Source organism: Larkinella sp. C7, from assembly GCF_006149005.1.
Taxonomy (GTDB): domain Bacteria; phylum Bacteroidota; class Bacteroidia; order Cytophagales; family Spirosomataceae; genus Larkinella.
This window is the reverse complement of sequence record NZ_VBSL01000012.1, coordinates 1-186,714: the sequence shown is the minus strand read 5'-3', so window position 1 is coordinate 186,714 and position 186,714 is coordinate 1. Positions and strand designations below refer to the sequence as shown.

At 50.0% G+C, this 186,714-nt stretch carries 180 protein-coding genes and 3 tRNA genes; 70 read left to right on the top strand and 113 right to left on the bottom strand.

From position 1 onward, the window contains the following. The 5 genes from FH871_RS24555 to FH871_RS24535 all read left to right on the top strand — a co-directional run. The coding region (locus FH871_RS24555; protein WP_138994070.1) for a mobilization protein at positions 1-848 on the top strand (848 nt) is incomplete at its 5' end. A gap of 142 nt (positions 849-990) precedes the next feature. Then, positions 991-1,872, top strand: a complete 882-nt coding sequence (locus FH871_RS24550; protein WP_003013284.1) for a toprim domain-containing protein — start codon at positions 991-993, stop codon at positions 1,870-1,872. A gap of 70 nt (positions 1,873-1,942) precedes the next feature. After that, entirely contained in the window at positions 1,943-2,305 is a 363-nt protein-coding gene (gene mobC, locus FH871_RS24545; RefSeq protein ID WP_003013287.1) for a plasmid mobilization relaxosome protein MobC, read from the top strand. After that, positions 2,286-3,197, top strand: a complete 912-nt coding sequence (locus FH871_RS24540; protein WP_003013289.1) for a relaxase/mobilization nuclease domain-containing protein — start codon at positions 2,286-2,288, stop codon at positions 3,195-3,197. The genes mobC and FH871_RS24540 overlap by 20 nt, the downstream gene beginning before the upstream one ends. Positions 3,198-3,201: 4 nt before the next feature. After that, the gene (locus tag FH871_RS24535; protein WP_003013290.1) at positions 3,202-3,876 is read left to right on the top strand and encodes a hypothetical protein; all 675 of its coding nucleotides are present in this window, start codon (positions 3,202-3,204) and stop codon (positions 3,874-3,876) included. Between the two features lie 369 nt (positions 3,877-4,245). On the opposite strand, the gene FH871_RS24530 is transcribed toward FH871_RS24535, so the two are convergent. Then, positions 4,246-4,701, bottom strand: a complete 456-nt coding sequence (locus FH871_RS24530) for a GNAT family N-acetyltransferase (RefSeq protein ID WP_003013292.1) — start codon at positions 4,699-4,701, stop codon at positions 4,246-4,248. Between the two features lie 189 nt (positions 4,702-4,890). Then, positions 4,891-5,754: an aminoglycoside 6-adenylyltransferase AadS gene (locus FH871_RS24525; protein ID WP_003013318.1), complete on the bottom strand. Its 864-nt coding sequence runs from the start codon at positions 5,752-5,754 to the stop codon at positions 4,891-4,893. A gap of 198 nt (positions 5,755-5,952) precedes the next feature. Between FH871_RS24525 and FH871_RS24520 the strand changes: the two genes are divergently transcribed. Beyond that, positions 5,953-6,792 carry a tyrosine-type recombinase/integrase gene (locus FH871_RS24520; protein ID WP_039990626.1) on the top strand — a complete coding sequence of 280 codons (840 nt, stop codon included), beginning with the start codon at positions 5,953-5,955 and terminating at the stop codon, positions 6,790-6,792. 182 nt (positions 6,793-6,974) lie between these two features. Here the strand turns inward: FH871_RS24520 and FH871_RS24515 are convergent. Together FH871_RS24515 and FH871_RS24510 are read right to left on the bottom strand one after the other, a co-directional pair. Then, a tRNA-Pro gene (locus tag FH871_RS24515) sits at positions 6,975-7,048 on the bottom strand. Positions 7,049-7,128: 80 nt separating this feature from the next. Next, positions 7,129-7,218 (bottom strand) — tRNA-Ser (locus FH871_RS24510). Positions 7,219-7,424: 206 nt separating this feature from the next. Between FH871_RS24510 and FH871_RS24505 the strand changes: the two genes are divergently transcribed. The 5 genes from FH871_RS24505 (at position 7,425) to FH871_RS24485 (ending at position 11,855) form a co-directional block, all read left to right on the top strand. Continuing rightward, positions 7,425-8,387, top strand: a complete 963-nt coding sequence (locus tag FH871_RS24505) for a VWA domain-containing protein (protein WP_138994069.1) — start codon at positions 7,425-7,427, stop codon at positions 8,385-8,387. Positions 8,388-8,443: 56 nt separating this feature from the next. Continuing rightward, entirely contained in the window at positions 8,444-9,151 is a 708-nt protein-coding gene (locus FH871_RS24500; protein ID WP_138994068.1) for a lipopolysaccharide assembly protein LapB, read from the top strand. 24 nt (positions 9,152-9,175) lie between these two features. Next, complete coding sequence (locus FH871_RS24495; protein ID WP_138994067.1) at positions 9,176-10,351, top strand: acetyl-CoA C-acyltransferase; 1,176 nt, start codon at positions 9,176-9,178, stop codon at positions 10,349-10,351. Between the two features lie 115 nt (positions 10,352-10,466). Further along, on the top strand, positions 10,467-11,426 hold the full coding sequence (locus tag FH871_RS24490; protein WP_138994066.1) for a phosphoribosylaminoimidazolesuccinocarboxamide synthase: 960 nt from the start codon (positions 10,467-10,469) through the stop codon (positions 11,424-11,426). Positions 11,427-11,447: 21 nt separating this feature from the next. After that, the gene (locus FH871_RS24485; RefSeq protein ID WP_138994065.1) at positions 11,448-11,855 is read left to right on the top strand and encodes an STAS domain-containing protein; all 408 of its coding nucleotides are present in this window, start codon (positions 11,448-11,450) and stop codon (positions 11,853-11,855) included. 144 nt (positions 11,856-11,999) lie between these two features. On the opposite strand, the gene FH871_RS24480 is transcribed toward FH871_RS24485, so the two are convergent. Together FH871_RS24480 and FH871_RS24475 are read right to left on the bottom strand one after the other, a co-directional pair. Next, positions 12,000-13,022 carry a Gfo/Idh/MocA family protein gene (locus FH871_RS24480; protein ID WP_138994064.1) on the bottom strand — a complete coding sequence of 341 codons (1,023 nt, stop codon included), beginning with the start codon at positions 13,020-13,022 and terminating at the stop codon, positions 12,000-12,002. 115 nt (positions 13,023-13,137) lie between these two features. Then, on the bottom strand, positions 13,138-14,049 hold the full coding sequence (locus tag FH871_RS24475; RefSeq protein ID WP_138994063.1) for a sugar phosphate isomerase/epimerase: 912 nt from the start codon (positions 14,047-14,049) through the stop codon (positions 13,138-13,140). Positions 14,050-14,166: 117 nt separating this feature from the next. Here FH871_RS24475 and FH871_RS24470 point away from each other — a divergent pair, with 117 nt between their 5' ends. Beyond that, on the top strand, positions 14,167-15,078 hold the full coding sequence (locus FH871_RS24470; protein ID WP_138994062.1) for a ribonuclease Z: 912 nt from the start codon (positions 14,167-14,169) through the stop codon (positions 15,076-15,078). Between the two features lie 80 nt (positions 15,079-15,158). On the opposite strand, the gene FH871_RS24465 is transcribed toward FH871_RS24470, so the two are convergent. Together FH871_RS24465 and FH871_RS24460 are read right to left on the bottom strand one after the other, a co-directional pair. Then, complete coding sequence (locus FH871_RS24465) at positions 15,159-18,410, bottom strand: M4 family metallopeptidase (RefSeq protein ID WP_138994061.1); 3,252 nt, start codon at positions 18,408-18,410, stop codon at positions 15,159-15,161. Positions 18,411-18,440: 30 nt separating this feature from the next. Next, on the bottom strand, positions 18,441-18,884 hold the full coding sequence (locus tag FH871_RS24460) for an FAD-binding oxidoreductase (protein ID WP_138994060.1): 444 nt from the start codon (positions 18,882-18,884) through the stop codon (positions 18,441-18,443). A 744-nt stretch (positions 18,885-19,628) separates the two neighbouring features. Here FH871_RS24460 and gltB point away from each other — a divergent pair. The 3 genes from gltB (at position 19,629) to FH871_RS24445 (ending at position 27,047) form a co-directional block, all read left to right on the top strand. Continuing rightward, positions 19,629-24,200: a glutamate synthase large subunit gene (gene gltB / locus FH871_RS24455; RefSeq protein ID WP_138994059.1), complete on the top strand. Its 4,572-nt coding sequence runs from the start codon at positions 19,629-19,631 to the stop codon at positions 24,198-24,200. A 54-nt stretch (positions 24,201-24,254) separates the two neighbouring features. Then, complete coding sequence (locus FH871_RS24450; protein WP_138994058.1) at positions 24,255-25,742, top strand: glutamate synthase subunit beta; 1,488 nt, start codon at positions 24,255-24,257, stop codon at positions 25,740-25,742. 93 nt (positions 25,743-25,835) lie between these two features. Beyond that, positions 25,836-27,047 (top strand): pyridoxal phosphate-dependent aminotransferase, encoded by a 1,212-nt coding sequence (locus tag FH871_RS24445; RefSeq protein WP_138994057.1) that lies wholly within the window; start codon positions 25,836-25,838, stop codon positions 27,045-27,047. A 128-nt stretch (positions 27,048-27,175) separates the two neighbouring features. Here FH871_RS24445 and FH871_RS24440 read toward each other — a convergent pair whose 3' ends face one another. Both FH871_RS24440 and FH871_RS24435 read right to left on the bottom strand, forming a co-directional pair. Beyond that, positions 27,176-30,646, bottom strand: coding sequence for a PVC-type heme-binding CxxCH protein (locus FH871_RS24440; protein ID WP_138994056.1), 3,471 nt, complete (start codon positions 30,644-30,646; stop codon positions 27,176-27,178). Between the two features lie 10 nt (positions 30,647-30,656). Beyond that, positions 30,657-31,886: an SGNH/GDSL hydrolase family protein gene (locus tag FH871_RS24435; protein WP_138994055.1), complete on the bottom strand. Its 1,230-nt coding sequence runs from the start codon at positions 31,884-31,886 to the stop codon at positions 30,657-30,659. Positions 31,887-32,152: 266 nt separating this feature from the next. On the opposite strand from FH871_RS24435, the gene FH871_RS24430 reads away from it, so the two are divergent. Then, a complete protein-coding gene (locus FH871_RS24430) occupies positions 32,153-32,938 on the top strand; it encodes a queuosine precursor transporter (RefSeq protein ID WP_171062938.1) in 786 nt (261 codons plus the stop codon). Position 32,939: 1 nt separating this feature from the next. After that, the gene (locus FH871_RS24425) at positions 32,940-33,812 is read left to right on the top strand and encodes a DUF4440 domain-containing protein (RefSeq protein ID WP_138994053.1); all 873 of its coding nucleotides are present in this window, start codon (positions 32,940-32,942) and stop codon (positions 33,810-33,812) included. Between the two features lie 151 nt (positions 33,813-33,963). Here the strand turns inward: FH871_RS24425 and FH871_RS24420 are convergent, their stop codons facing one another. The 6 genes from FH871_RS24420 to FH871_RS24395 form a co-directional block, all read right to left on the bottom strand. Next, positions 33,964-34,413, bottom strand: a complete 450-nt coding sequence (locus FH871_RS24420; RefSeq protein ID WP_138994052.1) for a hypothetical protein — start codon at positions 34,411-34,413, stop codon at positions 33,964-33,966. A 228-nt stretch (positions 34,414-34,641) separates the two neighbouring features. Beyond that, on the bottom strand, positions 34,642-36,183 hold the full coding sequence (locus tag FH871_RS24415; RefSeq protein WP_138994051.1) for a SusD/RagB family nutrient-binding outer membrane lipoprotein: 1,542 nt from the start codon (positions 36,181-36,183) through the stop codon (positions 34,642-34,644). Positions 36,184-36,206: 23 nt separating this feature from the next. Further along, positions 36,207-39,404 carry a SusC/RagA family TonB-linked outer membrane protein gene (locus tag FH871_RS24410; protein WP_138994050.1) on the bottom strand — a complete coding sequence of 1,066 codons (3,198 nt, stop codon included), beginning with the start codon at positions 39,402-39,404 and terminating at the stop codon, positions 36,207-36,209. 269 nt (positions 39,405-39,673) lie between these two features. Next, entirely contained in the window at positions 39,674-40,324 is a 651-nt protein-coding gene (locus FH871_RS24405; RefSeq protein ID WP_138994049.1) for a response regulator transcription factor, read from the bottom strand. 121 nt (positions 40,325-40,445) lie between these two features. Then, positions 40,446-43,676 carry a two-component regulator propeller domain-containing protein gene (locus FH871_RS24400; protein WP_138994048.1) on the bottom strand — a complete coding sequence of 1,077 codons (3,231 nt, stop codon included), beginning with the start codon at positions 43,674-43,676 and terminating at the stop codon, positions 40,446-40,448. A 180-nt stretch (positions 43,677-43,856) separates the two neighbouring features. Next, on the bottom strand, positions 43,857-44,624 hold the full coding sequence (locus FH871_RS24395; RefSeq protein WP_138994047.1) for an RNA methyltransferase: 768 nt from the start codon (positions 44,622-44,624) through the stop codon (positions 43,857-43,859). A gap of 112 nt (positions 44,625-44,736) precedes the next feature. On the opposite strand from FH871_RS24395, the gene FH871_RS24390 reads away from it, so the two are divergent. From FH871_RS24390 to FH871_RS24360, 7 genes are all read left to right on the top strand, one after another. Beyond that, a complete protein-coding gene (locus FH871_RS24390) occupies positions 44,737-47,316 on the top strand; it encodes a BamA/TamA family outer membrane protein (protein WP_229317544.1) in 2,580 nt (859 codons plus the stop codon). A 151-nt stretch (positions 47,317-47,467) separates the two neighbouring features. Beyond that, complete coding sequence (gene miaB, locus FH871_RS24385; RefSeq protein WP_138994073.1) at positions 47,468-48,892, top strand: tRNA (N6-isopentenyl adenosine(37)-C2)-methylthiotransferase MiaB; 1,425 nt, start codon at positions 47,468-47,470, stop codon at positions 48,890-48,892. 22 nt (positions 48,893-48,914) lie between these two features. Beyond that, positions 48,915-50,216: a sigma-54-dependent Fis family transcriptional regulator gene (locus tag FH871_RS24380; protein ID WP_138994045.1), complete on the top strand. Its 1,302-nt coding sequence runs from the start codon at positions 48,915-48,917 to the stop codon at positions 50,214-50,216. Continuing rightward, positions 50,203-50,781 carry an LptE family protein gene (locus tag FH871_RS24375; protein WP_138994044.1) on the top strand — a complete coding sequence of 193 codons (579 nt, stop codon included), beginning with the start codon at positions 50,203-50,205 and terminating at the stop codon, positions 50,779-50,781. The genes FH871_RS24380 and FH871_RS24375 overlap by 14 nt, the downstream gene beginning before the upstream one ends. A 62-nt stretch (positions 50,782-50,843) precedes the next feature. Then, the gene (locus tag FH871_RS24370) at positions 50,844-51,713 is read left to right on the top strand and encodes a hypothetical protein (RefSeq protein WP_138994043.1); all 870 of its coding nucleotides are present in this window, start codon (positions 50,844-50,846) and stop codon (positions 51,711-51,713) included. A gap of 56 nt (positions 51,714-51,769) precedes the next feature. After that, positions 51,770-52,138 carry a preprotein translocase subunit SecG gene (gene secG, locus FH871_RS24365; protein ID WP_138994042.1) on the top strand — a complete coding sequence of 123 codons (369 nt, stop codon included), beginning with the start codon at positions 51,770-51,772 and terminating at the stop codon, positions 52,136-52,138. A 174-nt stretch (positions 52,139-52,312) separates the two neighbouring features. Next, positions 52,313-52,900: a hypothetical protein gene (locus FH871_RS24360; protein ID WP_138994041.1), complete on the top strand. Its 588-nt coding sequence runs from the start codon at positions 52,313-52,315 to the stop codon at positions 52,898-52,900. Between the two features lie 100 nt (positions 52,901-53,000). Here FH871_RS24360 and FH871_RS24355 read toward each other — a convergent pair whose 3' ends face one another. Continuing rightward, the gene (locus tag FH871_RS24355) at positions 53,001-53,675 is read right to left on the bottom strand and encodes a DUF2490 domain-containing protein (protein WP_229317542.1); all 675 of its coding nucleotides are present in this window, start codon (positions 53,673-53,675) and stop codon (positions 53,001-53,003) included. A 240-nt stretch (positions 53,676-53,915) separates the two neighbouring features. Further along, the gene (locus FH871_RS24350; RefSeq protein ID WP_138994040.1) at positions 53,916-54,308 is read right to left on the bottom strand and encodes a DUF4870 domain-containing protein; all 393 of its coding nucleotides are present in this window, start codon (positions 54,306-54,308) and stop codon (positions 53,916-53,918) included. Positions 54,309-54,402: 94 nt separating this feature from the next. On the opposite strand from FH871_RS24350, the gene FH871_RS24345 reads away from it, so the two are divergent. From FH871_RS24345 to FH871_RS24335, 3 genes are all read left to right on the top strand, one after another. Next, positions 54,403-54,978 carry a Crp/Fnr family transcriptional regulator gene (locus tag FH871_RS24345; RefSeq protein WP_138994039.1) on the top strand — a complete coding sequence of 192 codons (576 nt, stop codon included), beginning with the start codon at positions 54,403-54,405 and terminating at the stop codon, positions 54,976-54,978. Positions 54,979-55,055: 77 nt separating this feature from the next. Then, the gene (locus FH871_RS24340) at positions 55,056-55,793 is read left to right on the top strand and encodes a sterol desaturase family protein (protein ID WP_138994038.1); all 738 of its coding nucleotides are present in this window, start codon (positions 55,056-55,058) and stop codon (positions 55,791-55,793) included. Further along, positions 55,790-56,077: a SelT/SelW/SelH family protein gene (locus tag FH871_RS24335; RefSeq protein ID WP_138994037.1), complete on the top strand. Its 288-nt coding sequence runs from the start codon at positions 55,790-55,792 to the stop codon at positions 56,075-56,077. The genes FH871_RS24340 and FH871_RS24335 overlap by 4 nt, the downstream gene beginning before the upstream one ends. 21 nt (positions 56,078-56,098) lie before the next feature. Here the strand turns inward: FH871_RS24335 and FH871_RS24330 are convergent, their stop codons facing one another. After that, a complete protein-coding gene (locus tag FH871_RS24330) occupies positions 56,099-59,560 on the bottom strand; it encodes a pyruvate carboxylase (RefSeq protein WP_138994036.1) in 3,462 nt (1,153 codons plus the stop codon). Positions 59,561-59,832: 272 nt separating this feature from the next. Between FH871_RS24330 and FH871_RS24325 the strand changes: the two genes are divergently transcribed. Further along, positions 59,833-60,084 carry a hypothetical protein gene (locus FH871_RS24325; protein WP_138994035.1) on the top strand — a complete coding sequence of 84 codons (252 nt, stop codon included), beginning with the start codon at positions 59,833-59,835 and terminating at the stop codon, positions 60,082-60,084. A gap of 58 nt (positions 60,085-60,142) precedes the next feature. Here the strand turns inward: FH871_RS24325 and FH871_RS24320 are convergent, their stop codons facing one another. Continuing rightward, the gene (locus FH871_RS24320; protein ID WP_138994034.1) at positions 60,143-61,528 is read right to left on the bottom strand and encodes an MATE family efflux transporter; all 1,386 of its coding nucleotides are present in this window, start codon (positions 61,526-61,528) and stop codon (positions 60,143-60,145) included. 452 nt (positions 61,529-61,980) lie between these two features. On the opposite strand from FH871_RS24320, the gene hflX reads away from it, so the two are divergent. Next, positions 61,981-63,249, top strand: a complete 1,269-nt coding sequence (hflX, locus tag FH871_RS24315) for a GTPase HflX (protein WP_114409768.1) — start codon at positions 61,981-61,983, stop codon at positions 63,247-63,249. A gap of 76 nt (positions 63,250-63,325) precedes the next feature. Further along, a tRNA-Arg gene (locus FH871_RS24310) sits at positions 63,326-63,397 on the top strand. A 59-nt stretch (positions 63,398-63,456) separates the two neighbouring features. Here the strand turns inward: FH871_RS24310 and FH871_RS24305 are convergent. Then, positions 63,457-64,755: a site-specific integrase gene (locus FH871_RS24305; protein ID WP_138994033.1), complete on the bottom strand. Its 1,299-nt coding sequence runs from the start codon at positions 64,753-64,755 to the stop codon at positions 63,457-63,459. Between the two features lie 53 nt (positions 64,756-64,808). On the opposite strand from FH871_RS24305, the gene FH871_RS33285 reads away from it, so the two are divergent. Next, entirely contained in the window at positions 64,809-64,976 is a 168-nt protein-coding gene (locus tag FH871_RS33285; protein ID WP_171062937.1) for a hypothetical protein, read from the top strand. Between the two features lie 312 nt (positions 64,977-65,288). On the opposite strand, the gene FH871_RS24300 is transcribed toward FH871_RS33285, so the two are convergent. Next, a complete protein-coding gene (locus FH871_RS24300; protein WP_138994032.1) occupies positions 65,289-65,714 on the bottom strand; it encodes a hypothetical protein in 426 nt (141 codons plus the stop codon). Between the two features lie 25 nt (positions 65,715-65,739). Continuing rightward, positions 65,740-66,993: a S24 family peptidase gene (locus FH871_RS24295; RefSeq protein WP_138994031.1), complete on the bottom strand. Its 1,254-nt coding sequence runs from the start codon at positions 66,991-66,993 to the stop codon at positions 65,740-65,742. Between the two features lie 631 nt (positions 66,994-67,624). Between FH871_RS24295 and FH871_RS24290 the strand changes: the two genes are divergently transcribed. The 12 genes from FH871_RS24290 to FH871_RS24240 all read left to right on the top strand — a co-directional run bounded on the left by FH871_RS24290 (position 67,625) and on the right by FH871_RS24240 (position 74,948). Beyond that, on the top strand, positions 67,625-67,906 hold the full coding sequence (locus FH871_RS24290; protein WP_138994030.1) for a helix-turn-helix domain-containing protein: 282 nt from the start codon (positions 67,625-67,627) through the stop codon (positions 67,904-67,906). An 8-nt stretch (positions 67,907-67,914) separates the two neighbouring features. Beyond that, the gene (locus FH871_RS24285; protein ID WP_138994029.1) at positions 67,915-68,100 is read left to right on the top strand and encodes a hypothetical protein; all 186 of its coding nucleotides are present in this window, start codon (positions 67,915-67,917) and stop codon (positions 68,098-68,100) included. Continuing rightward, a complete protein-coding gene (locus FH871_RS24280) occupies positions 68,097-68,333 on the top strand; it encodes a hypothetical protein (RefSeq protein ID WP_138994028.1) in 237 nt (78 codons plus the stop codon). Before FH871_RS24285 ends, FH871_RS24280 begins: the two co-directional genes overlap by 4 nt. A 107-nt stretch (positions 68,334-68,440) precedes the next feature. Then, on the top strand, positions 68,441-68,614 hold the full coding sequence (locus FH871_RS33280) for a hypothetical protein (RefSeq protein WP_171062936.1): 174 nt from the start codon (positions 68,441-68,443) through the stop codon (positions 68,612-68,614). Further along, on the top strand, positions 68,611-69,519 hold the full coding sequence (locus FH871_RS24275; RefSeq protein ID WP_138994027.1) for a Lin1244/Lin1753 domain-containing protein: 909 nt from the start codon (positions 68,611-68,613) through the stop codon (positions 69,517-69,519). Before FH871_RS33280 ends, FH871_RS24275 begins: the two co-directional genes overlap by 4 nt. Next, positions 69,500-70,273 (top strand): hypothetical protein, encoded by a 774-nt coding sequence (locus FH871_RS24270; protein ID WP_138994026.1) that lies wholly within the window; start codon positions 69,500-69,502, stop codon positions 70,271-70,273. The genes FH871_RS24275 and FH871_RS24270 overlap by 20 nt, the downstream gene beginning before the upstream one ends. Before the next feature lie 112 nt (positions 70,274-70,385). Next, positions 70,386-70,886, top strand: coding sequence for a hypothetical protein (locus FH871_RS24265; RefSeq protein ID WP_138994025.1), 501 nt, complete (start codon positions 70,386-70,388; stop codon positions 70,884-70,886). 8 nt (positions 70,887-70,894) lie between these two features. Then, a complete protein-coding gene (locus tag FH871_RS24260; protein ID WP_138994024.1) occupies positions 70,895-71,254 on the top strand; it encodes a hypothetical protein in 360 nt (119 codons plus the stop codon). Then, a complete protein-coding gene (locus tag FH871_RS24255) occupies positions 71,187-71,615 on the top strand; it encodes a DUF4494 domain-containing protein (RefSeq protein WP_138994023.1) in 429 nt (142 codons plus the stop codon). Before FH871_RS24260 ends, FH871_RS24255 begins: the two co-directional genes overlap by 68 nt. A 4-nt stretch (positions 71,616-71,619) precedes the next feature. Beyond that, positions 71,620-72,180: a hypothetical protein gene (locus tag FH871_RS24250; RefSeq protein ID WP_138994022.1), complete on the top strand. Its 561-nt coding sequence runs from the start codon at positions 71,620-71,622 to the stop codon at positions 72,178-72,180. Positions 72,181-72,189: 9 nt separating this feature from the next. Further along, positions 72,190-72,405: a hypothetical protein gene (locus FH871_RS24245; RefSeq protein ID WP_138994021.1), complete on the top strand. Its 216-nt coding sequence runs from the start codon at positions 72,190-72,192 to the stop codon at positions 72,403-72,405. Next, complete coding sequence (locus FH871_RS24240) at positions 72,405-74,948, top strand: DNA methyltransferase (RefSeq protein WP_138994020.1); 2,544 nt, start codon at positions 72,405-72,407, stop codon at positions 74,946-74,948. The genes FH871_RS24245 and FH871_RS24240 overlap by 1 nt, the downstream gene beginning before the upstream one ends. 175 nt (positions 74,949-75,123) lie before the next feature. Here FH871_RS24240 and FH871_RS24235 read toward each other — a convergent pair whose 3' ends face one another. Next, complete coding sequence (locus FH871_RS24235; protein WP_138994019.1) at positions 75,124-76,041, bottom strand: hypothetical protein; 918 nt, start codon at positions 76,039-76,041, stop codon at positions 75,124-75,126. 63 nt (positions 76,042-76,104) lie between these two features. On the opposite strand from FH871_RS24235, the gene FH871_RS24230 reads away from it, so the two are divergent. From FH871_RS24230 to FH871_RS24220, 3 genes are all read left to right on the top strand, one after another. Continuing rightward, positions 76,105-76,875 carry an HNH endonuclease signature motif containing protein gene (locus FH871_RS24230; RefSeq protein WP_138994018.1) on the top strand — a complete coding sequence of 257 codons (771 nt, stop codon included), beginning with the start codon at positions 76,105-76,107 and terminating at the stop codon, positions 76,873-76,875. 127 nt (positions 76,876-77,002) lie between these two features. Continuing rightward, a complete protein-coding gene (locus FH871_RS24225) occupies positions 77,003-77,380 on the top strand; it encodes a hypothetical protein (RefSeq protein WP_212768261.1) in 378 nt (125 codons plus the stop codon). A 103-nt stretch (positions 77,381-77,483) separates the two neighbouring features. Beyond that, positions 77,484-78,485 carry a HEPN domain-containing protein gene (locus FH871_RS24220; RefSeq protein WP_138994016.1) on the top strand — a complete coding sequence of 334 codons (1,002 nt, stop codon included), beginning with the start codon at positions 77,484-77,486 and terminating at the stop codon, positions 78,483-78,485. A gap of 78 nt (positions 78,486-78,563) precedes the next feature. Here the strand turns inward: FH871_RS24220 and FH871_RS24215 are convergent, their stop codons facing one another. From FH871_RS24215 to FH871_RS24065, 33 genes are all read right to left on the bottom strand, one after another. Next, a complete protein-coding gene (locus tag FH871_RS24215) occupies positions 78,564-78,983 on the bottom strand; it encodes a hypothetical protein (protein ID WP_171062935.1) in 420 nt (139 codons plus the stop codon). Next, positions 78,928-79,308 (bottom strand): hypothetical protein, encoded by a 381-nt coding sequence (locus tag FH871_RS33275; protein ID WP_171062934.1) that lies wholly within the window; start codon positions 79,306-79,308, stop codon positions 78,928-78,930. The genes FH871_RS24215 and FH871_RS33275 overlap by 56 nt, the downstream gene beginning before the upstream one ends. After that, positions 79,302-80,075 carry a glycosyltransferase family 2 protein gene (locus tag FH871_RS24210; protein WP_138994014.1) on the bottom strand — a complete coding sequence of 258 codons (774 nt, stop codon included), beginning with the start codon at positions 80,073-80,075 and terminating at the stop codon, positions 79,302-79,304. The genes FH871_RS33275 and FH871_RS24210 overlap by 7 nt, the downstream gene beginning before the upstream one ends. Continuing rightward, complete coding sequence (locus tag FH871_RS24205) at positions 80,072-80,332, bottom strand: hypothetical protein (protein WP_229317540.1); 261 nt, start codon at positions 80,330-80,332, stop codon at positions 80,072-80,074. The genes FH871_RS24210 and FH871_RS24205 overlap by 4 nt, the downstream gene beginning before the upstream one ends. Positions 80,333-80,461: 129 nt before the next feature. Continuing rightward, entirely contained in the window at positions 80,462-80,869 is a 408-nt protein-coding gene (locus tag FH871_RS24200) for a hypothetical protein (protein WP_138994012.1), read from the bottom strand. Positions 80,870-80,900: 31 nt separating this feature from the next. Continuing rightward, the gene (locus FH871_RS24195; RefSeq protein ID WP_138994011.1) at positions 80,901-81,290 is read right to left on the bottom strand and encodes a hypothetical protein; all 390 of its coding nucleotides are present in this window, start codon (positions 81,288-81,290) and stop codon (positions 80,901-80,903) included. A 71-nt stretch (positions 81,291-81,361) separates the two neighbouring features. Continuing rightward, a complete protein-coding gene (locus tag FH871_RS24190; protein WP_138994010.1) occupies positions 81,362-81,856 on the bottom strand; it encodes a hypothetical protein in 495 nt (164 codons plus the stop codon). Then, positions 81,856-82,047 (bottom strand): hypothetical protein, encoded by a 192-nt coding sequence (locus FH871_RS24185; protein ID WP_138994009.1) that lies wholly within the window; start codon positions 82,045-82,047, stop codon positions 81,856-81,858. The genes FH871_RS24190 and FH871_RS24185 overlap by 1 nt, the downstream gene beginning before the upstream one ends. Positions 82,048-82,117: 70 nt before the next feature. Next, positions 82,118-82,627, bottom strand: a complete 510-nt coding sequence (locus FH871_RS24180) for a hypothetical protein (RefSeq protein WP_138994008.1) — start codon at positions 82,625-82,627, stop codon at positions 82,118-82,120. 84 nt (positions 82,628-82,711) lie between these two features. Continuing rightward, positions 82,712-83,851, bottom strand: coding sequence for a hypothetical protein (locus FH871_RS24175; protein WP_138994007.1), 1,140 nt, complete (start codon positions 83,849-83,851; stop codon positions 82,712-82,714). A gap of 77 nt (positions 83,852-83,928) precedes the next feature. Beyond that, the gene (locus FH871_RS24170; RefSeq protein WP_138994006.1) at positions 83,929-84,756 is read right to left on the bottom strand and encodes a hypothetical protein; all 828 of its coding nucleotides are present in this window, start codon (positions 84,754-84,756) and stop codon (positions 83,929-83,931) included. 104 nt (positions 84,757-84,860) lie between these two features. Further along, positions 84,861-85,238 (bottom strand): hypothetical protein, encoded by a 378-nt coding sequence (locus FH871_RS24165; protein WP_138994005.1) that lies wholly within the window; start codon positions 85,236-85,238, stop codon positions 84,861-84,863. Then, the gene (locus tag FH871_RS24160; protein WP_138994004.1) at positions 85,238-86,074 is read right to left on the bottom strand and encodes a hypothetical protein; all 837 of its coding nucleotides are present in this window, start codon (positions 86,072-86,074) and stop codon (positions 85,238-85,240) included. Before FH871_RS24160 ends, FH871_RS24165 begins: the two co-directional genes overlap by 1 nt. Continuing rightward, positions 86,074-88,032, bottom strand: a complete 1,959-nt coding sequence (locus FH871_RS24155; RefSeq protein ID WP_138994003.1) for a hypothetical protein — start codon at positions 88,030-88,032, stop codon at positions 86,074-86,076. The genes FH871_RS24160 and FH871_RS24155 overlap by 1 nt, the downstream gene beginning before the upstream one ends. 10 nt (positions 88,033-88,042) lie before the next feature. Continuing rightward, positions 88,043-88,996, bottom strand: coding sequence for a hypothetical protein (locus tag FH871_RS24150; RefSeq protein ID WP_138994002.1), 954 nt, complete (start codon positions 88,994-88,996; stop codon positions 88,043-88,045). Between the two features lie 153 nt (positions 88,997-89,149). Further along, entirely contained in the window at positions 89,150-90,061 is a 912-nt protein-coding gene (locus FH871_RS24145; RefSeq protein ID WP_138994001.1) for a hypothetical protein, read from the bottom strand. Continuing rightward, positions 90,061-90,267, bottom strand: coding sequence for a hypothetical protein (locus FH871_RS24140; RefSeq protein ID WP_138994000.1), 207 nt, complete (start codon positions 90,265-90,267; stop codon positions 90,061-90,063). Before FH871_RS24140 ends, FH871_RS24145 begins: the two co-directional genes overlap by 1 nt. A 2-nt stretch (positions 90,268-90,269) precedes the next feature. Beyond that, positions 90,270-92,585, bottom strand: a complete 2,316-nt coding sequence (locus FH871_RS24135) for a hypothetical protein (protein WP_138993999.1) — start codon at positions 92,583-92,585, stop codon at positions 90,270-90,272. Between the two features lie 5 nt (positions 92,586-92,590). Beyond that, a complete protein-coding gene (locus tag FH871_RS24130) occupies positions 92,591-94,921 on the bottom strand; it encodes a hypothetical protein (protein WP_138993998.1) in 2,331 nt (776 codons plus the stop codon). Further along, a complete protein-coding gene (locus tag FH871_RS24125; RefSeq protein WP_138993997.1) occupies positions 94,921-96,750 on the bottom strand; it encodes a hypothetical protein in 1,830 nt (609 codons plus the stop codon). The genes FH871_RS24130 and FH871_RS24125 overlap by 1 nt, the downstream gene beginning before the upstream one ends. Beyond that, on the bottom strand, positions 96,747-96,983 hold the full coding sequence (locus FH871_RS24120; RefSeq protein WP_138993996.1) for a hypothetical protein: 237 nt from the start codon (positions 96,981-96,983) through the stop codon (positions 96,747-96,749). The genes FH871_RS24125 and FH871_RS24120 overlap by 4 nt, the downstream gene beginning before the upstream one ends. Continuing rightward, positions 96,983-101,875: a tape measure protein gene (locus FH871_RS24115; protein ID WP_138993995.1), complete on the bottom strand. Its 4,893-nt coding sequence runs from the start codon at positions 101,873-101,875 to the stop codon at positions 96,983-96,985. The genes FH871_RS24120 and FH871_RS24115 overlap by 1 nt, the downstream gene beginning before the upstream one ends. An 86-nt stretch (positions 101,876-101,961) precedes the next feature. Further along, positions 101,962-102,717 (bottom strand): hypothetical protein, encoded by a 756-nt coding sequence (locus FH871_RS24110; protein WP_138993994.1) that lies wholly within the window; start codon positions 102,715-102,717, stop codon positions 101,962-101,964. Next, positions 102,714-103,250 carry a hypothetical protein gene (locus tag FH871_RS24105; RefSeq protein ID WP_138993993.1) on the bottom strand — a complete coding sequence of 179 codons (537 nt, stop codon included), beginning with the start codon at positions 103,248-103,250 and terminating at the stop codon, positions 102,714-102,716. The genes FH871_RS24110 and FH871_RS24105 overlap by 4 nt, the downstream gene beginning before the upstream one ends. Before the next feature lie 4 nt (positions 103,251-103,254). Beyond that, positions 103,255-103,725 (bottom strand): hypothetical protein, encoded by a 471-nt coding sequence (locus FH871_RS24100; protein ID WP_138993992.1) that lies wholly within the window; start codon positions 103,723-103,725, stop codon positions 103,255-103,257. 10 nt (positions 103,726-103,735) lie between these two features. Then, entirely contained in the window at positions 103,736-104,170 is a 435-nt protein-coding gene (locus tag FH871_RS24095) for a hypothetical protein (protein WP_138993991.1), read from the bottom strand. Positions 104,171-104,420: 250 nt separating this feature from the next. Beyond that, positions 104,421-104,720: a hypothetical protein gene (locus FH871_RS24090; RefSeq protein WP_138993990.1), complete on the bottom strand. Its 300-nt coding sequence runs from the start codon at positions 104,718-104,720 to the stop codon at positions 104,421-104,423. Beyond that, positions 104,713-105,687, bottom strand: coding sequence for a hypothetical protein (locus tag FH871_RS24085; RefSeq protein WP_138993989.1), 975 nt, complete (start codon positions 105,685-105,687; stop codon positions 104,713-104,715). Before FH871_RS24085 ends, FH871_RS24090 begins: the two co-directional genes overlap by 8 nt. 1 nt (position 105,688) lies before the next feature. Continuing rightward, on the bottom strand, positions 105,689-106,372 hold the full coding sequence (locus FH871_RS24080) for a hypothetical protein (protein ID WP_138993988.1): 684 nt from the start codon (positions 106,370-106,372) through the stop codon (positions 105,689-105,691). A gap of 3 nt (positions 106,373-106,375) precedes the next feature. Continuing rightward, positions 106,376-106,684 (bottom strand): LytTR family DNA-binding domain-containing protein, encoded by a 309-nt coding sequence (locus FH871_RS33270; protein ID WP_171062933.1) that lies wholly within the window; start codon positions 106,682-106,684, stop codon positions 106,376-106,378. Next, positions 106,681-106,941 carry a hypothetical protein gene (locus FH871_RS33265; RefSeq protein WP_171062932.1) on the bottom strand — a complete coding sequence of 87 codons (261 nt, stop codon included), beginning with the start codon at positions 106,939-106,941 and terminating at the stop codon, positions 106,681-106,683. The genes FH871_RS33270 and FH871_RS33265 overlap by 4 nt, the downstream gene beginning before the upstream one ends. A 32-nt stretch (positions 106,942-106,973) precedes the next feature. Then, positions 106,974-108,332, bottom strand: a complete 1,359-nt coding sequence (locus FH871_RS24070; protein WP_138993986.1) for a phage terminase large subunit — start codon at positions 108,330-108,332, stop codon at positions 106,974-106,976. Further along, positions 108,322-109,119: a terminase small subunit gene (locus tag FH871_RS24065; RefSeq protein ID WP_138993985.1), complete on the bottom strand. Its 798-nt coding sequence runs from the start codon at positions 109,117-109,119 to the stop codon at positions 108,322-108,324. The genes FH871_RS24070 and FH871_RS24065 overlap by 11 nt, the downstream gene beginning before the upstream one ends. Before the next feature lie 178 nt (positions 109,120-109,297). Between FH871_RS24065 and FH871_RS33260 the strand changes: the two genes are divergently transcribed. The 12 genes from FH871_RS33260 (at position 109,298) to FH871_RS24020 (ending at position 117,203) form a co-directional block, all read left to right on the top strand. Continuing rightward, entirely contained in the window at positions 109,298-109,438 is a 141-nt protein-coding gene (locus FH871_RS33260) for a hypothetical protein (RefSeq protein WP_171062931.1), read from the top strand. 28 nt (positions 109,439-109,466) lie between these two features. Beyond that, positions 109,467-109,748: a hypothetical protein gene (locus FH871_RS24060; RefSeq protein WP_138993984.1), complete on the top strand. Its 282-nt coding sequence runs from the start codon at positions 109,467-109,469 to the stop codon at positions 109,746-109,748. A gap of 22 nt (positions 109,749-109,770) precedes the next feature. Then, positions 109,771-110,469, top strand: coding sequence for a hypothetical protein (locus FH871_RS24055; RefSeq protein WP_212768260.1), 699 nt, complete (start codon positions 109,771-109,773; stop codon positions 110,467-110,469). Between the two features lie 321 nt (positions 110,470-110,790). Beyond that, complete coding sequence (locus FH871_RS24050) at positions 110,791-111,480, top strand: hypothetical protein (RefSeq protein ID WP_138993983.1); 690 nt, start codon at positions 110,791-110,793, stop codon at positions 111,478-111,480. Further along, complete coding sequence (locus FH871_RS24045; RefSeq protein ID WP_171062930.1) at positions 111,477-112,070, top strand: LuxR C-terminal-related transcriptional regulator; 594 nt, start codon at positions 111,477-111,479, stop codon at positions 112,068-112,070. The genes FH871_RS24050 and FH871_RS24045 overlap by 4 nt, the downstream gene beginning before the upstream one ends. A 122-nt stretch (positions 112,071-112,192) precedes the next feature. Beyond that, complete coding sequence (locus tag FH871_RS24040; protein WP_138993981.1) at positions 112,193-112,570, top strand: hypothetical protein; 378 nt, start codon at positions 112,193-112,195, stop codon at positions 112,568-112,570. A 24-nt stretch (positions 112,571-112,594) separates the two neighbouring features. Further along, positions 112,595-112,837: a hypothetical protein gene (locus tag FH871_RS24035; protein WP_138993980.1), complete on the top strand. Its 243-nt coding sequence runs from the start codon at positions 112,595-112,597 to the stop codon at positions 112,835-112,837. Between the two features lie 14 nt (positions 112,838-112,851). Next, positions 112,852-113,028, top strand: a complete 177-nt coding sequence (locus FH871_RS33255) for a hypothetical protein (RefSeq protein ID WP_171062929.1) — start codon at positions 112,852-112,854, stop codon at positions 113,026-113,028. 16 nt (positions 113,029-113,044) lie between these two features. Further along, positions 113,045-113,212 (top strand): hypothetical protein, encoded by a 168-nt coding sequence (locus tag FH871_RS33250; RefSeq protein WP_171062928.1) that lies wholly within the window; start codon positions 113,045-113,047, stop codon positions 113,210-113,212. A 445-nt stretch (positions 113,213-113,657) separates the two neighbouring features. Further along, the gene (locus FH871_RS24030) at positions 113,658-114,455 is read left to right on the top strand and encodes a DNA adenine methylase (RefSeq protein ID WP_138993979.1); all 798 of its coding nucleotides are present in this window, start codon (positions 113,658-113,660) and stop codon (positions 114,453-114,455) included. Between the two features lie 328 nt (positions 114,456-114,783). Continuing rightward, a complete protein-coding gene (locus tag FH871_RS24025; RefSeq protein ID WP_171062927.1) occupies positions 114,784-116,052 on the top strand; it encodes a site-specific integrase in 1,269 nt (422 codons plus the stop codon). Positions 116,053-116,111: 59 nt separating this feature from the next. Next, on the top strand, positions 116,112-117,203 hold the full coding sequence (locus tag FH871_RS24020; protein WP_138993977.1) for a hypothetical protein: 1,092 nt from the start codon (positions 116,112-116,114) through the stop codon (positions 117,201-117,203). A 300-nt stretch (positions 117,204-117,503) separates the two neighbouring features. Here FH871_RS24020 and FH871_RS24015 read toward each other — a convergent pair whose 3' ends face one another. The 44 genes from FH871_RS24015 to FH871_RS23815 form a co-directional block, all read right to left on the bottom strand. Then, on the bottom strand, positions 117,504-119,162 hold the full coding sequence (locus FH871_RS24015; protein ID WP_138993976.1) for a hypothetical protein: 1,659 nt from the start codon (positions 119,160-119,162) through the stop codon (positions 117,504-117,506). A 393-nt stretch (positions 119,163-119,555) separates the two neighbouring features. Then, complete coding sequence (locus FH871_RS24010) at positions 119,556-119,765, bottom strand: hypothetical protein (protein WP_138993975.1); 210 nt, start codon at positions 119,763-119,765, stop codon at positions 119,556-119,558. Positions 119,766-119,806: 41 nt separating this feature from the next. Continuing rightward, complete coding sequence (locus FH871_RS24005; RefSeq protein WP_138993974.1) at positions 119,807-121,222, bottom strand: hypothetical protein; 1,416 nt, start codon at positions 121,220-121,222, stop codon at positions 119,807-119,809. A gap of 62 nt (positions 121,223-121,284) precedes the next feature. Next, positions 121,285-125,175, bottom strand: a complete 3,891-nt coding sequence (locus FH871_RS24000; RefSeq protein ID WP_138993973.1) for a hypothetical protein — start codon at positions 125,173-125,175, stop codon at positions 121,285-121,287. Between the two features lie 154 nt (positions 125,176-125,329). Then, on the bottom strand, positions 125,330-126,151 hold the full coding sequence (locus FH871_RS23995; protein ID WP_138993972.1) for a hypothetical protein: 822 nt from the start codon (positions 126,149-126,151) through the stop codon (positions 125,330-125,332). Positions 126,152-126,164: 13 nt separating this feature from the next. Continuing rightward, positions 126,165-126,944: a hypothetical protein gene (locus FH871_RS23990; protein WP_138993971.1), complete on the bottom strand. Its 780-nt coding sequence runs from the start codon at positions 126,942-126,944 to the stop codon at positions 126,165-126,167. A gap of 309 nt (positions 126,945-127,253) precedes the next feature. Beyond that, on the bottom strand, positions 127,254-127,772 hold the full coding sequence (locus FH871_RS23985; protein ID WP_138993970.1) for a hypothetical protein: 519 nt from the start codon (positions 127,770-127,772) through the stop codon (positions 127,254-127,256). Beyond that, positions 127,769-129,796, bottom strand: a complete 2,028-nt coding sequence (locus FH871_RS23980) for a DUF5977 domain-containing protein (RefSeq protein WP_138993969.1) — start codon at positions 129,794-129,796, stop codon at positions 127,769-127,771. Before FH871_RS23980 ends, FH871_RS23985 begins: the two co-directional genes overlap by 4 nt. Continuing rightward, a complete protein-coding gene (locus FH871_RS23975) occupies positions 129,793-130,263 on the bottom strand; it encodes a hypothetical protein (protein ID WP_138993968.1) in 471 nt (156 codons plus the stop codon). The genes FH871_RS23980 and FH871_RS23975 overlap by 4 nt, the downstream gene beginning before the upstream one ends. A 96-nt stretch (positions 130,264-130,359) precedes the next feature. Next, positions 130,360-130,965 (bottom strand): hypothetical protein, encoded by a 606-nt coding sequence (locus FH871_RS23970; RefSeq protein WP_138993967.1) that lies wholly within the window; start codon positions 130,963-130,965, stop codon positions 130,360-130,362. Positions 130,966-131,069: 104 nt separating this feature from the next. Continuing rightward, positions 131,070-131,915, bottom strand: coding sequence for a hypothetical protein (locus FH871_RS23965; RefSeq protein ID WP_138993966.1), 846 nt, complete (start codon positions 131,913-131,915; stop codon positions 131,070-131,072). Continuing rightward, positions 131,896-132,045, bottom strand: a complete 150-nt coding sequence (locus FH871_RS33245; protein ID WP_171062926.1) for a hypothetical protein — start codon at positions 132,043-132,045, stop codon at positions 131,896-131,898. Before FH871_RS33245 ends, FH871_RS23965 begins: the two co-directional genes overlap by 20 nt. Beyond that, positions 132,042-132,686, bottom strand: coding sequence for a hypothetical protein (locus FH871_RS23960; RefSeq protein WP_138993965.1), 645 nt, complete (start codon positions 132,684-132,686; stop codon positions 132,042-132,044). The genes FH871_RS33245 and FH871_RS23960 overlap by 4 nt, the downstream gene beginning before the upstream one ends. Continuing rightward, positions 132,605-133,381, bottom strand: coding sequence for a hypothetical protein (locus FH871_RS23955; protein WP_138993964.1), 777 nt, complete (start codon positions 133,379-133,381; stop codon positions 132,605-132,607). The genes FH871_RS23960 and FH871_RS23955 overlap by 82 nt, the downstream gene beginning before the upstream one ends. Positions 133,382-133,414: 33 nt before the next feature. Beyond that, positions 133,415-134,398 carry a DUF6712 family protein gene (locus FH871_RS23950; protein WP_138993963.1) on the bottom strand — a complete coding sequence of 328 codons (984 nt, stop codon included), beginning with the start codon at positions 134,396-134,398 and terminating at the stop codon, positions 133,415-133,417. Continuing rightward, positions 134,388-135,710: a hypothetical protein gene (locus FH871_RS23945; protein ID WP_138993962.1), complete on the bottom strand. Its 1,323-nt coding sequence runs from the start codon at positions 135,708-135,710 to the stop codon at positions 134,388-134,390. Before FH871_RS23945 ends, FH871_RS23950 begins: the two co-directional genes overlap by 11 nt. A 1-nt stretch (position 135,711) precedes the next feature. Further along, on the bottom strand, positions 135,712-136,020 hold the full coding sequence (locus FH871_RS23940; protein ID WP_138993961.1) for a hypothetical protein: 309 nt from the start codon (positions 136,018-136,020) through the stop codon (positions 135,712-135,714). Positions 136,021-136,317: 297 nt separating this feature from the next. After that, on the bottom strand, positions 136,318-137,883 hold the full coding sequence (locus tag FH871_RS23935) for a hypothetical protein (RefSeq protein WP_138993960.1): 1,566 nt from the start codon (positions 137,881-137,883) through the stop codon (positions 136,318-136,320). Beyond that, positions 137,876-138,403, bottom strand: a complete 528-nt coding sequence (locus tag FH871_RS23930) for a hypothetical protein (protein ID WP_138993959.1) — start codon at positions 138,401-138,403, stop codon at positions 137,876-137,878. The genes FH871_RS23935 and FH871_RS23930 overlap by 8 nt, the downstream gene beginning before the upstream one ends. A 169-nt stretch (positions 138,404-138,572) precedes the next feature. After that, complete coding sequence (locus tag FH871_RS23925; protein ID WP_138993958.1) at positions 138,573-139,250, bottom strand: hypothetical protein; 678 nt, start codon at positions 139,248-139,250, stop codon at positions 138,573-138,575. Continuing rightward, positions 139,243-139,731 (bottom strand): hypothetical protein, encoded by a 489-nt coding sequence (locus FH871_RS23920; protein ID WP_138993957.1) that lies wholly within the window; start codon positions 139,729-139,731, stop codon positions 139,243-139,245. Before FH871_RS23920 ends, FH871_RS23925 begins: the two co-directional genes overlap by 8 nt. A 75-nt stretch (positions 139,732-139,806) precedes the next feature. After that, positions 139,807-140,463 (bottom strand): hypothetical protein, encoded by a 657-nt coding sequence (locus FH871_RS23915; RefSeq protein WP_138993956.1) that lies wholly within the window; start codon positions 140,461-140,463, stop codon positions 139,807-139,809. After that, entirely contained in the window at positions 140,456-140,689 is a 234-nt protein-coding gene (locus FH871_RS23910; RefSeq protein WP_138993955.1) for a hypothetical protein, read from the bottom strand. Before FH871_RS23910 ends, FH871_RS23915 begins: the two co-directional genes overlap by 8 nt. Before the next feature lie 287 nt (positions 140,690-140,976). Further along, complete coding sequence (locus FH871_RS33240) at positions 140,977-141,306, bottom strand: hypothetical protein (RefSeq protein ID WP_171062925.1); 330 nt, start codon at positions 141,304-141,306, stop codon at positions 140,977-140,979. 24 nt (positions 141,307-141,330) lie between these two features. Further along, entirely contained in the window at positions 141,331-141,999 is a 669-nt protein-coding gene (locus tag FH871_RS23900; protein ID WP_138993954.1) for a hypothetical protein, read from the bottom strand. An 84-nt stretch (positions 142,000-142,083) separates the two neighbouring features. After that, positions 142,084-143,070 (bottom strand): hypothetical protein, encoded by a 987-nt coding sequence (locus FH871_RS23895; protein WP_138993953.1) that lies wholly within the window; start codon positions 143,068-143,070, stop codon positions 142,084-142,086. Between the two features lie 81 nt (positions 143,071-143,151). After that, positions 143,152-143,634, bottom strand: a complete 483-nt coding sequence (locus FH871_RS23890) for a hypothetical protein (RefSeq protein ID WP_138993952.1) — start codon at positions 143,632-143,634, stop codon at positions 143,152-143,154. Between the two features lie 36 nt (positions 143,635-143,670). Next, the gene (locus FH871_RS23885) at positions 143,671-144,561 is read right to left on the bottom strand and encodes a S49 family peptidase (protein WP_138993951.1); all 891 of its coding nucleotides are present in this window, start codon (positions 144,559-144,561) and stop codon (positions 143,671-143,673) included. 60 nt (positions 144,562-144,621) lie between these two features. After that, positions 144,622-145,005: a DUF1353 domain-containing protein gene (locus FH871_RS23880; protein ID WP_171062924.1), complete on the bottom strand. Its 384-nt coding sequence runs from the start codon at positions 145,003-145,005 to the stop codon at positions 144,622-144,624. 1 nt (position 145,006) lies between these two features. Beyond that, entirely contained in the window at positions 145,007-145,516 is a 510-nt protein-coding gene (locus tag FH871_RS23875; RefSeq protein WP_138993949.1) for a hypothetical protein, read from the bottom strand. 2 nt (positions 145,517-145,518) lie between these two features. Then, complete coding sequence (locus FH871_RS23870; RefSeq protein WP_138993948.1) at positions 145,519-147,234, bottom strand: hypothetical protein; 1,716 nt, start codon at positions 147,232-147,234, stop codon at positions 145,519-145,521. A 10-nt stretch (positions 147,235-147,244) separates the two neighbouring features. Next, on the bottom strand, positions 147,245-147,847 hold the full coding sequence (locus tag FH871_RS23865) for a hypothetical protein (RefSeq protein ID WP_138993947.1): 603 nt from the start codon (positions 147,845-147,847) through the stop codon (positions 147,245-147,247). 178 nt (positions 147,848-148,025) lie between these two features. Further along, positions 148,026-148,526 (bottom strand): hypothetical protein, encoded by a 501-nt coding sequence (locus FH871_RS23860; protein ID WP_138993946.1) that lies wholly within the window; start codon positions 148,524-148,526, stop codon positions 148,026-148,028. A gap of 746 nt (positions 148,527-149,272) precedes the next feature. Then, a complete protein-coding gene (locus FH871_RS23855) occupies positions 149,273-149,551 on the bottom strand; it encodes a hypothetical protein (protein ID WP_138993945.1) in 279 nt (92 codons plus the stop codon). A gap of 4 nt (positions 149,552-149,555) precedes the next feature. Beyond that, on the bottom strand, positions 149,556-149,960 hold the full coding sequence (locus tag FH871_RS23850) for a hypothetical protein (protein WP_138993944.1): 405 nt from the start codon (positions 149,958-149,960) through the stop codon (positions 149,556-149,558). Continuing rightward, positions 149,953-150,192, bottom strand: coding sequence for a hypothetical protein (locus FH871_RS23845; protein WP_138993943.1), 240 nt, complete (start codon positions 150,190-150,192; stop codon positions 149,953-149,955). The genes FH871_RS23850 and FH871_RS23845 overlap by 8 nt, the downstream gene beginning before the upstream one ends. Positions 150,193-150,302: 110 nt before the next feature. Beyond that, a complete protein-coding gene (locus FH871_RS33235) occupies positions 150,303-150,476 on the bottom strand; it encodes a hypothetical protein (protein ID WP_171062923.1) in 174 nt (57 codons plus the stop codon). Positions 150,477-150,487: 11 nt separating this feature from the next. Then, positions 150,488-150,748: a hypothetical protein gene (locus FH871_RS23840; protein ID WP_138993942.1), complete on the bottom strand. Its 261-nt coding sequence runs from the start codon at positions 150,746-150,748 to the stop codon at positions 150,488-150,490. Positions 150,749-150,773: 25 nt separating this feature from the next. After that, positions 150,774-150,896, bottom strand: coding sequence for a hypothetical protein (locus FH871_RS34010; protein WP_255516962.1), 123 nt, complete (start codon positions 150,894-150,896; stop codon positions 150,774-150,776). Between the two features lie 12 nt (positions 150,897-150,908). Further along, complete coding sequence (locus FH871_RS23835) at positions 150,909-153,821, bottom strand: hypothetical protein (RefSeq protein WP_138993941.1); 2,913 nt, start codon at positions 153,819-153,821, stop codon at positions 150,909-150,911. Between the two features lie 248 nt (positions 153,822-154,069). Beyond that, complete coding sequence (locus FH871_RS23830) at positions 154,070-154,471, bottom strand: hypothetical protein (protein ID WP_138993940.1); 402 nt, start codon at positions 154,469-154,471, stop codon at positions 154,070-154,072. A 77-nt stretch (positions 154,472-154,548) separates the two neighbouring features. Then, positions 154,549-154,785 carry a hypothetical protein gene (locus FH871_RS23825; RefSeq protein WP_138993939.1) on the bottom strand — a complete coding sequence of 79 codons (237 nt, stop codon included), beginning with the start codon at positions 154,783-154,785 and terminating at the stop codon, positions 154,549-154,551. A gap of 33 nt (positions 154,786-154,818) precedes the next feature. Beyond that, entirely contained in the window at positions 154,819-155,118 is a 300-nt protein-coding gene (locus tag FH871_RS23820) for a hypothetical protein (RefSeq protein ID WP_138993938.1), read from the bottom strand. A gap of 35 nt (positions 155,119-155,153) precedes the next feature. Further along, complete coding sequence (locus FH871_RS23815) at positions 155,154-155,372, bottom strand: hypothetical protein (protein ID WP_138993937.1); 219 nt, start codon at positions 155,370-155,372, stop codon at positions 155,154-155,156. Between the two features lie 160 nt (positions 155,373-155,532). Between FH871_RS23815 and FH871_RS23810 the strand changes: the two genes are divergently transcribed. Both FH871_RS23810 and FH871_RS23805 read left to right on the top strand, forming a co-directional pair. Beyond that, positions 155,533-155,865: a helix-turn-helix domain-containing protein gene (locus FH871_RS23810; protein WP_138993936.1), complete on the top strand. Its 333-nt coding sequence runs from the start codon at positions 155,533-155,535 to the stop codon at positions 155,863-155,865. A 226-nt stretch (positions 155,866-156,091) separates the two neighbouring features. Beyond that, positions 156,092-158,290 carry an NACHT domain-containing NTPase gene (locus FH871_RS23805; protein ID WP_138993935.1) on the top strand — a complete coding sequence of 733 codons (2,199 nt, stop codon included), beginning with the start codon at positions 156,092-156,094 and terminating at the stop codon, positions 158,288-158,290. 309 nt (positions 158,291-158,599) lie between these two features. Here FH871_RS23805 and FH871_RS23800 read toward each other — a convergent pair whose 3' ends face one another. The 3 genes from FH871_RS23800 to FH871_RS23790 form a co-directional block, all read right to left on the bottom strand. Next, a complete protein-coding gene (locus FH871_RS23800) occupies positions 158,600-158,944 on the bottom strand; it encodes a carboxymuconolactone decarboxylase family protein (protein ID WP_138993934.1) in 345 nt (114 codons plus the stop codon). 132 nt (positions 158,945-159,076) lie between these two features. Beyond that, entirely contained in the window at positions 159,077-159,358 is a 282-nt protein-coding gene (locus FH871_RS23795) for a hypothetical protein (RefSeq protein ID WP_138993933.1), read from the bottom strand. 75 nt (positions 159,359-159,433) lie between these two features. Beyond that, the gene (locus tag FH871_RS23790; protein ID WP_138993932.1) at positions 159,434-159,616 is read right to left on the bottom strand and encodes a hypothetical protein; all 183 of its coding nucleotides are present in this window, start codon (positions 159,614-159,616) and stop codon (positions 159,434-159,436) included. Between the two features lie 226 nt (positions 159,617-159,842). Here FH871_RS23790 and FH871_RS23785 point away from each other — a divergent pair, with 226 nt between their 5' ends. Next, a complete protein-coding gene (locus tag FH871_RS23785) occupies positions 159,843-161,189 on the top strand; it encodes a D-arabinono-1,4-lactone oxidase (protein WP_229317538.1) in 1,347 nt (448 codons plus the stop codon). Positions 161,190-161,311: 122 nt separating this feature from the next. Here FH871_RS23785 and FH871_RS23780 read toward each other — a convergent pair whose 3' ends face one another. Next, positions 161,312-162,775, bottom strand: coding sequence for a sodium:solute symporter (locus FH871_RS23780; RefSeq protein WP_138993931.1), 1,464 nt, complete (start codon positions 162,773-162,775; stop codon positions 161,312-161,314). Between the two features lie 133 nt (positions 162,776-162,908). Between FH871_RS23780 and FH871_RS23775 the strand changes: the two genes are divergently transcribed. Continuing rightward, positions 162,909-163,187, top strand: coding sequence for an ATP-dependent Clp protease adaptor ClpS (locus FH871_RS23775; protein ID WP_138993930.1), 279 nt, complete (start codon positions 162,909-162,911; stop codon positions 163,185-163,187). Between the two features lie 106 nt (positions 163,188-163,293). Further along, the gene (recR, locus tag FH871_RS23770; protein ID WP_138993929.1) at positions 163,294-163,905 is read left to right on the top strand and encodes a recombination mediator RecR; all 612 of its coding nucleotides are present in this window, start codon (positions 163,294-163,296) and stop codon (positions 163,903-163,905) included. Here the strand turns inward: recR and FH871_RS23765 are convergent. Continuing rightward, the gene (locus FH871_RS23765) at positions 163,892-164,851 is read right to left on the bottom strand and encodes a c-type cytochrome (RefSeq protein ID WP_138993928.1); all 960 of its coding nucleotides are present in this window, start codon (positions 164,849-164,851) and stop codon (positions 163,892-163,894) included. The two genes, recR and FH871_RS23765, sit on opposite strands and share 14 nt — an antisense overlap. 200 nt (positions 164,852-165,051) lie before the next feature. Between FH871_RS23765 and FH871_RS23760 the strand changes: the two genes are divergently transcribed. From FH871_RS23760 to FH871_RS23745, 4 genes are all read left to right on the top strand, one after another. After that, on the top strand, positions 165,052-165,762 hold the full coding sequence (locus FH871_RS23760) for a superoxide dismutase (protein WP_138993927.1): 711 nt from the start codon (positions 165,052-165,054) through the stop codon (positions 165,760-165,762). Between the two features lie 128 nt (positions 165,763-165,890). Next, complete coding sequence (locus tag FH871_RS23755; RefSeq protein WP_138993926.1) at positions 165,891-166,847, top strand: isopenicillin N synthase family oxygenase; 957 nt, start codon at positions 165,891-165,893, stop codon at positions 166,845-166,847. A gap of 108 nt (positions 166,848-166,955) precedes the next feature. Beyond that, a complete protein-coding gene (chrA, locus tag FH871_RS23750) occupies positions 166,956-168,167 on the top strand; it encodes a chromate efflux transporter (protein WP_138993925.1) in 1,212 nt (403 codons plus the stop codon). Positions 168,168-168,315: 148 nt separating this feature from the next. Then, complete coding sequence (locus FH871_RS23745; RefSeq protein ID WP_138993924.1) at positions 168,316-168,720, top strand: hypothetical protein; 405 nt, start codon at positions 168,316-168,318, stop codon at positions 168,718-168,720. A gap of 203 nt (positions 168,721-168,923) precedes the next feature. On the opposite strand, the gene FH871_RS23740 is transcribed toward FH871_RS23745, so the two are convergent. Further along, positions 168,924-169,529, bottom strand: coding sequence for a DJ-1/PfpI family protein (locus FH871_RS23740; protein ID WP_138993923.1), 606 nt, complete (start codon positions 169,527-169,529; stop codon positions 168,924-168,926). A gap of 236 nt (positions 169,530-169,765) precedes the next feature. On the opposite strand from FH871_RS23740, the gene FH871_RS23735 reads away from it, so the two are divergent. Both FH871_RS23735 and FH871_RS23730 read left to right on the top strand, forming a co-directional pair. Next, on the top strand, positions 169,766-170,155 hold the full coding sequence (locus FH871_RS23735; RefSeq protein ID WP_138993922.1) for a hypothetical protein: 390 nt from the start codon (positions 169,766-169,768) through the stop codon (positions 170,153-170,155). Positions 170,156-170,270: 115 nt separating this feature from the next. Further along, entirely contained in the window at positions 170,271-172,235 is a 1,965-nt protein-coding gene (locus tag FH871_RS23730; RefSeq protein ID WP_138993921.1) for a response regulator, read from the top strand. Between the two features lie 36 nt (positions 172,236-172,271). On the opposite strand, the gene FH871_RS23725 is transcribed toward FH871_RS23730, so the two are convergent. Beyond that, positions 172,272-174,131, bottom strand: coding sequence for an ABC transporter ATP-binding protein (locus tag FH871_RS23725; protein WP_138993920.1), 1,860 nt, complete (start codon positions 174,129-174,131; stop codon positions 172,272-172,274). 124 nt (positions 174,132-174,255) lie between these two features. On the opposite strand from FH871_RS23725, the gene FH871_RS23720 reads away from it, so the two are divergent. Further along, on the top strand, positions 174,256-174,735 hold the full coding sequence (locus tag FH871_RS23720) for a low affinity iron permease family protein (protein WP_138993919.1): 480 nt from the start codon (positions 174,256-174,258) through the stop codon (positions 174,733-174,735). Between the two features lie 7 nt (positions 174,736-174,742). Here FH871_RS23720 and FH871_RS23715 read toward each other — a convergent pair whose 3' ends face one another. The 5 genes from FH871_RS23715 to FH871_RS23695 all read right to left on the bottom strand — a co-directional run bounded on the left by FH871_RS23715 (position 174,743) and on the right by FH871_RS23695 (position 186,350). Beyond that, positions 174,743-175,615 carry a glycosyltransferase family 2 protein gene (locus FH871_RS23715; RefSeq protein WP_138993918.1) on the bottom strand — a complete coding sequence of 291 codons (873 nt, stop codon included), beginning with the start codon at positions 175,613-175,615 and terminating at the stop codon, positions 174,743-174,745. 12 nt (positions 175,616-175,627) lie between these two features. Next, positions 175,628-176,551 carry a PorP/SprF family type IX secretion system membrane protein gene (locus tag FH871_RS23710; protein ID WP_138993917.1) on the bottom strand — a complete coding sequence of 308 codons (924 nt, stop codon included), beginning with the start codon at positions 176,549-176,551 and terminating at the stop codon, positions 175,628-175,630. Between the two features lie 39 nt (positions 176,552-176,590). After that, complete coding sequence (locus FH871_RS23705; RefSeq protein ID WP_229317529.1) at positions 176,591-178,933, bottom strand: OmpA family protein; 2,343 nt, start codon at positions 178,931-178,933, stop codon at positions 176,591-176,593. 62 nt (positions 178,934-178,995) lie between these two features. Then, entirely contained in the window at positions 178,996-179,985 is a 990-nt protein-coding gene (locus tag FH871_RS23700) for a type IX secretion system membrane protein PorP/SprF (protein ID WP_138993915.1), read from the bottom strand. Between the two features lie 5 nt (positions 179,986-179,990). Beyond that, a complete protein-coding gene (locus FH871_RS23695; protein ID WP_171062922.1) occupies positions 179,991-186,350 on the bottom strand; it encodes a gliding motility-associated C-terminal domain-containing protein in 6,360 nt (2,119 codons plus the stop codon). Positions 186,351-186,714 lie beyond the last annotated feature (364 nt).

The window sequence follows — 186,714 nt, the reverse complement described above, 5'->3', positions numbered from 1 at the left end:
CATTGAGCGGAAAACAGATATTACAGTATAAGGTCAAAGTTCCCATAAACCGTCCATTGGTACTGTACTGCGATACGGAGCAGAGCAGATTCCATTGCCACAGGTTGATTTCAAGGGTTTACAAACTCATAAATTACCCGACAACGGAAGTCCATGAAAACCTAAAATTTATATCCCTGAGGGAATACCCCACTAAAGAGCGCATAAGTATCATCGAATATGCCCTGTCCAAATATGCGGGCAAAATATGTCTGGTCATCATAGACGGGATCAGGGATCTTGTTTACGACATCAATAATGCTACGGAAGCGACCGAAATTACCGGCAAGCTGATGAAATGGTCACAGGAGCTGAATATACACATCCATACCGTACTGCACCTAAACAAGGGTGATGACAACACCAGAGGGCATTTGGGGACAGAATTGAACAATAAGGCTGAATCCATATTACAGGTCACCAAAAGCGATCTGGATACAAACTACAGCACCGTGGCGCCAAAGTTCATCAGGGATATCGAGTTTGAGCCATTTACCTTTTTTATCGATGATGGTTTGCCCGTACTGGATGAGAACTTTGACCTGTCAGGTACAGTATCGAGAAAGGGATTCGACTATCAGGAGCTTTCCAAAGAGAACCATCGGGAAGTGTTACAGGAAATGTTCAACGGCAGTGAAATAACCTGCACATATGATGAATATGTTGGCAGATTACGGAATGCGTATCTGGCAAAGGGCTTCAATTTCGGCATCAATAAAGCCAAACAGCTGAAGACATTTCTGGAAAACAAACGGATGGTCATCAAAAACGATAAGACCTACCGGTTCAACCCTGAATTCTATTATTAAAAAACAGGTTTAGTTTAGTCCGCCCCTATATAGTAATAGACTAAACTAAACCTACTTTAAAATTAAGATTATGACATGTGATGAATTAAAGCGCATACCGCTCATATCCATATTAAATTATCTACAGATACCATGCGCAAGGATGAACAGCCGTGAAGCATGGTTTAAAAACCCATTCAATGGAGGAGACGAAAGAACGGCTTCGACAAAGTTGGATATCCATAGGAATATCTGGTACTCGCATTCGGAAGGATTCGGAGGAAATAACATTGACTTCCTGATGAAGTTTTTGGATACGGAAAACCTATCAACTGTTTTAGATTGGGCTGATGAAAGAAAAAATATCTTTTCTTTTCACCAGCAGACCGTATTGGATAAAGTACAGGTCATGCAACAAGAAAATGAACGCGCTTACACCATCCTTTCCGTTGAGCCTCTCGGAAACAAAGCTCTGACAGACTATCTGACCGACGTACGCAAAATAGATATTGAAATTGCCAGAGTATACTGTCAGGAAATCTATTACCGGACGGCAAAAGGACAGACGTACTTTGCCGCAAGTTTTAAGAATGATGCAGGTGGATACGAACTGCGCAACAGCTATGATAAACGCTCCCTATTGACAAAGGGGATCACCACGATCGATAACGGCAACAAAGATGTTGTTTTGTTTGAGGGCTTCACGGATCTGCTATCCTTTATGACGTTAAAAAAGAATGCAGGTAAGCCGTATCTAAATACGAACTTCTGTATCCTGAATACGACCGCCAATCTGCAAAAAGCATATCCATTCTTAGGGCGACATAACGGAATAACAAGCTATCTGGACACAGATAGCAGTGGTTTAAAATCGTACAACAGTTTGCGAAGCCATTTTGAAAAAACGCACACCGTAAAAAATGGAATGGAAGAATTGCAGAGGCAAGACAACAGGATCAAGGATGTCAATGACTATCTGATTTTCACATCATCCAAAGAACAGACCCAAAATATTCAATCGGGAAGAAAACTATCGAATAGGTAGGAAGCAAGGTTGTGTTTTGGTGACCCCAAAACCGATTGGCTCCCGATGGTCACAGCTAAAAAGAAACAAGATGAAAAATAACAAGAAAAAAGGCGGAAGACCCGCACTCGAAAATAAAAAACAGTTCAGGATCAATGTCCGTTTCGATGAAAGCGAACATAACAGAGTTTTGCATAATGCAAAAATTGCAGGTATGAGCAAATCGGAATGGGTACGCAAATCTGCGATCCTACGAAAAATTACACCTAGGTTTACCGAAGAACAATTGAAAGCTTTTAGGGCGATTACTGGGGCTTCGAACAATCTAAATCAGCTAACTAAAAAAGCACACCAGTCTGGACTGATTGAGGTGACACAGGAATGCAAAAATACGATCCATCACATTAACCATTGTATCAATAAACTACTGCACCATGATAGCGAAGATAATTGAGGGCCGATCTTTCGGCGGATGCGTTGGATACGCCCTGAAAAAAGATAGTGAGATTATCCATGTAAATGGATTACGGACGGATTCGGCAAAGACCATCACACAGGACTTTAATTTTCAGCGGATGCTGAATCCAAGATTGGGCAAGGCAGTCGGACACATTATTCTTTCGTGGAATACAGAAGATAAAAACAAGCTGAATAATGACATCATGCTATCCGCAGCTAAGCGTTATTTATCAAAATTAGATATTAGGGATACCCAATGCTTAATGGTGCGCCACCACGACCGCCAACATGATCATATCCATATTATTTTTAATCGGGTAAACGATCATGGCAAAACTATCTCCAATAGCAATCAGCGGTATAAGAGCTTTAAAGCTTGTAAAGAATTAAATGCATTATATGGCTTTAAGCAGTCCGAAGGAAAACGAAATGTCAACAGAGGTAGACTGAAAGGTAATGATCTAACGAAATACCAAATTTACGACACCGTCAAGGCAGGCATACGACACAGTAAAAACTGGAAGGAACTACAAAATTATATCCGTTACAGAGGTGTGGAAATGCAGTTTAAATATAGATTGGGGTCGGATGAGGTTCAAGGTATTTCGTTCATCAAAGATGAACAGACATTTCGGGGTTCTGCCATAGACCGCTCATTGAGCTTCGGACAGATCGACAAGGCTTTAAATAGCATAGATAATTCTATTGAACTAAATCAAATTACTGGAAGCTATGTTTCGAAGGATCATTCTATAGACAGAAATATCGGAGAAACACTTGGTCACATAACATCAGCTTTATTTTCGAACCCCGAAATTACACCAGAGCAAGATGATCCGTTGATCAAGAAAAGAAAAAAGAAAGAGAATTACGGACTAAAACGTTAATACCATGAACACAGAATTAGAAAATATACAGCAACAGGTAAGCGCATTGCAGGAAAACACAGACTTGATCACGCAGGATATTGTACGAATAATGCCTACAATTGTCTCCCTACTTTCTGAAAATGAAAAGAAAATGCAGGAATTTCATGAAATGCGAGCAAAGGATCAGGAACTACTACAACAGATCAAGCAATTTATTAAAAGAGAAAACGATGTACTATCTAAGATCATTAACGATTATGGGACACTTCAGGATGTAGCTAATGAAATCTCCACAATAACTAGACAGGAATTAGCTGTATTAACAATCAAAGAAAAAGACATTGTTTCAAAGATAGCTGAAATTCCTGATCAGGTCATTGTAAAACATCATTACGGCATTGATCTCAAATCAACACCTCTGATCATTGTTATGATAGCATTATCTACCATTATTTCGCTAGGTCTCGGTGTTCTATACGAGAAGAACAAACAATTAGACGATAGAAAATCGTATGAAATGCGTTACCGAATGATAGAATTGGAGCTACCGCATGTAACATCGCATATCGATTCTACTCATTCTCTTAACCCTAAGAAATTCCATAATTTGGTGATTAAAAGAGAGGAAGAAAATAAACTATTAAACAGTATAGACCAAAAACGTCAGGAGATCAAAAACTTAAACAGTCCTGAATAACGGCTCGGCGACTTGGCGAAGTAGCGAAGCTGTATCGAAGATACAAAAGCGGAGCTATTTAGCCAAGTCGCTTGTTGTAAGCAGTCCGCGAAGCGGCGGCTTACGGCAAGCGACGTAAGTCGCCGAGCCATTGTTAGCAAGGAGCGCAGCGGATTGCTAACAACGTTTTGCAGCTTGCCGCTGGGGCGGGAAAAGAAGCCAAAACTTCGATTTCAGAACCGACCCGAGCAAAAACCATTTTTAAGCTTTAAATTTAATCAAAAAGTTTAATAAATGGTTTTTGCGTACAAAGAAAACCGACCGTTGAATTTTAAACCATAACCGCCCTTGCGGCAAACTGTTTGTTAGCGGTTCGGGCTTTTATTTTGTTTAAACTTCAAATTCATAGACATTTAAAAATCGTCCTTTTATTTTACTCTCTTTTCTTTGGATTATTTTTCCACCCATTTTTCTATAAAAACCGTTAGAATTAGGTTCCGCATAAACTCTTATAATATTCGAGCTGCTTTCTTTAGCTGTTTCTTTGATGAAATCAAAAGTTTTTTTCCCATATTCCTTCCCAATATTTTCAGGTAAAAGCCAAAAGTGGTCTATTTCAATATGTTTTTCCTTATAGACAAGAGAGCAAAAACCTAAAAAATTTTTGCTATCGAATATTTTAAAAACTTTATTTCTTTTAATATAGGAATCTGTTATTGTCAATTCGTTTGTCCATAAATTCATCTGTTCATCTGAATAGTTCCAAATTTTCTTAGACTTAAATGCGGTTTCTGATAAAAGTTCTGAATCGTTTGGTTTGGCTCGTTTAAATTGTAATGTTTTCATTTTTCGGGGATGTTCTCTTGTTCTATATTATAAAGCTATTTTGGCCTGACCGCTAACGTGCCGCGTATTGGCGATGGGCGGGATTTTTAGCACTGAACTTTAATCGAAGAACAGAAGTTGAATTTTGCACTTCCGTTGATACGAAGCCGTTCAGCCCGCCTATTGCCAATACGATGTTGTACGACGTAGTTATGTTTTGGGTTTTAGTCCAGCTAAATATTTTCGTATGTCATTTTCTAATTTATCCGGGTATTTGTACTCTAATTTTTTTGACAATTCAGTTCCTATTTCTGAAACTAAATCAGTCATTGAAAATAGAGCAGTCCAATTTTCCTTTATATCGCTCCCTGAAAATGTTTGTTCTGTTTTAGCCCACATTTCCTGGTTAAGATACTTTTTGAAAAGCCGTCCATATTTATTGGTCGTTATGTTCCAATTGTGTTCACTTGCAATGTGCCATTCAATTAAAGGAATTAAATATTCTGTGCGAATAACGGTTTCCGACATAAATTTCGCATAGAATATTTCATCTCTCACAAGACACTTTGCCACGTAAGTTGTGTCCCACCAAAAATCGTTTATTAGATTTTGAAACTCTTTTTCAGACGGTTTTTTGATAATGGAAATTTGATAAGTTGGTTTCAGCATTTGCTTTGTAATACCATCTTTATCAATTAAAATTTTATAACCAATATCCCAATCTTCTGGTAATTCTTTCTCTTGCGTTTCCTTTATAAATTTTGATTTGCTGTAAAGTTTAAAATCTACTTTCACACCGTCTTCATAAAGTAGCATTTTCATTGCGTGTTTATGGTTAAAACAACTTTCGTCTTCTTCAATCATAGCAATTGGATTTCCGAATTTAAGCGTCCAGCTTTTGTCTGAAATGTAATTTGTATTATCCTCAAAAACAAATTCAATGTCTAAATCACTAAATTCGTCAACAAGTGCTAAAGGATTTACAAGTGAACTTGTCAGAAGAAGAACTCTTACATCTTCGTTTTTCTCCGACCATTCTATAATTGTTCTTAACTTTTCTTCTCTGACTTTCATTTTGTTTGGTTCGGTTTTACTATGTCGTACAACATCTGTTTTAACGAAACGAATATACGGAAAATTTCGCTTAACCAACCCTATACGTGTTTCGTTATTTGACTTTTCTTTCTACATAAGATATTGATATATTTGTATTTAAAAAATAAAACCGCACAAATAGCGAAACAAAATATTATAAAATACTATTTCCCTGATATGAATAGCGAAATCATACTTGAAACCTTCGAAAAGAGATTGCTGATGCAGAGATATGCTGGCAATACCATTAGATCGTACAAGGATTACGCTAGTATATTTCTTAAACATGTTAGCAAATATCCCTCCCTTGAAGAAATTCCACTGTCAGATATTGAGGCGTTTATAAACGAAAAAGTTCAAAATGGGAAAATTAGTGTTTCCTATCAAAAAGGATTAGTGGGCGCAATCAAGAAGATGTACGAACTGATATTGGACAAAAAAATCCAACTGGATTACTTATACCCGAAACGATCATTTTCTAAATTACCTAAATTCTTTTCAAAAGAAGAAGTAAGAAATATTCTCGATAACACTCAAAATCTAAAACACAAGGCTATTCTGATGACAATCTATAGTTGTGGACTACGTCTTAGCGAACTGTTGAATCTCAAAATCAAAGACATAAAATCTTCCGATGGAATTATCAGAATCCATCAAAGCAAAGGTAATAAAGATCGGATTGTATCATTACCAGACAAATTGCTGGCGACTTTGAGACATTATTATCAAGCATTCAAGCCAAAGGAGTACCTCTTCGAAGGTGAGAGGGGTGGCAAGTATAGCGAACGAAGTGTACAGTTGATTCTGAAAAAAGCATTGATCAAAGCAAATGTTCAGTCGGAAGGCTCTGTACATACATTGCGACATTCTTATGCCACACATTTAATCCAATCAGGTATCGATATCCGAATTGTAAAAGAGTTATTGGGTCATGAAAATATAAAAACGACTATGATCTACACTCATATCACTGACATAGACAAGCAAAAGACTCCTAGCCCTCTTGATTTTTTATAAGAATAAGATGAACTTTTCACGCTCTATAGAAACAAGCATTATGTTCCAATCATTCTTTAAGAAGGGTTATTCTTCTAGCTTAACTTAACTTTGCTTAGGTTATTGAATAATCAATATTCAGATATAATTTGTCCGAAATGTGTCCGAAAAAAGAAAAAGCCACTGATTATCAGTGGCTTTTGTCGGGGTGGCAGGATTCGAACCTACGACCTCCTGGTCCCAAACCAGGCGCGATACCGGGCTACGCTACACCCCGATTACTTTCGAGAGCACAAAGGTACGATTTTAATTCGGAAAAGAAAACCGGGGCCTTTAAAATCCCTTTTATTTAAATTCTGGCGGAGAGAGAGGGATTCGAACCCTCGGTACCGTTGCCAGTACGACAGTTTAGCAAACTGTTCCTTTCGGCCACTCAGGCATCTCTCCAGGACATCCCCAAAGCCGCTTTGGCGTCATTGGGGTCACAAATATAGAGGTATTCCCGCCGTTTCGCCAAGATTTCGGCCAAAAAAGTTTCGCGGCAATTTGTGATCTCCGGTAGGGCATCCGGTCATTTCCTCCTAATTTCGCAGCTTCACGGAGTCAATCAAACGGCCTACGGTTCGTTGATGTCCTGATCCTTTGCGAATTGCATGAACTGGAATCACAGTCTGACCCAAACCGAATACCTCTTCATAGCCGTCTTTGTACTGCTTTATGGCTACTACTTTTTTCGAACTTTTCGGGTTGCGCACTTGCTGGGCACCACCGCCTGGGCCACCATTCCGAAGTTTTTTCTGCGAACCGGCTACTTCACCCTCCTGCTGATTGCGTTGCTCGGCCCTTCCTTCGGAGTCGTTGAAAAAGAACTGGTTTCGGAAGGAAAAGATATTTACATCGCCGTCGATCTTTCCAAATCGATGGATGCAACCGACATTCCGCCCACACGGCTGGAAAAAGTGAAGTATGAACTGAAACGGCTGATCGACGCACTGCCCGGCAACCGGTTTGGCCTGCTGGTTTTCTCCACGGAAGCCTACGTCCATGCGCCCCTGACATCGGATCAGGGGGCACTGACGCTGTTCATTCAGTCACTGAATACGAAGCTCGTCCCCGAATCCGGCACCAACCTGTGCTCGGCCGTGGAACTGGCCCTGCGGAAACAACTGGCCGAAACCTCGGATCTGACCCAAACCAAAGTGTTAATTCTGCTGACGGACGGCGAAGATTTCGGCGAGTGTGACCCGGCACTGGCCGGTCAATTGCGGAGATACGGTATTGCGCCCTTCGTGATTGGCGTCGGCACCGAATCCGGCAGCACCATTCCAACGCCCAAAGGCAACCTGCGCGACAAAGACGGCAAGGTTGTGCAAACCCGCCTGAACCGCAGCTATTTACGGCAGTTTGTGAAGGATACCCGCGGCTCATACCTGGAACTGGCTTCGTCGTCCGGTGACCTGACCCCCCTCATCTCGGCCATCCAGACGATGGAAAACCGGCTGGTTGATCAGCGCAAACTGGAGGTGACGACCAATAAATACTATTACTTTCTGGTCGTTGCGCTGGTGCTGATCGCCATCGACATCCTGGTGACGGTTCGAACGTTTAAGCTGTAAACCCGTTCCAGTTGTCCAAAAGAGTTCGTATTTTTGCGAACGTTTTAAGCCTAAACATGACCTACCTGATTTTATCGGTATTGCTCTGGTTGTACGACAATCGTTCTTTCGATAAAATTTCGCATGATAACATCGCGCGGATTGAAGGGCTGCGGGCCTACGAGGCCGGCAATTACAAACGCGCAGCCGAGCAATACGTCGCCCTGGTCAACTCGGCGCTGTTTGTGGAGCCTTCGGCCCGGCTGAATCTGGCTCACTCCTATTTTCAACTCCGGCAATATGCCCAGGCGCAGAAACATTACCGGCTGGTGGCGCAGGTCAGCCAGCCCGACCTGGCCGCGGCTGCCGAAATCCAACTGGGTGTCATTGCGGTTTTGCAGGGCGATTCAACCGCAGCGCTGACCTTGTTCCGGAAAGCGCTAACTGCCGTTCCGGCCCTTGAGCCCGCCCAGTTCAATTATGAATTGATCAAAAAAACGTACTCCGGAAAGCCCGTCCAAAATAGTGCTCAGCGACCTAAACCGACACCGCGGCAATCGCAGCAGGAAACGGAAACGACTCTGGAACGTGGACAGGAAAGTGGTACGGAAGTGGAACAGGGGGATACTAAAAACGAGTTGTTGCGTCGGCTGCGGTCGCTGAATCTGTCGGAAGAGCAGGCTTTGTCGATCCTGAATTCCATGCAGGCCAATGAAGTGCAGTACATCCACCAGCGAAAACAGACGGCGAAAACGAAAGACCGGCTTACATTCAACACCTATTAGATCGCCCAGACGAACCCCTTGCATATGAATGACGTAGTAATTGTCTCGGCCGTCCGTACGCCAATTGGTAGCTTTGGCGGGGCATTGGCGTCCCTGACGGCGACCGAACTGGGTGCGATGGCGATCCGGGCGGCATACCAGCGAGCCGGACTTCTTCCCGATTTGGTGGAAGAAGTAATTATGGGAAATGTCGTGTCGGCCAACCTGGGACAGGCCCCGGCGCGGCAGGCGGCTTTGAAAGCCGGTTTGCCCGTGAACGTCCGCTGCACGACGGTCAATAAAGTGTGCGCATCGGGAACCAAAGCCATCATGATGGCGGCTCAAACCATTCAATTGGGCCAGGCCGACGTCATCATTGCCGGCGGTATGGAAAGCATGTCGAATGCACCTTACTACGTTCCGAAAGCGCGCTTTGGGTATAAATACGGCGACGGGCAATTGGTCGACGGGCTGGCAAAAGACGGTTTGGTCGATCCGTTTGACCAGAGTGCGATGGGCGTTTTTGCCGATCAAACCGCGAAAAAATACAACATCAGCCGCGAAACGCAGGATGCTTTTGCCATTCAGTCGTATCAGCGGTCGGCAGAAGCCACGAAAAATGGTAGTTTTGGAGCCGAAATCATCCCGGTTGACGTCCCGACCAACAAAGGCAGTCTGACGGTAGGTGAAGACGAAGAGTACAAAAATGTTTTTTTCGACAAAATTCCGAAGCTGAAACCGGCTTTTTCGCCCGATGGCACCGTTACGGCGGCCAACGCGTCGACCATCAACGACGGGGCGTCGGCGCTGGTGTTGATGAGTCTGAAAAAGGCAGAGGAGCTGGGACTGAAACCCATCGCCCGCATTCTGGGTTACGCCGATGCCGAGCAGGAACCGGCCCTGTTTACGACCTCTCCCACGCTGGCCATTCCGGCGGCTTTGAAACGGGCGGGGGTAAAACCGGAAGACGTTGACTATTACGAAATTAATGAAGCGTTTTCAGTCGTAACCCTGGCGTGCAGCCAGATTCTGGAAATACCGCAGGCAAAACTGAATGTCAACGGCGGAGCGGTTTCACTGGGGCATCCGCTGGGCGCGTCCGGTGCGCGAATCGTAACGACGCTGGCGAACGTCTTGCAACAACGAAACGGACACATTGGCGCCGTTGGTATTTGCAATGGTGGCGGGGGCGCGTCGGCACTGGTGATTGAGAAGATGTAATTTTAAATGTAAAATGTAAAATGAGGAATGATACATGTAAAAGTTAGAAATCGGGACCCGCACTTTTACATGTATCATTTCTCATTTTACATTTATAATTGTTTTGACTTCGAAAATGAGTAATCCCAAACAGGCGATAAAAGAAACCAATTTCAAGTTTGACGGACAAACCGGTTTTTACCGGGGTAAAGTTCGCGATGTGTACCATTTCGACGACCGCCTGATTATGGTGGCCAGCGACCGGATTTCGGCTTTTGACGTGGTGTTGCCCGTCCCGATTCCGTACAAAGGACAGGTGCTCAACCAGACAGCAGCCCATTTTCTGAAAGCCACCGCCGACATCGTCCCGAACTGGCTGCTGGATGTCCCCGATCCGAATGTAAGTGTGGGGCTGAAATGCCAGTCGTATCCGGTCGAAATGGTGGTAAGGGGGTATCTGGCCGGACACGCCTGGCGTGAATACCGCGCCGGAAAACGAATGCTCTGCGGAGTTGCCCTTCCCGACGGTCTGAAAGAAGCCGATAAACTTCCCGAACCGATTATCACGCCCTCCACCAAAGCCCAGGAAGGACACGATGAGGACATTTCGCGGGAAGAAATTCTGGCTCAGGGCATTGTCCCCGAAAACGAATACGTTCAGCTAGAAAAATACGCCCTGGCCCTGTTTAATCGCGGCACCGAAATGGCCGCCGAACGCGGGCTGATTCTGGTCGATACCAAGTACGAATTCGGAATGCTCAATGGTCAGATTTATTTGATCGACGAGATTCACACCCCCGATTCATCCCGGTATTTTTACGCGGACTCCTACGCCGAGAACCAGGAGAAAGGCATACAGCAGAAGCAGTTGTCGAAGGAGTTTGTCCGGGAATGGCTCATTGCCAACCAGTTCCAGGGCAAAGAAGGCCAGACGATTCCGGCGATGAGCGACGAATGGATCGACCAGATTTCGAATCGCTACATCGAACTTTATGAGACCGTAACCGGCCAGCCTTTCATACGGTCAGAAACTGACAATATTTACGACCGCATTGAAGAAAATATCCGCCGTTCGCTAACTGTTAATTACTTTTGAAACGGACCAAGGTAATCCATTATGAATTATGCCATTGAAAAAAACGAGCAGTATTCGCTCGTTACGCTAAACGAAACGGTATTTGGCGGGGAGGTTCTGACAACCTTCGAAACCCTCAGCCGAAACCTCTTCCGGGAAGGCTACAGCAACATTATCGTCGATTTTACGGCGGTTCAGGAAATTGAAGATGGCGGGGTTCCCACCATCCGAAAAATCAACCGGCAATGCACCAACGAGTCCGGCTTGTTGATTCTGGTAACGAAAAACGAGGAAATTATCGACTTTCTGGATGGTTCGAAAATTCCGGATCTAACCATTTTGCCAACGGTCGAAGAAGCCGTCGATGCGGTATTTATGAATGAACTCGAAAACGACTTTCGCAGCGAAGACGACGACAGTTACGAGTTTGGGGGCTCAGCGGACGATTGACAGGTCGTCAAACATACCCCCTACCCTTTCAATTTTTCTTGTTTATTAAAATATCATCCTTGAAATTTAAAGATTGAATTTTTAAATTTCAAGGATGATTTATCGGCAATTCACGCAAAGGTTTTTGTTCGGAAATCCCATTTTCTACCTTTCCGCCGACGCATAAATCCGCTCCACGACTTCCTGCAAAATCGCACCCTGCTCCGCCGTGCAAACGTTGGACGGTTTTCCCAGACAGGCATCCAGAAAAGCCGCCGTATTCTTGAGCTGAATATCAACGTCTTCCAGAAACGGAAACTGAACATCAGCCAGTTCGCCGGCCACTTCGGTGTAGAGTGAAAACGGAAACAGCTTTGCCCCGCCTTTGCTGCCAAACACCTCCAGATTACGGTCTATATCAGCTTTCGTATTCAGCGCAAACGAAGCCGAAAGCATGATGGACGCCTTGTTCGGAAACGACAGATACGCCATGCAGGCATCTTCCACTTCAAACTTTTGCGGGTCCCAGGAACCCATCAGCCCTTTGCCTCCGGTTTTCCCGATGAAATCGTAGGTGTTCGCCAGAATGTTTGCCGGAACCGCATAGTCGAGCGCACACAATGCCAGGTCGAGCACATGGACGCCCAGATCCATCAACGCTCCTCCCCCCTGCATTTCCTTGTTTGTAAAATACCCCCAGCCCGGAATACCCCGCCGACGCAGAAAATTCGCTTTGATGTGGTAAATCTCGCCCAGTTGACCGTTGGCTTTGCACCGCATCAGCAACGCCCACTCGCTCGTTTGCCGCAGTTGCAGGTTATAGGCCAGGATTAGCCCTTTTTGAGCCGCCAGATCAGCCATTTCACGCGCCTGACGGGCGTGGAGCGCAGGCGGTTTTTCGCACAGGACGTGGCAATTGTTTTCCAGCGCCTGCATCGTAAACGGATAATGCAGGGTATTCGGGGTGCAGTTGATGATCACGTTGGGTTGGCATGTCCGGTACATTTCCGCAGCGTCGGCAAAGGCGTGCGGAATACCGTGCTGATCGGCCAGCGACCGGGCTTTCGATCCGTCGCGGCTGCAAACGGCTACAATGTCGACCAGTTCTGAAAGGTTTTTCAGCGCCGGGATGTGGTTTTTATCGGCAATACTTCCTCCGCCAATGATGGCAGCTTTAAATTTCGACATGCGGGCTAGTGAGTTTGAAATTGGCTGTTAATCAGGGTTAATCCGAGAACATCAGAGTCAACCAGAGAATCCCTGATAAGCGCTGATGTTCTCGGATTAACCCTGTGAAATACCATCAGGCCAGAAACTGGCTCAGGTAATTGCGCGCGGTGAGAATGGCGGTCTGCACGTCTTCGGGGCTGCCTTCGTAAGCTTTGTCTTCCACTTCGATGCAAACCGGGCCGCGATACCGGACGTCGGTCAATGCCGTGAAGAAATCCCGCCAGCGGACGTCGCCCAAACCAGGTAGTTTCGGCGAATGGTATTCCAGCGGATTGGCCATGATGCCGACGCGGTTCAGCTTGTCACGATACAGTTTTACGTCCTTGAGGTGAATGTGGTGGAGCCGGTCCTTGTAGTCGTAAATGGGCCGCACTTCGTCCATGATCTGAAAAATCAGGTGCGACGGGTCGTAGTTGAGTCCCAAAATCCGGGATGGAATGATCTCGAACATCCGGTCCCAGATCGCGGGCGTCGTTGCCAGATTCTTTCCGCCCGGCCACTCATCATTCGTGAACCACATGGGGCAGTTTTCAATGCCAATTTTTACATTGTTTTCTTCGGCAACTTTCACAATTTCGGGCCAGTGGGCCGCAAACAGCTTCAGGTTTTCCGTGATGTTGAGCGACGGATTTCGACCAATAAAGGTATTGACCACGGGCACATTCAGCTTCGCAGCCGCCCGGATCACTTTCTTGATGTGTTCGCGGAAGTACGCGGCTTTATCCGGGTCCGGATCGAGCGGATTCGGATAATAGCCCAGGCCCGAAATATAAACGCCATATTTCTGCGTCAGTAACTGAATGTGTTTGACATCCAGGTTGTCGACGTCGATGTGCGACACGCCTGCATACCGCCGGGCGTCCGCGTGATCCGTCGGCCAGCACATGACCTCCACGCATTTGAAGCGTTGCTCCGACGCAAATTGTAACACATGTTCCAGATCGTAGTCCGCCAGAATGGCACTTACAAAACCAAGATGCAGCATAAAGTGGGTTTTACGGTTTTCAGTGTAGGGTTTATGGTGTGCGAATCAGAGCGCATCCATGAAAGAATAAATTGAAATTTGGAAACTGAATGGATTACCGGCAAGTTTACAAAAAATATGACATTCAACCTGACTATACTTGGCAGCGGTTCAGCAACACCCATCCTGAATCGCCACCCGACCGCCCAGGTCATTGCGATTGAAGGCGATTATTTTCTGATCGACTGCGGGGAAGGCACGCAATACCGCCTGATGGAAAACCACCTCCGGCCCGGTCGGCTTAAATACATTTTCATCAGCCACCTCCACGGTGACCATTATTTCGGTCTCGTGCCGCTGCTGTCGAGCCTTAACCTGTCCGGCCGAACCGACGATCTCTGGCTGTTCGGTCCGCGCGGACTTGGGGAAATTATCACCACGCAGTTCCGGTACTCGGACACGAAACTGAATTATCCGCTTCACTTTCAGGAAACCGATCCGCACCAACCGACGCAGATTCTCGACCATCCGAACGTCCGGATCGAAACCATCCCGTTGCAACACCGCATCGACTGCACCGGTTTTCTGTTTCGGGAGAAAAACCGCAAACGGAAGCTGATTGCCGAAAAACTACCTACGGAGTTGCCAGTGGCTTTTTACCGGCATTTAAAAGATGGGAATGATGTTCTGGATGATCTGGGGCAGGTTTTGTACCGCGCCGAAGACTACACCATCCCCGCTCCCCCGCCCCGGTCCTACGCGTTTTGCTCCGATACGCGCTACAATGAGGCCATGTTCGACCAGATCCGGGGGGTGGATTTGCTGTACCACGAAGCCTCGTTTCTGGACGATATGGAAGCGTTGAGTGAAAAATATTTCCATTCCACCGCCCGTCAGGCGGCTTTAACGGCGGTTCAGGCGGAAGTGGGTCGGCTAATGATTGGCCATTTCTCCTCACGCTATAAAACCACCGACGAGTTTCTGCTTCAGACCCGGTCGGTTTTCCCGAAAACGGTTCTGGCGGTTGAAGGGGAGACGACGGAAGTGTAGCCCCTTCGACCGCCAGAACGGCAGATTGTTTAACCGCTGTCAGGGTCTCCGACCGTATGACGGCCCGGCGCTGACAGGGTTTACGGTTTCACCACCTTCCGATGCACCACGCCTTTGGGCGTTTGCACCTTCAGAACATACAGTCCCGACGACAACTGACTCGTATCCAGCGTCGTCTGGCTGGCCCGGTTTTTCACCGGCTGTTCCAGCAGGGTTGCTCCCGAAACCGTCATCAGGCTTACGCCTTCGAAATACTCACCCGTTGGCAATTCGACCGTGAGCGACGCACCGACCGGATTCGGATAGACCTTCAGGACGTCGGCCCAGGTCGGTTCATTCCCAGTAACGGCCAGCACGTTGAATTTTCGTTCGACTGGCGTGGCCGCCGAAAATTGCTCGTTCCCGGCCTGCGTAGCCCGAACCGTCACCACACCCGGTTTCGTTGGCGTCAGGCGGTTTCCCGACAGCGTCGCCGATCCAGAAACAATTTCAAAACTGACCGCCAATTTTGACGAGGCCGTGGCCGTCAGGTTGAACGAACCGTCATCGGCATACCGATCCGGCAAGGCATTGAACGTGATGGCCTGGGCGGTTTTGCCGGTTTCAGCCCGCGTTCCGGCGGCATACCAAACCGCCCACTTCGCATTTTCATACAACGCCTTCACCTCTCCTTTTGCCGTCATTTTATCAGCTTGCAAGTCCAGCGAAGCCACCATTTCCTTGTCGCCCCCCGAACTTAACGTATTGAAAACGAGCCGGTCATCCAATCGAGAATAGGCCGGGAAGCTCAAGGTGACGTTGGTCAGCACCGTGTTCAACGTGCCGGTTTTCAGATCCCCCACCCATACCTTGTAGCTGTCATCGATGGCATTGTAATAGTCAAAAGCAATGATGTTGGGCGAATTCCGGGAAAAACTGGGGTTACCGACGCTCTCACCGTCTTCCAGGTTCTTGAACAGTTTCAGAATGGCACCGTCGCTAAACGTTTTCTGCGCATTGCTCCACACATCCAGCAGACCGACATCCCAAAAGTCAATATCCTCACCGTCACCGCTTTTCAGTTTATTAAAAGCATCATAGACCAACACTTCTCCGGCAAAATCCCATTCGAAGGAATCCGCATACTCCACTTCGCCCGTCGAAATTCCTTCGGCGGAGGTGGGGTTGCTCAGCGGAAACTGCTTCCATTTTTTCAGGTCATAGCTGTAGACCCAGATGGATTTATCCTTCTCTTTCGTCAAAGCCGCCAGCTTGGTGCCATCCCGCGAAATGGCCACATTGTCCCAGATCGGCTCGTCGGAAATAATGACTTCCTGAGCCGCCCCGGTCAGGGTTACGGCCCGAATCCGGCCGTCGGTCGTCACGTAGTAGGCGGCTTTTCCGTCGTCCGTAATGCTCGGGCGGTGGCTGATTTCCGCCTTGATCCGGGCCGTCAGATTGCCCGTGCTGACGGGAGCCGTATACAACTTCTGGTCGCCAATGCTATACAGAATGATCATGTCCTGACCGTTGTTGGCCGGCACATCCTGCGGCTTGTCCGGCTGCGGGGTGGTTTCCACAATGCCGACCGCGTCAAATGCGTCCCTGGCCGCTTTGGCTTCCGCGCTGTTTTCGCCGTATAAATCCACGGCCGAACGGATTACGCCCAGCCGCAAATCCAGAAACTGCGAATTCAACGTCAGGTATTTAGTGAGCGTGCGGTAATACACCTGCTCGGCTTTTTCTTTCCCGATTTTGGTGGCAAACAGATAAAAAGCATGATTGGTAATCCCGCTGTTCCGGTGAACTCCGCCATTGTCGTCTTTGGTGACGATAAATTCGGCCATCGTTCTGGGCTGATACCCCAGCGTCCCTTTTCCATTCTGATTCGGGTTCGACATGCTGCGCATGGCCCCGGACGTATACTTGCTCTTCAACACCACATCTTCCCCAATCAACCAGTCGTCCCGGTCGACCATCGCGCCAAAAACATCCGCCATCGACTCGTTGATGGCCCCCGATTGATCCTGGTAAATCAGATTCGCCGTGTGGTCGATTACGCCGTGGGTCATTTCGTGTCCGGCCACATCCAGACCGCCCGCCAGCGGTTTGCAGTACGCCTTCCCATTTCCGTACACCATAAACTCCCCCGTCCAGAAGGCATTGTCCATCGCTTCCCCGTCTTCCAGCACATTCACAATCGACACCATCGTTCCTCCTTTGCCATCCAGTGAATTCCGTTTGTGCGTTTTTTCGTAATATTCGTACGCCAGACTTCCGTTGGTGTGGGCCGAAATGGCGTTGGCATTCCAGTCGTTGTTATTCTTTGATGTGACATCGTAGAACCGAAAACTACCATCGGTTTCCTGCTTGTTTCTGGCATCGTAGGTAACGATGGCGCCCACCGGTTTGGCAATCGTCGATTTTTTGGCATCGTACATCGCCCGCGTCGCATCCAGCAGGTAATAGTTCGCTCCCGACTGATACGTCTGAAAATTCCGCATCACCCCGTTCAAATCCTTGCCCGATGCTTTCACCGGCCCGTCCACCCCGCAGGTGTTGTTGTACTTGTTCAACACCACACCGGTTTGTGCATCGACCAGGTATTGCCACCGTTCGAGCATATTGGGCCGAATTGTCAGGTTGTAGGCCAGCGCCAGTTTGTCGCCCACCGGATACAGACACAAGGTTCCTTCCGACGGTTTGAGGTTAAACAGGTTCTGGCCGAATGGCCGAACAATCGACTCCTGGCCAATGTCCTGAAAAGCCCGGTCGGTTGCCTGCTGAAGCGAAAGCCGGGGCGTGGTCGAAACCGGTTTGGCAACCCGGTATTGCCCGTTCAGCAGCGTCACGGTTCCGTTGGTCAGGTGCGCCACCAGTTCGCTCCCATACACCGGAACGCCCTGAACCGTTTGCGCCATCCGGATGTGTGTTTGCCCCAGGTGATCGGTTTCGGTTTTGGTAATCTGAAATTGTTCTTCCGGTTTTTCGACCTTCAACAGCGATTTGATCTGGCTCATGAACGAAAACGCCGACGCGCGGGCGCTCATCCGGGCACCTTTATCCGAAGAAACGGGCGAACGGTTTTCGATGTAAACCGGCAGGTTCGTCGCCGTGTCGCGGACAATCCGGAGTTTGAGCGACCGGGCATCAAATTGGGGATTACTTGTAGATGTTGCGAGCCGGAAGTTGCCCGTTCGGGTTGAAACCGGAGCCACATCGGCTTTCAGTTTTTGAGCCAAACCGGGCGTCGGCGCCTGGGTTTTGAGTTTTCGCCCGAAACCGGAATGCGGAGATTGCGCCAGCACACCGACCGAATACGCCAGCAGAAGACTGGATAAAATTGATTTCATGGATGTATTTGTTGTTGGTAAAAATGAATGCTAACGCTTCGGTTTCGGCATCTGCGCCAGAAACGACTGGTAAAACGTGACAAACCGGGCCGGGGGTGGTTGCTGTGGGTCACCCCAACTTACGGTAAACTCCTGCTGGTTTTTCTTCCAGCTCACAAACTGGTAGCGGTTTCCCGGCTGGTTGAACCGGGAAGTTTTGATCCGGCACGTTTTCTCCAATTCGTTGAAAAACCGCCGGGTGGTGGCCGCCGGTTTCCGCCCCAGCCGGGTATAGAGCGAGTCATTGTCAGACTTGACGTATAGGTATCCGTTTTCCAGCCAGTAATAGACCGTTGACGCACCGGTGATGCCGCCCCCATGCCCCACAACGATCTGACGATTTTTGTAGGTTAGCGGATAGTTGGAACCGGTTTGCGCCCGGCACAGCCCGTTAGCGGCCAGGATGAGCAACCCGAGAATAAAAATTTTGAACATGATGCGGTTTATTCTGAATCTGGGCGAATGTAGCGGACCAATCGCCCCTTCTGCTACCGTTCAATGCATGAGCCGTCAAAAATGGGTGTTGAAGTGTAGGCCGTTGAGCAAGCGGTTCCTGGCGAATGGACGGTAATTCCATGTGAGTTTTTGACAGGAGCATAACCGGAGGGCCGTTGCCCGTGGACAGAAAGGGAAAATTCACAATGAACAACCGGCAGATATCGAGACTGACTTAAGAAAGTAAGCAATTCTAAAAACAGGTTAATTTTCAACCTTTATTAGCCAGTTTTAGTCTAAAAATATCCAATTTGAATCTGAAACCAAACCCGTTTTTAGCGAAAACGATCATTTTAACATAAAACAGGCTAATTTTTAACACAAGGCTTAATTTCTGATTAAATAGCAAACAATTAGGCCTGAAAAAATCAATAACTATGTTTTTAGGAGTTGTTTTTGATCGATTACAGCCCTGATTGACTCATTTTAATTCCTTCAATCCGAGGCTATTTTCACTAAAATCTATTCACTAACCAAGACAATTTTGTACCAAAATCATAAAATTGGCTATGCAAACGAAATTTTGCATTTTGGACTTTTCACAAAATATATTTTAATGTAACTTGCACATCCAACGCAAAAACAGTAGTGTCTGCTGATTATAGTTAGTTTTTCCTTTACTCACCTGCAGATATTTTGATTTGCCATTTTTTCAATAACAAAACCACAAACGAGTTTACGCCGATGTCTTCTTCTAACGCACCGCAACAGGGTCTGTACCGGCCTGAGTTTGAACACGACGCCTGTGGAATTGGATTCGTAGCGCACGTCAAAGGTCGCAAGTCGCATCAGATTGTCGAGGATGCGCTTACGATGCTTACGCGCATGGATCACCGGGGTGCGGTTGGCTACGAACCCAATACGGGCGATGGTGCCGGAATTCTGATTCAGATTCCCCACGAACTTTACGTCGATGAATGCCGGAAGCTAAGCTTCTCGCTACCGTCGGCCGGCGACTACGGCGTCGGGATGATCTACATGCCCAAAGACGAGCGTCTGCGGAAAGAATGCCGTGATATCCTCAACCGAACCATTAAGAAGCTGAACCTGGAGCTGATCGGCTACCGCGTCGTTCCGGTCGATTCGTCCGATCTGGGCAACGGGTCACGTTCGGTGGAGCCGGTGATGGAACAGGTCTTTATTCGAAAACCCGAAACCCAGACTTCCGACGAATTTGAGCGTAAATTATACATCATTCGAAACTACAGCAGCCGGATTATCAACGAAACCGTTGCCGGCGTTGAGAACAATTTCTATTACTCTTCGCTTTCGAGCCGGGTTATTACCTACAAGGGTCAGCTAACGACCAAACAACTCCGCGATTACTTCCCGGATTTGCAGCGGGAAGAACTGGTTTCGGCCCTGGGCGTCGTTCACTCCCGGTTTTCGACCAACACTTTCCCCTCCTGGAAACTGGCGCAGCCGTTCCGCTACATTGCCCACAACGGTGAAATCAATACCGTGAAGGGCAATGTCAACTGGATGAAAACGGCGGAAGCCATGCTTGAATCCAAGCTTTTTTCGCCGGAAGAACTGGCCATGCTCCGCCCGATCTGTAACCTCAATCAGTCGGATTCGGCCAACCTCGACAACGCCATCGAATTGCTGGTGATGGCGGGACGCTCGTTGCCGCACGTGATGATGATGCTGGTTCCGGAAGCCTGGGACGGCAACGAAAGCATGGACCCTGATCGGCACGCTTTTTATGAATACCACGCGGCCATTATGGAACCGTGGGACGGCCCCGCGTCGATCTCGTTCACCGACGGTCGCATTGTAGGTGCCACCCTCGACCGGAACGGCTTACGGCCTTCGCGTTACTGGGTAACGGACGAAGACGTGGTGATCATGGCTTCCGAAGCGGGTGTCAACGACATCGACCCGGCACGGGTGGTTAAAAAAGGCCGTCTGCAACCGGGCCGGATGTTTGTCGTGGATCTGGAACAGGGCCGTATCATCAGTGATGAAGAAGTCAAAGCAGACATCTGCTCACGCCAGCCATACAAGCAGTGGCTCGACGAATATAAAATCAAAATTTCCGAGTTACCAAAACCGGTCCGCACGTTCAGCCACATGCGGAAACAGGACATCACGCAGCGGCAACAGGCGTTCGGATTCACGTCCGAAGACCTGCGCATGATCCTGGCGCCCATGGCCGAAACCGGTCTGGAAGCCCTCGGATCAATGGGAACCGATTCGCCCCTGGCCGTTCTGTCGGAGCAAAGCCAGCACCTGGCGAATTATTTCAAGCAGCTTTTTGCCCAGGTGACCAACCCGCCGATCGACTCGATCCGGGAACGGGCCATCATGTCGCTGATCTCGTTTGTCGGCGCAACCGGCAACCTGCTGAGCGAAGACCCCGAACATTGCCGCCTGATCGAATTGACGCAGCCGGTTCTGACCATCGAAGAGTTCGACAAACTGCGGTTTGTGGATAAAAACCACTTCCAGGCCAAAACCATCAATACATATTTCCGCGCCGACGACAGCACGGGTCTCGAACGCGCCCTGGAACGAATCTGCCGTTACGCCGAAGACGCCATCGAAGACGGTTTTGAAATCATCATCCTGTCGGACCGCGCCATTGACTCCGACCACGCACCGATTCCTTCGTTGCTGGCGACCTCGGCCATTCACCACCACCTGATTCGCCGGGGACTGCGCGGCCAGGTCGGTATTCTGGTCGAAGCCGGTGATGTGTGGGAAACGCACCACTTCGCGACCCTGATTGGCTACGGTGCTTCCGGCATCAATCCGTACATGGCGTTCGAAACCATCACGGATATGAAGGAGCACGGCCTAATTCAGGTCGATTATCCGGTTGAAAAACTCCACCAGAACTACATCAAGGCCGTCAATAAGGAGTTGCTCAAGATTTTCTCGAAGATGGGCATCTCAACGCTTCAGTCTTACCAGGGTGCCATGATTTTCGAGTGTCTCGGTCTGAACAAAGAAGTGGTCGACAAATACTTCACGGGAACGATCTCGCGGATTGGCGGCATGGGTCTGGAGCAGATCGGCCGCGAAATTCTGGTTCGTCACCGGCAGGCTTTCCCGAAGAACAACATCCTCAATCCACGGCTGGAAGTGGGCGGTGTTTATCAGTGGAAACAACGCGGGGAAGCGCACATTTTCAATCCCGACACGATTCACCTGCTGCAACAGGCGACCCGGAAAAACGACTACCAGATTTACAAGAAATACGCCAACCTGATCGACGACCAAACCCGTAAGGCCCTGACGCTGCGTGGTTTGATGAAGTTCAAGAAAGGCAATCCGGTTCCCATCGAAGAAGTGGAACCGATTGAAAGTATTTTCACCCGGTTTGCGACGGGAGCCATGTCGTTCGGCTCCATTTCGTGGGAAGCCCACACGACGCTGGCCATTGCCATGAACCGCATCGGCGGCAAGAGCAATTCCGGCGAAGGTGGCGAAGACGAACGGCGGTATATGCCCCTGGCGAACGGCGACAACATGAATTCGGGCATCAAACAAGTGGCTTCGGGCCGGTTTGGCGTCACGAGTCATTACCTGACGAACGCCCGTGAATTGCAAATCAAAATGGCGCAGGGCGCCAAACCTGGCGAAGGAGGTCAGTTGCCCGGTCACAAAGTCGATGACTGGATTGGCCGCACGCGTCACTCAACACCGGGTGTCGGCTTGATTTCCCCCCCGCCCCACCACGATATTTATTCCATCGAGGATTTGGCGCAGCTTATCTTCGACCTCAAAAATGCCAACCGGGCCGCCCGCATCAGCGTCAAACTGGTGTCGGAAGCCGGGGTTGGAACGATTGCCGCCGGGGTTGCCAAAGCCCACGCCGATCACATCCTGATTTCGGGTCACGACGGCGGAACGGGTGCCTCTCCCCTGAGTTCGATCCGCCACGCGGGTCTGCCCTGGGAACTGGGACTCGCCGAAACCCACCAGACGCTGGTCCGCAACAAACTGCGGGGCCGCGTGACAGTACAGACGGACGGCCAAATCCGGACGGGCCGCGACCTGGCGATTGCCGCGCTGCTCGGTGCCGAAGAATTTGGCGTCGCGACCGCTGCGCTCGTCTCCGTCGGTTGCATCATGATGCGGAAGTGTCACCTGAACACCTGTCCGGTGGGCGTTGCCACCCAGAACAAGGACCTGCGGGCGTTGTTTACCGGAAAACCGGAACACGTCGTGAACATGTTCACCTTCCTGGCGACGGAACTGCGTGAAATCATGGCAGAGCTGGGTTTCCGGACCATCAACGAAATGGTGGGTCAGTCGCAGATGCTCGAAATGCGCAAGGACATCAAGCATTGGAAATACGACCACGTCGATCTCTCGGCGGTGTTGTTTAAGGATGCCAACAACCTGGATGTGGCCCTGTACAAGCAGGAAGATCAGGATCACGGCATGACCGATATTCTGGACTGGGAACTGTTGAAAGTCTCCAAACCCGCGCTGGAAGCCGGCGAATCGATCTATGCTGAATATCCGATTATCAACCTGAACCGGGCAGTAGGGACGGTTTTATCAAACGAAATCTCCAAAGTATACGCCGGAAAGGGACTCCCCGAAGGCACGATCCATTTCAAATTCCGGGGAACGGCCGGTCAGAGCTTCGGCGCGTTTAACACCCACGGCATCAAACTCGAACTGGAAGGCGATGCCAACGATTATTTTGGCAAAGGACTCTGCGGAGCACAGTTGATCGTGTATCCCGACCGCATGGCGCCGTTCAAACCGGAAGAAAACAGCATCGTCGGAAACGTGTCGTTCTACGGGGCGACCTCCGGGGAAGCCTACATCCGGGGAATGGCGGGTGAACGGTTCTGTGTCCGGAACTCCGGGGCCAAAGTGGTGGTCGAAGGCGTTGGCGATCACGGGCTGGAATACATGACGGGCGGTTTAGCGGTTATTCTCGGCTCAGTGGGCCGGAATTTCGCAGCCGGGATGTCTGGCGGAGTAGCCTACGTCTGGGATCAGGAAGGCGATTTTGCGTCCAAAGTGAACGGCGAAATGGTCAACCTTGAAGAACTGGACCCTGAAGACGTCGCGCTCATCAAGGAATTTGTCGAAAAACATTTCCAGTATACCACCAGCAACGTAGCCCTGCAACTGATTCAGGACTGGGACAACCTCATCAAGCAATTTGTCAAAGTGATGCCGAGCGATTTCCGCAAGGCGCTGGCCGGACGCGGAATTTCCCTGGCCGACCAGATTCGCGACAAAAATGTGGTGTATCAGGACATTGTTGTGGACGTGGCACACGGATAACAACTGATTTTCTTTCGTTATCTTTTTCGAAAAACCGTATACGCTTTAATCTACATGGGAAAACCCACTGGATTTTTAGAATTCACCCGCGAACTGCCGAAGAAACGCGACGTTCAGCAACGGGTTCATGATTACAAGGAAATCGAACAGCCGTTCGCCGTTGAAGATACCCAGAAACAGGCAGCCCGCTGCATGGATTGCGGGATTCCATTCTGCCACAACGGGTGTCCGCTGGGCAACATCATCCCGGAGTTCAACGACGCCGTCTACGAACAGAACTGGGAATATGCCTACGAAATTCTGGCATCGACCAACAACTTTCCGGAATTTACCGGCCGCATTTGTCCCGCACCCTGCGAGTCAGCCTGTGTGCTGGGCATCAATAAACCGCCGGTTGCCATCGAATTCATTGAAAAATCAATCGCCGAAGCGGCCTTTGCGCGGGGGTTTGTTCAGCCCGGCAAGGTTGCCAAACGGACGGGTAAAAAGGCGGCTATCGTGGGTTCCGGTCCGGCTGGACTGGCTGCGGCTGCCCAGTTGAACAAAGCGGGTCATGACGTAACGGTTTTCGAACGGGCCGACCAGATTGGCGGTTTGTTGCGGTATGGCATTCCCGATTTCAAGCTGGAAAAATGGGTGATCGACCGTCGGCTGGCCGTGATGGAAGCCGAAGGCATCACGTTCAAAACCGGTGTCAATGTGGGTGAACACATCAAAGCGAAAGAATTGCTGTCCGATTTCGACGTCATCTTACTGACGGGCGGTTCCACGGTTCCCCGCGATCTGCCGATTCCGGGCCGGGAACTGAAAGGCGTTCATTTTGCGATGGAATTCCTGAGTCAGCAAAACAAACGGGTGGCCGAACGCCCGGTTGTGGTTGACCACCGGGGTGCCAAATACGAAAACGGCGACCTGCTGGCTACCGGCAAAAATGTCGTGGTCATTGGGGGTGGTGATACGGGTTCCGATTGCGTGGGAACGTCGAACCGCCACGGTGCCAAATCCGTAACGCAGATCGAGTTGATGCCGATGCCTCCGGCTGATCGGGCCGAAAGCACGCCCTGGCCGAACTGGCCGATGATGCTCCGTACCTCGACTTCCCACGAGGAAGGCTGCGAACGGCACTGGTCGATCAACACGAAAGCCTTTATTGGTGACGAAAACGGCAACCTGAAAGCCCTGCGCATTGTCGATCTGGAGTGGCAAAACGTTGACGGACGCATGAATATGGTCGAAGTTCCGGGTTCAGAACGCGACATTGAATGTGAACTGGCGCTGCTGGCAGCCGGTTTTCTGCATCCGCAACAGGAAGGACTGCTAAACGCGCTCGAACTGGAATACGAACGGGGCAATGTCAAAGCCGTGAACTACCAGACGACGACCAATCCGAAGGTATTTGCCGCTGGCGACATGCGCCGGGGACAATCCCTGGTGGTGTGGGCCATTTCCGAAGGCCGTGAAGCCGCGCGAGCGGCCGACCTCTTCCTGATGGGTGAAAGCCAACTGGAAGCGAAAGCCAAGTCGATGTTCGCGACGGTCTGACCACGGAAAACGATATTACGTAGCCGCTGGTTTGACGACCGGCGGCTTTTTCTTTTTTTATACCTTTGCCCACTCCTGTTTCCATTACCCATTATGACATTTTTGAAATCCAACCGACTCAATGATTTACGCTACGAAATTCGCGGGCCGGTTTACGAGAAAGCGCTTGAATTAGAAAGTCAGGGCTATAAAATCATCTCGCTGAACATCGGCAACCCGGCTCCGTTCGGATTCGACGCGCCCGATGAAATTGTTCACGACATCATCCTGAACATCCGCAATGCACAAGGGTATTCCGACTCGCGGGGGCTGTTTGCGGCCCGAAAAGCGGTGATGCATTATACTCAGAATCTGGGGATTAAGGACGTTGCGATCAACGATGTCTTTATCGGCAATGGGGTGAGCGAACTGATTCTGCTCACGATGCAGGCCCTCATTAACGAAGGCGATGAAGTGCTGGTGCCGTCGCCGGATTACCCGCTGTGGACGACCTCCGTGGCACTTTCCGGCGGAAAACCGGTGCATTACCTCTGCGACGAACAGGCCGACTGGAACCCGGATCTGGAGGATCTGGAAAGCAAAATCACCTCCCGCACGCGGGCTATTGTGGTCATCAACCCCAACAACCCCACGGGCGCGGTCTATGACAAACACGTGCTGCAAGGCATCGCCCGGATTGCGGAGAAACACCAGCTCATTCTCTTTTCGGACGAAATCTACGACAAAATTCTGTACGACGGTGCCGTGCATTACCCGATGGCGACGATGGTGGAAGACACGCTCTGCATTTCGATGGGCGGTTTGTCGAAGAACTACAGAGCGGCCGGTTTTCGGGGGGGGTGGCTCATTTTGAGCGGGGCCAAACACCGGGCCAAATCCTACATCGAAGGGCTGACGCTGCTGGCCAGTATGCGCCTTTGCGCCAACGTTCCGACGCAATATGCCATTCAAACCGCGCTGGGTGGTTACCAGAGTATCAATGACCTGATTATGCCCACCGGACGGCTGTACCGGCAGATTCAGCTTGCGTATGACCGCATCACGGCCATTCCGGGTCTGACGTGCGTGAAGCCCAAAGGTTCGCTGTACATCTTTCCGAAAATTGACCTGTCGCAATTCCGGATTGCCAACGACGATGATTTTGTCTTCGACTTGCTGGAAGAACAAAAGGTGCTGGTGGTGGCCGGAACGGGGTTCAATTACGTCCATGACGACCATTTCCGGATCGTCTGCCTGCCTTCCGTCGATGACCTGAACCCCGCCATCGACCGCATCGAAGCATTTCTGGAAAGCCGTCGGAAGTAAGAAATCCGTTTATTAATTAAAAAGGGAATTTTAAATGTTAAATGATGAATGTAAGATGTAAAAGTGCTGAATTGCGAGACTTTTACATTTTACATTCATCATTTAACATTTAAAATTCCCTTTCTCCTTTACCGCCCCATCACCAACCGCGTCTGCGCTGGCGAACGTTCGGCATCCTGAAGTTGAATGTTCAGTGATCCATTTGCCTGAACCGCCCGGTCAATGGCCAGCGTGACCGTATGAATGCCCTGCGGCAGATCCGCCACAATGCCCTGCTCGTTGAGTTTGACCGGTTTTGGGCCAATCCAGGCCGTAACGCCCGCTGTCGAACCGAACACCAGATTGACGTTGCCTTTGCTCACCACTTCAATGTCAAACCGGACAAAGCTGTAGCGCTTGCTGGCGGCCGTTTCCACCACCGGCAGTTCGTCGAGCGGCAGTTCCCCCACCACTTTGCTGTACGCCGGTTGAAAAGACACTTTCGCGTTATCCTTCGCAACATACCCCAGCCCTTCCTCGCGGATTTTTTTAGCCAGTTCCTTCGTCGGAAAAACCGTGTTCCAGCGACGCACAAACCGGGTTGTCGGCACCCGAAATTGACCCGATTCGCCCATTTTGGACAGAAAACCGACCAGATTGATGAACTCCTGCTTCTCCAGACTAGCCGTCAAACCCGCAGGCATCAGCGAACCGGGCACTTTTTCGATGACATTGATCTGGCTTTTAGGAACCGAAACTTCCATGCCTGCGACGTCCCGAATCACAATATCCGACGTTCCGTTGCTGACAATATAACCCATGAGTTCGCTTCCGTCTTTTTTCGCGATCCGCTGCAATTCGTAGCCTTCTTTGATGGACTGATTCGGATACAGCAACGAGCGAATGATCGTCTCAACCGGCGAACTCGTTCCGAGGCTGCTCAAATCCGGACCAATGCGCCCCCCGGCCCCGCCAATCGCGTGGCAGGTCTGGCAGGTCAGGGCCGCCTTCCGGAACACCAGCTCGCCCTTCACGGGGTCTGCCGTTTCCTGAATGATTTTGGCCAGGCTGCTGATTTCCGGGCCGGACAGCTCCTGCGCCATTCGCTCCACCGGCAGAACCCCGCCAGACGCTTCCAGCGCCTGGGTCAGCAGCTTGACGGTTTCATCGTTCCGGCGGTTGTACGGGATCTGCCGTTGCAGGAGTTGCCTCCCGGCTTTCGCCATGCCCTCCGGTATTTTCCGGGCTGTCAGTTCGTCAGCAAGGGCTTTGGCTCCCTGTTTATTGGACAGAAACGCCTTGAACAGGTCAGAGACATCCGTCTGAGCGGGCAGGCTCCGCAGCAGGTCGCCCCCGATCCGGGCGGCTTCAGCACCGTTCACCGAAACCAGTTGAGACGTTGCGGCCAGTCGTAAATCGACGGGATTTTTTGCCCCCGTCAGGTCCGTCAGCAATTTCCGACTGTTGTCCGTATTCATTGCCGCCAATGCCCCTAAAGCTGCTTTTTGCGTGTTTTTATCGCCCTTTTGCGCCAGGGTCACCAGCGTTGCACTCAGGTTTTCCAGTTTCCACAAACCCACCAAACGAATGGCACTGGTGGCAACGGCGTCATCATCGCTCTCAATAAAACCGGAAATGCGATTCAAATCCTGGCTGGGTTTCACGCTCCGGCGGGCGGCTTCTTCGAGTGCTCCCAGTAAGGCGGCTCCGTTTTTAGTACCGTCTGCGGCTTTATTGAACAGAAGCGTCACATCAGCCGCACTGCCAAATTTAGCAATCGACCCCAGCACGTCTTTCTGGTACTCGGCCGGAATCTGGTCTTTCTGGTGCAACTGCGCCAGTTGCGAAACCGCTTCGGGACTGCTCACCGACTTGAGGGCAAAGGCGGTTTTCCGGGCATCACCCAAAAAATCGGGCTTTGCTTTCAGGCTGGCCATCCAGAGCGGTTCCAGTTCCCGAACGGTTTGCCACAGGGCAAAATCCAGAAATTCATCCATGGGCTGCTCCAATACCGACAAGGCGGTTTTGGCGGCTTCAGCGGTTTTTACGTTGCGGAGGGCAATGACGGCTTCCAGCCGCACCTGGGGATGAGGGTCGCTCACGGCTTTGGTGAGCCGGGCCGGCACGTTGCTTATTTTAGTGTGCCATAACTGAAGCGCCCGCAAGGCAGCCGCCCGGGCGTTGTGGGTTTTGGCATCGAGAAGTGTCGATAGCAGCGGTTCGTTGATCACGTCCAGCGTCTGGTACACCCAGAGTGCTTCCAGCAGATTGTGTTCGTAATCCGGATTGGTTTTATCCAGTTCCTGCACCCACTTCTGCAGTGCCGGAATCACGTCTTTGGCCCCCCGGGCCTTCAACACCTGCTTGGCCTGCGAACGGGTCCAGTCTTCCGGTAATTTCAATGCTTCCAGCAGTTCGGCAACAGAAGCTTTGCTCAAAGGCGGTTTTTTAACCAACGGACGGTTTTTCGCCACAATGCGCCAGATGCGCCCGTGTTCCTGATCCCGGCGCGGGTCGTGGAAATCGACTTCGCCGTGCTGAATAATCGGGTTATACCAGTCGGCCACATAAATGGCGCCGTCCGGTCCGACGTTGATGTCCACAGGACGAAACGCGACATTGTCCGTCCACATCAAATCTTCGACCTGCCGCGAAGCATACCCACTGCCCTGTTCTTCCAGCTTAAACCGGTTGATGCGGTTGGCGCGAAAGTCGTTGGTAATCACGCTACCCTGCCACGATTCCGGCAAGTGACGGCCCGAAATCACGTCCAGCCCGCTGTGTTTGGGCTGACCCGGATTTAAGCCCCGGATGATTCGGGCGGCCCCCGGTGAAGTCACGAAAGTTGCCCCCGGAAAGGCGTAGTTGATGCCTTCGCCCCCCGCGCCGTCCGTCAGGAACGACTGCCCCCAACGGTCGAACTGAAGCCCCCAGGGGTTGATCAGTCCTTTGGCGTAGATGTCCAGATCGAGCGTTTGCGGATTCAATTGCCAGACACCACCGCCTTCCAGCCGCCGGATGCCTTTGGGCGTTTCCACGTGGCTGTAAATGTAGATCGACTGGTTGAAATACAGCCTTCCTTCCGGTCCCCAACGAAAGGTATGAATCAGGTGGTGCGTATCTGCCGTTCCGAAACCGTTCAGAATCCGGCGTTTTTTGTCGGCTTTGCCATCACCGTCCGTATCGGCAAAGTGCAGAATTTCGGTCGAGTTGGCGACATAAACGCCCCCGTCGCCGGGCAGAATTCCGGTGGGGGTCAGCAGTCCCTCCGCAAAAATGGTGGATTTATCGGCTTTCCCGTCGCCGTCCGTATCCTCGATGACGAAGATTTTGTCGTTGGCCTCTTCGCCGGTTTTCAGGTGCGGATAGGCTGTGCTGCTCACCACCCACAACCGCCCGTCGGCATCCCAGTTCATCTGGATGGGCTTGGCGACAAGCGGTTCGGCGGCAAACAGGGTTACCTCAAAACCATCGGCAATTTTAAACGACTCCAGTTCTTTCTTCACATCCGGGTCCGGATTTTCCTTCCGGTCGTCCTGATTAACGGAAGAGGTAATGAGCAGAACCAGCGGTATAATAACGAGCCTTCGTAGGATGTCCAGGGTTTGGGTATTTTTCATGACTTTCATGTTACTTCAAAGGGGTAAGTTGATACACGCTCGCTTTGGGCGTTCGGTTCAGGGCAATCTGGCTTTCCAGCCACTTGATCAGGATATTCTGCTCTTCCAGGCCCTTCACATGCCGCCCCTGTTCGTAGGAACGGAAGCCCAGAATGTAGGTCGTGTTCAGCGGGCGGTATTGGAAATAAAACAGGTCGTTCTTTTTCAGGATCATCTCCCGCAACCGGCTGGCCTGCTCGAATACCGCTCCCTGACGGATCGGCACCCCGGCGGCCCAGTCTTTGGCCGAAGCCGTGATCACATCGGTTTTGTCATTGGTGAGCGTATAAAAGCCTTTTTTCAGGCCGGTAATTTTAATCACACGCACAGCCTCCACGGTTTCCGGCAACGGAAGCGGCAGGGAACGTTCTTCCAACGTAAACTTCAAATTGGCACTTTCCTGACCCGAGTTCAGGATCTTAACGGGCGCTGTCGCTTCGGCCCCTTGTTTGGAAACCGTGATTGCAATATTCCCGGTTCTGGCCGGAAGTCCCAGGCTTTTTTCCAAAAGGGTCGCCAGATAATAATAACCGGTTTCGTTGAGGTGAATTCCATCTTCGGTGATCGCTGTTTTCTGGCCCACCTCCTGAATCGGTTTGAAGAGATCAATGAACGGTTTGCCGCGCTCCGATGCCATTTTAGCCATCGCCGAAGCATACACTTCCAGCATGGCGTTGCGATTGGCCCGGTTTTCGGGCGTATCGGCGGAGAGAATGGGAATGGGCGACAACAAAATGGTTTTGGCGCCCAACTGGTCAATCTTGTCGATCAGTTTGGCTAAACCGTCGCGATAAACCGGCAGACCGGCCTCGCCATCCTGGGCTTCAATACCCCCAAATCCAAGAAATACCAGGGTTGGTTTGGCTTTCGTGAGGTGTTCCATCAGCAGGTCGTAGCCGGTGGGCGGGTTGGTAATGGTGCTTCGGGCCACGCCAAAAACGTTGTCTCCGGTCCAGCCCAGGTTGCGGAAGGTAACATCGCGGGCGGGAAACCGGGTGGTCAGGGCGAGTTCCAGGTAACCGAACTGCATGTCATCCTCGAAAAGTGAATTTCCCAGGAAAACCACCCGGTCGCCATTTTTAAGTTCAAAAGGGGGATTAGGAGCCACGGGGGTAGTCTGAGCAACGGCCAATCCGACGGGGAGGGTAATCAGCAATGCAAACAGGCAACCGAATGTGGCCGATACTGTAATCTTTCTCATGCAGGTGAATTTTGGTAGTCCTCAAAGGTAAAGATGGATTAAAGCCTTTCCATCCGGTTGACACCTGTATTTATACGATTTGGGAGAATTCCGTCAACAATCTGTATTCAGTCCTCAAAATCAGTCAAAATACGAAGCACATCCGGGGATGGTTCCGGGGGAAATATAAACCGGTCAGGGGTTCTGAATGAAGTGTTATGAGTTAAGCATTCTGCGTTATATCTTGTCATTGCTTTCACTCTTCACTCATAACTTTTAACTCCCTGATGGCCTCTTTTACCAGCAAAAAAACCAACCTCTACATCTTTCTCAGTGCGGTTTTCTTAACCAATGCGATTATTGCCGAAATTATTGGGGTCAAAATCTTCTCCGCCGAAACCCTGCTGGGCGTTCCCCCGGCGCAATTGCACCTGCTCGGCGATTTCGTGCTGGATTTTAACCTGACTGCGGGCGTCGTGATCTGGCCTTTCGTTTTTATAACGTCCGACATTATCAACGAATACTATGGTTTTAAAGGCGTTAAAAAAATCTCCTACATTACCGCCGGATTTATCGCCTATAGTTTTTTTATTATTTACTTCGTCACCACCCTTCCACCGGCGCAATTCTGGCTCGACGTCAACAAAACCGATGCCGTTGGCAATCCGATGAATATCAACAATGCGTTTGCCATGATTTTCCGCCAGGGACTCGGCATCATCATCGGTTCGATTACGGCCTTCATGGTGGGCCAATTGCTGGATGCCACGGTTTTTCAATCGCTGAAAAGAATTACCGGCAGCCGCAAAATCTGGCTCCGCGCCACTGGTTCGACGCTCGTTTCTCAGTTGATCGATAGCTTTGTCGTGCTGACCATCGCTTTCTACGTTTTCGGAAACTGGCCTTTCAAACAGGTCATTGCCGTCGCCATTGTCAATTACATCTACAAGTTTTTTATTGCCGTTGCGCTAACGCCCGTTCTCTATATCGCTCATTATCTGATTGATAACTACCTCGGGAAAGAACACGCCAAAGAATTGGCAAACGAATCGAGCATGAGTTCGTTTATGTAGTATGAAAACGTTTTTCCTGTCGGTTACCCTCCTGTCGGTGGCCGTTTCGGCCCTGGCACAGAGCCCGTTGCTGACCCTGGTCAACACGGAAAAGAAATTTGCCCAGCAATCCCGCGACAGTACGACCAAAGCCGCTTTTTTATCGTATCTGGCTCCGGACGGTATTCTGTTTACCAAAGGCAAAGTGACTAACGGGCGGGAGTTGTTTGAAAAAGGCCCCGAAAGCCCCGGGAAGCTGACCTGGCAACCCATTGCCGCCGATGTGTCGGCGTCGGGCGATCTGGGCTACACGACCGGACCCTGGGAATCCCGTCCGAAAACCCTGGCGGACAAGCCAACGGGTTATGGCCATTATGTTACCCTTTGGGAAAAACAGAACGATAATTCCTGGCGAATTGCCCTGGACATCGGCATTACCCACCCGGCACCACCCACGACACCTGTCAACACCATTCGGGCTGCCACCGGTATTCGCAGTGTGACGAGCCCGGACACGGCCAAAAACCGGGAAACACTGCTGGCTTTCGACAACCAGTTTATCAAGGTGCTGGAAAAAAGCGGCCCGGCCGCGACCTACAAACAATACCTCGCCCCCCAGGCTCGTCTGTACCGGATGAACCAGCAACCGTACGTTGAACGAACGGCAATAGACTCGCTCCTGAAGCAGCCCGTAACCCTCGGTTTTTTACCATTGAATGCCTCCGTGGCCGAATCGGGTGATTTGGGTTATGTGTATGGAAATTCGCAGGTGATGGCAACGGTAGCTGGCAAAGCCGTCAAACAGAGTGGCAATTACCTTCGAATCTGGAAAAAAGACAGCCAGGGTCAGTGGAAAATTGTGCTGGATCTGATTAATCTGGAACCAGCGGAATAGAGAAAGAAGGTTGTTTCGCGGGCGGGGCCGCCCGCGAAACAACCTTCTTTACAACAACCATCCCCCGCAGCGAAGAACGACGTAAAAGAGCGGCCTTCTTTTACGCACGTTACCTTCGTCAGCGAGGGATTGATCAGACCGGCCAAACCGGTCATTCATTCAGCAAAGACACAAACCGGGTGGGTTGCTTTACTTCCACTTTCTGGGTTTCGAGCCGGAAAGCCTTCGTGATTTTGGTGAATCCGTCACTCACTTCGAAGGTATACAACCCGTCTTTCATCGTTTCCATATCGAATTTTCGCCAGTATTTTTTCAGCCGTTTCCCTACTTTCTCGGCGTGAAGCACTTCCTGGTCCTCATTCCTCAACGTGACCTGGATCGGGACTTCAATGTAGTTTTCGATCATCAGATTCATCTTGGCGGTATTGATGGACCGGTAAATGGCAACCCCCATGGATTTGGTCCGGGTCACGTTCGGCGCAGCCGAAACTGATCCGGTTTCTTTATCGTCGCCGGGAATCGGTGTTGGCGACGCGGTTCCGGCCAAAACCGGGGCGCTCAGAAAGAGAAGTAAGGCGGCTGCTTTCAGGATACGATTCATAGTATTTGTTGTTTTTAGTGACCAATGATTCATTCTCGGCAAACTTTCAATGGGCTAAAAGTACCCGAATTGTACCTGCTCCACGTACCGCAAATGAGGTGATTTTAGGGGGATGCACCAGAAGTGTGATGAGTGGTCGAAAGAACGGATAAAGAAAAAACCAGCCGATTTGGCTGGTTTTTGATCGAAAAATCATCGTTCCCTATGCACTGAAAACACAAATCTGGCTCAATCGACATCCCACCAAACGGGGGTAAGCACGTCGCCGGGCGCAATGCCGGTAGCCGCGATACTCGGATTTCGCTGGAGTTCCGAATCGACATACGGCAGCCTTTTCATAAATCGGTTTCCGGTCAGGTTCACCACCGGCAGGGTCGGTGCCGGGAAACCGGTCCGGCGTTGTTCTACCCAAGCTTCTACCCCATTCAAACCGTACAAGGCCAAATATTTTTGGGTAATGATCGCCTTGATTTTATCGGTTTGTTTGGTGTAATCGACACCCAGTTTGGTCAGGTAATCGCCGGGTTGAACCCCAAATCGGGTCATCGACGCGGTGATGGCTTCGTTGTACAGTTTGGCCGGATCATCGGCGGTGGTACCGGCCCAGCCTCTGGCGATGGCTTCGGCCCGCAGCAACAGACTTTCCTCGTAGGCCAAAAAAACCACCGGTCGTGCCTTGGCCGCATTGTCGTCCGACGTCGTTACCCCGCTGGTCGCTGCGGTTCCGTTGATCGCTCCGTTGAGAAACCGTTGTCCGATAAAATACTTACCTGGGTATGAACTGAGAACCGCCGTGTTGGTCGAGGTCGTGCCGTTGGGCGTAAACACGTACTCGATTTCGGGCGTCCGCAAATCGGCATCCAGAAAAAAGACCGGCATCCGGGGATCGTTGTTCGGCTGCATCAGGTTGCCGATGGTCGTACTGGCCGTCAGGTTATTGGGCGATCGGAAATTGGCCTGCCAGAGCGGATTTTCCGAATTCGTCACGGTTCCGTTCACCAGTTGCAGGCTTTCGCCGGTTCGCATAAATGCCGTTCCGCTGGCAGCATACAGGGCCTGAACGCCGGTTCGGGCCGCCGTCGGATCAACCTGACTCATCCGCAGGTAAAACTTCAGTTTCAGCGTGTTGGCCAACCGCACCCACCGGTCCATCCCGGCTTCGTTTCCGGCCTGATACAGCATGTCTGCCGTTCCCGGAAAACGTCCCTGCCGCTTCGCAATGTCGGTTTTGGCCTCATCCAGCAGCGTTTGTAAACCGGCGTAAATATCCTTCTGAGCGTCGTATTTGGGAATGATGGTTTTGTCGGCATCGAGGGCTTCCGAAAACGGAATGTCACCGTACAAATCCGTCAGCACACCGAAACCGTAAGCCTTCATGATTTTCGAAATCCCCACCATGCGCCACTCGTTCTGCTGGCTTCCCTGGTTGATGACATATTGAAAATCCTGCAAAGCTCCCGCGTAGAAATTAGCAAACTGCCCACCCTGCCCGTCGAGTGTCGAGGAGGTGATGTTGTACTGGTCCCAGGTCCGAAACTGATTTCCCCCTCTTGGGATCGACCAGTACTGCGACAGAATACCGCCGAGGATGTTGAGTTGCCCGCCCACGATAAAGGCCACCTGCGCCTGACCCGCCGGCAACGTCAGGTTGATGTCCGCTTCGGAGGGGTTGTTGGGGTCGGTATTGATGTCTAAATAATCTTTTTCACAGGCGGTGTTCAGTCCGACAAACAGGGACAGCAAAACCGCTTTTAAGAGGATCCGTTTCATAAAATTGAAAAATCAGGAATCGGTTATAACACAATTTTCAGACTGGCCCCGTAGCTCCGGGTCGACGGATAGGCCAGGTATTCGTAACCCTGGCTGTTGCCGGTGCCGAACGAACTCACTTCCGGATCGACGTTGGGCTGTGATTTGGGCGTCCACAGCATCAGGTTCCGGCCAATCAATGCTACCTGAATTGTAGAGAACGGCGTCTTGCCAATCAGCGATTTCGGCAGGGCGTAGCTCAGGCTCATTTCACGCAGCTTCACAAACGAGGCATCGAACAGCGTATTTTCGCCGAAGTTCGACACCGTCGACCAGTACTCGTACCCGCCATTCGTTTTGATCGTCGTGTTGGGCGTAAAGGTGCCGTCCTGGTTCTGAATCACCGAGTTTGGATAGACAAACGGTTCGCGGTCGTTGTAGGTTGTCTCTTTGGTATAACCGGCAAACCGACCGAGGTTTGCGGTTTGGGAGAAGAATTTACCACCCTGACGCGTATCCACCAGCACATTGAAAGCCAGCCCTTTAAAGGAAACCGTGTTGCTCAGACCGGCTGAAAAGTCGGGTTGAATGTTCCCCAGTACCTGCAAAACCGGATCGGTGAGCGGTCGGCCGGTGGTGGCATTGACGACCACGCGCCCTTCGGGATCACGCAGCATTTTGCTCCCAAAAAACGCCCCGTACGGTTCGCCCAACCGGGCCTGCAAACTCGGCGAAGACAAACCGCCCAGGCCAACCGGCGCCAGCGGATTATACAACTCGGTGACTTTGTTGCGGTTGCGGGTGAAGTTCAGCGAAACATCCCAGCGGAATCCGGAGGTCGATTTCACGGGTGTTCCCGTCAGCAGCAACTCGATGCCCTTGTTGGTCATGGCACCGGCGTTCAGGGTTTGCGCCAGAAAACCGGACGTACTCGAAATCGGCACATTCACAATCTGCTGCTCGCTTTTGGAGTTATAATACGTAAAGTCGACGCCCAGCCGGTTGTTGAAGAACAGAATTTCTGTACCAATCTCCCAGGAGGTGGTCAGCTCCGAGCGCAGATCCGGATTGCCCCGGATGTTGCCGACCGAGAAGCCCGCTACGCCGTTGAGCGGAAACTGATACGATGCCTGAAACCCGTCGGTGGTGGCCGTTCGCGTAAAAACCGGGTTGATCTGGTAGGCGTTGGCCACCTTCCCTACCTGCGCGATGTTGGCCCGGAGTTTCATGTAACTCAACGCATTGTTTCTCAAATCCAGAAAAGCCGAGGTAGGAATAAAACTCACGCTGGCTCCCGGATAGAAAAACGACCGGTTTTTCTTCGGCAGTGTCGAGGAATAATCATTCCGCCCGGTTACATCCACAAATAGATAATCTTTGTAGGCCAACTGGACATCGCCATAGATCCCGTACAGCCGCGTGCGGCTATCGACCCGCGTGGTGACAATCGTGCTGGCATTGCTGAGGTCGTAGAAACCCGGAACAATCAGCGGCTGACCATCGTAAACGCCCCGCGACGAATTGTAATCCTGCAGGTTATGGCCCAGAATCACTTTCAGATTCAGGTTCGGACTCAGATCCCGGTTGGCCGTAACGATAAAGTCCGAGAGCAGACTCTGGAAGTTTGTATTGTCTTCCACGAAACGTCCGCCAACCGTGGCAATGGTACCCTGTGCAAACCGCTGCGTCCGTAAATCCGAGTACATATCGGTTCCGATCCGGTACATAAAATTCAGCCAGGGCACCGGATCATAACTAATCTGGGCATTTCCAAAAAACCGGTTTACCTTGTCTTTCAGCAGATTATTCTCCAGAAGCCAGTACGGATTGTTTCGAAATCCGGCCAGGTAATACCCTTCCAGGTTGTACCTCGGATCGTTAAAATCTTTCTGATCCGTAATTTCAATGTCACGGGGCGTGTTGTAAATCGTTTGCAGGATGTTCGACCGGCCCTGACCCTGCACCCCCCGGTCACCACCGGAACGGGTAAACGTAGCCGACAGATTGGTTGACACCTTGTTGTTGAAAAACTTGGTTCCAGCCCCCACGTTTACCGCCGTCCGGTGGTAGTTCGTGTTGGGAATCATGGACTTGGTGTTGACATCCGAAACCGTCAGAATGTAATTGGACGTTCCGTTGTTGTTCCGCACCGAAAACGAATTGTTGAGTGTCACCCCGGTATCGAAGAAATTGCGGACGTTGTTGGGCTTGGCCACCAGCGGAATCGAATCCGGATTGTCCAGTTGCCCGAGGGCATACAAACCGTAGGTACGCCAGTCGGCCACCTTCTGGCCCTGAATTTTCGGTCCCCAGCTCACATTTCCGGCATCGTTGAGGTCATAAACCCCGTCGAAACCAGCCGCAAAGGTATTCTGGTAGTCAGGTAAACGCAGCGGATTTTCAAAGTTGACCGAGCTGTTCAGACTGATCTGGGGCTTGTCGGTGACGGCCTTGCTGCGGTTTTTGGTGGTAATGATGATCACCCCCGAAGCCGCCTGCGAACCGTAGAGTGCAGCAGCAGCCGGGCCTTTCAGAATCGAAACCGACTCGATGTTGTTGGGGTCAATGTCGGCCGCGCGGTTGGTAATGTCCACGCCGTTGTTGAGGTCGCCACCGGTTCCGGCCGCCGACAGCGTTCCGTTTCCATTGATGATGGCCGTGGTCGTGTTGTTGTTGCTGACAATAATTCCATCGACAACATACAGCGGCTGGTTGTTTCCGTTGAAGGATTGCGCCCCGCGAATCACCACGCGCGTGGCGCCCCCGGCGGCTCCCGACGCGCTCGAAATTTGAACCCCCGGCACCCGGCCCTGCAACGACCGCAGCATGTTCGACTCATTGGCCCGGATCAGGTCCTCCCCTTTTACGTTGGTCACCGCATACCCCAGCGTCTTTTTCTCACGCTCGATGGCCGATGCCGTCACCACCACCTCGTTCAGAATGGCCGCACTTTCTTCCAGCACAATGTCGAAATTCGTCCGGTTTCCGACGCCGATTTCCTGGGTTTTGTAGCCGATGAACGAAAACACCAGCGTGGCATTGTCCGGGATACCGCTGATGCGGAAGGCTCCGGTTCCGTCGCTGGTGGCCCCCTGGGTGGTTCCTTTGATGCCGATGGTCACCCCGGGCATCGGCAGGTTGTCGGACGCACTCCGGATGGTTCCGGACACGGTTTTTGATTGGGAAAGCCCATACTGGTAGCATAAGAGCACCAGTACGATCGCTCGTAGCAGTATTTTCATTGGTTTGCTGATTAGTGTCTGTCACAAAGGTCACGAACCTAACCAGTCTGGAAATCCCGCAGGAAGGGTGATTTTTAAACAAAAAAAACCAGCCGAATCGGCTGGTTTTTCTATTTACGTTCATCTCATAGAGTAGGTTCAGAAGGCTCGGAACCTGACTTCATTTTTTGTCGAAACGCACATTGCATTTGCCCTGCCCACGCATCAACATCACAAATGTACGGCAACGCTTAGGCGGCACTCTACCCCATTAGAGGGGATTTTACCGCCTAAATCAGCCTTTCTTTGATCGCTTTCTCGATGGCTTCGGCTTTGGAATGGACTTCCAGTTTCCAGTAAATGTTCTTGATGTGCGTCCGGATGGTCTCTTTGTCGACAAACAGTTGCTCGGCGATGGTGGTGTAACTTTTGCCTTTCGACAGCAATTCCAGCACCTCGGTTTCGCGGGCCGTCAGGGGCGAATTGCGGTTTTTCTGAAACGACGCCACCACCATCCGCGCAATGTTGGTACTCATTGGTGCGCCCCCTTCCTGAATGTCCCGAATGGCTTCCAGCAGGCGCGTCGGCTGCATGTTTTTGGTCAAATAACCGCCTGCTCCGGCGCACAAGGCCTTGAATACCAACTCATCATTTTCGTAGACCGTCACCACGATGATGTTGGTTTTGGGGCGGAGTTTCTTGATTCGCGCAATCCCCTCGATTCCGTTCATGCCCGGCAGTTCGATGTCCATCAAAACCACATCCGGCGAGTCCGAATGAATGTTTTTTAAGGCATCCTCGCAACGGTAGTACGTGTTGATGATCTTAAAACCGTACGTACTATTGATGAGCAGGGCGAACCCGTCGCGAATCAGATTGTCATCCTCCACAATGCAAATCCGGATCGTTTGCGGGCTGCGTAACAGTTGAGTTCCATTCATAGCGTGTTCATTAGAGTTTGCAAGGTAAATAACTACTTTTTTAGGGCATGTTCCACCGTTATTACACCAACGGGGCAATTGTCTTTACGAAAGGAAGTCGATGAAGTGGGGGATCGGGCTTTCACCCAATGTGCGGGATGTCCATTCGGAAAATAACCGTGGTTCCTTCCATCATTTCGGACTGAATATCTACTTTTCCGCCAATTTTTTCGGCCCGGCTGCGGATGTTATACAAACCGTTGCCCGTTTTGGCCTTGTTATTTTCCTGAATACCGATGCCGTTGTCTTTCCACAACACTTCGATCCGCCGGTGCAGCATCGCAAAGTGAATCTGCGAAACCGTGGCGTGGGAATGTTTGAGGGTGTTGCTCATGGCTTCTTTAAACAGAAAAATCAGGTGGCGGCTCGTGCCAACCGGCAGAATGGCCTTTCGCAGGTCGTCGGTGATGCCAAGGGCCTCGAACGTGATCTGGCTCCGGTCGAAAACGTCATCGCCGAAATCTTTCAGCCGGATGGCAATTTCCAGAAAATTGTCGTGTTCGGGGTTGATCGCCCAGATGAAATCCTTGGTGCCCTGGTACAGCCGGTTGCTGTTGTCGCTGATTTTGGTCAGCAGTGGCGAAATCTCCGCGCCGTGGCCGTTCAGTTTGCTCTTGATGATTTCGGTCAGCATCGAAATTCGGGTGATCGTGTTGCCAAACTCATCGTGGAGATCCTGAGCGGCCATTTTCCGCACGCGCTCGTTCTCGGCCAGCGTCACCCGTTCCAGTTCGAGGAGGTGTTTCACTTTCACTTTGACCCGGTAGTTGTACACCAGCCAGACCGCTCCGCCGATTACGGTGACAAGAATCGCCAGAAACCACCACGTTTGCCAGAAAGGCGGCAAAACCGTGATCGGAATTCGCAGCATATTGGCATCGCTCCAGACGCCGTCGCTGTTGGAACCCCGCACTTTCAGCACATAATCACCGGGTTTCAGATTCGTAAAACTCACATACCGGCGCAGCCCGCTTTCAATCCAGCCGTCGTGGAAACCTTCCAGCATATACGCATACTGGTTTTTGTGCGAGTTGGTATAATCCAGGGCGGCAAACGAAAACGAAAAGAAATTCTCGCCGGGTCGAATCTCGATCCGGCCGTTCTTTGCCAGCACACTATCAACATTCACCGGTTTTTCAAACTTCTGAAACGAGGTTAGCACCGTGCGGGGCAAGTGCCGGTTTTTCACCATGCGCGTCGGCAAAAAGCTGACCAGGGAGCCAATACCGCCAAAAAACAGTTCACCGTCTGCGGCCTGGTGGTAGGCATTCATGTTGAACTCGTTGATGGTCAGCCCGTCGTTGATGTCGTAATTTTCAAACTTCTCGGTCTGCGGATCGAAACACGACAGCCCCAGATTCGTACTCATCCAGATGCGCCCCCGGGCGTCTTCCAGCGCCCCGTAGACCAGCTCATTCGGCAGTCCGTTGCGTTCGGTGTAGTGAATAAACTTCTCCTCGCCCTTCTCCCCGTACACCATTTTACTGAACCCTTTGTTGCTGCAAATCCAGAACCGGTCTTTGCTGTCGCGCAGGAATCCCAGCACCTGTTCGCCAATCAGGCTGTTGGGGTCTTTGGGATTGTTTTGATAATGGGTGATTTTCCCGGTTGCCGGATTCAGTTTATTCAGCCCAAATCCCGTTCCCACCCAAATCATTCCGTTCCGGTCTTCCTGCACTGCGTAGACGATCAGGGCCCGCAAACTGTTGGGATCTTTCGGATCATGACGATACGTCGTCACCTGCCCGGTTTGCGCATCGATCCGCCGTAAACTGGAGTAGCCACCCACCCACAGATTGCCTTTTTTGTCTTCGTACAGACTCAGAACGCCGTCGCCTTTTTCGCTGCTCCGCGAACTCATCTCCTTGCCCATTCCCGCCAAACGACGCTCGAACCGGTTTTTCTGCCGATCATACCGATACAGTCCTTCCGTGGTACCGATCCACAAATTCGCCCGGCGGTCTTCGTGCAAACACTGAATCCGGTCGCTGCCGAGGCCGTGTGGATCGGCCGGATTGGCCCGAAACCGCTGAACGGCCGATGTCAGCCGATCCACCTGTATCAGCCCTTCATGCGTACCGATCCAGAGCTTCCCGGCATGATCCGTCGTGACGGCAAACACCAGCCCGGCGGCCGACGACTGCTGCCGGTTGGTGATCGTGGGCCACTGCCGAAAGCTGTTTTTAGACCGGCTGTAGAGCTGCACGCCCGCGTCGTGTGTGCCGATCCAGACAATGTCTTCCAGCGGTGCCGGGCCTTCGTATATGACATTGATGGCACCGGTCTTCAGTCCTTTCTTGCCAAACAGATCCTCCTGAATGCTGTTGATGTAGCGAATGTGCTGATCGCTGGCGATTTTAAAGCGGTAGATTCCGTGCCGGGGCGTACCGATCCACAGCACGTTGTAGCGGTCGATGTGGATCGAAGTGATCGGACTATCACCCATTCGTTCGCCAATTTCCGGGTAAATTTCCGACTGCTTCAAGGCCGGATTGATCCGGGCGATGCCACCGGGCGTTCCCACCCAGATTGTCCCGAATGTATCCAAAGTCAGGGTTTTCACCCAGGCATCCGGAAGTTCATACGGCAGGCCGGACGTGCAGGCCACGAGTTGTACGGGCAACGGTCGGGATCGCTTCAGGTTCGGCGGGGTGATGGGTAACTGCGCCAGACCGCTCGCCGTCCCCACCCACAACAGACCATTCCGGTCGGGCAGCAGGGCGTTGACCATCTGGGCGCGTCGGTCTTCCTCGTTTTCGATGGTGTATTGAACGACCTCGTATTCCGTCGCATTTTTGAAAACCATCCGTTTAAGCCCCCAACTGGTGGCCAGCCACAGGCTTCCGAAACGGTCGGCGGTGATGGCGTTGATGGTCGTCAGGCCGTAGCGACGCTGCTTGGGTTCCAGCAAATCCCAAAACCGCCGGAATTTTCCGGTAACCGGATCGTATTGATTCAGGCCGTTGACGGTTCCGACCCAGATTTTTCCGCGAGCGTCTTCATACAACGACATGATCTGGTCGTGTGAAACCGAGCTGCTATCGAATGGATTGTGTTTGTAGTGGGTGATCTGATAACCGTCGTAGCGGTTTAATCCATCCTGCGTCCCGAACCAGACGTAACCGCGACTGTCTTTTAAGACACAATATACCTCGCTTTGGGACAGGCCGTTATCGACCGAAATCTGATCCAGAAACTGCATCACCGGCCCCCGCGATTCGAAGGAATTTCCCGACGGCAAACTTTTAACCGCCTGGGTGAACGCGGTCACCCAACTGATGCAGAGGAATAGTATGCCTAAAAGTGTTCTCATCGGGTTTGGGGGATTTTCTCCCCCAGTTTCACAAATTTACGCCTTATCCTGTTTTTAATAAATCCCCCATATTGGGTTAAATGTCGTGCAAGTCTTCGGTCGTATTTTTGTAAACAATATGTACATTTAGTTTAGGTTAAGAAAGCAGTAAAAGTAGCCTTGCGTTGAACAGGGCTACTTTTATTTTATGCCCTCCCGACCGGTTTCCCCCCGCCGAAGATTATCACAGATAATGGCCGTAGCAATGCCGACATTCAGGGATTCGGCCTCTCCGAAGCGGGGAATGGTAATCCGCTGACTGACAAGCTCCTCCACCTCCGCACTAATCCCGTTGGCTTCGTTTCCCATCACCAGGTACCCCGCCGATCCGAAGTCGAGCGAATGAACCGAAGCCCCATCCAGAAAAGCGCCGTAGACCGGGCCCTGTGCCTGTTCGGCCAGATACGTCTTCAAATCGCAGTAATACCAGGCTACCCGCGTAAAAGAGCCTTTGCTGGCCGAAATCACTTTGGGGTTATAGACATCGGCGGTTGAAAGCGAACAGATCAATTTACGAATTCCGTACCAGTCGGCAATGCGGAGGATGGTTCCCAGGTTGCCGGGGTCGCGGATGTCGTCCAGAACCAGCACAAATTCGTCGGGATCGGCCACTAAAAACCGGTTTTCTTTCGTTTTGACTACGGCCAGCGCACTGTCGTTGACCACCAGCGAGCCCACGCGCTTCAGGTCGTCGGCCGAAACCATTTCCAGCCGAACCCGTTGTTTATCCAGCAGCAGCGCGTTTTCTTTGTAAAAGGGCTCCGTGACCAGCAATACTTCAATCTGATAATCCGACGCACACAGTTCCAGGACATTGATGGCACCCTCGACCAAAAAAGCCCCCAGTTCCTGCCGGTATTTTTTCTGATGGAGTGACTGAATATATTTGCTGAGCGATTTGGAAATCATGGGAAGAAATTACGAAGTAAAGGGTACAAATGATGAATTAGGGAGAAGCCTGCTGTGCCGTAAGCCGCAATTTGCCATTCGTACCGTCTATTTTTTAGTTTTTTGCCTTGGTTTGGGCGTTTCCCTTACGGGCTGCGTAAGTTCGGAAAATTTACAAAAAAACCAGTATCTGCTCTTTAGTCAAACCGTCCGGGGAAACCGAACCCTGCCCAGTTCCGACTTTGAAGCCCTGATTCCGCAGAAACCCAACCGCCGGATTCTGCGGCTGCCCATTACCCCCGCGCTCTGGTTCTATCGCCTGGGATCACGAACCTACGATCAGGAAGCCGCCCAGCGCGCGCTCGAAGCCAAACGCAAAGAATATGACCAGTTTACCGAAAAACCAGACTCCACCAAATCGTACCGGAAACAGCAACGACGCTACAGTCGTCAGCTTACGCGCCTGCGCCGGAAAGCCGAAGAAGGCAACTGGGTGATGCGTTCCCTGGGCGAGCCACCCGCCTTTTTTGTTGAAACGGAGGCCAAAGAAAACGCGCAGAAAATGCAGCGTTTTTTGTTCAACAACGGTTTTTTTCTCGGCAAAGCGTCTTATTCGGTCGATAGCAGCAAAACGCTCGGACGCCGGGTGCGGGTGACCTATAACATCGTCGAAAACGTTCCGTTTCACCTCAACCAGATTACGTACCAGATTGCCGACCCCCGGGTTGATTCCATTGTCCGGCCCACGCTCAATCGCTCGGTTTTGAAATCCGGTGAGCGTTACAACGCCGAAAAAGTTGAAAACGAACGCATTCGGATTGAAGAACTGCTGCGCAACAACGGGTATTACAGCTTCACCCGGCAATACATTCCGCTACCGCTCGATGTACTTGATGTAGATTCGGCCCAAAAAGACAGTATTGATTCAAAACCTCACAGGCTAAATATGTGGCTGCGGATTGCCAACCCGCCCGGCCAGCCGCAGCATCCGGTTTATACGATCGGCGAAGTGGAAGTCCGGGTGGCGCGGGCCGAAGACCGCTCGTCGCTCGATACCGTTCAGTATAGGGGACTGAAGTTTCTGCTGGGCAAACAGAACTACGCCATCCGGTTGCTCGACAGCCGGATTTTCCTGCGCCCCGACAGTGTCTATCGGCTCAAAAATTACCAGGAATCCCAGCGGCAGTTGTTTCTGCTGAACCAGTTCCGGTTTGCCAACATCAGCTTCACGGACACGACCGGCCGGCGGTTGCGCACGCGGTTTAATCTGGTACCCATCGACAAATACGAACTGAGCAGCGAAGGCGGGGTTTTTGTTTTGTATCAGGGACAGGGCTATCCGGGGCCTTTTGGAACAGCCTCATTCCGGGTTCACAATATTTTTGGCGGGCTGGGGACCTTCGAGACGGCATTGCGATACGGTTTTGAAGCACAGACCGGTTTCTCATTAAACAGCAGCGGAATTGGTTTTGCCCAGGAATTAGGCGTAAACACTTCCTTAATTTTCCCGCATATCCTTTTTCCGGGAAAAGCCCGATTTATCTTTAGCCAACTCAATCCCCGCACACAGGTCAGCCTCGGCTATAACTATACCAGCCGCCCCGATTACGGGCGAAGGCTTTTAAGGACAGCACTATCTTATAACTGGCTGAAAAACAACACCCATCAATATAATTTTACGGTAGCTGAGATCAATTACTTAAAAGCGACGATAAAGCCGGGAGAAGATGGGCTTGCTTTCCTGAATTATTTAAACACCCAGGACTCCTTAGGAAGTACGATTCGGAAAAGCTTTTTGAGTGCATTTTCTTCCAGTGTCGGTTTTACGTATACGTACAATACGAATATTCTGGGACAAAACCGTCGCGCTAATTTCCTTCGCTTGTCATTTGAATCGGGAGGCACTACCTTAAACTTTTTTAGTAATCAGCAACTTGAAAGTTTTTTCAATACCACGGCCACATCCGGGTTGCAGTATTATAAGTATTTACGGGGCAATGTCGATTTCCGACATTATATTCCCCTGCGCTCCAAAACCACCCTGGCTTTTCGGCTTAATACCGGACTTGTCTTTGGCTATGGAGCGAACAAAACCGCGCCCTATGAAAAGCTCTTTTTTGCCGGTGGTAGCAACAGCATCCGGGCCTGGCTTCCCCGACGGCTCGGTCAGGGTTCGGCCATTCCGTATACCGACGACACTGATATTTTACTGCCTCAATTCAACCCCAGACGACCCGGCCAGTTTCGTTACGATTTTGAACAACCCGGCGACGTCCTGATCGAAGCGTCGGCCGAACTGCGAACGCATTTGTTTCATTTAGGCGGAGATATCAACGGAGCCTTTTTTGTCGATGCCGGGAATGTCTGGACGCTCCGCGACAATCCCAACCGCCTGGGCGAAAACTTCCAGGTGCGAAAATCCCCCAGCGAATACCTGTCCCGCAATTTCGTCCAGCAAATTGCAGTGGGAACCGGCATTGGCCTGCGGATCGACTTTTCCTTCTTCATCATCCGGCTGGACGGGGCCATTAAAGTCTACGATCCCGCCCGCTATTTCATTTATGAACCCGACCGAAATGGGTATGTTGTGGAGGGAAAGCGGCCGGGCGAATTCATCGACGAGCGGTATTTTCTGCCCAAATTCCGGTTCGACAAAATGTTCAAAGGTCCCAACCCACTCGTTATCAACTTCGGGATTGGCTATCCGTTCTAATATCACAAGTCCTTACCTGACAAACTGTCACAGTTCCCCAAAATCTTCGTAACTTTGAAACTCAATTTTAGGAGTTTTCGGTTACTCCCGTGACGTGTTTTGGAAATGCTAAAACACGTCACGAGATTTCCAGTCGATGACAATACAAATTATGGAACGCATTACGGAGACATTAGCCATACTGACGGAAGCGGATAAAACAGGCGCGGACGAACCACGGGTGCTGGAAGAAGAACTGGCCGTGGGCAAGAAGCGACTGTACATTGAAAGCTACGGTTGCCAGATGAATTTTTCAGACAGTGAAATCGTCGCTTCGGTGATGCGGAATGCGGGTTTTGCCACCACGGCTTCTGCCGACGATGCCGATGTGATCTTCCTGAATACCTGCGCCATCCGCGACAATGCCGAGCAGAAAGTCCGCAACCGGCTCAAGCAACTGAACATTCTCAAGAAACGGAAACCGGAGTTGCTGGTCGGCATGTTGGGCTGCATGGCTGAACGGCTGAAAGCCAAATTGCTGGAAGAAGAGAAAATGGTGGACATCGTGGCCGGGCCGGACGCCTACCGCGACATTCCGAAACTGGTGGAAGAAGCCGAATCGGGCCAGAAAGCCGTCAACGTTTTTCTGTCGCGGGAGGAAACCTACGCCGACATCTCACCCATCCGCCTGAATTCCAACGGCGTAACGGCGTTTATCTCCATCATGCGGGGTTGCGACAACATGTGCAGCTTCTGCGTGGTGCCCTACACCCGGGGCCGCGAACGGAGCCGCGATGCGCACTCCATCGTTCGGGAAGCCCGCGACCTGGCTGCGGCTGGTTACAAGGAGGTTACCCTGCTCGGGCAGAACGTCGACAGTTACAAATGGACCTCGGAAGACGGCTTGGAAAAAGTCAATTTCGCCCAACTGCTCGAACGCGTGGCCCTGGTCGATGCCGACCTTCGCATCCGCTTTTCGACTTCGCACCCGAAAGACATCACCGACGAGGTGCTGTACACAATGGCGAAATACGACAACATCTGCAAATACATTCACCTGCCCGCGCAAAGCGGTAACGACCGGATTCTCAAGCTGATGAACCGGACCTACGACCGCGCCTGGTATATGCAGAAAATCGACCGGATCCGGGCCATTCTGGGCGAAGATTGCGGTATTTCCCACGACATGATTTCTGGTTTCTGCTCTGAAACGGAAGAAGAGCACCAGGATACGCTGTCGTTGCTGGAATACGTCCGGTACGATTACGGCTATATGTTTGCCTACTCGGAACGCCCCGGCACCCCGGCAGCAAAAAAATACGCCGATGACGTGCCCTATGACATCAAACTGCGCCGGTTGAACGAGATCATTGCCCTGCAACGGGAGTTGTCGCTCGAACGCAACCAGCGGCACATTGGTCAGGTCCAGCGCGTGTTGATCGAAGGGTTTTCCAAACGCTCCGACGATTTCCTCTGCGGGCGGAATGACCACAACAAAATGGTGGTTTTTCCGAAAGGAGAATTCCAGAAAGGTCAGTATGTCAACGTGTTGGTAACGGATTGCACGGCGGCCACGCTGCGGGGCGTTACGGTTTAAGAGTTCCCCTTTTCCAGTACTTATGAATGTAAAAGAAATCCAGTCGGTCAAGCTGCGGTTCGGTATTATTGGGAATGCACCGGCCCTGAACTACGCCATCAACGTGGGGATTCAGGTCGCAGCGACGGATTTGACCGTACTGATCACGGGCGAAAGTGGCAGCGGGAAAGAGTCTTTTTCGAAGATTATTCACAGCCTCAGCAGCCGCAAACACGGCCAGTTTATTGCCATCAACTGCGGAGCGATTCCCGAGGGAACGATCGATTCGGAACTGTTCGGCCACGAAAAAGGCTCGTTCACGGGGGCCGTCGATCAGCGGAAAGGCTATTTTGAAACCACCAACGGCGGCACCATTTTTCTGGATGAAATCGGCGAAATGCCGATGGGCACCCAGGCCCGGCTTTTGCGGGTGCTCGAAAACGGGGAATTCATTCGCGTGGGTTCATCGAAAGTGCAAAAAACCGATGTTAGGGTCGTTGCGGCCACCAACGTCAACCTGCTGGCCGCCGTGGAGCAGGGCAAGTTTCGGGAGGATTTGTATTACCGATTGAATACCGTCCCGATTTACGTGCCGCCCCTGCGCGAACGGGGTGACGATATTGAGCTACTGTTCCGGAAATTTACGACGGATTTTGCCGAACGCTACCGCATCAAACCCATTCAGTTGTCGGAAGCCGCCAAGCAGGTGCTTCTGCGCTATCCGTTTCCGGGGAACATTCGCCAGCTTAAGAACCTAGCCGAGCAAATTTCCATCCTTGAATCGGAAAACAATAAAGTCATCGAAGCCGAAACCCTGGCGAAGTATCTGCCGCCAGTTTCGTCACAATCGTCCCAGTCGCCGATGGTGTTGCCGGGCGGCCATTCCGACAACAATTTCTCTGAGCGCGAACTGTTGTACAAAGTGCTGTTCGATATGCGCCGGGATATGAACGAGCTGAAACGGCTGGTGCTCGATGTGCTGAAAAACGAAAAGAACGGCCACGAAATCCTGAATAACCACAAGGATTTGTTCGATACGCTCCAGTCGGGCGAGTTAACGCCGGAACCGGAACCAGCCTTACCCCGCCTGCTGCCGCCCGCCAATCTGATCGATGTGGACGAGTATGACGAAACCGACGCTACCAACGACGTGACGGTGGAAGACATCACCCACGAAACCGAAGAAGACGATTCGCTGTCGCTGGAGAAGAAGGAAAAGGAAATGATTGTCAAAGCCTTACGCCGGAATAACAACAAAAGAAAATACGCAGCCCAGGCACTCGGCATTTCTGAACGGACGTTATACCGGAAGATTAAACAATATCAAATCGATGAAGAAGACTAAAGAAGTGAAGCGTGAAGCGTTTAGAATGAAGCGTTATGCAGCAAGAATAAAAAGCGATCTCATCAGAGGATTGGTTTTATTCTTCATTCTTAACGCTTCACTCTTAACGCTTTCCTGCGGAAAGTATTCGTTTACCGGCACGACCCTGGACCCGAATATCAAGACCATTACCGTCAACACGTTCACGACTTCGGCGGCTGGTGGTCCGGCCAACCTGACGCTGCAGTTTACGGAGAAGCTGAAGGAATATTACCAACGGTATACGAACATGAAAGTGGTGCCGTCTAACGGCGACATTGTGCTGGAAGGTTCCATTACGGGCTACGACGTTTTACCCGTGGCGGCAACCGCTTCGGACCAGGCGGCTCAGAACCGTTTGCAGGTCACCGTTCAGGTGCGGTTTTCCAATTCGAAAGACGAAACGAAGAATTTTGACCAGCCTTTTTCATTTTACCAGGATTTTCCGGCCAACCAGACGCTCACCCAAAGTGAAAGTCGGCTGGTACCCAAGATTCTGGATCAGTTGGTGTTGGATATTTTCAATAAAACAGCCGCAGACTGGTAGAAACCCGGTTTCAATTAGTTAAATTTGACCAAAGCGACACCACCTCCCTACCCTTCCATCCAATGAACAAATTGGACAAAGAAACCTTTTCCTTCTGGGTAACTCACCCCGAAGAACTATTACCCACTGATTTACAACAACTAAAGGAGGCCATTGCTGCTTACCCCTATTGTCAGTCGCTGTATTTACTCGCGGCCAAGGCAACCTCGGTGCACCAGAAAAGTCACGCCATCGAGTATGTCCGGCAGGCTGCCGCCCACGCCCTGAGCCGCAATGCGCTGCGAAAACTGATCGAGAATGAATTTCAGTGGTCCGAAAACCTGTTGAGTCGCCTGAATGAGTTGTCGCTCAAGCAGGTGCCCATTCCCGACGATTATACGAAGGAAAGTTACGAGTTGTTCAAACGAAAGGCGGAGCAAACCCATACGTTTTTCGCCAATCCCATTTTTGATTTTGCCAAATCGGTGGGCGAACTGCCGGTAGTTGAAAGCCCGGCAGACGAGATCGACAGCCCCCCTGAGACAATGGAAGTAATTCTACCGATGATCGACGAGGTGATTATTGCGGAGAAAGTCCTCCAAACGACGCTGGAACAGCAGGAAGCGACCATCGAGGAACCAAAACCGGATTCGGTGCCGGACCCCGAGCGCCACCGTCAACTCCTGATTATCGAGGATTTCATCAAACGGGAACCCATGATCCAACGTCCGCGGATGCATACCAGCGAGCAGGCCGACCAGGAAGACCTGACCCGTCGGATGCCGGCGAATTCGGGTGCCCCCATTACGGAAGCCTTCGCGCAGATTCTGGCCCGGCAGGGGAAGTCGGAGCGCGCGATTGACATTTACGTGAAACTTATGTTGAAAAATCCGGAAAAAAAGGTTTATTTTGCGGAGAAAATTGAGGCCCTGAAGAAGCCAAATGATCAATAAACGACTCCTTTTTCTTAACAATACGCTTACTTAAATAACCGCAAGGGCAAATCGAAATGCTAACGGCAATCATTGTATTAATTTGTATCTGTACCGTACTTCTGATTTTAGTAGTACTCATTCAAAATTCAAAAGGGGGCGGTTTGTCCGGCGAGTTTGGTGGCCTCGGCTCCAACCAGCTGATGGGCGTAAAAAAAACCACCGATTTGCTGGAACAGATTACCTGGGGACTCGGTATCGCCATCATGGTATTGACACTTTCTACCTACATCGTGATCGACCGGAACCCCGTTGGCTCCACCATCAACAGCGCCAACGTCGACGCTGCGGCTACGAAAACGGTTCCGGGAGCTGGCCTGCAAGCGCCTGCCCAACAGCAAGCGGCTCCGGCAACGGCACCCCAGAGCGGAACGGCGGCTAAATAATCCGCTTTGATCGGAAAACTCCAGAGAATCTAAGACATTGACTTTCAGACCTGTAGGGATTAATCAGCCGTACAGGTCTTTTTTTGATCATATTTTCTGGTTCAGAAAGTATAAACCCGCGGATCGGTTTCGTTGTAAAGGCAGGTTTTGCATCCTGAATCTTCGTCCAGCCTGATGAGAAAAAGTGCCTTTGCGCCGATTGCCGCCCTTTTCTGTTTCGTTACCGCTTCCTGTCATCGTCCCTACGCACGGTATCAGCCCATCCCCGTCGAGTCGTTTCGCTCGTCCGGCATCCCCAAACCGGTGATCGCCGAAACCGATTCGGTTGTCGTTCAGGCCATCGAATGGCCCCGAATCGCGACGGCTCCCGAACAATCCGAAGCCCCGCTCCCGGACTTTCACGCATCGTCGGCCGTGGTTCCGCCCACCCGGTCGGTTGAGCACCACGCCCGGCAAGCCACCTCAACCCTGGTCAATCAGGGAGCGCAGGCATTCGAAACGAATGCCTTACCGCAACCCCGGCCCAAAACCGGTAAAAAGAAAACGCTGCGGGAAATTCTGGGTCTGAAACCCCGGAAGAAACTCAACTGGTGGCAACGCATCCCGTGGCAACTCAAGGCGTCGATCCCGGTTATTGGGGTCGCCATCGTTTTTGCCGTTCTGAACATCACCATCCTGGCCATCATCTTTGGCGTCCTCGGTGCTTTCCTGCTCATTCGCGGGATGAAACGATCCTTCAAAGTCCGCCGACCGTGGTTTTGAATTGGTTTACGGTATTCAGTTTATGGTGCCTGATGCAAGAGGAAAAAGCATAGCTTCAGCCACCGAAAACTGAATACAGAAAACCGTAAAGCGTAAACCGTCAGTCCATTTGCGTCGGCAGCCGCACCCGCTCGCCATTTTTGCGGTGGAGACGGTACATAACCGATAGCACCACGTTGTTTTTGTCGCCAATGTTGACTGGAGCCTGGTCGTATTGATTGACCCAACCGGCCTGAACGATCCAGTTGCGGTCGATCTGGTAACCCAATCCGGCATAAACCCGGTTTCGTTCGAGGTGGGGTGCCTTGAAGTTCAGGAACAGCTCATCGTAAATTGATACGAACACGGTTTTGGGTTGGATGGTCATGGCATTCAGCGGAATCATCAGGTTCATCCGGTAACGAACCCGGTTGCGGAACCGGCCCTGAATCGCCACGTTTTCCGGTGTCGATTCGCCAAACCACCGCTGCTCGACCCGGTAACGGTGTTCGAACTTCAACCGCTCTACATTCTGGCTCATGGTGATCTGTTCCCACAGGCGGGTTTCAAGAATCTGCGGGCCATCGGCCAGATCCCGGAAATTGTAGGTATGATACCGACCGGTGGCCACCATGGCCGAAAAAGCCGGGCCTAAATCGTAGCTGATTCCTCCTTTTACTTCGTAGTAATTGACCTGATCGAAGAGGGTATTCGACCGCACCTGACCCTCGACAAAACCGCCCCAGCCCCGTTCGCGGGCGGGCAGTTGAACCGTGCCGATAAACCAGGTGCCCAAGGGTTGCGGTTTCGGCTGTGCCTGGACAGCATATGGAAGGAGAATTAAGCACAATCCCGCCAATCGACGGGCCATTTTCAGGAATCCGGGGCCGGGCACAACGTCGGATAAAGGCAAAAAATTATTCACCGCGGTTGGCGGGCCAGAATACGTAGAGATCATTGAAGGTGACTTGGTGTCGTAATTTCCAGCAAAAATACGAAACCCGTCACCCGAAAAAAACCGCCGGAGACCGAATGGTCAGTTAATAAAGCGAAAGGTGAACGGATACTTGTAATATTCGCCATTATTGGCTTTCACCCCGGCAATCACGGAGAAAACGAGACTCAGGATGCCCAACACAATCAGAATGGGAAGACCAATAACGACAATGATCAGCAGCAGGGCAATGCAAAACGCAATCGTCATCGTGATCTGAAAATTCACGGCTTCTTTGCCGTGATAATCGACGAACGCCGATTTGTCTTTCTGAATCTGCCAAACCACCACGGGGCCGATGACATTACCAAAAGGGATGATAAAACCGGCTAAAGCACTGAGGTGGGCCAGCATCCCCCACAGTCGTTCGTCGGAAGGGCTGAGGGGTGTTACCGATGACGGAGGCAGCGGGTTGTTGTAGGGTTGGTTTTCCATGATCGTAAGTGATTTAACAACAACCAAGTACGAGGAAAGAAATGATTTTTGCAATCTTTGTTTAAAAATCAGTTTGTTGGGTCAATCTACCAAAATGGAAACCTTACTGAGCGCCATCCGGCAACTGCAATCCATCCCGGAACCGTTGGAAAACGCATTGCGGCAAACACTTCGGCGGCACGAACTGCCCCGGCGGCACTGGTTGCTGCAACCCGGACAGGTTAGCGAGCGGATTTTCTTCATCGAGAAAGGAGTCGCCCGCGGGTATTACCTGAAAGACGACCGGGAAGTAACCTCCTGGTTTATGAAGGAGTCGGATTTCATCATCTCAATCGTTAGCTTTTACTCCCGGCAACCCGCTCAGGAATACATTGAATTACTGGAAGACAGTGTGTTATGGTCCATAACGTACGACCAGCTCCAGCGGTTGTACGACGCTTTTCCTGAATTTAACAAAGTGGGCCGTCTGCTGACCGAACGGTATTATTTGCTGAGCGAACGACGGGCGCAGAACCTCCGGATGCAATCGGCCCAGGAACGATACACGCAGTTGCTGGCTGATTTTCCGGATAGTTGCAGGCGGCTTCCGCTGAAATACATCGCTTCCCACCTGGGTTTGTCACCAGAAACCGTGAGTCGGTTACGGGCCAATATAGCCGGAATAACTTGAACCGAACTTGATATTTGTCAATTTTTTGCAGACTGGCAATGGGTTATTTTGGCTGTTCACCAAATCCCGCTACGGCCATGCTACCGGTTATTTTTGTCACCTTCGCTTTCTGCTTTCTGCTCGAACGGTTTTTCCCCGGCTGGAAACTACCGCCGGTTCCGACCTGGACCATTCGCGTTCTGGCGGTTAATTTCATTCAGTTGCTGGTGGTTCTGCTGGCGGGTTTTACGTGGGAACAGTGGTTGTCGAGCCATTCACTGTTCGCGTTGTCCAGGCATGTCAATCCGGTTTGGGGTGGAATCATCGCCTATTTCATCGCTACCTTCGTGTTTTACTGGTGGCACCGCTGGCGGCATACGGTCGATTTTCTCTGGACGCATTTTCATCAAATTCACCACAGTCCGCAACGGATCGAAGTCATCACCTCATTTTACAAGCACCCGCTGGAAATGACGGTTAACTCGGTGATTGGCAGTTTGCTGGTGTACACCTTGCTGGGTTTGAGTCCCGAAGCAGGTGCAATTTACACGCTTTGCACCGCACTGGGTGAGTTTTTTTACCACACCAACGTAAAGACACCCCGCTGGATCGGCTATATTTTTCAGCGCCCCGAAATGCACCGGATTCACCACGAGTACAACAAACACACCAATAATTACGGCGATATTGTCTGGTGGGACATGCTGTTTGGAACCTATCAGAATCCGAAAGAGTTCAACTCAACGTGTGGTTTTGACAACGACAAGGAACAGCAGTTGAGCGAGATGTTGCGCTTTCGGGATGTTCACAAAAATCCAACCCAGAAAACAGAATGAAACCCGTTATTACCCTCGAATACTGCCCGAAATGTGGCTGGCTGATGCGCTCGGCCTGGATGGCGCAGGAAATATTAACCACTTTTACCGAAGATGTTCACGGCGTACTGCTTCACCCGTCGGAAATCAGCGGGCGGTTTTCGGTGCAGATTGACGGCAAGAAGATTTTTGACCGGAAGGAAGCGGGGCGGTTTCCGGAGATCAAGGAATTGAAGCAACTGATCCGGGATGTGGTCAATCCGGAAAAATCATTGGGTCATTCGGAGAAAAAAGGAGGGATCTGAATCCAGATCCCTCGCTGTCTGCTAGCTCAGTTCCACAACCCAGTCGTCCTGCACCACCACCGTACCTTCTTTCAGGATGACCTGTTTGACGGTTCCGGCTTTCGGCGCGGCCACGATACTTTCCATTTTCATGGCTTCGATGACGAACAACGGCTGGTTTTTGGCAATGACATCACCCGGTTTGACCAGAATTTTGGTCAGACGGCCTTGCAACGGAGAACCCACGTCGCCATCCTTGCTGACTTTGGCATTGGCCTCAAACTCGACTTTCTGCGACCGGTCGCGCACCTGAACCTGGCGGCTTTGGCCGTTGAGCTCAAACGTCACCATCCGGTTTCCATGTTCGTCGGGTTCCGACACATACAACAGCCGCACGAGAATGTTTTTGCCCTCATCGATCTCGATCAGGATTTCCTCGTTTTCCTTCAAACCGTACAAAAACGCCGGTGTTGGAATGATGCTGACGTCACCGTGCTTCTGTACAGCTTTATAGTATTCTTCGTATACTTTCGGATACATCTGGTACGATAGATAATCCAGAAAGCCCTCGTTCATCGGAAATTTCTCTTCAAACGTTTTGAAGTCTTCTTCAAAATTAATGGGGCTCAGTTTTTCATTCGGACGACCGGTCAGCGGTTCTTCGCCTTTCAGAATGATGTCCTGAAGTTCGGACGGAAAACCGCCGTAGGGCTGCCCCAGTTCGCCTTTGAAGAAGCCTTTAACCGATTCCGGGAATGAAAGCGATGCGCCTTTCTTCATGACATCCTCCGCCGTCAGGTTGTTGGAGGTCATGAACAGCGCCATGTCGCCCACCACTTTCGACGATGGTGTCACCTTGACAATGTCCCCGAACATCTTGTTGACAACCACGTAGTTTTTCTTCAGCGTCTCGAACTTATCGCCCAGCCCCAGCGCAATTGACTGCGGTTTCAGGTTCGAGTACTGTCCACCCGGTATTTCGTTCTGGTACACCTCCGCACTGCCGGCCTTCATGCCCGACTCAAACGGATAATACCATTCCCGAACATCTTCCCAGTAATTGGAATAGGCATTCAGCGAATTCAGGTTAATCTCGCTTTCGCGCTCATGGCCCTGCAACATCGCCACCACGGAGTTAAAATTGGGTTGTGACGTCAGACCCGACAAGGCACCCAGTGCACAATCCACAATATCGACTCCGGCATCGACCGCTTTCAGATACGTTGCCGCCTGAATCGACGAGGTGTCGTGTGTGTGCAGGTGAACGGGAATGTTGACGGCCTGCTTCAGTTCCCGCACCAGCACTTCGGCCGCCAGCGGTTTCAGCAAACCAGCCATGTCCTTGATCGCCAGCAAATGCGCCCCTTCGTCTTCCAACTGGCGGGCCATATCGAGGTAATACTGTAAGGTGTATTTCTTCTGATCGGGAGCCAGCATGTCGCCGGTGTAGCAAATCGCGGCTTCGGCCAGCGCATCGGTGCGTTCGCGAACGGCTTTGATACTGACTTTCATGGCTTCGACCCAGTTCAGGGAATCGAAAATCCGGAAAACGTCGATGCCGGATTCCCACGATTTCTCCACGAATTTCTCAATCAGATTATCCGGATAGGCTGAATAGCCCACTGCGTTGGAGCCACGAAACAGCATTTGCAGGAGCATATTCGGCATGGCTTCGCGGAATTTTTTCAACCGCGTCCACGGGTTTTCGTGCAAAAACCGCATGGCTACGTCGAATGTTGCCCCCCCCCAGACTTCCATCGAGAACAATTCCGGGTGGTTTTTGGCGAAACCTTCGGCCACATTCATCAAATCTTTCGTCCGCACCCGCGTTGCGAGCAGCGACTGGTGGCCGTCGCGGAAGGTGGTGTCAGTATACAAAACCGGTTTCTGATCGCGCACCCACTCCACAAATTTATCACGTCCAAGTTCCGTCAAACGGTCTTTGTTTCCTTTCGGATAGTCGCCAAACCGGTCAAAAATCGGAATAACCGGCGTCCGGAATTTTTGGGTTGGCCCTTTCGATCCCGGTTTCACTTTCACTTCCGGATTCCCGTTGACGATCACATCCGCCAGGTAATTCAGCGCACGCGTTGAGCGGTCTTTCGGTTTACGGAGGTCGAACAGTTCGGGGTGGTTTTCGATGAACGACACCCGGGCGTCACCCGCCTGGAAAATCGGGTGGTCGATCACGTTCAGCAGGAACGGAATGTTGGTTTTTACCCCGCGAATCCGGAATTCGACCAACGCCCGTTTCAGCCGCTGGGTAGCTCCGCGGAGCGTCCGGCCCCGCGCCGAAACCTTCACGATCATCGAATCGAAATACGGCGAAATTTTCACGCCGGGATACGAACTACCTTCGTCGAGCCGAATGCCAAAACCGGCCGCGTTGCGGTAGGCAATGATGGTTCCGAAGTCGGGACGGAACCCGTTGGCGGGGTCTTCGGTCGTAATCCGGCACTGGATGGCGTAGCCGTTCAGCGGAATCTCGTCCTGGTGGTTGATGTAAATGCCGTTGTCCGACAATTTATATCCCATCGCAATCAGAATCTGCGTCCTTACCAGATCGATACCGGTTACTTCTTCCGTGATGGTGTGCTCGACCTGGATCCGCGGATTGACTTCGATGAAGTAGATATTTTCCTGCTTATCGACCAGAAATTCCACCGTACCGGCATTGGAATAATTGGCCTGACGCCCGATTTTCAGGGCATATTCATACAGTTTATTTTTGGTTTGCTGCTTCAGCCCAAACGAGGGTGCCACTTCGACAACCTTCTGAAAACGACGCTGAACCGAGCAATCCCGTTCGTAGAGGTGAACAATGTTGCCGTGCGTATCGCCCAGCAACTGCACTTCGATGTGTTTGGGATCGATGACGAATTTTTCCAGAAAAATCGTGTCATCCCCAAAGGCATTCTTCGCTTCGTTGCGGGCTTCGTTGAAGGACTTTTCAAATTCTCCTTCTTCCCGAACCACACGCATCCCGCGACCTCCCCCACCGGCAACGGCTTTGATCATCACCGGGAATCCGATTCGTTTGGCCTCGGAAATCGCAACCGCGTAGTCTGATATATCGATCCGGCTGTCGGGAATCATCGGCACATCGGCTTTGGTCGCCAGGTTTTTGGCCCGGACTTTATCGCCCAGGGCTTCCATGGCTTCCGGCGTTGGCCCCACGAAAATGATGCCTTCTTCCCGGCACCGGCGCGCCAGCGTCACGTTCTCCGATAAGAAGCCGTAGCCTGGATGGATCGCATCGATTTTTTTGTATTTCGCCAGTTTGATGATGCCTTCAATGTCCAGATAGGGTTTCAGCGGTTCGTCGTCGCGACCAATCTGGTAGGCTTCATCGGCTTTGTAACGGTGAAGTGAATACCGGTCTTCGTAGGTATAAACGGCGACAGTAGTGATTCCTAACTCGGTAGCGGCCCGCATGATGCGGATGGCGATTTCGCCCCGGTTGGCGACGAGCAGGCGATTAATCGGGCGAATGTAATCTTTCATGGGTCCCAAAAAATGCAGGATGGGGTTTCGAAACTGGTGAACAATGCAGCAAGTTTAGGGAAAAGTTTGTAAAAATCAGGTTTTACCTAAGGTTCATTGGAAAAGACTGGTTTTTCGCAAAATAGTACAGCATTGATTGTACCAGAGTAGGATTGACTCCTTACATCACCGGTTTTCATGCATTTTGGGACCATTCAATCATTATTTCCGTCTGCCACCTGTCTTGGCTTCAAAATTGTCTTCTTTTACCGATATCATCCTATCCTTACATCATGTGGCTTTACATCTCCCTGCTATCGTCTCACGGCGAGAAGTTTACGGTTAAGCTCTTCTCAACGGAGATCGACCATCAAATGGAACTCGTCAATCAATTGTATACGGCTGGATTTCAGATGATTTCAGCGTTTCTGATCGACCGGGAAGGAAAGCGGACCGATTTGCCGCTGGAAGCATTCGACGGTGCGCCCATGGCTGCGAACCTACAGGAATTGAGACTGGCGTATTTGCAGATTTTAAGTACATAGTGGGTTAGCGGGAAGGCCGGTCAGCGGTTTTTGCCGAAAAACCGCTGACCGAATCCTGTTACACCTTCACCAATTTCCAGCGTCCCCGGCGGAAAACCCAGACCGCAATCACTGCCAGCAATGATTCACTGAAGGCTACCGACCAGAATACGCCTTCCGGTCCCCAGTTAAATGTATTCGCCAGCAGATACGCCAGCGGTATTTCGATCACCCAGAAACAGACCACGTTGATGAGCGTTGGCGTTCGGGTATCACCGGCTCCGTTCAACGCCTGGCTGATGACCATGCCGTAGGCGAAAAAGACGTACCCCAGACAGAAAATCCGCAGGCACTGCACCGCAATTTCCACCACCTTCGGGTCGCGGTTGAACAGGCCGACGATTTCGCTGGCGCCGGTGTAGAACAATATACCGACCCCCAGCAGAAACAGCATGTTACAGAAAGCCGCCCGCCAGGCCGAGGTTTCGGCCCGCTCGGGTTGCCCCGCACCGAGATTCTGGCCAACGAGCGTTGCGGCCGCATTCGCCATGCCCCACGACGGCATGATCGTAAAAATCATGATCCGAATGGCTATCGTATAGCCCGCAACGACATCGCTGCCGAACGTCGAGAGTATACGCGTCAGGAAAACCCAACTCGCCGAACCCACCAGAAACTGCGCCGTTCCGCCGGCAGCGATGCCCAGCAGGTTGCGGATGATGCCGGTATGCGGGCGAAAATCTGTGGCAGCGACCTGAACGATGCGGCCGTTTCGCATCAGACTATACAATTGATAAACCGCCCCCGCCGAGCGGCCAATCGTGGTGGCAATGGCCGAACCGACCACGCCCATTTCGGGAATTGGCCCCCAGCCAAAGATAAAAATGGGACAAAGCGCAATGTTGAGTCCGTTGGCAATCCAGAGCGACCGCATGGCTGTGGAAGCCTCCCCCGCGCCCCGCAAACACCCGCTCAGGGTATAGAGCAGAATGATAGCGGCTGAACTGGCAAAAATCAGCCGTGTAAATCCGGAACCGTTGGCAATGAGTTGCTCGTTGCCGCCCATCAGCCGCAGAATATCTTCGGCAAAAACCGCCCCCGGAATACCGATGACCAGGGCAATTCCGATGGAAACCAGGATAACCTGCGCCACCGATTTGCCGGCTTCGCGCGCATTGCCTTCGCCGACGCGCCTGGACACCAGGGCCGTTGCGGCCGTACTCAACCCAATGGCGATGGAATAAACAATGGTTAGAACCGACTCGGTCAGGCCCACGGTGGCGACGGCTTCTGTACTGATTTTGGCGACAAAAAAGACGTCGACGACCGCAAAAAGAGACTCCATCACCATCTCCAGCACCATCGGAACCGACAGCATGAAAATGGCCCGGTTGATGCTACCGGAGGTATAGTGATTTTCTGTACCGCGCAAAGCGGCTAGTAACAGGCGAAAAAATTTCGTCATGATTGAAAACAGGAAACCGGCGACGGAATCGCCGAATAAGACAACAGCTTGAATACGGAAAGTTCAGATCGTCGGTCGGTCAGACAGGACGATTGAAAGAGACGTGGAGGGGACCCTTAGCGGGTGAGGGTGTTCATGGGCTTTTCGCTTTGAGACTGCAAATGTACAGAAAGATTTTAGCCAAAAAAGAAAGTTTGAGGAAAACATATTATTTTTTTGAGAATAAAAGCGTAACTTTGTACCGCTTAAAGGTAGTACGCCCATGAACCTATTTGCCGATTTCGGCCCCTTCCGCTTCCGCTAAAAACCGTTTGTGTATTCCACGGTTATATTCTTTATTCTCATATATTCTTTATTCTCACGTAATTTAAGGTTATTGGACCCGGGATCGGCGATTCGTGCGTCGAATCGGTGCTGTGATCCGTTCAGTACCTTCCTAACTAGTTTCCTCTATGATTGAAAATCACAAACAGCCCGAAACTGCGGTGCTGGTGGCCCTGGTAACGCAGAAGCAGTCGGCCGAAAAAACCCAGGAATACCTGGACGAACTGGCCTTTCTGGCCCAGACGCTGGGCGTCATTACCGTCAAATCGTTTATCCAGAAACTCGACCAGCCCGACACCCGAACGTATGTGGGGAAAGGGAAGCTGGAAGAGATCCGCACGTTCGTAATTGACAACCCGGTCGATATGGTCATTTTTGACGACGATTTGAAGCCCTCGCAGGTCCGGAACCTGGAAGCGGCCTTTACGGACGTCAAAGTGCTGGACCGGAGTCTGTTGATTCTGGACATCTTCGCAATGCGGGCGCAAACCGCCCAGTCGAAATTGCAGGTTGAACTCGCTCAGTATCAGTATATGTACCCCCGTCTGACCCGGATGTGGACCCACTTAAGCCGGATGAAAGCCGGAGTGGGAACCCGGGGTCCGGGTGAAAAGGAACTCGAAACCGACCGCCGGATTGTGCAGGATCGGATCGCATTTCTAAAAGAGAAGCTGGAAAAAATTGATAAACAGAGCTACACCCGGCGCAAGGAGCGCGACCGGCTGGTGCGGGTTTCGCTGGTAGGCTACACCAACGTGGGCAAGTCGACGCTGATGCGGACGCTCGCCAAAGTGGAGGTGTTTGCCGAAAACAAGCTATTCGCCACGGTCGATTCCACGGTTCGTAAAGTGGTACTGGGCAACATCCCGTTTCTGCTGACCGACACCGTTGGTTTCATCCGAAAGTTGCCCACAACGCTGGTCGAAGCCTTTAAATCGACGCTCGATGAGGTACGCGAAGCCGATATTTTGTTGCATGTGGTGGATGTTTCCCATCCGTCGTTTGAAGAACACATTGGGATCGTCAACGATATTTTAACGGAAATCGGAGTCGGTGGTCCGGCGGGAGAAAAACCGACGGTACTGGTATTCAACAAAATAGACCAGTTTGAACCCCGCGACGAGTGGATGCACCAGGAGGACGATTTTGACGACGATTTGCCGGTGGCGATTCGGAAGCAAACCGCCCTCGATTATTTGAAAAAGACGTATTTAACGCAAAAAGCGGAACACGTTGTTTTCATCTCGGCGGAGACGCGCGAGAACATCGAAGAGTTGCGTAACCTGCTGTATGCCATGGTGAAAGAGAAGCACTACGCCATCTACCCCAACTGGCTGGAGGTGCCGCTGGGCAACTGGGCCGAGGAAGCCGATGATACCGGCAATTTTGGTAAATAACAGATTTCTAAGCATTTTTGCGTATACTACCACATTTCAAACCTAGAAGGTTCGAAAGGCCTTCCAGGTTTTTTCTGGTCTCATAGTTCAACGGATAGAATAGAAGTTTCCTAAACTTTAGATCTGGGTTCGATTCCCGGTGGGACCACAAATACGCTTTTTTGACGCATTTAAGGCACATTGCAATTATTGGGGTCACGTCTGGGGTCAAATAGCATTTTTACCCCAGGCCTTTTTAACCACTTTTATCTTATCCTCTCCCCGCAGCGTTCGGTAAATCATCGTAGTTTCAATGCTGCCGTGACCCATCAGTCCGCTTAAATCCGTAATGTCAATCTTGCGCTCCAGGCTGATCATGGCAAAGGTATGACGTCCGGTATGGGAAGAAATGTATTCATGTAAAAAATATTCTTCGTCAAACCGCTGGCCGTTTCGGTACTGGGTATCGATCACCCGGCGATTTAATCCCGCTCTTTTAGCAGCTTCCTTGATGTACTCGTTATAATTCTGACTGGTGATCAGGGGCAACTTACCATTGTACTTATTGAGAATTTCAATGGCCAGCTCCGAAAGCGGCAAAAGGTTTTCCCTCCTACCCTTCTGCTGCACCAACCGGAGCACCGGTGCCACCTCGTTGTCTTCGCCCTGCATCTCGATGAGGTTCCCCGGCCGGGCGTGAGGCAGATCGCTCCAGCGGAGACCAGTAAAACACTGGAATAGAAAAACGTCCCGTTGTCTGGCGAGGTAATCCGGAAGATCTGCCGCCTGTAATTTTATGACCTCATCCCATTTCAGGGCTTCCCGTTGAACGATCGACCGGTAGGTTGGAAAGTCTTCAAAATCGCCGGGCACGTTGAGTCCGCACTTCCGGGCGTATTTCATGACCGCTCTGACCTTTTTTAACGCATTGTAGGCCGTATCGTCCGTGACGCCGGTCGACATCATATACTGAATGAATCGGTTCGCAAACTGCGTCGTTACATCATGGAAGTCCAACTCTGGAGAGAACCTTTTTAGGTGGTCTCTTACCGGAATGAAATGCCGAATATAGTTGTGGGACTTGATCGCCCGGTGCTCCGAAATAAATTGATCCCAGAAAGTATAAAAACGAATCTGTTCCGGTTCTGGCTCAGGTTCCGGATCCGGAGCTTTTACCGGTTTTGGAGCCTGATTTAATTCCTCAATCCGTATGCGCTCGACCTCAGCCTGTACCTGGGCCTCGGTAGGTATGCCGGTAAATCCATCGAAATAATCATAAAGGCAATCGGAATACGTATCGAGTATCCTATTTACTTTCCGGTTTTTGGTCTGGAGCTTTTTGCGTTCCTTTTTTCTACCGGTTAGCGGGTCTTTGATCGATTCGGTCAGTTCAATGATCTCGTCGGGTTTGACCACCTGTCCGGAGCTGAACCTGATTTTCCGCTGAGACCAGCAGACACGGAAATGAATTTGGCAAAATCCTTCCTTATCCACCCGGTCCGATCGGATGTAGCGAGATATTTCCATTGTTGTTTACTGTTTGATTATATTTGCTTAGAACGTTTCAAACGAAAATCACCATGTCGCAAGTAGCAAATACCCGCATCGCAAGTGTAAAAATCGACACTCTTGAATTAGATTTAATTCAGAAGAAGGCGCAAGAAATTGATAAGCACATTGAAGCTATAAAACGACTGGTCTGCGAAATCAACGAATCCAACGTCAATCTGGTTGTGTCGAATTTATAATCCGTTCTACCAATTCGTCCGGTAAATCCTTGTATTTTATGGTATAACTACTGAGGTCTTCGGCCACATCGACCGTAATGCTTCCGGCTGGAAATTGGCTTAGTTCCGATTTAAAAGGCTCCAATTTGGCTTGTACACGTTCGTTAATTCGATCGACGATTGAGTCTTTAATTGCGCTCCTAAGGCCATCGTATTGACGGCCATTATAGGTAGTAGTAATGGTTATCTTCATCTTTTCGATCGTTCGTCTGAAATTTTGCAACCCACCCGGTCCGATCGGATGTAGCGAGATATTTCCATAAGTGATTGGTTCTATCGCTTGCCTTTTAACTCGAAAAATGTACCATCTAACGAGGTATCAGAAATCAAAACTGCGGTCGGAGATATTGTGCCGTATTTCGTGCCACTGTTGTAGATTCCAAACGTATTTCCGGATTCGTGTTTCAGTTCAACAGAAACCTTATCGAATTCAAAAAGACTTACTGTTCCAACAGTGATAGTGGGGAAAATACTAACGTGAGTGTTGTCTATCTTTTCTACCAGCATCTCTCCATTTGCGCCAGGCTGGGGAAAAGTCAATGTCGTTTTCCCTTCTGTATAGGAGGTTATTGCGTATTTTCCTGTTAATCCTTTAGTAAAATCAGGATCAATCTCGGCCTCTTTTTCGGCTTCCTTTCCGCAACCAACCAGAGAAAATACAAAAAGAAGGACAAAAAAGTGGTTGAATAGGTTTTTCATATACAAGTTGAGTTTAAACTAATACTTACCTTACTGGGGCATCATAAATTTTTACAATTACCCATATTTGCTTTATGTCATCAGCCTTGACGAAATACGGATTAGGTGGAGGGTTATCGGAGTGCAGCATAAAGCCTCTCTTCTCTTCATATTGATTCTCTACGATTCGTTTAACTACTACCTCCTCGCCATATTGAACTGCCAAAACCTGAGGCCGGATTAAGCGAAACGAATCGTGCTCAACCCTGTATGCTAAAACCTTTGCACCTGAAATGAGCTGAGGCTCCATTGAGTCGCCGTCAATTTTTATAATCCACCATTCCTTTTTCTCCATTCCTGGTGGAATTGCGGACGCTCTGACCCGTATGGTCTCTTGGGGCATCTGCCAATATCTTTCCGCATCCAAACCCGCTCTGGCGGTCTGTGGCAAATATGGCAGTTCTATATAGGTTTCTTCTAAGGGGATAGGTTCGGCTTTATGGTAATGGTTTCTTGGATCGTCAATGACAGAGCCTGATAATTGGTTTCGATAATACATAGTTGAACGGGTGTTTGTGGTGTCATTTTTCTGGATTTGTTGTTTGTTCATTACTTTTTCACGCGTGATCTGTAAGGGACTTTCGGATAACATTTGCCATACCTTATCTCCCAACTTCTCCTTTCCGATGTAATAGGAAACATTGCTGCGAACCTTACCAATAGCCTCCCCAGCCGCTTCTAACGTTATGTTGTTTACTTCTAGATATTGCTTTAATGCTCGACCTTCATGGTCACTTACCTGAGAATTTTTATTCGATTTCAGCCAGGGTCCAACGCCTGAAGAAAGCCACTCAAAAGAAGCTCCTGTATGCTTGGCGATTTTAATTAATGTCCTGTTTGTTATCTTTTCACGTGATTTTTCTGAGAGCATTTTACTCAGAAAGTCTTCTCTCAGCCCAATTCGCTCAGCAAATGACCGCTGCTCCCCTTGGTCAAAATGGCTAATTAACTTTCTCAGCCTATACCTCTTTGCCTCTTCGTCTGTTTTTGCATGAAGAGTCGGCGGGTCAAAAAGATTGTATGATGGTAATCTGGGCAAATCGACTTCATTATTGAGCCAGTCGGAAGAGTTGGTGCCGGTCAATAGCGATATTCTCTCGATAAAATCCCCATCTGGGAGCATCTTCCCAGACTCCAACCCTTGAATAACCTCAACAGGAACCCGTAACTGTTCTGCCATCTCCACTGGAGACCAATCATAATGAGACTGAGCTAAAATCATTTTTTCGGCAAACGTCACGGTTGTAGTTATTTTTTTTGACGTTCACCTGCAAATGTTTGCAAGAAATTTGTAATATTTGCTAACATTCTATGTGAACGGTCAATAATTCATTTGAATATCTTTCAAGTAATATACAAACATGGCGCGAACAAAAACAAACCCAGGTCCCGTACAGAGTAACCCAGAGAGTTACTCCTACTACCAAGCGGCATTAGAATCCCTCGGCAGGGCTGAGGTTATGAAGCATTGCCAAGGAATTTCCCACGAAACCCTCCGTGCTTTCGCGGTTGGAACGCCTGTATCCCCAAGTAGTGAGTTATTGATAATCAATGCAATACATGATGCACAAAGCGCATTGGTTCAAAAAAATGAGCGCACTAAGCTTTTAATAAAAAAAGGAGCCATGGCTTTGTGATTTTTTAGTAAATGGTTCTTCAAAATGCCCAAAAATAGGCACGAATCCTCCTGCTAAATACCTCCCGTGTCCAATTCCAGGTTGAATAACTTGAACAACTCGCAAATATTTTTTTGACCATTAACTTGCATATTGTTCAAATTAATTTGACATTTGAGCAAGTTACTTATACGACGGTCAAATAAGATGGAAACCAGACTCGCTAGGGAGCTATTACCCAAACCAACACCACGCATGGAAACGCCTGACATCGCCAAAGAGCTGGCTGAAATCAAGCAATTGACCCGCCTTTCGGCCATTCGCCAGAAGCTGCTGTACGATGTGGAGGATGTGGCCTTTCTCACCAGCTTTTCGCCTGATACGGTGTACAACTGGATTCACAAAGGCCGTCCGATCAACGGAGGGAAAAAACACATCTTCCTCAAGCCTGCGGCCGGGATTGTCGATCGGGGAGTCCGCATTTTCCCGGATGAGCTGGAGTATTTTCTGTCCCATTTCCCACCGGCCAAAGCCTGATAGCCACGATGAAAAAGGTCATTCTGGAACTATCAGCCCGTGACGCTGAGGTCATCGAAAAGCTGCTGGAGATGTCCAGCGAAGAACTCCGCTACCGGAAGTTCATCCGGCAATCGGCCGGCATCAGCCTCGGCGAGCTGCAGCACGTCGACAAGGTACGCAAACGCATCACTACTCAACTTCATAAGTCATGACCACTTCTATCGCCTTTCAAGCTGCCGGTCTGTTGTTCGGCTCCGCACTCACCAGCTCCACCGGCTTGGCCATCTTTCTGACCTGGTGGGATAGCCTGAAACTGGAAAAGCAAACGCGTATCCTGAAACGTCTGCGGTCACTGCGGCTGTGGGTACAGGACAGCCTGATCCTGCTTGCCGGAGGCCTTGCCGCCCTGCTCTTCTGTGTTGCGCTGGCCTATTTCACCCGGTAAGTTATGGAGCATCCGACGGTCGTCATCTACCAGCCCGAGCCCGGCATTCTCATTTTCGATCCGGTCGATCCCATCCCTGTAGTCACTCCTAAACCCGCTCAGTGATCATGAAAACCCTTTTAGTCATGCTGACCATTCTTGTGATCCTCGTCTGCCTGTCGGTGCGAATCGAGGCTTACCGAACCCACCGTACCGACGAATTGCCCCTATGGACCGGTTGCCTGTTTCTGGCGGTGCTGGCCATCTGCATCATACCTGACCATTCAAATAAAAGCCGGTGAAATACTTCCTGCACGATACGAACGCTTTCCAAGACGAGAAGATAACCGAACTCTATATGCGGTACGGTTACGAGGGGCTAGGTCTATTCTATACGGTACTTGAAAAGCTGGCGGCACAGGAAAAACCGGTTAAAACCATCGTGCTGAAACGTCAGCTTGAAGTGGGGAGACGCCTTGAAAAATGCTGGAGTTTTCTGGAAGAAATCGGGCTCATATCATCGTCGAATGGTGAAACTTCCAACAAAAGACTGACAAACTATCTCGAAACTTTCGACAAAAAACGAGAAAATACGAAGATTCGAGTTTCACAACACCGTGAAAATAAGCAAGATACGAAAGATGTAACGCGTTACAACCGCGTTAGTAACGCTCCTAATAGTATAGTACTTAATAGTAATATAATAGAAGATGTTGTTGATGATGTTAAAACGCGCGAAGGCGAAAATTTGCCGGTAGACCCACAGGCCACTTCGCCCCCTATCACCCCCGTTGCGCGGCCCCCCTCTTCCCCCGATGAGTTGTCCGAAATTTTAAGCGAACACGAAACCCGCCTTCAGGCCGATTCGGAATTCGTGCGAACAACCGCTCGGGCGCTGGGCGTCAAAGACGCTGCCGGGGAGTACGATACCGCAAAAATCATCAGCATGATCGGGCGGTTTTTCGCCGAACAAACCATCGCCCAGAACCAGCGAGCCCGGATCTGGGGTGAAGCCAAAAGCCATTGCTACAACTGGATTAGGAAAAAAATCGAAGAACAACCCGTTACCAATGAGCAGCGAACTTATCACAGCGCAAACAGCCAGTCAGTTGCCCGTTCAGGCAGTCCAAGAGCAACTAAAGCACTTGCAATTACAACCGACGACGAGCTCCTTGATTACATGCAGAATGGGCAAGAAAGTGGCTGACGCCACGGTCAACGACCTGAATGCCCTGCTGAATGGCATCATCGCCCTGATCGGGATCAAGGTTTCGGCGGAGGACAAGCCTGAACACCTGAAAACCGTACTGACGGTTTTGAAATGGATTCAGAGTCAGTACGCAACCTGGACGATCGAAGAAATCAAGCTGGCGTATGAGCTGCTGGTTTCGCGCAAACTGGGCATTGAGGTTTACAGGGCCATCGATCCGAATTACTTCTCCGACGTGATGGCTGCCTACCTGCGGTTTCGGCAAGGCAATGTCGAGTTGCAGCGCGTCTACCGGGACCAACTGCTTTTGCCCGAATCAACGCCTAAAGAGCCTGATCAGGACGAAGCGGAGAAGTGGATGGAATTCACGCTCAAACGCGCCGTCGAAACCGTCAAACACGGGGGGCAGTATCAGGACCTGGGCAATGCGCTGTACGACTGGCTCGATTCGAAAGGGAAAATCCAGATGAGCAAGGAGCAGAAAATTGGTTTCTGGAACCGGGCTATCGACGAAATCACCTGGGATATCGCCAACAACCAGGGCAAAAACAAAACCCTGCACGAAACAGAACGCACCAAGCAGATCCGCGATCTGGCCAGCCTGATCAACGGCATGCTGACACCGACGGCTTCTAACCGGGTCCTCACCTATGCAAAAGTTCTGGCACTCAATCACTACCTCGTCAGCTTGATTCCCGAATCGGATTTCGTCGTGGTCGTCTCCAGTCTCAAATCAACCCCATCACTGTAACCATGCTTATCGCTAAAATCTTGTTTCTGGCCCTCATCTGCCTGGCTGCTTACCTGGTCTATTTGGCCTTTCAAATTGGCCCCGGCCACCACACCGAACCGGAAAAGCCGTAATGGAAAAACCGCTTTATCAACTGCCGAATCGCCGGTTTCCCTACGCTGTCGGCATCGATCCGGATCTCAAAGCATCGGGAGTAGGCATGTGGTCCCGGAAGGATCGAAAAGTACTGGTCGCCCAGGTAATGCCCTTTGTAGACCTACAGGCGTGGCTGCTTGACCTCGGGAAAGATCATGTTTTCGTCCACCTCGAAGCGGGTTATCTGAACCCGAAAGCGAATTACCACACGGTCAAATTGCCGAAAGGCGTCGAACCGGGATCGATTCGGGCAAAGGATTACGAGAAACGAGTCCGGGAAGAAATGGCCCGGCGGGTTGGGCAAAACGAAGGCGTCGGGCTGACAATCAAAGCCTTTCTGGAGCATCACGGATTCGGATTCGTCGAAGAAATGCCCCGGAAAGAAAAGTGGACCCGGCTTGAATTTACCCGGTTCACTGGCCTGAAAACAAATAATCAGGAAATCATCGATGCGTGCAGCTACGTCGTCGGACTCTAATCAAAACTATGGACGGAATCTGGAAACAGGTATTAACCGAGCAGGAACGTGACGAAATCCTCGAAATGTACCTCGGCTACGAAAAGATCGGTGGCCAGTACTACGCATCGGTTCAGGATGTAAAAGACAATAAGCCGACCAAAGTCGATTTGCCTCAGCGGGTCACTTTGATGCGCGCCATCGACTACTGCCAGACGGTGCATTACATGAAAGGCTTCAACGAATGCGCTGCGGAAGTGCAAACCGTCATCCAGGAGCATCTGGGCATTACTCTGAATTTCACTTTAAAACTCAATACTCATGTACCTAAAAGCACAAATCCGGTTCCAGCAGCAAAACGAGCAGGGCAAATTCGTGACAAAAAATGAAGTCTATCTGGTCGATGCAGTCAGTTGGACCGAAGGCGAAGCCATACTCTACCGGGAAATGGAATTGCTCCACAACGATTTTTCCATCAAACGGATGGATCCGTTTAAAGTCCACGACATGTTTTTGGACGAATCGATCGATGATAAATACCTCTGCAACGTCGTGTACATTACCGAAAACGATAAGGGTAAAGAAAAGCGAATTCCAATTAACATTCTGGTCAGCGCAACCGACGTCGCCAATGCTCACGAACGCGTCAACGAAGGGTTGAAAACAACGCTCATTCCCTACGAAATCATAGACGTCAAAAAGTCGAACATCCTTGAAGTGTTCCTGTATCAAAAACCCGAAGCCGCCTGATCTCATGAGAAAACCTGCCACACAAACAGTCGGCTCCTCCGGATGGGGATTCAAGCCCGCCGGTGAAAACGTCGCCATTCCGTCCCTTACCGGGAAGAAACGGTACCTGGTCACCGGACCGGATGTCAAGCCCGGTACCTACATCTTTTTCGAAAAAAAGCGGCTTGCTGAGAAAATCCAGAAGTACGGCCGCATGGGACAAAAGCTGATCGGCCCGGGCATCAAACCCGGCGATTTTGAGCAGGACTTCTGGGCTTCTGAATCGGAGCCGGTTGCAGAGCCGCTTGCGGTGCCTGCGGAGGAAAAGCCGACTCGCAACCGGGGCAAAGTAAAACCGCTGGTGTGCCTCAGCAACGGGAAGTTCTACAAATCAGCCATGCATGCCCGTAATGATCTGGGCATATCCACCGCCATGATCGGCTACGCCTGCAACGGAAAAGTCAAGGTGGCGAAAGGGCACCGGTTCCGGTTTGCCACCGCGCAGGAAGTTGCCCAAAAGCGGTTCATAGGCGAACAGGTCGAGGTGCTTGCACCCGGTAAGCGACTGAAACCAACTCAAAAATAACAATCAGGTATGGCAGCGAAAGAGGTAACGATCGACGATGAAATCCACGAGATCGAGCGAGAATTGAAAATGCGCAGGTCTGTTTACCCGAAATGGACTTCAGGGCCCAGCCCAACACTTAAGCCGGAAACGGCAAAACTGCAAATGGAACGAATGGAGTCGGTTTTAGCAAGGCTGATTCGCATTCGTAACCTATCAAAAGGCGAACAAACGAAATTATTCTGATGGAAAATAACGAAACGCTCGAACTGGATTACGACGCCTTCATTGAAAAGAAAATACTTGAGTCTCCCGTTTCAGGGTTCGAGGTGGCCGATTCCGACCTGCACGAAAGCCTGTTTCCACACCAGCGCGATACGGTCAAGTGGGCACTGGCCGGTGGCTGCCGGGCGATCTTCAAATCCTTCGGCCTGGGTAAAACCCGCGACCAGCTGGAGATCGGCCGTCAGATTTACCGGGTGAAGGGCGGCAAGACGTTGTTCATCGCTCCGCTGGGCGTCCGTCAGGAGTTCACGGAAAATGACGGCCCGGCGATGGGAATGGATGTTCAGTACGTTCGCACGGATCAGGAGGTGATCGAATGCGAAACACCGTTCATGATCACCAATTACGAGCGGGTTCGCGAGGGCCAGATTGCCGACTTCTCGGTTTTCTCCTGCGTGTGTCTGGACGAAGCGTCTGTACTGCGGTCGTTCGGATCGAAGACCTACCAGACGTTTCTGGACGTACTGGAGTGCATCCCCCACCGGTTTGTCTTCACCGCTACGCCCTCGCCGAACCGGACCAAAGAACTGATTCACTATGCCGGTTTTTTAGGCGTGATGGATACCGGGCAGGCACTCACGCGGTATTTCCAGCGCAACAGTGAGAAAGCGGGTGATTTGACGCTATATCCGCACAAGGAACGGGAATTCTGGCTGTGGGTATCGTCCTGGGCACTGTTTCTCTCCAAGCCGTCCGATTTGGGTTATGATGATACCGGGTACGATCTGCCGGAACTAAAAGTGGTATTTCACCGGATCCCGGTCGATCATTCCGTGGCCGGATATGATAGCTGGGGTCAGGGCAAATTGTTTCGCGATGCGGCTCTGAGCCTGAAAGATGCGGCCAGAGAAAAGCGGTTATCACTCCTCGACCGGATTGCCAAAGCGGTGGGCATCATCAAAGCCGACGATCCGGAAAAACACTGGTTGCTCTGGCACCACCTCGAAGATGAGCGGAAGGAAATCGAATCGGCTCTTCCCGATGCGGTAACGGCCTTCGGTTCGCAGGATCTGGAAAAACGCGAAGAGCTGATTCAGGCCTTTAGCCGTGGGGAACACCGGATCCTGGCGACCAAACCCGAAATTGCCGGGAGTGGCTGCAATTTTCAGCGCCATTGTCACGCCAATATCTTCCTGGGCATTAATTACGAATTCAACGATTTCATTCAGGCGATTCACCGGACCCAGCGTTTCCAGCAGAAACACACGGTCGAGGTGCATATCATCTACACCGAGTCGGAAGATCAGATCATGCGTCAGGTACTGGCCAAATGGGACCTGCACCGCCACCTGGTTCGCACCATGCAGGACATTATTAAAAAATACGGGCTGGTCAATAACGCGATGGAGTTTGAAATCAAGCGGAGCCTGGGTGTGGAACGTCTGGAGAAAAAAGGGATTCTGTACACGGCCGTGCGGAACGATACGGTGAAGGAAACCAAGCGAATGAAAACCAACAGCGTCGGTTTGGTCGTCACGTCGATTCCGTTCAGCGACCAATACGAATACAGCCCGGCTTATGAGGATTTCGGACACAATGCCGGTGATGAAGCGTTTTTCAAACAAATGGATTATCTGGTACCGGAACTCCTGCGGGTGACGCAACCCGGGCGGCTGGCCTGCATCCACGTCAAAGACCGGATCGAGTTTGGCAGTATGACCGGCAACGGCATGTATTCGGTTAATCCATTCAGCGACAAAACGGTGACGGCCTTTACAAAACACGGCTGGATTTACTGCGGTCGTATCGTCGTGGTGACGGACGTCGTGCGGGAAAACAACCAGACGTACCGGCTCGGTCACACCGAGGTTTGCAAGGACGGCACCAAAATGGGCTGTGGCCAGAATGAGTACGTTCTGCTGTTCAGAAAGCTGCCAACCGATACCTCGAACAGTTACGCGGACGTTCCGGTAACCCGCACCAAAGAGCAGCTTCCCCGGCGGGAATGGCAAATTCAGGCATCCGGTTTCTGGCGCTCATCGGGTGACCGGATGCTGCAACCGGAGGAAATGACCGGCAAGGATGTCGAATCGATTCTACGCTGGTACCGGGATTGGAATAAAAAGAACGTATACGATTACCGTCAGCACGTCGACATGGGTTCTGAATTGGAAAAAGCCGGTCGCATGCCCTCTTCGTTCATGCTCTTCGCGCCCGGTTCTCATTACAACAACGTCTGGACGGACATCGTCCGGATGCGAACCCTGAACAGCAACCAGACTCAGAAGCGCAACGAAAACCACGTTTGCCCGCTACAGCTGGATATCGTGGAACGGTTGATCGGTCGCTATTCCAACGAAGGAGATCAGGTGTATGATCCTTTCGGCGGCTTAATGACCGTGCCGTACGTTGCCATAAAAATGAACCGACGTGGGTATGGAGTTGAATTGAATGCCGCTTACTGGCGGTTCGGCTGTGAATACTGTCAGGAAGCCGAATACAAAAAGACCGTGCCGACACTGTTTGATCTAATTGATTCTGAACAATTTCAAAAAGTTTCCTGATACTTTATTAAAAAAAATGGCTGTTTGGCGATGGACTTATTCCCGTCGCTGACTCCATTTCTACATTAATATAAAAACTTGGCAATGACCGTTGATTATCAAGGATAAGAGAAAAGTAAAGCGACATATTAACTATAGGACCGAGAAGAATCTTTGAAATATTTACTCAACATCATTATTCGAACCCTAATCTTGCTGACGATAATTTTGGGACATAGCGGCTATTTAAAAATTTAAGAATATCATTTTTAAATCTATTTTTTAAGTAGCCAAATCTTTTCTTCTTTTTATCATAAAAATAAATTTCACTAATTGAGTAACTTTTAGATTTGTCAAAATTTTTATAATCCCCTTCAATAGTAAAATACATGATATCATATGGTTTAGATCCATCTATCTGCAAATCTGCAGTGACGCCTTTCCCCATGATCAAGTTATCTACATCTAAAATTGGGATTTTCCCTATTATTCTTAATATATTAGTTGAGTCCTCAACTACAATTCTATTCATTAATTCTAGGCTAGAACTATTAGCTGTTTCGCTACAAAATGAAATTTCATAAATATGATTTTTTTTATTTAAAGATTTTGGCACAATACCAATATTGTCACATAATGTTATTATAGGATCGTTTGGCGTAATAATTCTTGTTTTTGCGGAATCTTTTACAATTGCGATATTTTTATTAGTAGTATCTAATTTCAAACTATATTTCCCAAGTGCTTCAACTACTGTTCTAGTTTTACTAGAATCAGCAAAATCAAACCTTTCTTTCATTACAAGTAGTGAAGAATCTGATTGTTTTTTTGAAACCCTCAGAGAGGAATCGTAGTTATTTTTCAACATAATATCCCTTAAGCCTTGCTTTTTTTCCGCTAATATGTCCTTCTCTTTAATCTCTAGATCATTCAAATAGCTTTGAATGGCAAGGATGGTGACCAGTACAAAATTTATTGCTACTACCCATTTTCCGTTTTTTGTAAGTCTTTTTGTATTTCTCACACCGCTCCTGTCTGTCAATGGACCCGATGAAGAAATGAATGAAGAATATGCTGAAAGTGAGGCTATTATAATAATTATTAGTAAATTCATTTGATAGTCTAGTAAATTCAAAAAATAATTAAATAAATATATAATTAACAAATACATTTAACAATGGGAAACAAAAACAATCGATTCAGCGACCTAACTAATTTTAAGAGAAATGAGAAAAGTAGGTACATTCCTGTAGCAGTACAACGAGAGGTTAGTACAAGGCATTTTTTTGAATGCGCTTGGGATTCAACACCTATAACTCATCAACACCATATTTTTGAATATGCTCAAGGAGGGTTGCACACACCTGAAAACCTTATATTATTATGCCCCAACTGTCACGATCAAGTACATAAAGGTGAAATACCAATAGACGAACTAATTAAAAGAAAATCTACTCATATGAGGGGAGATCGTTTCCCAGGCTTACTCCTAACTAATACCGAAAACCATTTGATTCGAATAGGTGGATCATCTTTCTTGAATGTCCAAGATGCTTTAATTGTGCTTGATGAACCTATGATATCTCTTAGAATTGAAAATGGCAGATTATTCCTTAGTGTGAGATTTTACAATAAAAAGGGAGACTTAATATTTTGGATGTCCAGAAATAGATATTGGGCACCAAGTTCATTTAGAATATTAACGAGTCGGCCAGGAGAAATTAGGATAATTGATCGTGCAGATACAGATCATTATTTAAGAATATGGGAAAATGGCAAGTCAATTTGCATAACAGGAAATAGCTATTTCAAAGGTATTCCAATAAAAATTGATGAAAGAAAAATTGCGATAGGTCCAGAAGGTGAAGCTAACATCATTGTAGGTGGCGGAGTAATCAATCGTCCCTTTGGCATTGTTGTACATGCCCTCAATGGGTTTCGACATTAAAAATCCCAGCACTCATTTGATGGTGCAGGGATTCTGTACCCACCGTAACTTGCATTTTTCACAATCAAATTTAATGTATTGAAAACCGAATCTGTTGCCATTCGCTCAAAATCAATACCTTCGCTCCATGCACCCCATTACCGTAACATCAATGGTCACCAAAAAGATAGTGGAAGACGGACTACCCATTCACCGGTATTTCTTCCAGTGGTCTGACCGCAATACCCTCGGCGCTTTGGTGCTGAGAATGGAACTACTGGATGACAGTGGAAGAGTTCTCGCTTCCGGATCAATAAATCTTCCAAAAACCAAACGGGAATTAACCCAGACGGGCGAAGGGGAAATCTGGGTGTACGACCAGACGCCCTATTTTTATCTGGACGATGTCGCCAGTCACCAGGCTACGAAGTTTCGCTTTACGGCCGTGGTTGGGTTGTTGAAAAAGTATCCGGCGATCGAAGGTGTGATGAATGAGAAATTCGAGGACTTATCCATTTACGGGTAAACCTTCCTCATTTAGCCTTTTCAACTATTCATTAAAAACCATTTCATCTGAATACAAACGTAGTAGTATATTTACCAACAGGTATACATTCACGTCACTATATATGCACGCAATAGAAATTTCCAGCACTTTTTATTTAAAGTTTGGAGAGCCAAGTAAAGACATTCACTTCCCATTTTTTCAATACGGACTTTACAGCATTGGTCACCCTATACTTACTGAAATCCTTGACCCAGACTATATTGCGTTAGTAATGGGTATTAGAAAAAATGTTGAGCTTGAAGACAATCCCTTTTTTTATTGGATATATGAAACCGTAGATTTTGACAGTGTAAGAATTCAAACAGAAAGTAGTTTAAGAACTATTACTCAATTCTTAAGTTGTTTATGGTTCGTTAAAGACAATAGCTGTTCTTGTAATACTGTTATAGCATTTTGTTCAGATGAAAGATTTTCCGAAAGGGATATTGAATTGAGATACAAAAACTCAGCAGGAGAATTTTCTGACACTTTTTTCTCTTTGGCCGAGTTAAATGAAGCCTTAGAGTATTATAACTATCTTGATAATTTATTTTTAATAAACCAACCATTTAAGCCTCCCAATGGATTAATAGAGAATTCTTCAATTGAGGCAATTAGTAGCCTTAATAGTCATAACAGAATACAAAGGGCTTATCAATTGTTAGGCAATGCACGTAATAGCATAATTGTCTCAGATAAGATCGCAAACTATATAATTATTTTAGAATGTTTATTCTCAACAAAAGGAGGGAGTGAAATATCGCATACAATTTCCCAAAACACCGCCAATTATATAGGAATTAACAAATCAGACAAGAAGGAAATCTATAGATTGATAAAACGAGTATATAATATTCGTTCAAAATATGTACATGGACAACAACTTGATAAAAAGGACAGACTACCAGAAACCCAAATTCAACTATCTCAGAAGCTTGACGAAATAATCAGGAAAATCTTTAGAAAAATTTTAAAGTATGATATTGAGACATTTATTGATGACAACAAATTGGATTATCTTTTTGAAGATTTACTTTTTTCAGATCCACCAAAGTTAACAGAAAAGATTTCCGATATTTATTAAACAAAAACCCCGGCCGCATCGCAGCCGGGGTTTCCCTTTTTAACCTAAACCGATTAACCCAAATCGGACCCTCAGCCATTAGCGGCTTAGTATTTTGTACATGGTAAAGGCAGCCAGTCCCCGCCACCCCCAGTTCTCAATTTTGCTCCAGATCAGTTTCCGCCTGTCGGTATCACTCCGCGCCACCGCAGCGGGCTGCGTTACCAATTGATCCCGCATCGATTTGGCCTGGGTCGACAGCTCGGTGATCACCCGCTCCTGCCGGGCGATGTGAATGTCTTTTACCTCCATCAGCTCGGATAAATCCTTCAGCCGTACTTCCAGATCGATGACCCGGCGATGATCGAGCAGGGCCTGCATGGCTCCCTGTGCCGTCAGGATGACATAGCCAGGCGGGGCCTTCGGCTGTATCAGCTCTGTCTCGACATTGATAACCCGGCTGCTATCGGCCCGCCGGTCGGTTGAATACGCGATCGACCTCGCGCTGAAGTGCAGCATCGCTGAGAGTAGCGAGCCAAAGACGATAGTTCTCATGTGCCTTATTGGTTGAATCGAATTTGAATTGATATGCCCTTTCCTTTTTTCGGTACACTGCAGTGTCTTCCCGGAGCCGCCGAACATCCGCCAGCGCCATGGCCAGCGTGTCGGAAATCTGAACACTCCGCATTTCACAGTTCCGGTTTTTCTGACACGACCGCAGCGAGAAAAAGCAAAGGATCAGCAAGGGGCCCAGCGCAAACGGGATCGGCGTCATAAACCAGCCGCATGCCTTTTTCAAAAAAGGCATGCCATTCGCCAGTAACGGGAGCAGCTTCGTTAACATGGCTTCTCGTCGATGGTGAACGGCCGGGTTTTGCGACCCATCCAGTTGACGCCCATTTCCGCTTTCTGGGAATCCAGGTGAATCACATAGAAGTCGGGAATCAGCCGTCGGCTCTCGATCGGAAACGATTTGGAAAACACGACGTCGGTATGATCAGCCCCTACCCAGTTTTCCGGATACCGGATGATGCCTGACCGGCGGGGATTCCAGAGCTGGAAAAAGCCGATCGGGAAATAGCCATCCGCGTTGTAGTGGCAGACCCGGCTGCCCATGGGAAACACGTTGGCATGAACCAGGTAATAGCCCTGGTGCATCGACGGTGGTGCCGAGATGTAGCGAATCCAGTTGCGAAGTCCAAAACAGTTCATCCGGTCGACACCGTGAATACCGAACGGATCAAGGTAGATGCTGTTCAGGATCATCCGGGTCCGTGGAGGCAGATAGATATCGGAATCGATGTGCAACACCCAGTCGCTTTGACTCAGCCGGGCAAGGCCTGCGTTTATGCCCCGGGCCTTGTTGAACGTTGCCCCGTCGTCGTAAAACGCATCGGTCCGGACGAATTCGACATCGTAAGCCTCACAAAGCCGCGCTGTGGCCTCATCTCTGGTATCGGTAACGACCACCAGCCGATCGACCGCCAGCAGCATTGAGGGCAGCGTGTGAGCTAAAATGTCGGCGTAGTTCACGCAGACGGTAACGGCTTCGAGCAGCCGAATGCCCCGTTTCGGAGATCCAATAAAACAGTCTTCAGGTTGGTAATTCATAAAGTCTTGGTATGCTCGATTGCCTTTTGGAGTTTTTGACCGTAGCGCCGGTCGTAAGCGTAGTGGGTAGCGATGTGCGACCGGTAAGCGGATTCTGTTCGAATGCCGTACTTTTCGATCACCATCTGCTCGTAAAGGCGGTAATCAGTCAGCGAATGCCCTACGGTTGCGTAGATGCAGTAGCTGCTTTTCCCGAGGTCGGCATGCAGGTTCCGACTGTTTTTCTTGAACGCGAACCAGTTGTTGTACCTCGTCATCCGGTCTTTCTCCTGCCAACCGCCAGTTTCCAGAAAGGATATCCCGCAGGCGGTTTCAGGAAAGCGAAAACCGGCAGACCGGATCCGGGCAATGCACTGGGCCCAGCGTTCGCGTTTGCTTATTTTGAGCTAGGGAAAGTCGTGGTCCTTTCGCTGGCGCTGGCGATCCTCCATGTCGTAGATTTCCTCCAGGGTAACGAGGTTCTCCTGCTTTTTCCTCAGCTCCTTTTCCTTGGCCTGAATCTGTTTTTCGGTTTTGGCGATTTCCTTTTCGGTACTGTGTAGCCGGTCTTTTAATGCCACTTTCTGAGAATCCCGCTCGGCAATGCGGGTGGAAATCGTATCGACTGCGGACTGCGGCAAGACAATTTGCACCGGTTGCATCAGGACGCTATCCTGATCAAATCCAACGGAGGAAACCGAGTCGACGGGCGGAACGAGTCCAAGCACCTGATTGGCCGATCGCCACGGCCGTGCCGCCATGAGAACCAAAAGCGGAACGAGCAAATACAGCTCTTTGAGTTTGAGAAATTTCATTTGATTAAGTACAGTTACGGTTAAAAAATCACTACAGATCGATCCGGTTCACCACCATGTAGGCTTCCCTTTTCGATCGCTTTTTAATATAAACTCCCTCCTGTTTGGGGTTCGATGGATTGGAGGTATTGCCACCGATGGAAAAGAAGTAGGTTTCATCCTCGTCGATTGACCAGCGGACAATCAATTCGATGTGATCGATGCGCTTGCCCTGAAACCGAAACAGCACCAGGTCACCCGCTACCGGCACTTTCGAACCGGTGAGCTTTCCTGCCCGGTTGACGATGACGGCAGCCGGGACTGACCAGTTCGCGGCCAGAGCAGCACCTTTCACGCCATGTGAAACTCCGGCAATGGTAAAAACGTGGTGGACAAACAGCGCGCACCAGGCGGTGCCCGGCGGGTAGCCGTAGGGCGTCATGAACAGCGAAGCCGGTTTACCCCGGTTGTTGCCGGTTTCCCGGATCCCGACGTATTTGGTGGCCGCACCAATTACGGCCCGACGCTCAGCGATTCGGGCAGTTTGACCAGAAGCAACTGTACAAATAAGTAACAGAAGGCAAGTAAGACAGCGAACGAAAACCATAATCGTTGTTGAGGGGTGAGCTTTTTAAAATCCGTAGTTGCATCGATCGCCGTAGAAGCATCCTGTCGCCAGTACTCCGTTAAAATCGGTATCGTTAAGCGGATGATTGCCACCGCCACAGAAATGACAAAAACCAGCCGGTAAGCCGCAGTCCAGAGCTGAACCATCTCGTTGCTGTAGACGATCTGACCGGGCCGCATCCGGGCCGCCGTCCATCCAGTCCAGTCGGCCAGCACCCAGAACGCCAGAAAAGCAATGGCCAGTCCCATAAGGACCCGCAGGCTGTAAAACCGGTGATACCACTTTTCGGGATTGTCTTCCGGTTCATGCGAAGGCATTTCGACCTCCGGGGCGTCGCTCAGCTGCGGAGCGTTCGCCGGTTTTTTAAACTTCAAATCCATTAGATGGAGGATCGGATTTTGGTGAGAGCCGCGATTTGGTTGTCCAGATCCGTGCGGATCAGCGCACCGACCGCCCGAACAATTTCAATTTTGTCGCCAGCCGTAAAGCCTTCGTTTGTCAGGCCTTCAAAAATGGTTTTTGCGGCTTCTTCTGTCAAAGACGTAGCCGATTGGGTTAATTGCGAATCCATGAGAAGTTTGAAAAGAGTAGCCGACACCGCGCCGGCTACTGGTGATGAATGGGTGAATTAGTCGGAAAGCTTAGGCCTGCCAGCGGGCGCCGACGGTGACCTGCGTGTTGCTCGTGTCGGTCCGCCGAACGCCCAGCTGGTTGGCGTTGGTAATGCCCACGAACGTGAACGAAGCGCCGACTGGTACCGAAACCGCAGCTCCTGCCCCGCCCTGCTGGACATCGATGGCTGCAGCGGTGTTGTTGAACAGCGTCAACTGGCTACAGACCTGCGAAGCAAAAGTCGTGTAGTTCGTACCTGTTGCCGCCGTCTGCGCTGAGGTGTTGCCAGCAGGCGTCACCAGTAGCTGATCGAGAATCCCCGCCAGTGAACCAGCTGGAGCCGCGCCGTCAATCGTGGTGATCGATGCCCCGGTCAGTTGCAGAGATTTACCACCCTGGCTGATTTCTACGCAGGGAACCGGCACCGTCGGAAAAACCGCTGCGGCAAAAAGAAGAAATACCGGGTTCGTAAAAACCCGAACATCCGAGCCGTCAACGGCTTTGATGGTTTTACCTAATTTAGTGATGACCCAAGCCATGAAAAAGCAGGTTTAAAAAATGGAGTTGATACCCTATTTTCAGCTACCAGACACCTTATATCTGGTAGCTGAAAATGAAGGTGATTAGATTAGTTTGGCGCGGAAAACTCCGGTGACGGTTTCCCATCCATCGTAATTTTTGTGGTATCCGGCGGGCCGTGCAAACGTGCCGAAATGGATGGACGGGGTGATTGTCCACTGCGGATAGGCCAGATCCTCTTCTTTCACCCGGATATCCATATCCAGTGAAAACGTTGGTGCATCGGTTTGGGCAACCGAGATTGTCGCCGAACCGTAGGTGGTGTTTGCCACCTTCTGCTGCATGATTACATCTTCGTGTTCGGCGATCGTTTCCATGCAGAAAGCACCCGGATCGATCACAATGATGTGATCTTGCCCCGACAGGGTATCGACCAGCGGATCGTAGTAGAATTCTACATCCAGTTCCGCGAACACTTTGGCGAAATCGTAACCGATGGCAGCTGGAGAGACGATTTTCTTCCGGCTGAAATACGTCAGGGCTTTCAGACCACCGATGACAATCGGACGACCTTCGAACTGGTGAACCGTCCGCATGTTGTTGAACCAGTCCATCACATTCGGATTGACTGAGCCGTCCGAATTGAATGCCTGAATGTTCTGTACCGCCGTATTGCTTGAAGTTCCCAGCAACAGGTTGCCACCGACAGCAGAAATAATGGCGGTCAGGACCGAGGTGTTAACATTCACCAGAACGCTGTCTGATTTCCGCATAATCTGGTCACCCATGTCGCTGAGCAATTGGAAGCCCGGCAGGTTCACCGTCAGCTGTCCGGCGTTGAGTTTCTGCAGGTACGTTTCTGCTTCTTTCTCCAACGCCATCAAATCAACCGTGCGGTACGTCAAGTCCAACTCGCGGTGCGTGTTGTAATCAACGTTTAAAGCCGTAGCCCCTACCGGGTTGGAGCCGTTGGCAACCGTCCGCGAGGTTTTCACCGTCGCTTCGTGTTGCGGCCGGTAGTTCAACGTCACCCTCGCCTGGGGAGTGGATTGCCCCTGAATGATCGACAAGCGGTTGTCATTCTTGGCGTTTTTCGGATTCATTTCTTTGATGAGCTCCGATAATTGGGGAGAGCGGGCCGCCTGAACAGCGCCCAACGGAGAGAACTTTTTACGGTTTCCCAGCGTGTGATTGATTGCGGCCGTCGCAATTCGAGCCGCTGCAATGTTTAAGCCTGATGCCATTTTAAGGTTTACAAGTTACGATTGCCTGTGTCCGACAGGCTGCGGTACGGAATCTAGCTCCCGGTTCCGCCCGGGTGTTATTGTTGTTTAAATCGCTCAGCGTTTCGCTTTTGCGCTTCCGTCATCTGGCCTTCGTTTCCGCCACCGGGAACGGTGATGGATCCGGCAGGTCCCGGGCCTTCTGACTTTTTGAGGTACTCGTTTTCCGTCAGCGTTTTTTCAAGCAGCAAATCAGCGGTAACGGCTTTGTTATCAATGTATAATTCCATCGATGGATCTGCCTTTTGCATGATTTTCCCGGTCGTGATGTCCAGAATCCCGCCAACGGTGTTCAATGTGTCTTTGAAATCAGCCACAACCCGAACACCTTCTTTCGCCTTGGCGTAGTCGACTACATCGCTACGACGGATCACTTTGCTGGCCAGCCGATCAAAGTACCGTTCCTCTTCATGCAGCTTTTTCAGCGTGTTGACTTCCGATTCCTTTTCGGTTTTCAACTTGGTGATTTCGGTATTCAGGTCAGCGATAGCCTTGGCGGTATCGGTTGGATTTCCGCCGGCCGTTTTCAACTCTTTCGCTTTGGTAGCGAGCTTGCCGATTTTCTTCATCGTTGCCTTTTCCTCTTTTTTCAAGGCTTCGATTTCTTCCGGCGTGAAGAGTTCTGCCAAAATTGGATCAATTATGGCATCGGCTCCATTTAAGGCTTCAGCAGCAAATTTCTTTTTCAACGTGGGGCGATTTCCTGCTTCCTCCTCTGTAATAAGTTTGTCGATGAGTGGCTTTGCAACCAGGTCATCATCAACATCCAGTTCGGGTAGAGCGTCGATCGCTGCAGTCAGTTTTGCTTCCGTTGCGTTTACGCCCGCTCGGGTCGCCAGTTTTTTAAAGAGTTCTTTTAATTGCATTTCACGATTTGCCTTACGGCCAGTTTAAAAGTGGTTTGCCTTTCAGCCAGGTCGACGGATCGCCGTCACGGACGGTTTTTTGAAACCGCCAAAACGATTAAATCTTATTCTTCAGGATCTTCGTCTGAATCGCCATCACCGGCACCTTCTTCCTTACCTTTCCCTTTTCCTTTCTTCTTGGTTTTGTCCAAAGGAACGGTGTTGGCGACATCGACTTTTTCCCCGAACTCTGTTACTACCCCTTCAAACTCGGCGGTGCCAATCAGCTTTACAGTACGTCCCAGGGGTTTGGAGTAGTCATTTTTCGCATTGTAATCTGAATCGTGTTTGGTCACTTCCAGAAAATACGAGTAGGGCACATCGATTTCTTTGGCCTTTTCCACGACGACTTTTTCACCTGTAGTGGGGTCAAAGTGTGATTTTTCACCCAGCCGAATCATTACCCGGTCACTGGGCTTTAGCTCTTCAATGGATTTTGACATCAGTTTTGGTTTTGAAATTGGTTGAACATTGATTTAGAAATCGGCAGTAAGCGGTGGCGGCAATTGTAGCCCCCGCAATACCAGAATATCGTCGTTTTGGTCGTAGCCTCATTTTTCCCTGACCAGGTCAGATCGGCCCAGGCTTCTACTTCTTTTTGCGAAAAGGCTTTCCCGATACGCTCGTTGCAAAACTTGCGTGTCGTGGTAATAGCCGTTCCCATGAAAAAGAAGTGCTTTAGTCCAAGGCCCTCAGCTACTGCCATCGTGTAGCCGCGACTGTAGGTATACAGTGCGTCGCTGGCAACCCGGTGTAAGTCTTTGGAAAGGATCGAACCTTCCGTCAGCTTCTCCCTCAAAACCGATCGAACCTCGGCACCGGTCGACTTGGTCAGCACGTGCCAGTCCAGCACATCTCCCAGCTGACGGCCATACACCGAATCGACAACCGAGCCGGTCAGCAGTGAGACGGTTTGAGTCGTCAGATTCTCCAGCAGCATGCGGTACGGTTCGGGTGAAAACGACGCATCGATCTTTTCGAAGTACGTATTGAGACGGGCCGTGCCCTGACCCATGCGGTTCACCAGAACCCGTACCGCATCCCGCATTCCTGATTGATTCACCAGGTCAATGATATTTGCCCGCCACATCGTCACCTCGCGCATGTTGGCGCGCATTTCGGCCGGTGTGGTTGCCTTTCCGTTGAAGCTCAGCCGGTCGATCAGACCATTCAGCGAATCCAGTACCTGACCATTGACGGCCGCCAGTGCCGTCAGAAACTCCGCATCCCAAACGGCCATGTTGTTGTTCAGATCGATGATATCCTCCAGTTCCTCCATCAGGTTTGCGAGTAATTGGTGATATCAACCGGCGGAGCCAACTGAACCGGCCCAACGACGGGTTTCCCATCCGGACCGATCATCGGATTAGCCAGATCCCCGATGAGTTTCTTATTCTCAGCCAGTAGTTTTTCGTACTTCTGTTCAATGGATAAATCCCAGAAACCTTTGTCTGACCGCAAACAGTCGTTTACCAGTCCGTCGAAATTGATAGCAAACCACACCCGTTCGAGCATCGCCTGCATTTGCGGACTGTTCGGCGCAATCAGCGTCCGGGCGGATGCGGCCATAAAAAGCAGCTCTTCCGGCGATTTGCCCGGATAGGGATTGAGAAGCTCGCGGAGTTCGTACTTTTTGAAGTAGTCCGAATCTTCGCCGGTCTGGTAAGCGATGAGTTTCTTTTCCAGCGGAGCGCGGAGGTTCGAATCGAAATCCTTGTCAACCGCTTCTACCAGCTCCTCGCGGGTCAGCTCGGCATTTTCCAGATTGAACCGCACCGGTACCAATACGGCCGGGATTTGGTCAACCGCTTTTTCTTTGTGGCGCAGATAGGCAATGAAAGCAAAACCGATCGCCAGCAAATCGCAGAGGTGAGCGGCCTGGGTGTTGAGTTCCCGGTATAGCTCCTCCCGGTCGAACCGCTTGGAAACCCCCGACTCATCGTACGGCGTTTTCATCAGGAACTGCATGTTGATTTCCTGATAAGCCTCCTCTTTGTAGCGTTTGTATTCCTCCACCAGCTTGACCAGCGGCTCGATCGAGCGCGGGATAAAGCCGCCCGGCGGAATGGGCATGTTGCTTGACTTCTCGGAGTCTCCGAAGCTGGTTTTCGTATCCGGCGTTACCAGAATGTAACCCAAGCCAGACCCCGAAACACCAGACCCTGTACCCTTGCATTTTTCGCAGGTTTTAAAGCCGATCACGGCGGTTCCGTCTTCGCTGCGAACCGTTTTGTTGCCGTCGATACACCGGTTGTTCGGATCGGACGAATCCGCATCCGGGCACCGCTTCGACGCATACCGCCACTCCTCGCTGCTGACGTGGAAATTCAGTTCGACCTGAATGTCGTTCTGGGTCCCTTGTGCCAGTTCGATGAACGGCAGCGCATCGGTAAGAATCGACTCGTACAGCTCCTCACCGGCATCGTTGGATTTCACCAGCTCCTTGCCGATTTTGACGGCAGGCATTTTCGGGCAGTTGTGCAACGGAGGTCTGAAGGTCTGAACGACCACTTCTTTTCCTTCCGGATCCAGAACGATTTCGCTGGCCACTCCCAGAATTTCCCAGTTGATAGCAACCTGACCTTTTTCCGTCGGCTGGTTGGCAATCTGCCGGGCAATGGTGTAGCTGTCGTGATCAAGGAAAAAGAAAATCTTTCCCTTTTTTCCATCCGCCATGATCGTCGTTTCCGGCGATTCCAAAACGGCAAACGTGGCCTTCCGGTGCGCATACACCTTGTCGCAGCCAATCAGAAACGCCTGGGGTTTCACATACTCCGTTTCCGATGCAGGCTGCTGACCGGGCAGAACGACCATCACCGAGTTTGGATCGTTGACGTATCGCGGACGTACCCGCTCGAAAAACCAGTTCTGAAACGAGCCGTCGACCGAGAATTTAGAATCGGTCGCATACGACTGAAGCGACTCGGTGACATTTTCCAGCGACTTCCAGGCCACCTCGAAATCATCCGCCTGCTGGATGTAATCCAGCGTCTTGATGACGCGGGTTTTCAGCCCCTTGAAAGGGTTTTTGTATATTTTCTTCCGATAATCCTTGTATTCTTTCTTTTCTTTTGGACGGTTTATGTCCAAATAATCCGGGTACTTTTTATCGAAAACCTTCTCCAGATGCGCCCGCAGGAGGATACTTTCTGAATAAAAGGCATGCCGCAATTTATCACTGGGAGCCTGATCGGCTCCCAGTGATAAATACGGCGTTATTTGTGCGATCGATAGCATTCCTGAAGGATTATGCCGGGTTTACTTTGATGGAGAATTCACGCTCGCCGAACACACCGGTGGCGTTTTCGACGGCTACTTTGTACTTGTAGGTACCGGCCGTCATGCCGTTGCCTACCGTCACCAGTCCAGTCGCGGAGCTGATGGTTACCGGCTGACCGCCCGGGATTGCCTCACCGGTGGACGTGAAAATGGAGAAAGCCAGAACGCCCGCTTCGACGTCTTCGTTGACGGCGAATGCCAGCGAACCGCCCGCTCCGGCCGTCATGGTGAAGACTTTGCCGCCCAGGGTTGAAACCAGCGTCGTGGCAGTCACGGTGTCAAAGGTGAAGGAGGCTTTCGATACCGCGACCTCTTTTTCAAACTCGCCGAATACCGGAATGATCTGGCCATCGCGGGAATACGTGATGTTAAAGCCACCCGCAATTTCATCTGCAATGTTGCCCGTCACATCGTCACCTACCCCGTCGATCGTCGGCTCGTCGATGTCATAGCGAACCACCTCGACCGATTTGTCGGTGAACATGTAGTAATCGTACTCCGTGGAATTGGCGCGCAGTTCGTTGAAGAACTCTTTGTTCATGTAAAACTGCTTGAACTTGAATTCGCACATCTCTTCCAGCTCGCCGGTTGGCCGGGCCTTCGTGCGGGTACCGTACAACGCGGATTCCGTCATTTCCTTCGGCTTACCCCGCTTGCCGTTGACGACACCGTTGCCAAAGAAATACCCCCGGCCGTTGAGGACCAGGTTCAAAAGGGCAGAAACGATGTTGAGGTGGGTCAGAGTGGTTGCAGAGCCACCGATGGGCGTGTACTGCTCCCCGAATTCAGGCAAGGTGTTTTTTGGTACGAGCGCCAGAGCAATAAAGGCGGCTTTGGGCAGCCGCTTCGTGCCCACCGGAACGCGCAATTTTTGAGCGTCGGCGCTCTGCGTGGTGCTTAAAAAATCTTTGAGTTGTCCCATTGTCGGAAGTACAAGTTCGTTACGTATCAGAATTTGTACGAAATTGTACTTACGGGGGCAAGGGAAAAAGAAGCGGGTGTCAGTAAACTGCTCAATCAGGGCTTAGTTTCCTGATTATCAATTTACTGACACCCGCTTAAAACGCGCTAATACCTAGCCCTTGGTGATCTCCAGTTTGCCCCAGTTTGCCGGATTGGTATCGCCCGGGAACCGCACCCATCCGATGTAATTACCATTCGGAACCGACAGGTAGATCCGGCGCGTTTCTCCAGCTTGATAGATGATGCCGGGTCGCCAGGTCATGTCGAAGGGTTCCAGCCGGAATTCAACCGAGTCGTTGTTGCCGTTTATGAGGTTGAGCGAGTCGTTGCCGTAGTCAATGTGTCGGCTTAGTACGAAGGCGGTCACCGGTTCGCTGGCTACGACAATTGATTCTGACCGGGTAGCGAATTCAGTATCGTCATCGCCCCGCACGTCAATCACTACCGTCGCGTTGGCCGTTACGGTTTTGGAGATTGTCCCTGACCAGGAGCCGCCATCAAAGCGAACAAGCACATTGCCCTTGATTCCCCGTACGTTCCTCACGTACAAGAGAGTCTGGTTGAATTTCTCTATAACCGTCAGATCGAACTGGATACCACCTACTGCTGGCGACTCATACTCTGGATAGACGATCGCTTTGGTTCCTTCCGGGTCGTAAATCGAAGCTGGCAAGTAACCGTAGGTTTCTTCGAATAATTGGGCTGGAAAAGACAACAGGGACCCATCGGGCATCTTGACGTTCAATTCCGTCGGAGTCTTCCAACCACTTACTGTAATTGACGAAGCGGCAACTACAACCGGTATGCCCGCACGATTGCCTTGCTCAAGAACATATGCGACTAAAATATCTCCTTCCGCCAACGGCGAAACGGAAATAGAGCAAGTGCCTGACGCGATTACACCAGACCCTAACATTTCATAGCCCCGAAACAGAACAATAATCGTCCCGTCTGTATCGACACAAGAGACGACAACCGTTTCCGAATCGGCAAATGCACCTTCAGTTATGTTTGCTGTGATCATCAGTACGAGAGGCTATAGGTTTCAGGAAAGGCGCTGCCCGTACGAATCCAGCATTGCCCATCCTTAAAATGTCCTTTATACACCCGGCCATTGAGGGCGATTTTTTGGGTATGATTATCCTTGACAACCACACCTTTTCTGGGAACCAGAACGACGATCCCGTTTTGTTCGTCGATCGAACGAACGGTTATTTTATTAGCTTTCATATTTAATTCGTGATTTGTTTCCAGTCAGCAGATCCATTTCCGACATCGATGGCCTTCCAGAATGTTTTATTCGTTGAATCGTAAAATTCTTCGCCAATCAGTACCGCGTTAAGGCTTGGAGCTGCGGTTCCGTTTTGATACCCTGACAGACTTAAACCTCCCACTTCCCGCCAGTAAGTGGTATCTCGTTCCAATAAAATTACCTGACCCACCTTCATTTTATAATTACGAAGCGACTGTAGCCAAATGTTTCCAGCCGTACCATCGAGGTTATGTCTCAGTGTCGTATTGTCGTCGTTAGCAATGATCATTAATACCTGCCCTACATCACCTCCGGTTAAAGCATTGATGGTCGTAGCCGATGAGTTAGCCGTTTTGTACGCCGATGATCCCGACACAGACTGGGTAGACGTATTTGCTACCAGACTAGGTACCGTCGATCCATCACCAGAATTGCCAATCAGCACCAGCTTTTGCCCGACTACCATTCCAGTTGGTGTATTTCCCGACCGCCGGAAAAACACGCCTGTTTTCAGGCTTCCGGCTGCATCCTTCAGAGTTATTTGTAGGTTAGCGGAACTTGCGCGAATCTGCCAAAACTGATTATCGGCGGTTTGGTCAGTTTCTTCAAACTCCAGCGTTGGCGTTGTATCGGTTATCCGGAAAATATTCAACACCATACGCCACAAGCTGGCAATACCAGCGGCCCCGCCACGAACTATTTCGGAAATGATAGTTGAGACGCCAGCATCAGAAACCGTCCTAAATTGTGCATTACCCCCTGAATGCGTGATGATAAATGATTTTCGGTCAGTGGGAGCATCTGTTTCAAAAAAACCTAAAAATGGCGTTTCCCCTTTGGCTTGAAACCCTTTATCACCGACCCCAAAGTTTTCCGCCAGGCCATCACCGCCTTGTACGTTGATTTGTGGAAACTTCCCATTCGCCATTTGGTAAGATATCGCTACAGTTCCATTCGCTTTATAAAGGATGCGTGGATCAGTTCCCGTATCCGTTTCGCGTATTCGCATGGAAATGCCGTTCCAGCTTATCTGGCTATTGTTCGCATCGCTCTCTAGGAAAATAAAATCGCCCGGTTTTTTAAACAGGGAGCCATCAGGGACACTACAATCATGGCGACCGCCAACAATCGACAAGACAAGTCCGTCCGAATTACCGATGACGACAGTATTGTCCTGCATCTTCGCATTACCGTAATAGGGATTGATCCTATTTTCGCTTTTTATATTATTAATGACAATGAGACTTGATGCAGTCTGCTTTTCAATGCGCACCAATCCACCATTATTCCCATCGCCAGATACTCCGAAAAGGTCAAAGTGTTGTAATAATCCGGTTGATTTGGCAGTAGAGCTAATCAAAATTCCAGGGCCGTTATTCCATAGAAAATTGGTTCGATGCAAGTGTACTGGTAATCCGCCGTCCGGAAATTCGATACCGCCTTGCACCATCCCCCGGATCATAATATCAGAAATCAAAGTGGTATCTTGCGGTTTAACCGGGTTGTTCAATGAATCCCGAAAGGCGATTCCCCATCCCGATGAATTATTAGTCCTTTCCCCTTTGATACTGAATTTTCGGATGCTTCCATACCACCAGTATCGGCCTGCAAATTCGTGCGGAATTACCCTGAAAACATCCAAATTGGTGCCGAAGCTTTGAACGAATGTAGTACACTGCCGAACCGACTGAAGGCCAGTCCCTTGCCCAGAAAAGTCTAACGCTTCCGGAATGAGAACGTTTGAAATAAAGGCAAATCCGGAAGGTGCTTCTACCGAACGAATTGAACCGGCAAGAGCATTCGCATAGGTAAAACAGGCATTGTAAGCCGCACTACTATCCACAACGGGAATGGTGAATGCGGCATCTGCATAATAGCCAAGCGGAGCTTCGTTGGTTCCCTTCATGTAAATAACCGGGTAATGTATAGCGCCAAACCATTCAGGTCTTACTGGACCTTCAAATCTTCGCCGGAATCGGAAACCTGTTGGTCCTGAAAGCAGTACGCCACCGTATCCCGGATCCCCCGGCGAAATGGAGCCCACTTCTTTCACCCAGGTTGATCCATCGAACTGCACTTCATCGTCGGTGATGGCAGAAAAACCGGCATCAATCGTGGTTCTTCGTAACCTCAGGTTCAAACTATCCAGAATAGTCGATGCGACTTCTGGGTCTGTATACAACTTCAGCGCCAGCGCCTTGATGCTTAGCCTGATATCCTCCGGTTTAATTTTTGTAACCAGATTTTCCGGAAACTTCTCATCCACCAATGCAAAAAACTCCTCTAGTGCAGTCATAATTATCAGTTAAAGTCTTGATTAAATCCTTCATCGAAATTGCTTGTGGTTTCATTGAACCATGCGCTCGCCTGAGTTGGCAACTTCGCTTCCAGTTCCAGCCCGATGCGGTCGCCGGGCTTTAGGAAAAGCGGTTGTGTGCGGTTTAGGTGACGTGCCGTTAACTCAAAACGATCTAGTATCATCTCATTCTGATAGACAACCAGGTGTCGGGTTTCATGCTCGGCGCGAACCAACAGTTGATACGTGCCCGGCTCCACCTGCTGACCGGCGGTAATCGGCTGGGTAATATTCTCGCTCCTGAGGTAGAAAACCAGCCCGTCCGCGCCGGAAATCTGCTCAATGAGAGCATAACGCCTTGATAATGAACTTTGCAGGGAGGGGTAAAAATCGTTCATACTCCGTAGCGAACCGGTTTCGACCAGCGTCGCCTGGGCCTGCAAATGCTGGCGCTTCCCCGGTATGATGGTTTCAGAGTATTCCCCTTCAGAGCGGAATTCGATCCCATCGATCCAGACCAGCGGATGTTTCAAAGCCGCCAGCAAAGACCGGTGGAAGGCCGAAGGCTGCACAGTCGTCGTCAACGTCCGCAGGTTCTCCATCCGGGCGGATTGCCGCCGGGTTACCCCATCAAGGGGCGTATACAGGCTCTCCTCCTGCCGCTGTTTGGGCACCGACAGAAAGCAGGGAATCCGCAGCTGCTGCATCAGCCCCGGCTCGCCGTACTGGTAACCGTAGAGCGTCCGGCCCGATCCGTTGAAGTTATCGCCCCACCGCAGGAAAACAGTGTCTTTGGCGTCGGATTTCACCAAAAGGTTATTGCTGACTGAGCATTTCACTGAATTAACCGTATCTACGATCTCAAGCTGGTAATTGCCGCGAATTACACTGGCCGGAATGTGAACCATGCAAACCATATCAAGATGCCGCATCCATACCGAGCCTTCGATCACCTCGACAGCCGCAATATTTTCATCGCCCAGTGCCAACCCCTTTTTGGCGTAGGCAACCAATCCAGCTCCGGTTGGCACCTCGACGGTGAATGGAAATCCACTGTAGCCCAGCTTTTCAGCGATCGTCAGAATCGTATCTTCATCATCAGCCGTCACCAATGTAGTGCCGAGCAGGTACTGATTACCGCGCCGGATAGACGTACCGACAAAAACTGAATAGCGGTCGACGGTTGCGGAGGGAATTACCAGTTTAGCCGAAAGCGTCAGCTCCGGGCTGTTGGTATTGGCGATCGACCGAACGCCCGATAAGCTGGTGGGTACAGGAATGGCACCGGATGGTACCGCCAGCTTTCCAGACGTTGTAGCGAAAAACGCCGTGATGGTTGCCGCCGTATCGCTGGAAGTAGCCACCTTCGTTTTTGTCGACTGACCCGGCGTGGCCACTTGAAAAATATTCCCTTCCTGCACATCATCACCCACCGTCACGGTGTAGAGGTCATTACCCCCGGATGGGTTTGAATACGTCAATGCCAGCGTCGGAATGTTTCGGTTAGCCAGCGTCTGACTGCCGACAGCCGCCGAATACACCGGAACGGTACCAGCGGCAACCAAAATGCGCCCCGATGCCGGAACGCCCAGGGCAGCAAGGATGTCGGCCGGTGTGTGGCTATCGGTTGCCACCACCGAGACGCCCGCGAGGGTAAATACGTTTCCGGCTTCGATGTCCGCCCCAACCCCCACCAGATACGAGTCTTTGGCCGGATTGGTAACCGTTGCGGTTTTGCTTGCCGTCAGCGATGGATTGTTGGTGTTATAGTTGCGGTTTCGGCCAATGCCAATGCTAAGCGGCTGGTTGCCGATTCGGAAACGGGGACCGTGATAAGCTCGGATGAGCAGCTCCGAACCGTACTGATCCACCGACACCGGCGAATACGGATAATTTTCGTAATGCGCCCGAATCGCCGAAATGTACTGTTGCAAATCCGACTGAGTACCGGCAAACGTGCCCATCACCGGCAGAGCGATCGGGTCACCGCCATTCGGGTCAGGGATCGTGCCCATCAGGGCGAATTGTTTGGTTTCGCCCGGTTGTGGCGCGCGGTTGACCCGCAGGCGGATGCGCGAACACACCTCAGCGTCCTGGTACCGGAAGCTACCGACCGCCTGGTGGACAACCGTGGGATTATCGACCGACCGCAGATCAATCCGGATGCGGGAAAGGTCAATAGGTACGTCCGGTTGAGGCACCAGAAACGTCAATACGTCGCCGGGTACGGCGGGCATGGCTGGATGCTCCTCCGATGGCGTCAGCCGGTTTTTCGGGTACGGGTTTCCGTCCTCTGCCAGGGTAAAAAATCGGATAAAATGAACGAATGGTTGCATCAGCACGCGATGGTTAAGGTTGCTACAGTTCCGTTATCAGAATTACTCCACTGGGCGTCCATGAGAAGTCCGCTGCGGGTCTGCTCGCCGTCATTGAATTGTATCCAGTCCTGCAGGGCCGCGTAATCCACCAGGGACATGGGGGTTTCAACGACGGCCGTCAGGTTGCCGATCAGTGGAGGGTATTCATCAAGCACAAGCGGCTCCCGTTCACCGGTACTGATTAAGGACCCTTCATGGGTTTCCAGCACCAGCCGGTTGCAATGCGTCAGCAACGGAGACCAGTTGAGCAGGCAGTGGGCAGGCGAGATGCCGTCGTTGTAAAACGGTGTTGCCCGGGCACGACCGTAGAGATCGACGGTCACGATAAATAAATCCTCATCGTACGGCTCCGATTTGTCGGATCCTGAGGTTTCCGGATCGAACTGCTTTTGCCGGGTTTCTTCAATCAGCGAACCGGCGGCAATCAAATTGCTCCGCAGGTCCAGTGGATTTCGATACGTGGTGATTTCGGTACGGTAAGAACGCGAACCGTTGGTTTCGGCTGCCGATGTAAGCGAATCTCCTTTCCAGGTGGCATAACCAGCAATCACCTCGCTGGCCATAAAAGTTGTGTTCACAGTATAGCCGACTTTGAGGATGCTCGTAAGAACGGTTGTTCCGCCCGCCTTGGTTAAAACTTCTTTCGTCTCAACCCGAAGCGTCGTATCGTCCAGCGTGAGTGCCAGATTGTAAATGCTGTTCAGGCTATCGAACAAATCGGAAAACGAGGTTTGCAGCGGCTTTTTCACCCCGCGGAGGTTGGCGCCGTTGGTGATAAAGGCTCCCCGGCCAATGCCAATCCGGAAAAAGTAGGAAGAAAATGCAAACGCCGGTTGACAACGCAGTTGCAGGGATTTCAACAGATCGTTGGCGTACAGACCATAACAATCGGTTGTCGGTACGGCGATCGGTTGAGTCAGGGCAATGGCGGTGGCTGAATTGTACGTGGCCGCCATGGTGATCACCGACGAACCGGCTTCCACCCAGCCCAGTACCAGGCTTTGCCCGGGCAAAACGCTAACAACCGCATCGATCAGGGCTGTAACGTCCAGCACCGTCCCGCTGAGGGCATAGGTGGCCAGTGGTGTAGTGGAAACGACCGCCGTGCCGTTCATGATCCGGTAGCCCAGCGAGGCCGACATACTCAGCGAGCAGGAAACCGACACTCCGACGACGCCGGACAGTTTCAACACCACTTTCTTATCGGTGGTATTGCGGTACACCGGCTGAAGAGCCAGCGGCTGGGTAACTGAATACAGCTCACCGGGCACCGCCTGGTTCTTCTCGTCCACCCGGCGAATCGGCAAAGCATGCAGAAACGAACCCGACGAAACCCGGCTGACGACTGCTACACTATTGAGCGTATACGTCGCATCGGAACTCAGCGGCTGACCGGCCATGCTGATGCTCTGCGTTGGTTCGATGCTGAACACCGTCGCCAGCGATGTTTCCAGTTCGGTGACCGACTTCTCATCGCGAAACGAACAGGTCACCTCACCCGGCTTAAAACCGAATGTGGCGTAATCGACGTACGCATCGTACAGCAATTGCCCTTTGTCATCAACAATCTGAAACGAGGTTTCGGCTCCCAGTTTGTCGCGATCGAACGCATCCCGCAGCGTCCGCACGGCATACGGATCGGAAAACGTCACGTTACCCATGCCGGGAACGAAACCCAATTTCCGGTAGAGCCAGCCCCAGTAGCGCGGGTGTCTGGATTTTTTTAGGGTTAACCCGTCGAGCCCTACCGGAGCCTCGACGGGTACACTATTGAGCAGGATCTTCATTCGGAAACGGGGATATGGTAATGATTTTTCGCCGACTTGAGCTTTTCCTGCGACTCGGACAGCAGCAGGGCGTGACGCTTTAGCACACCTCTTCGTGAGTTCTCCTGCAATCCTTCCAGCAGGCCCATGGCAATCAGGTGCTGAATCAACCGCTCGTATTCCGCGATCGGCAACACAATCACCGGCTCATCGACGAAGTAGCGCTTTCGCACTTTGGGAAGTCTGTTTCTCATTACCGTTTCAGTAAATTTTGGTGGTAGTTGGTTTTGGACTGGGCACCCTGTTCATGCATCGCAAACCCGTTGCGATCGATATTGACGTTGAGGAGTTTCTGATTTTCAATCGCCTGCCGTACGCTCCGTAGATCATCCCGAAGGCCCGACACATCGACCGACCGGCCGCCGTCGCTACCGGTCAGCAGGCCAGCCGGTAACCCGATTTGCAGCCCGGCGATATCCGACCAGCGGGACGGATCAAGTAGCTGAGGGAACTGACCGGCGAGCCTCTCGAAGAACTTCACCCGCGAAACCAGGTCCTCGTTGGCAATGCCACCCAGTGCCTGATTCTGGTCTACGGTCAATACCCGCTCGCCCCGGGTGAGCATCGCGGGAACGGTATCGATACCGTTTGAGAAATTTCCTTCCCGGTCAACGTATTCGGTACCGGTAACCAAACCGACCCGCTTGATTTCCTCTTCCTTCTCGGCGATAGTTCGCACAACGGCGTTTATCCAGTTCTTGATCGTGGTTTCATCACCGAGCAACTGCGTCAATTCGGCTTTTAAAGCCGTCGCGTCCTGACCGGATGACTCTGCCGTATTGACCTGGTTTTGCTTCTCGGCAACTTTCGCCTGATGCGCTACCAACTTTTGATCCCAGTCGGATTTTGTGGCCTTGAGCTGTTGGACCTCTTCATACAGCCTTTCCTGAGTCTCCAGTTTGTTGACATACTCCTGACGGCCGCCGGTACCGTTGATTTCATTGATGGCGTTTTCGATATCAGCGATCGCCGAATCAATTTTGCCCTTGTTCATAAACCAGCGCTTCCCCCGCAGCATCGCCTGTTCTGCCCGAAGTTCGGCGATCACCATCTGCTTTTTGATGTCCATGATCTGGTACTCGGCTTCGATCACCTGACGGGCATACGATGCGTTTTCGGCCTTCATGGCAGCGGAAACCTCTTTCTCTTTTGCCGCTACCTGGTCTTTCAACTTCTGGATTTCAGCCGTGGTACTGGCTTCAAGTGCCGTAACCTTGTCAGCTTCCTGCGCTTTGGCCTCCTGAGTGGCCAGGCTGATTTCTTTCGTTTTGTCGCCGATCGCCGTTTGGTACTCCGCATGTTTGGCCGCGATGAGGGCTTCAAACGCGTTTATGATCTGGGTACGCTCCTCTGCCGAGGTGGCCCGGTCAAGTTCCCGTTGCATAGCCGCCTGTAGTGCAGCAACCTCGCGGGCTTCGCCAGCGGCCAGCAGTTGATTGCGGTAGGTATCATCTTCCTGCAACCGGAGCTGTTTATCGGAATAAAACTGATTGGTAGCCGCTTTCTGGGCTTCAAGCTGTTTATTCAGCTCGTCGGTTTCGGCTTGCTTAGCGGCCTTGAAGGCTTCGAGTTCCTGATTAAGCGATTCGATTTTGGCATCGCGAAGCTCTTTCGCTTTGGCGATGCCTTGCTCAACTCGGTTAATCTCGATTTGCATTCCTCTTGCTGCATAATCAGCCTGGGCCTGAACGATACCCTCCATAAGCTTCTTGGCATTATTGCCTGCATCAGCCTGAGCCTGCGCTAATTGTTGTTGGTAGGCGAGTTGCGCATCCAGTCGGTCGTGGCCTTCAGCGTACTCCATTTCTTTGGCGTAGTATTCGTTGATTAGCTTCTCTTTTTCGGCATAGCTTCCTTGAAAATCGGTCAATTGAGCATCCAGAGACTCCCGATTCATCTGGCTAACTGAAGAGTATAAATCAGCCATTACTTCACGGGTTTTTGCGTAACCGTCAGCGATGGCTTGATACGTCTCCTGCATCATCTTTTCGTACGCCTGCCCTATTGCCATCCAAACCTGCATGACAATGCCCGCAATGTCCATAAATGCACCGAACGCCTTGGCTTTTGTTTCGTCAACTATTCCCTGGGACACAGCCAGGTCTTTTGTGGTTTTTGCTATATCCTGCTCCGTTTTTTCGGTTTGCTCTTTCGATCGGGTCGCGTGCTCACTCCGTAGTATTTCGAGCGAAGCCAATGTTTGCTTAAGGTCATTCACCCTGGTTTCGGCCTCTTCCCTGCTTTTCCCCGACAACAAATCCATGTTGTTCATTACCGACAGTATCCCGTTTGCGAATTGGGAAACAACAGGGTTTACATTACCCAGCAGCGATACAATGCCCTGAATGGCCTCCTGTCTATATCGACGGCCTTTTTCGATATTTTCCTTTTCGATCTCAGCGGTTTCTTTCTGGAGTGCCTGAATCTTTTTCTCGGTTTCAGACATTACCTGAATCGTGGACTGACCCGCTTCTTTGGTCTGATTCAGTAAAGCAGTTTGGTACTGCTTATCATCTTCAAGGTATTTTATGTAGGCTTTGTGGTAGGCCTCGCTCTTTAATCCCTGATTCGCAAAAATCACATCCAACTCGGACAAGGAAGCATCACGCTGAGCCTTAAGTCGTTCTACGGCCTGCGCTTTGACATCATCAGTTATTTTCTTCCCGAATTCGGCGATTACCGCCCGGCGCTCTTCTTCGGTATTAGCGGTTTGCAACTTGACAAGAATCCGCTCCGCTTCCAGTCGTTGAGCAGTAAGGACTTCAATCTGATTTTGAAGCTCCTTTTCTTTTTCAATTAACCCTTCGTTCTTTTTGGCTTCGAACTCTATTTCGAGAGCGGCTTTTCGGGGAGCATACTCAGCTATCACAACCTCAACTGCCTTTTGCTTGGCAATTAGATTTAGCTTTGATTTCTGGATATTTTCAATGTCCAGCTTCTCTTCAAGGTCGAGTAGCCTCTTCTTATCTTCGAGGGTAAGTTCTCCCTCTTTCTCCTTTAGTTTACGAATATCAATTTCGGTTTGCGAAACCCGTATTTTTTTATTTTTATCATCATCCTCACTTGCTACCCGCTCTTTTTCACGGTAGGTACCATTCGCCTTTGCGATCTCGATCTTTTCGGCTGCATTAAGACGGATAATCTCTTTCGAATTACCGTCAGCTTGTTGTCGCAATACCTCGTAATGTGCGTTGATTGCCCCTGTTTCCGCAATTCGCTCCTTATCTTTCTGAGACTTGATTTTTTCGCCCGACTTACCGAGTTCAAGTTGAACTTTCTGCTGACCATTAATGATTTCGTTGATTGTTTCCAGCGATATCTGTCGGTTGAGTCCGAAAACCTTGTCCATCAAGTCCCGGCTTTCATTTCGGAATGCCTCAGAACCTTGAATCATGCCCTTTTGCCACATTTCGATGAGATTTTTTAGGCTCCCCCCGATCATGTTCTGAACATCCTGCGGCAATTTGGCAATCAAGGCCGCTTCTTTCTCAAATAGCTCACGCTGTTTGGCGGTCAGCGATTCGACTTTGTAGGCATCGCGTGCGAGGTCGATCCGTTCCTGATAGCTGATATTGACCTGATCCAGAATCTTTTTAAGCTGGCTGTTGCTGGTCTTCTCCGAATCCAGGCCCCGGAAATATTCGGGATATTTGGCAATCAACATTTCAAGGGCCTCTTTCCGAAGTGATGTTCCTTCAGCGGCTGACATAGCCCGCTGAGCCAGACCCATCAATTCGGATTGCTCCTTTTTAACCTGATACTCCATCTCGCCCATCGTAGCGGTTACATCCTGCGTAGCCGCATCAAGTGCCAGAATACCGGTTATAACCGTACCGATGATTGAAACAATCAAACCGAGCGGATTAGCGGAAAGTGCAGCCCACAATCCACGTGTCGCCGTGGTAGCGGCAAGTTGCGCTGCGGTCAGGGTGTTTTGTTGGGTCGTTACTCGTTGGACAACCAGCAAATAAGCCCCATAGACCACCTGAGCTGTTGCCTTGACAACATTTAAAGCAGTGGACGCGGTATTCTGGGCGATCGTGGCCAAACGCCATGTCGTAAATGCGGAAATGATAGCGGATATGCTTGTTACCGTTCTCTTAATCGCATTATCCGAACCAATCAAAGCCGTTATCAGGTCCCCTGTGGTTTTAATACCAGCCTTTAACTCATCCTCAAAAAAGTCGCCGATTCGAGCTTTGGCAATAAAAAAAGTATCTGACAAATTGGAAACCTGGCCGCCCAGAGTCTTGCTCTGCAACCCCATCATGTTATAGAACCGACCTCCAACCTCCGACGTTTCCATCACTGCCTTTTGCACATCGGATGCCATGATTTTATGAGCCTGAGCGAGTTTGATTACTTCGTCCTTCGGCTTTTTCATCGAATCGGCCAAAAGGTCATATAAAGGAATGCCAGCCTCCACGAATTGACGGGTTTCGGTTCCCATGAGTTTACCCATGTTCATTACCTGACCATATGCCAGCGTAAGTTGAGGCAATTTTTCCTTTCCGACAGCCGCAGCCATGTTCCCAAGGGCTTCGACGGTAGGTATAAGGTCTTTGGTGGAAATATTGTAGGCCTTTAATTTGACGACATTCTCCGCAACCTCATCCAGCGTAAACGGCGTCTTTTTGGCCAGAGCAACGATGTCATTAAATAGGGCTGTGGATTCCTTTTTCGAACCGAGCATGACATCCAGCGCGATTTTTAAAGAATCAATCTTTGTTTTGGCGTCGATGACTTCCATGCCAAAACTTTTAATCTCGTTGAGGGTGAAGGCGGTGCCAACCAGTGTTGCGAAGTTCCGAACTTGCTTACCCAGATCATCGTAGGATTTCCCGGCATTTTTAACGTCGGTATCGTGTTGCTGCACAGTCGCGCGCTGGGACTTCAGCGCATCGGTAACACCGCCGATCGCCTTGATTTGCGATTCGGACTGAGCGCGCATCTCGCCGGTCTGGATAGCGATTTGCTGCGCAACCAGGCGCGACAATTTGAGCAGTTCGTTGAACTGATCATTGACCACCGGCAGTTCAGAGCTGGCCTGAATGCGGAGTCTGATATTCTCTTCACGTACGGACATTACGAGTTACGGTAAGTAGTGGTTTGAATGTCCGATTCTGGGTTACTCTTCAAGTGTAGGTTGTTTGCTTTTGGCGGTAAGGCGTTCTAATTCGGCTGCTTTTCGCCGTTGCTCCCGGATCCAGGCGGCTGCGTAGTTGTGGTACTGTTCAACAGTGCATCGATCAAGCCATCCGAGTTTTGCAGGGTCTCCATCCGCGATTTTATAGTGGATATCGTAGCGGGCATCAATCCATGCGCAGAGGACTTCAACAGGGTTATTTTCCAATCCAGATACTCCTGTAGATTCAGATTGCTCATAAACGTCAGGGTATCGACGGCGGCAAGCTGCTGCAAGGGTACGTATTGGCCCAGCGGCATGCTCAAAAAAAAACGATAAAGCCACGGATAGGGCATCCAGCTGATGATCTTCGCCCGGTTGGTCGCCGGATCGACGGACGCCGGATCTTCCTTCTCACTGAAAAAGAAGATCGAAGCGATGTCATACACCTGGGTGACATCCAACCCGAACTCCCGGCGCTGTTTAATGCGCTCGATGGTCGTCAGGGCGTAGCGGATGTTGTCCTGAGCCTGTTCGGGGTCCAAGCCGATCTGGGCACTGGCCGTGCGCAGCTGGTCATACATCGTATCCAGCGCGGTGGTTAGCACCTCATCGCTTAGCTTCAGGCTGTCGTGTTTGCGTAAAGTGTCACCAAACGAATGAAACCGGCCCATGGCCATGTTGATCCCGCCATCGGTCGCCTGATAGTACTGCACCCCATTGATTACAAACGGCTTGCCGTCCGGCAGTACTGCCGGTTCGATGTGACCGGCTTCGAGTGCGTCTTGAAAAGCTTTAATCATATAGTTACCTCGTCTAACACGTTGTAGAAATCAGCGAACTCGGTACCTGAGACGCCAATGATCTGGTACCGGATGGCCATCGCCCACCAGTTCGGATCGTAGCCCTTCTCGTCGCTCACCGGTTGCCGCCAGAAACTCCGAAGGACGTCCAGCGTGTTGTTCTCAAACCGTTCGATCCGGATGTTGCTGACATTCTCCAGTACCGCCAGTGCGTGAGCAAGACCCGACGCCCGTTTGCAGCAACAGATGAGCACCATCGACATGTCATAGGTGTGGGATTTGAAGGTGCCGTAATCGGAACTGATCGCCGGGTAGCCCCCGCTGACCAGGTGAGCCGATTGCCAGAACGACTTGTTGTTGAGGACCAGCCGCGGTTGTTTTTCTTCCAGCAGCAATACCAGCCGCTCGCCTTTCGCCTGTTGATCATGCACCGGCATGGCCACGCCGTGCAGCTGGATGTCTTTCAGCTTTTGCGCTTCGCTGAAGGAGGCCAGCAACAGGCTGTTGATTTCGTCGATTGTTTCCTGAATCATGGGTTTAAAGCATTATATCCTCAATTACACGGTCAATAAATCCGTCAATCACCTGATTCTCTTCCGACGGCGATAACTTGAACACCGGTCCGAAGTACTCCTCCAGATATCCCGCCAGATCAGCGGCATCATCCGCCAGAAACCCGATCATCACCTCCTTTGGCTCGGTTCTCAGCAGCTGCCAGTTGCGAAACAGGTCGCCTTCCAACGTAAAGTCGATGTGGTTGACCTGACGGCCGCGAGCCGACCGACGAGCGGAATGCCGTTTCGAATACACGCCGTTTCGTAGCGTCGCCTTCGTCTGCATCCGGGCACCGGAAGCGTTCTGACCACGTTGCTGCACCCGGTTGGCGATGAGGGCCAGTGCGTCGTGGGCTGAAATCTTCAGGTTGGTACCTAAACCAGCCTCGGCGCGTTGAACGACCTTTTGCAACCGGGCGAAGACCTCTTCGGCGTTGGAATCGAAGTTGAACATGTCAGATCACCTATGGATTTAGTTTGATACCATACCAGGCGAACTGCGAATAGTATTCATCTACCTTTTGCCAATCCACATATGGACGTTCCGCAAATGAGGTATCGTGAATCAACGGACAACCGAAAGCCGCATCGTCGATATAATCATGGGCATAAACCTTGGGGGATAATGTCCACGACTTCTGGTCTGGGTTCACATTCGACCCCCATAGCGGAATCTCACGTTCCGCGAACCATTGCTCTGCCCGAACCAAATGCTCTTCACTGCGCATGGTGAAAAGAATCAGAGCGCAATTAGCCTCTACAAGCTTTTTCAAGACATTGACACAAAACGGCACCTCTTTGCCGATCAGCGGGAATTCGTGACCAACACAGGTTCCATCGAAATCAATGGCAATGATGCGTGTCGGCCTGGCATGATTTATAGGGCGTCTTTCAGTCATTTTGTATAGGGGTTTTTAAATAGTTGCTTGATTTGATCTAGCGTCTGATTCTTGAAATACCTCGGCTTTTCGCCCTTCCGAACCATGCAAACCGTCATTTTTGAGGTGTAGATATCTACCCTGATCATTCGGGTTTCGTCAACGAATGACACCCGGCACGAATGCCCATCACTGGATACGCAGATCCACTTGAATTGCTCGGCGAAAACCAGCAACTCCAATCCTTTTGACTCAAAATCCGTTGCATCCATCATAACTTTTTGCCTCTTGGATACCAGACGCACGGATGGGCTTCCTGCCCCCGTACCCAAACCCAGCTTTCGTACATATCACCTTCAAGCACAGTGAATTCCTTCATTTCGGGGGTATGGATGACCTTTAAAGCGTATCGGGTATAGTCCCGAACAACTTTGGAATTGACTTTCCGAACCTCTTTGATGTACCATACTGACCCTATCCCCCGCTTGCCAACACTCACCAGGTATTCACCGGGGATGGGAGGTACATTGTCGATTCCCAGGTCGTAGGTTATCGTTTTAAGGTTAGACATAGCTTCCCTCTTCGTATCCTGACTCGGTATCCGATGCGCGTTGCAGGTTGCCGCTGGCCAGCAGGTGCTGTTTGATCAATCGAGCCACCGGCTTGACGGCCGACTTGAAATCTTTCATCAGCTTCTCTTCCTGCTCGATGGTGAAATCCCGGTTGGTGCTGGTGAACAGGTTGAAGTTGACCGAACCCAGCTTCTCAGTCATCAGCAGCGAACCGCAGAGGTACATGTAGGCCAGCCGCAGTTGATCTGCAAACCGTGGAATGACGGAAGTGATGGTACGCTGGTGTTCGGCTTCGAGGTAGAAGTAGTTGGGAATGCCCAGTCCCAACGTGGTGATACCAGCAAAGTAGGCCGGTTCGATGTGGTAAGCGGTCGAGGTGACGCTCCATGTAGCGGGTGACAGGGGCAAAAAAGCCAGTTCCTCCGCATTGATCCCCACAAACAGCTGGGGCGTTTCCAGTATCGGTAGCGGGTAATCATATCCGATCGGAATGATGTTCACACCGGGAACAACGATTACCTCCTGATGCTTCAAAACCGTACCGCGCCGGGTATCGGCTACAATCAGCGTTGCCGTGACGTTTGCGTTGATTTCGGCCATGAATACCAGGTTCATGAGCCGTACCCGGCTGTTGGGCGAAGTCGGTGTCCTGATATGCACACCTTCGTACTGTGCAACCGGCGTTGTTGGCAACCCATCGATCGGCTCAACCTCGCAGGTACGGGCAATCAGCGAGGTGAAGGTTGAATCCGCCGACAGGCAACCCACGATCTCGGATTCCAGCCGGTCGAAAGCCGCGTTATGAATGCGGTTCCAGACCTCCAGCGCGGGCACATCCTCCTCATCGTCAGATTCGGAGGTCAGGGCATCGACCAGCTCGACCGAAAGACCGGGCAGGTCATTGACGTAGCTGTCGGCAGTGGCGATGCCTTTCAGGCCGACGAGCTTTTTAAATGGGTTTGTCATCTTAGCCTTCGTTAATGATGATTCCCATTTCCTCTACATCCAACCGGATGCAGTGCGCGAAAACCGATACCGGATAACCAACAGCCAGTCTGCCAGTCATCAGGAACCGCAGGCGGTAAATGAAGTTGTTGGTGTACCAAACGCCATACTTCTCACCGTCAACTTTGACGTAAGCGATATCGCCAACATTGCCATATCCTTTGATGACCCCGGCATTGTCACCCGGTTTGTCAAAAGGCGTCAGCCAGGGCGTGAACTCCTGATCGACGGTCGACAGGAAACCAGAAACGAGGTAATTCAGGATGGTTTTGGCGGCTTCGTTTTTGGTCGACTTAGCCAGTCGGTGGAATTCTTCAACCGCTTCTGCGCTCACTGGATCGTAGCTTCGTAGCTGTTCGAGAACCGATAACTGATCATCAGTCATTGGCTGAGTCAATCTAGCGAATTCATCCGGGCGGCATACAAAGAAATTACCGCCTTCATTCTCGTCCCGAACGACGTAATCACCCGGCGAAGCTGCCATTGTGCCTTTAGGTCCAGGCAGTAACAGAATTGGATGCCGGTACTGCACCTCGCCAGCCAGTGCGTAGGTGTTACCCTCATCCCACATCCATTTAAAGATTCTGTTGTAATCATCCAGCCCATTGAACTGAATGGCAGTCAGTTTATCAGATAGAATTTCCATACGCTATGATTTGAAATGGGTTAAAAATGCAGGTTTGATTCGCCGGGCAACCGGTAGCAATTCGCCTTTCACCGGGATGCGTATGGTCTTTTGCGCCAATTCAACCGGCGCAAGCTTCACATGATCCATATTGACCAGGTGAGACTTGTGAATCCGGAAGAAGTTGAAACCCGAAAGCTCGGCTTCCCAGTGCAGCAGCAATTTGCCGTAGAGGAACATCCGACCGTCGGTGAGGTACACCCGGCTGTAGTTGCTGTCGGCCGTGATGTGGCTGATCTGGTTATACATCCGCAGGATGTCACGTGATCTCATAGGTAGTAGCGTTCCTCCTCGGAACCGGTTAACAGTGACGCCAGCCCGCTCCATGCTTTGCCGATCGCCCAGGCCACCAGCAGCAGATCTACCACGCCGACGGTTCCCCACAGCGGTAGCAGAATCCAGAGGTAGAATACCCAGTCGCTGGAATCCTTCGACCAGACGCCCAGCTCGTGAGCGATGTTGGAAATAGCCGCCAGAACGCCAATGGCCAGCAGCAGGTACTGAATCAGGTTGTGAAGAGCTTTTTTCATACAGATTACGTCGGACCGCCGATGCGGGGGTACTAATTAGAGTTATGAAGCCCGTTGCCGAGCCGTTGAAACGTGCTGAACTCGAAATTGGCGAGGTCGTACCGCAGGCAGTCACCGACGTGACCGTAATCATGCTTGTTACAATCTGCCTTGTCTAACTTGCCATCGGTGGCGGCTTTCATGCGCAACACATCCGAAACCAGCACCGGGCAACCTTCCGGATCGATGGTGAAATCCTTAAATTCATTGATGAGGGCATTACAGATAAACCGGCTGTTATCGGTTTCCACATTGGAGCGAGGTACGGCACTCCAGTCCGTATACGGCGCGCCGTACTTTTTCATGTAGCCTTCGATGAGCTGCCAGGCCGACATGTTGCCGGTGGTGTACGCCGAGCGGCTGTTGCCGGATCCGTCGCCGGTAAACATCAGCATGTTTTTGCCATACAGAAACGCAATCTCCCGGCACAGGCTTTCCAGATCGAATCCCGCACCGCTGGCCATGTAGAACTCCTTGAGGTACTTCGGCGAGCCGTCCTGTTTTTGCCTGACGATGCAGCTGTTGCGGACGTTAAAGTCGAAGGACAGGTACACCGGGAGCCTGGGATCGTACTGCACCTTGGCGAAATGCTTGGCCGGATTGAGTTTGTGGAAGTATGGGTTGTCCGGTTTGGGTACACCCCACTTACCTTTTGCATCGATCAGGTACCGCTCCGGATCGACATCCTGAAGCCAGGAGAAGAAATCAAATGCCGACTGCGGACAGAACGGGTTATCGTCGTAATTGGCCAGCACCCGGTTACTGGGTATCGACTTCTTTTCAAAGAAATCAGTGTATATCCAGCTGTAAATGGATATCGGGTTAAACGTAAAGTGAAACCGTGGCTGTACGCCGTAGGGATTCCGCAGCGAACCGAACATATCAAAGAAGTCGGTTCGTTTGATTTCCCCTTTCCGGGTGATCGGCTCCTCTACCCAGATATCGGTAGGATCGGCAATCGACATGATCTTTTGCGGCTGGTCGAATGATCCCGGAATCAACTTGTTGCCGGTGATCTTGTTCTCAATCACATAATCCGAATCGCGAACGTCGAATTGCCGGTCGAGCCAGGGCCGCTTTTTAATCGTGTCTTTGAATAGCTGAAACTGGCTATTCTTTACATCCTCCCGGTTCTGTCGCGCATAGATACCCCGGAAGTACTCCTTACCACAGCAGCGGCCAATCAGCTCTTGCGCCTTCGTGTAGCTCTTGGCCGAAAACCGGCTGCCATACCAGATTTGAACCGGAGATTTGTCGAACAGATGAGGAATGAAGACGTCAGGAACAACAAAACAGCCATCCGGTACCGGATAGCCTTTGAAAATCGAAGCGGGCAGAAAGTTAATGGTCACCGGTTCGCCCCTCCTGCAGCATGGCCAGGAACTGACCGACGTCGTCTTTCGTCCAGGCTTTCAGGTCAGCGCCTTTCCCCGGGTCGAGAACCATCTTGGTAACGTAGCGACCGTGGATGTGCAAAATCTTGTCAATTGCCGAGAAGCTGGACTCCAGCTCAACCTTGGGACCAAACTCGGTAAACGACAACGATTTGATTCTACCCTCTCCTTTGGCTTTCTGCAAGGCCACCAGATCGACCCTTGCCTCATCGACCAGCTGCGGTTCGCCAGCGACAATCCGGAAGGCATCCGGGTTTCGGGCCAATTCCAGCTGGTAGCGGATGATGGTATTTCTGCGGTCTTTCTGGGACGCTTCATGCCGGTCCTGTTCGTCTTTGTCCAGTTCGGCAACCTGAACATATTCCTCTTCCAGATCGATAGTCGCCTGCACCTCATCGATCAAAACCTGCAACGGCTTTTTGACCCGGGGTACCCGCTCCACCTGTCGAATCACCATGTAATCCTGAAGCCGGGTTTTGGCAATGTCGGTGAGTTGTTTGAAGGCCTCGCCGGCACTCATGCTAAGTTCCTCACACAGAGCTTCGATTGCTTTCTTAATCTCAGGTTTTCTCAGGTTTTCAGAACCAATGGAATAGGCAGTCTTTTCCGAATAACCCGAAATGCGGGCCGCTTCAGTAGCATTAAAGCAATGGCAGTAAGCGATGACAAACTTTCGCTGTCTCGGATTGAGTTTGGATAAAGCCTCTTCGGAAGACAAAGAGGGACTATTCCCTTCAGCAGGCACAGGTTTGTGATATTACGGTGAGTCCTGAGCAGCCGGTAAGCCGTCAGTATTTGTACTCAATATTACCATTACGTCATGAAATATGCAATAATGTCAAATATATTTGCAAATATCTTGCATTTAACTTGCATGTTGTTCAAATTAATTAGATATTTGAATCATCAAATCAGAAACGGATATGAAAACTTTTCGGAAAGGCAACAAGGTCAAAACGGTGTACGGAACCATCGAGGAGGTCAGCAAAGTGATCGGCGACCGGATTTACACTTACCAATCCAATCTGAGCTGGTGGCACCCGACGAAGCTTTTTAAAATCTAATTATTCAACCTCAACACCTGATACGATCATGAAAAACTTTGCAAGTACAGTAACAGAAATTGAATTGATGCAGAATGGTTTTGTACAGATTCCAGGTGGCGTCGATGCCGAATGGGTCAGAACGGTCGGCAATTGCGATGTCAACGCCGTCGATGTTTTACCCTGCATCGGACTTACCTACGTGCGGAACGCTCCGGAGTTTGCGCTTTTCGATGGCACGGGCTCCATCTTCTTTCTCAACCCTCAATCTTGGGAACAAGTGGACATGCTCGAAAAAATGATCGTCGGGTTTGAAAGCTCAATCGCTTAAGCAACTTCTAAATCGTATTTATATGAATCCTCAGCAAGAAACAGCTAAACTGGAGTGGTGGGAAAAGCGCGTCGGTGATCAGGTGGTTTCCATTGTCAAACATCTTGACGGCCACCCGCGCACGTACCGGTTCGATGCCAAAGAGGGCACCTTCGATGTTGAAAGCGCCATCGTTCAGTCGAAAATGACGGAGCTGACTTTTCAGCCTATGGCGTGGCGCATCTTTTACGACGACATCCTCAACATGGGGCATAAGAACTGGGCGGAACTGTTTTTCATCGACAAACAGGCCTGCGTTTCGTCGATCCTGTTTCATGGTTTTTCTGTCGATAACATCTACCGGCTGATTGAGCCGCTGTTTTACGACGACCTGCTGCTTTCGGATATTGTGGTGACGGTGACGGCTGAGCGAAGGGAAAACACCCGGATAACACCGAAGGGTGTTTATTACATCGCCAAATTCACGTATAAACTGGCGGATACGAAAAAGACTCAGCAACTTCAGCGGTACGCAAAAACCTACAACATCTACCGTCAGGAAACGGTGACTGATGTTGCCCAGGTCAAAACCAGCTTCAACTTTTACAATCCGCTCCTCAACTCAACCTCATCCGGTACCCACACGCTGATTGAAGGCTCACCGGTTGTGGATGAGGTGCCTGCTGTTCGAGAAACAGTAACGGTTCTGGATGAAGATCCGAACGACGGCCTTCCTTTTTAATACGTTCTCTGTCCCTCCTGAATTCTCTGTCCTGCCTGTACTTTTCTCTGTCCACTGACCGGCTGCCGAATGGGTAGCCGGTTTCTTTCAACTCCACTTTTTAAACAAACGCAAAATGATCACCAAAGTAGATTCCGCCATGTTGACCTGCGACGGTTGCGAAGATGTATATACCGATAGCCGGGACTTTTCAATATTCACAGATATAGCCGTCGCAGAGGAATGCGCCGAAGATGAAGGATGGGTCAAGTCTGTGGATAAACATTATTGTCCGGATTGTCACAGAAAAAACGCAACCCCTCTTTAATCACCTCCTCAATCATGACAATCGAACGTCCAATCTTATTTTCTACGCCGATGGTTCAAGCGATCCTTGATAACCAGAAAACGCAAACCCGGCGAATCATCAATCCACAGCCCAAAGCGCTGGATATGCCCCTGCCAATGCCAATTGACCAGGCTGCTGTATTTTTAAAACAAGCCTCAAAAGACGGCTATACAAACTTATTCAGCTCTGGGCCATTGAAAGGTCTGGCAGGTCCTGCATGCCGATATGGTCAGGTTGGGGATATTCTCTGGGTCAGGGAGACTTGGTGTAAATTCGTTGATCATCATGCGACGAAAGACCAGCAGTATGCTTACAAAGCAGATTGTGGATCTGCCGGTGAGGATGCGCGTCAGGATTATATCAAAGCTGGCTGGCCGTATCAGTGGCGGCCGTCCATCCACATGCCCAAAGCAGCGGCCCGTATTTTCCTGCAAATTACCGACGTTCGGGCGGAGCGGCTTCAAATGATCAGCACCGAGGATGTATACGCCGAAGGTGTGGGCGGAAACTATGGCGAGTCTGGAAAACGGCTAGGTTTTGACGGTCAGCCCCACGAATGGGATAATATGAACGCCCAGGAAAGTTTTCAATGGATATGGGCAAAAATCAACGGTTCCGAGTCCTGGGAATCTAATCCATTCGTATGGGTTGTGTCTTTCTCCCGGATCGACAAGAAGCCGTGAAAACCATCCTCATCCATACCACCGACCGCCTTAAGGCCGACACGCTTGAAAAAACCCTGCGCGTGGACGGTTTTGGTTCGCTAGGTATATCAAACAGCCTTGATTCGATCAGCGTCCGAAAGCCGGATCTGGTGCTTACTGACGAGGTGATAAATGCCCAGGCATTTCCCAAAGTTCGGTTCGTATTGCTGCTCAGCTCGTTTGATTCGACCCTCATCGCAGACGGGTTAAAGGCAAACTACTGGGGATTTGTCATGAGCGACGATGGCTTGCAGGGATTATACGAAGGTGTCCGATCGGTGCTGGCTGGACAAAAACACCTGAGTCCAACGGTTCTGGAAGGCCTGCGCCGATCGGGAACGCCGGTGCCGGACGAAAGGATAGTTGGCGCCATCGCCGGACTGAGCACCCGGGAACGCGAGGTTTTAAAGCTGGTTTCGACGGGGTTGCCGGGCTATGAAGTCGCTGGCCAGTTGAATATGAGTTACCGAACCTTCATAAATCACAAAACCAACATGGCGGCAAAGCTGAATCTTAGTTCGGTTCGCAACCTCATCCAGTTCGCAATTTCGGTGAAAGATTACCTGTGAAGGACAGTCAATTAATCCCGGTCAATCAACCAACGTTTTCCGCACTTTGAATAATTGACCGAGTTGTTTTTCTCTATTGAAATACAGGCTGTTGCAAAAAGTCACATTTTTTAACCCCAGATATGATACATACGAGAGCTTCGGCGGTAAGGGCATTTTACGCCACGGTTGAAAAAGAATTTGACAAAGGATGGAAGGCTTACGCCCAAGAGCAAGCCGCCAGAACCATGCGTAGTAATAAGCGTTTGTTGGAAATTTTGCGCAAAATACGTGGTTCCGAATTTGTCAGCCAGTTGACTGCCTACAAAAAGGCTGTTAAGTGCGAGAATGCGTACATGAGAATCGTTAGAACCCCCACCGGCATCCCTGTTGCTGAACGCCGATTTCCGCTTATACCAGCGGTCTGGATTGAACAAAGGGAGTGCGAAGACGGGAAGTATGCCTACGTCAGCATACAAGTTAAACCTGAACGCTGGGTAAGGTTCGCTGTTTGGTTTTAAATTCTAACAAACGTCCGAATAAAAATGGGAAACTATCTCGCAACTGAAAGAGGCTCTGGCCCGGGTGAAACTGACAAAGGTCAATTCATCTCAAATGCAATCGGCAAAATGACCGACGCAAACTTTGTAATCGTAATTACCGGTACCGGTTCTGGTGGTGGCTTCGATGTCGATGTGTCCTGTTTCGATCTCACCCATCAGGGCAAATTGATGATCCTGAAAGCGGCTAAAGAAATTATCGAAAATTCGGGAGTAAGAGACAATTAATTAAACCGTCCGATATGGAAAATGAAGAATATTCAGAATGGGTTCAGCAGTTTAACCAAGCCCTGCAAAAATTAGGATCTAATGACTTAAAAGCGGAGGATGATGCCGTTTGCATCTTCAATTACGAAGATTTTCCCGACGACCCGAAAAAAGCTGCACAATCCTTTTGGAATGAATTTATAGAAAGCTAACAAACGTCCGAAAAAAATGAGCAAAGAAACAGCATTACAGCGCGTGAGAAATAAGGTTTCTCACTACCAAAACAGAATCGATGACTTGTCAACACAATTAGAAGCCGCCCGTGCGGTCTTAACTGAATTGAAGGACTTGAAGGATATGTTGGAGGAAGAGGCTAAAACACCATCTAGTAAATAAACCGTCCCATTATGAAAAAAAAGCCGTTTTGGATGTCAATAAAGCGGAAAAACAAATGCCTCTTCAGTCGGCGCAATGGTTATGTCGGCCGGATTATACTAGGGTATTCGGTTTGCCTACGACTATTCGGCTTCACGGTAATCTGATCGATTCCGCCCCCGCAACTTTTTTGCTATATTTGAAAAGCCACGAGGTAAGCCGTGGCTTTTCTCTGTTTATGAAAACGGTCAACCGGATCCTGAGCAAACTCCCGACGGGGTTTCATGTCTTTCTCATCATGCTGCTGGGCACAGCCGCTTTCCTCTTCCTGATTATTCTATTGCAGCCCTAGGTTTTTCCGTACGGTCAATGGAATGCTAACCGTTTACATATAATACAAGTCCATTATCTATCTATATTTGATTTGTATTATACGATTTTGTTCTTTTGGTCAAAACTCAACGTTATGACCACCGTACAATTGAAAACCCCTATCACCTATTATGGTGGTAAGCAGCTCATGCTGCGTCACATCCTTCCCAAAATCCCGAATCATGCCACTTACATCGAGCCGTTCTTCGGCGGTGGTGCTGTATTCTGGGCAAAGCCTCCCAGCAGTGCCGAGGTTGTCAATGACATCAACAACCGGCTGATTACCTTTTACAAAGTCCTGAAATACGATCTGGACGAATTGCAGGACCTCATCGACGAAACCTTCCACAGCCGGGCCCAGCACAAACAGTCCGATGAGGAATACGAATCAGGTGAACAGGAAATCCGCGATGTGCTCCAGATGGCCTGGGCCGTCTGGGTGCAAACCAACATGAGCTTTTCCTCAACAATCGGTGGAGGATTCGGCTACGACCGGTTTGGGAAATGCGCGCTGAAGATCGCCAACAAAAAGAAGCTGCTGACCGATGCGTATCAGGAACGGCTCCGAAAAGTAGCGATCGAATCGTACGATGTTTTGAAGGTGATGAAGGCGTATGATTCTCCCGATGCGTTTTTCTACCTGGATCCGCCGTACGTCAGCGCCGATCAGGGACACTATGCCGGTTACACGCTGGAAGACTTCACGAGGTTGCTCGAAGCCTGTTCAAAGCTTCAGGGGAAATTCCTGCTCAGCTCGTATCCGGAACCGGTTTTGATGGACTACCGCAACCGGCTCGGCTGGCAATCAGAAGACATTGAAAAAACGCTGGCGGTTGACGGCCGTCGGAAAGCGAACCGGAAAAAGGTCGAGTGTCTGACCTGGAATTACTGAATTAATTTGACCCCAACGGTAAACCTCCACCTGTTGGGGTCAAATTTTATACCCATCCTTCGGCCTTCATCCGGCTCAATAGGTTCAACTCCCCTTTCTTCATTACTAAAAATAGCCCCGGATCAACGCTGACGGGTTTGACTTCTATCAAGGCGGATGCTGACCGATAGAAAGGCAAAAAATGGAAGGGGGTCAACTTCCGGTGGGACCACGAACATACCGAAAAAGTGCCTACATACGCTGTAATGGCACTTTTTCGGTTCCTAATACAATTCCTAATTCTGGAAACACCCCGGTTTTTTACCTTCCTGTTCCTAGCCTGTTCCTAATGGGAAATGTTCAAAATTTCTTTAAGAAGCTGATAATCAAGGATGATTATCAAAAAGCGGACGGTACGTCTGCTCTCTACATTTATGTGTCAATTGATGGAGCCAAAGACCGGATTCCACTCAAGTTGAATTGGCCAGCCACACATTTTGACAAAGCTGCCGGGAAGCTCTTGCCCCGTTCGAAAAATGATCAGGATTACACGGACTATACCTTGATGATTGACACGGAAATGGGGAAGGTCAATGAGATTTTCAAATCCTATCGGCTATCTGGCAAGACGCTTACGATGGAATTATTGATCCGGGATTATAGAACTTTCACATCCCGAAAGGATTTTCTGTCCTTCTGGGAAACTGAAGCAAAGGAACGGTTCAAACGGAGAAAGATTGAAAAGCAAACGCGTGACGGCCACCTTGCTTCCCTAAACAAATTAAAAGCGTTTTGGACCCGAGAAGTCAATGCGAAATCCGGCCGCAAAAAAAATCCTGACACCATCGACGGCCAAACCCCGCCCCTGCCGTTCAACAACCTTACCCCTAAGCTGCTCGAAAACTTCCGGGCGTATTTACGATCCGCCCTGGGCAATGCACCATCGACGGTTGAAAAGGGCATGAAGGACATCCGGACTTACGTTCGAATCGCCCTGGAAGATAAAAACGTATTCGATGACCCGTTCAAATCCGTCAAAGTTCTCAAACCAGAGACATTCCCCAATGCGTTGACAGAGGAACAACTCATGAGCTTATTGACCCTATTTGAAGCCAGCAATACGGCCGACGCCTGGCGGAAGGTTTTACGACACTTTTTATTTAGCTGTTTTACAGGGCTTCGGATTAGCGACGCTAAGACCGTCAATCATGAAAATATTAAGGGCGACTGGCTCATTATTATTCCGGTTAAAAACCGCAATCGTTATCATAAAGTAGTCCGTGTTCCGATCCACCCGGCAGCTCGAAAGCTGGTGACCACATCGCTGGGACGGTTATTTGATACGTTCAGCGAACAACACACCAACCGGCTGTTAGACACAATCGGAAAACACGTTGGCATTGATTTCAAAATGACAACCCACACGGCCCGGCACACCTTCGGAACGGTTTTCATCGAACTAGGGGGCGATGTGGTTACCCTGAAGGATTATATGGGTCATTCAAAGTTGGAAACAACTATGAAATATGTCCACATAAGCGAGAAACGGAAGAAGGAGAAAATCAATGTATTTGATAAGCTGTTCAGGAAGCAGGATGAAAATCAGGATGTAGCTTAAAACAACACTTAATCATAGTGTTCCATATAATTAAGCTGTAAATCAATCTTTCATTTCATATGTATCAAGATTTAATGAGCCATTTTTTCCTTGGAGTAGTTAATTCTTTCCAGAATTATGCTAAAGTGCAGCAAACTAAAGTATTTGGGACTGGTGAAGACATTAATACTGGTTTACATGCTGCAACATTATTGTATCATTTTGGGGAACACTACGCTAAATATAAAAAAGAGCACTTTAAAAAAGATGTAAAACCACGCTTGATAAAAAAATGCTCAGATTACCAGATACTGGGCAATATTGTAGACGCAAGTAAGCATTATGAAATAGACAGAAATAATCCGGTTGTAACCTCTGCAAGCTCTATAAAGGAGATGATTAGAGTCATTGAATATGAAGATAATGATGGAGAATATAGAGTTTTAGAAAAAAATATCAGTATTCTATCAAATAACAACGAAAACCTATATTTAATTGATCTAATGGTTAATGTTATAAATATGTGGTTCAGTATTCTATACTCTGAAAATATTATTCCACATTTTAAAAAATATACTATTGACAGATCAATAATTCCACCTAGGCCGAATAAAACTGGCATTTCAGATGATTTAAAAATTATTGCAAGTTCTTTCCTTCCATTCCATCTAGAATTTGAGTTTTTCAAATATGATAATGTAACTAGAAATATATATCCTAAACCATTAGTAAGTTCTGCTAGAATGCCTATTTCATTTACTAATAGCCTAACAAATGAAAAAATAACCTCAATTGTCGAACTATTGGAAGACGAATACTTTCATTTTACAATTTTAAAGTCTGATGAAGATAAAGAAAAATATTTACATGAAAAGGCAATAGAAAAAGGCGTATTAATTGAAATGTATAAGGAGGCAAGACAAAAATGGAATTATCGCGGAGCTACAACACTTGCAATTTCTGGTCCATCTGAAGGAGATCTACTAACAATGGAAGTAGAATTAGATGATTCAGAATTCGTTGAGTTTCACTCAATAATAGATGAATCCTCCAAAGATAAATATTTATTTAAGGTAGCAAAGAGAAATGGTACAATTGACAAAATGCTTGCTGAAGCCAAAAGTAGGTGGAATATTGATTATGATGAATCAGTTTTTAGCAATATGTTTTAACTTTATAAGATTCCGGTTTCAATAAATAATACTCAAATATTCGCATAATATTAAATTGCATAAAAGAAAAATTAAATACAATTTAAAGAAAATATCTTTAGTATTAAACCTTTCACAATTGCACTTCCGCCGAAATAATATTTACATCGGACCCTGACGTTGTCTTTATACTGCTATGAAGGAGTATTTCGATTTGTTTGGTTCACAATCAGTTTCATCTGTGTGATCCAATTAATGACGACAAACAAAATCATTCCCCTAATTAAAAGCCTGTTACAAAGACTTAGCTTTTATTCTATCCTAAAACAAAGATGATCTCCCAACAATTAAAGACCTATCTTTATATAATCTTTTCATCTCATCAGTACCTGAGCTTTTTTTGATATAATGAAAAAATGAATAATGGCTTTTTTGGCTATTATTTTCAGAAACTTTATTATCAATGAACTTGTGATATTTATCAATATAATTAAATAAATTAATTTTATTACTTCTAATAAACCAACTATAATTTATGAAAAAATCTATTGAGATAATTGTTAAAGGTTTAATTCTTGAATATTTATCTTGAGTTCCCAAGAGACCTTTAAACCAACTCCTGGCTAATAGATTTAAAGCAGGGGTCATAAAAATATTATCATGAACAATCATTACAGGATAAATTTCTTGATTAACAATTTCTTTATCTTCTATTTTTTGACCCAAACATCGATCTATATTTACGATTATTTGACGGGAAGCCTTATTAATTCTATCCTTGAACACTGAAATAATCTTTTCGAAATCACTATTATCTAACTCAACGCCATTTATCATATTATCTTTATTCTCAATCAATAATATTTTATTAGATTTTCTTATGTAATAATCAGGCTCTGCATTAACTAGTTTTATTTTTAATTCTTCACCTGAAAAGGTGATAAAATTTGAACCTTTATTCTCTCTATAAACTTTATCTAACACAGTATATAGCAAATATTTTTCAGAAAATTGTGTAGTAAACTCTTGTCTGAAGTTTTTTATAGGGCTTAATTGAGTACTATTTATTTCTTTAAAATCAAAATATAAGCTCTTGTAAATTTTCTCAATTAAAAAAATCTCATTTATCACCACATAACGGCCATTTCGAATTTTATACATTGGCTTACTTCTAATATATGCAAAATCGCAGGAGTCAAAGTCAATACTTTTCTCAATTGACATTTCATCTAAATAATGACATAATTCTTCATATTCATTGTGCTCCGATGGCACTTCTATCATCTGGTATCTTTCATCAAATTTAGAAATCATAAATTCGATCAAAGGAAAATATTTTCTAAAAAAGTCATCTATGTCTCTACATTTTTTTCTTCTGAGAAAATCATCGAGGTGACTATTCAGAGCTGGATATCCTTTACAAAATTTTAAATACAATTTCGATTTAACCAAGTTTGGGAAATATATGTCAAAATTTGTATGATGTTCAAACCTTACGGAATGGATCAATAAAAATATATCTTGAAATACAGGCACATCGTAACCTAGTTCTATAGCTCGGCTCCTTGATTCATAATACTTATCATGTATTTTCTGATTAATCAACAAATAAGCCTTCAGCATATTCAAGCCTACCTTTTTATCATTATAATTAGTTTGATGACCGATTCTCAGGATTATATCAATTAATCTCAATGTACTTACCCTGTTAACTATTGCCTTGCCAATAGAAAGGATAGAAGACCTAATCTTACTCCTTTCTTCACCGTATTCAACATGAAATCTATCTAGTGTTTCGCTTAAGTTAAATACAGCTCCATTTTCCCCATGATAACCAGATATGTTGATACTATCGATAGATAGAGCAATATTTAATAGTATATCAAAATCATAAGCTCCTAGTAAATCTTCCACAGAAACACTTTCGTCCATTGGAAAAATATCTGAATATTTCAGCGTAGGATATAAAAAGACTGTCATAAGTTTTTTCTCAAGAATATGCAATTCAAATGTAATTCACCAAATTATTAAGAAAACCATAGATTTAGACTAAAGAATATTTTCACACCTTCTACAATTCCACTTCTGCCTGGGTAATATTATCATCTATTCCCTACACCGCATTCATTTATTTATGAAGAGCTTATGTATTTGCAGGACACAAAAATGGATTTTGCTATTTTATTCACACAATCAGTGTTGTTTATAAATTAGGCGTTCAAAAATGAATACGTATAGATTTGCCAATCCTAAAATTTTGTATAGGCAATTTATACCCGAAACAACGAAACCTGTCCAGATCGGACAGGTTTCGTCATCAATTATTCTTTAATTTTTTGAACTGCGATTTTATGGTATTCAAAATATTCCTTTTTAAAGAATGTCAATGCTTGCAGCGTCTTCGATTTTCTTAATTACATCCTCAAAGGTTTCATCAACGGTCAGACCGTCATCTTGGAATATAATTAGACATTTAGGATTACCGAAACTATCTTCCGTCGGCTTCAATCGAACGATTTTTGCAACATTAAGGACGTTCTCAATTTTAGTAGTAAGCTCGTGAACTCGTATAAAGTTAGCCATTGTGATAAGGGTATATAATTTAAATCTATTCTACAATTTAACTAAACCTTCCACAATTCCACTTCCGCCGGAATAATATTTTCATCGGCTCCCAACACCGCCTTCATGCTGCCAATCAGGTAATTCACGCCCCGGATGTGGACTTTGTTCCGAAAACGGAACGTGGCCAAATCCGCCGGAGTCAGGTACAGGATTTTCCGGATCAAAAAGGTATTGGCTTTGAAGCGCTCGAACATGCGCCAATGCCGGTCCACCAGGTTCCCCGCGCCGTTCCACACCAACCGGCGGTCGCCGATGGCGTGGGTAGCAATCGGTTTGCCGTCAATCACGCCATTCCAGAATAACAGCCTGGGCAAGCCCCGAGCCGCTGAATCTTTGTTATACAGGCTTATTCCTGGCTGTGACGTCATCGCCAGGCCCGTAGCGCTGTTTGTCTGCAACGTGCCGAACCGGCTTCGGATCGGGACCAGGCTCCCCCCGGCAGTCGCCGGAGTTTCGGCAGTGGTGTATTTGTCGAAATCCGCCGGGATCGGTTTCATCAGCGCATCGTTGCCGTCGATGTCGTAGGACAGTTCCAACCGGTTTTGCAGTTCCGGAAGCTTTGTGTGGGTCGGCTCCGCTTTGGCCGTCCAATCCAGCACCGTGGGAGCCTTCAGAATGTCGTCTGTGTAGTCGAGCGTACACACCCGACGCCGGACGTCGAAATCTAGATACAGGTTGAACAGTTGCCGGAGCGCAATCAATAGTCCCGGAAACGTCAGTTCCGGTAGGTGGTTTCGGTACTGGATCGTCGGCTGATCGTCCAGGCTGTACAGGTTGAACAGCAACAGCCGCAACACGTCCGGGTCTTCCAGGAAAGTACCGCCAAACTGCCACCCTACCTTCTGTCCAAACTGCTCAAACAACCAGGATAAAAACACCATTGGCACCCGGGCTTTCGTGTCCATCTCTCCGGCGCTGACGCGGTTCATGGCGTTGTTGAAACCCACGACGCCCGCGTTGTTGCCGTAGAACCCCGGATTTTCGATCATCGGAAACGCCACAGCATCCGTCAGATGATTGGCCGCCAGCGTCGGAGCCACCGGAGCCGGAACCGTCCCGAAATCAATATCCGGCAACAGCACGTTTTGCAGATCGCCAAAGATTTCGCCCAGGTTTTGCGTAAAATACAGGTTGTAGCTTCCGGCCGGAACATCCTGCACTTTCACATAACCCCGTTCCACCAGTTGCGTATTGACGTATTTTTCGCAGTAAAACCGCCGGTTTTTATAGGGTACCTGGGCTTGATTGACAAACCCCAAAACCCGCCGGTTCAAGGGTGTGTCGGGCAACGAAAAACCGTATACCCGCGAACCCTGCACCGACGTAAAATTCAGCATCGGGTTAAACCGTTCGAGCGTCAGCCGCGTTCCCGGCGTCATGTCGACGCTGTACCCATCAATTCGTATATCGACCATCGTGATAAAAAAGAAGTGTGAGCGCGCAGGTTGAAACAGCCAGGGCGCTCACGTGGAAGCAATTATTTCAGATCGGAATCCCCGGCCACAACGCTGATTTGGTTCATGACATTGACGAACGTTTGCACCGACAGTTCTTTGGCCGCTATGCGGTCCAGATAACTGTTTGCCGTACGTTCCACCGTAATCAGTTCATCCACCTTGCCGTTTACGCTGGTCGACAACTCTACTCCCTGAGCCTTCAGCGTGGGCAGCAGCATGTCTGCTATAAACGTTTGCATCTCAGTCAGGGCTTTCACGGTCATTTCCGTATTGTCGGCAATAGCCGCCATCATTTCCTGGCTGGCTTCAATCTGGGAATTGGTGGTCGAGATGGTGCCTGTCGCGTCGCCATCGGCCCCAGCCACATGCACCCCGTCCGAGGGCAAACCGCCCGAATCGTAGCCCCCACCCCCATCGGTAGCCATTGCGTCCATTTCGGCCTGCATTTTAGCCATTTCCGCTTCCTGCTCGGCAGCCATTTGTTTGGCTTCGGCTTCCGCTTCTTTGGCGGCTTTTTTGGCTTTCTTCGACCCAAACAGGTACGAGTTTCCGTAGCCCAAGGGTTCCAGATAATCCCGGTAGCTGCCCCCGTCGTTGATCCCGCCGTTGCCGTAGATCGGAGCGCCGTTCCGATGCAGGGAGCTATGAAGCAGTTTATCAATCACGGGCCGATTGTTTTTGTAGGTGTTGCGGCTCAAAATCATAATAGGCTCATCGCCTTCCATTTCGCCCACTTCCTGACCCGTATCCCGGCGCGTCAAGGAAATTCCGGATTCGCCGTAGCGTCGGCCATGCAAAGGCCCAGCCGGAACACCGGCGTTGCGGACATATCCCCCAGCGCGGTATGAAGGTGGTTTCTGGTTTTTGATGATTCCGATTTGCACCCCGGCCAACACCGCCGATGTGGCCACTCCAATCAGCCCGAGCGGGAACCCCATCGTGGCCAGCGACTTCAGGGCCGCCTGGGCAGCATTGATCAGCGCGGCCGCAATGTTTAACGTCTTCTCCCGGTTGAACGCCTTCACTTTGGCGGCTTTCTCCTTTTCGTCGGCTTCACTCCGGATGTCATCAATACCTCCTTCCAACTGTTCTTTGGCATCCAACCGCGAATTGTATTCATTTTCCAGGTTCTGAAGCTTCAGTTGGGTAGCCTTTTTCTCGTCGGCCGTGGCCGCAGCATTCATTTCTTTGGTCAACTGAAGCTTCTTTTTCTCATATTCTTTTTCGAAGGCTTCAATTTCCGCGATTTGCTTCTGCTTCTGGGCAATGGCTTCGTCGCGTTCCTGATGAATCCGGTCAATCTGCCGTTTCGTGTATTGCTCGTTGAGTGTGTTCAACGCCCCCACCACCTGGCCAGCAATGCCTAACGTCTCCTGACCCGAGCGGGCAAAATCCTGCAAACGTTGGTTGTTGGCGGCTGCATCACTAGCCAACTTCTGGTTCAGGAAATTCATAAACGCATTGTAGTCGCCGGTCATCAACCCATTCAGGGCGCTGAAAAACTGATCGGCATTGGCCTTGCGTTTAGCCGTATGTTCCTGATCGAGTGCCGTTTTGTCGTTTTGGAATTTGGCATCGGCGGCCGACAATTGCGCCTTCAGACGGCCGTCAATGGCCTGTTCCGCAGCCGCCCGTTTGTCGGCATCCTGGATCAGCGTTTGGTTTTTGGCCTTTTCTTCGTCGGCTTCCAATTGAAGCTTCTGTTTATTGTAGGCATATTCCGCCTGTAGTTTGGCAAGTTTGGCCTGATAGATTTTGTCTGCATTGTCTTTAGCCAGCGCCAAATTCAAATCAGCATTGAAAGTGGCTTCTTTAAACTGATTGTCAAATAGTTGCTTTTCAGCTTTCAGTTCCTGATCCCGCTTTTGCTGGTTTTTCTTCTCTTCATCCTGCCGATGTTTGTCATTGACGGCTTCCACATCCCGGGTTAGCTTTTCATTGATCAACCGGATGGCTTCGGCCTTCTGCGTTTCGTTCTTGATCGTGGTATTGATGGTCTGAATATCGCGTTGCGCCTGGGCGTTCAGTTCGGCAATCTTGCGTTGCGAATCGTCCTGAATCAACTTGATCTTGAGTTGGTCAATCCGGTTCTGAGCGTCGGCTTCCTCCTTCTCCTTTTTCTTCCGGAATTCGTCTTCGACTTTATCAATCTTGTTTTCCCGCTCCTGAGCCAGCAATTGCAGTTGCTCGTTTTTTGTCTTCTGGCTGGCCACCGATTTTTTAACCGCTTCTTCTTCCCGCTGATACTGAAGGTTGATTTCGGCAATTCTGCGTTCACGCTCGTCGGTGATGGCCTTCACCTTCATATCCTGAATTTTCTTCAGACTGTCGGTTTCGGCTTTCTCCTGGTCTTTGGCCCGTTTTTCGGCTTCTTTTTTGGCTTCAGCACTGATCGTTTGGCCGGATTTCTTTGAATCGTCTTCAATACTTTTATTTGTTCCTTTGGTTTGAGTCTCCCGGCTTTTCTCGGTTTTGGTCCACGAATCTTCAATGGATTTGAAGTTGGCGGCTGCATTTTTCGCCAGTGTATCAAAATTCGCTTTGGGATCAATCTTGAAGGTAGCCCCGAAGAAGTTCATCACTTCCTTGCCTTTATTCTGAAGGGCGTTCAAGCCATCGGCAAACAATTGAACAGTAGTCAGCGCCAGGCGGATGGGCGTCAGGATCACATTGAAAACCACGCCTAGCCCTTCCATGACTTTTTGCGTGGTAAACGATTCGCTGTTTAAGCCCAGGAAACCACCGACTAACTGGCCGATACTTCGGAAGGTGCTGGCAAAAATGGTATTCACCGAGTCAAACACCTGCAACACCGGATCGGAGTATTTAACGGCATCGACTAACACAGAAATCAGGGTCGAAAACCACGAAATCAATCCGTTGAAGCCTTCTTTGCCTTTGTTGAAAATCCCGGCATAAAGGCTATCTAACTTGTCATCAATGTTCGAAAGCTGGCCTTCAGCGCCCCCGGCAATTGTGGCCGTCATGCCCATCACGCCGTTCATTTCGCCGAACGCGGTAATGGCCTTTAACACCCCGGCTTCCGACTTGTCCACCTCCTGGGTGACGCCCTTAAACGTCAGGCTGACTTTATCCCCGTTGGTTTGGGCCTTGATGCCAAATTCGTTCCACCGATCGGTATTGCTGACGTCGTTGATGGCTTCCACCAGATCACCGAGCGGTTTTCCGGTTGTGTTGGCCACCTCGGCCAGCTTCATCAACTCATCCTGACCCGGCCGCAATCCCCGATTCGCCATTTTGATGTAGCTGTCGGTCATTTCGTCCAACGTAAAGTTGGTTTTGGCCGCTACGCTCTGAAGCATTTCGAACGCTTCCGCTCCTTTCTCGGTATCGCCCAGGGTGGTATTGAGAATATTTTGATACTTCTCAAATTTGGCCCCGGTGTCCAACACTTCTTTGCCGAAATCCCAAACCGCCTGAGCGGCTTCCTTCACCGCTTCAAAGGTGAACGCCCCGGCAAAACCCGCTTTGAAGTTGTCCCACAGGCCGGTTTGTTCTTCGCCTTCGCCCTTCAGCCGCTTCATTTCGGCCCTCACGTCCGAAATCCGGTTTTCGACTTCGGCGATTTCCTTCATTTTGGCAATCCATTCTTCGGAGCCAACTTTCAGGCCGTCCAATTCCCGGTTCAACAGCCGGGCGTTGGCGCGTAGCTCGGTCATCGTGGCATCATTCAGGTCCAGATTCCGGGTCATTTCCCGGATTTCTTCGTTGACCTCCTTTTGCCGGACCTTCATTTCCTTCCAGGCGTCGGAGCCTTCTTCTCCGGCTTCCTTCATCCGGCGCAACTCCTTATTGATCTCTTTGGCTTCGGTCTGAAGTGAAAGCAACGTTTCCTGCGCTTCGTCGCCGTCAATTTCCACCTTCAGCTTACTGACTTCCGTGTTGTTCATGGCAAAATGAAAAAAGCTTTGACCCAAGTTGGACCAAAGCTTTTTGCCGGAACAGGACGGGTTTTAAATATCAAAACATAAGTATTTGCTAAAATAGATAGCTTATTCTAAAATATTAGTTTTTATAAAAAATATAATAAAAAAACAAATAAAACTAAGGATCAAATGGCTTAAGCGGATTCCTAAATTGTTTTCTTTGTACTGTATCAACCACTCCTTTTTCATCAGCCTCTTTGACTATTGTGCCTAATATAGATTTATATTTCTTTCTATTATTTGACATTATGATCACTATGTCAACTTTTGAAGTTGAATCAGGATGAGTAATCATAGATTCTTTAGGGATAGTCAATATTGCTTTTCCATTTCGATTTGAGGGAGCACTAGCTACGAATTCTCCATTTATATACAATTCTACTTGACCATTAATTGGAGAATTAATAGCAAATATAAAATCTTTGACCAAACATTCTAATTCTGGCTTCTTGGTTTCATATACATTCCTGTACATTGCCAGCATATTATTAGTTATTTTTTCCTGATCAACAAATTCTCCATTTAAGAAGTCCTTAAATTTTTGATAATCGATATAGTTTTTCAAAAGATTCGAATAGAAGCTATAATCTGACTCATTTGGGTCTATAACAATAGAGGTCCGAATAAAATGACATTGTGCAACACAAATAGCTTTTAACCTATCTGCATTTTCATTCAAAATTTTTAATTTTTCGTAGTTTTGAGTAGCTACCTCTATATTCTTATGGCTCAATTTTTGAATAGAAGTAAAAATTTCACTAACTTCTTCACTAAATCGGTCACATCTTTTTGGAACAGAAATTATGATTTCTTGCATTGTTCCTTTAACATAAACAGTTCTTTGTTCAAAACCGTTTCTAGGAGGGATCGCTATAGTTAAAGGAAAGATAAAAAATATTGGTATAATATCTGACCATGAGTGAATCTTCTTAGGCTCCATCCTCCACATAAGCTCATATTTGTAAAGGCGTTTTATCAACAGAAGACTTTACGATTTCACCAAGTGAAAATGTTTTGTTTGTTTCGGCAAAACCAATAGAAGTTATTTTGATTCTTACTTTGACTACCTCTTTTGGTTTCGGCACCATAAACTTCTGAGGTATTGTCAATGTAGCGATCCCATTTGCATCAGGTACTGTACCTGCAATCATTTCATCGCCAATGTATAAAGTAATGTTTTGTCCAACAGACGCGTTTATAGTAAATGTAACTGCTTCGGCATTTTCTATTAACTCATCTTTTTTTGAATCATAAAGATCCTCGTAGACTTCAAGTATAGAATCGGTTATTTTATTTTTTTGGCTTTCAGTCGGATTGCTAGTTATCAAGTCTCTTATTTTTTGATATTCTGTATAATCACTCACAATTTTTGAATACAAATCGTAATCTGATTTTTTTGTACTTATCACGGTAGACGTTCTAACTAAATTGCACTGAGCTATACAAATTGTCTGAATCCTTTGAGCATATTCACTAATAATTTTTGCCTTTTCAAAATTGCCCTTCAGAGAACCTAACTCCTTTTCACTATATTTCACTAAGGCGTCAATGGATACCTTTACTCCGTCTCCAAATTTTTGACAATCATTTGGAACTTGAATACTTATTTTCTCAGGCGGGTTAGTCCCTTCAATTAAAACTACCTTATCAGTAAAATCATTTTTTTTATCAGGACAACCAAACAAAAAAAATGAGATCATAAAGAACGAGAATTTTGTTATCAAATTTTTCATACTGCAAGAATTTAGAGTTAATTATGAAATAAAATTAATATATACATATTTAATTACTTGGAATTATTAATATTTTAGATGATGATTTTCTTTATAAATATGATAAATGCTTTTTAAAAAATTGGAAAATTTTCCAATTTTTTAAAAAGCATTTATCATATTGAATTTCTTCGACCAAGGAAAGAGTTATATTTCCTATTAATTACCTTACAGGCGACAGCCCTCCGTTGGGTGTTATTTTGTTACTCATATGTTTTTTCCATTATCACTGGATAAACTCTAGTATTATTTACTTTTTACTTCGTTTTGTCAAAAGTTAATTGAGCTTTTTAATGATACCATGCTAAACTCTGAAATTCTCTTATGGATTCGATTTTTAGCCGAATTGATAATCTCCACCTTAGTACTGTTATACCAGGTTCCCCGGTAGCCCCGGGCGACGCTCGGAACCCGCCTTCGGCCCATTGCAATGGCCCAGGCAATCCGGGCCGTTGCGTTCTTCACCGTGGGAACCTGCTTTCCCTTGTAGCCATCGACGTAGGCGAACTGATCCAGCCCCACTTTATCGACAAAGAATTCCATCGCTTCCACCGGCGGCATGTGCGACGCATACCGCAGCATGGCCATATCCTTAAACCGGCCGTATTGCCGGAAATCAAATTCTAAAATCAATTGTGTGGCCGAACGGATGACGTGATATTGAAAGTCCCGTTTCAGGTCTTCCGTCAGCGTCAGCCCGTAGCGTTCAATGGCCCGCCGAAACGCTTCGATGCCTTCCCGGGCAATCTCGGCCGCGTCTTCTTCGAAGGATTCAAAAAAGTCTGTCATAGGTTTTCGAGGGAAATATACAGTTTGTCACCGCTGGCCGGAACAAACACCGGCGTGGTGTTATTGAGCCAAAATACGTTTACCAGTTCGGTACCTTCTCCGTTTAGGGTAATCACCTTATTGATCTTCAACACGCCATTGTTGTAAATCTTGACCCGGCGTTGGGTGTTTTTCGGTCCCGAAATCCAGAGTGTCCAGAAATCATAGTACATCACGGCAACCGGAAAATTCAACCCATTGCTGAATTGCGGAAATACATAGGAGCCGCCCCCACCCTGCACCGACCACGCATTGCCCATGCTGGCTTCCGAGGGTGATCCGTACTGAATCGAAACGCTCATCTGATCGGACGTCCGGTAGTGGAAATGACCGGCCGGAACCGAAACCATATACAGTTCGGGCGAAATCTCACAAGCGCCGTTGCTGTTGGCGTATGCCTGCGTGTTCAGGGCTTGCCAGGCGGCTTCCGCCTTCGCCTGGGCGTCGGCCTGGCTGATCTCGCTGCCGTAGGTTTCGGCCGGAATCACAATCAGGGCCGTTCCACCCACCTGACCCGATGGGCATCCCTGCTTTGTGAACGTTCCCTGACGGCTGATTTCCGTATTCAGGTATGGCGTGACGGCACACAAAGGCGAAATCATTGGCGGGATGTAGCCTTCCGTACCCGGAATGTTCGGTTTGATGGGCGCTTCGGCTACCCGGCTGCCGTCATCCAGGTAGTATTTTTCCAGCAACGCAGCCGCCATTTTTCCCGTCCGCTTGCCGTTGCCGTCGAGTAAACAGGATGTGGCCTTTGGGCGCCAGGCCGTACCCCTGGGCGTCACGCCCGTCAGGATGGGGAGCCGCGAAAAGTTGCGTTTGGGGTTGGTAAACCGGAATGAGAGTTGCCGCCCAATCAAATCTTCATCATCGACCAGCGGCCGGAATTCGTCAAACGCCGGAATCAGCGGCAAAAAGGCCCGCTCGGATACATAGTAGACTTCCTTGCTTAATAGTAATTCCTGAAGGTACTCCCGGCTTTCTTTCGTCAGCCAGCCCGTCGATACCGTCAATTGGCGTTCCCCGGTTGTGGCATTGATGACGGTTTCGGCGTAGGAAGGCAAATAACTGTAATCCGGGTAACGGTCAGAAATCGACCGGACCACCTTCACGCTTTCTTCGCCCCTACCCGTCAGATACAGCGTATCGAACCCGCCCAGGCTATTAGCGAACAGAATAAACCGCACTTGCCGCCGGTAATCCTGATCGAGCCAGTAGCTCCGGATTTCCGTCAGCCGGGTTCCGGCCTGGTCTTCCAGCCAGACCCGCCACCCAATCACCTGATTTTCCTTTTCCTCCAATCCCAGGGCCTTATACCCCACCGCCAGCGAATACACTGTCATGGCCGAAACCGTGTCGAGCTTGGCCGCTGTGAATAGCTCGTTGGTCTGATCGGCAAATTCCACCCGACACCGCAAATTCAATTGCGTCGGGATTGGCGAACCGTTCGTCAGCCAGTACAGAAACTCGGGTTGGTCGACGTGAACCCGTTTGTCATTACTTGCCCAGGTCAAAAACCGCTTGCCTTCCCCCACAAATTTGGTAAAGAAATGGTCTTTATACTCGGCAAAATTGATTTCGTCGATCCCGGCTTTGATGACATGATCGACCGGTAACGTCTTCATATATATGGATTCGCCATTGTCTTCAATCCAGGCTTCCAGGTAGAACGGACTCACCAGCCCATCACACGCCCGAATCCCGGTTTGCCCAAACTCGGGGGCGGTGCGGGTCAACAATCCTTCCAACTGTTCTTCCAGTTCGAAATACGCCCCCCGGTAGATGGTCCCCTGGCTCATCACTTCGGGCGGAATCTCACTGGCTTCGAGCGTCACCAGTTCCTTGAAGTTGTTGGAAAGAAAGAATTCCGGTATCATGATTTTCAGAAAGTATTGCAGCCCGGCCCGGTCGGGTAGCAAGGGGTCGGCGGCTTCGATGTTGATCACGATGGGATTCAACGCCAGCTTCAGCGGGAAATAAATCATGGTTGGTAGACGGTGGCGTTAATGTTCATGTCAAATTCAAATTCGAGCCGAAAACCGAAGTGGCCATCGGCCCAGAGTTGCGACACCGGTTCTTTCCGCTGGCCGTTCAGTTCACAATGAATAATGGCTTTGCGCCGGTCCTGCCGAAGCTTCAGTTGCAGGTCGGTCATGATGCTTGGTCCCCGGGCGTAGGCTTCAATCTGGGCGTCGTTGTCGTCCAGGGGCGCTTGCGCCAGCGCCGAAATGCCGACCCGGAAGCGGTCATTAACGTGGGCCGCATCGTTGTCCACCGTCACGATAACCGGTTCTTCCAGCCAGATAAACGGATAGTCGAATTCGGGCAGGCTCCGGGCAAAGGACATTCCCTTTTCCACCGACCCGAACAGGAAGAATTTAACGTCGGGGTGAGCGGTCGCCCACTGCCGGAAGTACTGAATGAAGGTTTGCAAATCACCGGATAACATCATGGCTTCTTCTTTTTGATCGGAAGGTAAGCCAGTAGATTTGCAATGAACAGGACACAAAAAAGCCCGGAATTCGAATTCTCCGGGCTTTCTAAAATATTATTTTGAGATATATAGCTGATATGCTTCCAAAATTGTCAAATAAACCAGGTTATTATTTTTTAATAACAAATTCCCCAATCGTTGTCCCCGATCGTCAATCACTTGTACTTCGAAACCATATCTTAACCATTGTTCAAAAAAAGATGTCATTTGTTCTAAAACAATGGCTCCTCCAGCTAGGTCATCAACTTCCCCATTAACTATTCTTTCAGCCTGTTCCTCCGAAATTATCATTTTTGGGGTGTGCCGTGTATAATTAACCCCTTCATTTGGAAGCGATTCGAGTAGCTGGTTAAACGTAGCTTGTAAATCTTCCGGACCGATGGTGTCCTGGTTTGGGATGAGTTCCAAAAAAACGTGTACTATACCTTCTTTATAACCAATAGTACCTTCTCCATCCCAAAATTTAATCGCAAACTGTGGCATAAAACATGTCACACCATTATAAGCTTCTCCTCCGTTCCAGGTTCCGATAGAAGCACCAGGATATGAATTGTGTGCTTTGATTACTCCTGTAATCGTAAAATCTAAGGGGCCGAACGTAATCCCCTGTTCCATAAATTCATTTAATCTTTTTTCAATAGTATAAATTGGTGCTGCCATAATTGTAAGTTATATAAGATGTGAATAAAAAAACCATCAATATACATACAGAAAATACGCAGTATTTGTTCAATAAAAATTAGTTATTTTTACTTAAATTTACCTTAGTCATTTGCCTCAGTCTCCGCCAGCCGTCTGGCCCGTGCCAGCTTCAGATTGTTGTCCCGCATGAACAGCCAAACCGTATGCCCGTTTTGCTTGCAAACCTTGTCGAAATCGCCGAATACGCCCGTTTTGGCAATGTCCATGAAGGTAGTCACCAGCCCTTCCCCGTTGGCGTATAAGGGAGGTAAATCCGGCGCGTTCGGGTCTGCTTCGTACACTTCCGGGTATAGCTCCATAAACCGGGCGTTCATGGCTTCGAAGTACTGAAGAACGCCCATCACCACGCCCAGGCTTAAGCCCTTCATGCGGTCAGCCCGTTCGTCGGCCAAAATGGTGTTGTATTCTTCCCGGGCGTCACCGTTCCAGTCAGCCGACTTCCGCCAGCGCTTCAGATCGGAGCGGGCCGGGCGGCACAGTGTCGCCACCAGTTGCAACAGGGCATTCGGGTCCGGGTCTTTGGGCCGCGAATACGCCATGTAGTGAATGTTTGCCATCGCAATTTCAATGGAGGTCGTATTGCTGTAGTTGTCATCCGGAAGCAGATAATTGACGCCTTCAAACTCAAACGACACAAAGGGTTTGTGACTGATCCGCTGTTCCCAAATCCAGCGCGTCAATTGGCCCAACCGCCAAAGCGGTTCATGGTCCAGGACGTTCCGGATTGTTTTCACCACCGGCAACAGTACTTCCAGCGCCAGCGATTTCAGTAGCCCCCGATATTCCGGTTCCTGCTCTTTCAGATCGATCAATTGAAACGGAAGTAACTGCTGAATCTGTTCTTCCGTACATTCTTCCCAACGCTCAGGAACGGAATAGCGGTTCTTTTCAATCGTTACGGTTTTCATCGGGACGTATCCAGTTTAAAAGGACCATGCACACAAAACAAACCAGCAACATCGCCACCGAACCGAACAGAATGATCCGATCGTACAGGTACGTCAGCCCGGTTTCAACCCAATCCGGAAAAATGATCATGGTGTTCCCTTGGCCTGGTGGATTAATTCCCAATATGGCGTTATGTGGTTCACGATGGCTTTCACGTCCTTCATGGGTCGCCGAACCCGATATACACCGCCACGCCCGGTTCCGGCGGTTGTGTTGAAACCGATGGTTTCAATATAATCAGCGTCGGCATCCCACCGCAGTTGCGCCAGCCCTTCAATGTGCGAGCTAAACAGGCTAACCCCATCCATCAATTGCGGTTTGCGGCCCGTCCGCTGGTTCCCGCGTTCCCCGCGTCGGTACACCCACCGCTGACGGTTGGCAAACCAGGACGCCACCGATCCGGCTCCGTTGAAGGGCAACTTCGTTTTGAAGTTTACCTTGTAGCAGTAGGCCAAACCGGACGCACAGTAATAGGCGTTTTTTGGCAATCCGAATGCCCGGTTGATCTTGGTAATCAACGGATGGTCGTTCCGGTTGGTCTGCTCCTTGACACCCACATACATAGCCGCCGTGTCCCGGATTGCCAGCCGGAGTGCCCATTCGTCCGCAAAATCCGGAGCCACCACCGGCGGTTTGGCCGATGCCGGTTTTACGGTTTGACCGTGTGTGAAATGGCCAGAAAGAATAACAAGCCCAACAGTAAGGCCGTGGAAATAACGGTGCGTTGCCATGGTGTCAAATCTTCGTAGAATTCACTGTAAAAATCCTTCCGTGACTTCAGAAATGGCAGGACGTAAAATCCGACGAAGGGCACCACCAGAAACAGGATCGCCAGGGCGATGGGCAGCGACGTAAACACAACCAACTGTTCATAAAAGAATTTCTGAATGCTCGTCAGGTCGTAGGGCTGCAAGTGCTGATCGAACGGCAACGTTTTGTTGATGGCGTCAATCTGGTCTTTGTAGGCCATGAACTGTCCGTAGCAGAACTGAATCAGCGCCAGTACCCCGAGCACCTGAAGCAGCGCCATCACCTTCTTGTTGCGCTGCATCCACGGCAACACCGTCGCCGGTTCGTCGGCATCGGCTTTGGCAGCAATGCCCAATTCGACTTCCAGTTGCTGTACCTCCCGGTCGGCTTCACCGGCCCACTCATACAGGTTGCGTTTTTCGTCCGGATCGGCCGTGGCCCGGGCTTCTCGCCTGAAATTGGCCGCGGCTTCGCGGGCCTTGTCGAGTTCGACAAATAACACATTCCGGCGCTGCTCTCGGGCCAGTTCTTCTTTCTGCATCAGGTCGGCTTGCCTTGCCTGAATTTTTAGCATGTCCTGTGCCAGTTGGTCTTTTTCGGCCTGTAGGGTGTCAGCAGCGGTCGGCAGCGGTTTCACCGTTGCGTCCGGTTGCGTTGTGGTGGATTTGGAAACCATCGGTTGGAAAGTTGAAGCGTTTGTGAAAAGTGATTACAAGACAAAGTGGGGATTGGAAGGTTCGTTGGGAAATCCGCCCGATAGCTGACCGGCCACCGGCGGCTGATAACGTTCATAGATGAAGTAGTCGTGCAAAACCGTCTCCGACGCGTTGGCGTTCAGATACTTGACCAGATCGGCCGCGTACCCGGAAGCTTTGTCCTGACAATCGCGCAGGATGGCGTTTAACCGGCCGGTTTCCAGTGCGTCTTCATTGACAATCCCGTCCGTTTCCGAGACAATCCGGAAGTCTTCGTTGATGTTCAGGAACGGAATGGCTTCCCCGAAGGCATGATGGGCTACCGCCAGGCGGCTCAGGCGCAACACTTCGGTTTCCGGCATCGTCAGCGATAGCGGAGCCGTCGACAACTTTTCTAACAGATGGGTATACAGGGCCGGACCCAACAGCGGTTTTAAGAAATCGACCTCCGAATTGTTCAGGTAATTCCGAACCGCCAGAAACAATCGACGGCTTCCGCGTCCGGCCGGAAACGCCCGGCTCCATTCGGTAGCGGAAGCGATGATCCGGCCCTGGTTAATCGTGTAGGACGCGGAAGCCGTCCAGGTCGGGAACGCCCCGGCATGAAGTTCGAGCCATTGCAGGGCGGTTTCAATCCAGTAATCGGCTTTAGCCTGGGCATCTTTCACCAGCGTGACGTACATCCATTTGGAAATGTTGGCCGTGTTGGATGGCGTATTCATCACAATTCCGACGTCACCGGTGGCCGTCACCAGGTACGGAACCGCATCCAGATAAGCGGCAAATGCCACCGCTGGGCGCAGCCGGTCCAACAGCTTCTTTTGTTCAGCCGATGGGGACACTACAGCGGTCAACTCGTCGTAGAGTTCTTCGCCGATGGCGGGAATGATATGGCGGATTTCCGCCCCCCGGACGTAAGGTTCCCAGGTTGGCCAGTTCATTGTTTTCTGAACCCCACCAATCTGGCTTTTCAAGGCGGCAATGTCGTTAATCAGCATGTTGATCGTCGGTTTCGGTAGCAGATTGAGCCGGATTCGCCCCCGAATCCTGGGGTGTGGTGTCGTAGTTGTAAAGCTGGATGTTGCGTACGTCAAATTGCATTTCCCACGGCCAGCCGTTAACCGCCTGGGCAATCCGCAGGGGTGTCAGCAGAATAAACCGGTCGACGTAGGTCAGGAAGTTTTGCTGGTAGTTGGCGGCCGCTTCCAGTTCCTTGCCCGAGCCGCCCAACTTGGTACCGGTATCGATCCCGGCCAGCGCCGGAAGCACACCGTGGCCCGACGCCTGGGCTACGTTGGCCGTGTTAAACAGCTTGGTGTAGGCGTCATCGGACATTTTATTGTCCAGGGGCGTAATCCGGACCCCGGCCAGCTCTTTCCCGCCCATGTCGACTTTGTGAAACGTTATCAACGCTTTGTCGGTATTCTCAAACCCCGACAGCGTTTCCCCCATCTGCCGGATGGTATCAATTTTCCGCTGTTCCTGGGCCTGTTCGTCCAACCCGTCCACCAGAAAATAATCATCCGGGATCGAAATGTGGTATTTGATGTTGTACCCGTTGTCTAAACCCGCATCGTGAAACTTCGGAATCTTGTTGGCCACCTTCGACCATTCTTCCGTCGACCACCATTCCGGGAACCCAAAATTATCCTGACCCGGAATGTCGTCTTTCAGATGCAAAATCGACACCGGGTAATTGTCCGGGCGGGCCGGATCGAAGGCCGGAACCGTTTCAGTATCGTCTTTTTTAAACGCCTTGCTGCCAAACTGATTCGGATTCACCAGATAGGCCGTGGTTCGGCTTTCCCCTTTGGCCAGCTTGCGCGGCCGGATTTTGAAGGCGTCAATGGCATCGATCCGTTCAATTTTCCCGTCCGTTCCGAACACCAGCTTCACAAAGACGTTGCCCGAAAAGCCGTACTGAAAACCTATTTTGATCCAGGCGCGGTCCCAATCGGCCAGCCGTCGCCAGCGTTCGAACGCATCAAACACCACCGGTTTATAATACGTCGGAGCACCTGGCCCGGCGGTTTCGTCCATGTGGGTGTAGACGCCCCGGCCCACGACGAAATCCCGGCGTGTCTTTATGAGCCGCCATTTATTCGGCGACTCACAAGCCAGTTGGTGCATGGTGGCCAATTGCTTGTCTTTGTCGCCCCACTGCACATGATCGCCCCGGCTGCCCGAGTTGGGGGTATTGTTGGCGTTGGGCGAATAGGCCGTGTCCGCGTTGCCAAACGTAACCAGCGCCCCCGCGCCGGGCGTTTTCAGGACGTACACGTTCCGGGAAAGCTTCCGAATTTCCGTCATGTCAATAGTTGTGAAAAATGGTCATGCCGTTGAATTCCACCAGCAGTTCAATTTTGGCTTCGAACGTTTTCCGCTCCCGACAATCGAACAGCAACAGCGCCCCGGCTCCCTTCATGTTCCGCCGGATCGTCCCCAAATCCTTCGTGCCGCCGGTCGATTCAGGGCGTACGGCGGTGGGGTTCTTTTTCACTTCCGGTTTGAAGGAAATCGACCCGTCGAGCTTCCGGAATTTCAGGCTGAAGACAGTCCCGGCTTCCTGAATGGAATGCAGCACCGTTTTGAGGGTAATGGTTTGTTTGCCGTTGGCCATGCTGGTGGACTATTCAATGACGTTTGCAAGGTTACAGCCGCCATTTTGCCCACTGTAGGACACATTTTCAGCCATCAAACAGGTGTTTTTTTAACCATTTTGCAGTCTCTTTTTCACCTACTAAATTGATCATCAACCCATTGGTCGGCCACAAAACGAAAAAGCTACCCAATCAAACACGATCAGGTAGCCCGCCCTTTACCGCCAATGGCAATTGCCACTGAAAAAAAAGGAATATAAAATCACGATTGTCGGCCCGACGACTGGTTCTGTAACATTTTTACCCGGACCGGTCGGCTAATTCAAAATGATCAGCGTGTTCCGGTAGCCCGGTGACGAACCGGACGGCAACAGCCGCTTGTACTTACCCCATACGATGTAGTCATAGGCGTCGGTCCCGTCGGTTGCATACTCGCGGTTCTTGTTGTTGGGTGTCTCGCTGCCCTTGTCCTTCTTGAAGTTGTCAATGGTTCGGGTCTGTTGGAGGGCAATCAGGAACGGTTTATTGGAGTTCTGATTGAAGCGCAGCCGTGGGGTGCGGTCGCTACTCTCGTCCAATAGGTGGTTGATTAGGATGTACTTATCCTTATGTGCTGGATATTGGAAGCGTTGATAGGGTTTATTAACCCGCCATCCCCGCTTCACCAGGTAGTCACAGAATTGTTCCAGGAAAGGTTTATTAGCTTCACTGGTCCCGGCGGATTTAGCCCGGCCGGAGGGATCACCCCATACGTCGACTTCTTTAACCTTATGGTGCGAATAGGAAAGGTCAAAGGCTTCAGCCAACTGGATTACCAAACTGGTTTGCTTATCGATGGTAGGTTTTTTGAAGATGCTGTTGATTTGCCGGAATTCTTTCCCCACTTCCTGACAAATCACCAGCCAACAAATTGCCGCGTTAAAATCCAACGATACTTCCAGCTTCTTATCGTCCCGGTAGTCGTTCGAGACGTGCAAATGCAGCCGGGTTTTCTCATCGTACTCATAGGCGTAGCTCTGATAATAGCAGTGTTTGGAGGAAACGAAAGCAAAATAAAACCCGTCCGGGCGCTTGGTGATCCGTTTGTTCCAGACTTCCACATCCAGCGTCAGCGGGTCCAAAGAGTCTTCCAGCACCTGGTAATAATCTTCCGGCAACACGTCTTTATTGTCTTCCCAGGTACTTTCCAGGAAAAGATTTTGTGGGGGACGTTCCAACTTTTCTTCGTACGACAGCCGGGCGCGTTCTTCCAGTTCGGCCTTCCAACGTTCTTCCGTCTGCAATATCCAGCCGCCTTCCGTGGTCCAGGGCACGGAACTGAAATCAAAGAAACACAGGTGCAAGAAATGCTTCGAAAACGGCGCGTATCGGTTGGCGCGTTTGGCCGGTAACAGGATCGTTTTGATGAAGTCAAAATTCAACGTAGCCGATTCGTCGGCCAAAATCCCGTCGTTATTGATCCCGCGTTGCGAGTCGGGCCGGTCCTGGCTGCATAGCTGAAGCACAAAGCCATTAATGAAACTGACGCAGTATTGCCACCCCCGTTTCCCCGGACTGGAATAGGGTTTGATCCATTGATCCGGCGGTTGCTGGCCGATCACATACACACCCCAAGGCGTCACTTTCGAGTATTCGACATAGCCCATGCGAGAAAGAGCGTTCTTGAGTTCTGGCAATACGATTAAATCCAGTTGCACGTAGGTCAGGCCTGTCAACACCACTTTCGCGCGGGGCAAGTTTTCGAACATCATGCCCACTGTGTAGCCCAGCGTGGTGGTTTTACCCGATCCCCGGCCACCCATGAAGGTTTTCCGCTTTGCCCGACTCCGAAGAAACTTCAACTGTTTGGCGTTGGCGTAGATTTGCTTTACATCCTTACTCATCGTCTTCGAGTTGTTGTTTAATGTTCTGTTTCAGGATGTTCACGTTATTGATGAAGACGAATTTTCCCGGCTTCAGGAAGTTTTCGGGATCATGCCCAACGGCTTCTTCGTCTAACAGCCCTTCCATCCGGTCAGCCTTCTCCCAGGCGCGGGACGCGGTTTCATACTGCCTGTCAATCATGGCCAGGTTCGCCAACAACCGCTGAAAGTTGGCCGATGCTACCTTTTTCCCGGCTTTGTCGAGTTGCGACGTATTGCCATGCAGAAACGTCGCTTCCGTGATGATATACCGGGCTTGCCGTTCCTGAACACCGTATTCCTTCATCAATATCGAAATCACTACGTCGAATTGCTTGCCCCGACTGAGCCACGACCAGGCTTTCCGGTATTTTTCCAGCATGGACATATCGTCGTCACTCAAGACGGTTCCATTGTGGTAATACGCCAGGAACTTATCCATTTTGTGTTCGTCAAGCTGAAGCTTATTCTTGACCTTCGCCAACGCCGATTTTTTTGCCATTTGATTCTTTTTGGCAAGCATACACGACGGATGACCAGGATTCCAGGACGTTTTAGCCGATATTTGCCCGGCCATCTAACACTTCGTTATGTGGTTAAACATCAAAAAATGGAAAAGCCCGGGTGGATTCCACCCGGGCTTTCTTTTAATAACCTCTAATTAGCAAGACTTAGCTAACTTTTCTAAGTGTCAAAACGTCATATTTATTTCCTTGGCTAGAAAAATGAGTCATCCTACATCTTTTATCCTTTGGGTTTTCTACAAAGGAAATTTCTTCCAGTTTCACAACTTTTTCTGTTATTTCACAACAGAGTTTACCCATATAAGCATATCCTTTTAAATGATCACAAATAGAGTAAGATTGTTCACAAATAGAACATTTGGTCTCATTAACGATTGAACCTCGGCTCAAAAACCAAATTTGTGGAAACAACAATTTTTCATATTGATGAAATCTTGCAGAGTATTCGGATAAATGATCACAAAAACCATCAGTAGGAAAAGGATAGTTTCTTACAGTTGATGAAACAATATTTTGAGCGCTTACCAAATAATCCCATGCCTCAGATATATTATCTTCCTTCAAGGAAACAAGCATTTCCAACTCTGTCATTATTGCACGTGCATAAAGCTGTAAGCATAATAAGAAATTCGCTTTTTCCTCATTCTCAATTTGTATACTTTCCTGCTTAAATTCCTCAACGTACTCAATCAACTCCAAAAGAGAAGCAATGTTTCCTTTCTGAAGATTAATATCCCTTGTAAAGAAGGCCATTAAATTAGCGGAATTAACAACTTCATTGTATTTATCAAAAAGGTCGCCTAAATCGTGATATTGACTATACATCTTTAAAAGATTTGAGTATTTTATCAAAATATTTTAAACTTTCAGGATCACCCTTAAATGTAACTTTCTTAAAATTTTCCTTTGTCTTACTTTCAATAACGAATTCAACCGTGACTTCTTTTTTGCCAATAGTTCCTTTAAATAAATCTGTTATATAATTTGATAGTACATTTAAACCTTCAGAAATCAACTCTGGATTTTGAGACAAAATTGAATACCCGATAAATATCATTGGGGTATATAAATCATTTGATCTTCTTTGTCGGAACTGTGAAGATAGGTCTTCTAACTTATCCTCTTTAATATTGAATTTTTTAAAAAGTTTTCTAAATGTTATAGTATTCTCGTTGTATACAAATTCATTTATAGAACTTGCATTTTCGAAATTTTCAGGGAGAAAGCAAAAAGTGGTAGGCCTCTCACAATTCAACTCTTTAACACGTTCGTTTACATCAATATAGTCTTCTACAGTATTTTCCATCTCCTAAATAAAGCTTTTGGTTTTTCATAAAAGTAAAATAGTTAAAATACATTGAAAATCCAAGTAAATAATGAACTATAGTGCGTTCATCCTGGCGCGAACCAACGCGGCTTCCGCTTCCAGCCGGGCCACCTTTTGGCCGTAATGCACCTTTTTGACCTCGTTGGCAGATAGGGCCAGCTTTGCCCGGGCTTTCGACAGGTTCGGCAAAATCGAATCCTTCAGCAGCCGGGCCAGTTCGTATTTATCCCCCGGCAGGCTTTCCATAAACGCCGTTTGCTCCTGTTGCGGGCTTGGATCGGCCACGACATCAGGCAACCGCCCGTTGGCCTTTAGAAAGGCAATTTTGGCCCCTATTTCGTTCCGACGGGCTTTGTAGTCCTGAATCTCATCCACCAGCGCTTTGGCGTTGACCGCATCCGGGATTTGGGCCAACTGGTTCGAGCGCAAACACATCTGTTTGTGTAGTTCGGCTTTCTCCCCCGTCAGCGTTTCCAACAGCGCCGTAAATTCCGAAACCGGCATGGCGGCCGGAACCGCCGAACCGCCGGATGTCGACACGTCCGACGTCGCGACATCCGGCGGTGCCTGGTAGTTTATCAATGCCTGGTATATCTGGTTCGCTTCGTCAATGTCCGCTTGCGATACCAGGCCCGCCCTCTTTTTCATCTGAAGCAATTCCAGATTGGCCCGGGCTTTTTTACGCTGACTGCTCAATTCGTCGTTAGTCATCGATTTCAAGGGTTAAAACATCCCGAAACTGCAAAACGGCTTCTTTATACTCGGTTGCCTGAATGTAGCCCAATGGGTTGTTGTCGTAGTCGTATTCTTCCTGAATAAGCTGACCCGCATCCCACAGATACGAATCCAGGGCGTTCTGAAGACATTCCGGATCAACGCCCTGGTTTTTCAGGTAGTGAACCAGATCGGGAAACAGGTCGGGTTTCTGAAGGATCATGATTGGCTGAATATGAAAAAGCCGGGTCGTGAAGCCCGGCTTTTTCGGTTACTGATTAAGCTCTCGGATTCTCCCGGGTTGATAGCTCGGCGTCAGCTTCGGCTTTTTCCTGCCGTCGCTTCGATTCCGCTCGTAACGCGTCTAGCTCGGCCTTGGCGTTACGCCGGACTCGTCTGGCCCGGAATACATCATCCACAACATCAGCAATCCTAGCCGTTTTATCGAAGTGCTCACCCGGCTGTTTCAGATCATCCGGCGTCGGCTCCGGCGTTGGCGGGATTGGTGTTTCAGGATTTTGCCCGGCGACTGGTTCCGGCGTTGGCGTCGGTTCCGGTGTTGGTGTCGGTTCCAGCGTTGTCGTTGGCTCCGGCTTTGGCTCCGGTGTTGGTGTCGGCTCCGGCATTTGTGTCGGTTCCGGCGTTGGCGTTGATGTCGGGGTTTGTTTCTTGCGTCCCATCGGGAGAAGGTGTTTTTGGTTGAAAATAAGGCAGTCCGACCGCAATCAATTCGTCGGCTTCTTCGTCGGTCAAATTCGGGGTTATCGAAACCCGGCGGCCGGAAATCAAATGGTCAACGCCCCCGTCCGGAACGTTGACCAATTCGTATTTTGTCAGCATGTGATTGATTACAAACCCTTGCTTTTAAACCCCTTCTTCCGGTATGAGCACCAGTGCGGTGGCAACCGTTGATTTTAGGGGCGTCAGCGGCCACATAAAACCGTCTTGGTCCCCCTTCAGCGTGTAGCCCCGTTTGTCGTTTCCTTTTTTTCCGATCTTGCCCGTTGGCTTGATATACAGCGGGTTGTCCGACGTTCCGGCCACGTAATACTGATTGTCATTCAACTCACCGATCACCACCGACCCGGCGTTCAGGTGCTTCAGAATTTCTTTCTGAATCAGCGGCCCCATTCCGGCAATCATGAATTCAATCGTATGCTTGAACGACTGAAAACCCGGATCACCCCCGCCGTCGTCGCCCATATCAAACGTTCCGTCCGGAAACTGGTATTCCGCCCATTTCTTACCCGTCTTCATGGTTGGTCCGGTTGCAATTTCCCCGTCCACAATATCGGCTTGCTTCGGCCAAACCCCATCGATGTCTTTCGACAGGGCAATCAGCAGCTTTCGTGTCCCGCCCGGGTTGGGTTTCTGGTAGCTGGTTCCATTCAGGTTGGCAAAACTGACGGTTGCCATCCCGACCACCACCAGCGGTTCAGATGCCAGCGAGGAAAAAACTTCGTGGGGCAACACCACCCCAATGCCAAAGGCCAGAGCCGCCAGCAGAAAACTAAAAATTTCGCTTCGTTTCACGAGTTGAAAAAGTTGAAGTTGAATGAATTGATTGAAGAATTGCCGGGTCTGTTCGCCCAGGCCCGGCGTTAGCAGCAGGAAGTCTTACGCGTTGTCGTTCGTCCAGATTTGCTCGGCTACCGCGATACCGGCCCCCACCTGGCAATCCATCATCCAGGCTATGTCGCGGTTCCGTTTGTTGTAATCGACCGCCAGCGTGTCCGCTCCGCTCAGGTCGTCATACAGATACACCAGGTTACCCCGAACCGTGAAAATCGGCCGGTTGAAGCCCGACAAACCAGGCTCCACCACGAACGGAATGTCGGTTCCCACAATGTTGGGTTTCAACTGGCTTTGGTTGTAGGGCAACGAACCGTAGCGGGTCCGGTAATCTTTCTCGTAGAAATCCTTCACCGTCCGGCTGCATACGCAAATCAGATCACCGGCGTAGAACTCCGCGTCGGGAATTCCAGCAATGATTTTTTCGAGTTCACCCACCGCGTTGGTCGCCGACAACACCGCCGTGTCGATGATGTTTCCGGCCGGCACATCCCCCCCGGCAATGGCGGCCAGGAGTTGGGTTTTTAAGCCGTCATTCACATCCAGCGGACTCGATCCGGCGGCATTGTACACCCCGTTATACAGGGTTTTGACCCGGATGTTTTCCTGAACCCGGGCCAATAGCCGGGCGGTGATGTACTCTTCAAACGGAATTTGCTCGGGATCAATCCTTTTGGCCCGAACCTGACCCATGTACGACTTGTACAGGGCTACAATTTTCGTGTGCAGGAACTGCAAATCCACTTTGGCTTGCCGAACCTTGCCGATTCGCGGTTTGAAGTTGACGGCGTTGGCCGTGGGGTTGAAGGTGTCTTTGCCGCCCGGCTGCAACACGTCGCCCACTTCCAGGTTGGTCAGCACCACTTCGTCCGTGGCCTGCATCATAGTCATGTATTCGGCAATCGGCACGATCGGCGAACCTTCGACGCCTTCCAGGCCCGGAATCAGCGCCCGGGTAAAAATGTGTTCCTGGTTGTCGCGGGCGTAGGTTTCCAACGAAGCGGCCAACGCAGTAAGATTAAGTGCGCTCATACAATGAGAGTTGATTGATTGGAAAAAAGCTTTGTTTGAGACGTTGAAGGTTGCCGATCCGGGCCGTAAACCGTAGGACGATTATTCCGCTTTCCCGGCGGCTTTCATCGCGGCCCGGTTCCAGGGCTGATCCAGTACACCCGGCTTGGTTTTGCCGTTTTGCGTGTTCTGATCCACAGCCGCACCCTTCCCGCCGACGCTTTTGATGGCGGCTTCCCACTTCAATAGAGCCGCAAAACGGTCTTTGTTTTCGTTCCAGGCTTTGGCACCGGCCACGAGTTGGTTGTACGCCGTCAGGCTCATTTCTTTTACCTGCACCTGGCCTTTGTCGGCCATGGCTTCGGCGGATGTCGTTTCGCCCTCCGTGGTCGTTTCTTCCGTTTCGTCGACCGCCGTGGATTCGGATTCCGATTCGTCAGCGTCGGATTCATCATCGGCCGTGGATTCTGCCGACGTGGATTCGGTCGCTTCTTCGGTTTGGGTCGTGGTGGTTTGCTCCGTCTTTTTTTCTTCCGACGCTTTGCTACGGAACAAATCCCGGATACTGATTTGGACTTTTTTCATGGCTATAAGTAATTGAAAGTGAATACAGTGAAATATTTAGGCGACTTTTTGCGCTAGTTCGTTCGCCCAGGCAATAGAATCGGCCAAGTAGCCGATCCGGTCGGCTAACTTCAGGTTTATCGCTTCCCCGCCCGGATACATTTTGCCGCTGAAAACTGACGCATCAACGCCGGGTCGTCCGGCTTTTACTTTGGCAATGAAAGTTTCTTTGATCGGCTGCAACTCGGCTTTGATTTCGGCCAACAGGTCGTCGGTCAGCGGTTCGACATCGTTGAAGCGGGCTTTGTCATCGCTGCCGTCGGATCGGATGATGGTTACTTTGAAGCCTTCTTTTTCGTAGAATTTCGACGCGTCGACGTGAACCGCCAACACCCCGATACTACCCACGGAAGTAGTGGTGTTCGATTCGAGCATAATGCCCCGGGCCTGGCTGGCAATCCAGAAATGGGCCGACGCGGCCCACCCGGCCACGTACGCAATGATGGGTTTTTCGGACGAACGAACAACTTCCCCGAGCATTTCGATACCGTCCACCGAACCGCCCGGACCGTTCATTTCCAGCACAATAGCCGACACAGCCTTATCCTGATTGGCTTCCACGATCCATTGCGCGTAGTCTTCCGCTCCCCAACTGCACAAATCACCGTAGCGCGTGATGGCCCCGATCATCGGCAACACCACCACACTCCCCGATTCGGTTTCTGCTTTCACCAAACGACTGTAGCCGTAGGAAGCCGCCCCGATCTCAATGCCCGGTTCAACGCCGTCTTCATCATCTTCGAAGCCGACTACATACGGCTTTTTTTTGTCCTGGCTGACTTCAAACGGGGGTAATCCCTGTTGAATCCGACGAACGGCAATTGCCGCCATTCGGTCATGAAACGTAGGGTGCAGCGCCCAAACAGTAGAAATAAGTTGGTCCAGCATCGGAGCAGGTTTAATAAGATGCTGCAACGATACTGGACCTTGTAAGAAGCAAATAGGACACTATTCAACCCACCATTGCCGTCCGAACCACCGGCAAGCCAGGTACATCAACCGGTTTCGAAACTTGCGGTTTGGTTCGGCTTCGTTGAGCCTGAACCAGAATTCCCGGTCGGCCAGCAACCGGGCGTTCTCCATTCCAAAGTCATTTTCTCCCAACCGGTTGTCATACCAAAAGTCGTGCAACAGACTTGCCCGGTTGTGCCGCCCAATCGGCGGAAATAATCCCCATAACCACACGGGGACACTGGCAAAATCGGTAACATAGCCCCTCGGAATGGTTACTTCTCCGATGGCGGTTTGATACCGGATCGGCTCCATCACCATCCACCGATCCGGCTTGTCGGGATCTTCCTCCCGGTAGCGTACGACGACCTGATTTTCCATTTCAGAACTCGCTCCGGGCATCTTTTTCGCGGATGATGTTGGCCAGCATTAAATACACCACGACCAGGTAAGGTTCCTTGCCCGTCAACGGCAATCCCTGGGCTTTCAGATGCACCAGTGCCATAGACTGGAAAAATTGTACTTCCGGAATGGCGTTCAACGCGTCGGAGGAAACCAGTTCCCCCGTCTTCGCATCCCGGAAGGAACCCCGGGTCGTTCGCGGAATCTCAATTGGCTGTACCCGCGACAGGCGTTCCCGGGTCACCATAGGGGGAAGAGTGGTATCCTGATTGTAGAAGTCAAACAAATCCTTGCCGTCCTGATCCACCACCCGCATTTCAAATAACGCCGTGATTTCCAGGTCTTCATCAAAAGACATTCGTTTCAGCCGAACGCGCCGTTGCGTGCCTTCGGCCAGTAACGAACTTCCTGTTACCGGTAATTCAATTCCCACAATAGCCCCGGTTGATGATACCAGCAACCCATACTGTTTTAACAACGATGTTTCCATAGTTAAGCAATTACGATATAGTCGAATTGAAAGGTGGTGTTGGCGGCTGGCCCCGAGTCGGTAGCGTTGAGCGTAAAGCCTGTAGTGGATTTGGTACCCACAAAAAACCGCCCGATGCTCATGCCCGTCTGGTTGTTTCGGGCTGTTAGAATCACCGCTTTCGGCGCGGCCGCCATCGCCTGGGCAAACGTGAGGGTGGCAAAGATCACATTCGTACCAGGGGTTGTCCCCGTCACAATCGTCAGTGTACCGGCCAGGTCAGTCGAACCCGCCCCGATGCTGGCCGTTGCCCCCGCTCCGGCTCCGGTCGAGTTGACCGCATTGGCGGCAATGCTGGGCGCACTGCCCGACGCAATCAGGCGCTTGATTGAGGTTTCGCCGGAAAATGAATTGGCCCCCGAAAAGGTGTTATTACCCGAGTAGGTGTTCGCTCCGGCCAGCAACGTGGCCAGGTCGAAGCCCGACTCCCGCACGTCCAGCATCATAAAATAAAAGGTAGTCGTCAGGGCCGGATTGTTGTAATTGATCAGCAGCAGGGGCTTGATGAAAGCCGTGCCGGGGCGGAACATCAGGTTGCTACCATCTTCGGTCGATCCCGGATTCACGCCCTGCACGTAGGCTTCATAGGAAGTCCAGGTATTGGGTACATGGGCATTGTTCAAAACCGACGAATACATAAACGTTCCGCCGGAGAACACATTGGCGATTTTAGTGCCAGCCGCCAGGGCTGGTCCGGCCCAGGGTACCGACAAGGTGATCACATTGCCTGCAATGCCGCCAGCGGCCCAGGCTCCGCCACTGAGCCCTTTGTCGAAGGTGTTGTTGCGGGAATACCCGTAGTCGGGAAAGACCTGGCCCTGAGCATTCACATACGGATACCAGGCAAAGCCCCGCGAAGCCGCATTCGAGCCATTGTACCAACCCGCAGCACTGGTTAGCGTTAGGGTCGTGTCACCCGGATTCAGCGCCGTGGCCAGCGTGGTCAAGGCCGCCCCACTAACTTTGGCGAAATTGTGCGGAGCGATGGAGAGGCCGTCAGCATCCAGGCATTGCAGTCCAAAATAAGTTCGGGCATTGGCATCGTAATTAGCGCCATTGGCATCGCCGGTGCGGGCCACGACCGAAATCCGCAGGCGACGCAATAGATTGACGGCAATCTTATCGACGGTCAGCAAACTACCTTGTGCACCGGTCCATCGGAAGGCTCCTTTGCCACCGGCCAGGGAAATCTGGGTGGGGTCGAAGCTGAGTTTGGCGGGGTTGTCGGGCAGCATGTTGCTCGTATCGCCGAATTCGCCGTTGCCATTGGCCACCAGATTGCCCGTCACCAGGGGCGTGCCCCCGGCCAGTTGATAGAGGGTCACCTTTTCCAGTACGCCATCAGCTCGTTGCACGACAATTTTGTCTAGAGGCTGATTGATGGGGGTCGTTCGGGCCGGAATTGCACTGTTTGTCAACGTCCCCGGGTCACCCTTTGGCCCCTGTGCGCCGGTTGCCCCCCTCAGATCGACGTATGCACCGTTAACCCCATTCGGGAGCGTAAAGCGGAGTTGGGTTCCGTTCCAGTTGTGCGACGGCGTATAGTCCTGGGCGGCCAACAGGTCCACAAAGGCTTTCAGAAACGCCCGCACCGTTGCCACATTGTTCACCCGCGCAGGCGGTGCACTGATAATTCCGGCGTCGATCATCGCCTTAATCGCATTGGTATCAATTGCCATGTCTAAAAAATTAGGAGTTGAAATCAAAGCTGAAGGATTCGTCAAAATCAGGCATGGCGGCAAACAGGTCTTCGTTTTCAATGCCGGTTACATAATAGGCTGGTTGTTCTACCGATGTTGAAAACGTCAGGGCTGTTTGGCTCCGTCCGTTCTGGCCGTTGCCGGTTGCCTGGCTGACGGCCATCGAAAGCGGTTGTTCGGGCGTCCCGACGCACCGGCACAGGCCGTTCCGGTCCCGGATCAATGCCACCCACTTCACCAGCCGGTAACGCTGTAGCCAGATCGTCACATCCGGCCGCACCTTCGGAATCACCACCTGAATGGTCGGCACGTAAAAACCGCCGTTGGCTTCTGCCTGGCTTTCTTCCGTAAAACTGGCATAGTCCGGCATCACATCGACGTCGACCAGCGACGCCCCCGGGTGGAAAACAAAGTGCTGGTCCGACAGGGTATAATCCGCATACCCGTGCAGGCCCGGGCGCGGAAACCGTTCGGGCCGTACCAGCGTCAGGTGATCGGCCGGAACCAGCCGCAGCCGGGCAATCCCCCCGGCGTTGGGCTGTTGCACCGGAATCAGCACGTCCGGAATCAAATTCAGAGAGTCGAAAACCATGAAGGAAAACTACACCGCCCGGGCCGAATTCACTTGGACGTAAAAACCCTGCCCGGGTGTCGGGCTGTATGCCAAAACCGGTCACCATCCGGCCGGTCATGCAGCAAATTTTTAGCGCAAAAATCGTTGGACAAAAACGCCCGAAATTGGACAGCTTTTTACCGAAACTGGACAGGTTTCAGCCAACTTTGGACAGGTTTGTTTTTTCCCGAACCGAAAGCTTGGTATAGAACGGATCGACCTTCGACCGGCTCCGGTCCACCAGCTTCCGCACCGCATCAGGTGTGTAGGACTCTACGTTAATCTGGTGTTTTTCGGTAAACCGTTCGGCGGCTCCGTTCAGCGAGGGGAAAACATCCATGCGGCCCTTGACGAAGGCGATGGCGTAAAATTCAAAGATCACTTCCAGCACTTTGCCCAACTGGTTCAGTCGGGAATCCGTCAAAAGGCAAGGTTGAATCGGGAACGACAAGGCAAAATGCAGTTTGGCCGGGTCCAGCACATCCGTGGGGGCAAGCTCCTCCAAATCAATATCCTGAAGCGGATAATGGGAGAACACGGCGGCCATGATTTCGCCCAGCCGCGAGTTTCGCCGAACCATGATCGGTTCCGGCCCAAATACGTCCGAATTCTGAAAAAACTCTTTGATGTACGGCTTAACAGGTACGGCGAACGTCATAGTTGACAGATTGGAAAAAGTTGATGTATCTTTACACATCAACTATCCATCTGTTGCCCAACAGAATAGCACTCGAAAACGCCCGTCCCACCGGGCGTTTTTCATTCCTTTAAGATACAAAAATTTGTCTTAACCCTCAAGTAATCAGACGGTTATTTGTTGACAATTTCAGCATCTAGTTTCGAGTTCCTTTGCTATTCTGGTCTGAAGGTCAGACCATGCTGGGCGAATTGCCTGGACGTATCCCCCACTGTCGTCCGCCATCGGCAAGAATTGTATTTTGGTCATAGCCGGTTCCGGGCCGTGTCGCCGTTGCTGCCTGTCGATGGCTCAAAACGCCCCAGGTCTGAGGGCGAAAATTCCTGTAACTTTGTATCAGTTGTAACCGGCACCCTTATTTATCTGTCTATCAGTCGATTGGCATGTTACAAAATTATTTTTGATTCTGTATCCATTCCAAAATTTTTTGTATCAGCGCCGAAAACCGCTTTAAGGCGGCTCCCCTCAAAAAGCCTATTTTTTTATTTTTTGTAACTTTGTATACTTTGATACAAAAAAATTGTAACTTCTTAACATCTGATTTCCAGACTAATAAGCCGTAAAATTGGGCTTGGTTACAAAGTTACAAAAAACTGCAAGTTTTTTGCCGGAGGGTTGAAGGGAACCAAAGCCGGAAGGCTAGGCAACAAAAAAGGCCCGAAATCGGGCCTTCAAAAGCGGTTGTGGTTTTGTATTTATTATAGGTATCAGCCAGCATCCGGAAACATTCCCTGGCTTGGTTGCCAAACCGGCTCTACGGCGATCAATTGCCCCCGGTCGACCAAATCCCAAAAGTCTTCAACGGATCGGGTAACGGGCGTTTCCACCTGCCATTCCAACAACAGCAGGTGGGTTGTCCAGTATTTGCCGCCGACATTGCTTCCGAACTTGTTGACGATGGCAAAGCCCCGGTAATAGTCCCCCGGCGTTTTCCACCAGCTATACAACGGAACGGTTCGTTCCCTGACGTCTTCCGTGGCTTCCATGAGGCTATCGATTGGGTTTGAGTCCGTAAGCTTCCGGATCGGCAACGTCCTCCATAATCATCACCTTGCCTTCGTTCAACTGCTCCATGTAATGCAGACAGGTGTTCAGCGTTTCCACATCCTCACACCCGGCCAGTTTCCGGGCCATCAACACGGCCGCGTTCTTCATCGTCAGGATCGGGGCAAATTCGTCCGGCGTGTGGGCCGTCATCAATTGCCGCCGGGCTTCGCTGGCCGCGTCGACCAGTAGTTTAGCCGCCCGGCCGTTCGGCCGGATTTCGGTCAGCATCGTCAGCGCCATGTTTTCCAGCAGGTAAGCCACCACCAGGTTCTTTTTCTTGGTTGCACCCATCGCAACAGTCGGAGTAGCGCCCATCAGCGCCTTCGGCGTTTCGGCCATCTTATCCATGCTTGACGTCGTTTTGATAGGGTTGATTCGTAAACAACAGGGACAAGCGGTAAAGGCCCCACACAACGAGCGTTGAAAAGAAGCCGATAAAAGCCACATTCACCACCAACGACAGTTCATCCAGTTGGTCGGCAAGCACGTCCATGATCGGAAAAGCGACGTATAAATACAGCGTCGGGAGCGTCAGCCATACCCCGGCCACCAGCAACAATACTTTGAAAATCTTCTTCATAAAACACTTCCTTCTTTATGGTTAAACATCAATTGAAAAATTACGGGACTATTTTTCTAGCCTGAAACGTTTTATTAAAATCCTGATAAATGGTTGCCGGAAACAGAGGATCAAACGAGTTTTTGAGTGGCCACGACGCAGTCAAACCGCATGTTGTCTTTTGTCAGTTTATCGGCAAAAGCATACTCAGCAATAAAAGCGCTGGCGGCTTTAACCGTGATCGTTGAAATCGGTTTTCGTCGGCTGTTTTCAACGATGTAAGCAGTCACGGTGTAGGTATTCACTAAAGGGACGGTTATTGGTTAAAGTATGGAGCGAAAACGCCCGCAACAAAATCTAATTTAGTTTGCCGGAAATCGCGGTAATCATACTCCAAGCCCGTATTCCGCATGTACGTATGCGAGTCTGTCGTGTTGAGCTGCAACCCGTCGTGACTGATCAGACAGTAGGTATTGAAGGTTCCGGCCAGTACATACACTATGATGCATTTTCCATAAATGGGGTGCAGGATCAAATCGCCAGCTTTGTAGCGATGCGGGGGCGGACTGTAGTGCATAAAACGAGTAGTTATGAATTCCTGACTATTCTACCGGCTGTTCGTCCGCTTTCCACCAGCGGAGCAAGGCAGGAATTGCCAAGCTGGCCAGCAGAAAAAGAGCGACTACGAGGATCCCGAACCAGGTCATAAGTTTGTTTTTGAACATGGCAGGTAAGGTTTAGAGGTTGATTTCGTTGATGGCTTTCCCGGGCGTCCGGACATAGATCATTTCCTTCGAGCCTTCATTGTTCGGCCGCCGGATAATGCGTCCCTGGCTGTTCTTCATTTCGTCCGGGTTCAGGATATAGCCGTTGAATCTTGCCCAGGCTTTGAGGGATTTGCTGAAGCGTTGGGCCGTGTAGGTTTTCAGTTTGGTCACCCGAATGAAGTCTTCGAAGGCTTCATCCCGGATCACCAGCTTATCCAACCGGCCCGATTCCGGGCTGAAGAACACATCCGCCCAATTCCGGAAGTGGTCGCCCATTTCCGACATCAGATTCCGTTTCGATACGTTATTCATCGGCGGCATGATCTTTTCGTCCGTCGACAGATAAAACCGAAGGCATTGGGCCATGAAGTTGTAAAACAGGTTCCAATCGTCCGGGCTGAAATCCGTAAACAACGATTTGCCAAAGTCATCGGTCGGCGTCCGGCTTTCCCGGTAATCACCGTTGTTTTCGTGGTAATAGTCGCCGAAAACCGTATACAGCTTGCGTCGGAGCGAACTCGGGTCCGTCATGCGGTCGCCAAAGTTGGTGTCAAACCAAAACTTCGGGCTGTCTTCAAAACTGATTTCAAACGACCGCTTCTGTTTGGGGTTCACGGTCATGGCCGACGTCAACGGCGCGAAAAAGAAACCAAAGTTCAGATACTCATTGGCGTCTTCGACGTGGATCAAATCCGTGTCGGCATCCACGTTTTCAAAGACGTGCGGGTTTTCGGTCAGCTTCGGGTTCCGTCCATCCAACTGTACTTTGTTCACCAGCTTGTACAGCGCCTTGGCCACCAGCCCTTTTCCGGCCCCGCCGTGGCTTTCGCCTTCTTCCGACAGCTTGTTGTCCATCGCAAACACCGCCCAGGGTTTGGCCGGGTTCTTATACCGATGCAGGGCGTAGCCGATGGCAAAGATTCGGTTGATCAGATGAAGCTTCTGTTCGGCAATTTCTTCCAGCATTAGCAACCCGCCGTCGATGCTGAATTTTGATTCCAGCCGGTAAGCTTCCTGTCGTTCGGCCGTGTCGTAGCTCAACATGGCTCTCAGGTCATCGGGCGAAAAACCGTATTTTTCGGCGTACTCCGTCCGGGCCTTTTCCGGCAGTTCACACAGGTTTAATCGTTCTTCCAACTCTTTCCGCCAATGAATCCGGCAGGTCTGAATCAGGAATCGGAAAAACAGGCAGGAATTGTCGATCACGTCAATGTCCCACGTTCCTTCTTCGTTTTTGCTGATCCGGAACATATCCGGGAGCAATTTGGCGTCGTGCTGGATCACCTTCGAATCCCATATGTACTTATCGATGGTTCCGGCCTTTTCTTCGGCAATCCCGGCGGATGTGATTTTCCAGGCCGTTTTTTTGAAAAACAGGTACTGAAAGTCCGGGCCGTAGGTTTTAAAGTCACCGTCGAAAATCCCAATGTTGGCCAATGATGTATCGCCCAATTGGGGCGTCCGATAGATCGTGTTGCGCAGGTCGATCGGAAGCCGCCGGGATTCCAGAAAACCGTGAATAAAGTCTTTGACGTTACTGGTTTCGATGGTGGCCACTACGTTGTTTTCCACCCGCACAAACTTGAATCCCTCCTTTTCCTTCGGACTCCGAAACCGGGCGTAGCCGTTCCGATACAGGAAGTTATAGGCGTGAACGTTGTTAAAAACGTACTTTACCGCCGGTTTTCCAAACGCGTATTTGACGTTCCCATCCTTATCCCGGACAATTTCTTCGTCCCAAAACTGGTACGGAACCGCAATTTTCCGGAGTTCGTCAAACTCATACTTCCGGAAATACTTCAGAAAATCCCGGACGTCTTTGCACGGATTGCCCCGGGCGTCCAGGTGCTTTTTCAGTTCTTCCGGCAACCAGATCGTCCGGATCGACAGGAATTCGAGCGCCAGCGCGTGAGCCTGACGAATACCGGTTGCATCGATGTCGGGTAGGTTATATACGGCATCGGCAATCCGGGCCAGGGCCACAAAGTCTTGCGGCCGCAGTTGGGCGGTTTCGCTGTTCATCCACACCACATGATAGCCCAGGGCGGCCACATTCAGGGCATCGGAGCCGCCGGATACCAGGATGATTTCCGGTAGTTTTTTCTCCTTCCGTTTTTCTTCCGCGTCCGGATCGTCCGGGTTGTAGTCTTTGTCTTCTTTGGCCTGTAATTCAGCGTATTTCTTTTGGGCTTGCTGAAGGCCGTGGATGAAATGTTCCGGTCGGACGCCGTAACTCTGAAACCGGTATTGTTTTTCGGCTTTCGGCTTGTAAAGCTTCTTCCAGTCGCCTTCATCCCACAGAAAGATTGGGAACTGTTCGTTTGACGTGTATTGGTGGGTCATGCCCTTGGAGGTATACGTGTACCAGTTCAGGCATTTCAGGTGATAATGGCTACAGAGTTGCAGCGCGGCTTTGGTCCGGGCGTCATCATCCCTTCCCAGGGCGTTCCAGGCGTTAACGCTGAAGATGTGCTTCAGGTCATGCAATTCAAACTCCCGGAAGTCGAACGTCATACTGCCTTCGGCTTCGTCGGGTTTGGCCGTCCAACTGTTGTAACCGGGCTTGTGATCCGGGCGCGACACCCCGGCAAAGTTGTAGAATGCGGCCACCGTCCGGAGGGCCGTCACAAAGTCGGCGTTGTCTTCCAGTTGGGCGATTTGCACCGCATTCCGGCCTTTCTGGTCCCCGCCAAAGTCGGTCACGATCCAAATACCGTCGTCGGTTCGTTTCATCGATGCCGACGCCGTTTTTTCTGGTCGCACCTTAAATTTCCGCTTGCTCGAATTTTCGGATTCCCGGGCGTCCGGGTAACGATGTAGTATATACGAAATGCCGCCATCAATGGCTAACAGTTCTTTTAAGTCAATGTGGTGGGTACTCATGGGCGGGTCAGGCGATGAAGTTCACGGATACGTTGATTGATGTCCAATAGCTCCTGACCCTTCAAATTCGGGCAAGTGCTTCGGTACTGAATCAGGAATCGTTTATCCATTATGCTGGCCACCGGTTGGCCCTTATACTCGCCGGATCGGATCGTTGCGTTGGTCAGATAGAACATACCATAGGGCGGTTAAATCGTTTGAAAAAGCTTTGGCCAGCCAACCGACCGGCCAAAGGCCCGATGTTAACCCTAACCCATATGCCTAAACAGGACGTAAACATCCCGGTAGTCGACCACCCAAAAACCGACCTTGACGGCTTCGTTAACGCGGTAGAGCATCGCCCGGACTTCTTCGTTTTCCAAATCTTCAAACCCTTTTTGCGGGTGGCAATAGAAGTTGATTTGCTGTTCGGCAATCAACTCCTGAAACGTCGACAACTGGAAGCTGGTCAGCACCAGATTAACCGCCCCCCGGTAGTCTTCCGGCTCAGATTCCCAACTGATTATTTCGTCCAGGTGGTACATTTCTACCGGCGACAACCGTGACCCGCGTATGTCCATCAGCCAGTCAATGATGCAGTTATTCAGGAGCCCTTGCAGGAGCAACAGTTCGTCGGCCTGAAGCGTCAGGCAGAAGCTTTGAACAGACATTCCCTTACCCGCTGACGCTGAATCCTTCAGCAGTCGCGGCCAAATCGTAGCGAGAAATTGCATGTGGATTGGTGTGATTAATCGTTACACCCGTAGCGGGTATTGAGTGTTTTCGTGAGGAAATCAGCGATTTTTAGAAGGCGGCTTTTCGTGACGGGCTTATTAAACCCGGTCACCCGAAAGGTGGCGTTCTGGATGCTGGTCAATCCAGAAACCAACAGGTTGATGGCCGATTGGGCATTCAGCAAGGATGCGTCCGATTCATTTGCCAGTGTCCCGTTGTCGTACTTTTGCAGAATCTCAGAAAGTAGCATTTTAGTGTCGATTAAGCATCAAAACCGATCGGGCTATTTGCCCAAAAGCCCGTAAGCCAGGTAGTAGGCGTAGGAAGCCAGGTAATCATTCAGTTGGGCAATTTGCCAAACCCGGCTTTCAATTTTGGCCTGATACGGCACGTAAGACTGTTTCATAACCTGGCTCATTTCGTCCTGCAACACCTTCCGACAGGCTTCTACCCGCTCAATCCGGGCCTGAACAACCTCCCGGTTTTGTTTCGGCAATTCGAAATCAAAGCTGTAGTAGTCATTTACGCATTCCTGGAAATCAGGATTCCCGGCCGGAGCCGTTTGAGTGGCAATTGCTTCCATTTTACACTACGTTATATGGTTAAACATCAATAAATTCACGCTTCAGGCATCAGAAGCTGATCAATCAGCCGGACCACTTTAGCCGTCACCTTCAGGCTGGCCCGACCCGCACAGGCATTTTGAACCTTGAAATAGCCCTTTACACCGGCAAATTCCAGGTCAAGCAGACCAATCTTATCAGACATTTCACGGATGCTGGAAAACTGGGCGGCTTTTTCTGTAAGCCGTTCACGCCAATATTCGACCGTCAACATAGTTTCATTAACCGTTCCCTCAATCGGTTGATTATCCGGTTGAATTTTGTCGCGATTAGGCATACATTTACCAAGTAAGTTCTATTTTGCACAAAATACTTGTGCAAATGTATTCGAAATTAATTCATGCACAATTTTTTTGTGCAAAATATTATTTCCGTTGAAAGAATCCTTTGGCCAAAGACTGAAAAAGTTACGTGAGGATAAAAATATGTCCCAAGAGGAATTAGCAATTGCCCTTGGAAAATCAGGAAAACATATCCGGAACGTAATATCAAATTGGGAAAAGGACCGCGCCGAACCTTCTTTAAGCGATCTAAACAAGCTTTGTGAGGTATTAGAAACTACTCCAAACTTTCTACTAAATGGTGATCAAACCAAGGCAGCATTTGAACCACCTGCGGGTTATGTTGTAATGAAAGCCGATGAAGTAATTGAATTACAACGGCAATTACTTCAGAAGCAAAAAGAGAAGATTGAAGAACAGAAGTGAAGCCCTCATCCGGGCGCTCTTACTCATACCACTGAATTATAATTGATTGTACAAGTACTTATATCATTTTGACATATGGTGTCAAATGCCAATCATCATATTCAAATGCTTATAATGAAGCGACATCCAGACATTCAATATTCGTTATTTTTTATCGAATCATTCCAAGGTATTAGATTAACCAAATTTTAACTAAAAACGCCTAAGCAACTAAAATATTTCCAAGATGATTAATCCAGATAAAATTGCCAATATATTAAAAGGGATCGAATTCCCTAAAATAATTGCAGAGTTTTTAATTACTAAAATAGGAGAATCAATTATATCTCACTTTAAAGAAAACTTCTCTAAAGCTAAAAACACACTCCAGTTAGATGGATCGTTATATTTAAACGAACTTGAATACACTATTTCCAGAGAAATAATAATCGAGCGAATTGCCCATAACATTGTTAAGTCCAACAATTGGAGTAATGAAATAAATTTATCCATCTTATATGAATCGAAAGAGTTAAAAGAAATTTTCATTGAACTTGAAATTTATCTTTCGCAAGTTAGGGAAAATATTGAACCTGATGATGAAACAAAAAAAATTAAGAGTAATAACCTCATAAATAAATTAGACAAACATATATTGCTGTATGGTGCTCCTGGCGCAGGCAAAACAACATTAATGATGAATATTTTTGGTAACCTATTAAAGAATAAATATCAAAATATCGATTCTCTAACTCCAATTGTAATTAGATTTAGAGAGTTGACATATGACAAAAATGAAGCTAATACAGGGCTTTTTGAAATATTACTGGAAACCTTTGGCTTGTCACTTTCTAATCTTAAATCTCTGATAAATAAGGATGAAATTTCCAAAGAAACCTATAACTTAGTTCCATTAGAATCTGATGAACAATATGCCAAACTTTTACGTAAAGAAAAAGAAAAATTAGAGAAAAAAAGATTAGAAAAAAAGGAAGAAAATTGGAAGCGCTTTCCAAACAAAGAAAAAATAGACCAAATTTCAGAAGAAATAAGATCAATCGAAACTGAAATAAACCGGCTCGAAAGTATTATTAAACCCATCCGTGACAATCGTGAACACTTAAAAAACAATATAACCAATCAATTATATAAGTCGATAAAAAACTTTCGGCGAGAGGCTGAGATGGCTCTCGTTAAATTCATTGATGACTGCAATTTAGCGATTATACTGGAAGGATTTGACGAAATACCTGATATAAATATAAAGAATCAAATTGAAAAAGATTTAGGAGAATTCTCTCTCTCATTGAACTATTCTAAATTTATTATAACCTCGAGAAATGGAGAATTTAATAGTAAACTAAATAATTGCAGAACTTTTGAAATATGCCCTTTATCTGAAACTCAAATAATATCTTTATCTAAAAAATGGCTAGTTGACGAAAAAATATCGACAGAATTTATAGAAAAAATTAAAGCAGCTCCTTTTTCAGATACAGCGATACGACCCTTAACTTTAGCTTATTTATGTGCTATTTATGAAAAAAGGAAAGATATTCCGAGTAAGCCAAGATATGTTTATAATTTAGTGGTTGATCTTCTTATTGAAAAATGGGATTATCAGCGATTAATAACCCGAGTCTCTAGAATTACAAATTACTCAATGCTAGATTTATATAGAGTGAGAGAATTTTTAGCTCATTTATCTTTTATACTTACTTATAAATTTAAGAAGATAAATTTTGATACCGATGATTTAATTGAAGGTTATGAGGATATATGCTATAATTATGGTCTACCTCGGGACCAGGCACCTGATGTTGCAAAAGAAATAGAAAGTCACAATGGTATATTTATAAAAATTGGGTATAATAGTTACAAATTTGCTCATAAATCCTTACAGGAATATTTGACCGCTAAATATATAAAAGATTTACCTGGGTATCCTCATTTGGAAATTATATCAAAATTACCAAATGAAATGGCAATTGTGGTTTGCATGTCTTCTAACCCAAATGAATATTTAAATCATTTGTTACAATATTTACACTCTTTACAATTCTCTTACTGGCTTGCGTTTATATTCCGATTACAATTAGAAAAACCTGATTTCACTGAAGATAAGATGGGAATATTATTTTTCATCAGTATTATTAAATATTTCAAAAAAGGTAAAGATCGGAATATGGTTGATAAATTAAGCCAAGCAATTATTAATATTTTCAAATTTACCAATATCAATATTTGCTTTAATGATATATTTAAAAATTACAACATGGATGTATTTAATTCACTAACAAATGAAGTTAGATTCTCTGCCCACATTGATTCTAATACTAGTAATCCAAATATTCCAAGTCAGTTCTATTTAAATGCAGAATACCTCCTAAACACTCCATATTATATCAGAATTGAAAAACTACCAGTAGTAAGTTATTCGGATTAAATATTATATTTTGGAATTTATTTTACTACCTGGCTTATTAAAATACATCTAATTTTATCAATTATAAGAAATAATTGGTCATATAATCTAAATATGGGCAATACATACCTTTAATATCAATTTTCCGAATCTATTCCTAACTTTTCCGTAAATACCTGATAATCATAAAAAGTTAAGATTCCGGTGGGACCACATATTTATAAAAAATGCCATCCGTTAAATACAGATGGCATTTTTTATAGGTGAGCTTTTGTATTATCCACTTTCGCTCGTCTAGTTGATTAGTGGATTGCAAAAAATTAAAACCACTCACTCCTTACCCACACTGACCTCATCAAAAAGCCGCATCGCCATTAGCCCGTTTCCAACGGCACCGCCGGCACGAATCGCAGCGGCTATGAACACGGTTTCGGCAATTTCTTCGCGCGTGGCACCGGCTTCAACGGCATTTTGAATGTGGGATTCTATGCAGTAAGCACACTGGGTGGTCAGCGCAACGGCCACCGACATCAGTTCCCGGTACTTGACAGGAATAACGCCGTCGCTGCGTTCCGCCGTGTATTTCAGGTTTAAAAAGGCGGCAGACTCTTTGGGAGCAGACGAAAGAAGCATGTTCGTGTACGCACGATCTTTCGGAGTTTGGTATTCGGCCATAGGGGTTTAGGGAAATAGAAGTATGCACGGTAAAAAGACAACAATCGCTTGATTACGTGAAGACAAGGTAAATAAAACAAACGAATTCTCATATAAATTACCTATCCCTGACTTCCGGCTACCCGGTGATGCTTACCGCGATCGTCCCCGGACCAATCCAACGGCGAGCAAAATGACCAGCGATACAACCACTCCTTTCGTCACCCACCTGCCCCGGTCTGCTGGTTTCGAGACTGTGCCATTTTTCTCACGGTTGCGTTCGGCTGGCGGGTGCAGGTAAACATCGGTATGAGCAGGTGCAGCGGCTGTTGTTACCGAATCCGGCTTGGAATCTAACTCCATCGAATGCACATAGGCATAATCCAGTACTTTAAGTCCCGGTATCAGCAAAATGAGTAACATGAGTATTTTCATACCCATAAGACGGAACGCTCCTCAGAAAGTCACACCAACCGGCTGATTTTCATTCGGGTAACTCGGTACCTGCGCTCATTCCGTCAGCGGGGCGGTGCGAATCGTGTCCCGAAACCGCTCGATCCGGCCCAAATCGATCTGGTTCAGTCCCCATTTTGCCAGGACCTCGGGTTTGCCTTTCAGTTCGTTTACCAGCCGGGTTAGCGTCGTCTGAATAATCTCAATTTCTTTGGGAGTCGTTTCAATCGTTACTTTCATCGTTTCGTTGATTAGTCGATCAAAAGTGGTCAAAAATTTTGCCAGTATACACAGAATACCGCCCCGGAATTTTCCGTTTCGGCAGATTAGTTCCGAACGTTAGTTTACGGTATGATTCCCACGATCGGCAGGTCAGTATGAAAACCGGCACCTTGTCTTTTGTAGACGTCCCGCCGGAAAATGCGGACAAAAAAGGACCTGTTCCTGACTCCTAAAACCCGACACCGTGAAAAAACGTACCTTTCTCAAACTGTCGTCGTCTCTCCTGGCGACACCCTCACTTTCAACCCTGGCAAACTGGATGGCGGATGAAAAACTTAAGAACTGGGCGGGCAATTTGCAATACAGCACCACCCGGCTCGATCAGGCCAAATCGCTGCAACAGGTGCAGAAACTGGTCAAAGGCTACGAAAAAATGAAGGTGCTGGGCACGCGCCACTGCTTCAACGGCATTGCCGACAGTACCACCCAGTTCGTCTCGCTGGTAGAAATGAGCCAGGTGCTTTCTCTCGATGCAAAAGCCAAAACCGTCACCGTCGATGCCAACGTGAAATACGGCGATCTGGCTACCTACCTGGATGCCAAAGGATTTGCCTTACACAACCTGGCTTCACTGCCCCATATCTCCATTGCCGGAGCCTGCGCAACGGCCACCCACGGTTCAGGCGTAAAGAACGGCAATTTGGCGACGGCGGTAGCGGCTATGGAACTGGTTCTGGCGAATGGCGAGGTCCGAACGTTGTCGCGGGCGAAGGACGGTGAAGCGTTTCGGGCGGCCGTAGTGCACCTGGGCGGGCTGGGGGTGGTCACCAAAATCACCCTCGACGTCCAACCGACGTTCCAGATGCGGCAGTACGTCTACGAGAATCTGCCAATGGCCCAGCTAAAAGAGCATTTTGACGCCATCGAATCGAGTGCCTACAGCGTAAGTCTGTTTACGGACTGGCAAAAAAACCGGGTGAATGAAGTCTGGCTCAAAGAGCGCGTCGAGAAAGGAAAAACGGCAGCCGCCAAACCGGAGTTTTACGGGGCCAAACTGGCGACAAAAAACCTCCACCCCATTGCTGAACTGTCTGCGGTCAACTGCACCGCGCAGATGGGCGTGGCCGGTCCCTGGTACGAGCGACTGCCCCACTTCCGGATGGGGTTCACACCCAGCAGCGGCAAGGAGTTGCAATCGGAATATTTCGTCCCCGCCCGGAATGCTGTCGAAGCCATTCTGGCAGTCGAGCGGCTGCGCGATCACATCAGCCCGCACCTGATGATTTCGGAAATCCGCACCATCGACGCGGATTCGTTCTGGATGAGTCCGTGTTACAAACAGGCTTCCGTAGCCATTCACTTTACCTGGAAACAGGATTGGGCGTCGGTCAAAAAGGTGTTGCCGATGATCGAAAAAGAGCTGGCTCCTTTCAAGGCCCGGCCCCACTGGGGAAAACTCTTCACCCTTGCTCCTGTCACCCTGCAATCCCGGTACGAAAAACTCCCCGAATTTAAAAAGCTCATGGCCGACTACGACCCGAAAGGCAAATTCCGAAACGCGTTTCTGGATATGAATCTGTTTGGGAAATGAATTTATGGTTTAAAATGTATGGTTTCATGGTTGGCTGACGCATTTATAAATAGCGAATATTGAATAACGAACACCGAATGCGTCAGCCAACCATAAACTTGAGTCCATAAACTTTAAACCGGTTACGCTGCAGCCGGATCATTCACGGTCCATTTCCGCGAAACCGCCCACAGGCCGAGGAAGGTAATTAAGCCATTGAGAACCAGCCGTTCGAAGCCAAATTTGTAGCCATTGAACCACTCGACCGAATGGTTGTTGATAAACAGCGTCAACAGTGGGGACGCGATGCAGATCAGCGGTACCAGTCCATCGCGGACGGGGCGGTTCGTAAATAATCCGAAGGCATACAGGCCCAGCAAAGGGCCGTAGGTGTAGCCCGCCAGATCGAAAACCGCCGTCACCACATCCTGACTGTTCAGGCGGTTGAAGATGATGATGACCACAAAAAACAGCACCGAAAAACCGATGTGAACCCAGTGTTTGATGCGCGCCCGCTCGGTTTCCGGACGGCCTTCCACGTTCATGAAGTCGATGCAGAACGATGTGGTCAGGGCGGTCAGGGCAGAGTCGGAACTGGCGTAGGTGGCGGCTGTAATGCCCAAGAGAAAGGTAATGCCGACCACCATTCCAAAATGATTAAGGGCCAGCATCGGGTACAGATCGTCGGTTTTGGTCGGAATCGCGATGCCTTTGGTTGTGGCGTAGATATACAGCAAAGCGCCCAGCGACAGGAATAGAAACACGACAACGGAGAACGTTCCCGTAAACCAGTACATATTTTTCTGAGCTTCGCCAATGTTCTTGCAGGTCAGGTTTTTCTGCATCAGGTCCTGGTCCAGCCCGGTCATGACAATGGCAATGAAAATACCGGAAATGAACTGCTTGAAGAAGTTTTTCGGATCGTTGGCGTCCCAGAAAAAGATTTGGGAATAATCACTTTTCGTGATCGTCGACACCATCTCGCCAAAGCCCATTCCCAGGTCGTTCGAAATCAGGATGATTGTCAGAATCACCGCCGTGACCAGAAACGTGGTCTGGAGCGTGTCCGTGACGATGATGGTTTTCACCCCTCCTTTGAACGTATAGAGCCAGATCAGCAGAATGGTGATGGCCACCGACACTTCGAATGGAATCCCGAAGCTGTCGAAGATGGCAATCTGCAACACGCCAGCCGCGATGTACAACCGAATGGCCGATCCGACCGTCCGGGCCAGCAGAAAGAAACCCGCCCCGGTTTTGTACGACCAGAAACCAAATCGTTTTTCCAGGTACCCGTAAATCGAAATCAGGTTCATCCGGTAATATAACGGCATCAACACCGTCGCGATGATGTAGTACCCGACAACGTTACCCAGAATCACCTGAAAATATGAAAACGCCTTGCTGCCAACCGCGCCCGGCACCGAAATAAACGTGACCCCCGAGAGGGAGGTGCCGATCATGGCGAAGGCAACTAAATACCAGGGAGTCTGTCGGTTTGCGGTAAAGAAAGTATTGGTATCGGCTCCTCGGGAAGTATACCAGGAAACCGTAATCAACATGGCAAAATAAGCAATCAGAATCGTTAACGCGATGTTGGGATTCATACCTTGTGGGGCAACTTTTTAAGTAAACAATGGGTTATAATTCTGGAGGTTTTGTTGTTCCACGGATGAATAAAGCGTGGCAAAAGCGGCCAAATTTTCGTAAATTTGCTAAACAAACAAGAAAATTCGTGTAATGCAACCGTTCGAAGAAAATGACGTCGAGGTATTGGAAGAAGTTGTTGACACCGACCTGTATAATCTGGTGGTCTTCAATGACGATGTGAATACGTTCGATCACGTCATCGACACGCTGATCGATGTCTGCGATCACACGGCCGAACAGGCTGAACAGTGCACCATCATCATCCATCACAAAGGGAAATGCCGGGTCAAAAATGGCTCGTGGGAAGAACTGGTCCCCAAACGAAACGAAATCTGCCGGAGAGGCATTTCCGCTGAAGTATTGAAATAATATCGAATAAGGAATGTTGAATTGCGAACGCTGAATGGTTTATCCTGACTTCGCTATTCGATATTCATTATTCATTATTCGTTATTCATTTTAAAACGTACTCAACTTGGAGTTTCCTTCCAAATTAATAGAAGACGCGGTCAACGAGGTATCCAAATTGCCGGGAATTGGTAAAAAAACCGCTCTCCGGCTGGTTTTGCACTTGTTGAAGCGGGATGAAGAACAAACGAAAAGTCTGGCGGAAACCCTGATCGCCATGCGTTCGAAGGTGAAGCACTGCCGGAAGTGCCACAACCTCTCGGACCACGACCTGTGCGGTATTTGCGCCAGCCACAAACGCGACCGCTCGCTGATCTGCGTGGTGGAAGATACCCGCGATGTGCTCGCCATCGAAAACACGGCGCAGTACAAAGGCATGTACCACGTACTGGGCGGCATCATCTCTCCCGTCGAGGGTGTTGGTCCCAGTGACCTGAAAATCGAATCGCTGGTCGAGCGGCTCCGGAACCCCGACAGCGATACGGTCAAGGAAATCATTCTGGCCCTCAGCCCGACGATGGAGGGCGACACAACCGCTTTTTACCTTCAGAAAAAACTCAAAGGATTTTCTGTTAAAATTTCCACCATTGCCCGCGGAGTCCCGATTGGCGGTGACCTCGAATACGCCGATGAAGTAACCCTGGGCCGGAGTATTCTGAGCCGGATTACTTACGAGTAAAAACGTCCACTTTTTTCTTTACCGGTTTTACGGTTTTCAGGTAGTCATAAATGGCCCCCAAATCCTGCTCCGACATCCCGGCATACATCGCCCACGGCATGACGCTGGCATACCCTTCTCCCACTTCGGGCGCTTTGAACGTAGCCGGGTCGTAGGCTTTAAAACGGGCGATGAATGTGGCTTTCGTCCAGGTTCCGATGCCGGTTTCCGGATCGGGGGTGATGTTGGCCGTCCGAAGAACGCCATTCGTCAGTTCGATTTCCGTCCCCCCCGTAAAAGCGGCTTTTTTCGTCAATCCGCCCATTCCCCGGCGCGTGTGGCAGTCGGCGCAACCGGCCATCGTAACCAGATACTTTCCGTATGCCACGCCGGTTTTCTCGACGGGCATCGTCTGAAACCGGGCTTTGTGCGGCATCATTTTCATCGCCAGTTTGATCGGTGCAGCGGGTTTAGATTCGGGTACGGTATTTTCCACCGGCTCCAGCGTTCGCACATAAGCCAGAATCGACCGGGCGTCACTTTCGTCCATTTTCCCGTAATTGGCGTAGGGCATCAACGGAAACAGCGGTTTTCCGTTTTTCGAAACGCCCGCCGTCATCGCCAGCAACAACTCCGTATCGCTCCAATTTTTCAGGGCAAACGGCGTAATGTTTTTGGCGTAGTATGTTCCTGGCAGCCCGTAGTTTTTACCAAATTCTGCCCCTCCGCCCCCGAGCGTTCCCGGCATAACCGGACCTGCCAGCCGGGAATAGTCCCGTTTGGAATGGCAATCCATACAAACCGCCACGTGGTTGGCGAGATAACGACCGCGCTCGATCTGGGCGGTTGAAGTAGGGAGCGTAACGGTTCGAATGCGACCGGTGGCCGGCGAGTAGGCCCTGGGATTCACGCAGCAACTGACGGCAACCGAAAAGGCCGCCAGAAGCAGGAACGAAAAACGATTCATTTCAGGCGTTGTTTACTGTGCCGCAATACTACAAAACTTCCCCTTTTTCATTCGCATCGGACTCTCACTCTTGAGCGAACGGAAACCGGATTCCGTGTCGTTTGTTGCAAAAAAGTCGCTTTCTTTGCGAATCATGAAAACATTGCCGATTCGGGCGTGTTTTTCAACAAACCGGGTTTCTCACCTCAAACCATTTAGATATGAATCGCAGTGAGTTTTTAAAAGTAGCCTTTGGAAGCGTCCTCACCCTGAAAGCCCTTCAGTCGTCGGCCTTTGCTGGCTCGTTCCAGGCCGAAGGGCCCTTCAAACTGGCTCCGCTCCCCTTTGACTCGGGTGCGCTGGAACCGCACATCGACAAGCAAACGATGGAAATTCACCACGGCAAACACCATAAAGCGTATGTCGATAACCTGAACAAAGCCGTAGCCGGTTCTGCAATGGCGTCAATGTCCATCGACGAACTGGTGAAAAAGATAGACAGCAGCACCCCTGCGGCCATTCGGAACAACGGGGGTGGTCACTGGAATCACACGTTCTTCTGGAACATTCTCGGCGCCAATGGCGGCAAACAGCCTTCCGGCAATCTGGCCGAAGCCATCACCAAAAAGTATGGTTCCTTCGACAAGTTCAAGGAAGAATGGGCCAAAGCGGCAACGGGTCGTTTCGGTTCCGGCTGGGCGTGGCTGATTGTCAACGGACAAAGCATCGACATTGTTTCTACGCCTAACCAGGACAACCCGCTGATGGCGCTGGCCGAGAAAAAAGGCACCCCCATTCTGGGGCTCGACGTCTGGGAACATGCCTACTACCTGAAATACCAAAACCGCCGTCCCGATTACATTGCCGCTTTCTGGAATGTGGTCAACTGGGCGAAAGTCAACGAGTTGTATAATGCCGCCATGAAAGCCTAACTGGGCGTTCCGAGGAGTTGAGCCTACCGGTTTTTAGCGTGTATACAGTATACATTGCCAAAAACCGGTAGGCTCAACTGCGTTTTTTACTACCTTTGCGCATTGACTAAACGGAGGGCATCAACAACATGAGCGACATTCTTTATGACCAAATTCCGTCGTTGGATCTGGCCGATTTCAAGTCCGGAGATCCGGAACGAAAGGCCCAATTTGTCCGGGATTTGGGAGCGGCTTTTAACAACATCGGTTTTGTCTCCATCCGAAACCACGGGTTGACCGACGAATTGACAGACAATCTCTACAGTTCGGTGAAAGATTTTTTTTCGGCCGATGAAGAGACCAAGAAAAAATACGAATTTCCGGAACTGCACGGGCAGCGCGGTTACGTGGGCAAGAATAAAGAAACGGCGAAAGGCTTTAAAGTCGCTGATTTAAAGGAATTCTACCACGTCGGACAACCGGAGCCCATTAACGGTATGCCGGAAAATGTTTTCCCGGACGAATTCCCGGATTTTCGAAAAAATACGGTCATTACTTACCAGACCCTTGAAAATGCAGGCCGGACGCTGCTGCGGGCCATTGCCCTGTATCTCGAACTGCCGGAAGACTATTTTGAGGATAAAGTGGACCACGGCGACAGCATACTGCGCGCCATTCACTATTTCCCGCTGAACCCGGATCTCGTTCAGGAAGGTGCGGTTCGGGCGGCTGCGCACGGCGACATCAACCTCATTACGCTTCTGATGGGTGCGAGCGCCGAGGGGCTGGAAGTGTTGCGTCGCGACGGCAAATGGATTCCGATTACCGCCCTCCCCGATCAGGTGATTGTCAACGTCGGCGACATGCTCGACCGGCTGACAAACCACAAACTGAAATCGACCATTCACCGCGTGGTGAATCCGCCCCGCGAAAAAATGAACAGCCCCCGGTATTCGATTCCGTTTTTCATGCACCCCCGGGGTGACATGGATCTGACATCACTGGAAAGCTGCATTTCGACCGAAAACCCCAAGATTTACGAAGACATGACCGCCGGTGCTTTCCTGGATGAGCGTTTACGCGAACTGGGTTTGAAGAAGAGTTAAATTCTGGTATCTTTCGTTCAAGTTACCCGCTTGTTTTTGTCGTACCGTGACCCGCCCTATGCCGGTAGTCTTCCGGTTCACGGTACGACAGAATAACGACCTTCGTGTATGGCCTCTTACCTCTCAACGCTCTCTCCTATCGCACCGGTAAGGCGCATACGCTATATTATTTTCCTGAAAGACGTCCTGATTCTGGCCTGTACAACCTTTGGTGGCCCCCAGATTCACCTGGCAATGATGCTCGACCGGTTTGTGGCCAAACGACGCTATCTGACCGAAGCTGAATTGATGGAGTTGAACGCCCTTTGTCAGATCCTGCCCGGCCCAACGTCCACGCAAACCGTTACGGCCCTGGGGTTCAAAATCGGCGGTCCCAACCTGGCTTACCTGACGCTGATTGTCTGGGCGTTTCCGGGCGTGATGATCATGACGCTGGTGGCCATTGGCATATATTACGTTCAGCAAAACTCCATTTCGCTGAATTTCACCCGGTTTATTCAACCCATGGCCGTCGGCTTTCTAATCGTGGCTGGCTACCGGATTGCCAAAAAGGTGATTCTCAACCAGATGGGTATGGTTTTAGCCATCATCTCGGCTCTTACCGCCTACGCCTTTCCGTCGCCCTACATCACGCCCGTTGTTCTCGTGGCCGGCGGTTTTGCCACGGCTTTTGCCTACAAAAAGCACGAGAAGATGGAAAAAGCACCGTTTAATATCCAGTGGGCCAACTTTTTTCTCTGGATTGGTGTCCTGCTGGCTGCCGCAACCCTGGGGGCCATCACCAAATCGCTCCCCCTCCGCCTGTTCGAAAACTTTTACCGCAACGGCAGTCTGGTATTCGGCGGAGGCCAGGTGCTGACGCCCATGCTCTACAACGAGTTCGTCGAGTTCAAGCACTACCTGAGCCGGCAGGAATTTCTGTCGGGCCTGGCCATCGTGCAGGTTACCCCGGGGCCGGTTTTTTCGTTTGCTTCCTACATTGGGGTGTTGTCTATGCGGGATGCCGGTTTGAGCGGTCAACTGCTGGGCGGTTTTGCAGCCACCGCCGGTATTTTCCTACCCGGCACGTTCCTGATCTTCTTCGTTTACCGGTTCTGGAATCAACTGAAACGGTACCGCGCCGTTCGGGCTTCGCTGGAAGGAATCAATGCCGCCAGCACGGGACTCACGGCATCGGCGGCCATCTCCCTTTTTCAACCCATGGCCGAAAACGGGCTGTCGGTTATCGTGGTAGTCGTCACGATTTTACTGCTGGAATATACCAAAATACCGCCCTACCTGCTGATCGTTACGGGACTTTTCGCCGGTTTTCTGGTTTAAACCACTGGTTCCCGACCTTCCTTTTGCCTCCTCCGGCCTGGTTTCTCAAAAGTAGCAGGGATTGACCCATTTGTGACAGCCTTTTCGGGCATTGAAGCCGACCTTTGATCTATCCAAAACGGATAACCAAACCAAAACTTCACACGCCATGAAAACGCTTATCAAATCCCTGCTCGTCGCCTTTACCCTGACGTTGATTACCGTCTCTGCTTCTCTGGCTGAAAGTCATAAACCCATCGGCCGGCCCAAAAACGTATCTTCTTTTAAAAGTAGTATTTATACCACCCGGGAAGGAAAAGTTCAGATTGCTTTAAACAAAGAAAGCGGTGGCTCCGTGATGGTTCGGCTCACCAACAAGGCCGGTGCCGAATTCTTCGTTCAGCAGTTTGGAAAACGTCACCAGGCTTCCCGGCTGCGGCTGGACGTCAGTGCCCTGCCCGACGGAATCTACCAGATCGCCATCACCAATGGCGTCGAAACCACGACCTACGGACTGACCCTCGGCACCCAACAACAAGCAGGTCCGGTTTCCCGCCTGGTGGCTTTCAACTAAAGCGCATCGCCCCAACCAATACTACGAATGATTGACTATATCCACCCGGAACGGCTGACTCTGTATAGGGTTGGCCGTTTTCCTGCATGTTTGATTCCTTACATCCAGTTTGAAAAGCGCAAACGACAAGTCGTATCCGAAATCATCAGACCGTTAGCCCAGTCGTGATTGAGTTCCGGCAAAAAACAACGCCTGTGTGGCCATCACTTCCAGTAGTCATACTGCATATACCGGGCCGTCTCCTCGGCAACCGCTTTGCCCAGTAACCGCCCGACGACGTACAACGACATGTCGATACCGGCTGAGATTCCTGCCGAGGTTATGATCCTGCCGTTATCGACATACCGTTCAGCAAGACGTAATTCCGTATTCGGAGCCGCTTTTTGCATCCCTTCAACCGCCAGGAAATGCGTCGTAGCGGCCAAACCGTCCAGTAAACCCGCTTTCCCCAGGATAAAAGAGCCGGTACAAACCGACAGAACCAGTTCGGCGGTTGCGGCCGTCCGACGAACCCAGTTGAGCACCGCCGGGTTGTCCATTTCACGGCGGGAGCCGTAGGGCGTCCCGTCGGCGTGCTGACCACCTCCGCCCGGCACAATGATGATATCGGCTTTCGGATGATCATTGAGCAGATAGGTCGGATGGATGCTGAGGCCGTTGCGGGCATACACCGGACCGCGTTCAGCCACCGTAACCACCCGGAATGGTTTGGGATCGTCGTGCCGACCGGCCACGCCAAAGACTTCGAAGGGTCCGGCAAAATCGAGTACTTCGATTTCGTTGAATAAGAGAATGGCAACCGTGCGCATAAGCAGAAAAAAGCGTTCAGGTAAAATTAGAATTCCTGCGGGATGGTTCCAAATGTCCGAAAGCGATACATTCCTGCATTTACCAGTTGCTCTGTCATCTGGCTACCATACAGGTTACTAATCCAGAACAACAAAACCCTTCAAGGAATAAACCGGTTACTTACAAAAAAGCGCAATAACCCCGATTATGGAGTACATTACGGGAACTCGCTTCTGAAACCTAAAAACTGAAAATTATGAACGGAAAAAATGGACGGAAAGCCGCCAGAATTTTATTAGGAGGCAGTTTACTCTTTGCCGGCATCAGCCATCTGACTTTTGCCCGGAAAGAATTCAAGGCGCAGGTTCCGGATTGGGTACCCTTAAAAAAAGACGATACAGTGCTGTATTCCGGTTTGGCCGAAATTGCGTTGGGCAGCAGTCTGGTATTTACGGGGCAAAAGCACGAACAAACCGTCGGAAAAGCTGCGGCCTCATTTTTTACGGCTATTTTTCCCGGTAACATTTCCCAATACGCCAATAAACGCAGTGCTTTTGGCCTGGATACGGATAAAAAGCGGTTTTTACGGTTATTTTTCCAGCCTGTACTGGTGTATTGGGCTTTGAAAAGCACCAATAACCTTTAATTTCGAATGTAAAATGAGGAATGTTAAATGTAAAAGTGCCGGGTTTAGCGATACTTTACATGTAACATTCCTCATTTTACATTATCCACTATAGCCCCCCTACTCTCACGGATCAATGAAGACCAAAATACTTCTGGTAGATGATGAAGCCGATCTGGAAACCCTTTTTCGGCAACGTTTTCGCCAGGCCATACAGAAAAGAGCCTACGAGTTTGTGTTTGCCCGGGACGGCCGTCAGGCCCTCCTGATTCTGGAACAGCAACCAGACATCGACTTGATTCTGACCGATCTGAACATGCCCGGCATGGACGGCCTAACACTGTTAACCCGTCTTCAGGAGATCAATTCCCTGGTGCCTGCGGTCATCCTCACGGCCTACGGCGACATGACCAAAATCCGAACCGCCATGAACCGGGGCGCCTTCGACTTTCTAACCAAACCCATCGATTTCGAAGACCTTGCGACCACCATCGAAAAGAGTAGCCGGTATGTTCACCAGTTGCGCGAAACCCATGAATCGAAGGCCGTCGACGCAATGAAAACGCGGTTTTTCACCAACATTACCCACGAATTGCGCACCCCGCTTTCGTTGATCATTTCTCCGGTCGACAAACTGCTGGAAACCGGGGACTTGCCGGATCACCTCCACCCGCCCCTGGTCACCGTCCGCCGGAACGCCCGACAAATCCTGCGGCTCATCAACCAGTTGATGACGCTCAACCAACTCGAAGCCCGGCAAATGGAACTGGTCGAACAGGTGGGTGATTTACCCGGTTTTGTGAGCCAACTGGTGGATTTGTTTCGCCCCTCTACGGACGTCAAGAACCTTACGCTGGTCTACGAAACGGATTTGCCCGCTGGGAATTACCGCTTCGATGCGGGCAAGTGGGAAACGATTCTGTTCAACCTGCTGACCAACGCCATTCGGTTTACGTCCGTCGGAGGCATCACGGTTTCACTCCACCAAACGCCAGCCGGAGCGCGTCTGGCCGTCCGGGATACCGGTATCGGCATAACTGCCCACAAGTTACCCCACGTCTTCGACCGGTATTACGAGGGTGATAACCAACGCATTCGGGCCAACGATACCACCGGCGTCAGCCTGGCACTGGTGCGCGAGCTCACCCTGCGGCTGGGCGGCACCATTCAAGTCGAGAGCCAGATTGAAGGGGGGACTGAACCGTCGGGAACAGTATTCGTGCTCGAATTGCCCATCCACCGCACGAATGGCGAGGAGGGCATTCCGCCGGTGGAAGCACCCTCGATTGCAATCGACCTGCCCGCCCGCGCCGGGGAGTCGCCCGGTAAAAATCCGACCGGAATTGCCGACCTTCCTCCCCTGGTCTTGGTGGTCGAAGACAACGCCGAACTGCGGGAATTTATGGTGGCCGAACTGGCAACGACCTACCGGGTTCGGTCGGCAGCCAATGGCTATGAAGGCTGGATTTTGGCGAAAGAAGAGCTTCCCGCCATCATTATCACGGATTTAATGATGCCCCGCCTGGACGGACACGGCTTGATTGAGAAATTAAAGGCCGATCCGGCCACCGACCACATTGCCATTGTTTTGCTCTCATCGAGTGCCGACGAAACGCACCGCCTTCGGGGGCTGACGCTGGGTGCGAACGACTACCTCACCAAGCCTTTTCACCTGGGCGAACTCCGGCTTCGACTCCGTAATTTGCTCATTCACCAGCAGCGGTTGCAGGAATATTACCGGCAGCAACTCGCCCAACCCGACAGCGCCACCCCGCTCCTGAGCGTTGGGGACGAGTTTTTGCGCCGGTTATACACCCTCATCGAACAGCATCTGGATGATTCGACGCTGAGTGTTGAATGGCTGGCCGACGAACTGGCGATGAGTCGAAAAGCCCTTTACCTGAAGGTTCACAACCTGACCCATCTGTCGCCGGTGGAGTTGATCCGGCAATACCGCCTTCGCAAAGCCATTGATTTGCTACGCCTGGGACACAGTGCGGCCGAAACCGCTTATCTGGTGGGTTTTGAAACGCCCTCTTATTTTACGAAAGTCTTTCGGGAGTTTTACCACCAAACCCCAACTTCATACCGTAAAGGCTAACGGTTTCAACGCAATTAGAGTATACTGAAACTTTAGTTATTGATACCCACGTGCCTGTAATTGAAACAGTTCAGCATACCGACCTGCTTTTGCCAATAGCTCCGTGTGGCTACCGATTTCCAGCAGCTGCCCGCTTTCCAGCACCAGAATCCGGTCGGCCATTCGGACGGTCGAAAAACGGTGGGAAATGATCACCGCCGTTTTCCCTTCCGTCAGGCGGGCAAACCGCTGAAAGACTTCGTACTCGGCGCGGGCATCCAGTGCCGCCGTGGGTTCATCCAGAATCAGGACCTCGGCATCCCGCATGTAAGCCCGACCGAGCGCGACTTTCTGCCACTCGCCCCCCGACAATTCCACGCCTTTTCCGAAGCTACGGCCGAGTTGTTGTTCATAACCGCCTGGTAATTTGGCAATCACGGTGTCAGCCAGGCTGCGTTGGGCGGAGTTTTCGATCCGGGGCTGGTTGGTTCGTTCGTCGATGTCGCCCACGGCGATGTTAACCCCTGCCGACATTTTGAAGCGGACATAGTCCTGAAAAATCACGCTGATGTTCCGGCGCAGATCGATCAGATCATAGTCGCGCAGGTCGCGACCATCGAGCAAAATCCGCCCCTCCGCCGGATCATAAAGCCGCGCCAGGAGTTTCACCAGCGTTGTTTTACCGGCACCATTTTCGCCAACCAGCGCCAGTTTTTCGCCGGGTGTCAAGGTGAAACTCAGGTTATGAAGTGCCCAGCGATCCGAATTAGTATACTTAAAACCAACGTTCTCAAACACAAACCCTTTTTGAATTTTCGATGGAAAGGCCAGCGGTTTTTCCGTCGAATGAATGAGCGGTTTTATTTCAAAAAAATCAAAGAGATCCTGCAAATACACGGCTTCCTGCGTCAAACTACTGAACTGCAACAGGATACCCTCCATCGATCCACGAAGCTGCCGGAACGAACCCGCCAGAAAAGTCAGGTCACCAATGGAAATACCACCGTTCACCGCGCGCGCCACAATCCAGATGTAGGCACTGTAATATCCTACGGTTCCGATGATCGTCAGCCCTGTTCCCCAGCCCGCCCGCCGAATGGACAGATCCCGGTTTTTGAGGTAATACTGCCCCGAAAGGCTTCGAAACCGGTCGATCAGAAAGTTCGACAGGCCAAAGATTTTCACCTCTTTCGCCGTTTCATCACTGGCTCCCACAAAACGCAGGTAGTCGAGTTCGCGCCGTTCGGGCGTCCAGCTTCGTGAAAGCGAGTAGCTTTTCTGGTTAAAATAATTGTCGCCAATAAAAGCCGGAATAACCGCCAGAAGCAGCAAAAGCAACAGCCACGGATTATAAACCGCCAGGCCTGCCGCCAGAAAACCCACCGAAATCAGTTCCTGCACCTGCCCAAAAACGCCGGAAAGCAGGAAGGAACGTCCCGTGGTTTGTCGCCGGGCGCGTTCGAGTTTATCGTAAAAAGTAGCATCTTCAAACTGCTCCAGATCGAGCGTTGCTGCGTGTTCCATGAGCCGGACAGACGTTCGGTTGGTGACCAGATCGCCCAGCAAACCGTCGAGCAGGCTGGTCAGCCGCCCCAACGCCGTTGATAAAACGGCCAGACCAAACTCCGTTCCGACCAACGTCCAAAGCCATTCAGCATCGCCACCGGTTTGGCCCGACAACCGAATCACTTCGTCAATAATGAGCTTTCCAATGTATAACGTCAGGGCTGGCATGGCCGCCCGAACCAGTCGCACGGCCGCATTGCCGAGAAACAGGCCGGGCGACGCCTGCCAGATCATGCGAAAAAAGGCCGGCAAATTACGAAGTGCCGCAAAACGGTCTTTCCAGGAAAGTTCAGCCTGTCCTTTTTCGCTCTGGATGCGGCCGGGAAAGTCTGGGGTGGGAGTTTTTGCCATAGTAAACATACATTACCCGCACCAAATTGGTTCTTCGTACAGCCGGAGTGAGTACCTTACGGTTTTTTTCGGCCGTCTGACAGTCCGAATCACCAAAACGCATGTCAAAATACCCCAGCTAACCATGAACAAAAAAGGATTTGTGGCTGTATTTGAACACTTCGCTACCGCGGTTACGAAAGCCACGGGCAGTTCAACCGCCTTTCTACTCGCTTTCCTAACTATTGTTGTCTGGCTCATTACCGGGCCACTTTTTGATTATTCCGATACCTGGCAACTGGTGATCAATACCGGTACCACGATCATCACTTTTCTGATGGTATTTCTGATCCAGAAGTCGCAGAACAAGGATTCAATGGCCATTCAACTCAAACTGAATGAGTTGATTGCTTCTCACCACAAAGCCAGCAACCGGCTGCTCAATATTGAAGATCTGTCGGAGGATGAACTCGTTACCCTGCATCGCTTTTACGGGGTTCTGGTTGAAAAAGCGAAAAAGGAGAATAAGGTAACGGAGTCGCACTCGGTGGAAGAAGCGGAGGAATTGCATCAGGAAAAAATGCAGAATCAGGGGAAAGACAAGACCAGAAAGAAAAACACGTAGCCTTGGCTTACAACAACTTATAATTTCGGTATTCGCCTATTCGCCACCCGGTCAGGTTTTCGACGGCTTTCAGAAGACGGTTTTTAAACGAAAGTTTCTTCTGCCGGATGTCGAAATCGAACTGCCAGTTCATTCGCTCGATCCGGGCCTGCATGACCGCCGGGTGCGTACCTTCAAACAAGGCCAGGGAGTCTACCCCCCGGTAATCAAATCCTTTTAGCTCTTTGCGGGACTGGGCCATGTGCTCGTCGTTGTGCCAGTATCGCCCGAAGTTGCTGAGTTTGTCGGCTTGCCGGTCGGGCGGTTTTACCCAACCGTAGTGATACACCGTGGCATCAAGAAGTTTTACGTTGAGCTTCCGGTTGTCTCGGGTCCGAAAACCCTGTGCATCCCGGTAAGCCACCACGTTGCCGTTGTTGCGAATGATGCGAACCTCCCGACGATACCACCGGCGCGAGTCTCCCACATACCGGTAAGAACCGTAGAAGTGTAAATAGTTGAGTAGCAATCCTTCCACCTGCGCATCGTCTTTATACGTTTTCATCGCATCACGGATGGCTGGCAGGTATCTTTCGTGCACCACTTCGTCGCCCTGAATGTAAAATGCCCAGTCGGAATCCGGGGCAATTGCGGCCAGTGCCTTATCGGTTTCGACCGCCAGCACGCGTCCGCCTTCGCGCAACGAATCGTCCCAAACGGTTTCAATGATCCGAATTTTATCCGATTGGATCGACTGAATCAGGCGCAGCGTTTGATCTTCGGAACGCCCGACTGCAATCACAAACTCGTCGCACAGCGGGAGTATGGACTGAATGGCTTCCACAATCGGGTAATCGTATTGCAGGGCATTGCGGATGAAACTAAAACCGGAAACCTTCATAAAGCCATCCGCTTACTGGTATCTGAATTTAGTCGGACTTGGTGTAAACCGAAAAAGCACTTCGTGAACGCTTTTTTGAGCGTAAAAGGGGTTTTCAACCTGTTTGCTGCTTAGCGAATAGCCTACCCGAATGCTCTTCGACAGTTCATATTCGGCCAGGGCCACAATATAGTTCATGGTCGTGATCAGGGTGCTGTTGTTAGCCCGGTAGGAAACTCCCAATCCCAGTTTTTCTTCAATCCAGACTCTGGCATTGAGGTCAATTCCGAGGGGATAGCCGGTTTGCTGGGTGAGTAGAATGGAAGGAAGAAAATCGACGCCTTCGCTCGCAGCGATGCGTCCACCGAAATTAATGAACAAGGGGCGCTGGTAGCGGATGGACGCATTCTGACCCGTTCCTAACGTAATCGGTCGGTTCACCAACTCGGGCATCGACACACCGGCCCAAAACCGTTCAGCTTCGTAATATACTCCGGCACCGACGCTCGGCATGGCTTTGTTGATTCCCGTGCTGCTGGCCGGATCGTAAATGGGAATGACGTTGATTCCGCCCGAAGCGCCAAAAGACAGTTTCGCCATAGACGGCAACGTGATTCGATAGGCCAGGCTACCGTAAAAACCGGTAGCTGAATAGAGTCCCATCCGATCATTCAACGCCTGAAACCCAATGGCCACTTTGCCACCCGACAGCGCGCCATCGGCTCCGAACGACTGGGTAATCCGGTTGAAACCCGGTCCCTGGAGTCCAAACCACTTCCGGCGAAAAATGGCCGACATGGTCAGGCTTTCCCGGCTCCCGGCGTAGGCGGGGTTGATCGTCAGCGGGTTACTCAGGTATTGGGCGTAAAGAACTTCGCGTTGTGCCAGAACCGCCTGGCTTCCGGCCGTGACGAGGGCGATGAGGAGGGTTAATTTCAAGACGAGCGGTCGAATCATTCACAGGGCGTGTTGGGTGTACGAAAGTACAAAGTAAAGCTATTCAACCTGAAGTATCTTAATTTCTGTCCGCCGATTACGCTGATGTTCGGCTTCCGTACACTTCACGCCATCTCTGCAATTGTTCAGCAACACGCCTTCGCCGTATCCAGTCGCTTTCATTCGACGGGATGCAATGCCGTTTTTCCGCAAATAGGTCACAGCCCCCATCGCCCGGTTCATCGACAGCGTGATGTTATACACCGCCGACCCCCGACTATCGGTATGCGACCGCATCTCGATTCGCATCGCCGGGTATTTTTTCATCAAAGCGACCAGTTTATCCATTTCGAGCGCAGCATCCGGTCGAATATCCCATTTATCGAGATCGTAGTAGATGTTATCGATTTCAATAATATCGCCCTGACGAAACATCGTCAGTTCCGTGTTGGCATTGGCCGCGGGTGAAATACGGGCTCCGGTGGTGCCCATGCAATCTTTCAGGGCCTCAACGATGTATTCACAACCGGGATCGACCCAAAATTCATAACTGCCATCCGGCCCGGTTACCATTTCCAAAACCGTACTGTCGCACAGGTTTCGCAAAATCACTTCAACGCCATCGATGGGCAGCCGTTCCGTATGGGTCAAAATTCGCCCCCGAACCTTCGATTTCAGCGGATGTCCAGGCTGTATCGGGACCGTGTCCAGCGGTATTTCCAATCGCAGGGGCTGATCGTCGGATAATCCTTTGGTCGAAAACCCCAACAGGCTGGACTGATAACCCGTCATGGCCGCAGTGATCCTAAAATCACTTTCCGGGTCCAGGCAAATCCGGATATTGCCTTCGCTGTCGGTCTGGGTTTGCCGCTTCCCATCCTGAACGTCTTTCTGATCCAGGTCAAGCCGGGCATTTCCGAGGGGCTGTTTGGTCTGATTGTCAAACACGTGGATGGTCAGTTCACGGCAGGCATATAGGGAGCCTTCCCGCTTAAAACGGTAAATATCGTCGTCGCTCCCGCCCCGCAACCGGTTGCTGCTGAGATATCCCAACATTCGGGCGCCATCGGTGACGATACCGAAGTCGTCTTTCGAAGAATTGAGTGGTTCGCCAATATTCTGCACCGATTTCACCGCCGTTTGGTCGGTCAGTTGGGCATAAAAAATATCCAGATCGCCCAAACCGGGGTGACCGTCCGACGAGAAGTACAGGTTGCCCCGGTCGTCGACAAACGGGAACATTTCGTTTCCTTGGGTGTTGATGTCTTTGCCTAAATTGAGCGGTTCCGACCATATTCCGTCCTTCAAGGTAGAGACATACAAATCCGTACCTCCAAAACCGCCGGGACGGTCCGACGCAAAAAACAGCATTTTATCGTTCGGGCTCAAAGCCGGATGACCGGTTGAATAGTCGTCGTTGTTGAAGGGTAATTCCTGCGCTTCTCCCCAGGAACCATTCCGTTCTTCAGCCACATACAGCTTTAGTTTGTTGATCCCGTCGGCGCTCTCGCGGTATTTTCCCTTGTTGTAGTTGTTGCGGGTAAAGAATACTTTCGAACCATCTTTCGTAAACGCCACGGGGCCTTCGTGGTACTTGGTGTTCAGCGTTCCTCCAAACCGTTTGGTTTCCGATGAACTTTCCGCTGTATATGACCCTGCGGCTCCCGTACTGAAACCCACCGTCCGGCTGTCATTGGCTGTGGGGTCGGTATAGTCATCTTCTCCCAGCGTTCGCGGATTCTTCGCCCGCTTTTTTCGCTGACTGGCCGACGCCCCGCCCAGGCTGGCCACAGTTTCGCCCTTGAAAGCCGCTTCCGGCATATAATACAGATCCAGGAATGCCGAATGATCCCAGCTAAAAACGCGCTTCAAAGCATTGCCGGGCCTTTTGGACGTTACAAAAACCAGCCCTTCCTTGTAATACATTGGGCTGAATTCCGCCTGGGTGGTGTTGATTTCCAGAAATTCTATCTTATAATTCCCGGGATTCCGCGACAGAATGCTGACGTCATGGTAGAGTTTGGAAAACTGTTTTCCCCGCTGGTCATCCTGCTGGAGTTTGCTGTAGCGTTCATACATTTCCTGCGACTCTTTGTATTTGCCATTACTGGCCAATGCCTGGGCGTAGTAAAGGTAACAAGGGACGTAGTCGTTCTGGTATTGCTTCAGTTGGCCAATCAGAATCCGGTACACCCGTTCGGCATTTTGGGTATCCCGAACCTGCCGGTAACTATAACCCAGTTTCGACAACGTAGCCAGTCGCTCTTCTTCCGACAATTCGGAACGGTTCAGCGTTTGCTCGTACAGGTCGATGGCCGTACGATAAGACAGATTATCGAATTGGCGATCCGCCTGCCTGAGCAACGCCTGCGCCCTCACTGACCCGACAACGCAAGCGACCATACAACATAGCAGGTAAAAACAGCGCATGGTTTGGGGAAATTTGGCAGCGGTTCCCGTCGGGCCTAGAAATACCGGGGCGTTAGAATTTTGTTTTTACCAAAGCCGAGTTCATACCGAATCATGATTTCGTGGGAAGGCAGCTTGAAGGTTTTCAGTTTATTCAGCATCTGATCATACGCGTAGCCCAGGCGCAACTGGTCCGACAATTGCACTTCGACAATGCCGACAATTGCATCCTGATTGTAGACTTCGCCATGGTTCAGGGCACTTTCGTAGCTGTTAAACTGATTCCGACGGTAGGATGTACCGATGGATATTCGATCTGCAATCCAGAGGTTCAGATTCCCGTCGATGCCCAGCGGAGCACCTTCCACGTATTTCACCAGGGTGGAAGGCTTCAGTTTCAATACCGGGCTCAAACGAACCACAAAACCAGCCACGGCATAGGCATGACGACGCTGCGTGGCTTTTTGTAAGCCATAACTATAATCCGTCAGTCGGTTTTTAATCAACTGCGGTACCGAAATCCCAATATAGGATTTGTCGTTGCTCAGGTAAATTCCAGTACCAAAGTTGGGTAGAATTTTAGAGATGTTCTGTGCAAAAGCCGGGTCATTCCCCTGATCGGTTTTGACTTTGGAGAGGTCGGCCTGAAAGCTGCTCGCGCCCGCCTGAATCCCCAGTCCCAGGGTTGAACGGCTCCCCACTTTGATCCGAAATGCGTATGAGGCATACGCACCGGTGGTGCTGTATTCACCGATCCGGTCGTTGAACAATTGCAAACCCAACCCAATCCGCTCCCGGTTGACGGGCATGTCGATCGTGAAGGTGGTGGTCTGCGGAGCGCCTTCAATGCCCCCCCACTGGTTCCGATACAATGCGGTCATACTCAACACATCGCGACTCCCGGCATAAGCGGGATTCATGGCCATCATGTTGAACATATACTGCGAAAACATGTGGTCCTGCTGCGCCTGAACCTGGCTACCCCCGGCTATACCAACCAGCAGTAGTGTTACTTTTCCGATCTTTATGGTAAAATTGCGTATCATTGTTTTTAGCGATTAATCGTCATGTATCGTATAAACTTGCGGCCATCGCTCAACTCAACGATGTAGAAATAAGTACCATCCGGTAAGCCTTTCGAACTGGAACCGATCCGTACACCGGTATTCGTCGATCCGTCCCAGTCGTTTTTGTAATCGTGGTTCCGGTACACCGTGTTTCCCCATCGGTTGAACACTTCCAGGCTAACCGTGGCACCACCCGTATTTCGAATGACAAACAGGTCATTGATATGATCTCCGTTGGGCGAGAATCCTTCCGGAATCATCACCTGGTCGGTATTCTGGTTGAAAATCAAGGGGGTTGCTACGCGTTCATCGGCCTCTGTCGGATCATTGTTTCCATTCAAATCCGGTTCAAAACCATCGGTTGAGGTGTCGCTGACGGTATCGGCTCCCGCTATGGCTTTCGCATACACGGTGTTGAGATAAGGCGTTGTCCGGCCGTCGGTTTTCACATTCAGCGTCAGCAGCAGGGTGTCGCTCTTCCCAGCCGCCAGGTTGCTTCCTGATGCCACAAGGGCAGCGTCGGAATCGCCGTTGAAACTGCTGTTGCTTTGCAAACCGCTTCCCGCTGAAACAACCGGTATTCCAACCACGCTGTAGGTAGCTCCGGTAGTGGTATTGAACACCTCCGATAATTGATCGCTCACCTGTACGTCCGTGAAGTCCGTCAATCCGTAATTCTTCACGATAATCTGGTACGTCACGTTGTAGCTGCCATCGGTTTGCCGCGTCGTGTCCTTCACGGCCATTGCTACCCCAATATTTGGTGTCACTGGCAAGCCGAACAAGGTCACTGCGGTTGGCGTATTGTTGTTTCTGGGATCCAGGTCGTTGTCCGGATCAACATTGGAACCAGCCGTCGAGGTGTCGGTCAGCATCGTGCTGCCATTGAGCGTAACCGCATTGGCAATGGCACTATTATGGTAGACGTTTTTGGGGCTGTTACGGACATCGACCCGTACGGTCAGGTTGACACTGCGGGAGGCTCCTCTCGGCAACGTACTCAGGGAGTCGACCAGAAGATGAGTCAACATTCCTTGACCCGTATACGTCGAGTCCACCGTCAGACCGGCCTCTGCCGTCAGGGTTGGCTTACCGGGCCCAATCAAAACATCGTTGCCGAAGGTTTCGGTCAGGTTGTCAACCACCTGAACATTCTTCAGATCATCTGAGCCGAGGTTCGTTAGCTTAATGGTATAGGTGACGTTGTAGACCCCCGAACCCAGGTCTTCCAGTTTACTGACCGATTTGGCTACGCCCAGCAGCGAAGGCGGCAGATCGAACCGGAACCCAGTGGGCACGCTCCCGATGGGTGCCGGATTAAACCCATTGTTCGACAAATCCGTCACGAGAGAATCCGCATGAATCCCTGTCCCAACAACCTGCGTATAGAACGGCCCCAACTCGCCAGTGGGTTTGACATTGATCGTTACCAGAACCGTGTCAGAAGCACCAGCCGCCAGGCTGCTGTTTGCCCCATCCAACAGAGATGACAGATCATTGCCGTTGTAATTGGCGTTCGGTTTCAGCGTGCTTCCGGCACCAACCACCGGCGGACTCACCACACTGTAGGAAACCGGGGCCGTAAAGCCTGCCACCAGACTATCGGACAGTTGCACCTGCTTCAGGTCAGCCGTACCGTAATTTTTAACGGTTACCTTCAAAGTGACGTTGTAACTGCTATCGGCTTGCTGAACAATGTTCGTTACGGCCAGGGCAACACCGATGGGCGACGGTGGTGCCGAGTCGAATTTGCCCGGTGTCGATTCGCTGTTGTTATTCGGGTTGCCATCATGGTCCGGATCAGCGCTGGCTCCGTTTGTCGAAGCGTCGTTGACTTCCAGGCCGTTGAGCTTCGCCAGCAAGTAGGCCTTGTTCAGGAACGTCTTCGTCAGGCTGCCATCCGGGTGAAGCCGGACATTCACTTTTAACAGAATGTGCTCCGTTGCGCCAGCCTTGACGACACTTCCGCTGTTCAGAAGTTGCGTATTTCCAACCCAGCCCGAATAGCCTAAGTTCAATTTGAGCGATGAGGCCGGATCGACGGAGACAGCGACGGATTCGATAACATGAGGATCGAAAACCGACTGAACGTCATCCGTCACCTGAACCTGGGTAGCATCCTGGTCACTGTAATTGGTGATGGCCAGATCGTAGGTAAACTCAAACAAGGTCTCCTCCTTCTGTTGAACCCCTTTGAGTGCTTTCGCCAGCCCCACTTTCATCGACAGCGTTGGCGTAGAGTCCTCAATAGTGACAGTGGCTTTGTTGTTGGCCAGGTTCGGATCCACCTGATCGAGGTACGTGATTTCTACCAGATTAACAATCGGCCCTTTGGTTAGAACACGAACGGAATAGTAGTAGGTAACTTCGTCATTGGCAGCAAGAGCCGGGAGCCAGGCCCCCAGGTGGCCGTGGGCATCAACCACCAGATTACCCGGTGATACCAGTTCCAGGCCGGTCGGTAAAATAATCCGGATGTCGCTGTGCGTGGCCGAACATTCACCTCTGTTACCCAGTTTTACCGCAAACGTCACCACCTCGCCTACTTTCGGATGCTCCTTGTCGACCGTGTAAGAGACGTACAGATCGGACCGGCAAGTGTCCGTCGTGCAGTCAAAGATGGCCACATCAATCATGGTCGACGCACTGTAGCAGCCAGCGTTGCTGCGCTCGAAGGCATAGAACACCCCGCGACCGACCGAATCCGGGCGCATCACAATCGGTGAGGCCGGGTTGTCCGCAATGTGGAATTCAAATTCACCACCGGGCGTAACCGGATCGTTTTCAACCAGCTTAACCAGATTCACGGTGGATCCCGGACAGGTATTGCGGGCCATCATCGGGGCAATTGGTGATTCGATCGGTGCTTTAACCGTTACCGTCACCCCTTCGGATGGGATGGACGTACAGCCCTTGCTATCGACTAACTGGACGGAGTAGATACCACTGGCTTTAACGACAATACTTTGCGTTGTGGCCATCGTATTCCAGAGATACTTATAACCATCGGACATTGCATTCAGTATGACTGAATCTCCGTGACATACGATTGCACGCACCGGCCAAATGGTTGGCTGAACCTTCAGGCCCTCAATCGTCAGTTTTAGCGTTGACTGAGCCGCCTGACAGGAACCGGTTCCATCGGGGTCATTCGTGGTGAACGTCAGGTTAACAAACCCGGCATTGACGTCCGCCAGGGACGGTTTATAGGTTGCGTCCAGTAAAGATGCGTTGTCAAACGTCCCTGACCCACTGGTTGTCCAAACCGCGCTGGTGGCAGCCCCACCAATGACGCCATTCAGCTTGTATTCTTTTGCGGAACAAATGGTGGCATTCAAACCCGCCGATGCCGTTGCCGGATTGGTCTTACAAAGATCAACGTCGTTGCAATTGATAATGACCACCATAACCGGACTTGCGGCACTGAAGCACCCCGTTGCCGTTTTCTCGACAACATAATAGGTCCCGGCCTCAACCGACTTCGGATTCGATACCTTGCTGGCCGGATCGGGTGTGACACTGGTATAGTACTCAAATACGCTTCCCGCCAGCGATACCGAACTGCTGATGGCTTTTGTTAAATCGGCCGTAGCAAAGGGGCATTGGTTCGTCAGGTTAACAACCTGTGGTTTTGCCACTTTCGGATAAACCGATACCGTCAGTTCATTCGATGGACCGCTTTTGCAGGCATTCGATGTCGTACAGATGGCCGAGTAGGTAGCCGACACGTCGGGAGTAAGGAGCAGTACAGAACCGACCTGATTGTTTGACCAGACCACCGTCCCATCCGGACAACCGGCTGCGGTCAGTGTTACGGCCTCTCCGAAGCAGACATTTGCCTTGCTGGCTGTAATGGTTGGCGAAACCGGGGCACCTACTTTTACCGTACTCAGCGGTGATTTTTCACTAACACAATTGCCCAGCGAGCACGTAGCCCAGTAGCTTTTTGTAGTTCCCGGCTGAATCTCGATGCTGGTTCCCGTTCCACCCGTCGACCAGGTTACCGTACCAACACAACCAACGGCGGTCAATTTCGCGCTTTCTCCCGGACAGAGCGTTTCCCTATTGGTAGCAATTGTTGGCGGATTCAGCGTTACGACCGATACACTAATGGCATTTGAAACCACACTCTTACATTCCTCATTCAACTGACAGATGGCGGTGAAGGGGCGGTTTCCGGTAATATTATTGATGGTTATGCTATTCCCCGTATCACCATTCGACCAGATGACCGTACCGTTCGTACACCCGGTAGCCGTCAGCGTAACGGAACCGCCGTAGCAAACTGCGGGCGTCGACGCGGAAACCTGCGGGGCCGGAACGTCGCACTCTCCCTTGATTTTGACAATGACCGGAGTCGGCTCACTCAAACAACTCTTGATCTTGCAGTGTGCGTAATAACTGGTCGTTGTCGTTGGATTCACTTCAATGCTGCTACCCGTCGCTCCTGTCGACCAGATAATCTGACCACCGGCGCAACCCGTAGCGGATAATACAACCGTTTCACCTGGTTCTATTTCCGTTTTTGAAGCCCAAACGACGGGAGAAACTGGCGTATTGACGACCACGGTGTACGCTTCGGAAGGAGCACTTGTGCAGGGGTTGTTCTGGCAAACTACCGTATATACCGTGGTCTCAGTCGGAGAGACCAGAATGCTGGTAGTCGTTGCTCCGTTTGACCAAAGGGGAACTCCGTTGCAACCTTCTACCGTCAAACGAATTTCATCACCGGGACAAATGTGTCCATCCGTACATTTACACACCCGGATGGTTGGTTTGGCAGGGGTATTGACCTGCACCGTCACTTTTGCGGGTGTTCCATTACAGCCGGTACTCATTTTACAGGCCGCGTAATATTCAGTCGTTTGTGTTGGATTCACTACCAGGGTATTGCCCGTCGCACTCGTCGACCAGATTATCGTTCCTCCCTCGCAACCCGTTGCTGTCAAGGTAACAGGCTGACCCTGACAAATGAGCGTTGTTGATGCCGTAACCGTTGGCATTGGCGCATTGCTATTGGTCACATTGATGGTGATGGCATTTGACGCGACACTGCTGCAAGTGTATTCTTTGCACTGAGCGGTGTAGTTGGTGGTTGCTCCCGGCATAACCGTGAGGCTATTGCCCGTCGAGCCATTCGACCAAACTACCTGTCCACTCCGGCAACCTTCTGCCGTCAGGGTGACGACTTCACCCGCACAGATTAGCGTTTTATCCGACTTGATAAGGGGAGCCGCCGGATTGACAACGGTCACCGAAAGGGGCTGAGACGGATCGCTCGCACAATTTCCTACTTTGCAGGTAGCCCGGTATGTTACGTTACTGGTTGGTATGACGCTGACACTGGAACCGGTTGCATTGTGGGACCAGATGACCGTTCCGGAGCATCCCATGGCGGTCAATCGCAGCGAACCGCCCAAACAAACCACGTCAGCACTGATGTCGACCTGCGGAGGCTGAGGCTTCACAACCGTAATCGTATAAACATCCGACACCTGACTGATACAGGAGCCCTGCTTACAAATTACCGTGTAAGAAGTGGTTTCGTTTGGTGCCACAACAATCGCTGCCGTTGTCTCACCCGTCGACCACATCGGAATGCCAGTGCAATTTGAAACCGTCAGGGTTGTGTTTTCACCCGGACATACGGTTTTGGAATTGCTACTAATTTGCGGTTTCGGCATTGGACCTGTTCGGATCGTAATGCCCTGCGACGGTCCGCTGATGCAGTTGTGAATGCGGCAATTGGCGTAATAGGTCGTTGGCCCATCCGGCGTAACGGTCAGCACCGACCCGGTTGCTCCCGTTGACCAGATCACTTTCCCTTCACAGCCGCTGGCGGTCAAACTCACCGTTCCGCCGACACAAACATCCACCGCATTGGCCGTAATCGTTGGTGGTTGGGGGTCAGAAACCCGGATTACAATTGCTTTCGAAGGCGCACTGGTGCAGTTGGGCAATTGGCACTGAGCAGTGTAGGTCGTTGATGTATAGGGAGATACAATGAGACTTTGTCCCGTCGCACCTGTCGACCAAATAATGATTCCGGCACAATCAGATGCGTGCAGTTCAACGGCGTCGCCCGGACAAATATCAGTGGTCGTACACGTAATGGTCGGAGTTGGTGCTATACAGGTTGTACACTCAACTCCGGTAATGGTCACACTTTCCGATGCTGGACTTTGGCAGCCATTTACGGTTTGTGTTACGGTATAAACCTGGCTCCCAACGACCGACGGGGTAACGGTTACCACAGAACCCGTTGGTGACGACAAGCCGGAGCCTGTCCACTGGAAACTAGCCCCGCTAACTCCGTTGGCCGTTAGGGTTACAGTTCCACCCAAACAACTGGTTACAGAAGGTGAAACTGTAATCTGCGGTTTTCCCGGTAGGCCTGGGTTCACTAACGTTGTTGTCAGCGGCTCACCGTTACAACCTCCTACTGAAACCGTGAGGCTATACGAGCCAGCGGTGAGAGCGTTCAAAGTAAGTTGACCATTGTTACCCGCATTCATGGTTTGGGTTACCACTTCGCCATTGTCGCGTTTGTAACTGACAATATAAGCTTGGCCAGCGGTCAGATTTCCGATCGTAATACTTCCATCATTGTTACCCGTACAAGAAGTTGGATTGGTGGTTGTCACCAAAGTTGCCACCGGCACGGGATTGACCGTTATGGTGACGGTTCTCGTCACACTGCAACCCGAA

What these genes read in the sequence shown, in the direction of transcription:
- FH871_RS24020 (WP_138993977.1), top strand. Translation starts at nt 116,112, where the DNA reads ATGTATCAAGATTTAATGAGCCATTTTTTCCTTGGAGTAGTTAATTCT.
- FH871_RS24490 (WP_138994066.1), top strand. Translation starts at nt 10,467, where the DNA reads ATGAGTAATCCCAAACAGGCGATAAAAGAAACCAATTTCAAGTTTGAC.
- mobC (WP_003013287.1), top strand. Translation starts at nt 1,943, where the DNA reads ATGAAAAATAACAAGAAAAAAGGCGGAAGACCCGCACTCGAAAATAAA.
- FH871_RS24330 (WP_138994036.1), bottom strand. Translation starts at nt 59,560, where the DNA reads ATGAAAGATTACATTCGCCCGATTAATCGCCTGCTCGTCGCCAACCGG.
- FH871_RS23710 (WP_138993917.1), bottom strand. Translation starts at nt 176,551, where the DNA reads ATGATTCGACCGCTCGTCTTGAAATTAACCCTCCTCATCGCCCTCGTC.
- FH871_RS24210 (WP_138994014.1), bottom strand. Translation starts at nt 80,075, where the DNA reads ATGAATTACCAACCTGAAGACTGTTTTATTGGATCTCCGAAACGGGGC.
- FH871_RS33260 (WP_171062931.1), top strand. Translation starts at nt 109,298, where the DNA reads ATGAAAACTTTTCGGAAAGGCAACAAGGTCAAAACGGTGTACGGAACC.
- FH871_RS24040 (WP_138993981.1), top strand. Translation starts at nt 112,193, where the DNA reads ATGATACATACGAGAGCTTCGGCGGTAAGGGCATTTTACGCCACGGTT.
- FH871_RS24445 (WP_138994057.1), top strand. Translation starts at nt 25,836, where the DNA reads ATGACATTTTTGAAATCCAACCGACTCAATGATTTACGCTACGAAATT.
- FH871_RS23990 (WP_138993971.1), bottom strand. Translation starts at nt 126,944, where the DNA reads ATGAAAAATTTGATAACAAAATTCTCGTTCTTTATGATCTCATTTTTT.
- FH871_RS24130 (WP_138993998.1), bottom strand. Translation starts at nt 94,921, where the DNA reads ATGCAACCATTCGTTCATTTTATCCGATTTTTTACCCTGGCAGAGGAC.
- FH871_RS24345 (WP_138994039.1), top strand. Translation starts at nt 54,403, where the DNA reads ATGGAAACCTTACTGAGCGCCATCCGGCAACTGCAATCCATCCCGGAA.
- FH871_RS24170 (WP_138994006.1), bottom strand. Translation starts at nt 84,756, where the DNA reads ATGCAATTAAAAGAACTCTTTAAAAAACTGGCGACCCGAGCGGGCGTA.
- FH871_RS24320 (WP_138994034.1), bottom strand. Translation starts at nt 61,528, where the DNA reads ATGACGAAATTTTTTCGCCTGTTACTAGCCGCTTTGCGCGGTACAGAA.
- FH871_RS23745 (WP_138993924.1), top strand. Translation starts at nt 168,316, where the DNA reads ATGAAAACGCTTATCAAATCCCTGCTCGTCGCCTTTACCCTGACGTTG.
- FH871_RS33280 (WP_171062936.1), top strand. Translation starts at nt 68,441, where the DNA reads ATGAAAACCCTTTTAGTCATGCTGACCATTCTTGTGATCCTCGTCTGC.
- FH871_RS23800 (WP_138993934.1), bottom strand. Translation starts at nt 158,944, where the DNA reads ATGGCCGAATACCAAACTCCGAAAGATCGTGCGTACACGAACATGCTT.
- FH871_RS24495 (WP_138994067.1), top strand. Translation starts at nt 9,176, where the DNA reads ATGAATGACGTAGTAATTGTCTCGGCCGTCCGTACGCCAATTGGTAGC.
- FH871_RS23935 (WP_138993960.1), bottom strand. Translation starts at nt 137,883, where the DNA reads ATGAGTAAGGATGTAAAGCAAATCTACGCCAACGCCAAACAGTTGAAG.
- FH871_RS24255 (WP_138994023.1), top strand. Translation starts at nt 71,187, where the DNA reads ATGTACCTAAAAGCACAAATCCGGTTCCAGCAGCAAAACGAGCAGGGC.
- FH871_RS23825 (WP_138993939.1), bottom strand. Translation starts at nt 154,785, where the DNA reads ATGCTACTTTCTGAGATTCTGCAAAAGTACGACAACGGGACACTGGCA.
- FH871_RS23820 (WP_138993938.1), bottom strand. Translation starts at nt 155,118, where the DNA reads ATGGAAGCAATTGCCACTCAAACGGCTCCGGCCGGGAATCCTGATTTC.
- FH871_RS24525 (WP_003013318.1), bottom strand. Translation starts at nt 5,754, where the DNA reads ATGAAAGTCAGAGAAGAAAAGTTAAGAACAATTATAGAATGGTCGGAG.
- FH871_RS24120 (WP_138993996.1), bottom strand. Translation starts at nt 96,983, where the DNA reads ATGAGAAACAGACTTCCCAAAGTGCGAAAGCGCTACTTCGTCGATGAG.
- FH871_RS24505 (WP_138994069.1), top strand. Translation starts at nt 7,425, where the DNA reads ATGAACTGGAATCACAGTCTGACCCAAACCGAATACCTCTTCATAGCC.
- FH871_RS24480 (WP_138994064.1), bottom strand. Translation starts at nt 13,022, where the DNA reads ATGTCGAAATTTAAAGCTGCCATCATTGGCGGAGGAAGTATTGCCGAT.
- FH871_RS23775 (WP_138993930.1), top strand. Translation starts at nt 162,909, where the DNA reads ATGCAACCGTTCGAAGAAAATGACGTCGAGGTATTGGAAGAAGTTGTT.
- FH871_RS23965 (WP_138993966.1), bottom strand. Translation starts at nt 131,915, where the DNA reads ATGAAAACCGTAACGATTGAAAAGAACCGCTATTCCGTTCCTGAGCGT.
- FH871_RS23720 (WP_138993919.1), top strand. Translation starts at nt 174,256, where the DNA reads ATGAACAAAAAAGGATTTGTGGCTGTATTTGAACACTTCGCTACCGCG.
- FH871_RS24290 (WP_138994030.1), top strand. Translation starts at nt 67,625, where the DNA reads ATGGAAACGCCTGACATCGCCAAAGAGCTGGCTGAAATCAAGCAATTG.
- FH871_RS24250 (WP_138994022.1), top strand. Translation starts at nt 71,620, where the DNA reads ATGAGAAAACCTGCCACACAAACAGTCGGCTCCTCCGGATGGGGATTC.
- FH871_RS24015 (WP_138993976.1), bottom strand. Translation starts at nt 119,162, where the DNA reads ATGACAGTCTTTTTATATCCTACGCTGAAATATTCAGATATTTTTCCA.
- FH871_RS24190 (WP_138994010.1), bottom strand. Translation starts at nt 81,856, where the DNA reads ATGGATTTGAAGTTTAAAAAACCGGCGAACGCTCCGCAGCTGAGCGAC.
- FH871_RS24165 (WP_138994005.1), bottom strand. Translation starts at nt 85,238, where the DNA reads ATGTCAAAATCCATTGAAGAGCTAAAGCCCAGTGACCGGGTAATGATT.
- FH871_RS24465 (WP_138994061.1), bottom strand. Translation starts at nt 18,410, where the DNA reads ATGAAATCAATTTTATCCAGTCTTCTGCTGGCGTATTCGGTCGGTGTG.
- FH871_RS23880 (WP_171062924.1), bottom strand. Translation starts at nt 145,005, where the DNA reads ATGGAAAATCAGGTCGTCGTACGCTACCGGGAGGAAGATCCCGACAAG.
- FH871_RS24375 (WP_138994044.1), top strand. Translation starts at nt 50,203, where the DNA reads ATGAAGAAGACTAAAGAAGTGAAGCGTGAAGCGTTTAGAATGAAGCGT.
- FH871_RS24095 (WP_138993991.1), bottom strand. Translation starts at nt 104,170, where the DNA reads ATGACTGAAAGACGCCCTATAAATCATGCCAGGCCGACACGCATCATT.
- FH871_RS24005 (WP_138993974.1), bottom strand. Translation starts at nt 121,222, where the DNA reads ATGGTCGATATACGAATTGATGGGTACAGCGTCGACATGACGCCGGGA.
- FH871_RS24395 (WP_138994047.1), bottom strand. Translation starts at nt 44,624, where the DNA reads ATGATTTCCAAATCGCTCAGCAAATATATTCAGTCACTCCATCAGAAA.
- FH871_RS23805 (WP_138993935.1), top strand. Translation starts at nt 156,092, where the DNA reads ATGATTAATCCAGATAAAATTGCCAATATATTAAAAGGGATCGAATTC.
- FH871_RS24440 (WP_138994056.1), bottom strand. Translation starts at nt 30,646, where the DNA reads ATGAAAAATACCCAAACCCTGGACATCCTACGAAGGCTCGTTATTATA.
- FH871_RS24380 (WP_138994045.1), top strand. Translation starts at nt 48,915, where the DNA reads ATGAATGTAAAAGAAATCCAGTCGGTCAAGCTGCGGTTCGGTATTATT.
- FH871_RS34010 (WP_255516962.1), bottom strand. Translation starts at nt 150,896, where the DNA reads ATGTTCAAAAACAAACTTATGACCTGGTTCGGGATCCTCGTAGTCGCT.
- FH871_RS33275 (WP_171062934.1), bottom strand. Translation starts at nt 79,308, where the DNA reads ATGTTAACGAAGCTGCTCCCGTTACTGGCGAATGGCATGCCTTTTTTG.
- FH871_RS24300 (WP_138994032.1), bottom strand. Translation starts at nt 65,714, where the DNA reads ATGAAAAACCTATTCAACCACTTTTTTGTCCTTCTTTTTGTATTTTCT.
- FH871_RS24145 (WP_138994001.1), bottom strand. Translation starts at nt 90,061, where the DNA reads ATGATCACAGCAAACATAACTGAAGGTGCATTTGCCGATTCGGAAACG.
- FH871_RS23760 (WP_138993927.1), top strand. Translation starts at nt 165,052, where the DNA reads ATGAATCGCAGTGAGTTTTTAAAAGTAGCCTTTGGAAGCGTCCTCACC.
- FH871_RS23740 (WP_138993923.1), bottom strand. Translation starts at nt 169,529, where the DNA reads ATGCGCACGGTTGCCATTCTCTTATTCAACGAAATCGAAGTACTCGAT.
- FH871_RS33265 (WP_171062932.1), bottom strand. Translation starts at nt 106,941, where the DNA reads ATGAAAAAAGCTCTTCACAACCTGATTCAGTACCTGCTGCTGGCCATT.
- FH871_RS23730 (WP_138993921.1), top strand. Translation starts at nt 170,271, where the DNA reads ATGAAGACCAAAATACTTCTGGTAGATGATGAAGCCGATCTGGAAACC.
- FH871_RS24475 (WP_138994063.1), bottom strand. Translation starts at nt 14,049, where the DNA reads ATGCTGCATCTTGGTTTTGTAAGTGCCATTCTGGCGGACTACGATCTG.
- FH871_RS24305 (WP_138994033.1), bottom strand. Translation starts at nt 64,755, where the DNA reads ATGGAAATATCTCGCTACATCCGATCGGACCGGGTGGATAAGGAAGGA.
- FH871_RS23830 (WP_138993940.1), bottom strand. Translation starts at nt 154,471, where the DNA reads ATGTCTGTTCAAAGCTTCTGCCTGACGCTTCAGGCCGACGAACTGTTG.
- FH871_RS23980 (WP_138993969.1), bottom strand. Translation starts at nt 129,796, where the DNA reads ATGATTTATTTCCCGCTGAAGCTGGCGTTGAATCCCATCGTGATCAAC.
- FH871_RS23790 (WP_138993932.1), bottom strand. Translation starts at nt 159,616, where the DNA reads ATGAAAGTAACGATTGAAACGACTCCCAAAGAAATTGAGATTATTCAG.
- FH871_RS23960 (WP_138993965.1), bottom strand. Translation starts at nt 132,686, where the DNA reads ATGGCAACGCACCGTTATTTCCACGGCCTTACTGTTGGGCTTGTTATT.
- FH871_RS23890 (WP_138993952.1), bottom strand. Translation starts at nt 143,634, where the DNA reads ATGAAAAAAGTCCAAATCAGTATCCGGGATTTGTTCCGTAGCAAAGCG.
- FH871_RS33270 (WP_171062933.1), bottom strand. Translation starts at nt 106,684, where the DNA reads ATGAGATCACGTGACATCCTGCGGATGTATAACCAGATCAGCCACATC.
- miaB (WP_138994073.1), top strand. Translation starts at nt 47,468, where the DNA reads ATGGAACGCATTACGGAGACATTAGCCATACTGACGGAAGCGGATAAA.
- FH871_RS33245 (WP_171062926.1), bottom strand. Translation starts at nt 132,045, where the DNA reads ATGATCATTTTTCCGGATTGGGTTGAAACCGGGCTGACGTACCTGTAC.
- FH871_RS24100 (WP_138993992.1), bottom strand. Translation starts at nt 103,725, where the DNA reads ATGTTCAACTTCGATTCCAACGCCGAAGAGGTCTTCGCCCGGTTGCAA.
- FH871_RS24435 (WP_138994055.1), bottom strand. Translation starts at nt 31,886, where the DNA reads ATGAGAAAGATTACAGTATCGGCCACATTCGGTTGCCTGTTTGCATTG.
- FH871_RS24325 (WP_138994035.1), top strand. Translation starts at nt 59,833, where the DNA reads ATGTGGCTTTACATCTCCCTGCTATCGTCTCACGGCGAGAAGTTTACG.
- FH871_RS24410 (WP_138994050.1), bottom strand. Translation starts at nt 39,404, where the DNA reads ATGAAAATACTGCTACGAGCGATCGTACTGGTGCTCTTATGCTACCAG.
- FH871_RS24270 (WP_138994026.1), top strand. Translation starts at nt 69,500, where the DNA reads ATGGGCAAGAAAGTGGCTGACGCCACGGTCAACGACCTGAATGCCCTG.
- FH871_RS23940 (WP_138993961.1), bottom strand. Translation starts at nt 136,020, where the DNA reads ATGGCCAACGGCAAACAAACCATTACCCTCAAAACGGTGCTGCATTCC.
- FH871_RS24360 (WP_138994041.1), top strand. Translation starts at nt 52,313, where the DNA reads ATGAGAAAAAGTGCCTTTGCGCCGATTGCCGCCCTTTTCTGTTTCGTT.
- FH871_RS24180 (WP_138994008.1), bottom strand. Translation starts at nt 82,627, where the DNA reads ATGGCTTGGGTCATCACTAAATTAGGTAAAACCATCAAAGCCGTTGAC.
- FH871_RS24430 (WP_171062938.1), top strand. Translation starts at nt 32,153, where the DNA reads ATGGCCTCTTTTACCAGCAAAAAAACCAACCTCTACATCTTTCTCAGT.
- FH871_RS24235 (WP_138994019.1), bottom strand. Translation starts at nt 76,041, where the DNA reads ATGAATTTACTAATAATTATTATAATAGCCTCACTTTCAGCATATTCT.
- FH871_RS24060 (WP_138993984.1), top strand. Translation starts at nt 109,467, where the DNA reads ATGAAAAACTTTGCAAGTACAGTAACAGAAATTGAATTGATGCAGAAT.
- FH871_RS24535 (WP_003013290.1), top strand. Translation starts at nt 3,202, where the DNA reads ATGAACACAGAATTAGAAAATATACAGCAACAGGTAAGCGCATTGCAG.
- FH871_RS33285 (WP_171062937.1), top strand. Translation starts at nt 64,809, where the DNA reads ATGTCGCAAGTAGCAAATACCCGCATCGCAAGTGTAAAAATCGACACT.
- FH871_RS24055 (WP_212768260.1), top strand. Translation starts at nt 109,771, where the DNA reads ATGAATCCTCAGCAAGAAACAGCTAAACTGGAGTGGTGGGAAAAGCGC.
- FH871_RS23795 (WP_138993933.1), bottom strand. Translation starts at nt 159,358, where the DNA reads ATGAAAATACTCATGTTACTCATTTTGCTGATACCGGGACTTAAAGTA.
- FH871_RS24370 (WP_138994043.1), top strand. Translation starts at nt 50,844, where the DNA reads ATGAACAAATTGGACAAAGAAACCTTTTCCTTCTGGGTAACTCACCCC.
- FH871_RS23885 (WP_138993951.1), bottom strand. Translation starts at nt 144,561, where the DNA reads ATGCTGGACCAACTTATTTCTACTGTTTGGGCGCTGCACCCTACGTTT.
- FH871_RS24050 (WP_138993983.1), top strand. Translation starts at nt 110,791, where the DNA reads ATGACAATCGAACGTCCAATCTTATTTTCTACGCCGATGGTTCAAGCG.
- FH871_RS23875 (WP_138993949.1), bottom strand. Translation starts at nt 145,516, where the DNA reads ATGGAAACATCGTTGTTAAAACAGTATGGGTTGCTGGTATCATCAACC.
- gltB (WP_138994059.1), top strand. Translation starts at nt 19,629, where the DNA reads ATGTCTTCTTCTAACGCACCGCAACAGGGTCTGTACCGGCCTGAGTTT.
- FH871_RS24245 (WP_138994021.1), top strand. Translation starts at nt 72,190, where the DNA reads ATGGCAGCGAAAGAGGTAACGATCGACGATGAAATCCACGAGATCGAG.
- FH871_RS23860 (WP_138993946.1), bottom strand. Translation starts at nt 148,526, where the DNA reads ATGACGTTCGCCGTACCTGTTAAGCCGTACATCAAAGAGTTTTTTCAG.
- FH871_RS24175 (WP_138994007.1), bottom strand. Translation starts at nt 83,851, where the DNA reads ATGGCATCAGGCTTAAACATTGCAGCGGCTCGAATTGCGACGGCCGCA.
- FH871_RS23925 (WP_138993958.1), bottom strand. Translation starts at nt 139,250, where the DNA reads ATGTATAGTCAATATCACGATTTAGGCGACCTTTTTGATAAATACAAT.
- FH871_RS23765 (WP_138993928.1), bottom strand. Translation starts at nt 164,851, where the DNA reads ATGAATCGTTTTTCGTTCCTGCTTCTGGCGGCCTTTTCGGTTGCCGTC.
- FH871_RS24115 (WP_138993995.1), bottom strand. Translation starts at nt 101,875, where the DNA reads ATGTCCGTACGTGAAGAGAATATCAGACTCCGCATTCAGGCCAGCTCT.
- FH871_RS23700 (WP_138993915.1), bottom strand. Translation starts at nt 179,985, where the DNA reads ATGATACGCAATTTTACCATAAAGATCGGAAAAGTAACACTACTGCTG.
- FH871_RS24085 (WP_138993989.1), bottom strand. Translation starts at nt 105,687, where the DNA reads ATGACAAACCCATTTAAAAAGCTCGTCGGCCTGAAAGGCATCGCCACT.
- secG (WP_138994042.1), top strand. Translation starts at nt 51,770, where the DNA reads ATGCTAACGGCAATCATTGTATTAATTTGTATCTGTACCGTACTTCTG.
- FH871_RS23915 (WP_138993956.1), bottom strand. Translation starts at nt 140,463, where the DNA reads ATGACTAACGACGAATTGAGCAGTCAGCGTAAAAAAGCCCGGGCCAAT.
- FH871_RS24500 (WP_138994068.1), top strand. Translation starts at nt 8,444, where the DNA reads ATGACCTACCTGATTTTATCGGTATTGCTCTGGTTGTACGACAATCGT.
- FH871_RS24230 (WP_138994018.1), top strand. Translation starts at nt 76,105, where the DNA reads ATGGGAAACAAAAACAATCGATTCAGCGACCTAACTAATTTTAAGAGA.
- FH871_RS23895 (WP_138993953.1), bottom strand. Translation starts at nt 143,070, where the DNA reads ATGAGCGCACTTAATCTTACTGCGTTGGCCGCTTCGTTGGAAACCTAC.
- FH871_RS24010 (WP_138993975.1), bottom strand. Translation starts at nt 119,765, where the DNA reads ATGGCTAACTTTATACGAGTTCACGAGCTTACTACTAAAATTGAGAAC.
- FH871_RS24400 (WP_138994048.1), bottom strand. Translation starts at nt 43,676, where the DNA reads ATGAGAACACTTTTAGGCATACTATTCCTCTGCATCAGTTGGGTGACC.
- FH871_RS33240 (WP_171062925.1), bottom strand. Translation starts at nt 141,306, where the DNA reads ATGCTGACAAAATACGAATTGGTCAACGTTCCGGACGGGGGCGTTGAC.
- FH871_RS23865 (WP_138993947.1), bottom strand. Translation starts at nt 147,847, where the DNA reads ATGGTTTTCGACTCTCTGAATTTGATTCCGGACGTGCTGATTCCGGTG.
- FH871_RS24110 (WP_138993994.1), bottom strand. Translation starts at nt 102,717, where the DNA reads ATGATTAAAGCTTTTCAAGACGCACTCGAAGCCGGTCACATCGAACCG.
- FH871_RS23815 (WP_138993937.1), bottom strand. Translation starts at nt 155,372, where the DNA reads ATGTTGACGGTCGAATATTGGCGTGAACGGCTTACAGAAAAAGCCGCC.
- FH871_RS24520 (WP_039990626.1), top strand. Translation starts at nt 5,953, where the DNA reads ATGAATAGCGAAATCATACTTGAAACCTTCGAAAAGAGATTGCTGATG.
- FH871_RS24540 (WP_003013289.1), top strand. Translation starts at nt 2,286, where the DNA reads ATGATAGCGAAGATAATTGAGGGCCGATCTTTCGGCGGATGCGTTGGA.
- FH871_RS23920 (WP_138993957.1), bottom strand. Translation starts at nt 139,731, where the DNA reads ATGGAAAATACTGTAGAAGACTATATTGATGTAAACGAACGTGTTAAA.
- FH871_RS24460 (WP_138994060.1), bottom strand. Translation starts at nt 18,884, where the DNA reads ATGTTCAAAATTTTTATTCTCGGGTTGCTCATCCTGGCCGCTAACGGG.
- FH871_RS24205 (WP_229317540.1), bottom strand. Translation starts at nt 80,332, where the DNA reads ATGACGAGGTACAACAACTGGTTCGCGTTCAAGAAAAACAGTCGGAAC.
- FH871_RS24530 (WP_003013292.1), bottom strand. Translation starts at nt 4,701, where the DNA reads ATGAAAACATTACAATTTAAACGAGCCAAACCAAACGATTCAGAACTT.
- FH871_RS24485 (WP_138994065.1), top strand. Translation starts at nt 11,448, where the DNA reads ATGAATTATGCCATTGAAAAAAACGAGCAGTATTCGCTCGTTACGCTA.
- FH871_RS24335 (WP_138994037.1), top strand. Translation starts at nt 55,790, where the DNA reads ATGAAACCCGTTATTACCCTCGAATACTGCCCGAAATGTGGCTGGCTG.
- FH871_RS24185 (WP_138994009.1), bottom strand. Translation starts at nt 82,047, where the DNA reads ATGGATTCGCAATTAACCCAATCGGCTACGTCTTTGACAGAAGAAGCC.
- FH871_RS24090 (WP_138993990.1), bottom strand. Translation starts at nt 104,720, where the DNA reads ATGTCTAACCTTAAAACGATAACCTACGACCTGGGAATCGACAATGTA.
- FH871_RS24195 (WP_138994011.1), bottom strand. Translation starts at nt 81,290, where the DNA reads ATGACGCCCTACGGCTACCCGCCGGGCACCGCCTGGTGCGCGCTGTTT.
- FH871_RS24160 (WP_138994004.1), bottom strand. Translation starts at nt 86,074, where the DNA reads ATGGAGGAACTGGAGGATATCATCGATCTGAACAACAACATGGCCGTT.
- FH871_RS24425 (WP_138994053.1), top strand. Translation starts at nt 32,940, where the DNA reads ATGAAAACGTTTTTCCTGTCGGTTACCCTCCTGTCGGTGGCCGTTTCG.
- FH871_RS24200 (WP_138994012.1), bottom strand. Translation starts at nt 80,869, where the DNA reads ATGAAATTTCTCAAACTCAAAGAGCTGTATTTGCTCGTTCCGCTTTTG.
- FH871_RS23945 (WP_138993962.1), bottom strand. Translation starts at nt 135,710, where the DNA reads ATGACGGAAATTCGGAAGCTTTCCCGGAACGTGTACGTCCTGAAAACG.
- FH871_RS23870 (WP_138993948.1), bottom strand. Translation starts at nt 147,234, where the DNA reads ATGGCAATTGATACCAATGCGATTAAGGCGATGATCGACGCCGGAATT.
- FH871_RS23840 (WP_138993942.1), bottom strand. Translation starts at nt 150,748, where the DNA reads ATGCACTACAGTCCGCCCCCGCATCGCTACAAAGCTGGCGATTTGATC.
- FH871_RS23705 (WP_229317529.1), bottom strand. Translation starts at nt 178,933, where the DNA reads ATGGTCGCTTGCGTTGTCGGGTCAGTGAGGGCGCAGGCGTTGCTCAGG.
- FH871_RS23910 (WP_138993955.1), bottom strand. Translation starts at nt 140,689, where the DNA reads ATGATCCTTCAGAAACCCGACCTGTTTCCCGATCTGGTTCACTACCTG.
- FH871_RS24035 (WP_138993980.1), top strand. Translation starts at nt 112,595, where the DNA reads ATGGGAAACTATCTCGCAACTGAAAGAGGCTCTGGCCCGGGTGAAACT.
- FH871_RS24135 (WP_138993999.1), bottom strand. Translation starts at nt 92,585, where the DNA reads ATGACTGCACTAGAGGAGTTTTTTGCATTGGTGGATGAGAAGTTTCCG.
- FH871_RS23850 (WP_138993944.1), bottom strand. Translation starts at nt 149,960, where the DNA reads ATGGATAAGATGGCCGAAACGCCGAAGGCGCTGATGGGCGCTACTCCG.
- FH871_RS23835 (WP_138993941.1), bottom strand. Translation starts at nt 153,821, where the DNA reads ATGAGTACCCACCACATTGACTTAAAAGAACTGTTAGCCATTGATGGC.
- FH871_RS24420 (WP_138994052.1), bottom strand. Translation starts at nt 34,413, where the DNA reads ATGAATCGTATCCTGAAAGCAGCCGCCTTACTTCTCTTTCTGAGCGCC.
- FH871_RS24405 (WP_138994049.1), bottom strand. Translation starts at nt 40,324, where the DNA reads ATGAATGGAACTCAACTGTTACGCAGCCCGCAAACGATCCGGATTTGC.
- FH871_RS23955 (WP_138993964.1), bottom strand. Translation starts at nt 133,381, where the DNA reads ATGGTTTCCAAATCCACCACAACGCAACCGGACGCAACGGTGAAACCG.
- FH871_RS23780 (WP_138993931.1), bottom strand. Translation starts at nt 162,775, where the DNA reads ATGAATCCCAACATCGCGTTAACGATTCTGATTGCTTATTTTGCCATG.
- FH871_RS24550 (WP_003013284.1), top strand. Translation starts at nt 991, where the DNA reads ATGAACAGCCGTGAAGCATGGTTTAAAAACCCATTCAATGGAGGAGAC.
- FH871_RS24240 (WP_138994020.1), top strand. Translation starts at nt 72,405, where the DNA reads ATGGAAAATAACGAAACGCTCGAACTGGATTACGACGCCTTCATTGAA.
- FH871_RS24080 (WP_138993988.1), bottom strand. Translation starts at nt 106,372, where the DNA reads ATGGAAATTCTATCTGATAAACTGACTGCCATTCAGTTCAATGGGCTG.
- FH871_RS24030 (WP_138993979.1), top strand. Translation starts at nt 113,658, where the DNA reads ATGACCACCGTACAATTGAAAACCCCTATCACCTATTATGGTGGTAAG.
- FH871_RS23995 (WP_138993972.1), bottom strand. Translation starts at nt 126,151, where the DNA reads ATGGAGCCTAAGAAGATTCACTCATGGTCAGATATTATACCAATATTT.
- FH871_RS33255 (WP_171062929.1), top strand. Translation starts at nt 112,852, where the DNA reads ATGGAAAATGAAGAATATTCAGAATGGGTTCAGCAGTTTAACCAAGCC.
- FH871_RS23755 (WP_138993926.1), top strand. Translation starts at nt 165,891, where the DNA reads ATGAGCGACATTCTTTATGACCAAATTCCGTCGTTGGATCTGGCCGAT.
- hflX (WP_114409768.1), top strand. Translation starts at nt 61,981, where the DNA reads ATGATTGAAAATCACAAACAGCCCGAAACTGCGGTGCTGGTGGCCCTG.
- FH871_RS24225 (WP_212768261.1), top strand. Translation starts at nt 77,003, where the DNA reads ATGCACCCCATTACCGTAACATCAATGGTCACCAAAAAGATAGTGGAA.
- FH871_RS24220 (WP_138994016.1), top strand. Translation starts at nt 77,484, where the DNA reads ATGCACGCAATAGAAATTTCCAGCACTTTTTATTTAAAGTTTGGAGAG.
- FH871_RS23985 (WP_138993970.1), bottom strand. Translation starts at nt 127,772, where the DNA reads ATGACAGACTTTTTTGAATCCTTCGAAGAAGACGCGGCCGAGATTGCC.
- FH871_RS23845 (WP_138993943.1), bottom strand. Translation starts at nt 150,192, where the DNA reads ATGAAGAAGATTTTCAAAGTATTGTTGCTGGTGGCCGGGGTATGGCTG.
- FH871_RS24125 (WP_138993997.1), bottom strand. Translation starts at nt 96,750, where the DNA reads ATGAAGATCCTGCTCAATAGTGTACCCGTCGAGGCTCCGGTAGGGCTC.
- FH871_RS24415 (WP_138994051.1), bottom strand. Translation starts at nt 36,183, where the DNA reads ATGAAACGGATCCTCTTAAAAGCGGTTTTGCTGTCCCTGTTTGTCGGA.
- FH871_RS23725 (WP_138993920.1), bottom strand. Translation starts at nt 174,131, where the DNA reads ATGGCAAAAACTCCCACCCCAGACTTTCCCGGCCGCATCCAGAGCGAA.
- FH871_RS24155 (WP_138994003.1), bottom strand. Translation starts at nt 88,032, where the DNA reads ATGCTATCGATCGCACAAATAACGCCGTATTTATCACTGGGAGCCGAT.
- FH871_RS23855 (WP_138993945.1), bottom strand. Translation starts at nt 149,551, where the DNA reads ATGGAAGCCACGGAAGACGTCAGGGAACGAACCGTTCCGTTGTATAGC.
- FH871_RS24105 (WP_138993993.1), bottom strand. Translation starts at nt 103,250, where the DNA reads ATGATTCAGGAAACAATCGACGAAATCAACAGCCTGTTGCTGGCCTCC.
- FH871_RS24340 (WP_138994038.1), top strand. Translation starts at nt 55,056, where the DNA reads ATGCTACCGGTTATTTTTGTCACCTTCGCTTTCTGCTTTCTGCTCGAA.
- FH871_RS23735 (WP_138993922.1), top strand. Translation starts at nt 169,766, where the DNA reads ATGAACGGAAAAAATGGACGGAAAGCCGCCAGAATTTTATTAGGAGGC.
- FH871_RS23970 (WP_138993967.1), bottom strand. Translation starts at nt 130,965, where the DNA reads ATGGCAGCACCAATTTATACTATTGAAAAAAGATTAAATGAATTTATG.
- FH871_RS24350 (WP_138994040.1), bottom strand. Translation starts at nt 54,308, where the DNA reads ATGGAAAACCAACCCTACAACAACCCGCTGCCTCCGTCATCGGTAACA.
- FH871_RS24150 (WP_138994002.1), bottom strand. Translation starts at nt 88,996, where the DNA reads ATGGGACAACTCAAAGATTTTTTAAGCACCACGCAGAGCGCCGACGCT.
- FH871_RS24260 (WP_138994024.1), top strand. Translation starts at nt 70,895, where the DNA reads ATGGACGGAATCTGGAAACAGGTATTAACCGAGCAGGAACGTGACGAA.
- FH871_RS24215 (WP_171062935.1), bottom strand. Translation starts at nt 78,983, where the DNA reads ATGCTGCACTTCAGCGCGAGGTCGATCGCGTATTCAACCGACCGGCGG.
- FH871_RS23950 (WP_138993963.1), bottom strand. Translation starts at nt 134,398, where the DNA reads ATGCTGATTAACGACATTGCCGCCTTGAAAAGCCAGATTGGTGGGGTT.
- chrA (WP_138993925.1), top strand. Translation starts at nt 166,956, where the DNA reads ATGGCCTCTTACCTCTCAACGCTCTCTCCTATCGCACCGGTAAGGCGC.
- FH871_RS24025 (WP_171062927.1), top strand. Translation starts at nt 114,784, where the DNA reads ATGGGAAATGTTCAAAATTTCTTTAAGAAGCTGATAATCAAGGATGAT.
- FH871_RS24280 (WP_138994028.1), top strand. Translation starts at nt 68,097, where the DNA reads ATGACCACTTCTATCGCCTTTCAAGCTGCCGGTCTGTTGTTCGGCTCC.
- FH871_RS24470 (WP_138994062.1), top strand. Translation starts at nt 14,167, where the DNA reads ATGACATTCAACCTGACTATACTTGGCAGCGGTTCAGCAACACCCATC.
- FH871_RS24140 (WP_138994000.1), bottom strand. Translation starts at nt 90,267, where the DNA reads ATGAAAGCTAATAAAATAACCGTTCGTTCGATCGACGAACAAAACGGG.
- FH871_RS23975 (WP_138993968.1), bottom strand. Translation starts at nt 130,263, where the DNA reads ATGATGTTATCCGGTGATTTGCAAACCTTCATTCAGTACTTCCGGCAG.
- FH871_RS24285 (WP_138994029.1), top strand. Translation starts at nt 67,915, where the DNA reads ATGAAAAAGGTCATTCTGGAACTATCAGCCCGTGACGCTGAGGTCATC.
- FH871_RS24265 (WP_138994025.1), top strand. Translation starts at nt 70,386, where the DNA reads ATGGAAAAACCGCTTTATCAACTGCCGAATCGCCGGTTTCCCTACGCT.
- FH871_RS23930 (WP_138993959.1), bottom strand. Translation starts at nt 138,403, where the DNA reads ATGGCAAAAAAATCGGCGTTGGCGAAGGTCAAGAATAAGCTTCAGCTT.
- FH871_RS33250 (WP_171062928.1), top strand. Translation starts at nt 113,045, where the DNA reads ATGAGCAAAGAAACAGCATTACAGCGCGTGAGAAATAAGGTTTCTCAC.
- FH871_RS24000 (WP_138993973.1), bottom strand. Translation starts at nt 125,175, where the DNA reads ATGAACAACACGGAAGTCAGTAAGCTGAAGGTGGAAATTGACGGCGAC.
- FH871_RS23715 (WP_138993918.1), bottom strand. Translation starts at nt 175,615, where the DNA reads ATGAAGGTTTCCGGTTTTAGTTTCATCCGCAATGCCCTGCAATACGAT.
- FH871_RS24450 (WP_138994058.1), top strand. Translation starts at nt 24,255, where the DNA reads ATGGGAAAACCCACTGGATTTTTAGAATTCACCCGCGAACTGCCGAAG.